At 61.5% G+C, this 222967-nt stretch carries 220 protein-coding genes, 7 pseudogenes and 1 riboswitch (1 of these 228 running past the window's edge); of the genes and pseudogenes, 112 read left to right on the plus strand and 115 right to left on the minus strand.

Annotation, left to right across the window (positions count from 1 at the left end):
* Together HJC04_RS04280 and HJC04_RS04285 are read left to right on the plus strand one after the other, a co-directional pair.
* Window positions 1-1961, plus strand: partial view of a hypothetical protein gene (locus HJC04_RS04280; protein ID WP_221144930.1) — the final stretch only. 2758 nt of this gene lie to the left of the window's left edge; only the last 1961 of its 4719 coding nucleotides appear in the window; its start codon lies beyond the left edge, outside the window; the stop codon is at window positions 1959-1961.
* 408 nt (window positions 1962-2369) lie between these two features.
* Window positions 2370-2816, plus strand: a complete 447-nt coding sequence (locus tag HJC04_RS04285; RefSeq protein WP_221144931.1) for an isoprenylcysteine carboxylmethyltransferase family protein — start codon at window positions 2370-2372, stop codon at window positions 2814-2816.
* Window positions 2817-3177: 361 nt separating this feature from the next.
* On the opposite strand, the pseudogene HJC04_RS04290 reads toward HJC04_RS04285, so the two are convergent.
* A pseudogene (locus HJC04_RS04290) lies at window positions 3178-3375 on the minus strand (4-oxalocrotonate tautomerase); the annotation flags it as partial.
* A 110-nt stretch (window positions 3376-3485) separates the two neighbouring features.
* Here HJC04_RS04290 and HJC04_RS04295 point away from each other — a divergent pair.
* The 6 genes from HJC04_RS04295 (at window position 3486) to HJC04_RS04320 (ending at window position 7445) form a co-directional block, all read left to right on the plus strand.
* On the plus strand, window positions 3486-4370 hold the full coding sequence (locus HJC04_RS04295) for a LysR family transcriptional regulator (RefSeq protein WP_221123122.1): 885 nt from the start codon (window positions 3486-3488) through the stop codon (window positions 4368-4370).
* Between the two features lie 94 nt (window positions 4371-4464).
* Entirely contained in the window at window positions 4465-4974 is a 510-nt protein-coding gene (locus HJC04_RS04300; RefSeq protein ID WP_221123124.1) for a nucleoside kinase, read from the plus strand.
* A 198-nt stretch (window positions 4975-5172) separates the two neighbouring features.
* The gene (locus HJC04_RS04305; protein ID WP_221123148.1) at window positions 5173-5520 is read left to right on the plus strand and encodes a helix-turn-helix transcriptional regulator; all 348 of its coding nucleotides are present in this window, start codon (window positions 5173-5175) and stop codon (window positions 5518-5520) included.
* A complete protein-coding gene (locus HJC04_RS04310; RefSeq protein ID WP_097598909.1) occupies window positions 5513-6016 on the plus strand; it encodes an SRPBCC family protein in 504 nt (167 codons plus the stop codon). The genes HJC04_RS04305 and HJC04_RS04310 overlap by 8 nt, the downstream gene beginning before the upstream one ends.
* Before the next feature lie 102 nt (window positions 6017-6118).
* Window positions 6119-6484 carry a VOC family protein gene (locus HJC04_RS04315; RefSeq protein ID WP_221144932.1) on the plus strand — a complete coding sequence of 122 codons (366 nt, stop codon included), beginning with the start codon at window positions 6119-6121 and terminating at the stop codon, window positions 6482-6484.
* Between the two features lie 100 nt (window positions 6485-6584).
* Window positions 6585-7445: an NmrA family NAD(P)-binding protein gene (locus HJC04_RS04320; protein WP_221144933.1), complete on the plus strand. Its 861-nt coding sequence runs from the start codon at window positions 6585-6587 to the stop codon at window positions 7443-7445.
* Between the two features lie 91 nt (window positions 7446-7536).
* On the opposite strand, the gene HJC04_RS04325 is transcribed toward HJC04_RS04320, so the two are convergent.
* The gene (locus HJC04_RS04325) at window positions 7537-8400 is read right to left on the minus strand and encodes an NmrA family NAD(P)-binding protein (RefSeq protein ID WP_210632626.1); all 864 of its coding nucleotides are present in this window, start codon (window positions 8398-8400) and stop codon (window positions 7537-7539) included.
* Window positions 8401-8518: 118 nt separating this feature from the next.
* Here HJC04_RS04325 and HJC04_RS04330 point away from each other — a divergent pair, with 118 nt between their 5' ends.
* The gene (locus tag HJC04_RS04330; RefSeq protein ID WP_097598956.1) at window positions 8519-9418 is read left to right on the plus strand and encodes a LysR family transcriptional regulator; all 900 of its coding nucleotides are present in this window, start codon (window positions 8519-8521) and stop codon (window positions 9416-9418) included.
* A gap of 102 nt (window positions 9419-9520) precedes the next feature.
* On the opposite strand, the gene HJC04_RS04335 is transcribed toward HJC04_RS04330, so the two are convergent.
* The 14 genes from HJC04_RS04335 to HJC04_RS04400 all read right to left on the minus strand — a co-directional run bounded on the left by HJC04_RS04335 (window position 9521) and on the right by HJC04_RS04400 (window position 23158).
* Entirely contained in the window at window positions 9521-10291 is a 771-nt protein-coding gene (locus HJC04_RS04335) for an SDR family NAD(P)-dependent oxidoreductase (RefSeq protein WP_097598957.1), read from the minus strand.
* 245 nt (window positions 10292-10536) lie between these two features.
* Window positions 10537-12294, minus strand: a complete 1758-nt coding sequence (locus HJC04_RS04340; protein ID WP_221144934.1) for an adenylate/guanylate cyclase domain-containing protein — start codon at window positions 12292-12294, stop codon at window positions 10537-10539.
* A 127-nt stretch (window positions 12295-12421) separates the two neighbouring features.
* Window positions 12422-12622, minus strand: a complete 201-nt coding sequence (locus HJC04_RS04345; RefSeq protein ID WP_097598913.1) for a hypothetical protein — start codon at window positions 12620-12622, stop codon at window positions 12422-12424.
* A 257-nt stretch (window positions 12623-12879) separates the two neighbouring features.
* Window positions 12880-13758, minus strand: coding sequence for an FHA domain-containing protein (locus HJC04_RS04350; RefSeq protein ID WP_097598914.1), 879 nt, complete (start codon window positions 13756-13758; stop codon window positions 12880-12882).
* 2 nt (window positions 13759-13760) lie between these two features.
* The gene (locus HJC04_RS04355) at window positions 13761-14666 is read right to left on the minus strand and encodes a type II secretion system F family protein (RefSeq protein ID WP_221123129.1); all 906 of its coding nucleotides are present in this window, start codon (window positions 14664-14666) and stop codon (window positions 13761-13763) included.
* Window positions 14663-15526, minus strand: coding sequence for a type II secretion system F family protein (locus tag HJC04_RS04360; RefSeq protein ID WP_210632632.1), 864 nt, complete (start codon window positions 15524-15526; stop codon window positions 14663-14665). Before HJC04_RS04360 ends, HJC04_RS04355 begins: the two co-directional genes overlap by 4 nt.
* Window positions 15527-15536: 10 nt before the next feature.
* Window positions 15537-17435 carry an ATPase, T2SS/T4P/T4SS family gene (locus tag HJC04_RS04365; RefSeq protein ID WP_097598917.1) on the minus strand — a complete coding sequence of 633 codons (1899 nt, stop codon included), beginning with the start codon at window positions 17433-17435 and terminating at the stop codon, window positions 15537-15539.
* A gap of 19 nt (window positions 17436-17454) precedes the next feature.
* A complete protein-coding gene (locus HJC04_RS04370) occupies window positions 17455-18375 on the minus strand; it encodes a Flp pilus assembly protein CpaB (protein WP_210632634.1) in 921 nt (306 codons plus the stop codon).
* Window positions 18372-19283 carry a hypothetical protein gene (locus tag HJC04_RS04375; protein ID WP_221144935.1) on the minus strand — a complete coding sequence of 304 codons (912 nt, stop codon included), beginning with the start codon at window positions 19281-19283 and terminating at the stop codon, window positions 18372-18374. Before HJC04_RS04375 ends, HJC04_RS04370 begins: the two co-directional genes overlap by 4 nt.
* Window position 19284: 1 nt before the next feature.
* Window positions 19285-19965 (minus strand): TadE/TadG family type IV pilus assembly protein, encoded by a 681-nt coding sequence (locus HJC04_RS04380; protein WP_210632636.1) that lies wholly within the window; start codon window positions 19963-19965, stop codon window positions 19285-19287.
* Window positions 19937-21577, minus strand: a complete 1641-nt coding sequence (locus tag HJC04_RS04385) for a Tad domain-containing protein (RefSeq protein ID WP_210632637.1) — start codon at window positions 21575-21577, stop codon at window positions 19937-19939. The genes HJC04_RS04380 and HJC04_RS04385 overlap by 29 nt, the downstream gene beginning before the upstream one ends.
* Window positions 21574-22371, minus strand: coding sequence for a TadE/TadG family type IV pilus assembly protein (locus HJC04_RS04390; RefSeq protein ID WP_221144936.1), 798 nt, complete (start codon window positions 22369-22371; stop codon window positions 21574-21576). The genes HJC04_RS04385 and HJC04_RS04390 overlap by 4 nt, the downstream gene beginning before the upstream one ends.
* Window positions 22372-22376: 5 nt before the next feature.
* Window positions 22377-22940: a prepilin peptidase gene (locus tag HJC04_RS04395; protein ID WP_221123133.1), complete on the minus strand. Its 564-nt coding sequence runs from the start codon at window positions 22938-22940 to the stop codon at window positions 22377-22379.
* Between the two features lie 14 nt (window positions 22941-22954).
* Window positions 22955-23158, minus strand: coding sequence for a hypothetical protein (locus HJC04_RS04400; protein WP_064808298.1), 204 nt, complete (start codon window positions 23156-23158; stop codon window positions 22955-22957).
* Window positions 23159-23667: 509 nt separating this feature from the next.
* Here HJC04_RS04400 and HJC04_RS31580 point away from each other — a divergent pair.
* On the plus strand, window positions 23668-23799 hold the full coding sequence (locus HJC04_RS31580) for a hypothetical protein (RefSeq protein ID WP_257784635.1): 132 nt from the start codon (window positions 23668-23670) through the stop codon (window positions 23797-23799).
* Entirely contained in the window at window positions 23799-24953 is a 1155-nt protein-coding gene (locus HJC04_RS04405) for a CpaF family protein (RefSeq protein ID WP_259668793.1), read from the plus strand. The genes HJC04_RS31580 and HJC04_RS04405 overlap by 1 nt, the downstream gene beginning before the upstream one ends.
* Window positions 24954-25019: 66 nt before the next feature.
* Here the strand turns inward: HJC04_RS04405 and HJC04_RS04410 are convergent, their stop codons facing one another.
* Both HJC04_RS04410 and HJC04_RS04415 read right to left on the minus strand, forming a co-directional pair.
* Window positions 25020-25754, minus strand: coding sequence for a class I SAM-dependent methyltransferase (locus tag HJC04_RS04410; protein WP_221102001.1), 735 nt, complete (start codon window positions 25752-25754; stop codon window positions 25020-25022).
* Complete coding sequence (locus HJC04_RS04415) at window positions 25747-26046, minus strand: DUF1127 domain-containing protein (protein ID WP_221124015.1); 300 nt, start codon at window positions 26044-26046, stop codon at window positions 25747-25749. Before HJC04_RS04415 ends, HJC04_RS04410 begins: the two co-directional genes overlap by 8 nt.
* Before the next feature lie 95 nt (window positions 26047-26141).
* Between HJC04_RS04415 and HJC04_RS04420 the strand changes: the two genes are divergently transcribed.
* The 11 genes and pseudogenes from HJC04_RS04420 to HJC04_RS04470 all read left to right on the plus strand — a co-directional run.
* Window positions 26142-26978 (plus strand): helix-turn-helix domain-containing protein, encoded by an 837-nt coding sequence (locus tag HJC04_RS04420; RefSeq protein ID WP_221144937.1) that lies wholly within the window; start codon window positions 26142-26144, stop codon window positions 26976-26978.
* A gap of 264 nt (window positions 26979-27242) precedes the next feature.
* Window positions 27243-28139, plus strand: a complete 897-nt coding sequence (locus HJC04_RS04425; RefSeq protein WP_221144938.1) for a GGDEF domain-containing protein — start codon at window positions 27243-27245, stop codon at window positions 28137-28139.
* Window positions 28140-28275: 136 nt separating this feature from the next.
* The gene (locus HJC04_RS04430; protein WP_221144939.1) at window positions 28276-29307 is read left to right on the plus strand and encodes a LacI family DNA-binding transcriptional regulator; all 1032 of its coding nucleotides are present in this window, start codon (window positions 28276-28278) and stop codon (window positions 29305-29307) included.
* Between the two features lie 277 nt (window positions 29308-29584).
* Entirely contained in the window at window positions 29585-30598 is a 1014-nt protein-coding gene (locus HJC04_RS04435; RefSeq protein WP_221144940.1) for an SIS domain-containing protein, read from the plus strand.
* 121 nt (window positions 30599-30719) lie between these two features.
* Window positions 30720-32060, plus strand: coding sequence for an ABC transporter substrate-binding protein (locus tag HJC04_RS04440; RefSeq protein ID WP_221144941.1), 1341 nt, complete (start codon window positions 30720-30722; stop codon window positions 32058-32060).
* 2 nt (window positions 32061-32062) lie between these two features.
* Window positions 32063-33028, plus strand: coding sequence for a carbohydrate ABC transporter permease (locus HJC04_RS04445; RefSeq protein WP_221144942.1), 966 nt, complete (start codon window positions 32063-32065; stop codon window positions 33026-33028).
* On the plus strand, window positions 33025-33885 hold the full coding sequence (locus HJC04_RS04450; protein WP_221144943.1) for a carbohydrate ABC transporter permease: 861 nt from the start codon (window positions 33025-33027) through the stop codon (window positions 33883-33885). Before HJC04_RS04445 ends, HJC04_RS04450 begins: the two co-directional genes overlap by 4 nt.
* 19 nt (window positions 33886-33904) lie before the next feature.
* The gene (locus HJC04_RS04455) at window positions 33905-34063 is read left to right on the plus strand and encodes a hypothetical protein (protein ID WP_221144944.1); all 159 of its coding nucleotides are present in this window, start codon (window positions 33905-33907) and stop codon (window positions 34061-34063) included.
* Entirely contained in the window at window positions 34063-34917 is an 855-nt protein-coding gene (locus HJC04_RS04460) for a PfkB family carbohydrate kinase (protein ID WP_221144945.1), read from the plus strand. Before HJC04_RS04455 ends, HJC04_RS04460 begins: the two co-directional genes overlap by 1 nt.
* Before the next feature lie 4 nt (window positions 34918-34921).
* Window positions 34922-36328: an FAD-binding oxidoreductase gene (locus HJC04_RS04465; RefSeq protein WP_259668794.1), complete on the plus strand. Its 1407-nt coding sequence runs from the start codon at window positions 34922-34924 to the stop codon at window positions 36326-36328.
* A gap of 64 nt (window positions 36329-36392) precedes the next feature.
* Window positions 36393-36806, plus strand: a pseudogene (locus tag HJC04_RS04470) (GGDEF domain-containing protein); the annotation flags it as partial.
* 595 nt (window positions 36807-37401) lie between these two features.
* Here the strand turns inward: HJC04_RS04470 and HJC04_RS04475 are convergent.
* Window positions 37402-38058 (minus strand): hypothetical protein, encoded by a 657-nt coding sequence (locus HJC04_RS04475; protein WP_221144948.1) that lies wholly within the window; start codon window positions 38056-38058, stop codon window positions 37402-37404.
* A 160-nt stretch (window positions 38059-38218) separates the two neighbouring features.
* On the opposite strand from HJC04_RS04475, the gene HJC04_RS04480 reads away from it, so the two are divergent.
* From HJC04_RS04480 to HJC04_RS04490, 3 genes are all read left to right on the plus strand, one after another.
* Window positions 38219-39604: a DUF262 domain-containing protein gene (locus HJC04_RS04480; RefSeq protein WP_221144950.1), complete on the plus strand. Its 1386-nt coding sequence runs from the start codon at window positions 38219-38221 to the stop codon at window positions 39602-39604.
* A 262-nt stretch (window positions 39605-39866) separates the two neighbouring features.
* Window positions 39867-40580, plus strand: a complete 714-nt coding sequence (locus HJC04_RS04485; protein WP_221144952.1) for an HNH endonuclease signature motif containing protein — start codon at window positions 39867-39869, stop codon at window positions 40578-40580.
* A complete protein-coding gene (locus HJC04_RS04490; RefSeq protein ID WP_221144954.1) occupies window positions 40567-40977 on the plus strand; it encodes a hypothetical protein in 411 nt (136 codons plus the stop codon). Before HJC04_RS04485 ends, HJC04_RS04490 begins: the two co-directional genes overlap by 14 nt.
* A 71-nt stretch (window positions 40978-41048) precedes the next feature.
* On the opposite strand, the gene HJC04_RS04495 is transcribed toward HJC04_RS04490, so the two are convergent.
* Window positions 41049-41279 carry a hypothetical protein gene (locus tag HJC04_RS04495; protein ID WP_221144955.1) on the minus strand — a complete coding sequence of 77 codons (231 nt, stop codon included), beginning with the start codon at window positions 41277-41279 and terminating at the stop codon, window positions 41049-41051.
* Between the two features lie 552 nt (window positions 41280-41831).
* Between HJC04_RS04495 and HJC04_RS04500 the strand changes: the two genes are divergently transcribed.
* Together HJC04_RS04500 and HJC04_RS04505 are read left to right on the plus strand one after the other, a co-directional pair.
* Window positions 41832-42299 carry a hypothetical protein gene (locus HJC04_RS04500; protein WP_221144957.1) on the plus strand — a complete coding sequence of 156 codons (468 nt, stop codon included), beginning with the start codon at window positions 41832-41834 and terminating at the stop codon, window positions 42297-42299.
* Window positions 42300-43073 carry a hypothetical protein gene (locus HJC04_RS04505; RefSeq protein WP_221144959.1) on the plus strand — a complete coding sequence of 258 codons (774 nt, stop codon included), beginning with the start codon at window positions 42300-42302 and terminating at the stop codon, window positions 43071-43073.
* A gap of 18 nt (window positions 43074-43091) precedes the next feature.
* On the opposite strand, the gene HJC04_RS04510 is transcribed toward HJC04_RS04505, so the two are convergent.
* The 9 genes and pseudogenes from HJC04_RS04510 to HJC04_RS31585 all read right to left on the minus strand — a co-directional run bounded on the left by HJC04_RS04510 (window position 43092) and on the right by HJC04_RS31585 (window position 52376).
* The gene (locus HJC04_RS04510) at window positions 43092-43850 is read right to left on the minus strand and encodes an ABC transporter ATP-binding protein (protein WP_221145224.1); all 759 of its coding nucleotides are present in this window, start codon (window positions 43848-43850) and stop codon (window positions 43092-43094) included.
* Between the two features lie 47 nt (window positions 43851-43897).
* Complete coding sequence (locus tag HJC04_RS04515; RefSeq protein ID WP_221144961.1) at window positions 43898-44887, minus strand: ABC transporter ATP-binding protein; 990 nt, start codon at window positions 44885-44887, stop codon at window positions 43898-43900.
* Window position 44888: 1 nt separating this feature from the next.
* Window positions 44889-45746 carry an ABC transporter permease gene (locus HJC04_RS04520; protein WP_221144963.1) on the minus strand — a complete coding sequence of 286 codons (858 nt, stop codon included), beginning with the start codon at window positions 45744-45746 and terminating at the stop codon, window positions 44889-44891.
* Between the two features lie 3 nt (window positions 45747-45749).
* Complete coding sequence (locus HJC04_RS04525; RefSeq protein WP_168296525.1) at window positions 45750-46754, minus strand: ABC transporter permease; 1005 nt, start codon at window positions 46752-46754, stop codon at window positions 45750-45752.
* A gap of 117 nt (window positions 46755-46871) precedes the next feature.
* A complete protein-coding gene (locus HJC04_RS04530; protein WP_221144966.1) occupies window positions 46872-48776 on the minus strand; it encodes an ABC transporter substrate-binding protein in 1905 nt (634 codons plus the stop codon).
* A gap of 181 nt (window positions 48777-48957) precedes the next feature.
* The gene (locus HJC04_RS04535) at window positions 48958-50466 is read right to left on the minus strand and encodes an alpha-N-arabinofuranosidase (RefSeq protein WP_221144968.1); all 1509 of its coding nucleotides are present in this window, start codon (window positions 50464-50466) and stop codon (window positions 48958-48960) included.
* Window positions 50467-50677: 211 nt separating this feature from the next.
* A complete protein-coding gene (locus HJC04_RS04540; RefSeq protein ID WP_221144970.1) occupies window positions 50678-51601 on the minus strand; it encodes a transcriptional regulator in 924 nt (307 codons plus the stop codon).
* Between the two features lie 108 nt (window positions 51602-51709).
* Entirely contained in the window at window positions 51710-52132 is a 423-nt protein-coding gene (locus HJC04_RS04545; protein ID WP_221144972.1) for a type II toxin-antitoxin system VapC family toxin, read from the minus strand.
* A pseudogene (locus tag HJC04_RS31585) lies at window positions 52129-52376 on the minus strand (FitA-like ribbon-helix-helix domain-containing protein). The gene HJC04_RS04545 and the pseudogene HJC04_RS31585 overlap by 4 nt, the downstream one beginning before the upstream one ends.
* A 229-nt stretch (window positions 52377-52605) precedes the next feature.
* Between HJC04_RS31585 and HJC04_RS04550 the strand changes: the two are divergent.
* Window positions 52606-52890, plus strand: coding sequence for a hypothetical protein (locus tag HJC04_RS04550; protein ID WP_221144974.1), 285 nt, complete (start codon window positions 52606-52608; stop codon window positions 52888-52890).
* A gap of 46 nt (window positions 52891-52936) precedes the next feature.
* Here HJC04_RS04550 and HJC04_RS04555 read toward each other — a convergent pair whose 3' ends face one another.
* The 3 genes and pseudogenes from HJC04_RS04555 to HJC04_RS04565 all read right to left on the minus strand — a co-directional run.
* Window positions 52937-53320 (minus strand): type II toxin-antitoxin system VapC family toxin, encoded by a 384-nt coding sequence (locus tag HJC04_RS04555; RefSeq protein WP_221123299.1) that lies wholly within the window; start codon window positions 53318-53320, stop codon window positions 52937-52939.
* A complete protein-coding gene (locus tag HJC04_RS04560) occupies window positions 53317-53517 on the minus strand; it encodes a type II toxin-antitoxin system VapB family antitoxin (protein ID WP_210632655.1) in 201 nt (66 codons plus the stop codon). Before HJC04_RS04560 ends, HJC04_RS04555 begins: the two co-directional genes overlap by 4 nt.
* Before the next feature lie 239 nt (window positions 53518-53756).
* A pseudogene (locus tag HJC04_RS04565) lies at window positions 53757-54113 on the minus strand (cytochrome c peroxidase); the annotation flags it as partial.
* On the opposite strand from HJC04_RS04565, the pseudogene acpA reads away from it, so the two are divergent.
* Window positions 54108-54812: pseudogene (gene acpA, locus HJC04_RS04570) on the plus strand (acid phosphatase); the annotation flags it as partial. The pseudogenes HJC04_RS04565 and acpA overlap by 6 nt on opposite strands.
* A gap of 55 nt (window positions 54813-54867) precedes the next feature.
* Here acpA and HJC04_RS04575 read toward each other — a convergent pair.
* Complete coding sequence (locus tag HJC04_RS04575; RefSeq protein WP_210632234.1) at window positions 54868-55626, minus strand: IclR family transcriptional regulator; 759 nt, start codon at window positions 55624-55626, stop codon at window positions 54868-54870.
* Window positions 55627-55758: 132 nt separating this feature from the next.
* Between HJC04_RS04575 and HJC04_RS04580 the strand changes: the two genes are divergently transcribed.
* The 3 genes from HJC04_RS04580 to pcaF are packed head-to-tail and all read left to right on the plus strand — an operon-like array spanning window position 55759 to window position 58368.
* On the plus strand, window positions 55759-56466 hold the full coding sequence (locus HJC04_RS04580; RefSeq protein WP_210632235.1) for a 3-oxoacid CoA-transferase subunit A: 708 nt from the start codon (window positions 55759-55761) through the stop codon (window positions 56464-56466).
* On the plus strand, window positions 56463-57152 hold the full coding sequence (locus HJC04_RS04585) for a CoA transferase subunit B (protein WP_210632236.1): 690 nt from the start codon (window positions 56463-56465) through the stop codon (window positions 57150-57152). The genes HJC04_RS04580 and HJC04_RS04585 overlap by 4 nt, the downstream gene beginning before the upstream one ends.
* Window positions 57153-57162: 10 nt before the next feature.
* Entirely contained in the window at window positions 57163-58368 is a 1206-nt protein-coding gene (gene pcaF / locus HJC04_RS04590; RefSeq protein WP_210632237.1) for a 3-oxoadipyl-CoA thiolase, read from the plus strand.
* Between the two features lie 185 nt (window positions 58369-58553).
* On the opposite strand, the gene HJC04_RS04595 is transcribed toward pcaF, so the two are convergent.
* Window positions 58554-59492, minus strand: a complete 939-nt coding sequence (locus HJC04_RS04595; RefSeq protein WP_221144976.1) for a transglutaminase-like domain-containing protein — start codon at window positions 59490-59492, stop codon at window positions 58554-58556.
* Between the two features lie 229 nt (window positions 59493-59721).
* Between HJC04_RS04595 and HJC04_RS04600 the strand changes: the two genes are divergently transcribed.
* The 5 genes from HJC04_RS04600 to HJC04_RS04620 all read left to right on the plus strand — a co-directional run bounded on the left by HJC04_RS04600 (window position 59722) and on the right by HJC04_RS04620 (window position 65980).
* The gene (locus HJC04_RS04600; RefSeq protein WP_221144978.1) at window positions 59722-60204 is read left to right on the plus strand and encodes a GNAT family N-acetyltransferase; all 483 of its coding nucleotides are present in this window, start codon (window positions 59722-59724) and stop codon (window positions 60202-60204) included.
* Window positions 60205-60337: 133 nt separating this feature from the next.
* Window positions 60338-61552 (plus strand): MFS transporter, encoded by a 1215-nt coding sequence (locus HJC04_RS04605; protein ID WP_221144981.1) that lies wholly within the window; start codon window positions 60338-60340, stop codon window positions 61550-61552.
* Between the two features lie 329 nt (window positions 61553-61881).
* A complete protein-coding gene (locus HJC04_RS04610) occupies window positions 61882-62676 on the plus strand; it encodes an SDR family NAD(P)-dependent oxidoreductase (RefSeq protein ID WP_210632241.1) in 795 nt (264 codons plus the stop codon).
* Window positions 62677-62779: 103 nt separating this feature from the next.
* Entirely contained in the window at window positions 62780-64936 is a 2157-nt protein-coding gene (gene glgX, locus HJC04_RS04615) for a glycogen debranching protein GlgX (RefSeq protein WP_221144983.1), read from the plus strand.
* 15 nt (window positions 64937-64951) lie between these two features.
* A complete protein-coding gene (locus HJC04_RS04620; protein ID WP_210632243.1) occupies window positions 64952-65980 on the plus strand; it encodes a DNA topoisomerase IB in 1029 nt (342 codons plus the stop codon).
* Here the strand turns inward: HJC04_RS04620 and HJC04_RS04625 are convergent.
* The 3 genes from HJC04_RS04625 to HJC04_RS04635 form a co-directional block, all read right to left on the minus strand.
* Window positions 65963-66688, minus strand: a complete 726-nt coding sequence (locus HJC04_RS04625; RefSeq protein WP_221144985.1) for a glutathione S-transferase — start codon at window positions 66686-66688, stop codon at window positions 65963-65965. The two genes, HJC04_RS04620 and HJC04_RS04625, sit on opposite strands and share 18 nt — an antisense overlap.
* A gap of 2 nt (window positions 66689-66690) precedes the next feature.
* Window positions 66691-66981, minus strand: coding sequence for a DUF3175 domain-containing protein (locus HJC04_RS04630; RefSeq protein ID WP_221144987.1), 291 nt, complete (start codon window positions 66979-66981; stop codon window positions 66691-66693).
* A 117-nt stretch (window positions 66982-67098) separates the two neighbouring features.
* Entirely contained in the window at window positions 67099-67413 is a 315-nt protein-coding gene (locus HJC04_RS04635) for a plasmid stabilization protein (RefSeq protein ID WP_210632246.1), read from the minus strand.
* A gap of 178 nt (window positions 67414-67591) precedes the next feature.
* Between HJC04_RS04635 and HJC04_RS04640 the strand changes: the two genes are divergently transcribed.
* Window positions 67592-67981 carry a hypothetical protein gene (locus HJC04_RS04640; RefSeq protein ID WP_221144989.1) on the plus strand — a complete coding sequence of 130 codons (390 nt, stop codon included), beginning with the start codon at window positions 67592-67594 and terminating at the stop codon, window positions 67979-67981.
* On the opposite strand, the gene HJC04_RS04645 is transcribed toward HJC04_RS04640, so the two are convergent.
* From HJC04_RS04645 to HJC04_RS04685, 9 genes are all read right to left on the minus strand, one after another.
* Window positions 67978-70713, minus strand: coding sequence for a response regulator (locus HJC04_RS04645; protein ID WP_221144991.1), 2736 nt, complete (start codon window positions 70711-70713; stop codon window positions 67978-67980). The two genes, HJC04_RS04640 and HJC04_RS04645, sit on opposite strands and share 4 nt — an antisense overlap.
* Before the next feature lie 196 nt (window positions 70714-70909).
* Window positions 70910-71458, minus strand: a complete 549-nt coding sequence (locus tag HJC04_RS04650) for a hypothetical protein (RefSeq protein ID WP_221144993.1) — start codon at window positions 71456-71458, stop codon at window positions 70910-70912.
* Between the two features lie 11 nt (window positions 71459-71469).
* Window positions 71470-72201, minus strand: a complete 732-nt coding sequence (locus HJC04_RS04655) for an ABC transporter permease (RefSeq protein WP_221144995.1) — start codon at window positions 72199-72201, stop codon at window positions 71470-71472.
* Window positions 72201-72638, minus strand: coding sequence for a YqaA family protein (locus tag HJC04_RS04660; RefSeq protein ID WP_210632251.1), 438 nt, complete (start codon window positions 72636-72638; stop codon window positions 72201-72203). The genes HJC04_RS04655 and HJC04_RS04660 overlap by 1 nt, the downstream gene beginning before the upstream one ends.
* A 4-nt stretch (window positions 72639-72642) precedes the next feature.
* On the minus strand, window positions 72643-72930 hold the full coding sequence (locus tag HJC04_RS04665) for a metal-sensing transcriptional repressor (RefSeq protein ID WP_405047652.1): 288 nt from the start codon (window positions 72928-72930) through the stop codon (window positions 72643-72645).
* Window positions 72931-72993: 63 nt separating this feature from the next.
* Complete coding sequence (locus HJC04_RS04670; protein ID WP_221145226.1) at window positions 72994-74367, minus strand: cation diffusion facilitator family transporter; 1374 nt, start codon at window positions 74365-74367, stop codon at window positions 72994-72996.
* Window positions 74368-74539: 172 nt separating this feature from the next.
* Window positions 74540-75319, minus strand: a complete 780-nt coding sequence (locus HJC04_RS04675) for a sulfite exporter TauE/SafE family protein (RefSeq protein ID WP_210632252.1) — start codon at window positions 75317-75319, stop codon at window positions 74540-74542.
* A gap of 78 nt (window positions 75320-75397) precedes the next feature.
* The gene (locus HJC04_RS04680) at window positions 75398-76276 is read right to left on the minus strand and encodes an MBL fold metallo-hydrolase (protein WP_221144998.1); all 879 of its coding nucleotides are present in this window, start codon (window positions 76274-76276) and stop codon (window positions 75398-75400) included.
* The gene (locus tag HJC04_RS04685) at window positions 76269-77768 is read right to left on the minus strand and encodes an aminotransferase class V-fold PLP-dependent enzyme (RefSeq protein WP_221145000.1); all 1500 of its coding nucleotides are present in this window, start codon (window positions 77766-77768) and stop codon (window positions 76269-76271) included. Before HJC04_RS04685 ends, HJC04_RS04680 begins: the two co-directional genes overlap by 8 nt.
* Before the next feature lie 96 nt (window positions 77769-77864).
* On the opposite strand from HJC04_RS04685, the gene HJC04_RS04690 reads away from it, so the two are divergent.
* A complete protein-coding gene (locus HJC04_RS04690; protein ID WP_221145003.1) occupies window positions 77865-78347 on the plus strand; it encodes an Lrp/AsnC family transcriptional regulator in 483 nt (160 codons plus the stop codon).
* Window positions 78348-78621: 274 nt separating this feature from the next.
* Here HJC04_RS04690 and HJC04_RS04695 read toward each other — a convergent pair whose 3' ends face one another.
* A complete protein-coding gene (locus HJC04_RS04695; protein WP_210632256.1) occupies window positions 78622-79197 on the minus strand; it encodes a peroxidase-related enzyme in 576 nt (191 codons plus the stop codon).
* Window positions 79194-79676: a CMD domain-containing protein gene (locus HJC04_RS04700; protein ID WP_210632257.1), complete on the minus strand. Its 483-nt coding sequence runs from the start codon at window positions 79674-79676 to the stop codon at window positions 79194-79196. The genes HJC04_RS04695 and HJC04_RS04700 overlap by 4 nt, the downstream gene beginning before the upstream one ends.
* 163 nt (window positions 79677-79839) lie before the next feature.
* Here HJC04_RS04700 and HJC04_RS04705 point away from each other — a divergent pair, with 163 nt between their 5' ends.
* The 6 genes from HJC04_RS04705 to HJC04_RS04730 are packed head-to-tail and all read left to right on the plus strand — an operon-like array spanning window position 79840 to window position 85359.
* Window positions 79840-80829 carry a LysR family transcriptional regulator gene (locus HJC04_RS04705; RefSeq protein ID WP_405047653.1) on the plus strand — a complete coding sequence of 330 codons (990 nt, stop codon included), beginning with the start codon at window positions 79840-79842 and terminating at the stop codon, window positions 80827-80829.
* Window positions 80826-82301 (plus strand): NAD(P)-binding domain-containing protein, encoded by a 1476-nt coding sequence (locus HJC04_RS04710; protein WP_221145005.1) that lies wholly within the window; start codon window positions 80826-80828, stop codon window positions 82299-82301. The genes HJC04_RS04705 and HJC04_RS04710 overlap by 4 nt, the downstream gene beginning before the upstream one ends.
* An 8-nt stretch (window positions 82302-82309) precedes the next feature.
* Window positions 82310-83050 (plus strand): amino acid ABC transporter ATP-binding protein, encoded by a 741-nt coding sequence (locus tag HJC04_RS04715; protein WP_221145007.1) that lies wholly within the window; start codon window positions 82310-82312, stop codon window positions 83048-83050.
* A 15-nt stretch (window positions 83051-83065) separates the two neighbouring features.
* The gene (locus HJC04_RS04720) at window positions 83066-83884 is read left to right on the plus strand and encodes an amino acid ABC transporter substrate-binding protein (protein WP_221145009.1); all 819 of its coding nucleotides are present in this window, start codon (window positions 83066-83068) and stop codon (window positions 83882-83884) included.
* Window positions 83885-83940: 56 nt separating this feature from the next.
* Window positions 83941-84648 (plus strand): amino acid ABC transporter permease, encoded by a 708-nt coding sequence (locus tag HJC04_RS04725; RefSeq protein ID WP_210632262.1) that lies wholly within the window; start codon window positions 83941-83943, stop codon window positions 84646-84648.
* Between the two features lie 18 nt (window positions 84649-84666).
* Entirely contained in the window at window positions 84667-85359 is a 693-nt protein-coding gene (locus HJC04_RS04730; protein ID WP_210632658.1) for an amino acid ABC transporter permease, read from the plus strand.
* A 109-nt stretch (window positions 85360-85468) separates the two neighbouring features.
* Here HJC04_RS04730 and HJC04_RS04735 read toward each other — a convergent pair whose 3' ends face one another.
* From HJC04_RS04735 to HJC04_RS04755, 5 genes are all read right to left on the minus strand, one after another.
* The gene (locus HJC04_RS04735; protein ID WP_221145011.1) at window positions 85469-86674 is read right to left on the minus strand and encodes an MFS transporter; all 1206 of its coding nucleotides are present in this window, start codon (window positions 86672-86674) and stop codon (window positions 85469-85471) included.
* A gap of 105 nt (window positions 86675-86779) precedes the next feature.
* Window positions 86780-86959: a hypothetical protein gene (locus HJC04_RS04740; RefSeq protein ID WP_210632263.1), complete on the minus strand. Its 180-nt coding sequence runs from the start codon at window positions 86957-86959 to the stop codon at window positions 86780-86782.
* A gap of 3 nt (window positions 86960-86962) precedes the next feature.
* Window positions 86963-87265 carry a hypothetical protein gene (locus tag HJC04_RS04745; protein WP_221145230.1) on the minus strand — a complete coding sequence of 101 codons (303 nt, stop codon included), beginning with the start codon at window positions 87263-87265 and terminating at the stop codon, window positions 86963-86965.
* 3 nt (window positions 87266-87268) lie between these two features.
* Window positions 87269-87535: a DUF2934 domain-containing protein gene (locus HJC04_RS04750; RefSeq protein WP_210632265.1), complete on the minus strand. Its 267-nt coding sequence runs from the start codon at window positions 87533-87535 to the stop codon at window positions 87269-87271.
* A 142-nt stretch (window positions 87536-87677) separates the two neighbouring features.
* Complete coding sequence (locus HJC04_RS04755; RefSeq protein ID WP_210632660.1) at window positions 87678-88319, minus strand: UdgX family uracil-DNA binding protein; 642 nt, start codon at window positions 88317-88319, stop codon at window positions 87678-87680.
* Between the two features lie 161 nt (window positions 88320-88480).
* Here HJC04_RS04755 and HJC04_RS04760 point away from each other — a divergent pair, with 161 nt between their 5' ends.
* The 3 genes from HJC04_RS04760 to HJC04_RS04770 all read left to right on the plus strand — a co-directional run bounded on the left by HJC04_RS04760 (window position 88481) and on the right by HJC04_RS04770 (window position 91341).
* On the plus strand, window positions 88481-89944 hold the full coding sequence (locus HJC04_RS04760) for a phosphatidylserine/phosphatidylglycerophosphate/cardiolipin synthase family protein (RefSeq protein ID WP_210632661.1): 1464 nt from the start codon (window positions 88481-88483) through the stop codon (window positions 89942-89944).
* Between the two features lie 95 nt (window positions 89945-90039).
* Window positions 90040-90855: an endonuclease/exonuclease/phosphatase family protein gene (locus HJC04_RS04765; protein ID WP_210632266.1), complete on the plus strand. Its 816-nt coding sequence runs from the start codon at window positions 90040-90042 to the stop codon at window positions 90853-90855.
* 150 nt (window positions 90856-91005) lie between these two features.
* Window positions 91006-91341 carry a hypothetical protein gene (locus tag HJC04_RS04770; protein ID WP_210632267.1) on the plus strand — a complete coding sequence of 112 codons (336 nt, stop codon included), beginning with the start codon at window positions 91006-91008 and terminating at the stop codon, window positions 91339-91341.
* Window positions 91342-91376: 35 nt separating this feature from the next.
* On the opposite strand, the gene HJC04_RS04775 is transcribed toward HJC04_RS04770, so the two are convergent.
* Window positions 91377-93905: a HAMP domain-containing methyl-accepting chemotaxis protein gene (locus tag HJC04_RS04775; protein WP_221145012.1), complete on the minus strand. Its 2529-nt coding sequence runs from the start codon at window positions 93903-93905 to the stop codon at window positions 91377-91379.
* A gap of 758 nt (window positions 93906-94663) precedes the next feature.
* Between HJC04_RS04775 and HJC04_RS04780 the strand changes: the two genes are divergently transcribed.
* The 9 genes from HJC04_RS04780 to ligD (HJC04_RS04820) all read left to right on the plus strand — a co-directional run bounded on the left by HJC04_RS04780 (window position 94664) and on the right by ligD (HJC04_RS04820) (window position 103957).
* On the plus strand, window positions 94664-95386 hold the full coding sequence (locus HJC04_RS04780) for a FadR/GntR family transcriptional regulator (protein ID WP_221145014.1): 723 nt from the start codon (window positions 94664-94666) through the stop codon (window positions 95384-95386).
* Window positions 95383-96549 carry a PLP-dependent transferase gene (locus HJC04_RS04785; protein WP_221145016.1) on the plus strand — a complete coding sequence of 389 codons (1167 nt, stop codon included), beginning with the start codon at window positions 95383-95385 and terminating at the stop codon, window positions 96547-96549. Before HJC04_RS04780 ends, HJC04_RS04785 begins: the two co-directional genes overlap by 4 nt.
* A gap of 52 nt (window positions 96550-96601) precedes the next feature.
* Window positions 96602-97861 (plus strand): sugar ABC transporter substrate-binding protein, encoded by a 1260-nt coding sequence (locus tag HJC04_RS04790; RefSeq protein WP_210632271.1) that lies wholly within the window; start codon window positions 96602-96604, stop codon window positions 97859-97861.
* 248 nt (window positions 97862-98109) lie between these two features.
* Complete coding sequence (locus HJC04_RS04795) at window positions 98110-99045, plus strand: carbohydrate ABC transporter permease (protein WP_085781048.1); 936 nt, start codon at window positions 98110-98112, stop codon at window positions 99043-99045.
* Between the two features lie 4 nt (window positions 99046-99049).
* Window positions 99050-99880 (plus strand): carbohydrate ABC transporter permease, encoded by an 831-nt coding sequence (locus HJC04_RS04800; RefSeq protein ID WP_221145018.1) that lies wholly within the window; start codon window positions 99050-99052, stop codon window positions 99878-99880.
* 5 nt (window positions 99881-99885) lie between these two features.
* Window positions 99886-100944: an ABC transporter ATP-binding protein gene (locus tag HJC04_RS04805; RefSeq protein WP_210632273.1), complete on the plus strand. Its 1059-nt coding sequence runs from the start codon at window positions 99886-99888 to the stop codon at window positions 100942-100944.
* Between the two features lie 217 nt (window positions 100945-101161).
* Window positions 101162-102061, plus strand: a complete 900-nt coding sequence (locus tag HJC04_RS04810; RefSeq protein WP_210632274.1) for a Ku protein — start codon at window positions 101162-101164, stop codon at window positions 102059-102061.
* A gap of 12 nt (window positions 102062-102073) precedes the next feature.
* Complete coding sequence (locus tag HJC04_RS04815; RefSeq protein ID WP_210632275.1) at window positions 102074-102892, plus strand: Ku protein; 819 nt, start codon at window positions 102074-102076, stop codon at window positions 102890-102892.
* A gap of 3 nt (window positions 102893-102895) precedes the next feature.
* Window positions 102896-103957, plus strand: coding sequence for a non-homologous end-joining DNA ligase (gene ligD / locus HJC04_RS04820; RefSeq protein WP_210632276.1), 1062 nt, complete (start codon window positions 102896-102898; stop codon window positions 103955-103957).
* Window positions 103958-103979: 22 nt separating this feature from the next.
* Here the strand turns inward: ligD (HJC04_RS04820) and ligD (HJC04_RS04825) are convergent, their stop codons facing one another.
* Entirely contained in the window at window positions 103980-106625 is a 2646-nt protein-coding gene (gene ligD / locus HJC04_RS04825; RefSeq protein ID WP_221145020.1) for a DNA ligase D, read from the minus strand.
* 329 nt (window positions 106626-106954) lie between these two features.
* A complete protein-coding gene (locus HJC04_RS04830) occupies window positions 106955-107269 on the minus strand; it encodes a DUF982 domain-containing protein (RefSeq protein ID WP_210632278.1) in 315 nt (104 codons plus the stop codon).
* A gap of 227 nt (window positions 107270-107496) precedes the next feature.
* On the opposite strand from HJC04_RS04830, the gene pepT reads away from it, so the two are divergent.
* Complete coding sequence (gene pepT, locus HJC04_RS04835; RefSeq protein WP_221145022.1) at window positions 107497-108729, plus strand: peptidase T; 1233 nt, start codon at window positions 107497-107499, stop codon at window positions 108727-108729.
* Between the two features lie 30 nt (window positions 108730-108759).
* Here pepT and HJC04_RS04840 read toward each other — a convergent pair whose 3' ends face one another.
* From HJC04_RS04840 to HJC04_RS04860, 5 genes are all read right to left on the minus strand, one after another.
* The gene (locus HJC04_RS04840) at window positions 108760-109581 is read right to left on the minus strand and encodes a cell wall hydrolase (protein WP_221145024.1); all 822 of its coding nucleotides are present in this window, start codon (window positions 109579-109581) and stop codon (window positions 108760-108762) included.
* Window positions 109582-109812: 231 nt separating this feature from the next.
* The gene (locus HJC04_RS04845; RefSeq protein WP_210632281.1) at window positions 109813-110853 is read right to left on the minus strand and encodes a sulfate/molybdate ABC transporter ATP-binding protein; all 1041 of its coding nucleotides are present in this window, start codon (window positions 110851-110853) and stop codon (window positions 109813-109815) included.
* Window positions 110854-110863: 10 nt separating this feature from the next.
* Entirely contained in the window at window positions 110864-111736 is an 873-nt protein-coding gene (cysW, locus tag HJC04_RS04850) for a sulfate ABC transporter permease subunit CysW (protein ID WP_210632282.1), read from the minus strand.
* Window positions 111726-112583: a sulfate ABC transporter permease subunit CysT gene (cysT, locus tag HJC04_RS04855; RefSeq protein WP_210632283.1), complete on the minus strand. Its 858-nt coding sequence runs from the start codon at window positions 112581-112583 to the stop codon at window positions 111726-111728. The genes cysW and cysT overlap by 11 nt, the downstream gene beginning before the upstream one ends.
* An 8-nt stretch (window positions 112584-112591) precedes the next feature.
* A complete protein-coding gene (locus HJC04_RS04860) occupies window positions 112592-113617 on the minus strand; it encodes a sulfate ABC transporter substrate-binding protein (protein ID WP_210632284.1) in 1026 nt (341 codons plus the stop codon).
* A 355-nt stretch (window positions 113618-113972) separates the two neighbouring features.
* Here HJC04_RS04860 and HJC04_RS04865 point away from each other — a divergent pair, with 355 nt between their 5' ends.
* Window positions 113973-114989, plus strand: coding sequence for a porin (locus HJC04_RS04865; RefSeq protein ID WP_210632285.1), 1017 nt, complete (start codon window positions 113973-113975; stop codon window positions 114987-114989).
* A 48-nt stretch (window positions 114990-115037) separates the two neighbouring features.
* Here HJC04_RS04865 and HJC04_RS04870 read toward each other — a convergent pair whose 3' ends face one another.
* From HJC04_RS04870 to HJC04_RS04905, 8 genes are all read right to left on the minus strand, one after another.
* Entirely contained in the window at window positions 115038-115493 is a 456-nt protein-coding gene (locus tag HJC04_RS04870) for a PTS sugar transporter subunit IIA (RefSeq protein WP_221145026.1), read from the minus strand.
* Between the two features lie 41 nt (window positions 115494-115534).
* Window positions 115535-116227, minus strand: a complete 693-nt coding sequence (locus HJC04_RS04875) for a response regulator transcription factor (RefSeq protein WP_210632287.1) — start codon at window positions 116225-116227, stop codon at window positions 115535-115537.
* Window positions 116224-118932: a sensor histidine kinase KdpD gene (locus HJC04_RS04880; protein WP_221145028.1), complete on the minus strand. Its 2709-nt coding sequence runs from the start codon at window positions 118930-118932 to the stop codon at window positions 116224-116226. Before HJC04_RS04880 ends, HJC04_RS04875 begins: the two co-directional genes overlap by 4 nt.
* 294 nt (window positions 118933-119226) lie before the next feature.
* Window positions 119227-119796 carry a potassium-transporting ATPase subunit KdpC gene (gene kdpC / locus HJC04_RS04885; RefSeq protein WP_221145030.1) on the minus strand — a complete coding sequence of 190 codons (570 nt, stop codon included), beginning with the start codon at window positions 119794-119796 and terminating at the stop codon, window positions 119227-119229.
* A gap of 61 nt (window positions 119797-119857) precedes the next feature.
* Window positions 119858-121918 (minus strand): potassium-transporting ATPase subunit KdpB, encoded by a 2061-nt coding sequence (gene kdpB, locus HJC04_RS04890; RefSeq protein WP_221145032.1) that lies wholly within the window; start codon window positions 121916-121918, stop codon window positions 119858-119860.
* 64 nt (window positions 121919-121982) lie between these two features.
* Complete coding sequence (gene kdpA, locus HJC04_RS04895; RefSeq protein WP_221145034.1) at window positions 121983-123686, minus strand: potassium-transporting ATPase subunit KdpA; 1704 nt, start codon at window positions 123684-123686, stop codon at window positions 121983-121985.
* Between the two features lie 68 nt (window positions 123687-123754).
* The gene (locus tag HJC04_RS04900) at window positions 123755-123844 is read right to left on the minus strand and encodes a K(+)-transporting ATPase subunit F (protein WP_003594574.1); all 90 of its coding nucleotides are present in this window, start codon (window positions 123842-123844) and stop codon (window positions 123755-123757) included.
* 324 nt (window positions 123845-124168) lie between these two features.
* Window positions 124169-124531, minus strand: a complete 363-nt coding sequence (locus tag HJC04_RS04905) for a copper resistance protein CopC (protein WP_210632292.1) — start codon at window positions 124529-124531, stop codon at window positions 124169-124171.
* 498 nt (window positions 124532-125029) lie between these two features.
* Here HJC04_RS04905 and HJC04_RS04910 point away from each other — a divergent pair, with 498 nt between their 5' ends.
* Window positions 125030-126073, plus strand: coding sequence for an NAD(P)-dependent alcohol dehydrogenase (locus HJC04_RS04910; RefSeq protein WP_221145036.1), 1044 nt, complete (start codon window positions 125030-125032; stop codon window positions 126071-126073).
* Window positions 126074-126087: 14 nt separating this feature from the next.
* Here HJC04_RS04910 and HJC04_RS04915 read toward each other — a convergent pair whose 3' ends face one another.
* The 4 genes from HJC04_RS04915 to HJC04_RS04930 all read right to left on the minus strand — a co-directional run bounded on the left by HJC04_RS04915 (window position 126088) and on the right by HJC04_RS04930 (window position 129797).
* On the minus strand, window positions 126088-126657 hold the full coding sequence (locus HJC04_RS04915; protein ID WP_221145038.1) for a DedA family protein: 570 nt from the start codon (window positions 126655-126657) through the stop codon (window positions 126088-126090).
* Window positions 126658-126692: 35 nt separating this feature from the next.
* The gene (locus HJC04_RS04920; RefSeq protein WP_210632294.1) at window positions 126693-128054 is read right to left on the minus strand and encodes an FAD-containing oxidoreductase; all 1362 of its coding nucleotides are present in this window, start codon (window positions 128052-128054) and stop codon (window positions 126693-126695) included.
* On the minus strand, window positions 128051-128512 hold the full coding sequence (locus tag HJC04_RS04925) for a DUF4126 family protein (protein WP_221145040.1): 462 nt from the start codon (window positions 128510-128512) through the stop codon (window positions 128051-128053). The genes HJC04_RS04920 and HJC04_RS04925 overlap by 4 nt, the downstream gene beginning before the upstream one ends.
* Before the next feature lie 97 nt (window positions 128513-128609).
* Window positions 128610-129797, minus strand: a complete 1188-nt coding sequence (locus HJC04_RS04930) for an acyl-CoA dehydrogenase (RefSeq protein ID WP_210632296.1) — start codon at window positions 129795-129797, stop codon at window positions 128610-128612.
* 168 nt (window positions 129798-129965) lie between these two features.
* Between HJC04_RS04930 and HJC04_RS04935 the strand changes: the two genes are divergently transcribed.
* Window positions 129966-130304 carry a cupin domain-containing protein gene (locus HJC04_RS04935; protein WP_210632297.1) on the plus strand — a complete coding sequence of 113 codons (339 nt, stop codon included), beginning with the start codon at window positions 129966-129968 and terminating at the stop codon, window positions 130302-130304.
* Here HJC04_RS04935 and HJC04_RS04940 read toward each other — a convergent pair whose 3' ends face one another.
* Window positions 130305-131258, minus strand: coding sequence for a LysR family transcriptional regulator (locus tag HJC04_RS04940; RefSeq protein ID WP_210632298.1), 954 nt, complete (start codon window positions 131256-131258; stop codon window positions 130305-130307).
* A gap of 248 nt (window positions 131259-131506) precedes the next feature.
* On the opposite strand from HJC04_RS04940, the gene HJC04_RS04945 reads away from it, so the two are divergent.
* The 8 genes from HJC04_RS04945 to mmsB all read left to right on the plus strand — a co-directional run bounded on the left by HJC04_RS04945 (window position 131507) and on the right by mmsB (window position 139221).
* Window positions 131507-131746 (plus strand): hypothetical protein, encoded by a 240-nt coding sequence (locus HJC04_RS04945; protein WP_210632299.1) that lies wholly within the window; start codon window positions 131507-131509, stop codon window positions 131744-131746.
* A 334-nt stretch (window positions 131747-132080) separates the two neighbouring features.
* Window positions 132081-133286 (plus strand): ABC transporter substrate-binding protein, encoded by a 1206-nt coding sequence (locus HJC04_RS04950; protein ID WP_221145042.1) that lies wholly within the window; start codon window positions 132081-132083, stop codon window positions 133284-133286.
* Window positions 133287-133291: 5 nt separating this feature from the next.
* A complete protein-coding gene (locus tag HJC04_RS04955) occupies window positions 133292-134074 on the plus strand; it encodes an ABC transporter ATP-binding protein (protein ID WP_210632301.1) in 783 nt (260 codons plus the stop codon).
* Window positions 134074-134775, plus strand: a complete 702-nt coding sequence (locus HJC04_RS04960; RefSeq protein ID WP_221124025.1) for an ABC transporter ATP-binding protein — start codon at window positions 134074-134076, stop codon at window positions 134773-134775. The genes HJC04_RS04955 and HJC04_RS04960 overlap by 1 nt, the downstream gene beginning before the upstream one ends.
* A 4-nt stretch (window positions 134776-134779) precedes the next feature.
* Window positions 134780-135667, plus strand: a complete 888-nt coding sequence (locus tag HJC04_RS04965) for a branched-chain amino acid ABC transporter permease (RefSeq protein WP_221145044.1) — start codon at window positions 134780-134782, stop codon at window positions 135665-135667.
* 1 nt (window position 135668) lies between these two features.
* On the plus strand, window positions 135669-136658 hold the full coding sequence (locus tag HJC04_RS04970) for a branched-chain amino acid ABC transporter permease (RefSeq protein WP_210632303.1): 990 nt from the start codon (window positions 135669-135671) through the stop codon (window positions 136656-136658).
* Between the two features lie 76 nt (window positions 136659-136734).
* Window positions 136735-138330: a GMC family oxidoreductase gene (locus HJC04_RS04975; RefSeq protein WP_221124026.1), complete on the plus strand. Its 1596-nt coding sequence runs from the start codon at window positions 136735-136737 to the stop codon at window positions 138328-138330.
* A gap of 9 nt (window positions 138331-138339) precedes the next feature.
* Entirely contained in the window at window positions 138340-139221 is an 882-nt protein-coding gene (gene mmsB / locus HJC04_RS04980; RefSeq protein WP_221124027.1) for a 3-hydroxyisobutyrate dehydrogenase, read from the plus strand.
* 8 nt (window positions 139222-139229) lie between these two features.
* Here mmsB and HJC04_RS04985 read toward each other — a convergent pair whose 3' ends face one another.
* The 9 genes from HJC04_RS04985 to HJC04_RS05025 all read right to left on the minus strand — a co-directional run bounded on the left by HJC04_RS04985 (window position 139230) and on the right by HJC04_RS05025 (window position 148172).
* Window positions 139230-140009, minus strand: a complete 780-nt coding sequence (locus tag HJC04_RS04985) for an ABC transporter ATP-binding protein (RefSeq protein WP_221124028.1) — start codon at window positions 140007-140009, stop codon at window positions 139230-139232.
* 159 nt (window positions 140010-140168) lie between these two features.
* The gene (locus tag HJC04_RS04990; RefSeq protein ID WP_221145046.1) at window positions 140169-140927 is read right to left on the minus strand and encodes a fumarylacetoacetate hydrolase family protein; all 759 of its coding nucleotides are present in this window, start codon (window positions 140925-140927) and stop codon (window positions 140169-140171) included.
* A gap of 84 nt (window positions 140928-141011) precedes the next feature.
* Window positions 141012-142385 carry an FGGY-family carbohydrate kinase gene (locus tag HJC04_RS04995; RefSeq protein WP_221145048.1) on the minus strand — a complete coding sequence of 458 codons (1374 nt, stop codon included), beginning with the start codon at window positions 142383-142385 and terminating at the stop codon, window positions 141012-141014.
* Window positions 142382-142702, minus strand: coding sequence for an L-rhamnose mutarotase (rhaM, locus tag HJC04_RS05000; RefSeq protein ID WP_210632309.1), 321 nt, complete (start codon window positions 142700-142702; stop codon window positions 142382-142384). Before rhaM ends, HJC04_RS04995 begins: the two co-directional genes overlap by 4 nt.
* Window positions 142699-143709: an ABC transporter permease gene (locus HJC04_RS05005; protein WP_210632310.1), complete on the minus strand. Its 1011-nt coding sequence runs from the start codon at window positions 143707-143709 to the stop codon at window positions 142699-142701. Before HJC04_RS05005 ends, rhaM begins: the two co-directional genes overlap by 4 nt.
* Complete coding sequence (locus tag HJC04_RS05010) at window positions 143706-144695, minus strand: ABC transporter permease (protein ID WP_210632311.1); 990 nt, start codon at window positions 144693-144695, stop codon at window positions 143706-143708. The genes HJC04_RS05005 and HJC04_RS05010 overlap by 4 nt, the downstream gene beginning before the upstream one ends.
* Window positions 144696-144705: 10 nt before the next feature.
* Complete coding sequence (locus tag HJC04_RS05015) at window positions 144706-146241, minus strand: sugar ABC transporter ATP-binding protein (protein WP_210632312.1); 1536 nt, start codon at window positions 146239-146241, stop codon at window positions 144706-144708.
* Between the two features lie 74 nt (window positions 146242-146315).
* Window positions 146316-147311 carry a rhamnose ABC transporter substrate-binding protein gene (gene rhaS, locus HJC04_RS05020; RefSeq protein WP_064808509.1) on the minus strand — a complete coding sequence of 332 codons (996 nt, stop codon included), beginning with the start codon at window positions 147309-147311 and terminating at the stop codon, window positions 146316-146318.
* A gap of 48 nt (window positions 147312-147359) precedes the next feature.
* A complete protein-coding gene (locus HJC04_RS05025) occupies window positions 147360-148172 on the minus strand; it encodes a DeoR/GlpR family DNA-binding transcription regulator (RefSeq protein ID WP_210632313.1) in 813 nt (270 codons plus the stop codon).
* Between the two features lie 196 nt (window positions 148173-148368).
* Between HJC04_RS05025 and HJC04_RS05030 the strand changes: the two genes are divergently transcribed.
* The gene (locus tag HJC04_RS05030; RefSeq protein WP_221145050.1) at window positions 148369-150465 is read left to right on the plus strand and encodes a bifunctional rhamnulose-1-phosphate aldolase/short-chain dehydrogenase; all 2097 of its coding nucleotides are present in this window, start codon (window positions 148369-148371) and stop codon (window positions 150463-150465) included.
* A gap of 212 nt (window positions 150466-150677) precedes the next feature.
* Window positions 150678-151970 carry an L-rhamnose catabolism isomerase gene (gene rhaI / locus HJC04_RS05035; protein ID WP_210632315.1) on the plus strand — a complete coding sequence of 431 codons (1293 nt, stop codon included), beginning with the start codon at window positions 150678-150680 and terminating at the stop codon, window positions 151968-151970.
* 66 nt (window positions 151971-152036) lie between these two features.
* Here the strand turns inward: rhaI and HJC04_RS05040 are convergent, their stop codons facing one another.
* Entirely contained in the window at window positions 152037-152495 is a 459-nt protein-coding gene (locus HJC04_RS05040) for a carboxymuconolactone decarboxylase family protein (RefSeq protein WP_210632316.1), read from the minus strand.
* Window positions 152496-152603: 108 nt separating this feature from the next.
* On the opposite strand from HJC04_RS05040, the gene HJC04_RS05045 reads away from it, so the two are divergent.
* On the plus strand, window positions 152604-153473 hold the full coding sequence (locus HJC04_RS05045) for a sigma-70 family RNA polymerase sigma factor (protein WP_210632317.1): 870 nt from the start codon (window positions 152604-152606) through the stop codon (window positions 153471-153473).
* Between the two features lie 164 nt (window positions 153474-153637).
* On the plus strand, window positions 153638-154852 hold the full coding sequence (locus tag HJC04_RS05050) for an amidohydrolase/deacetylase family metallohydrolase (protein WP_221145052.1): 1215 nt from the start codon (window positions 153638-153640) through the stop codon (window positions 154850-154852).
* 20 nt (window positions 154853-154872) lie between these two features.
* On the opposite strand, the gene HJC04_RS05055 is transcribed toward HJC04_RS05050, so the two are convergent.
* On the minus strand, window positions 154873-155712 hold the full coding sequence (locus tag HJC04_RS05055) for an IclR family transcriptional regulator (protein WP_210632319.1): 840 nt from the start codon (window positions 155710-155712) through the stop codon (window positions 154873-154875).
* Window positions 155713-155876: 164 nt separating this feature from the next.
* Window positions 155877-155990, minus strand: a pseudogene (locus HJC04_RS31590) (VapC toxin family PIN domain ribonuclease); the annotation flags it as partial.
* A gap of 79 nt (window positions 155991-156069) precedes the next feature.
* On the opposite strand from HJC04_RS31590, the gene HJC04_RS05060 reads away from it, so the two are divergent.
* Window positions 156070-156927 (plus strand): SDR family oxidoreductase, encoded by an 858-nt coding sequence (locus tag HJC04_RS05060; protein WP_221145054.1) that lies wholly within the window; start codon window positions 156070-156072, stop codon window positions 156925-156927.
* Here the strand turns inward: HJC04_RS05060 and HJC04_RS05065 are convergent.
* Window positions 156924-160535, minus strand: a complete 3612-nt coding sequence (locus HJC04_RS05065; protein ID WP_221145056.1) for a hydantoinase B/oxoprolinase family protein — start codon at window positions 160533-160535, stop codon at window positions 156924-156926. The two genes, HJC04_RS05060 and HJC04_RS05065, sit on opposite strands and share 4 nt — an antisense overlap.
* An 85-nt stretch (window positions 160536-160620) precedes the next feature.
* Between HJC04_RS05065 and HJC04_RS05070 the strand changes: the two genes are divergently transcribed.
* Window positions 160621-161148, plus strand: coding sequence for a winged helix DNA-binding protein (locus HJC04_RS05070; protein ID WP_210632322.1), 528 nt, complete (start codon window positions 160621-160623; stop codon window positions 161146-161148).
* Window positions 161149-161199: 51 nt separating this feature from the next.
* Here the strand turns inward: HJC04_RS05070 and HJC04_RS05075 are convergent, their stop codons facing one another.
* Window positions 161200-161415 carry a hypothetical protein gene (locus HJC04_RS05075; RefSeq protein ID WP_210632323.1) on the minus strand — a complete coding sequence of 72 codons (216 nt, stop codon included), beginning with the start codon at window positions 161413-161415 and terminating at the stop codon, window positions 161200-161202.
* 126 nt (window positions 161416-161541) lie between these two features.
* Here HJC04_RS05075 and HJC04_RS05080 point away from each other — a divergent pair, with 126 nt between their 5' ends.
* Window positions 161542-162165 (plus strand): TetR/AcrR family transcriptional regulator, encoded by a 624-nt coding sequence (locus HJC04_RS05080; RefSeq protein WP_210632324.1) that lies wholly within the window; start codon window positions 161542-161544, stop codon window positions 162163-162165.
* Between the two features lie 63 nt (window positions 162166-162228).
* Window positions 162229-162429 carry a hypothetical protein gene (locus HJC04_RS05085; RefSeq protein WP_210632325.1) on the plus strand — a complete coding sequence of 67 codons (201 nt, stop codon included), beginning with the start codon at window positions 162229-162231 and terminating at the stop codon, window positions 162427-162429.
* 1 nt (window position 162430) lies between these two features.
* Here the strand turns inward: HJC04_RS05085 and HJC04_RS05090 are convergent, their stop codons facing one another.
* Window positions 162431-162967: a prepilin peptidase gene (locus tag HJC04_RS05090; protein WP_221145057.1), complete on the minus strand. Its 537-nt coding sequence runs from the start codon at window positions 162965-162967 to the stop codon at window positions 162431-162433.
* A 256-nt stretch (window positions 162968-163223) separates the two neighbouring features.
* Here HJC04_RS05090 and HJC04_RS05095 point away from each other — a divergent pair, with 256 nt between their 5' ends.
* The 14 genes from HJC04_RS05095 (at window position 163224) to HJC04_RS05160 (ending at window position 176127) form a co-directional block, all read left to right on the plus strand.
* Window positions 163224-163418 (plus strand): Flp family type IVb pilin, encoded by a 195-nt coding sequence (locus tag HJC04_RS05095; RefSeq protein ID WP_210632327.1) that lies wholly within the window; start codon window positions 163224-163226, stop codon window positions 163416-163418.
* Window positions 163419-163517: 99 nt separating this feature from the next.
* Window positions 163518-164432 (plus strand): Flp pilus assembly protein CpaB, encoded by a 915-nt coding sequence (cpaB, locus tag HJC04_RS05100; protein WP_210632328.1) that lies wholly within the window; start codon window positions 163518-163520, stop codon window positions 164430-164432.
* Window positions 164433-164487: 55 nt separating this feature from the next.
* On the plus strand, window positions 164488-165975 hold the full coding sequence (locus HJC04_RS05105) for a type II and III secretion system protein family protein (protein WP_221145060.1): 1488 nt from the start codon (window positions 164488-164490) through the stop codon (window positions 165973-165975).
* A complete protein-coding gene (locus HJC04_RS05110) occupies window positions 165959-166264 on the plus strand; it encodes a hypothetical protein (protein ID WP_210632330.1) in 306 nt (101 codons plus the stop codon). The genes HJC04_RS05105 and HJC04_RS05110 overlap by 17 nt, the downstream gene beginning before the upstream one ends.
* Before the next feature lie 93 nt (window positions 166265-166357).
* Window positions 166358-167962: a TadE/TadG family type IV pilus assembly protein gene (locus HJC04_RS05115; RefSeq protein WP_221145062.1), complete on the plus strand. Its 1605-nt coding sequence runs from the start codon at window positions 166358-166360 to the stop codon at window positions 167960-167962.
* Window positions 167959-168438, plus strand: coding sequence for a TadE/TadG family type IV pilus assembly protein (locus HJC04_RS05120; protein WP_210632332.1), 480 nt, complete (start codon window positions 167959-167961; stop codon window positions 168436-168438). Before HJC04_RS05115 ends, HJC04_RS05120 begins: the two co-directional genes overlap by 4 nt.
* On the plus strand, window positions 168432-169058 hold the full coding sequence (locus HJC04_RS05125) for a TadE/TadG family type IV pilus assembly protein (protein ID WP_210632333.1): 627 nt from the start codon (window positions 168432-168434) through the stop codon (window positions 169056-169058). The genes HJC04_RS05120 and HJC04_RS05125 overlap by 7 nt, the downstream gene beginning before the upstream one ends.
* 27 nt (window positions 169059-169085) lie before the next feature.
* Complete coding sequence (locus tag HJC04_RS05130) at window positions 169086-170228, plus strand: pilus assembly protein (protein WP_221145064.1); 1143 nt, start codon at window positions 169086-169088, stop codon at window positions 170226-170228.
* Window positions 170225-170788, plus strand: a complete 564-nt coding sequence (locus tag HJC04_RS05135) for a L,D-transpeptidase (protein ID WP_210632335.1) — start codon at window positions 170225-170227, stop codon at window positions 170786-170788. The genes HJC04_RS05130 and HJC04_RS05135 overlap by 4 nt, the downstream gene beginning before the upstream one ends.
* A 16-nt stretch (window positions 170789-170804) precedes the next feature.
* Entirely contained in the window at window positions 170805-172253 is a 1449-nt protein-coding gene (locus tag HJC04_RS05140) for a CpaF family protein (protein WP_210632336.1), read from the plus strand.
* Window positions 172250-173206, plus strand: a complete 957-nt coding sequence (locus tag HJC04_RS05145) for a type II secretion system F family protein (protein ID WP_210632337.1) — start codon at window positions 172250-172252, stop codon at window positions 173204-173206. Before HJC04_RS05140 ends, HJC04_RS05145 begins: the two co-directional genes overlap by 4 nt.
* Before the next feature lie 7 nt (window positions 173207-173213).
* Window positions 173214-174158 carry a type II secretion system F family protein gene (locus tag HJC04_RS05150; protein WP_210632338.1) on the plus strand — a complete coding sequence of 315 codons (945 nt, stop codon included), beginning with the start codon at window positions 173214-173216 and terminating at the stop codon, window positions 174156-174158.
* A 15-nt stretch (window positions 174159-174173) separates the two neighbouring features.
* Window positions 174174-175478, plus strand: a complete 1305-nt coding sequence (locus HJC04_RS05155; RefSeq protein WP_221145066.1) for an AAA family ATPase — start codon at window positions 174174-174176, stop codon at window positions 175476-175478.
* A gap of 73 nt (window positions 175479-175551) precedes the next feature.
* Window positions 175552-176127: a hypothetical protein gene (locus tag HJC04_RS05160; protein ID WP_221145068.1), complete on the plus strand. Its 576-nt coding sequence runs from the start codon at window positions 175552-175554 to the stop codon at window positions 176125-176127.
* Window positions 176128-176245: 118 nt separating this feature from the next.
* Here HJC04_RS05160 and HJC04_RS05165 read toward each other — a convergent pair whose 3' ends face one another.
* From HJC04_RS05165 to HJC04_RS05175, 3 genes are all read right to left on the minus strand, one after another.
* Window positions 176246-176767 carry a tetratricopeptide repeat protein gene (locus HJC04_RS05165; protein ID WP_221145070.1) on the minus strand — a complete coding sequence of 174 codons (522 nt, stop codon included), beginning with the start codon at window positions 176765-176767 and terminating at the stop codon, window positions 176246-176248.
* Window positions 176768-177073: 306 nt separating this feature from the next.
* A complete protein-coding gene (locus tag HJC04_RS05170; RefSeq protein ID WP_210632341.1) occupies window positions 177074-177511 on the minus strand; it encodes a DUF1810 domain-containing protein in 438 nt (145 codons plus the stop codon).
* 111 nt (window positions 177512-177622) lie between these two features.
* Window positions 177623-177898, minus strand: coding sequence for a hypothetical protein (locus HJC04_RS05175; RefSeq protein ID WP_210632662.1), 276 nt, complete (start codon window positions 177896-177898; stop codon window positions 177623-177625).
* Window positions 177899-178168: 270 nt separating this feature from the next.
* Between HJC04_RS05175 and HJC04_RS05180 the strand changes: the two genes are divergently transcribed.
* Both HJC04_RS05180 and HJC04_RS05185 read left to right on the plus strand, forming a co-directional pair.
* The gene (locus HJC04_RS05180) at window positions 178169-179539 is read left to right on the plus strand and encodes an amidase (RefSeq protein WP_221145072.1); all 1371 of its coding nucleotides are present in this window, start codon (window positions 178169-178171) and stop codon (window positions 179537-179539) included.
* A 66-nt stretch (window positions 179540-179605) separates the two neighbouring features.
* On the plus strand, window positions 179606-180466 hold the full coding sequence (locus HJC04_RS05185; protein ID WP_221145074.1) for a TIM barrel protein: 861 nt from the start codon (window positions 179606-179608) through the stop codon (window positions 180464-180466).
* Window positions 180467-180471: 5 nt separating this feature from the next.
* Here HJC04_RS05185 and betC read toward each other — a convergent pair whose 3' ends face one another.
* Window positions 180472-181986 carry a choline-sulfatase gene (gene betC, locus HJC04_RS05190; RefSeq protein WP_221145076.1) on the minus strand — a complete coding sequence of 505 codons (1515 nt, stop codon included), beginning with the start codon at window positions 181984-181986 and terminating at the stop codon, window positions 180472-180474.
* Window positions 181987-182081: 95 nt separating this feature from the next.
* Here betC and HJC04_RS05195 point away from each other — a divergent pair, with 95 nt between their 5' ends.
* The 3 genes from HJC04_RS05195 to HJC04_RS05205 all read left to right on the plus strand — a co-directional run bounded on the left by HJC04_RS05195 (window position 182082) and on the right by HJC04_RS05205 (window position 184132).
* On the plus strand, window positions 182082-182990 hold the full coding sequence (locus tag HJC04_RS05195; RefSeq protein ID WP_221145078.1) for a choline sulfate utilization transcriptional regulator: 909 nt from the start codon (window positions 182082-182084) through the stop codon (window positions 182988-182990).
* A gap of 88 nt (window positions 182991-183078) precedes the next feature.
* Window positions 183079-183276, plus strand: a complete 198-nt coding sequence (locus HJC04_RS05200; protein WP_210632346.1) for a hypothetical protein — start codon at window positions 183079-183081, stop codon at window positions 183274-183276.
* A 61-nt stretch (window positions 183277-183337) separates the two neighbouring features.
* Window positions 183338-184132 carry an HpcH/HpaI aldolase/citrate lyase family protein gene (locus HJC04_RS05205; RefSeq protein WP_221145080.1) on the plus strand — a complete coding sequence of 265 codons (795 nt, stop codon included), beginning with the start codon at window positions 183338-183340 and terminating at the stop codon, window positions 184130-184132.
* A gap of 7 nt (window positions 184133-184139) precedes the next feature.
* Here the strand turns inward: HJC04_RS05205 and HJC04_RS05210 are convergent, their stop codons facing one another.
* The 12 genes from HJC04_RS05210 to HJC04_RS05265 all read right to left on the minus strand — a co-directional run bounded on the left by HJC04_RS05210 (window position 184140) and on the right by HJC04_RS05265 (window position 195022).
* Complete coding sequence (locus tag HJC04_RS05210) at window positions 184140-184817, minus strand: spermidine synthase (protein ID WP_221145092.1); 678 nt, start codon at window positions 184815-184817, stop codon at window positions 184140-184142.
* 70 nt (window positions 184818-184887) lie between these two features.
* Entirely contained in the window at window positions 184888-185787 is a 900-nt protein-coding gene (locus HJC04_RS05215; RefSeq protein WP_210632349.1) for an ABC transporter ATP-binding protein, read from the minus strand.
* The gene (locus HJC04_RS05220) at window positions 185784-186587 is read right to left on the minus strand and encodes an ABC transporter ATP-binding protein (RefSeq protein ID WP_210632350.1); all 804 of its coding nucleotides are present in this window, start codon (window positions 186585-186587) and stop codon (window positions 185784-185786) included. Before HJC04_RS05220 ends, HJC04_RS05215 begins: the two co-directional genes overlap by 4 nt.
* Entirely contained in the window at window positions 186584-187462 is an 879-nt protein-coding gene (locus HJC04_RS05225) for an ABC transporter permease (RefSeq protein ID WP_210632351.1), read from the minus strand. Before HJC04_RS05225 ends, HJC04_RS05220 begins: the two co-directional genes overlap by 4 nt.
* A gap of 1 nt (window position 187463) precedes the next feature.
* Window positions 187464-188441, minus strand: coding sequence for an ABC transporter permease (locus HJC04_RS05230; RefSeq protein ID WP_210632352.1), 978 nt, complete (start codon window positions 188439-188441; stop codon window positions 187464-187466).
* 55 nt (window positions 188442-188496) lie between these two features.
* On the minus strand, window positions 188497-190143 hold the full coding sequence (locus tag HJC04_RS05235) for an ABC transporter substrate-binding protein (RefSeq protein WP_210632353.1): 1647 nt from the start codon (window positions 190141-190143) through the stop codon (window positions 188497-188499).
* A 43-nt stretch (window positions 190144-190186) separates the two neighbouring features.
* The gene (locus HJC04_RS05240) at window positions 190187-191209 is read right to left on the minus strand and encodes a glycoside hydrolase family 3 N-terminal domain-containing protein (protein ID WP_221145095.1); all 1023 of its coding nucleotides are present in this window, start codon (window positions 191207-191209) and stop codon (window positions 190187-190189) included.
* 24 nt (window positions 191210-191233) lie between these two features.
* Window positions 191234-191713, minus strand: a complete 480-nt coding sequence (locus tag HJC04_RS05245; RefSeq protein ID WP_221145097.1) for a GNAT family N-acetyltransferase — start codon at window positions 191711-191713, stop codon at window positions 191234-191236.
* Window positions 191714-191920: 207 nt separating this feature from the next.
* Complete coding sequence (thiD, locus tag HJC04_RS05250) at window positions 191921-192730, minus strand: bifunctional hydroxymethylpyrimidine kinase/phosphomethylpyrimidine kinase (protein ID WP_221145099.1); 810 nt, start codon at window positions 192728-192730, stop codon at window positions 191921-191923.
* Entirely contained in the window at window positions 192727-193362 is a 636-nt protein-coding gene (thiE, locus tag HJC04_RS05255) for a thiamine phosphate synthase (RefSeq protein ID WP_221145109.1), read from the minus strand. Before thiE ends, thiD begins: the two co-directional genes overlap by 4 nt.
* A complete protein-coding gene (gene thiM / locus HJC04_RS05260) occupies window positions 193359-194162 on the minus strand; it encodes a hydroxyethylthiazole kinase (RefSeq protein WP_210632358.1) in 804 nt (267 codons plus the stop codon). Before thiM ends, thiE begins: the two co-directional genes overlap by 4 nt.
* Before the next feature lie 50 nt (window positions 194163-194212).
* A riboswitch (TPP riboswitch) is annotated at window positions 194213-194309 on the minus strand.
* 128 nt (window positions 194310-194437) lie between these two features.
* Window positions 194438-195022 (minus strand): DUF1349 domain-containing protein, encoded by a 585-nt coding sequence (locus HJC04_RS05265; RefSeq protein ID WP_221145112.1) that lies wholly within the window; start codon window positions 195020-195022, stop codon window positions 194438-194440.
* Window positions 195023-195250: 228 nt separating this feature from the next.
* Between HJC04_RS05265 and HJC04_RS05270 the strand changes: the two genes are divergently transcribed.
* From HJC04_RS05270 to aspA, 12 genes are all read left to right on the plus strand, one after another.
* Window positions 195251-196777 (plus strand): ABC transporter substrate-binding protein, encoded by a 1527-nt coding sequence (locus tag HJC04_RS05270; protein ID WP_221145122.1) that lies wholly within the window; start codon window positions 195251-195253, stop codon window positions 196775-196777.
* Window positions 196778-196860: 83 nt separating this feature from the next.
* Window positions 196861-197802 carry an ABC transporter permease gene (locus tag HJC04_RS05275; protein ID WP_210632361.1) on the plus strand — a complete coding sequence of 314 codons (942 nt, stop codon included), beginning with the start codon at window positions 196861-196863 and terminating at the stop codon, window positions 197800-197802.
* Entirely contained in the window at window positions 197802-198671 is an 870-nt protein-coding gene (locus tag HJC04_RS05280; RefSeq protein ID WP_221145124.1) for an ABC transporter permease, read from the plus strand. Before HJC04_RS05275 ends, HJC04_RS05280 begins: the two co-directional genes overlap by 1 nt.
* Window positions 198672-198719: 48 nt before the next feature.
* Window positions 198720-199232, plus strand: a complete 513-nt coding sequence (locus HJC04_RS05285) for a RidA family protein (protein ID WP_210632363.1) — start codon at window positions 198720-198722, stop codon at window positions 199230-199232.
* Window positions 199233-199369: 137 nt separating this feature from the next.
* Window positions 199370-200566 (plus strand): aminotransferase class V-fold PLP-dependent enzyme, encoded by a 1197-nt coding sequence (locus tag HJC04_RS05290; protein ID WP_221145126.1) that lies wholly within the window; start codon window positions 199370-199372, stop codon window positions 200564-200566.
* A gap of 34 nt (window positions 200567-200600) precedes the next feature.
* Complete coding sequence (locus HJC04_RS05295; RefSeq protein WP_210632365.1) at window positions 200601-202448, plus strand: ABC transporter ATP-binding protein; 1848 nt, start codon at window positions 200601-200603, stop codon at window positions 202446-202448.
* Between the two features lie 64 nt (window positions 202449-202512).
* Window positions 202513-203334 (plus strand): bifunctional allantoicase/(S)-ureidoglycine aminohydrolase, encoded by an 822-nt coding sequence (locus HJC04_RS05300; protein ID WP_221145128.1) that lies wholly within the window; start codon window positions 202513-202515, stop codon window positions 203332-203334.
* Window positions 203335-203427: 93 nt separating this feature from the next.
* Window positions 203428-204147: a FadR/GntR family transcriptional regulator gene (locus HJC04_RS05305; protein ID WP_210632367.1), complete on the plus strand. Its 720-nt coding sequence runs from the start codon at window positions 203428-203430 to the stop codon at window positions 204145-204147.
* A gap of 48 nt (window positions 204148-204195) precedes the next feature.
* Window positions 204196-204903, plus strand: a complete 708-nt coding sequence (locus tag HJC04_RS05310) for a FadR/GntR family transcriptional regulator (RefSeq protein ID WP_210632368.1) — start codon at window positions 204196-204198, stop codon at window positions 204901-204903.
* A gap of 226 nt (window positions 204904-205129) precedes the next feature.
* Window positions 205130-206602 (plus strand): amino acid permease, encoded by a 1473-nt coding sequence (locus HJC04_RS05315; RefSeq protein ID WP_210632369.1) that lies wholly within the window; start codon window positions 205130-205132, stop codon window positions 206600-206602.
* A gap of 61 nt (window positions 206603-206663) precedes the next feature.
* Window positions 206664-207758, plus strand: coding sequence for an asparaginase (locus HJC04_RS05320; protein WP_221145130.1), 1095 nt, complete (start codon window positions 206664-206666; stop codon window positions 207756-207758).
* Window positions 207759-207859: 101 nt separating this feature from the next.
* Window positions 207860-209287 (plus strand): aspartate ammonia-lyase, encoded by a 1428-nt coding sequence (gene aspA, locus HJC04_RS05325; RefSeq protein ID WP_221145133.1) that lies wholly within the window; start codon window positions 207860-207862, stop codon window positions 209285-209287.
* A 125-nt stretch (window positions 209288-209412) separates the two neighbouring features.
* Here aspA and HJC04_RS05330 read toward each other — a convergent pair whose 3' ends face one another.
* Window positions 209413-210342, minus strand: coding sequence for a TauD/TfdA family dioxygenase (locus tag HJC04_RS05330; RefSeq protein ID WP_221145135.1), 930 nt, complete (start codon window positions 210340-210342; stop codon window positions 209413-209415).
* A 57-nt stretch (window positions 210343-210399) separates the two neighbouring features.
* Window positions 210400-210648, minus strand: a complete 249-nt coding sequence (locus HJC04_RS05335; protein ID WP_221145137.1) for a hypothetical protein — start codon at window positions 210646-210648, stop codon at window positions 210400-210402.
* Between HJC04_RS05335 and HJC04_RS05340 the strand changes: the two genes are divergently transcribed.
* On the plus strand, window positions 210642-211049 hold the full coding sequence (locus tag HJC04_RS05340) for a carboxymuconolactone decarboxylase family protein (RefSeq protein ID WP_210632374.1): 408 nt from the start codon (window positions 210642-210644) through the stop codon (window positions 211047-211049). The genes HJC04_RS05335 and HJC04_RS05340 overlap by 7 nt on opposite strands.
* Before the next feature lie 78 nt (window positions 211050-211127).
* Here HJC04_RS05340 and HJC04_RS05345 read toward each other — a convergent pair whose 3' ends face one another.
* The 6 genes from HJC04_RS05345 to HJC04_RS05370 all read right to left on the minus strand — a co-directional run bounded on the left by HJC04_RS05345 (window position 211128) and on the right by HJC04_RS05370 (window position 218502).
* Window positions 211128-212789: a GH32 C-terminal domain-containing protein gene (locus tag HJC04_RS05345; protein ID WP_221145139.1), complete on the minus strand. Its 1662-nt coding sequence runs from the start codon at window positions 212787-212789 to the stop codon at window positions 211128-211130.
* A 110-nt stretch (window positions 212790-212899) separates the two neighbouring features.
* Complete coding sequence (locus HJC04_RS05350; protein ID WP_210632376.1) at window positions 212900-214261, minus strand: NosD domain-containing protein; 1362 nt, start codon at window positions 214259-214261, stop codon at window positions 212900-212902.
* Window positions 214262-214315: 54 nt separating this feature from the next.
* On the minus strand, window positions 214316-215458 hold the full coding sequence (locus HJC04_RS05355) for an ABC transporter ATP-binding protein (RefSeq protein WP_210632377.1): 1143 nt from the start codon (window positions 215456-215458) through the stop codon (window positions 214316-214318).
* A 13-nt stretch (window positions 215459-215471) separates the two neighbouring features.
* Window positions 215472-216308 (minus strand): carbohydrate ABC transporter permease, encoded by an 837-nt coding sequence (locus tag HJC04_RS05360; RefSeq protein ID WP_210632378.1) that lies wholly within the window; start codon window positions 216306-216308, stop codon window positions 215472-215474.
* Window positions 216301-217182 carry a carbohydrate ABC transporter permease gene (locus tag HJC04_RS05365; RefSeq protein ID WP_210632379.1) on the minus strand — a complete coding sequence of 294 codons (882 nt, stop codon included), beginning with the start codon at window positions 217180-217182 and terminating at the stop codon, window positions 216301-216303. The genes HJC04_RS05360 and HJC04_RS05365 overlap by 8 nt, the downstream gene beginning before the upstream one ends.
* A gap of 60 nt (window positions 217183-217242) precedes the next feature.
* Window positions 217243-218502: a sugar ABC transporter substrate-binding protein gene (locus HJC04_RS05370; protein ID WP_221145141.1), complete on the minus strand. Its 1260-nt coding sequence runs from the start codon at window positions 218500-218502 to the stop codon at window positions 217243-217245.
* A 171-nt stretch (window positions 218503-218673) separates the two neighbouring features.
* Between HJC04_RS05370 and HJC04_RS05375 the strand changes: the two genes are divergently transcribed.
* Together HJC04_RS05375 and HJC04_RS05380 are read left to right on the plus strand one after the other, a co-directional pair.
* Window positions 218674-219699 (plus strand): LacI family DNA-binding transcriptional regulator, encoded by a 1026-nt coding sequence (locus HJC04_RS05375; RefSeq protein WP_221145143.1) that lies wholly within the window; start codon window positions 218674-218676, stop codon window positions 219697-219699.
* A 176-nt stretch (window positions 219700-219875) separates the two neighbouring features.
* Window positions 219876-220208 carry a GYD domain-containing protein gene (locus HJC04_RS05380; RefSeq protein ID WP_210632382.1) on the plus strand — a complete coding sequence of 111 codons (333 nt, stop codon included), beginning with the start codon at window positions 219876-219878 and terminating at the stop codon, window positions 220206-220208.
* A 402-nt stretch (window positions 220209-220610) separates the two neighbouring features.
* On the opposite strand, the pseudogene HJC04_RS05385 reads toward HJC04_RS05380, so the two are convergent.
* Window positions 220611-220759, minus strand: a pseudogene (locus tag HJC04_RS05385) (helix-turn-helix domain-containing protein); the annotation flags it as partial.
* Window positions 220760-220927: 168 nt separating this feature from the next.
* The gene (locus HJC04_RS05390) at window positions 220928-222064 is read right to left on the minus strand and encodes an AraC family transcriptional regulator (protein ID WP_210632383.1); all 1137 of its coding nucleotides are present in this window, start codon (window positions 222062-222064) and stop codon (window positions 220928-220930) included.
* A 636-nt stretch (window positions 222065-222700) separates the two neighbouring features.
* Here HJC04_RS05390 and HJC04_RS32060 point away from each other — a divergent pair.
* Entirely contained in the window at window positions 222701-222901 is a 201-nt protein-coding gene (locus HJC04_RS32060; RefSeq protein ID WP_184458619.1) for a hypothetical protein, read from the plus strand.
* Window positions 222902-222967 lie beyond the last annotated feature (66 nt).

Here is a 222967-nt window from a genome sequence, read left to right on the forward strand (position 1 = left end):
GCTACATCTGGGCCTGGAATATCGATACCGACACCCACGACGACATCGCAAAGCTCTACCAAGCCACGATGTCCTGGTTCGCATCAGCCGAAGTGCCGTCGATATTCGATGACATTCCTCATCTACTCCTAAACGAGACATCCATCGCGCTCGTCTGGCGCACGCTGCTTGACCTGGGCACCATCAACCCGCAGAAGTTGGGCCTAACGATCTGGCGAACTGCGGCAAGTCCGCTTCCCCTGAAAAGCCTCGAGACTCGGCAAGCTGCCATCAATCTTCTCTCCGCTGTTTACCCCTTACTTGGAGCAGATGACCGCGAGCAGACCGAGATTGACTGGCTCGCTATGGAGTTTTCCGAAACTGCCGATCCAGAGGATCGAAAGCGCACAGTCCTTGCAACGCTGTTTCAGGCAATCGGCCGTGACAACATCGCCACTGAAGCTGCGCGCGACTTTTTGGCGGCATCTCTTTCAACGGGTGAGACCTTCGAAAACTCGAAGCCGACGTCGTTCCACATAAGTTGTGGTGAGCGCGAAGACACTTCCGATTCCTTGCACGATAATCCAGTTAAGCTGCTGGTCGATACGCTCAAGGCTGCACGAAGCGCTCTTGCCAATGTGGCCAACGATGAGCATTGGGCGAACCTCACCTCGGCGACGGAAGGGCTGTTGCGAAGCTACATTGCGGCCGGGCAATTCGATCAATCAATCGACGACGAGGCAAGCGCTTCGCTGGCCGATGCACTTGGACTGGCCATCGTACACGGTCAACTGGTCGAGGATCTGAAAGGGCCTGCGCTAACGACGCTGATCGCACTGGCCTCGCATCAACACCCTGAGCTTCACGAGGACACAGAAGCCAACTTCGAGAACAACGCAGCTTGGGGCAGCCCAGCGCCGCGTGTTGATGTTGCGGAAGGAATATCGCGGCTGGTCGGCAAACCTGAGTTCTGGCCCCAAGTTCGTCCAACTTACGAGAGGCTGCTGGTCGACCCGCACCCTGCCGTGCGCATGCAGGCAGCTATGAGGCTCCCTGCCATTTCCCTCGTCAGTGCGGACGACATGTGGGAAATAATGGAAACGTTCTTCCCGAGAGAGACCAACTCGACCGTCCTCAAGTTTGCCATCCGGGAGACGAGCGGCCTCGGCCAGGAGTATGCGGCGCGACTCGAGCCAATTGTTCTCGATCTCGATCCGCGGCTCACGAGCAAGCGGAGCAATGATCCCGTAACGGCTCTCGTAACAAGGTTTAGGCTTCGTCGGCGGCTAGAAGCATCCACAGCGACGATTTCTCGTTGGATCTCAGACTTTCAGACGTGTGAAGAACGGCTACGTCATATGCTCTTCAACCTGCGAGGTTGCATTCTCGAGGGGATCGATGATTCCTCAAAGCCTCAGGATGTACGAGCCCGGACGAAGGACTTGCTGCTTGAGATCATTAATTCCGTGGAGCCTTCGGTCCGCTCCTGGCCGCAATCAGATCGCGAGCCGACACCGAAAGAGGTCGCTGCACTGAAAGTGTTCAACGAAATTGCCAGTCAGATCTTCTACGCTGCAGGTCATGACCAACTAAGCGAAGCGCTGGGTAGCTCGGCCGCAAAGACCAAGTTCCTGGATGAATACTCCGAGATCATCTCAAAGTTGATGACCCTTGGAACACCGCATTCCGTCCATCACTTGCTGGAATTGCTTAAGAAGCTAGCGCCCGATGATCCTGCGGGGTGTTTCGACCTTATAGCCGAAGCCATGTTGCGGACGACGGGAGTGGCCCGTTACGAACACGAGAGCATGGGTGCTAAGCTCTTTGTGGATCTCGTTGGGCTATACCTTGCGGACTATCGCTTCGTTTTCGACGACGAAGGTCGGCGGAGCAAGCTGATCGACTGCGTGGCAGTTTTCGTGGAAGCTGGATGGCCGGACGCCCGCCGCCTCTTTCAAAGCTTGCCAGAGCTTCTTCAGTAGTCTCTCGCCCAGAGAAACGTCGCGTTTGTATTTGTGCACTTGGAGCTGTCTAAGGCATTGATCGCGATGGATAGGAAGACGCCTCGTGCAGGATAACGGACAACCCATAGTCCCGAACCAGCCGGTCCAAGACCGACCTTCTGTGGCTGCCGCGCTCATCCAGAAAAATGCTGCTTTGGCGCGAAGCGGCTTGCCGCCTGTAAACGCCTCTGGCCCTGAGCCCTTGAAAAATGAACGGCAGCTTTTATGGATTCGCCGTCGCAGTCTGGACGGCTGCAATGAGGGCGCTTTGCTGATAGGCCGCTTCCGACCCATAGCGGCCGCAAATGGCTTTGAGGGCAACATTCCTTATAGTCGCTCCCAGTGTCGGCAATAGAGCGCCGATCGCACTCCGCGAGGTGAACGAATATGTTGAAACTTCCGCCACCGATATGGGCCCTTCTCTACTTGATCCTCACTGCGGGCGCCAGCTACTTGGCCGGGTGGCCCGCCGTACCTTGGGTACATAGCCTCTTCGTCGGGATCGGGCTCATCGCGGTGAGTTTCATTGCTCCAGTTTGGGCCTTGATACTGTTCCGACGTGCGGGCACCCAGGTCAATCCCACCTCGGAAACCAACAACAAGCTGGTCACCGGCGGACCTTTTCAGTTCACCCGCAATCCCATGTATCTGGGCCTCGTCGTCCTCAGCCTCGGTGTGGCTGTGGCGACGGGCGCTATTCTTATGTTCGCCGCCCCTCTCTTGGTGTTTGCTACCGCCAATTGGGTCCACATCCCCTTCGAGGAAGCCAAGATGCGCCGCCAGTTCGGCCCGGCTTTCGACGACTACGCGCGGAACGTGAGACGGTGGCTTTAAGAGCCTCGCTTGTTTCGGCTGCGCGACAAAGCAGGTACTATGGTTTCGCGGCCGGAATGGCTGCTTGCCGCCCATACAGGAGGTAGCTCAGGCGTCTAGCGGAGCGTCGGCTTTGGACATTCCGCTCGACTTATCTTAATGGCCGGAACGAGGGCGCAAAGCCGCCATCTCCCACATCAACGAAGAGTCCCTCTTAGGACAGACTCGGTCGGTTCAGATGCAAAAGAAGCCAGAATCGCCGGCGAAGCCGGCTACCCGGAGGCTTGCAGGTGTTGTATGCGGCAGCCGATAAGGTTCCGGTCAGGGCCGGAGCCGAGGTCCTGGCTATGGCCCGCCGCCCGCCGATCGCTCCTTCGGCCTCTCAGCCCTCGGATTTCAGCTTGCCGCCGACCCCCCAGGAATCCTTGGCAATCTCCGTGATCAGGATTTCCAGCGATTCCGGCGGGCAGGCCAGGGTTTCGACGGCGGCCTTGGTTGCTTCGCGCACGAAGGCGCGTTTCTGCTCGTCGGTGCGGCCGGGATGCATCTGCAGGTGAAGAATGGGCATGTTTTTCCTTCGTTTTTGGCAATGTCCTTCGCCTTGCGGCGGGCATCACGACTATGTTGTAAATGCTGAGGTTGATAAATAAGCTGCCGGTATCGTCATTCGAAACCTGTGAGTAGGCAATCATGGACAAGCTGGCCGGCATGGCGATGTTCGTCAGGGTCATCGACAATGGCAGTTTCGCGGCCGCCGGGGAGATCGCGCGGGTGTCGCCGGCCATGGTAGCCAAGCACATCAAGACGATCGAGACCCGGCTCGGGGCCAAGCTCATCCATCGCACCACGCGGCGCCATCAGCTAACGGAGGTCGGCCAGCTCTATTACGAGCGCTGCAAGCGCGCGCTTGCCGAAGTGGCGCTGGCCGAGGCTTCGGCAAGCGAGCTGCAATCGGCGCCGCGCGGCCGGCTTCGGCTGGTGGCGCCCGTCAGCTTCGGCACACAAGTCCTGGTGCCGGCGCTGATCGAGTACCAGAATGCCTATCCCGACGTCAGCATCGAGCTGTCGCTCGACAACAATGTCCATGATCTCGTCGGCGAGGGGTTCGAGCTCGGCATCCACATCGGCCCGCTATCGGACAGCAGCCTCGTCGCCCGCGCACTCACGCCCTATCGGCGCATTCTCGCCGCCTCGCCGGGTTATCTTGCCCGCCATGGCCGGCCGGCCTTGCCGGAGGATCTGACGACCCATCTCTGCCTCGGCCATTCCTATTGGCGCATGCGTGACCGCTGGCACCTGGTCGGGCCGGGCGGCGAAATGCGCGATGTGCCGGTCTCCGGAAAATTTTCCACCAATCAGGGCGCAGCACTGCGCATGGCCGCGCTCAGCGGCGCGGGAATCGTGCTTCAGCCGGAACTGCTGCTCGCCGCCGATATCGCCGAAGGGCGGCTTGAGCAGGTGCTGCCGGAATGGTCCTACAGGCCTGTGCCGATGTACCTCATCTATGCCCCAAACCGGCGTCCGACAGCGATGCTGCGGACGGTGATCGATTTCCTGGTGGAACGATTCGGCTAAGCCGATCGATGTCGACATAGTGACGGGCGTGCCGGCTCATCCTCCGTCCGGTGAGACTCTTCTCACCGGATCAAAGCCCGTGATAAGAGCGCTCATGGGCATCAAGAACTATTTGATCGAAGGCAGTTCGGGCACTGGAAAAACCTCTGTCGCTTCCGAACTGGAGCGGCGGGGCTACCATGTTGTCCATGGCGACCGCGTCCTGGCATATGTGGGCGACCCCGAGACAGGCCAGGCACTCGCGGGACCACCTGAAGGCGCCGATCGCCTTGTCTGGGGATACGCGCATTGGATCTGGCCTGCCGAAAAGGTCCGGGCCATTGCTGCCGACACCACCCACCCTGTCACTTTCTTCTGTGGCGGCTCGCGCAATTTCCACAAGTTCTTGCACCTGTTCGATAAGGTTTTCGTGCTCGACATCGACGTTGAGACTTTGAACCGGCGATTGGATGGGCGGCCCGATGAGCCTGGCTTCGAGCCGGCCGAGCGGGCTCTGGTGCTCCGTTACCATAAGACCCGGGAGTATCTTCCCGTCGGCATCAATATCGACACGGCGGGCAGCATTACGGGTGTCGTCGACGATATCCTCGCTCAGCTCACCTAAAGTCCTGAAGCTGAATCGGATGCGAAGCGCTCGATCATTGTTCGAAGTGCGCTAAGCCGCGTGAAAGCTGATCAGCTGGATTTCCGTTCGTAGGCACCGGCAGCCGCCGCGGTGCATGACCTCGAGTGGCCGGTCTTCGGCGGGGAAAGTTCGGGGACGCTTGCGCTACCTGCGCGAGCAGGTTATACACTGAACCATATGGTTCAGTATGAAAGTCCTCCTCTCGATCTCTCATTCGCGGCGCTGTCGGATGCGACCCGCCGCGGGATCATCGATCAGCTTGGGCGAGGGGACGCGTCGATCACCAGTCTCGCGGACAAGTTCCAGATGACGCTGACCGGCATGAAGAAGCATGTCCAGGTTCTCGAGCGGGCGGGGCTCGTCGTCACGCAGAAGGTCGGACGGGTGAGAACCTGCAAGCTCGGGAAACGCGGCCTCAAGGCAGAGGCCGAGTGGATCGAGGCGCATCGCAGGCTGTTCGAGGCCCGCTTCGAAGCATTGGACGAAATCATCAGCGAAATGAAACGGGAGGAAAGCGATGACTGAGCAAGTTGAGAGGGCAGGTGGCGCGCAGAACCGCACGTCGGTCGAGCGCAGAGGGGATCGCGAACTCGTGGTAACCAGGATATTCGATGCGCCGCCGAGCACGGTTTACAGGGCGTGGAGCCGGCCCGAGTTGTTCCAGCGCTGGTGGGTGCCGAAATCGGTGCCCGGCATTTCGCTGGTATCATGCGAAATGGACGTCCGCACCGGCGGCAAATATCGGCTGGAATTCGGCGCCGGCGGTTCGGATACCATGGCCTTCTATGGCAAGTATCTCGAGGTGGCGCCGAACGAGCGCATCGTCTGGACCAATGATGAGGGCGAAGAGGGCGCAATCACCACCGTGACCTTCGAAGACCAGGGCGGGAAGACACTTGTGGTTTTCCACGAAGTCTATCCGACCAGGGAGGCGCTTGAGGAAGCACTGCAGGGCTCGGCTGTCGCATTGCCGGAGCAGTTGGAACAGCTCGACGAATTGCTTTCCAGCCTGACCGAGTAGCGCACGGCCTTCAGGCCGCCTTTGCCGCCATCCACGCACATCTGGAACGCAACTCGTCCTGTTTCATTACCGCGGAGGCGGTAAGCAAGGGGAGTTATGGCAATGCTGATCCAGGGAATCTACGCCGCGCTCGCAACGGCAGACATGGATAAAGCGGAGAAGTTTTACACGCAGCTGTTTGACCGGGAGCCCGATGATCGTCCGATGGAGGCGTTGATCCAATGGCGCAACGTCGCCGGAGCGAACATTCAAATCTTCCTCGACAAGGAGAATGCTGGTTTCGGCAGGCTGACCATTGTGGTGCCGAAAATGGATGAAGCCCGCAGAGCGCTCGAAGAGATTGGGGTGACGCTCACAGGTGAATCCGAGGGTGACTACGGAAGGATTGCCCAGATCGCGGACCCGGACGGCAATCGCATCACCCTTGCGGAGCCGCCCTCCCGTCCATTCGATACGCAGCGAGGATAGCGCCGCTGCTTGACGCTCTGGTTTGCGCGCGCCTAACGGCAATGGAACCTTCGGCAGCGCCGAAGTGTTGTGCTCGGCATGATTGCGGGAGGCATGACCGATGTACATCATTGTTGGCGGGACGGGGCGCGTTGGCTCAGCAGTGGCGAAGACGCTGCTCGACGGGGGCGAAGCCGTCACCATCGTCACCCGAAACCCTGAGAAGGCGCGCGCATGGCGACAGCGGGGCGCAGAAGTGGCGATCGCCGACGTCCACGACGTGGCCTCGTTGAGGAAGGTGTTCCGCCGCGGGAAGCGGGCCTTCCTGCTGAACCCGAACGCTGACATCGCGAGCGATACGGACCGGGAGGAGCGCGAGACCGTGCGCTGCCTGCTCGAGGCGATCGAAGGGTCCGGGCTGGAGAAGGTGGTGGCGCAATCAACCATGGGCGCGCAGCCGGGCGAGCAATGCGGCGATCTCAATGTCCTTTACGAACTGGAGACGGGGCTGAGAGGCCAGCCGATTCCCGCCAGTGTCATCCGCGCAGCCTATTACTACAGCAACTGGGATATGATGGTGGAACCCGTCACGAAGGACGGGGTGCTGTCGACCATGCTCCCGGCCGATCTGAAGCTCCCGATGGTCGCGCCCGAGGATCTGGGAAGTGTGGCTGCACAACTCCTGCGGGAGCCGATCGACCGGATCGGCATATACCCCGTCGAAGGGCCGGAACGATACTCTCCCAATGACGTTGCCGCAGCCTTCGCCGCCGCCCTCGGCCGGGCCGTTCGCGTCGAGGTGATCCCGCGCGAAACCTGGGAAGACGCATACCGCAATTTGGGCTTCTCCGACGCGGCGGCCCACTCATATGCCAGGATGACGGCGCTCACCGCCGATGGCCCCGAATATCCCGAGGACTCAATTCGCGGATCGATCTCGCTCCAGACATACATAGATGGGCTCGTTCGGGACTCGTCCTGACGCGCCTTCGTATGGGACTTGTGCCGGGGCAGGCGCCTCGTCTTCAGGTGGCGACCTCCATGGGATCGCTGAAGCCGCCACGGCGTTTTCATCAACCGCGTTCGACCAGTTTGCGGATAGCGGTCTCAAAGGTCGTTGTGCCCTTGCGCGATCGGGCCTCGCCATCTTCGAACTCGATCCAGCCTTCGTTGAAGCCGTCAAGCATGCGCATACGGGGTCGGGGGTTCTGCATGCCCTGGTTCAAAAACAGCGCTTCCCATGTCTCCCTTGCCACCGGCTCGGCACGGACCCTCTTGCCGAGCACGGCAGAGAAGGCCTCCGCCATCTGCAGCGGCGTGATGCGGAGCGGACCCTCAAGCTCGACGATGCGTTTACCGGTCCAGTCCTCCTGCAGCATTTCAGCCGCAGTTGCGCCGACATCGCGCACGGAAACCATTGGCACCGGTTTGGTGACCGGCTGCAGAAAGCTTGGCATGATGCCGCTCTCCCTTGCCGGCGCGATGTCCCAGGCTGAATTCTCCATGAACCAGCAGGCGCGCAAGAACGCTACCGGCATCGGGAGTGTCGACATTGCCCGCTCGACGAGGCCGAGCTGGCTCAGCAGATTCTCCTGCTTTGCCTGCGCGCCGATCGTCGACAGGCACACCACCTTCTTCGGTGACGCCTTTGTGAGCGCCGTCTTGAGCACTTCTATGATTGCTTTCACCTCCGGGAAACCCGGCGCAGGATCGAAGCTTGGCGGCAGAAGCAGGAAGACGCCCTCGGCGCCTTCGAAGGCTTGGGCGAGACCCGCCGCGTCCGTCATGTCGGCAATGGCGACTTCCGCACCTCGATCCCGCCAGGCGCCTGCTTTTTCCGCGTTGCGCAGGACTGCACGGACAGCAAGACCCTGATCTATCAGTTTCGCGCCGACCACGGCGCCGACCTGACCTGTTATTCCAGTGACAGCAAACATTATCGGACTCCTTTTGTCAGCGGCTTTCGCCGCGCCGAGTGAATGATGCGCCAAAGTCGCCTTTGACTGAATTGCCCTTTTGTCAGATAGTTCATGACAAAATATCAGGAATTGGATGATGTTCGACGGACGATTGCTGAATGGGGTCAGCGTGCTGGCCGCCGTCGTTGAGAGCGGCAGTTTTGCGCGGGCGGGCGAGGCGCTGGGGTTGACAGCTTCCGGGGTCAGCCGGGCGGTGGCGCGACTTGAGAGCCGCATCGGCGTGCGGCTGCTCGAGCGGACGACCCGTTCCCTGAGGCTCACCGATGACGGCACGCGTTTCTACGAGCAGGTCGTGCCGTTACTCGGTGGCATCGAAGAAGCCGCTGCCTATGCGGCCGGGACGACGCAGACGGTGCGCGGGAGGCTGCGGATCAATGTAGATCCCTATTTTTCGCGGCTGATCCTCGCGCCGAAGCTCGGCACCTTTCTCGACCGCTATCCCGATCTTCAGCTCGAGGTGGTTACAAGGAACGAGATCGGCGATCTTGTCGCCGACGGCATGGATGTGGCGGTGCGCTTCGGCGAAATCCCCGCCAAGAGCTCGCTGATTGCCCGGCAACTCTTTCGCACGAGGGTGATCACGGTTGCCGCGCCGTCCTATCTCGCACGGCATGGCACGCCGACGCTGCCTGCCGACCTGACCGATCATACCTGCATCCAGTATGAGGACCCCTTGACGGGCAGGCCTTTCGAATGGGAGTTGCGGCGCGGAAAGAAGGTGGTGCCGATCCAAACGCATGGGCGCATCCTCGTCAACGATGCCGGTACGGCCCTTGCCACCTGTCTCGCCGGGATCGGGATTGCCCAGGTCTTCTCGCTCGGAATGAAGCCCTATCTTGACAGTGGCCAGTTGGTCGCTCTCTATCCGGATTGGCCCGATGAGACCTTTCCGTTGCACTGCTTCTACACCTCCCGCCATCATGTGCCGGCCAAGGTTCGCGCCTTTATTGATTTTTGCTTCGAAATCGTCAGCTAGATGCCGCTGCGAGGATCGGCTCGGAGGCTTTTACCGGGCATCTTCAGCGGCTTCCAAAAGCGCCATAAGTCGCATTACAATTGCCGGCGATGTGGCCTTGCCTCAGGCGACGGACCAGCCACCGTCCACCAGCAGGTTCGCGCCGGTGATCAGGCTCGCAGCCGGCGATGCCAGGAAGACGACGGCGCCCACGACATCATCGGTTTCACCGATCCGGCCGAGGGGAATGTGATCGAGCGTCGCTTGGCGATTGGCGGCGTCGGATAGAAAGGGTGCCGTGCCATCCGTATGGATGAAGGTCGGCGATACGGTGTTGACGGTGATATTGTAGCGTGCCCACTCGGCCGCAAGGCAGCGCGAGAGGTGATTGATGGCCGCCTTGCTCATGCAATAGATCGCCTCGCCGCGCAGGGCCACGGTGCCGGCCTGTGAGCTGATGCTGATGATCCGGCCGCCATTCTGCTTGATCATCTGGCGCCCGACCGCCTGGGTCATCAGGAAGGTGCCCTTGACGTTGACATCGAGGATCTCGTCGAGGTCCTTCTCCTCGACGAGCTCGGCGAGATTGCCGGGAGCCACGCCGACATTGTTGACGAGGACGTCGATCCGATCAAACGTCGTCAACGCCGCGTCGACGGCTTGTGCGATATGGGCTTTGTTGGGAATTTCCAGTTCAACAGCGAGGACTTTTCGTCCCGTGCCCTCGAGCTCGGCGACCAGGTCCGCCGAGGCTGCGACATCACGGACCCCCAAGACAATATCGGAGCCTGCCGCTGCACAGGCAAGCGCGCAAGCTCGCCCGATGCCACGGCTCGCGCCTGTTACCAAAGTCACTTTGCCCTCAAGGCTGAAGTCCGGCGCGTTCCTCTGCATCATGGTGCCTCCCTTGATGAAATCAATTTATGCCAGAGTCGGCGCGGCTGCCAGATACTCTGCGCATGTGCAGCGGCCTCCCCGCCGGACCGCAGCGCCGGGGTTCAAGAGAGCCTCATCATGAGTTGCCCCGCAGGGGGCCTCGAAGGACGAGGGGGGTGCTCAGCCATTGTTACCTGCAAGAAGCAGCGTTGCGGCATTCGGTAGCAAACGCCACCATCGGTTCTCGAGGACAATCCGACCCGTCAATTCAGGCCGGCACGGGTAAGTCCTTCGATCAGACGCGCCCGATCCTCGGCGCGGACGAAAGAAGATGTTGCTCCGACCGCGTCCCGTGAGATGTCAGGAACTAGCGATTTAAGCCGTCCGAGCAAGTCCGTGGCAGCCTCCCGGTTGTCGAGAAGTCCGGCACAGGCCGTGCCAATGATCAGCGGAACCGCATGGCCGGACCGCAATCGATGCGCCTCCCGTGCGTAACTCAATCCAAGTTCGTAATTCGCGCCCTGGAAATGAGCCATGGCGTAGTAAAACTGAAAGTCGCCGAGAAAAGCCTCGCGCGGGCTCAGTCTGAGGGCGTAGTCGATGCAACGAATGGCGTCCGCCGCGCGGCCCCCGTTGGCATGCGCAAGTCCCAACTGGCCGTGTGCAAACGCGGAGTTGGGGTTGATCGCGACAGCCTGGCTGATCGCTGCCACCGCCAGGACATTGTCGCGCGTCCCAAAGGCTATCATCGCCTGCGCAAGGTAAGTCCACGGTTCCTTATCGTCCGCGGCCATGGCTTGTTGGACGACATCCCTGGCCAGGCCCAAGGCATATCCCATGTCCTCCCACCCCTGGAACGCGCGCCACATGGTAATCCAACCTTTCATGGCGAGCGCCTGGGCATAGCCGGGGGCCAGTTCGATTGCCCGATCGAGCAGCGGGAGCATCTTCCTGCTGCTCTCCTCAGATAGTTGGGAACACAGGAACACCGCCCGCACGACACATTCCCAGGCATCAAGGCCATGATGCGGCTTGGGGCTTTCGCGAGCATGCTCCGCCGCCAGGAGTTCCGGCCCGATGCGGCCGACGACGCTTGCGGTAATTTCATCCTGAATGGCGAAGATGTCGCCGAGGTTGCCGTCGTACCTCTCGGCCCAGAGATGGACGTCGGAGGCCGCATCGATGAGCTGCGCGGTCACCCTCATCCGGTTGCCGGACTTGCGGACACTCCCCTCGAGAACATAGCGGACCCCGAGTTCGTGCCCGATAGCGCGCACATCCACGGGCTTTCCCTTGTAGGTGAACATCGTGTTGCGGGCGATCACGAAGAAGCCCTTGAGCTTGGATAGCGCGGTGGTGATGTCCTCGGTCAGCCCATCGCTGAAGAAGTCCTGCTCCGGTTCGGCGCTCAGGGCGTTGAACGGCAGCACGGCAATGGATGGCCGCTCCGGAAGTGCAGACCTCAACGATGCCGTTCCTGCGGCCGTCCTTTCCTGAAGGGGGCGGTACAGTCGCACCGGCCTTTCCATATTCTTCAGCGCGCGCTCGCCGAGGTATTCGTAGTCGCAGTCAAGCTTGCCCGGGAGGTGATCGTAGGCCGTGCCGGAAATGCAAATGCCGCCCGGATCCGCCAAGGTCTGGAGGCGGGCCGCGATGTTCACGCCATCGCCGTAGAGATCCCCATCGAGTTCGTGGACCACATCACCCAGATTGACGCCGATCCGGAAGACGATGCGTCGCTCCGTCGGGATATCGGCCTGGTTCTCGGCAACCCCCTTCTGGATCGCGACCGCGCACGCGACGGCATCGACGACCGAGCCGAACTCCACGAGCGCACCGTCGCCCATCAGCTTGACGATACGGCCCTGATGCTCGGCCAGCAGCGGATCGATCACCTCCCGACGCAGAACCTTGAGGGCCGACAACGTCCCAGTCTCGTCATGTTCGACGAGGCGGGAATAGCCGACGACGTCAGCGGCCAGGATCGCGGCCAGCCGCCGCTCTGCTCTTGCGGTTGCCATGGCTGTCTCCCCTCAGGAGATGCGCCGATTGAAACCCAGGCGATTGACGCGACATGCACCATCCGGCTGCCCGACACCGCGACCGTGCCGGTTCATGATACCACTGAGACGGTCATATGGCGACGATTCACAAGGGTGCCGCCTGCAACGGAACAGGGGCCGCGAAGCGGTCAACGCAAAGGTCTGTTGCCGCCCCATGGAAGAACGGCTTAATTCGAAGGTCCGTTTCGGAATTTGGAACCCACTGGCGCGGCGTGCTGAGCAGATCCTCGATCCGGGCATCGATCTCACCCAGGTTCGCTTTCAATTCGTCTACGACTTCGACCATACGCGACGCTCCCGAGGCACCCTTAGGAGATAACATCGGCCTTCATCGGAAACTTGTGGCACTTGCTCATAATGCCGCAGCGTTGCGGCGCGCTTCGGGGCTTCGCCGTTTCGGGCTTTGCACCTCGGCGTGAGGGACGTTGGAGGATGCCGCGCTCCGATAACAGGCTCTTGGAGATGCATATACAAATCACGCGGTGGGAGAATGTAGCGCCGGGTTTCAAGAGAGCCTCATCCTGAGGCGCCCCGAACCGCCAATCACCGCCGCGCCGGCGGCTTGGTGGCGGCGCGCCGTTGCAGCGCAAAACGCGCGGCCGAGCAGTTGACGTCGGGAACGAGATCGTAGGTCTGCTGATAGAGGCTCTGGGCCAGCGTGTTGTTGCCGCGGTTTTCAGAGGCGAGGGCGGCGAGCGCCGTGCGCTTGTAGGCCTCGACGATCGGCGCTGCCGCCTTTGCCAGCGCCGCTTCGTCGGCGGGTTCGGTGCTAAGCGCCAGTGCGGCATAGGTGACATCGCCGTCCCTACCGACGCGGCCGCCGACGGCACCGTTGAAACTCTGCTCGGAAACCTGGCGCATCCGCCGGGCGTTCTTGATGCAGGTCGGAATGCGGGCGGCTTCGGCATTGATGCGCTCGGCCGTCGGACCGGCCTCCGTGCTGCCGCCGCCGGAAAGGATCACATAGCCGATGATGCCGACGACCGCGAGGTAGACGAGGCCCATGCCGGCGAGGAAGGCCGGCTGCTTGAAGAGCGGCTTTTTCGGCTTGCCGTCGTCTGCCTTGGCAGCAGCCTCCTTTTTCGGCGCCTCCTTGGTCGGCGCCTTCTCCACGAACTGGAATTCGACATCCTTGCCGAGGCGGAAGCTGTCGCCTGTTTTCAGTGAGGCCGTCTGCAGCAGCGCCTCGCCGCGCAGCATGATCGGGTTCAGCCCCATGCGGCGGATGATGAAGCCGCCGTCGCTCTGCTTTTCGATGCGCGCATGGATCGGCGCCAGGAAGGGATCGTCGACGACGATATCGGCATTGGCTGCCCGGCCGATCGACATTTCCGCCCGGTCGAGCACATGGCTGCGGCTCTGGCCGCCGGGGCCGGTCTGCAGAAGGCTGGGTTTGTTGCCGCGAAAGAAGGAAAACACCATGATCAGAACATCCCACTCGACATCATCTCGACGATAGCCGGCGCCAGCACCAGAAGCAGGATCGAGACGACGATCATCATCGCCGGCATGACGATCTTGGCTTTCAGCTTTTCACTGGCCCTGTCGGCCTTCTCCCAGCGGCGGAAGCGCAGGTCGCGCGCATGCTCGCGCAGCAGCTCGACGCGGTTGCTGCCCTCGACCTCGCCCTGGATGACGGCGCGGATGACGCGCACCACCTCCTCGGCCGTCATGCGTGCTTCCAGGCGCTGCAGCGCCTCGATCATGCCGGTGCCGAGCGCCACGTCCTTCAGTGTCTGCTCGATCTCCTCGCTCATCACGGTGCCGGGCGCGGCCTCGGCATAGAGCCGCAGGCTTTCCGGCAGGGTCGCCTGCGCCTGCTGCGTCATGACGACCAGATCGAGGAAATAGGGAAATTCGCGCGAGATGCGTTCCTTGCGGTCCTGCATCTTGTCGTCGGCGACGACCCAGAAATAGATGGCGGGGATGAAGCCGAGGATCAGGCCGGCGACCAGCCCGCCGATGATGCTGCCGCTCGCGATGCCGAACAGCACACCGAGCAGGATGAAGCCGAACAGGCTCAAGACGATGAGAAGGGCGATATATTCACGCCCCGTCACGCCGCCGAAGGGCCGGCCGCCATAGATCAGCTTCTTTTCGAGCTGCGCGCCGAAATCGGCGAGGAGCGGCTCGAAGTGTCTCAGCACGAATTCGACGGGCGTGCGCATGCCGATGCTGTCGACGATATTCGGCGGCGGCCCGTCGCCGCCGGCCTTTCGCCGCACCACCTGGATGCTGCCGAGCAGGTCGCCGAGCCACCAGACGATGAGCGCCGCGGTGATGCCGGCAAGGACGATGATGATCGGGGCGAGCGGGATTTGCGACATCATACCGACACCTTCATCATCGAGCGCATCCAGAAGAAGCCGGTGGCGTAGAGAATGGCGCCGACGATCGCGATAACGATGCCGATGGCGTTGCCGAACACCTTGTCGATCAGCTCCGGCTGGCCGAAGAAGATCATCAGGATCATGAACAGCGCGCCGCCATTGACGACGCGGAAGTTCATCCGCGCCTGCGACGACGAGGTGCTGATCTTCTGGTCGAGCTTCCAGATCTCCTTGAAGGATTTCGACATTTCCGTCAGCGGCTCGGATATGTCGCCGCCCTGGCGGGCAAACAGGCCGAGGGCGGCGTCGACCATCTTGAAATGCAGGCTCGGCACGGTGCGGCCGTGGCGGTCGAGCGCCTCGACCAGGCCGATGCCGAGCTTCTGCTCGCGGGCGATGCGCTCGAACTCGCGCGAGGACGGCATCTGGCCGGTGTCGGCGACCGCATTGACGGCGACGGCGAGCGGCTTGCCGGTGCGCACCGCCGAGACGATCTGGTCGACGGCATAGGGAAGCTGCGATTCGATCTGCAGCCAGCGGCGCTGCAGGAAATAGCGGATCGTCGCCTTGGGCAGGAAGAAGGCGACGGGAACGGCGACGACGATGCCGACGATCGGCCCGAAGATCAGCGAGATCAGGGCAAAGACGACGATGGCGGTGATGGCATAGGCGAGGATCATCGTATAGGGCGGCACGGCATCGCGGCCGAAGACCTGGGCCGCTTCGCTGGCGAGCGCGATATCCCGTTCGGTGGCGCGCAGCAGCGGCGCCGGCCATTGCACCGGTGCGCCCCAGACGAGCAGTCCCGCCGTCACCGCGCCGAGGGCGATCGTCAGGATCTGCAGAATGCTGATGTCCATGGTTCCACCCTCAAACAAACATATCCAGGTTCTTGATCTCGCCGTCTTCGCCGAAGGCGACGAGCTCGGCGACGAAGCTCGGCAGATAGCCGGTGAAGGCATGCACCGCCTGGCCGCCGGCGCGGCCGACGAGATTGAAGATCGGCTCGACGATGATCAGGCCGGTGTCCGGATCGATGCCGATGACCTCCGATATCTCGGTGACGGCGCGCCGGCCGCTTTCCAGGCGGTTGAGCTGCACGACGAGCTCGACGGCGGCGACGATCTGCTGGCGGATCGCCGTCACCGGCAGCGAGCTCTGGCCCTGCAGCACCATCACCTCAAGCCGGGTCATCATGTCCTGCGGCGTGTTGGCATGCGCCGTCGTCATCGAGCCGGCATGGCCGGTGTTCATCGCCTGCAGCATGTCGATCGCCTCCGCGCCGCGGCACTCGCCGACGATGATGCGGTCGGGACGCATGCGCAGCGCGTTGCGCACCAGGTCGCGGATGGTGACGCTGGTCTCGCTCTCCGCCGTCTTCGGCCGCGATTGCAGGTAGACGACGTGAATGCCGTCGAGCTGCAGTTCGGACGTGTCCTCGACGGCAACGACGCGCTCGCCGACCGGAATGAATTGCGACAGGCTGTTCAGCAGCGTCGTCTTGCCGGAGCCGGTGCCGCCGGAGACGACGATGTTCTTGCGGGCCCGCACCGCCGCCTCGAGGAAGGCGCGCATCGGCTCGCTGAGCGCGCCAGCGGCGACCAGTTTGCTGATGTCGAGCCGCGACTTGCCGCCGAACTTGCGGATGGTGAGGCAGGCGCCCTTGACGGCGAGCGGCGGGATGACGGCGTTGACGCGCGAACCGTCCGGCATGCGGAAGTCGGCCATCGCCTCGCTCTCGTTGATCGAGCGGTTGGAATCGACGGCGATGCGCTCGATCACCTTCATCAGCTGCCGCTCATTGGCGAAGGCGAAGGGATAGCGCTCGAGCAGGCCAAATTTTTCGACATAGATCTCGTCATACCGCGTCACCATGATTTCCGAGATGACGTCGAGATCCATCAGTTCCGAGATCGTGCCCCAGCGATACATCAGCTCCTCGATATTCGAGCGCAGGTGCATATGGGCGATCTCGTAGCGGTCGCCGGCGTTGAACAGGGCCTGCCGGGCCTGGAAGGCGGCGCCGAACTTGGTGTCGAGCTGGGCGAAGTCGGAACGGGTGGATTCGAAGTTCAGCTTCAGTTGCAGCGCCGAGATCAGCGCCTTGCCGACATCGAAGAGCCGGCGGTTGTCCTGCTCTTCGCGGGCGAGGCTTGCCGCATTCGACGCGCCGTCGCGCCGTCCGGTGCGGGCGATGCGTTTTGCCAGCCACCGGTAGACGGCGTTCTTGATGACAAGGATGACGAGATCCTGGGGTGCGGCGTCCAGCGCCTCCTTGATGAACAGGTCGAGGCGCTCGCGGATGCGGCCGCGCGTCTCCTCGCGGCCGAAATCGGAGGATTTCACCAGCCGGTCATATTGCGTGTCCTTTAGCAATCGCTCATGTATTTCCATCTGCAGCGCCAGCACCCGCTCCTGGTCCGGAAACTGCGTCACCGCTTCCGGCGCCGCCGCCGGCTCGACGAGTTCGATGGTGACATTCGGCACCCAGATCGACATGCCGGCCGAAACCGCCACCGGCGTGCCGGCCCTCAGCGGCTGGTCGTCGACCCGCGTCGGGTTGCGGCCATGATGCTGCACCGACCAGCCCTGGCCTGACTTGCGCAGCACGAATTGCGGCGAGGAGACATGGCTGCCGCGCAGCCGCACGACGCCGGCGCCGGCGGGCAGCGAAAGCGTGCTGCTTTCGCCGACGAAATAGGTCTCGTTCGCCGAGAGCGGGATCACCTCCCGCCCGCTGCCGTCCTCATAGGAAATCTTCAACAGCATGGCTCAATCCCCGAAATGATCACATGCGCGTCCAGTTGATGCTCGGCAGGTCTTCGACGCTATTGTCGGTCGGATTGCGCAGCACGAGGTTGAGGCTGCCGTTCGCCTGGCCCATGGCGAAGATCAGCATCTCGGCTTCCGACGGCGTCACTTCGACCGTCACGTGATTATAGCTGCTATTGGCCTTGGTGACCGCACCTTCCGGCGTGGTCGCCGCGCCGACGGCGAGCACCTTGACGTTCTGGAGGAAGGTGCGGGTGACGACGCGGGTGCGCGAGCTGATGCCGAGCTTGTAGTCCTGCGCCTGCTTCCGGTAGGCGTTGATGTCGTTCTCGTCGGCGCCGGGATATTGGGTGAGATAGTTCTTCAGCATCTGCTCGACCGGCGAGGGCGGCTGGACCGGCGCGGCGGGCGTCTGGCCGGGTGCGGCCGGCGTCTGCCCGGGCGTTCCCGGCTGCGTCGCGGCGGGCGGCGCCACCGGCTCGACCGGTTCGTCGACGGTGCCGAGAATGTCGACATAGCTGCCCGGCTCGACGAAATGGCCGACCGCCTCGGCGGCGTTGACCGGCAGGGTGAGCGCCCGCTTGCCGGGCGCGATCATCGTCGTCAGGCGGCCGCCGTCGGTATCGTCGAAATACTGGAAGAGCAGCACCGAGCCGGCCGGAATGTCGGCGGCGGCCGTCCGGTCCTTCAGCCATTCCTGATAGGCGCTGGCGGCCGGAACCGCGAGCTTGGCAAGCGCCCCGAAGCTTTCCGGCAGCATCACCGGTTCGGCGAGCATGTCCGGGGTGATCGCCTGTCCTCTCGTCACCTTCTTGTCGGGCTGGAGCCGCATGAAGGCATAGGCCACCTGCTCGTTCTTGACGCTCTCGGTCCAGAAGTAGAGGAGGACGCCGGTGATCAGCCCGACGATCACGGCGGCAATGAGCTTCCAGTTCATGGTGTTATTCCCTCTAAGAAGGGTTGCCTGATTTGAATGACCTCAACGGTCCTGCCGTCGGTTTTGCTTCTGGTGTAGAGAACATTGGCTTCGACACTGCCGCGCCGGCCGTAAAGGGCGATGACCCCGCCGCGCTCGGCCGGCGGCGTTTCGATGGTGAAGCCGTCGCGGATAAGCAGGTCGGCGCGCTGATCGGACCAGCGCGCGGCGGCAAGCGTGCCCTTCGACACCACGGTGCGCGACATATGGCCCTTGTCATGGTCGCCGATATCGCTCAGCACCTCGACGCCGGCCGGCGGACGCAGCGACGTCGGCAGCTTGGCGACATCGGCAGGGGCGGCGAAAGCCGGGAGCGTCGCGGCGACATCGTCGAAGCGGCTCATCAGCACTTCGGTCATCGGCGCATTTGCAGGCCGGCGGATCATGATCGAGACACCCGGGATCGGCGCTCTCGCCGACGGCTTGTTCGGATCCTGCCGTCTCATGTAGGCGAGCGCAGCCTCGCCGTCGCCGTCGAAGAAGCGCACGACAACGGCAAGATCGTCGCGGATGCGGCTGACCTTCGGGACGATCATCATGTTGGCGGCGATGACGGCGGTCAGTTCCTCCCGGTCGCTGCTTTTCGGCATGGCGGGCCGGGTATTGGCGGCCAGCACCCGCAGCCACTCGTCGGTGATATCGGAAATGCTGCGATCGCTCTGGTAGGGGGTGAACTCGAGCGGCTGGCCGTTGATGACGAGATCGCGCGGCGCGCGTTCCGGCGCGCCGAGGATGCCGGCCAGCATCGAATTCAGCGTCACCCGAATATCCTTGTAGATCTCGGCGCGGCCCGGACTGGCGATCACGGCGAGCCCGACGACCAGGGCCGTAGAGAGGAGATGAAGTGAGATGCGTGATCGCTGTGCCATGTCACTTCGCCCCCGGAAAGACGCCGTCGAAGAGATCGCCGGAATCGCTTGCCACATCGCGGATTTCCCGGCGCAGCGTCGGATCGTAGCCGCGGCGCGTGGTGTCGTTGTTGTGCGAGATGAACAGCGTCGAGTCGTCGACCGTGAACGCATCCTTCCAGCGGATGCTGCGGATGGTGTCGAGATCGTCGGAATCCCTGAACTTGTAGACGCGGTCGGCGGTCGCGGTCACGAGTTGCGGCTTCTCGTCGGCGAGTTCGCCGACCATGTCGCCGAAGTCGCGACCATTGCCCTTGAGAGTGTTCTGCACGTCGTCCCAGATAAAGGTCCGCTGCGGATCGCCGCCGCCTTCATGCGAGGGCGTGCGCGAACAGTTGATCGCGTCGCCTCCGGGCAGGGCCGGCAAGGCCGGAATCGGGAAAACCTTCGAGAAATCCGAGGTGCAGTTGAGGCCGGACGCCTCGGCGAAGGCGGCGTTGCGCATGGCAAGCATGGTCGCGACCTTCTTGGTGGAAATCCTGTTCGCGTGAATGACGAAGATCACGATCAGCAGGATGACCGGCGCGGCGAGCACGAATTCGATCGAGGCCAGACCGCGCCGGTCGCGATGCAGCCGCATCATGAGGCCGCCGGCCGGAGCGCCGACCGCTTGCTCAGTGTGTGTTGACGGCAGCCCAGGCATTGGCTCCTCCATTGTCGAAGACGCGTGTCAGGCCGGTGAAACTGTCGGCAGCCGGGCTTTGTTTGATCGTGCCGGAAACCGCGCCGATATCGTCGGCGAGCGTCGCCGGCGCCAGCGAGGCAAGCCAGTCCTGCGTGTAGAGGTCGAAGGCGGTGTAGTTGTGGACCCAGCTCTGCGCCAGGGCATAAGCGGACGGCGTCCTGTCCTTGAACAGCCGGACCTGGAGCCTGGCGCGGGGCGCCCGGGAAACAATCGCCAGCGTCTGGTAGTCGGAGAGCTGGTCGCCGCCGAAGGGCGTGAAGTTGAAGGGGATGCGTCCCTTCAGCCAGTAGGGCTTCGGGAAGGAGAGGAGCGGCAGGCTGACGCCGGTCACCGAGATCGCCCCGCCCGCCGGACCACAGACCTGGTTCCAGATCATGTCGAACTTGCGGGTGAAGTCGTTCTCGTCCTTCGTCTGTTTGTCGGAATAACGTGGCGGCACGTCGATCGGCAGCTGGAAGGGGTTCACAACCCCGAATTTGATGCCGAAGAATTCCTCCGCCACAAAGAAGCTGCCATCGAGCAGCAGTTCCTGCCACCAGCTGAGATCGGCATATTGCTCGATAATCGCCTTGAACGGGATCTTGCTCAGGTATTTCGGGCCGAACGCCTCATAGAAGATGTAGAACTCGACCAGCTGATCGTCGATGCCGCTCTCATGGTTGACCCAGTCGCGGATATGGCTGCCGTCGACGCCGCCTGCCGTCAACGGACCCTTGCCGTTGGGGAAGCCGCGATTGGCGAACTCGCCGCGCATCAGGAATGGATCCTGTCCCTGGGTGCCATAGGACATGGCAAGGCACATTTCGGTATAGGCAGCGGCTGGATTGATGCCGTCACGGTCGACCGGCAGGTTGCCTCCGGCGCCTTCCCCGGCCTGGCCGCAGGATTCGCAGGGCGGATGGAAGACGACATGATCCGACTTGTTTAAACGAACCAGATGCAAGGCGTCGTTGCCGACCCGCTCGGGAAAGCTTTCGACGAGGTAATCGTTCAGGTCATTCATCGCGTCGATGATGTCGCTCGATTTGTTGATCAGACCCAGGGGATCATATTTGATCTGCGCCGCCACCGTATAGGCGATCGCCTTGGTGGCTTCGGTTGCCCGGAACCCCTGGAACGCCAGGCAAGCGCCGTAGATGATGCCGCCGACGATCGGGACCTTCTGCCAGCCGGGGCAATAGGGCATCGGCGGCAGCGGCGGCAGGAGCGACGCCGGCCCGAAGCCCTCGGTGAAGGAATATTCGGCGAGTTTCGCCAGAATGGCGGCCGAGCGCAGGGCCAGTTCCGCGGTGGTCAGCTGATAGGCGACCGACGTCGCCATGACCACGGTGGCCTGCGAGGAGGCGACATTGTTCATCGCCATGATGTTGAGATAGCGCGCCTCCCAGTCGGCATGGACGAGGGCGGCGGCATCGGCGGTGTCCTGGGTGCGCTGCTTGTCGTAGATCATCTGCCCGGTGTTCAGGATCCAGACGATCATCAGCGCCAGCGCGATCGTCATGTAGAGGATAATCGGAGACAGGAAGCCGCGCTGGTCGCGGTGCAGGCGATGGATGAAGGACGGTGTCATAGCAGGTTCACCTCCGCCGTCGAAATCGTGTAGTAGCGCCCGTCCTTCCGCTGGCCGCGGGCAAAGACCCAGCCGGCATATTCGAGCAGCAGGAAACGCGCTTCGACCCTGGCGGTGACGGGCACATGCGGCGAGCGGTTGATGGCGGCAAAGAGCGCCATCGGGGCGCGGTCGACGGTGACCGTGACGTTCTGCGGGTCGAACATGTAGCGGGCCTGGTTGCGCATCGCGCGCCAGTTCTTCGAGAGGCCCGAGGCGTCGGCCAGGCTCTTCAGCGCCTCTTCCGGCGGCTGGCAGGCGCCGACGCATTTCAGCTGGTCGTAGGGCGCCGCCGGGATCAGCGCCAGGCGGGCGGCAAGATCGGCCTTGCCCTCTGCGGCGTCGTTATCGCAGGTCTTGGGGCCGATGAAGCTGTGGATGGTGATCGGCAGGGCCGGGCAGAAATAGACGCGGGCGCTGCGGGCCGCCGCATAAGCGGCATAGTGGGTGAACAGGTGGTTCTTCGCCAGGATCGTGAACTGAAAGACCACGAACATGAAGAAGACGAAGATCGGCGTGACCAGCACGAAATCCATCATCGTCGTGCTGCCTGAGATATCGCCGTGAAGCTCCGACATCCGGCGCCGGCGGGCGGAAAGCCGCGGCAGCAACAGCATCGAGGTTAGCAACAGCATGGCGATCGCGAAGGTGCCGAGAAGCGCGCCGTGATCCTGAGGGATCCAGAAGGTCCGCGAGTGCAGGATCGAACTCCAGAAAGCACCGTCGAAAGTGGGGCGTTCGAGTTCCGCGCGCATTGCCGTTACCTCACGAATGAAAGAGGGGTGAAATCAGGCATGAACAGGCACCAGAGAAGTCCGAGAGCGGCGGCGACGCCGAAACGGACGGTATGATGGGTTTCGCGCGGCTTCAGCACGGAAGCGGCATCGCGGAAACCGGCGGGCAGCAGCAGGGCGAACAGTCCGACGGTTCGCGCCAGCACGCCCCATTGAACCCGCCGCGCCATCGAGCAGACCGCAATCGTGCCGCCGATCATCAGCGATGCGAGCGTCACGTCGATGGCGGGCCAGAGGCCGAGAACGGCGCCGAGCGCCGCCATCAGCTTGACATCACCGCCGCCGCAGCCTCCGGCTGCGAAGGCGATGATGAAGATCAGGCCTGAGGCAAGGAGGCCGGCGAAAGCCAGGCCGATCCCCGCAAGGCCGCCGCTGATCGCTGCCAGCATGAAGCCGGCAAGCAGGCAGGGGTAGGTGATGGCGTTCGGGATCTGACCATGGCGGTGATCGAACACCGCCGCGGTCGTGGCGCAGGCGACGGCAAGAGCCGCCGCCGCTGGCATCAGGGTCAGATCGTAGGTCATGTCCATGACACCGATCCCGCTTATTGACCCGGCTCAGGAATTCTCTCGGCGTCGGAGAGAGCCGTGTTCTTTTCGTTGAACCATTCGCCGATCTGTTTGCCGAATGCGAGCAGCAGCAGCATCAGCGGAATGACGATCAGGGCGACTGCGAGGACGATCTGGGCCATGTCGCCGCGTTCGTCCTTGTGAAGTGCAATTGCGAGAGTCTTGAGTTTTGCAAACATCTGCGTATTCCTCGTTCCCAAGTTTGTTTCGGATCGAAGACCTTGGTGAAAAGAAGCAAGCATACGCTATCGATCAGAACCAGCACGTTGCTCATTCCAATGATGTTTTCTGCTTCTGCTTTTCTTCCCCGGTCGCCAACGCTTGTTGAGCAACATCATTAAGACCCAAGAGTGCGCCCAAGGCCAGCCCTCCGTCAAGCAAACGGAAGGCAGGGTTCCAATTGTCTTGGAGGCGTCGGCTGCAGACATGCGGTTGACGGTGGTGTTTTCACGCTAACTGGCTGATTACGCTGTAATTTTCTCCGGTGAGGCATGTTGTGAAGCGGTTTTCGCGAACAGCGTCAGCTGCTCCATTATTGGTCAATTGTTTCAAGGCGATAGAACAGGCGGAAGCCACGCACGCATAGTGGCGGGCGGGCGAGGGCGTCCCCATGGCGTTGCTTGCCGATCTGGATTAAGCTCGTCTTCAATATTGGCTGTGGCCCGTCAGTCGTTCCGGAGGCAAAATCATGGAAACGATGAGCAGCGTCTTGATACTTGCATTGGTCCTCATTCCACTGATGTTGTTCTTTCCGACTGCGGTCCAGATGATGGTGACGCTGTTCGGCATGAGCTCCGTTCTTGTCGGGATGCCGCTCTGATGAAAGCCGTTTCCGACGACGCTGCCGAACAGGCGACCTTCCAGGTTCTGACCCGGGCGCTGGACAAGCTCCTGGCGCCCATCCGCTTCCTGCTCGAGGATCCGAGCGTTTCCGAAATCCTGATCAATGGAACCTCCGACATCTTCGTCGAACGGCGAGGCAAGCTCGAACGCGCCGATACGCGCTTCGCCAGCCGCGAGGATCTGGAATCGGCGGCGCGCAGCATCGCGCAATTCTCAGGCAAGCGCCTGACGCCGGAGGAACCGAGCGTCGAAGCCCGTCTGCCGGACGGTTCGCGCGTGCAGATGATCCAGCCGCCGGCCGCCCGCACCGGGCTCTGCATCTCCATCCGCCGCTTTTTGAGAGAACATCGCAGCATTCGCGACCTCGTCACCCAGGGAAGCCTGACGGAGGAGTCGCTGTCCTTGCTGCAGGCGGCGGTCGGACTGCAGAAGAATGTCATCATCTCCGGCGGCACCGGCACCGGCAAGACGACGATGCTGAACGCGCTGTCGGAAGCCTTCGCCGATCATGAGCGGGTCATCGTCATCGAGGACACCTCGGAACTGCAGATCCGCAAGGAGCATGTCGTCTATCTCGAAGTCACCAAGCCCGACAGGTTCGGTCGCGGCGGCGCCAGCATTCGCGAGCTGTTCCGCTCTTCGCTGCGAATGCGGCCGGACCGCATCATCGTCGGCGAGTGCCGCGGCGGAGAAGCGCTCGATATGATCCAGGCGATGACATCGGGCCACAGCGGCAGCCTTTCGACCGTGCATGCCAATACGCCCTATGACGCGCTGCACCGGCTGGAAACCCTGGCGCTGATGTCGGATATCGACATGCCGCTGCGCCCGCTGCGCTCGCAGATCGCTTCGGCCGTCGACGTCGTCGTCCAGATTGCCCGGTTCAAGCGCACCGGGCGGCGACGGGTCATCGAAATTTCCGAGATCAAGGGGCTGAATGATGACGGCCAGTATGTCGTCGAGAGCATCTACAAGCTCGACGGCGGCGGCCATTCCAATTCGGATGGCGAGTTGCGCTGGACAGGCGCCGTGCCGAGTTTCGCCACGGAAGCCTTCGAGGAGTTGGGAGCCGGCCTGACGGAGTTGCCGAGCTGGATGAAGCCCGCGGCGACCCCTCACCGGCCTGAGTAAAAGGCGGGATCGGTCTGGCCTATCTTGACACGATCGCGACCGACCTCGCCGTCCATCTCCTTGGGCCTAAGCTGCGATCTTCTGCCAGGCCGAGACATGCCGATCGCTGACCTTTGTGAACGGCTCCTTTTTCCAGCCGCCCCATCGGGCTTTGAGCTTCAGGCCGGCCAGCCGCGCCATAAGGTCGAATTCCGCTGGCCATGCATAACGAAACGGGACCGAGAACTGCCTGCAGTTCCCGTCCCGGATCCGGATGTGGTGGGACGTGAAGTTCTGGCTTACCACGTCGTACTCGTCGACGCCCCAATGCGTCTCGCTGCGGTCGAACGCCAGGATCGTCTCGCCGAGCGGAAGCCGCTGAAGCGGCGGGACGCCAACCTCGATCAGGAAGTGCCCGCCAGTTTCAAGGTGCGCGGCGGCGTTCAGAAAGCAGGCGACCTGGGCTTCCTGTGACGTCAGGTTGTTGATCGTGTTGAAAGCCAGATAAACGAGGGAAAAGCGCCTCTCGACACGGGTTGTCGCCATGTCGCCGATTACCACCGGAATGTCCGCGCCGCCCTCTTTGGCGCGAAGGCGAGACACCATCGCGCGCGACAGCTCGATGCCTTCTACCTCCACCCCTTTCCGCGCGAGCGGCAGCGCCAGGCGCCCGGTCCCGATCGCGAATTCCAGCACGCGCCCGCCGCCTGCGTATTCGGCCAGGAGATCGACCGCCGGATCGATGACCTCCGGGGCCGAGATCCCGTCAGCGTCATCGTAGGTAGCCGCGACCTCATCGTCAAAAAAACCGTCGTCATGCATCTTGCTTACCTCTCTGATAGCGGAGGACCGGTGGTGGCGATGACCTTGCCCGCCGCTTCGCGGGCAACGCGTCAATTGGTCCTAGCGATCGCGCCAACTCGCCAATCTCGTGGCGGGCGACGCCGATGTCTTCCAGATCGCGGTCCGACAGCCACTGCAGTGCCTGTTCCGTTTCGCGCCTTTGCCACCAGAGGAGGAGGGCGGGCGCTGCAAACCGCAAAGCTGCCATCTTCGTCAGAAGGCTGGGAGCAAAACGATCCGAAAGTTCAATGTGCCGGAGTTCGAATGTCATAACCTACGTCCAAGTTGTGTTGCGGTGATATCAATCTAGTGAAATGCCGGCCGACGTGTTATCGGCAGTCTGTCAAATTATGTCTGTGAGACGCCATGATTGCCCGCGACAACCTGACCAACGTTCATCTGCCGGAAGACGCATTTGGAGATTATCCGCACACCGCCGTCGCCCAGGGTGGCGCAGAGCCCGCCGGGCGAACCTATTCTTTCCACGTGCACCACCGCGCTCAGCTCTTCCAGATCGTGCGCGGTTCGCTGCGGCTCGAGACCGAGCGGGGCTACTTCATCGTTCCGCCTGAACGTGCCGTATTCGTGCCATCAGGCGTCCTCCACGAGGTGACATACCTGCAGGAAACGGAGCGCAGCTACCTCTTCTTCCGGCCCGACGCGGTCGTGAACCTGCCCTCCGAGGTCTCAGTGATCGGTACGACGCCGCTCCTGCGCGAACTGATCCTGGCATTCCTGGAGATACCGCGCGCCGACGCCGGCAGTGCCCCTGCCGAACGGCTTGTCGCCGTCATTCTCGACCAGCTTCAGACGAGTACGGTCGCGCCGCTGTCGCTTCCCTCGCCGGCATCCGAACGCCTCCGCAGCATCGCTTCGGACATCCGCAACGAACCGGGTGCCGATTGGCCACTCGATGAACTTGCCTCGCGTGCGGCCATGTCTCCCCGCAGCTTTCAGCGCCATTTCCAAACCGAGACCGGCATGAGTTTCCGCGCCTGGCGTCAGCAGGCGAAACTCCTCAAAGCCGTGGAGTGGCTCGCCGCCGGCCGAAGCGTCGGCGATATCGCCTTTTCACTCGGCTACTCGGGCCCCAGCGCCTTCATTGCGGTGTTCCGGACGGCCTTCGGTGTCTCTCCCGGACAATATTTCCAGGGAGCCTTTCCGGGCCATGGCGCCGCATCCTCGGCGCGGCCGGCGCGATGACGCGTCCTCCGGCGGGCGACAGGAAAAAGCGCGCCGTGACCCCCAGCGCCAGCAGCGCGAGGGAGAGGGCGAAGGGTTGCGCGCGAGCCTGCACACATCAGGCACGGATACCTTTCGCCCCGATCCCGCGGCAGTCGATGTCCGATCACCAGCGGGAATGTTGACGCTTCCGTAATCACGGCAAGCGCCTTTGCTTGCCGAGCGGCTCTTTTCTCATAGGATTTCTGCGCCATCTCTTGCCGGGGCAACCAGACAGGGTGCTGTATGGACGAGACAATCGAACAGCTTCTCCATCTTTCCGCACAGACGGAAACGCTGATGGCGGTCTATGATGGCGATGACCGGCTGCGCTATGCCAACAGCGCCTTCCGCTCGGCCTATTTCATCGAGCCGGAGGAAACGCCGCTCTGGCCGGATCTGATGCGGCGCAATTTCCATCTTGGCCGCGGCACCGTCATCCGCACGGATAATTTCGAGGAATGGCTGCGCTCGACCCAGTCACGCCGCGGCAAGATCGGCTATCGCGCCTTCGAGACGGATCTTTCCGACGGCCGCTGGCTGTGGATGACCGAGGCGGTGCAGAGTAACGGCTGGATGCTGTGCATCGCCAGCGACATCACCCGTCTGAGAGCCCATGGCCGCACCGTCCGGCAGGATCGCGACCAGGCGATCAAGGCTTCCTACACCGACGAACTCACCGGCGTCGCCAACCGCCGCTTCGTCATGGCCCGCGTCGAAGACATGCTGGCCGCCGCTCGGCATGGCAGCAGCGGTTGCCTTGCCGTCTTCGACATCGACAATTTCAAACACATCAACGACCGGCACGGCCACCACGCCGGCGATCTCGTGCTGCGCGATTTCGCCCACCGCATCCACCAGAATGTCCGCCGCAACGATTGTTTCGGCCGGGTCGGCGGCGAAGAATTCCTCCTCGTCATGCCGGCCACCGGCCCGGAAGACGCGCTTGCCATGGTCGAGCGCATGCTGACGGTGATCCGCTTCTCCCGGCCGCTGCCGGACTCACCCGATTTCAGCTACACGTGTTCTGCCGGTATCGCCGCGTGTGTGCCCACAGACAGCGCGTCCGAGCTTTACAGGCGTGCCGATCAGGCGCTTTATGATGCCAAGATGAGCGGCCGGGATCGGGTAAGGGCGGCTTAGAAAAGACGCCGAGGTCCGGCCGAGCGGGTCCGGTCGGCGCGCATTCCAGATGCCGCTCTTGAATTGGTCGGGCGTCCTCTGCTAGGCGTCATCCTGGCTATGAAAGCCGAACAAGATCCAGCGGGGACCGAGGGAAGTGGCGCCAAAGGCAGTGACGCTGATAGACGTTGCGCGCGCCGCGAACGTGTCGCGCGCGACCGCCGCCCGCGCATTGAACGGTTACGGCTATGTCGGCGGAGACGCGGCAGAGCGGGTGCTGGCAGCGGCCGATCGGCTCGGTTATCGCAGCAATCGTGTGGCGCAGGCCTTGCGGCGAGGGCAGTTGCCGCTCATCGGTTTCATGCCGGGCGACATCCAGAATCCGTTTTTTGCCCGGATCGCTCATGATGTCGATGTCGATCTGCGCGCCTTTCGCCACAACCTGCTGATCGCCAGCAGCGAAGAGGATCCGGAGCAGGAGGTGGAACTGCTCGAAAGCCTGAGGTCCCTCAATGTGCGCGGTTTCATCGTCGCGCCGACCTCTGCCGACAACAAGGAGCACCTGGTCGGGCTTGTCCGGGACGGAACGCCCCTCGTCCTCATCGACCGCGCCTTGCCGCAGGTTGCCTGTGACAGCGTCACCGTCGACAATGAGGGCGGCGCCCGCGAGGCCGTGAGCTATCTGATCGCCAACGGCCATCGCCGCATCGGCCTCATTCAGGACGATTCCCGCATCACGACCGCCCGCGGCCGTCTCGCCGGCTATATCCAGGCGCTGCAGAGCCACGGCATCGAGGTGGACGAATCGCTGATCATCGTGTCGCGATCGACGGTGGAATATGCGATCGATGCCACCATCCGGCTGTTCAGCCGGCCGTCGCGCCCGACAGCGGTCTTCACCGTCGACAGCCTTATGACCCAGGGGGCGCTTCTCGGGCTGCGCTCGATGGGCCTTGCCGTGCCGCATGCCGTTTCCCTGGTCGGCTTCGACGACTTCAACCTCGCCACTTTCACCGACCCGCAGATCACCGTCGTGGCGCAGCCGATCGCGCAGATCGGCCCGCTTGCGGTGAAGCTGCTGATGCAGCGGATCAACGGCAGTCGCGAGCCGCCGCACAGGGAGCAGTTCCCGACGCGCCTGGTCGTGCGCGGCTCCGTCTCCCGGCCGTCCCGGACGTCGGGACGCTGATCCGCTGGCGTCTCTCCTGGTCTGTCCGAGACAGGCTCTTCTCAACAGCGCGTGAAATTTCTGCAAAAAGTGGCTTGCCATGCCGGCCGGACCATGCATTAATTCGCGTGTGAGATCGGTCTCTCATCACTCCCGAGGAGAAGCCGGTCTTTCTTTTGATCCACGTGTGAGATCGATATCACATTTTTGAATTGGCGACTGCATGCCAGCGCGCCGCAGTCTGCCGCCTGAAGTGGGGGACGTGTGCGTGCTTGCTACTGACAGACAAGGGACCCGAATGTTGAACTTTGACCAAGCCCGCTTCCTGAAGATCCAGACGGGCGCCGTTGCGATTGCAGACTGGATCCGCCCGCTGATGCGCGACCTGCTCGATGCGGGGATCGAACGGCTTTATTTCATGGGCACCGGCGGCGTGCAGCTCCTGACCTTTCCTGCGATCGAGCTCGCCGCCCGCCATACGACCTTTCCGGTCTCGGCCTGCTTCCCGGCCCAGGTGATCCTCGATCCGCCGGCCGGGCTCAACGAAAAGGCGCTGGTGGTGATGCCGTCATTGTCGGGCACGACCAAGGAGAGCGTCGCGCTTCTGCCCTTCCTCAAGGAACGCGGCGTGCGCCTGTTGACGCTCACCGGCCATGCCGATACGCCGCTCGCGCAGCAGGCCGATCACACCTATACCAACTTCGCCGAAGACGACACGTCGTCGGAGTCCTTCTACCTGCAGACCATGATCATCGTCCTGGCGCTGCTGGCCGAAACAGGCAGGATCGCGAATTTCGACGCGATCGTTTCCGAGCTGAAGAGGCTGCCGGGGCTGCTTGCAGAGGCCAAGGCCGCCTATGAAGACGAGGCGGCGAAGCTCGCCCAGTCCATCAAGGACGAGCCATATCATATCTTCACCGGCGCCGGCTCGGTCTGGCCGGAGGCGCATTATTACGGAATGTGCATCCTGGAAGAAATGCAGTGGATCCGCACGCGGCCCGTTCATGCCGCCGATTTCTTCCACGGCACGCTGGAGCTGGTCGAGCCGGGCGTCAGCGTGTTCCTGTTCAAGGGCGAGGATGCGCTGCGGCCGCTCGGCGAGCGGGTCGAACGCTTCGTCCATCGCTACACCGACAAGGTCTGGATCCTCGATTCCGCATCCGTCGCGCTTCCCGGCATTTCGCCGCAGGTCCGCAGTCTGATCTCGCCGGTGGTCCTCGCCACCCTGCTGGAGCGGCTGAGCGCCCATCTCGAAGTGCTGCGCCAGCACCCGCTGACGACCCGCCGCTACTACAAGCGGGTCGAGTACTGATGCATGCCGCGAGCCTCTTCGCCGCGGCGGCGAAAGAGGCTTGCCGCTTCTGACCGGCGGATGGCGGACGGTAGGACACCGCGATCTGCCGCACGATCAACAAGCAAAAGGGGAATGAAACATGCAACGGTCCATCCACTCCACTGCTGCGATGATTGCGGCAGTATCGGTCATCTCGATTTCCTGGGGAGCCTTCCCGGCAACAGCCTCTGCGGCCGGCGATGCGCCGGTTGCCGATCCGGCCGCCAAGGTCGACTACAGCGGCAAGCTGACGATCCTGACCAAGTTCGGCCTGCAGCTGCTTTCCCCCTATTTCGTCAATGTCGCCAAAGCCTATGAGGCGCAGCATCCCGGCGTGAAGATCGAGCTCATCCAGGAGAACGACGACAGCATCAAGGGAAAGACCAAGACGCTGGTCGCCTCGAACTCGCTGCCGGACATTTATTTCTCCTGGACGGGGACCTGGGGCGAGAACTTCATCCGCGGCAATCGCGCCGTCGATCTGTCCAAGGTCATCGGGCCGGAAACCGAATGGGGCAAGACGCTGAGCCCGGCGGCCGTGAAGGCCTTTTCGTATAACGGCAAGTATTTTGGTGTGCCGCTTTATCTCGATGCGAAATTCATGGGCTACAACAAGAAGATGTTCGCCGATCTCGGCATCGAGCCGCCCAAGGATTTCGACGCGCTGTTGAAGGCCTGCGATGCGCTGAAGGGTTCGGGCGTCGTTCCGATCGCGATCGGCAACAAGGAATCCTGGCCGCTCGTCCATTATCTCGGGCAGTTGCTGGCCTATAACGTGCCGACCGAGACGCTGGAGCGCGATTTCAAGCCGAAGACGGCGACCTTCGACCATCCCGGCTATGTCGCGGCGCTCGGGCAGTACCGCTCGCTTCAGGAGCGCTGCGCCGGCGGCGCCCAGGTCAACGGCCTCTCCTACCAGACCGCACTCCAGTCGATGAGCGACAGGAAGGCGGCCATGTACTACCAGGAGATTATCGAGTTCGATCAGGCCGCGACCAAGGAAACCGCCCTGAAGCCGGAGGAGTTCGGCTTTTTCAAGCTGCCGGCTCCGAGTGATGCCAAGGGCTCGGCCACGGCGCTCGAAGGCGCGCCCGAGGGTTACATGGTCAATGCCAAGGCGAAGAACCTTCCCCTGGCGATCGACTTCCTGAAGTTCCTCACCAGCCAGGAAAACGGCAGGACGCTGTCGGCGCCGCCCTATGGCCAGCCGAGCGCGGTCATAGGCGGCGCGGACAAGACCAGGATCAATCCCAATGTCGCCGAAGGCATGGAGGAGATCGCCAAGGCAAGCTACCTCATGCCATGGCTCGACACGGTCAACCATCCGCGTGTCGCCGCTGCCTGGCTTTCCGGCCTGCAGGCCTTCGCCGGCGGCTCCATGTCGGCGGAAGATCTTCTCGCCTCTGTCCGCAAAGCTGCCGCGGCTGCCGCCGGGCAATGACGATGGCGAGCGTGACGGCAACCCCGACAACGAACGGTGCCGCCCTGCGCGGCGCCGTCTCCAACCGCAGGAGATGGCTGCGGCACGGCCTGCTGCAGCAGCTGGCGGCGTTGCGCTGGGGCATCGTGGCGCTGATCATTGTCGGCTGGTTCGTCTATTATCCGATCGTCGACAACCTCTTTGTCAGCACAACCACCCAGGACATCTTCACCGGCGAGGTCGATTATGTCGGGCTCGACAATTACCGCCGGCTGCTGGACGATCCGGTCGTCTGGCGGGCGCTGACCAATAACGGCCTTTATGCCGTGCTCTCCGTCGTCTTCCAGGTTTTCGCCGCCTTCGTGCTTGCCGCCATCATCGAGGGGCTCAGGAGCCGCGCCTGGCGGAATTTCTGGCGGGCCGTCTATTTCATACCCTCGGCAATCTCCACCACGGTCACCGGCCTGCTCTTCTATTTCATCTACCAGCCCGATATCGGCCTTCTCGACGCCCTGCTGCATCTGCTCGGGCTGCAGAACCTGTCTTACACCTGGCTGGGTGACGAGCGCACGGCGATCTATGCGATCATCGCCATGAGCCAGTGGCAGGGCTTCGGCTATTCCACGCTGCTCTTTACCATCGCCATCCAGAAGATCCCGCGCGAACTCTACGATGCCGCCACGGTCGATGGCGCCGGGCCGCTCCGCCAGCTCTTCTGCATCACCTTTCCGCTCACCCGCGAAATGACCGGCATGATGATCATCGTCACCATTGCCGGCGCCTTCCAGGTTTTCAACGAAGTCATGGTGATGACCGGTGGCGGGCCGAACAATTCGAGCCAGGTGCTGGGGACATGGCTCTACGAACAGGGCTTCAACCAGAACGACATGGGCTATGCGGCCGCAATCGGCGTGGTCATCTTCCTCGCCACGCTGACGACAGGCCTGCTCCAGCTCTGGTACACCAAGCGGCGGAGGGTGGAGGCATGAGTGCGGTGGTCATTCCTCCGGGCGCGTCAATGCGCAATCCCTGGCTGGTCATCGGCAAGGGCGTGCTGATGGCGCTCTTGGTGGCGGCGGGCATTCTCGTCGTCTACCCGCTGGTCTGGATGGCGCTCGGCGGCTTCAAGTCGAACAGCCAGATCTTCAGCGATCCCTTCGCGCTTCCCGACCGCTGGTCCTTCGACAATTACGTCGCGGCCTGGAACCAGGGTGTGCGCAATTTCCTGTTCTCGAGCCTGCTGGTGACCGTCGTTTCCACAATCACCACGGTCTTCATCAGTGCCTGGACCGCCTATGGCCTGACCCGGACGAAGATGTTCGGCAAGCCTGTGATCGTCGGCTTCGTGCTCGGCGGCATGATGCTCAGCCCGACTGTGGCGCTGGTGCCGCTCGTGCAGATGATGCAGAGCCTTGGCCTCTACAATACGCATTGGGCGCTGATCATCCTTTACACGGCCTTCCGCGTGCCCTTCACCACCTTCCTGATCCGCGCCTATATGCTCGACCTGCCGCGCGATCTCGATGAGGCGGCCATGATCGATGGCGCCAGCGAGGGGCAGATCTTCCGCAAGATCATGCTGCCGCTCTGCCGGTCGATCATCGTCTCCTGCATCATCCTGCACATCCTGTTTGCCTGGAACGAATATATCTTCGCGATGATCTTCACCAACCAGATCGACGTGCAGACCCTGCCCGTCGGCCTGACCTCGCTGATGGCCAAGCATGGCACCAATTTCGCGGAGGTCTTCGCCGCGATGACCATCTCGGCGCTGCCGATCGTCGTCATCTTCTTCTTCACCCAGCGTTATTTCATCCGCGGCCTCACCGAAGGCATCGGCAAGTGATTTCATGAGGAAACCGGAAGTGCCAAAACTCTCGGCCAGGCAGCTGATCGGCGCCAATCTCAGCTTTCAGCTCTACCCCTTCGAAAAGGTCGCGGAAATCATCCGCGGCTGCGGCTTCGCCGAAATCGAACGCTGGGGGATCGCGCCTTATCTCCAGCAGACAGGGGAGGTCGCGTGATGGCGGCGATGCGGCTGATTGCAGTTGGCGATAACTGCCTGGACGTTTATCTCAGCAAGAACAGCATGGCTGTCGGCGGCAATGCGCTTAATGTGGCGGCGCAATGGCATCGGCAAGGCTGCGATGCCCGCTATTTCGGCGTTGTCGGCAAGGATGCCGAGGGCGACGTGATCGCCACGGCGATCGAAGCCGTCGGTCTGCCTCGGGCGGACCTCGAGCGGCGCGACGGCGCCACCGCCGTCACCCTGCTGCTGGAGCAGGATGGAGACCGCAGGTTCCTGCTTGAGGATCTCGGGGTCGGGCGCAATTACGTTCCGTCTCCGGAGCGCTATGCGGCACTCAGGCGGGCCGATTGGGTCCACCTCGGCACCAATTCCAGCGCCGAGCTCATCGAGCGGCTGATCGAGGATCGCATTCGCTTCAGCATAGACGTCTCGACGGCGCACCAGTCACTGGATCTCAAGGGCGTGCCGCTGGTCTTCGCATCCGGGCCGGATGAGCCGCATGTGCCGGTCGAGCCCGTCATAGGAACGTTGAAGGATCGTGGCGCCGCGAGGATCGTCCTGACCTGCGGCCGGCGCGGCGCCTTCTTTGACGACGGTGCGGAGCTTGTCCATGTGCCGGCGCAAGCAGTCGATGTAATCGATACCTGCGGCGCCGGCGACAGTTTCATCGCCAGCTTTGTTGTCGCGCATCTTCTGAAAGGCATGCATGCCGAGGCGGCCATGCGCCTCGCAACCGATGCGGCCGCCCGGACCTGTCTGCACGAAGGCGGCTTCCCGCAGAGGCTCGCTGCCATTCCGCCATGGCTCCTGCGGAAATATGCAGACGAAATCTCTGCAGCGGAGGGCTGACATCATGCGCTACACCTTGAGACCGCCGGTCCTGGCGCGTGGCCCGGATCGCTCCTTCTGGCTCCAGGACGCCGGTGCCGCCCCCGTCACCATGCCGCTCGAGGGCGATCAGGCCGCTGATGTCGCGATCGTCGGCGGCGGCTATACCGGCCTGTGGACGGCGCTGCGCCTGAAGGAGCAGGATCCCGGGCTGAAGATCGTCCTGCTCGAGGCGGATTGCTGCGGAGCAGGGGCATCCGGCCGCAATGGCGGCCAGGTCCACTCCTGGTTTGCCGAAATTGATCTTCTCGCCGAGGTGGTGGGAGAGACGGAGGCGCTTTCGCTCTGCCGGGCGACCGCCGATGCGATCGCCGAGCTGGAGGCCCTGCAGGCAAGCGGCGCGATCGACATGAATCTCAGGCTGGACGGATGGCTGTGGACGGCAAGCGCCAGGGCACAGGAAGGCGCATGGCAGAAGGCGCTTGAGATGGTGGAGGCCCAGGGCGAAGCGCGCTTCAGCCGGCTCGATGCCGGCGAGATTGCCCGCCGCACCGGCTCTCGCGCCTCCTACATGGGCATTGCCGAGATGCGGGCAGGAACGGTGCAGCCGGCAAAGCTCGCCGCGGGCCTGCGCCGGCTCGCTCTCGCGCGCCATGTGATCATCCACGAAAAGACGCCAGTCACCGCAATCGAGCCCGGGGCCGTCGCCACCCTGCACACGCCGCAGGGACGCCTTCGCGCCGGCCGCGTCGTGCTGGCGGCGAATGCCTGGCTGGCATCCATTCCCGAGCTCCTGCGCTACATCTATGTGGTCGAAAGCCAGATCGTCGCCACGCAACCAGTGCCGGATCTGCTTCAGCGCCTGGGGTGGACGGGCGGCGAATCGATCTGCGACGCGCAGGCGCATGTGCTCTATTACCAGCGCACGCCGGAGGGGCGGGTCATCTTCGGCCGCGGCAGCGGCAAGATCGCCTACGGCGATCGGATCGGTCCCTCCTTCAACCGCGGTACGGAAAAGGGCGCCGACAACAGGCGCGAGCTGGACCGGGTCTATCCCGAACTGAAAACAGTGAAGATCGAGCACGACTGGTCGGGACCGATCGACTGCACCGCAGATCACCTGCCGATCTTCGGCCATCTCGCGGGCCAGCCCAATATCTTCTTCGGCATCGGCTTCAACGGCACCGGGATAGCCCAGACGCCCGTGGCCGGCCGTATCCTCGCGAGCCTGGTTCTCGGCCGGGATGATCAATGGAGCCGCAGCGGTCTTGTCGGACTTGAAAAGCGCAAGAAGCTGCCGCCGGAGCCGATCCGCTATCTCGGCGCCAGGCTCGTCCGCAAGGCGATCCGCCTTCGCAACGATGCCGAAATCGAGAACCGGCAGGTCAATCCGATCGTGCGCTACATCTCCGAACTGAAGCCCGGCCGCTGACACGCGATTGCGGCTGCGATGAGGTCGCCGCCGAAAAGGAGCGCAAAAAACGCGTCGCCGACGCCGCTTCGTCCGGCATGGCAGAAGCGGTTGCCTCGCCGTCTTCGACATCGACAATTTCAAGCGCATCAACGACCGGCTCGGCCACCACGCCGGCGATCTCGTGCTGCGCGATTTCGCCCACCGCATCCACCAGAATGTCCGCCGCAACGATTGTTTCGACCGGGTCGGCGGCGAAGAATTCCTCCTCGTCATGCCGGCCACCGGCCCGGAAGACGCGCTTGCCATGGTCGAGCGCATGCTGACGGTGATCCGCTTCTCCAGGCCGCTGCCGGACTCGCCCGACTTCAGCTACACCTGTTCTGCCGGGATCGCGGCGTGTGTGCCGACAGACAGTGCATCCGAGCTTTATCGGCGGGCGGATCAGGCATTGTATGATGCGAAGATGAGCGGGCGAGATAGGGTGAGGGCGGCATAGGGGTGTAGACGTCTTTGAAACGATCGTCGGTCACTATCTGAATGAAGCCCTTATTTATCTAGCTCGGCGGAAGTGAGAGTTCGATTCGTACAGCAGTCTCAAAAGCCTTTGTTCGCAAGCGCGTCGAGCGGGGGGCCACCGTCTCCTGGAATTGTAGGCAATCTCGTCCGGGGCGGGTGAGGGAGGCAAGTAGCTTCTCGCCCGTCCGATAATTCCTCGCATTCATTGCTGCAACTTCGGTCTCCTTGGCGCCGAACCAAGCTCAATGAGGCTCAAGCGCTCTTTGTGTGGTGAGCCGGCAAGGACCTGAGTCAGCCACTCTCGCCGACCGTGAGCGGGGCATTTTTGAACGTCTGAAATAGCCGTTGGTGGTATATGAAGACCGGCGTCGGGAAAGCTCTTTCACACCAAATTCGGAGACAGGCTGCTTTCAAGCGTCGTCCGAAAACCGACAGATATAGAGTTCTCCTTACCATCCATGTAAAAAGGAGACAGGTCCGTTGCCATGATACGGAACGATTAGAAAAGCAGGTGACTGTTCCGCTCCTCTTCAAGGAGCTGACCTATCCGTTACGGCGACCTGGCGTTTCAGTCGTTAGCCTCGGTGTTTTTTCAGTTTGATGTCTAGGAGATTGCTCGCTCTCACTTCAAGTAGGCGGTCAGCGACCATTTTGCGCCTGTTTCCTGCAGAGGGAATCCCCCAGGCTCGACTGCCTGCATGACAATCCAAGATGCGCCCTGTGAAACCGGCCATCGTCCGTGGTTGGAGTCCGGTGAGAGAGTTTTGCTTCATCTGACCCACTTGGTGCGATGATAGCACTTTGACGCCATTGGGTTCATATACCCAGACGTAAACGCCCTGGCGATCTGCTATTGCCTCCATACGCCGGCAAGCATCCTTCAGCTCGGTGCGGTTGATGTTGCGGTCATATTTCGCCTGGATGAAAATGCCTTTGTCAAAGCCAGCAGCCCCATCGAGCGAGATCGACAAGAAAAGGTCCGCGCCAAAAAGCTTTTCCATCGAGTTCGGGCCGCGATCCGGCAACGACTGAGCTATAACTCGAAAAACGTAGTCCCCTGCCTGCGAGTTATCTAGCTTGTCTTCAAGGCGCTGGCACAAGCGCGACGTGATCTCGGCCTCCTGCACGACACTGACGCCGCCTGTGGTGTCTGAATACAAGTCCGATACAAGGTCATCTACCGCCCCGCCCAGTCGATCCATAATCAGGCGTCGGTTTTCGTCGTCCAGCATGCTACCTCGAATCGATGTGATGCAATCTTACCGAGCGATACAGGAAATTTTGCGTATTCACACCAGCACCCAAGCTGAACCAACATGAAAGTGTTGACTTTAAGCTGCATAAAGGCTGCAAGTTACGCGAAAATCATCGCATATAATTCGGGAGCCTCACATGACTGTAGCATCAGATTCGACCGAGAACCTTGTGGATGACAAAGAAGTGGATGGCGAACCTCTGCAAGGCGTTAACTGGTTAGATGACGACAACGATGAGGACGGCAGCGACGAGGGCGCTCTCGACCTCGCAGGCGGCCCGCGCCAGGCTGTTATGCAGCCTAAAGACGTCCCGCTGGGTGTCTATCACACCTGGTTCCAGAGGGGGAAGTTGAACCTCAACCCTGACTGGCAGCGCGCCTATGTCTGGAAGGGCAAGCGACCCTCTTACCTGATCGAATCCATTTTAATGCGACTGCCTATCCCTGTAATATTCCTTTCGCGCACCAAAGAAGGTGGCCTGGAAGTAATTGATGGCGTTCAGCGCCTGACGACAGTTTTCAATTTCATCGATAACAAATTTGCGCTGACCGGCCTTGAGGTATTCAAGGAGTTGAACGGAAAGCGTTTCAAGGAATTGTCGCAGAAGATGCAGAGCGACATCGAAGATTCCGTGATCAGTTGCTTTGAGCTGTCGGAAGACACGTCCCAGGATTTGAAGTTCACGACGTTTGAGCGGATCAATACCGGGGGCATGTCCCTGAATGAGATGGAAATTCGCAACTGTATCTATCGCGGCAAACTCAATTCCAAGCTTGCCGACTGGGCAAAAAATGACGATTTCCGAAACGCAATCAACATGCGCAATCTCTCAGATCGCATGTTTGACCGAGGCTTGATCCTTCGCTTTCTCGCGTTCGATACGATCAAGCACGATAAGGTAACAGCGGGAATCAAGTCGTTCTTGAACCGGTTCTTTGAAACCTACAAAGACCCCAGTGATGAGATTATCGCCGACTTCGAGAAGCGATTCAAACGCGCGATGCGCAACAGCTACACCGTTTTCGGTTCCAACGCGTTCCGTCTGCGGAAGACCGACTACAAGGGTGGCGGCGAGTGGGCGCCAAAGGCAAACGCCGCCATCTTCCAAGTGATATCTACCTCGCTTGCACCGTATGACACGGTGCAGATAAGTCAGAGAGCAGATGCTATCATGGAGGAATATCTTGATATTCTAACCGATCAACAATGGTTGGATTCGGTCAGCAAATCGACCGGCGATGCGAAGAAGATCAAGTATGCATTCGATGCGTGGGGCCGCCGCCTTGGCACCCTGATGGACGGTGTGGAAGGGCTTGATAGCTCTCGCATCTTTAAGGCTCAGCTAAAGAAGGAGCTTTACGACCAGGACGCGGCGTGCCGGATATGTGGTAACGAGATCAAGTCGATCAACGATTCTGCTGTTGACCACGTGGAGCAGTATTGGCGTGGCGGAGCTACAATCCCATCCAATGCTCGGTTGGTTCATCGTTCCTGCAACAGTGCCCGCCCGCGTTCTGAGTAGGCCAAGTTAAAACGTTCGGCTGGGGTCGCGGGCCGCGTCCGTATCTGCGCGGCGCCAATCACGCGGTTGGCAGCGCATCAAATGATATCGAGGCAGTACTAATCAAGCGTTTGAGGGCCATCTAACTTGCAAAGCTGGCCCTAGCTATTTATCGCGCAGAGGGCTCTGATCGGAGATATCCGGCAAGTCTTGCAGAAATTGCGCAACTTATTTCGAGAGCGGTTATTCTCGAGTGTGAGAAGTCGGGGGACACATCTCGTCAATGGCAATAACAGAGAAATCCATCAAACTTTTGTGGTCGAACGCAGCAGGCCGCTGCTCATTCGATGGTTGCCGTGTCCGCCTCTCTCAGCGGGAGGCCGAAGGCCGTGCGCCTTACACAATCGGTGAGATGGCCCACATTCGTGGCGACAAAGCTGGGGCTAACCGTCATGATACCTCCCAGACTCCTGTAGAGCGCGACGACTACACTAACCTCATCCTGCTTTGCCCCAACCACCACACCGAAATCGACAAGAAGCAGAATGAAGGGGTCTTCACCGTCGAAATATTGCACAAGATGAAGACCAAGCACGAAGAATGGGTGGATCAGCGTACCGACACAGACGAGGCACCGGAGAGGCAAGCACTTGCGAAGTCTATCTTGGTACTCCTCGAAGAGAATCACCAGGCTTGGCAAACCTATGGCCCTATGTCGGAGCTCGCCCTGAGCGAGCCTCACAACGATGAAGTCTTCTCCATCTGGGTTTCCGAGCGGCTGTCCACTATTGTGCCGAACAATCGGAAGATCACTGGTCTGCTCGAGCGGCATAGGGGTGTACTCGACCCTGACGACCAGAAGGCCATCTCGGCGTTTCTACTCCATTCGCGTAGCTATGAGAGGTGGGTCAACGACGAGATATCATATGCTGGCGTTCTGCGATTTCCCGCTGAGTTCGCCGATCGGATAAGGAGGGCAGCAAATGGCGGCGCGTAGCGAAGCTTTCCCTTGGCCGAGCCATTATGGCCATTTTCGTTTTTTCGAAGACCGGATGAAGGGCCATAGCCGGGTCGCGAATCTCGCATCAGCAGGAAACGGGATTTACGAGCTCACGCGCGATACCGGGCAAGTCCTTCGTGTTTTCATCTGCGAATGCTACTCGTTCGGCGTTGCCCAGTTCATCGATGTGCAAAACCAGCTCGGTGATGTGGACGTCGTGATCATCAATTCCAATTGGTGCGGCTACACCAAGGATGCGCGGGAGCATTGCCGCGCTTCGCAAGTTGGCCTGTTCACCATCGCCGAGTTCATGGGGGCTCTGGCAAGAGAGGACTTCTGGAACTATCAGATTCCAGCGGAACGCGAGCGGGATAAGGCCCCGCGGCGCGGATGACGGAGAGCGTTCAAATCTACGGCTTCGGATCACGCTTTCATGGGAAGACTCCGGCGAACGACGTGGACCTCTTAATCGTTCATTCCGACGTCGGCTCGGCGTCCTGCCGCTTTGCCATCTATTGCAAGCAACTGCTGTCGGCCGTAGTTCCCAGTGCCGACATAACAATGTTGTCCCGGAATGAAGAAGCCGAACTGCGGTTCATCACTCAATCGTGGGCGGTTTCGCTCGGCCAAGTCTGCTCTGGAACCGTAAAAGAAGATGTCGAACGGATAGGACTTATCATCGCCGATCGTGCGCATGCTTAATGACCGAAAAGCGTTGATGCAATGTAAGCAGCTGATTTCCTAGAAATTGACCAAGCTCCGTTGTGATAGAGTGGCAAGAATGCGCCTCTAAGGCTGCGATGATCTATCAAGCCACTGGCAGTCTCCGTGCCATCCAGTTCCTGCTCGGGCGCACCAAGATCGAGAACACAGTTAGGGTGTCCAAGCGTGGATATCGAGGACGCGCTTGGAACTGGCAGAGCATACAAAGATTGGAGACCGTGTGGCCCCGCGCCCTGAGCGAGGCCGTGCGTCTCGATACGAGCGGAATGCGACGCACAAGCGGACGCCGGCCCACAAGCAACGCGTTGTCAGGGATGTGCCGAATATTGAACGTCCGCCGCTGGGCAGCGCAAGAAGCATGCATGAATGATAAAGGCGTGCCAAAGTCTCTCGTAGTAGAGGAACATAGGATGCGTCTTCGCGCTTTACAAAGTGCTCAATATTTGAGCCAGCTCTCATCAGAGCACCTTGAATACCGAACCTTTTTCGCGCAATCATGCAGAGCATATCTAGGCGGAGGTCAACTTGACGAATCGGGTCCACATCGACGCGCCTTCGGGCGTAATTGAAATTGAAGGCGAGAAAGAGTTTGTCGAAGGGTTGCTTGCAAAGCTGTTTCCTCTGATTGAAGAAGCCGGATTTGGCAGCCGCCCACAGGGTGAGGCCGACAATAGTTCGCGGGATGACGCCCCTATCGTGTCAAGCGATGACCCTGCAGTGGATGAGCAAGCAAGAGTTCGGGCTAAGAAACGTGGGGTCAAAGCCCCGCCTAAAGGACAGTCGTGTGCAGATAGGATCATCAGCCTCAAAGCTGATGGATTTTTCAAGGAACACCGGGGTGGCGCAGACATAGTTGCTGGTCTCAAAGGCAAAGGCTGGACGCACAAAAGTAATCAAGTAGGTGCAGCTTTGACGGGACTGTTTGAGCGCGGCCAGATCCAGCGAACCAAAGAAGGGAACGGTTCCTGGAAATATTATTGGGATCGGGACTAAGTGAGCCTGCCAAGCCTCAAAGAAGCACTCAAGGCAATCCCCTCCCCGCTCAGCGATCCACTACTCGAAGAGTTCGAGCAAGCGTTAGACGAATACCGTGCGGCCGACTGGGAAAAGGTCGGCTTGAAGGCTGGAAAGTTCTGTGAAATCGCTTATTGCGTTTGCGCTGGTTACGTTAGTGGTGCCTATTCGTCGTCGCCTTTCAAACCCGCCAACTTCCCTCAGGCTTGTCGCGACCTAGAACAGCATAACGGGACGAAGGGACGCTCCCTTTGCATGCAGGTGCCAAAGGTCTTGGCGGCGCTTTATGAACTGCGCAACAACCGAGCTATAGGTCATGTGTCTGCTGAGGTCAGTCCTAATCACATGGACGCGGAATTTTTCTTGCGAGGTATGAAGTGGATCATGGGCGAGTTCGTCCGCAACTATTCTCAACTACCGCTCGATGACTCCCATGCTGTTGTTGAAGCAGTCACTGCCCGTAACTTCCACATGGTATGGGCGAGTGGCGATGTGCGGCGAGTTCTGGAACCTGCCAGGTCGGCGGGCGAAAAGGTGATGATCTTACTGTACGCCGAAGGCACACCAATCACCATTGCCCAATTACAAACATGGGTCGAATATAAGAATCGGACCGACTTCAAGCGGAAGGTCATTGAGGCGCTGCATAAAAAGGCGTGGGTCCAATACGACGAGAAGGCGGGAAATGTCCGTATCCTGCCACCGGGGCAGGCGCATGTTGAAAAATCCGGGCTTCTGACAACAGGGAAATAAATATCAGCTCCTGGCGAACTACCCCACCGCACCAAAATCCGCCGCCAACACCGCATCCTTCAGCGCCCGCGAATACGCATGCTGCGGATCATCCAACACCGCCCGCGCCCGCCCGCGTTCAACAATCTCCCCTTTGCGCATGATGATAATATTGTCGCTGACATAATAAGCCGTCGCGAGATCATGGGTGATGTAGATGATCGAAAGGCCGAGCTCGTTCTTCAGCCGGCCGAAGAGGTTGACGATGGCCATGCGCAGCGAGGCGTCGACCATCGAGACCGGTTCGTCGGCCACCAGCAGGCGCGGCTCGGGGATCAGCGCCCGGGCGATGGCGACGCGCTGCAGCTGGCCGCCGGAGAGTTCGTGGGGGAAGCGGCCCTTCACCTCTTCCAGCGTCAGGCCGACGTGGTGGAGGGCGGTATCGGCCATCTTCTCCACCTCCCGCCGGTCCGGCCGTTTGCCGCCAGCGGAGAAATTGCGGGCGGTCTCGAAGAGGTAGCGGTCCACCCGCTTCAGCGGGTTGAAGGCTTCGAAGGGGTTCTGCAGCACCGGCTGCACCTCCTTCATGAAGGCTTTGCGTTCGGCCCGGCTGTGGATCGCGACGGTCTTGCCGGCGAATTGCAGCTCGCCTTCGGTCGGTTCCGTCTGGCCGAGGATCATCGCCGCCACCGTCGATTTGCCCGAGCCGGATTCGCCGACGATCGAGAGGATCTCCGGCTCGTCGCCGATCTCGAAGCTGACATCCTTGACGGCGGCGATCAGCCGCCGGCCGAGCATGCCGCCCTGGCGGTAGATTTTCGTCACATGCGAGAGGCTAAGCAGAGTCACACCTGATCCCCCGTAACCGCAAAACACGCCACCCGCCGCTCCGGCGCGACGGTGACCAAGGGCGGAACCTTCTGTGAGCAGATCTCCATGCGCTTCGGGCAGCGCGGGTGAAAGCGGCAGCCTTCCGGCGGCATGGCGAGATTCGGCGGCCGTCCCTCCAGCGAGGGCCGGGTGGTGGGGTCGCCGATCTTCGGCAGGCTGCCGACGAGATGCTGGGTATAGGGGTGGAGCGGCGCGCTGAAGAGCTTCGCCGTCGGCGCCTCCTCCACCAGCCGCCCGGCATAGACGATGCCGATGCGGTCGGAGACGGTCGCATGCACGCCCATATCATGGGTGACGAACAGGAATGAGGAGCCCATCTCGCGCTGGATGTCGCGGATCATCGACAGGACGTCGCGCTGCACGATGACGTCGAGCGCCGTCGTCGGCTCGTCGGCGATGATGAATTCCGGCGTCAGGATGGTGGCGAGCGCAATGGTCATGCGCTGGCGCATGCCGCCGGAGAGTTCGTGCGGATAGGCGTCGAGCAGCTGCGGATCGAGCTTCAGCCGCTGCAGGTGGTTCGCGACCTTCTCGAAAAACACCGGCTTGCTCACCTTCATGTGGCGGAAGGCGAAATCGGTGAAGGAATGGCGGATCCGGCGCACCGGATTGAGCACATTCATCGAGCCCTGCATGATATAGGAGAGATGCTTCCAGCGCAGCGCCACGCGCTCCTCCGGCGTCATCGCATAGAGATCCTGGGTGCCGCCGCCGAAGTGGAATTTGACGCTGCCGGAAACGACCCGCAGCGGCGGCCGGATGGCGCCGGCAATGGTCTTGATCAGCGTCGTCTTGCCGCTGCTCGATTCGCCGGCGACGCCATAGACCTCGCCGCGGCGGATCGTCAGGCTGATGTCGTCGACGGCCCGCACCTCGCGATCGACGCCATAGAGGAAGGCGCGGTAATAGGCTTTCAGCTTGTCGATTTCGACCAGGTTCTCCATGCTAATTTCCCATCCGGTTGAGCCGGCTGCGCGGATCATTGTATTCGTTCATCGACATGGAGAGCAGGAAGAGCGCCAGGAAGAGAATGACGATGACGGCGACGGGGGCGGCCACCCACCACCAGATGCCCGAGATCAGCGCCGAATGCGCATTGGCCCAGTAGATCATCATGCCCATGGTCGGCGTCTCGATGTCGGTGAAGCCCAGCACCGAAAGGGTGATCTCCATGCCGATCGACCAGATCATGTTGTTCATCGTCGTCGCAAAGACGATCGGCAGCACATAGGGCAGGTGCTCCTCCACGAGGATCTTGCGCATCGTCATGCCGGAATAGACGCTCTGGGTGGTGAACGGCCGGCTCTTCAGCCCGAGCGCCACGGAGCGGATCAGCCGCGCATCATAGGACCAGCCGAGCGAGGCCATGATGACGATCAGCGCCACCCAGGTCATGTTGTCCTTCAGCACGAAATAGAACAGGATCAGCAGCGGAAATTGCGGGATGACCATGACGCTGTCGTTGATCGCCATCAGCACCCGGTCCACCGTGCCGCCGGCATAACCGGCGACCAGGCCGACGACGAGCGAGATGATGCGCGAGAGAAAGGCGACGCCGATGCCGAAATAGAGGGTGTTGCGAAGCCCGGTCGTCAGCTGCCAGAACACGTCCTGGCCGCGCGATGTCGTGCCGAGCCAATATTCGCCGTCCGGCGGCATATCGGGCGGCAGGAGATAGATGTCGGTCGCGCCATAGGGCGAGAAATAGGACAGGATCACCAGGCCGACGATGACGGCAAAGAGCAGCAGGCCGCAGAGGAATTCCATGTTCTGGCGGGCGAGGTCGCGGATGATGGTAAACATGGCCTATTCCACCTTGATGCGCGGATCGATCAGCGGGCTCAGCACGTCGATAATGAAGACGGCGGCGGCGACGCCGACGATCGACAGCGCGCTGAGGCCGAGCACCAGGCTGTAGTCGCCGGCATGCACCGCTTCGATCAAGAGATTGCCGATGCCGGGATAGCCGAAGACGATTTCGGTGATGACGGTGCCGTTGAAGATCGCGCCGAGCGACATGGCAAGCCCGGTGAATTGCGGCACCATGGCGTTGCGGGCGATGTAGGAGCGCAGGATCTTGCCCTTCGGCACGCCGCCGAGCTCGGCAAAGACGACATAGTCGTCGGTGATGATGTTGGAAACCAATGCCCGCATGCCGATCAGCCAGCTGCCGGCGCCGACCAGGATCAGCGACAAGGCCGGCAGGATCGAGTGTTTGAGGATATCGAGGACGAGGGCAAAGGAGAGGTCGAGATTGGCGTTCATCTCATAGCCGCCATTGATCGGCAGCACCGGCCAGATGAAGCCGAAGACGATGAGCAGCACGAAAGCGAGGATGTAATAGGGAATGGGCAGCATCGCGATGAAGACGAGGCTGACGGCCTTCAGCACCATGTCCTTGCGGTAATAGCCCGCAAGCGCGCCGATCGCATTGCCGAGCACGAAGGTGATCAGCGTCGACACCGTCATCAGGCCGATCGTCCAGGGCAGCGAGCGCAGGATGATGGTGGAGACGGGGGTCGGAAAGGCCGAGAGCGAGGGGCCGAGATCGCCGGTCGCCAGCCGAAGCCAGAAATGCAGATATTGCTCCCAGATCGAGCCTTGCATGCCGTAGAGCTCACGCAGCGACTGGCGCATCAGCTCGATCGCATTGGGATCGGACTGACCCATCTGGGTGATGGCGCCTATGCTTTCTTCGACCGGATCGATCGGGGTCAGGTGGGTGACGAAGAAGGTGATCGTCACGCCGAGAAAGACGACGAGCAGAAACTGACCAAACCGCTTCAGCACAAAGATCAGATAGGGCGTCATAAGGCGGAAGTTCCTCTCTGGTTCCTTTCTTGAAAGGATCGACGAGCATGGCAACCGAGGCACATGCCCGCCGATGAGGGGGCCGGCGCGGTGGCTTACGCGCCGGCGTTGGGAGGGTTATTGCGGCTGAGCCGGCTTCAGCTTGACCATCATCAGCCGCGAATTCGCCCAGTTCGGCACCGGATCGGTATAGGGGTCCTTGATGGTGGGATAACCGGTCCAATAGGTCGTATCCATCGAGGTGAAGACGTTATAGGACATCAGCGGGATCGTCGGCATTTCGCGGGCGACCAGCTTCAGATAATCCTTGCCGAGCTCCATGCCCTTGGGGTCGTCGGCGCTGATGCCGCGGATGCTCTCGATGATCTTGTCGAGCTCCGGATTGGACCAGCGCTGCCAGTTGCGCGGCGGCTGAACCTCGCCCTTCTTGGCGACGAACTGGGAGTGCCAGCTGTCGAGGAAGAAGGAAAGGTCGGGATCGCCGCCCCAGGTTTCGACGCTCCAGGCGATCGCCACCTGGAAATCGCCGGGCTGCAGCGCCGTCTGCCACAGTTTCGCGGCCGGCACGGCCTTGGCGTCGATGCCGAAGGCCGCCCATTGCTGCGCAATCAGCGTGCCGGCACGGGTGAAGACGGAGCGCGTGTCGCCTTCCACCGTCATCCGGATCTTGAAAGGCTGTCCATCCGGGGTGAGCCATTTGCCGCCTGACTTTTTGAAGCCGGCCTTCTCCAGCAGTTCACCGGCCGCTTTCGGGTTCGGCTTCCACCAGCCGTAGCCGAAGGCACCGCTGATCGCTTCCGGATCGGTCGGAATCTGGTCCTTGAACTTCGGCTGCTTGCGCAGGATATCGGCGATCTGCTGCCCCACTGTCGGGTCATAGGGCTTGATCTTGCTCTTGCCGGTATCGATCTCGAAATCCTTCAGCCAATCCTGCATCGGCGCCTGATAGTCTTTCATCGTCGCCGCCGTCGGCGGCACGCCGAGTGCGGAAAGCGTCGCCGCGCCGCGGTAGCTCGCCATGTCGACGGCCTTGATGTCGATCAGCAGGGCCAGCGCCCAGCGCACATCGGCTTTGTCGAACGGCGCTTCCTGGGTGTTGAAAATGACGGCCGGCAGCGTCGGATCGGGATGGGCGAAGGGGAAGCCCGGGAACCAGGTGTCGATGGTCTTCGACTTCTCCTTGAGGGTGAACATGCCCTCCGGCGTATTGTCGTGGATGATATCGAGATTGTGCTCGAGCTGGGCGATCGTGCGCTTATCCGGCGGGCCGGGATCGGTATAGGTCACGTATTTCGGGGCCGGCTCGCCGAAGCGGGCAAGCGAGGTGCGCTGCCAGTCGTCGCGCTTCTCCCAGGTATACCATTTGCCCTGCGGGTCGTAGGCCTTCAGCTTGTAGGCGCCGAGCGAGACGGGATTGGCGAAATCGTAGCGAAGCGGATCTTCGACCTTCTCGAACACGTGCTTCGGCATGATCCAGGCGCCGTTCCAGCGCACGGTGAAGATCGCATGGAAGCGCGAATTCGGCTTCTTCAGCTTGAACACCACAGTCTGTGGATCGGTCGCCTCGACGCTGGCCACCTGCACCGAGAAGGCCGCGCTCCAGACCATGCCGGGGTGATCCATCTGCGTCTTGACGGTATAGACGACGTCATCGGCGGTGAACTCCACGCCGTCGCTCCAGTAGAGCCCCTTGCGCAGTTTCACGGTCATTTCGGTAAAGTCGGCATTATATTGCGGCTTGTCGGCGGCGAGCGAATTGTCCCAGGCGGCGCCGCCAAGCCCCTGTTCGGGGTCGATATACCAGAGCGTATCCATGGTCAGCTGCTGCAGCCCGGTCGAAACCCCGCCGCCGCCATTGACCCAGATGTTGAACCAGCCGGGATTCTTGATCGTCCCTTCCGGATTTTCAACGATGAGCGTCTCCTTGCGCGGCAAGGAGGTGTAGTCTTCGGCGATGGCCATACCGGTCAGACCGAGCGTGGCCAGCACGAAGCCGAATGCAAACCTCTTCCACTTTTGCATGAACTCCTCCCTTGTAAGCGACGATGCGGCGGCCTTCGAGGCACGCAGGGGCATGTCGCGGTTGTCGGTTCGCAGAAGTGACTTGGCAGAGCCGTTAAGTCTTCGGCGAACCATCCGTCCGGCTGCCTGCCTCCTCGCAGGGAGCCGATACTTCAGCCGGGGCTTAACCCGGCGGCGGCCGTCACACCGACAGCCGGATGACGTTGTAGGACAGCGGCTTCAGCGCCGCCCGCACCCGTCCATCCTCGATCCTGGCGCTCTCGACCTTGGCGGGCACGACCGTCTCCGGCCGCCGCGCCGTGTTGACGGCTTCGAGATCGCCATGGGTCATCTCCACCTGCTCGATCAGGCGGGCGCCGCCGAAACCTTCGAGCCGCACGTCGAGATCGAGCGCCGTGTCCGGATGGCGGTTGACGGCAAAGAAGGTCAGCGTCCGGCCATCCTCGGAATGCACGGCCGAGACATCGAGATAGGGAACCTCGTTCTCCTCGTCGCTGTCATAGCTCGGGCCGTCGACGACGAGCTGCAGCGCCGTGCCGCGGCCATAGCGCGAGGCGTAATAGAAGGGATAATAGATCGTCTGGCGCCAGGCCGCACCACCATCCTCGGTCATGATCGGGGCGATGACGTTGACGAGTTGGGCGATGCAGGCGATGCGCACCCGGTCGGAGCGGCGGATGAAGGTGTTGAGGATGCCGCCGACCTGCAGCACATCCTCGAAATTATAGACGTCCTCGAGCAGATGCGGCGCATCCGGCCACTCATCGCGCGCCAGGATTTCCTTGTCCTGCTGGTTGGAATGATACCAGACGTTCCATTCGTCGAAGGAGATGCCGATCGTCTTCTTCGAGCGCTTCTTCGCCTTGATGTAATCGATGACGCCGCCGATCGTGGTGATGTAGCGGTCGAGCTTCGTTGCCCGGGCGAGGTAGTTCAGCGTGTTCTTCTCGCGGTTGGCGAAATACATGTGCAGCGAGATGTAGTCGGCGCTGTCATAGCACTGGTCGAGAACCTCGGCCTCCCATTGCGGATAGGTCTTCATGTCGGAATTCGACGAGCCGCAGACGACGAGCTCGAGCGACTTGTCGAAGCCGCGCATGGCTTTTGCCGTCTCGTCCGCCAGCCGGCCATATTCATAGGCCGATTTGTGGCCGACCTGCCAGGGGCCGTCCATCTCGTTGCCGAGGCACCAGAGTTTGACATCATGCGGATTGGACCAGCCGTGCTTGCGGCGCAGGTCCGACCAATAGGTGCCGCCGGGATGATTGCAATATTCGAGGAAATTGCGGGCGGCGTCGAGGCCGCGGGAGCCGAGGTTGACGGCGAGCATCGGCTTGGTATTGGCCTTCTTGCACCAGTCGACGAATTCGTTGACGCCGACCTGGTTGGCTTCGCGGGTGCGCCAGGCAAGGTCGAGGCGCACCGGCCGCTCCGAGCGCGGGCCGACGCCGTCTTCCCAATTATAGGCCGAGACGAAATTGCCGCCGGGATAACGGCAGTAGGGCGTGTCGAGCTCACGCACCAGATCGAGCACGTCGCGGCGGAAGCCGTCTTCGTCCGCGGTCGGATGTCCGGGCTCGTAGATGCCGCCGTAGATCGCTCTGCCGAGATGCTCGAGAAACGAGCTGTAGAGCCTGGCGTCAATGGTCGCGATGCGAAAATCGCGGTGGGCAACGACATTCGTCTTCAACGGATCCTCCCCGTTTATATATCAGGATTTTTGTTTTCGTGCCTCTAACTTGATATCAGGAATGTGGTGATGTCAACCGAGAGGCTGATTTAATCATACTAATGCTTATCCGGATGAAAGATGTTAAGATACAATAACTTGCCTAAATTTAGCGGCTACTGAAATAGGAAATAAATGCAATTTTTAAATCAGGATATCCGATATTATAAATTCACACATGCAGCCGCATGATGATATCGCGGCCGTGATTGCCGAAGCCGCGGCCGAAGATATTGACGCCGCCGGTATGGCCGGCGTTCTCGGCGATGCCGACGCGCAGCCGGATCGAGGAATGCTGGCCAAGCGCCAGATCGCTGAGCGTGATATTCGATGCGGCGATACCGTCGATAAAGGTGCCGCGCGTCGAGATCCGCCAGGTTTTCATCGTCCCGTATTGCGAACCCTCGAGCTTCCACCAGGCCGGGGTGAAGGCGCCGCGCTTGTCGCCGTAATCGCCGGGCGAGGTCCAGGTGCCGATCGCCATGCCGTTGACCCAGAGCGTGATGTCGGACGGCCAGTCCGGATTGGTGCCCGGCACCTCGGACGACAGCTCCAGCGAAAATTCGATCGCCCGGATTTCCTTGTTCAACACCTTGGCATTGTTTGGAAATTTGTACTCGACATAACCCCTGCCGAACCAGACGAGCCCGGCCTGCATGCGCTGTGGGTCGAGGAAATAGTCGGGCACATCGAGCGGGCCGATGACGCTTTCGGTCGAGCAGAGGCCGCAGGGCGCATGCACGTCGCAGCTCGTATAGAGCCCGACCGGCATCTCGACCTCGATGATATTGTTGGCCCGCTGCGCCGCACTTTCCTCGAAGCTGATCAGGATCTCGCTATAGACCGCCGAGCAGATCTTCTGGTTGCCCTTGCGCGCCTTGGCGAGCCTGGAATCGACCAGCCCGGCATCCTCGAGGATCTGGATGCCGGTGGCGACGGTGGATTGCGGCAGGGAAAGCGTCTGGGCGATATCGTTGATGTTGAGCGGTCCCTTGGCGCAGAGCAGCTTCAAGATCTCGATCCGCGCCGGCGCCGAAAGAGCCCGAATGGCCTCACTATTCTCGCCGGCGGCGATCGTTAAAAACGAGCGTTCCATCACTTCCCCATAATTTCCGAAGTAATGATGTATATCGGAAATTATGATGCATCAAGGGATAGTTGGGCCGACCAGGACTGGATTATACGAGTTGCATTCGATGCTGGCTCAACGATACTTCCACGGATTGATGATCTGCAAGCCAATTCCCTCGAAATCGGACACATTGCGGGTAGCGAGTGAAGCGCCGCGCGAGATGGTGATCGCCGCGACCTGTGCGTCAAACTGGCTGATCGGCCTGCCGGCCTTGCGACGATCGGTGGCAATGATGGCGTAGACATCTGCCGCGTCACGATCGAATGGCAGGACACGGCTACTGAGATCCTCATTGAATATCGGCAGGACCGCCGCCTCGAGATCACTTCGGCGCCGACCGGGAGGGAGGAGGCGCAAGCTATATAGAATTTCCGCTTCGGTGACCGCTGTCGTAAATACCGATGAGGGATGTTGTGCGCCCAGCCAGTCGATGACAGCCGCAGTCGGCGCCGGCGTGAGCAGTTCCGAAACGACGTTGGTATCGAGAATGATCACGCGTCGAAGTCCGGCGCGTCGCGGATCGGCTCTCGGGGTGGAATTTCGAGTTCAACTCCCCCGACCGGCTGCAGGCGGGCGCGAATGATCTCGGCCAGGTTGCGCGCTGCCGGCTCGGGGTCGCAAGTGCCGTACGCAGAATATCGCGTGCTTCATCTTCCATGGAACGGCCATGCGTCGCGGCGCGAACGCGCAGCCGCTGCTTCAATCCCTTATCCAGATTGCGGATCGTCATGCTGGCCATTTTGCCTCCATTCATCAATGATAGCATATAAATCATTGATGCATGTTCTCAAGCAACGGTCACGAAACGCGTTTCAATTCTCAGTCTATCAGTCCACGACTCGCAGCCAGTTGGGCTATCGTGTCTTCGAGACAATAGAGCCGCTCCAAGGGCAGTCTGGTTTGTGCTGTAGCATACTCGCCCTGGAGAATCGCCAGAATGCGGGCCTGTCCGGCATCCTTCACACGGAATGCGCTTTGATTGTTGGCTTCAATTTGGTTTTACCAAGGAGAGTCTGGATCTTCTTAAACAATTGCTGCGCAAGGATACTCATTTTAAACATGAGGATGTCGTATCCGCTTTGGCTGAATTGAAAGCGCCGGAAGCTATAGAAGCGTTGTCTCAAGCTTGCTTGTGGGTTCCAGCTTATCTGGAATTTGACGAAGCTCGAGCTCTCGCGGTCAAAGTCATTTGGGCGCTAGGCGCGCGCGATCCCTGGCCAGCAGGCGCAGGCTGCCTTGATTGCGCTCGGTGAAAATCAAAACGCAAGCAGAGGCGGGCACGAAACTAAGTGTCGGCAATTAGCTGCGCCTATCGACCGGGGTGTATAGTGAAACGCCCGCCTTTCCGGCTGCTCCCTGCAGACGCTTGTCTCTGGTCCAGAGGGCTGCTCGCCGATCAAGGAGGACCGAGGCCAGCACATGGGCATCCGTATAGCCAATGCCCATGCTGAAAATGTTGTGGCGATCAATCATCACCATGACTTCGTCGTGTGTGGCGACGGCGACTTCGCGTTGGGCCGCGAGGAAAGCGATAACGCTACCGCGATTGCGAAGGCTGCCAAGAGCCAACTCGCCAATCACAGCCGGATGGCACAGGAGACGATCATCCTCGATAATCTTGCGCAGCTCTGGATCGGCATGGCGGAAATGATCAATCCAAATCGAAGTGTCCGCCAGAATCACTTGGCCACGGCGCTCCGGCGTCGTGGGGCTGCCTCTGCCTCCGGCATGGTTCCCCCGAGCGCGATGAGGCGTTTTCCGGATTCCACCCGGACAAGTGTCTCCAACGCTTGGCGGACGAGAGCGGCAGTTTCTTTTGTGCCGGTCAGGGCCTTGGCTTTTTGCATGAGAGCGTCGTCGAGGTTGATAGTCGATCGCATCGTCCAGTTCCCTATTCTGACGCTTAAATAGCACCATTTGGTGCTGAAATCCATGCTTGACTCGACCCCGATACGTCGGAAATTGTTAGAACCTTCAGCCTATTCAGCGATTGCGTCAGTGCCCGTTCGCCTCGGGCTGCAGATCGGCATCCGTCAGCGTCCCGAGGAAGGCGACGATGTCGTCGATCTCGGGATCGGTCAGTGCGGGCGCATCACCGGGTTTCCGGCCGAAGGGCGGGCAGCGGGATCTTCGCCTGATTGGCGCCGCGATCGACCCGGCCGTCCCAGGTCAGGCCGCCGGTCGGGCCGTTGTCGACGCTTTCGTCACCCTCGTCCTCGGAATCGTAATAGTGCTCGGTGAAGGCGGGCACGGCCTGCAGGTAGCGCAGCGTCGGAACGGCGCGCAGGCCCGGCCGGTCCATATGCTCGCCGCCCAATTCGACCGGCGCGGCCGATGCCGGGCCGAAAGCATGCGCCGGGTCATGGCAGGAGGCGCAGGTCTGCAGCCCGGAGGCCGACAGCGATGGATCCGAGAAAAGTTTGCGGCCGAGTGCGGTCAGCGTCTCGGCCCGGGCGAAGGCCTCGGCGCTGCCAAGGACGGCGATCCAGCCTATGCCGATCCCAATGCGGCAACGACCCTGCCGCCGCAACATGAAACCACCATCGGCGATCTCCTGTCGCTGAAGGGCGTCAGCTGGGCCTGGTAAAGCGGCGCCTGGCAGGCGGCCCTTGACGGCAAGAACGTCACGCCGGTGCCGAACTTTCAGTTCCACCACCAGCCCTTCAACTATTTCGCCAATTTCGCCCCCGGCACCCCGGCGCGTGCCGAACATCTGAAGGATGGCGGCCTGGCCGGCGAGGCCTTCCTGAAAGATATCGACGACGGCAAGCTGCCGGCCGTCTCCTTCTGCAAGCCGCAGGGCAACCTCAACGAACATGGCGGCCATGCCGATGTTTCGAGCGGCGACCAGCATCTTGCCGATATCGTCTCGCATCTCGAGAAGAGCCCGCAATGGGGCCATATGCTGGTCATCGTCACCTATGACGAGAATGGCGGTTTCTGGGATCACGTCGCGCCGCCGAAAGCCGACCGCTGGGGGCCCGGGCAACCGCATGGCCTTCGTCATCTCGCCCTTCGCCAGGGCTGGCATGGTCGATCACACCCAGCACGATACGACTTCGATCATCCGTCTGATCACCGCGCGCTACGATCTGCCGCCCGCGACACGGCGCTGCGCGCCAACGGCCAGCCGCCGCTGGGCGACCTCACAGCCGCGCTCGAGCTGACGCATTGACCGATTGCACGTGGCCCCGGTTTTAACTGGGGCCGCGCCGCCTTCAGGCTCTTCTTCACCGGCGCAGCAGCGGCCGCAAGGCGGCCTGCGTTTCCTTCAGCAGTTCGAGATAGCGCGCTTTCATCTCGGCGGCCGGGACGAGGGCGGCCGGCGCGCCGATATTGATCGCCGCGATCGTTTCGCCGCGGTCGTTTTCGATTGGGACGGCGATCGAGCAGAGGCCGATTTCCAGCTCCTGGTCGATGATGGCGTAGCCCTCGGCGCGCACCCGGCGGAATTCTTCGATCAGTTCTTCCGGGTCGGTCCTGGTCTTTGGCGTGTTTTGTTTGAGCTCGCTGCGGGCGAGGATGGCGCGCGCCTCGTTTTCGGAAAGGGCTGCCAGCAGCACCCGGCCCATCGAGGCGCAATAGGCGGGCAGGCGGCTGCCGGGGGTGAGATTGATCGACATGACCCGGCGCTGCGCGGCCCGGGCGATATAGACGATCTCGGTGCCGTCGAGCACCGAGGCCGAGGCGCTCTGGCCGGCCTGTTCCGAGAGATGATCGAGATGCGGCTGCAACAGCGCCGGCAGCGGTGTCGCCGCCAGATAGGCATGGCCGAGCCGCAATATCTTCGGCGTCAGCGTGAAGAACTTGCCATCGTAATCGGCATAACCGAGCTCGGCGAGCGTCAACAGCGAGCGGCGCACGGTGGCGCGGTCGAGCCCGGTCAGCTTAGCGGCTTCGGCGATCGACAGCCGCGGGCGCGTCTCGCCGAAGGCTTCGATGACTTTCAGGCCGCGGGCAAAGCCGCTGACGAAATCGGTTTCGCGCATGAATTCGCTTCTCCATTCAATTTCTTATTGTGTGCGATATACGAACAAAAGTCAAATAACGCACAAAATATCTTGCCGCTGCTCCTGCTGCCTTCTATTCTAATGACAAGGAAGGGCTGAGGAGAGTTCCCCATGGACAAGACAATCGCGAGCACGGCGCAGGCCGTCTCCGAGATCGGCGACGGCGCCACCGTCATGATCGGCGGTTTCGGCGGCTCCGGCGCACCGATCGAGCTGATCCATGCCCTGATCGACAAGGGCCCGAAAAACTTGACTGTGATCAACAACAATGCCGGCAACGGCCGCATCGGCATCGCCGCAATGATCGATGCCGGCCTGGTCCGGAAAATGATCTGCTCCTTCCCGCGCTCCTCGGATCCGCGCGCCTTCACCGACAAATATCTGGCCGGCGAGATTGAGCTCGAACTGGTGCCCCAGGGAACGCTGGCCGAGCGCATCCGCGCCGGCGGCGCCGGCATTCCGGCCTTCTACACCCCGACCGGCTACGGCACCGAACTGGCCGAGGGCAAGGTCATCGCCGAATTCGACGGCCGCCACTATGTGCAGGAGCGCTGGCTGAAGGCCGATTTTGCGATCGTCAAGGCTCAGGTCGGCGACGTCCACGGCAACCTCACCTACAACAAGGCCGGCCGCAATTTTAATCCGCTGATGTGCATGGCGGCGGCCAGGACGATTGCCCAGGTCTCCTCGATCGTGCCGGCCGGCGGCATCGATCCCGAGCATGTGGTGACCCCCGGAATCTTCGTCGACCGTCTCGTCGCCGTCCCCCATCCCCAGCAGGAAGAAGAGCTCATCCGAGCCGGAGTGGCCTACGCATGACCGTCGATATCAGGGACGACATCAAACTTTCCAATGCGCAGATCGCCTGGCGCGTCGCCCAGGACATTGCCGACGGCGCCTATGTCAATCTCGGCATCGGCTTTCCCGAAATGGTGGCCCGCTATCAGCCGCCCGGCCGCCAGGCGATCTTCCACACCGAAAACGGCATCCTCAATTTTGGCGAGCCGCCAGCCGAAGGCGAAGAGGACTGGGATCTGATCAATGCCGGCAAGAAGGCGGTGACGCTGAAGCCGGGAGCCGCCTTCTTCCACCATGCCGACAGCTTCGCCATGGTGCGCGGCGGTCATCTCGATGTCGCGATCCTCGGCGCCTACCAGGTGGCGGAGAACGGCGATCTCGCCAACTGGCGGGTCGGCAGCAAGGGCGTGCCGGCGGTCGGCGGCGCCATGGACCTGGTGCATGGCGCCAAGCAGGTCTGCGTCATCACCGAGCACGTCACCAAGACAGGCGAGCCGAAGCTGGTGGAGAAATGCAGCTTTCCGCTGACGGGTGTGGCCTGCATCACCCGCGTCTATACCAGCCATGCCGTCATCGACATCGTCGACGGCCGTTTCGTCCTGCGCGAGAAGCTTGCCGCCATGTCGCTGGAGGAATTGCAGGCGATGACCGGCGCGGCCCTCCATCTCGAGGGGCCGGTGGCCGATCTCGTCGTCCCGAAACTCTAAAGGAAACGCCATGACCGAAGCCTTCATCTGCGACTATATCAGGACGCCGATCGGCCGCTTCGCCGGCGCGCTTTCTGGGGTGCGGGCCGACGATCTCGGCGCCATCCCGCTGAAAGCGCTGATGGCGCGCAACGGCAGCGTCGACTGGGAAGCCGTCGACGACGTGATCTTCGGCTGCGCCAACCAGGCGGGCGAGGACAACCGCAATGTCGCGCGCATGTCGGCGCTGCTCGCCGGCCTGCCGGTCGCGGTGCCGGGCACGACGATCAACCGGCTTTGCGGCTCCGGCATGGATGCGGTGATCACTGCGGCGCGCGCCATCCGCGCTGGCGAGGCGGAGCTGATGATCGCGGGCGGCGTCGAAAGCATGTCGCGCGCGCCCTTCGTTATGCCGAAGGCCGAGACGGCCTTTTCCCGGGCCGCCGAAATCCACGACACGACGATCGGCTGGCGTTTCGTCAACCCGATGATGAAGAAGCAGTACGGCGTCGATTCCATGCCAGAGACCGGTGAGAATGTCGCCGAGGACTACCATGTCAGCCGTGAGGACCAGGATGCCTTCGCGCTACGCAGCCAGACGAAGGCGGCGGCAGCACAGGCGAGCGGACGGCTGGCGAAGGAGATCATCCCGGTCACCATCCCGCAGCGCAAGGGCGAGCCCGTCATCGTCGACAAGGACGAGCATCCGCGCGCGACGACGATTGAGGCTCTGGCGAAACTTGGCACGCCCTTCAAGAAGGAAGGCGGCACGGTGACGGCGGGCAATGCCTCCGGTGTCAATGACGGAGCGGCGGCGCTGATCGTCGCCTCGGGAGCGGCGGCGCGAAAATACGGCCTGACGCCGATTGCCCGCGTCCTCGGCGGCGCATCTGCCGCCGTTCCGCCACGGGTGATGGGCGTAGGGCCGATCCCGGCCTCGCGCAAGCTGATGGCGCGGCTCGGCCTGATCCAGGAGCAGTTCGACGTCATCGAACTCAACGAGGCCTTTGCTAGCCAGGGGTTGGCGGTGCTACGCGAACTCGGCATTGTCGATGACGATCAACGGGTGAACCGCAATGGCGGCGCGATCGCGCTCGGCCATCCGCTCGGCATGTCGGGCGCCCGGATCACCGGCACGGCGGCGCTGGAGCTTGCCGAAACCGGCGGACGGTATTCACTGTCGACCATGTGCATCGGTGTCGGGCAGGGGATTGCGATCGCGCTCGAGAGGGTTTGAGCGCAAAACCGACGCTTGATATCGAGAGGCGCCGCATCTCCAGCTGAAGGTGCTCCGTTGCCGCGGCACATCATTTCAGACGCGAAATCCTATCACGGGAGATGGATTCCGGTTGCGCGCATGGGTCATGGGCAGTGGGAAAGCAGGTCCTTTCAGTCTGAAAGCGTGGGCAATCTTGCAGCGCTTCAGCCCTCGAGCACGCTTTCCTGACGCCGTCGCAATGAGTTGAAGACCGTGTGCGGGAGCCGTAGTTTAGGATCCTCGGAAAAACGCCGGCTCAACGCATCGAAATCTGCATCTGGATCGGCCGTAATCAAAGCGACCTCGTCAAAGAAATCCAGTTCGGAATGCGAAAGCGTCGCATTTAACGCGGGTTGCGCTCCCCAAACGTCCCAAGGCAGGATTTCGCGACCGTTGAGAGTGGCGAGATCTCGGATCAGGTTACCGGCGATGAACCACAGACCACGAAGCTGCTCAAACTCGATGCCGAACAGATTTGGATCGAGTTCTCCGCTGCGGCATCTGCGCCAGGCCTCGGAAGCGGTCAGGAATTGGGCGCGCGGAACGTCATGGATGTCGAAACGAATTCCGAGATTGCGGATGAAACCCCCGTCGAGCTGGCTGTCCAGCAGGGCCCAGCGCCCATCAGCCGCTTTCCAATACTCACATACCCAATGATCCTCGAACTTGCCCGGATTGAAGTAAGTGGCGAAGCCTCCGCGGCCACGGGCGGGAATTCCGTGCTGCCGAAGGATTGCGACGGACAGCAACATGTAATGGCGGCAGATTCCGACCAGACGCTTCTGGGGCGGCCGGGCGACGGAGAGCGGACGGTCGTCGAGCACCAGCAACGCATCGAGCATCTTCTCCAACGGCCGGACGTGGCTTTCGCCGCGGCGCGCTTCGGGAACCTTGTAACCGTAGAATGGTTCTGCGGCGTGCTCGTAGATCAGCAAAGCCTGCGCCGTGTGGGCAACGCCGGCCGGATCGGACGGCAGTATGTCGAGGAGCGCAGAATGGCGGCCGGGCGCGCTAAAGGCAGAATGCCTTGTATAATTTTCATGCTTGCAATGCTGCGCGCCATCATTGCCCGCGCAAGGGGCGGAAAGGGCCTTGGCGTTCATGATAAACCTCCTGCGGATGGACTGCCGGTACGCCTGTTCTGCCATGGGCTCTGAAGGGGTGCTTGATCCTGGTTGCTGACGTTTGCGCCTTATTCGCCCCTGGAGCTTTGTGAAGACAGCGCGCTGTTCGCTCCCGGCAGGGCGCATCGTAACCGGCACGATATAACCGGCCGCGCTATGAAACGCGCGGAACGTTGCGTGCCGCGATCTCCTTCGATAAAAACCCGGCATGCTGATCCGACTCGCAAACGACGACGACCGAAGCGCGATCTGGCGGATCATCGGCCCGACGATCCGCGCCGGCGAGACCTATGCGCTCGATCGCGATCTTTCCGAAGCCGATGCGCTCGCCTACTGGATGGGAGCGGACCGCGAGACCTTCGTCGCGGAAGAGGATGGCATTATCCTCGGCACCTATTACATCAAGGCCAATCAGGCGGGCGGCGGGCGCCACGTCTGCAATTGCGGCTACATGACCGATCCCGCCGCAAGAGGCCGCGGCGTCGCCCGCCGCATGCATGAACATTCGCTGCAGCATGCCCGCTTGCGGGGTTTTCGGGCCATGCAGTTCAACTTCGTCGTCAGCAGCAATCGCCGCGCCGTCGCGCTGTGGCAATCGCTCGGCTTCGACATCGTCGGCCGGCTGCCCGGCGTCTTCCTTCATCCGACCGAGGGCTATGTCGACGCCTTGGTGATGTTCCGCACTCTCTAAACGGCACGTGGAAAAAAGATGTAAGCGCGCTGTCGAAATCGCAGCGGTTCAAACGTCTTTAATCGCAAGGCGCGGAACCGGCGGACCGGCTGCACGCGCCGCGATCACTCTGTCGGCATGGAGGTATGAAGCCATGAGTGTTTCCTATCGTTGGGTCATCGTCGCAGTCGGCGCCCTGATGTCGTGCGTCGCCATCGGCGCAATGTTTTCGCTGGCGATTTTCCAGGAGCCGATCGCCACCGCGACCGGCTGGTCGCATGTCGGGATTGCCAGCGCCATGACGCTGAATTTCCTCGTCATGGGTCTCGGCGGTTTCCTCTGGGGGGCGGCAAGCGACCGTTTCGGGCCGCGCCTCGTCGTGCTGGTCGGCTCGGTGTTGCTCGGCCTGGCGCTGGTGCTCGCCAGCCGCACCGCAACGCTCATCGAATTCCAGCTGACCTATGGCATCCTGGTCGGACTGGCCGCCAGCGCCTTTTTCGCGCCGATGATCGCCGCGACCACCGCCTGGTTCGACGTCAACCGCGGTCTTGCCGTATCACTCGTATCGGCCGGCATGGGGGTGGCGCCGATGACCATCTCGCCCTTCGCCCGCTGGCTGATCTCGGCCTATGAATGGCGCCCCGCCATGTTGATCATCGGCGTCGCCACCTGGGTGCTGCTGGTGCCGGCCGCGCTGCTGGTCAGGCGCCCGCCTGCCGAGAGCGTCGATGCCGGCACGGAGTTTGCCGCGGCGGGCGCTCGGCCGCAGCTGTCGAAAGTCTTCCGGTCGCCGCAATTCATCGTGCTCGGCCTCACCTTCTTTGCCTGCTGTGCGGCCCATTCCGGGCCGATCTTCCACATGGTCAACTATGCGACGATCTGCGGCGTCGCGCCGATGGCGGCCGTCAGCATCTACAGTGTCGAAGGCCTGGCGGGCCTCGGCGGCCGGCTGCTCTATGGCAGCCTCGCCGACAGGCTCGGCGTGAAGCCGGTCCTAGTCGCCGGCCTCCTCGTGCAGGCGGCCGCACTCGCGACCTATCTCCTGGTCAGCGAGCTGACGGAGTTCTATGCGCTCGCCATCGTCTTCGGCAGTGCCTATGGCGGCGTAATGCCGCTCTATGCGGTGCTGGCGCGGGAATATTTCGGCCAGCGCATCATCGGCACCGTGCTGGGCGCGGCGACGATGCTCTCCAGCCTCGGCATGGCCTTCGGCCCTCTGATCGGCGGCTGGATCTTCGATACGTTCGCTAATTATTCCTGGCTGTTCATCGGTTCTGCGATGGTTGGGCTCGGGGCTGCGGCAATCGCGCTGGCATTTCCGCCGCTTGTCCGGCGGGAGCAGGAGGCGGTTTTCGGTGTGTCGTCTTGAGGAGTCTCCAATCAAGGAAGTCTGCAAGACCAGTCTCAAGAAAGAACCCTCCCCAATCCCTCCCGATAAGGGGGAGGGGCTAAGCTCTCGCTGTATGGGGCCAAACAGCGAAACTTTTCTGCAGATGAAACGGTGAAATGGTACGCGGTTGCGGCACTTTGGTCCCTTCCCTTGTGGGGAGGGGTCTTTGGCCCGAACCGGCCAGCCATGACATCTTCCAGGACGCAAATCTCCGGCTTTCGTGCATTGCCCTTCCCCGATTTCGGCTGATAGACTTCCCCCATCTGTTTCATCACCTATGTCCTTGGTTTTCGGGAGGCTTCTTGGCCATGACAGAACTTGCTCAATTGCTCGCATCCATCAATCTGCCGGATCTCGCCGGCAAGGCCGTGCTGATCACCGGCGCCTCGACCGGGATCGGCGCGGCGCTCGCCCGCGCCTTTGCGGCTCAAGGCTGCAAGGTCGGGGTGCATTACAACGCCAGCCGTGAACCGGCCGAGAAGCTCGCCGAGGAAATCCGAGCCGCCGGCGGTACGGTGCATCTGATCCAGGGCGACGTGTCGAGGGAAGGCGAGACCGAGCGTGTCGTCGAGGAGACGGCGAAGACCTTCGGCCATCTCGACGGGCTGATCAACAATGCCGGCGGCATGCTGGGGCGCAAGCCAACCTCCGAATATACCGACGCCCATTATGCCGCGGTGATGGACCTCAACGCCCGCTCGGTGCTGGCGGCGACGCGCGCGGCCCATCCCTGGCTGAAAAAGCAGGGCGGCTTCATCATCAACACCACCTCGATCGCCGCCCGCAACGGCGGCGGCAATGGCGCGGTCCTCTACGCCGCCTCCAAGGGCTTCGTCTCGACCATCACCCGCGGCCATGCCAAGGAGTTCGTCGCCGACAGGATCCGCGTCAACGCGGTGGCGCCGGGCGTGATCGCCACGCCCTTCCACGAGCGCTATACCAATGACGAGCAGATGGAGTTGCAACGCAAATCGATTCCGATGGGCTTCGTCGGCACATCGGAGGATTGCGTCGGGGCCTATCTCTTCCTCGCTTCGCCAACACTTTCGGGCTACATCACCGGCCAGGTCATCGAGGTCAACGGCGGCCAACTGATGCCGTAAACGCTTCGATCGGCAAACGACAGCGTCCGCTTTTGCCTAGGGCTACGGAACTTTCGAACCACCTTCACGTTTCCCGCTTGGTCTTTTCATCAAGCGGGGCGCCATGAGCTTTTCCTTTTCGGAACTCGACTTCCTCAAGCCGGAGCTGGGGGCGGAGTATACGGGTTCCGGTACTCATTTCGCCGTCTTCTCGGCGCATGCGCAACAGATCGAGCTCTGCCTGTTTTCCCCTGACGGAAAAGATGAGATCGCCCGGCTGCCCTTGCCCAAACGCGAGGGCGACATCTGGTCGGGCTATATAGCCGGTATCGGACCGGGCACCGTCTATGGCTATCGCGCCCATGGCCCCTATGATCCGGGCGCCGGCCATCGCTTTAATCCGAACAAGCTGCTGCTCGACCCCTATGCCAAGCAGGTGACGGGCGAACTGCAATGGCACGATGCACTCTTCGGCTATCGGATCGGCGAGGACGATCTTTCCTTCGACGACCGCGACAGCGCGCCCTTCATGGTCAAGGGCGTCGTCCAGGATCCCGACTTCGACTGGGCAGGCGAAGAGGCGATCCGGCGGCCGTGGCCGGATACGATCATCTACGAGGCGCATGTGCGCGGCCTGACGATGACGCATCCGAAAGTGCCGGACCGGCTGCGCGGCACCTTTCTCGGCATGTGCAGCGATCCGATCATCGATCATCTCGTCGGACTTGGCGTCTCGGCGATCGAGCTGCTGCCGATCCAGTATTTCCTCGACGACCGCTATCTCCTCGAAAAGAATCTGAGGAATTATTGGGGTTATCAGACGCTCGGCTTCTTCGCGCCGCAGGCGCGCTATCTCTCAAGTGACAAGATCACCGAAATCAAGACCATGGTGAAGAGGTTCCATGCGGCCGGCATCGAGGTCATCATGGACGTGGTCTACAACCATACGGCCGAAGGCAGCGAGAAAGGGCCGACGCTCTCCTTCCGTGGGCTCGACAATGCGAGCTATTACATCCTCTCTCCCGACGATCCCCGCCACACTTTCGATACGACGGGGACCGGCAACACGCTGAATGTCGCCAATCCGATGGTGATGCGCATGGTGCTCGACAGCCTGCGCTATTGGGTCGGCGTCATGCATATCGACGGCTTCCGTTTCGATCTTGCCAGCACGCTCGGCCGACAGGATCTGGAATTCGACCGTCAGGGCCTGTTCTTCGGCGCCATCCGTCAGGATCCGATCCTTGCCGGCGTCAAGCTGATCGCCGAACCCTGGGATATTGGCGCGGGCGGTTATCAGGTCGGCGGTTTCCCACATCCCTTCCGCGAGTGGAACGACAAGTTCCGCGATGACGTGCGCCGTTTCTGGAAGGGCGACGGCGGCATGGTGTCGGAGCTGGCGGCGCGCATCACCGGTTCGGCGCCGCAATTCAATCATTCCGATCGGGGCGCGACCTCCTCGATCAATCTTTTGTCTGCCCATGATGGCTTCACGCTGATGGATACGGTGTCCTTCGACGGCAAGCACAACGAGGCAAACGGCGAGGATAACCGCGACGGGCATTCCGACAATCATTCCGACAATATGGGGGTCGAGGGTGCGACCGATGATCTCGAGATAAACGCGGCACGCGCACGCCGACGGCGCAACATGATGGCGACGCTGATGCTGTCACAGGGCGTGCCGATGATTTTGGCCGGCGACGAGCTCGGCAACAGCCAGGGCGGCAACAACAACGCCTATTGCCAGGACAACGAGATCGGCTGGACGAGCTGGGACGGGCTGGACGACCCCTTCCTCGATTTTTGTCGGCAGGCCGTTGCCTTCCGCAAGGCTCATCCCGTCCTGCGCCAGGAGCGGTTCCTGACGGGGGAGACCAGTGAAGACGGGCGTATCGAGATCGCCTGGTACAAACCCGACGGCAGTTTCATGGACGACGGAGCCTGGAACGACGACGGACTGCAGGTACTCGGCGTCTACTTCTCGAAGAGCGCGCATGCACTCGATACCGAGAAGATGGACGACCTCTTCCTCGTCTTCAATGCCGGCGGTGATTGCGAAGTTCATCTGCCTGAGGTGAACGGACTGACGCAGTGGTCACGGGTTCTCGACACCGGGGCGGAGACCGGCGCCTTCGAGGTACACGACGAGGCCAATCCTGTCATGGTCTACACCCAGAGCTTGGCCGTCTTTGCGCCGACAGGCCAGACGCAACCGCCGGAAGGGGCGACCAAGGCCCAGCGCCGCCGGTGGTTTCAGTTCGGCCGCCGTGACAAATAGCGGGTCGCCATCAGCATGAATGCCGAAACCATTACCGAACTTGGCCTGATCTATGTCAGCGATACCGAACCGGGCATCCGCAGGCGAAGGAAAGGCAAGGGCTTCAGCTATGTGATGCCTGACGGTACGACGCTTTCCGATGAATCGCAGCGGGCGCGCATCGGTGCGCTCGGCCTGCCGCCCGCCTACGAGAACGTCTGGATCTGTCTCTACGAGAACGGTCATCTGCAGGCGACCGGCATCGATGCGCGCGGGCGCAAACAATACCGCTATCACAAGGACTGGCAATCGTTCCGCAGCGCCGGGAAGTTCTACCAGCTGATTGAATTCGGTCAGGCATTGCCGAAGATCCGCCGCACCGTGCTGCGGCATCTCGACACCGGTGCCGAGGATGTCAACGGCGTACTGGCGGCTCTGACGACACTGCTCGACGAGGCGCATCTGCGGGTCGGCAACCAGGCCTATGTCAGGGAGAACGGCACTTATGGCGCGACGACCCTATTGAAGCGCCATCTGAAAATCGTCGACGGGCGGATCGAGCTCAAGTTCCGGGCCAAGGGCGGCAAGCGCGTGCAGCGCAGCCTCAAGCATCCGAGGCTACAGAAAATCCTGGAAGAAATTTCCGACCTTCCCGGCCGCCAGCTCTTCGTCTGGAAGGATGAAAGCGGCGCGCTGAAACCGGTCGATTCTGGCCGGCTGAATGCCTACCTAGCCGAAATATCGGGGATTCCGATCTCCGCCAAGACGTTCCGCACCTGGGCCGGATCGCTGGCGGCCTTCGGGGTCGCCCGCGAAAGGATCGTCGGCGGCGGGCGGCCGACGGTGAAGGAAATGTCGGAGGCTGCGGCCGAGGCGTTGCACAATACACCGGCGATCTCACGCTCGAGCTACATCCATCCGGCCATCATCGGCCTCGCCGGCAATGGCCATGCTTTGATCGAAGGCGGCAACGAACCGCTGCGGGGCTTGCGCGCCGAGGAAAACAGGCTGCTTGATTTCCTCATACGCGAGACTGAACTGAACTCTTCAGCTTTCGGCGTCTAGCTCGGGATAGTGCCTGAAAATTCCATCCTCATTGAAGGCGAGGCGGCGAGGGGAGGCGAGATAACGGGCGATGTTCGGCCGCTTCGCCACCGCATCGTGCAGGGCAAGGAGAGCAGGGTACTCCGCGTTGCGCTTCGCCATGGCTTTGGGAAAGGCATAGGTGAGACCCTCGATCACCTGAAAGACCGAGAGGTCGACATAGGTGAGAGCGTTGCCGATCATATGATCGGCGCCTTCTGGATTGCGCTTCAGGACACGCTCGAAATAACCGAGGAATTTTGGAATGCGATCGCGGGTGAAGGCGGCCGAACGGGTTTTGGCTTCCTGCTTCTGGTCTTCGTAATAAAGAGACAGGTCGATCGGGTGGTGCGTATCGTGCGCTTCGGCGACGAAATCGGTGATGGTGAGCTGCAGGCCGTTGGCGACATAGCGAAGGCTTTCATCCTCCGGCGCAAGGCCGAGCTTCGGCCCGAGGTAAAACAGGATGTTGGCGACATGCGGGATGAGGAGGTCGCCGTCCTTCAGGAAGGGCGGAGCGAAGGGGATGTGCGGCTCGCCTTCGCTCTTCATGATCTCAAGCATGGCGCCTGTTCCCCGGCCGGGCTGACGCGTGACGTCGACATAGTCGGCGCCGGCTGCTTCCAGTGCCAACCGCACAAATTCGCCGCGGCCTTGAATGCCGTCCCAATAATAAAGCTCATATGCCATGCTCAATGCCTCGGTTGACGACCGAAGTCTTTTCGCAGTTCGTCCTTGGCCTTTTCAAGGGTGTCGCGCCGCTTTTTCGACAGCTGCTCGCCGGCGCGGTTGATGTAGAAGGTCAGCATCGACATGGCAGCGCGAAACGGGCTGGACTTGCGGCGATCGCTCTCCTCGGCGGAATGCTTGATCGACCGGGCAATCTTCTTCGGATCGTCCGATTTGAACGCGCCTTCCTTGAGGTCCATAGCGTTGCTGTGCTCGGTAACGTTCTGGGACCATTTCTTCTTCGATTTGGCCATGACGAAAACCCCTTTGCCGGACGGGCTGGCGATAGACTGACGCTTGCCGTTTCCCTTATCGATTACAGAGTTGGAGCATGACGGCGCCCGAAACCGCTCACACCCTTCGGCACATGCTTAGTGGTGGCTATGGTGCTCGTTGCGCTTGCGTGTCGCGGCCGCCTTCTTGGCGGAAGCGGACCGTTCCTCCTTCGAGCGTGCCGCGGATGCAGCGCCGCCAGCCCGGCCGCCTTTTTCAGAGGATTCATGCGTATCCTTCTTGCCGCGGCCGGAACCCGATTTGTTGCCGCCGCCGCTTTCCTTGTTGACGGTCGCCCAGGCGCGCCGTTCGGCCTCCTTTTCGGAGACGCCGCGCTCCTCGTAGCTCTCCTCGATGTGTTCGGCCTTGCGTTTCTGCTTGTCGGTATAGTCGGATTTGTCTCCTCGCGGCATCTTCGCCTCCTGTGGTTTGCAAAGCGCTCGAACGCGGTTTGTAAGAGAAACCAACCGGTGCCGAGGGTAAAAGTTCCCTCTAGGGTCATTGTCCCAGATTTCGGAACAAAAGCCGGTTTTCTCAGGTTTCCGATGTGTGAGCCTGCTTAAAGCCTGCATGCGGCAAGGAACCGAGAACATGGAAAAACACATCGTCAAAGCCGATGGAAACGGCGCGATCGACGTGAACGGCCAGGTATCGCCGGTCACCTACACCGTCAGCGTCAAGGAAGGGAAGGGGCATTCCTACGAGGTCGATATCCGCCTGATGGCGCCGCGCGACTGGCTGCTGCAGAGGGGTTTCAACAGGGATGCCGTGCTTGTCAGCCAGAGCGGCGCCCGGATTCCCGTCTATCACGATGGTGCCAATCATCACGATGGCGGCAGCCATCACGATGACGATCATCATGACGGCGGCCGCCTCGATCCTGGCGACACGATCTCGATCGTATTGACGGCCCGCGACGACAGCTGCACCAGCGAGGTCGACCTGATGCGCAAATATCCCGAATTCGACGGTGCGGGTTAGAGCGGTTCAGCTTGGGAAAGCTGGGCGGCGCTCTTGACCGCCCGATCGAGTGCGGCGCTGGTGTAGGGTTTCGTCAGCAGCACCGAGCCGAAGAAGCGATCGGCGTCCGGCGGGTCGCTGTCGCCTGTGGCGAAGACCAGGCCGATGGACGGAAAGGCCTCCCGCGCCTTGGCGGCGAAGGCCGAGCCCGACATGCCGGGCAGGCCGACGTCAACGACGATGACGTCGAGGAGCGTGTGGCCAAGGATATCAACGCCCTGTTCGCCGCTGTCGGCCTCGATGACGTCGTAGCCGAGGTCCTGCAGGATTGCTGCGGTATCCATCCGAATGAATGCGTCGTCTTCCACGAGCAGCAGCCTCAGCTTGCCGGCCGTGCCGGAAACCTTTGGATCAGGTTGCTTTGCATTGGACACCGGCGCATTGGCCTCCACCTGGTGGCGTTGCGGCCGGTTGGCGAGCACTTGGCGGATCTTGCGGGCGAGCTCCTCGCGCGTATAGGGCTTGGAGAGCAGCTCCAGGCCCGGATCGAGCCTGCCGCCATGGACGATCGAGTTTTCGGTATAGCCCGAGGTGTAGAGCACGGCGATGTCGGGCAGGCGCTGTCGCGCCATGCGCGCAAGCTCCAGGCTCCGCAAGGGGCCGGGCATGACGACGTCGGTAAAGAGCAGGTCGATATGGGCGCCGCTCTCGATGACGGTGAGGGCGCTGTGCGCATCCTTCGCCTTCAGCACGTAATAGCCGAGGTCCGAGAGCATCTCGACGACCGTGGCGCGAACGCCCTCGTCGTCCTCGGCGACAAGAATGGTTTCGGTTCCGCCGGTCGCCGGCATGGTGTCGGCCGCCAGGGCGCGATCCTCGCTGCGGAACGAGCGGGCGAGGTAGAGTTTGACGGTCGTGCCTTCGCCGATCTCGCTGTAGATCTTCACATGGCCGCCGGATTGTTTGACGAAGCCGTAGACCATCGACAGGCCGAGACCGGTGCCTTTGCCTTCCGGTTTCGTCGAGAAGAACGGCTCGAAGGCCTGCTCCATCACCTCTTGCGTCATGCCGGAGCCGGTATCGGTGATGGCGAGCACGACATACTGGCCGGCCTTCACCTCAGGATGGCTGCGACTGTAGGAATCGTCAAGGAAGGCGTTGCCGACCTCGATCGTCAGCTTGCCGACGCCATCCATCGCGTCGCGCGAGTTTATCGCGAGGTTGAGCAGGGCGTTTTCGATCTGGGCCGGATCGGCGAAGGTGCTCCAGAGACCGCCGGAAACGATGGTCTCGACTTCGATTTCCTCGCCGAGCGCGCGACGCAGCATGTCGTCCATGCCGGTGACCAGGCGGCCGATATTGACGACCTTCGGCTCCAGCGGCTGGCGGCGGCCGAAAGCGAGCAGCTGGCTTGCCAGCCGCGACCCGCGTTCGACGGCAGCGAGCGCATTCGCGATGCGCTCCCTGGCCCGGCCGTTCTCCGCCACGTCCTTGCCGAGAAGCTGCAGATTGCCCGAGATCACCTGCAGCAGATTGTTGAAGTCATGGGCAACGCCGCCGGTGAGCTTGCCGATCGATTCCATCTTCTGCGACTGCTGGAGCGCTGCTTCGGCCTGTTGGCGATCGGCGATCTCGGCCGCGACCCGGACCTCGAGCAGTTCGTTGAGTTTGCGCAGCTGATCTTCCATGTGGCGACGCTGGTCGATTTCGATTTTGGCGGCGCGGAACAGCCGGATATTGTCGATCGCGACGGCCGATTGGCCGGCGAGGCTGACGAGGCTCGCCTCGGCCGCTTGAGAGAAGCGGCCGGGTTCGCCGTGGCCGAAGAACAAGCCGCCGATGACGCTGCCGTCGCGCGATTTCACCGGCACGGCGAGATAGCTCCTGACCGGCAGATGCCCCGTCGGCATGCCGGAATGCGGCGGATTCTGGCCGTAGCGCCGGTCGAGCTGGATGTCGTCGGAGCGCATGATGCCTTCGCCGCTGAAGGTCGGCTCGAAGACTTTTGTATTGCGTGGCATCGGGAATTTCTCGAAGTTCTTCCGGTCGACGCCGGAGAGCGCGTAAAGCATGTAGCTGCCGCCCTCGCCGTCATCGACATTGTAGAAGAAGGCGCCGAATTCGGCGCCCGTCAGCGTCACGCCGGCATCGACAACAATCTGGGTGAGACGTTCGACATCGGGCTCGATGGTGATAGCGGCGCCTGCCTGGTTGACGACTGCAAGCGCCTCCGATTTGGCGCGCAGTTCTTCCAACGCCAGCTTCTCGCCGCGCTTGGCGGCTACCTGGTCGGTGACGTCGAGGGTCGCGCAGAGGATGCCGGCGATGGTGCCGTCATCGTCGCGCAGCGGCGTATAGGAGAAGGTGAACCAGGTATCCTCGGTGCGGCCGTCCCGGCGCATCGGGATGAGCAGCTCTTTGAAGAGCTGCGGCCTGCCTTCGAGCGTGCTGGCGACGATCGGCGAGAACTGTTCCCAGATATCCGCCCAAACCTCGCGAAAGGGTCTTCCGAGTGCGGCAGGATGCCGGTCGGGGAAAACAGGCACATAGGCATCATTGTAAAGAAAGGCGAGATCCGGACCCCAGGCGACGAATTCCGGCTGGCGCGAATTCAACACCATTTCGGCGATATGCTTGAGAGAAGCAGGCCAGCTTTCGACCGGTCCGAGACCGACGGCGTCAAAGGCCGGATGCCGCAACAATTCGCCGATTTTGCCGCCGCCTCTCGGCCAGCCGTTGCCGACGCTTCCCATTCAAAACCGCTTCCCTGTCGCCCGCCGCGCCGGTGTGAACGGCAGAAATTCAACGTTCTACAGCATCTCTTGCGCGCCTGAAAAGGTGCGCACCGTAGGGGTTCAGCTCGTCCAACCGTCAACATAGAGGCTTGCAATGGCAGGGAAAGGGTCCGGTTGAAATATCGGTGTTCAGTGCTTTGTCATCGGGACAGGTTCAGTGCTCGGTTTGCTGCTCGGCGACGACGCTCGCGAGCACCTCGTCGCTACCGTTCGGGTAGATGGGAAGATCGAGCGTCACCGCCTCTTTCAACCCGTCGCGCTCGATCGTGAAGAACTTCCGAATACGTCCTTCACCGTTCTGCTCGCCGGACGGTTTTGCCGCTCTCGTCGAAACCAGACTGCGCTCGAAGCCCTCGGCATCGGTACCGGCGAAGGCCATCGTGCAGCTCTCGACAGCCTTCTCGCCGACCGTAGCCCTTCCAACGACCAGGGCCTCGAAGGGCGCGGCGCTGCCCGCCCCGGTGATCCAGCCGTCGAATGCCACGGGCTCCGAAAGAGGCAGAATGCTCAACACCATGTCGGCAGCAAGCGCCGGCCACTTGTTTCGGTGCGCGAGAGCGGCCGCGCGATCATACTGCGGCCCGCGGTCCAGGCAGCGGTCGGCAAAGCGGTCGAACGAAGACAGAGCATCGTCGGCCAGGGCGTCGGCGAGAGGCCCGAATGCAATCGCCGCCGAGACGAGTATAGTCTGAAGTCTTCGCATCGCTCTGATCCTCATCGCGCGTTCAGCCAGTTCGCTATCTCGACCGCGGCGACGGCGACGAGCACGAGGCCAGCCACACCGGACGTCGCGCGCGAGACGGAGGCAAGCAATTGCGGATGCCTTCTCATCAGATAGGAGATCCTGTTCCGGAAGACCACTGCGAGCAGGGCGACCGCGGACAAGGTCAGAGCGACGCCCATCATCATCGTGGCGGCGAACAGCAGGCCGGTGACGACGACCTGGTGGATCATCGCGAAAGTCATCACGAACAAGGTAAGCGGGCATGGCACGAGGCCGGCGGCAAATCCCATCAGCAGGCCTTCACCCTGAGCGTGCGAGTGGCTATGCCGGAGGAGCGCGGTCAGCACCATCCAGAGACCGATGACGCCCAGCAGCCCGCGACTGACGACCTCGAGTGCCGGCGACGACCCGGCGTCGACGAATGAGGGCGATATCAGGGGAAGGGCGAGCAGCGCGATCACCACGGCCATCGTGACATGGGTGAAAGACAGCGCGAGCGACACGAAGAGCGCCCGATGCGCTTTTGCGGACGAGCCCGCCAGATAGGTGGCGAGCACCGATTTGCTGTGGCCGGGGGTCATCGCATGAACGGCCCCGAAGACGACGCCCATCGGCAGGAAGGCCAGAAACGATGCCCAGCCACTGCCCGCGGCGAAGTCCTTTATATGGCCGGCAAAGGTCAGGTAGATTTCCCGCTGGATGTCGATGATCTGCTGAAACATCAGGCCAGCCCCGTTGTCACTGCTGCAAGCACCAGATATCGCCCCACTTTGGCGACGGTCACCAACAGCAGGAAGGTCGGCAGGGGCTCCCGCAAGAGACCGGCCACGACCGTAATCGGGTCGCCGACGATTGGCAGCCAGCTTGCGAGCAGCGACCATTTGCCGAAGCGACGATACCATAGCTGCGCCCGGTCGAGGGCCGTCGGTCCCACTGGAAACCACCGTTTCTCCCGAAAGCGTTCGATGCCGCGGCCGAGCAGCCAGTTCGCCAGTGCACCGAGAACATTGCCGAGACTGGCAACGACGAGCAACCAGAAGACAGGGAACTTCTCGGACAGGAGGAGGCCGACCAGAACGGCTTCCGACTGCATCGGCATGATCGTCGCAGCCCCGAAGGCGGTCGCGAACAATCCCAGATAGGCCAGCAGGTCGGCCATGCAGTCAAAGATATTTCGTGATCGTCTTGAACTCGTCGATCGACTGCCGCTTATCGCGGGGGAGGGCGCCGACGGTGTCTTCGAGGCAATGGTCGAGATGGTCCTGGATCAGCGTGCGCTTGGCGTTGACGATGGCCTTCTCGACGGCGGAAAGCTGTTGCGCGATGTCGAGGCACGGCTTGCCGCCCTCGATCATCGCGATGACGCTTCGGAGGTGGCCTTCGGCCCGCTTCAGGCGTTTGACGATCTCCGGATGGGTGGCGTGGGTGTGCGGTTCGCTCATCGTGTCCATGTTCTCGATCCTTCCGAGGGGAAGGCGGCTCGACCTTACGCCGGCGACCGCCCCCGGGACAAGTCAGTGATGATGGCCTTCCGGCTCTTCCATCCGGAAGGGAAGGTCGTCGATCTCGACGCCCGCCATCAGCTTCAGCATGGCGTCGAACTCGTGCGGTTCGGCCGGGGCGACGGCGCTTACCAAAGCATGATGATCGGTCGGCGAAGGAAGAAGCGGCAGCCGTTCGACACTGCCATCGCGGGCGATCTCCACCACGGCCTCGAGTCCCTTGACGTGCTTCGAGATCGAAAGGCGTAGGCGCTCGCCGTCCGGCGTGTCGACGATCTCCAGCAGTCCGGTCGCCAATCGGGAACTCACCGTGAACGGAGCGGGCGCGTGATCATGGTCAGGTGCGGCATGTGCCGGCTGATGCTCGTGCGCCGCGGAAGCCGAAGCCGGGGTCGCGCCGCCGTCGTCGAACTGGATTGTGGCGTTTCCAAGCGAGGGCAGATGTCCCTGCAACTCGCGGCGCAGGGCGGTCGCGATGGCGTTCGCCTCCGAAACGGTCTTCGACCGATCGACGGCGATGACCACGTCGGTGAAGAGCTTATGGCCAAGCCAGCGGGCCTTTACGTCGATGATCTCGTCGATACCTCTGATGCGTTCGGCTGCATGGCGGATATCGTCCGTGATCCCCGGTTCGACGCCATCCAGGCTACGGGTGACGATGGCCCTCGCGGACTGCCAGACGATGCCGAAGATCGCCAGCGTAATCATGAGGCCGACAATGGGGTCGGCGAGCGGGAAGCCAAGCCAGACGCCGATCGCGCCGAGCACGACCGCAAGACTTGTCAGGCCGTCGGTGCGCGCATGGTAACCGTCGGCAATCAGCGCTGCGCTGTTCATCTCGCGGCCCACCCGGATGCGGAACACCGCGACTGCCTCATTACCGACGAAGCCGACGACGCCCGCGATTGCGACCGCGGCGAGCTGTGTAATCGGCTGCGGATTCAAGAGGCGGTCGATCGCTTCGTAGCCGGCGACGAGCGCGCTGAAGAGAATGATGAGAACGATAACGAGGCCGGCGTACTCCTCGACGCGGCCGAGACCGTAGTTGAAAGTCTTCGTCGGCGCCCGACGGACGAGCGAAAAGGCGATCCACAGCGGAATGGCCGTCGCGGCGTCGCCGACATTGTGGATGGTGTCCGCAAGGAGCGCAACGCTGCCCGAATAGAAGACGACGACCAGCTGCAGCGCTGCGGTGATCGCCAGAATGACGAAGGACCATTTGATGGCCCAGATGCCGCGCTCGGAGGAGGCGATGCTCGGGTCGACGACGCCGTGCGTGTGGCCGTGTCCGCCCTCACCGTGCGAGTGCCCATGCGCGCCGTGGACATGCGAATGCGCCTGGCCCGCCTGGCCGAAATCGAACAATTCCTTGATAGTCGAAAGCATTGCCTGCTCCAGGTTCGAAACCGCCATTCCTATCCCCCTGGAGAGGATAGGGCAAGCTCGAACGCCGGGAGCCGACTCGTTAAACCGTTACATGCAGGTGCCGGCAAGCCGCTGCTCGGCAATCTGAAGGGAATGTGGAAGCACAAGCACATTGACCGGGGCTAACGGCGACCTATCCGAGGAGGGTGCTCCACGCCATGGCGATGCCGAACGTGAGAATGGCGCCCGCAAAAACACTGTTGAGCGCAGATTGATAGGGCCTAAGGCGGTGCACAAGCTTGCAGCCGAGGACGGCGCCAAACGCGCCTCCCGCGATGAAGACCGCGGCGAGCGGCCAGTCGACGAGACCTGAGATGGAATAGGTGGCAGCCGTAGTCGAACCGAACGCCACGATCGCGACCAAAGAGGTCGACACCGCATTGATCGTCGGCATTCCGGTGGAAAACACCAGGCCGGGGACGATCAGGAAGCCGCCGCCGATTCCGAAAAAACCGGAGACGACGCCGCTTCCACCACCGATCGCAAGAACCTTGGTGGTGTTCCGAGGTTCGAAGATACAGGTATCTTCGCTGGCGACGCTTATTCGACGCAGCATCAAGATGGCGATGGCGATCATCAGCCCCGAGAAATACAAAAGTAGATGCTTCCCATCGAGCATCTTTCCGATCGATGCTCCGAGCAGCGCCCCGACGGTCCCAGTCGCGCAGTAAAGTCCCGCATACCGCCATATCACCGTTCCTCGGCGCGCGTGCATGACCAGGCTGATCAACGCATTCGAAGCAACGGCAACGGCGCTGGTGGCAATGGCGGTATGGGCGTCGGTCAGCCCTACGGCATGCACAAGAAGCGGGACTGCAAGGATGGAGCCTCCGCCGCCCAAAAGGGCGAGGGTGAAGCCAACCAAGGCGCCGCTGAGGGTCCCCATGCCATATTGAAAAAGATCTAGCGCCATTTTCAGGATCCTGCTCGAGCATAGAATGTTCAGTAAGCGGACGAGGTGCCGTATCGCCGAGAACAGCGATCGGGTTGCTCAGGACCAGACGGAACCTTGAAAGGCACCCATCGGGAGCTTGAGGTAGCGAAGGCCGTTTCCTTCGGGTTCCGGTAGCCGGCCGCCGTTGATGTTGACTTGCAGCGCGTGAAGTATGAGCTTCGGCATTGGCAGCGTCCGATCACGCGCCTCCCGAAGGTTGACGAACGCATCGGCGCAAGCACATCGCGCAACATGGATGTTTTCCGCCCTCTGACGTTCTACTGTGCTTTCCCAGAGTGGTTGCCGGCCGCCGGGCTGATAGTCATGTCCCACAAAGAGGCGCGTATCGCCGGGTAATGTCAGGATGTTCTGAATGCTCAACCAGAGTGACCTGGCGCTACCGCCTGGAAAATCCGCGCGGGCAGTGCCGCTGTCCGGCATGAAGACAGTGTCATGAACGAACACGGCGTCGCCCGCTGTGTAGGTGATCGAGGCAAGGGTGTGGCCGGGCGAATACATGACGCCGACCTCGATGTTCCCAACAGAGAAGGTGTCTCCATCGAAGAAGAGCCGATCCCACTGGCTGCCGTCGACGGGAAGATCAGGCCGGTTGTAGATCTTCGACCAGATTTTCTGAACATCCGTGATGCGGCTCCCGATCGCCGTTGGCGCGCCGGTCACCTCCTTCAGATAGGCGGCGGCCGAAAGGTGATCGGCATGCGGATGCGTGTCGAGGATCCAGTGCAGGCGCAGGTCCTGGTCCCGAATGTGACCCAACAGCATCTCGGCGTTGTGGGTCGTCGTCGATCCTGACTTCTCATCGAAGTCGAGAACCGGGTCGATGATCGCACAGGCCCTGGTTTGCGGATCGCTGACCACGTATTGAATCGAGAAGGTACGCGGGTCGAAGAAGGCGGCGACATCAGGTCTACGCACAGGCCGCCTCCTGTCGACCGGACGCGACCGGTGAGAAAATCGCGCGCGCCGGATCGAAGGTGTATTGCCCGACATAGGCCGATGCATCCCGCGCGAGTTGCGCGACCGAATCCAGGATGAAGGCAACCGTTTCGTCCGATGCCAGGACGCTCAAGTTGAGCCGCGTGAATCCGGGCTTCTCGATTTCGTTGCCAGCCAAGATCGCCTGCCGCATGCGCTGCGACGTCCGGGCGTCTATCGAAAGCAGCCGATGCACGTAAGGACCAGCGCAGGCGCAGCCGCCACGGGCCTGAATGCCAAACCGGTCGCTGAGCATGCGGGTGACCAATTGCTGGTGGATGTAGCTGCCCTTGCCATCGCGCACGCGAAACGAAAAGATCGGCAAGCGTGCAATAGAGGTGGAGCCAAGCAGTTCGATCTCCGAAACGTCCTTCCACGCGGTGAAGGCGCGCCGCGTGTATTCGTCATTCAGCCGCTTGATTGCATCGAGTCCGATCGCATCCTTGACCAGGAAGGCGAGCGCCGCACGGATGTCGCCGATGACGTTGGGCGTTCCCGCTTCCTCCCGAGACTCCAGGCTGTCGCTGTAATCGTGACCCGTGGGTGAAACGAATTTGACCGTGCCGCCACCGGACCAGGATGGCCTGCTCGCCACCACCGCGTCGTGCCGCACGACCAATACGCCGGAAGCCCCTGGGCCGCCCAGGAACTTGTGGGGTGACACGACGATGGCGTCGATTTCGGCACCATGGTCGGGAGTCATCGCAATCGGTACGTATGGTCCGGCCCCCGCGTAGTCCCAGACCACTTTGGCGCCTGCAGCCTTTGCAATCTTCGTGAGCGCCGTGACGTCGGTCAGGATGCCAGTGACGTTCGATGCGGCAGAGAACGAGCAAATGGTCAAATCTGCTGGGGTGTTCTCAAGGCCCTTCTGCAACATGACCGGATCGGGGCCACCGTCGTTGCCCTCGACAATTTCGATGACCTCCGCTCCGCTCTCGCGCCAAGGCAGGATGTTCGAGTGGTGTTCATATGGGCCGAGGATGACGCGCACGCTTTTGCCGGCCGCGATCGCATCGGTGACGCCCAGCAGGTTCACCAGGCGATTGAGGCCCGCCGTCGCGCCGGATCCCGCAAAAATGACGGCATGCTGTCGATCGGCACCGCAGAGCTCTCCAATGATTGAGCGGGCTTCCCGTCGAAGCCGGGTCATCATCCCTCCGCAATAGGACGCCTCGGTATGGCTGTTCGCGTAGTAGGGAAGGACGTCTTCGAGGATGAATTCTTCGATCTGTCTGAGGGCGCGTCCCGAAGCCACATAGTCGGCATAGACGAGATCCCTGGGGCCGAACGGGCCGTCGACCTTCGCCTTTGAGCCTATCAGCCCCGCCCTGAACCTGCCGATGGGGTCATCTCGGTTGAGATCACTCTTGAACTTGCCGAGAACAGTGGAGAGTTCTTTTGATGGATAGTGCGCCGCCAGCTCGTGCATCGTCATCCTCCGCGAAGGGTTTGACAACGATTCTAATCTGCATCACCGTTGAAAACTTCACCAATTTTTTGGATGAATGGGATAAGATTGGGTCGTATGATCGATAATAATTTGAAAATCGACGAAATTGATCTGAGGATTCTGACGTGCGCGCAGCGGGATTCTTCGCTTTCTCAACGTGACTTGGCCGAGCAGGTCGGACTGTCGCAGAATGCTTGCTGGCGCCGGCTTCAGCGCCTTTATGCGACAGGCATCATCAAAGGATCGCGCGCCTCCATCGATTTCGAAGCGCTCGGTTTTGATCTCACGGTGATCGTCATGATCCGAACTCGCCATCACTCAAAGGAATGGTCGGAAGATTTTCGCAAGCACGTCGACCGGATGCCGGAAGTCGTCGATTTCTACCGAATAGGCGGCGACTGGGACTACCTGATCAAGGTCATCACCAAAGGAATGTCGGGCTATGATACGTTCTACCAGAAGCTGATAACAAACTTCGATCTTGCGACAGTGACCGGCTATTTTTCGATGGAAGCAATCATCAGCAATCGCGCTGTGGACCTGATGCGCATGCGGTGACGCCTACGCCGAATCCGCGGTGCACCCCCAGCGGCGTGGCATTCAAACCTCACCGCCTAATTCCGGGGCCAGGTATGAATGCCGGCGGCCACACTGCTCCGTCGCGCCGGCGCGAAGTCGTCGTGGGCTGCGACGACCTCAATTCGATAGGCAGCGGTTCAAGAAGCTTCAACCGTCAGACAGCTCAGTTTTCTAACTTATGCGAATCAGCTCCGGGCGCGACGGATCAACTCCAGACCGGGACGCGATGTGGAACTTCTGCCTGCCAAAGCACCTAGTCCTTGACTGGTTCGCCGAGCGTATGCATCAGGCGGTTCGCCCAGCCGAATATGGCGGACGACAGCACGAGGTCCAGGGCCTCAAGCTCGGAAAGACCGACGTCCGTCAGCGCCTGCGCGTCAGCTTGCGTTGCTTTCGGCGGCGTCATCGACAGATGGGCGGAGAAATCGAAGATGGTTTGAAGGTGCTCATCGAGTTCGGCGTCGAGCCCATCGGCGAAAATGGCGTCGATCACGTCAGTCCGCTTGGTATGGCTGATGAACCGGGAGGCATGGACGGCGGCGCAGTAGACGCAGCGATTGACGACGGAAGCAGCAGTGGCGCCTAGTTCGCGTTCTCCCGGTGAAAGCCCGTCCTTCCCGTACATGATCAGGTTGAACAGGGGTGAGCGGACAGCGAGGGATTCCGGGTCGTGCGCAAGCGTCAGGACGTAGGGGGAGATGCCCTTGTTGGAGGGCGTGACCTGCATTGCCTCCCGCTGCTCGGCGGTCGCAGTTTCAAGATCGACTGGAATGACGTAAGGCTGCCAGCGCGGAACCTGGGTGGTGAAGGTGTGGACGACTTCGCTCATTGTCTTCCTCCGATCAGCGCCAGCCCTGCGATGACTCGAACCTGATAATTTACGAAGGCCGCAAGCTCCGACAGCCGGACGATGTCGGCGTCGGTCGTTCCCGCACGGCGCAATCCTTCTATGTGGTCGCGGGTCGCTTCCTGCGGCGCGACCGTCAGTCGGTCCGCATGGCGGACGATCTCTGCGATGCGTTCATCGGTTGCGCTAGTACCCGGCTTAGCGAGCGGCGCTGTCGATGCCTCGGCGGCACGTTTCACCAGTTCGTCGTAGTGCTTCGCCAGTTTTTCGTTGTGGTTATGACGGGCCATACGGGCGGCAAGCGCCGCCCTGAGACCATACGACAGGCCACCGGGATCACGCGGAAGAAGGACTGCGTCGTGGGCGGCTTCGCTGAGGCGCAGGATCTCCGCCCGCTTTCCCATGGCTTCGGCAAGGGCCGAACCGGGTCTGACGGCGGCAAGAGTTTGGATGAGCGTCAAGGCAGGCTCCTTTCATCTCGCGGGAGAGCATTAGATCGGTCTGTTCATTATGTCAAAATAGCATGAAGGCTTGCAATCCATGCGAAATAATTATCTACTATCCGCTCAAATTATGGGAAGCCCATGCTTCCAAAAGCATGGCTGGCGGGAGTTCATGTTGAATATGAATAGAAACCCGTTCGACATTCGGCAACTCGAAGCCTTCGCGGCAGTGATGTCGGCTGGCAGCGTCACCGGCGCAGCCCGGCTGCTCGGCCGTTCGCAGCCAGCCGTGACGCGGCAGATCCAGGATCTGGAAGCCGATCTGGGCTATGCGCTCCTCCACCGAAGCGGTCCGCGCATCCAGCCGACGTCGCGCGGACGGCGCTTCCATGCCGAGGTCGAACGTCATCTCGCCAGCCTGACCCACATCCGCGAACGGGCCGAGGCAATCGGTCTTGACGAGCCCGCGACCTTGACCATCGCGGCAACGCCATCCCTGGCTGCAGGAATCTTGCCGGAGGCTTTGGCGGCCGTCTCGCCCGACCTGATCCCGCGTCATCTCCACGTCCAGGCGCTCGCCGCCGAAAACGTCGTGCAGGCGGTTCTCGCCCGGTCGGCCGATCTCGGCATATCGAGCCTGCCGCTCGAACATCCCGGTCTTGACATCCACTGGATCGCGGAAGCACCGTGCGTGATTGCCATCGGCGCCGACGATCCTCTCGCTGCGAACGATGTCGTTCGCCTGGCCGATCTGGCGGAGCGTCGCATCATCACGCTTGCGAACCCCTATCGGCTTCGTCATCGCGTCGACGAGGCGCTGGAACGGGCAGGGGTGGCGCCGGATCGCATCATCGACGTCAACGCCTCGCTGACTGCGCTCTCGCTGGTGCGCGCAGGACTTGGCATTGCCATCGTCGAGCCCGCGACCGTCTGCGGCGTGCCCCTCGATGGCATCGTCATGCGCGTGCTCGACCAGGCCATTCCGTTCCTGTTCGGTGCGATTACGGCGGCGGCGTTGCCGCTCGCACCGACCGTCGCCGCCGTAATCGATGCCGCGCGACTCGAGGCATTGAAGATGCCCGGCTGCCGCCTGCTGGAGGCGAATGGCATCGAAACCTTGGCGGACACGGTTTACGGGCAGGCGGCAATTCCCGAAGGAGCGCCCGCATGAGCGATCTCTCCACACATCCGGACAATCTTCACGCCCTCGAAGCGCGTCTGCGTCAGGACCTCACCTGGCTGGAACTGCCTGCCAAGGCCTGGGTTCCGGCGCGTGAAGTTGATGGCAAGCCTGTCATCGACGTCGTCATCATCGGCGGCGGCATGGCAGGCCTCGTCGCTTCCGGAATGCTGAAGCGCCTTGGCGTCGCCAACCATGTCACCCTCGACAAGGCACCTGCCGGGGAGGAAGGGCCGTGGGTCACTTTCGCCCGGATGCGTACCCTTCGATCTCCCAAACAACTCACCGGTCCCGCGATGGGACTGCCGGCGCTCACCTTCCGGGCCTATTATGAAGCGCGCTTTGGAAGCGCGGCGTGGGTGGCACTCGACCGGGCGCCGCGCGAGACGTGGATGGACTACCTGATCTGGTATCGGAAGGTGCTCGAGCTGCCGGTGCGCAACGGCGTCTCGGTCGATGCGATCCTGCCGCGCGACGACGGCATGCTCGACCTCGCCTGCAGCGAGAATGGCCGCACGGAAACGATCATCGCCCGCCATGTGGTTCTCGCAACCGGCCGCGACGGTCTCGGCGGCCCCTTCGTGCCCGACATCGCCGAAAATATCGATCGCAGGTTCTGGGCGCACACCGCCGATGCGATCGACTTCGCAGCGCTGCGCGGCAAGCGAGTAGGGGTGATCGGTGCGGGTGCGTCGGCGATGGACAATGCCGCGACGGCGCTCGAAGCCGGTGTCGCCCGCCTCGACATGTTCGTCCGCCGCAAGGAACTGCCGCGGATCAACAAGTTCACCGGCATCGGCAGCCAGGGCGTCGTCCATGGCTTCGCCGGACTGCCGGACGAATGGAAGTGGCGCTTCCTCGACTACGCCATGAGCCAGCAGACACCACCGCCGCGTCCGAGCGTGCTGCGCGTCAGCTCCTTCGAGCAGGCCCACCTTCATCTCCAAAGCCCGATCACCGGCCTGCAGCAGGACGGCGACCAGCTCCTCGTGACGACGTCGAAGGCCAGCTACCCCCTCGACTTCTTGATTTTCGGGACCGGCTTCAAGATCGATCTGACCAATCGGCCGGAACTGGCCGTCTTCGAACCCCACATCCGACTTTGGCGCGACCGCTTTCCGACGCCGGCCGGGATGGCGAATGCGGAGCTTGAAGGATCGCCCGATCTTGGCGAGGCTTTCGAGTTCCTTGAGAGGGAACCGGGTTCCTGCCCGGTTCTCTCGAAGATTCATTGCTTCAACTTCCCGGCGACCCTCAGCCACGGCAAGCTCACCGGCGACATCCCTGCAATCAGCGAGGGCGCCGACCGCCTGGCGCGCGGCGTCGTCCGATCGCTCTTCGTCGAAGACCGCGAGAAGCACTTTGCAAACCTCCGGGCCTTCGACACGCCGGAACTTCTCGGCGACGAGTGGTTCGATGCCGAGACCGAAGCGCTTTCCGAACTATCTTCCGAAAGGACCTGAGATCCGAAATGCTTGAGATCAAGAACCTGAAGCTGTCCTACGGTCGCACGCAGATCCTGAATGGCGTCGATCTCTCGGTGAAACGAGGTGACGTGGTTTCGATCATCGGTCCCAGCGGAACCGGCAAGACGACGCTGTTGAAGTGCATCAACCATCTAGCGAAGCCGGCATCCGGAACGATTGCCTTCGACGATATCAGGATGGACTTCGCGCGGCCGGACAAGACCGCCGTTCGGGCGATCCGTCTGCGCACCGCGATGGTGTTCCAGCAGTTCAACGTCTTCAAGAACATGACGGTTATTCAGAACGTCATGGATCCGCTGATGGTCGTACAGGGCAAGGCCAAGGACGAAGCCCGCGCCATCGCGCTGCAGGAGCTTGAGCGGGTGGGGCTTTCCGACAAGCTCGACAACTACCCGTCGCAGCTTTCCGGCGGGCAGCTCCAGAGAACGGGCATCGCCAGAGCGCTCGCGGTCAAACCGGACGTGATGCTCTTCGACGAGCCGACCTCGTCGCTCGATCCCGAACTCGTGAACGAGGTTCTCAAGGTGATCAAGGATGTCACGTCGTCGGGCATCACCTCGCTTCTCGTCACGCACGAGATGCAGTTCGCCAAAAACATCTCGAACCGCATCGTCTTCATGGACCGGGGTGTCGTCGCAGCCGACGGCAGTCCGTCCGAAATCTTCGACACGCCGTCCAACCCGCGCCTCGCTCAGTTTCTCAATTCCGAACGCGCGATCCAGTAAGAAAGGATGCCTGAAATGACTTCCATGAGTTCAATCTCCCGCCGTGGTCTCGGTCTCGCCGTAGCAGGCGTCGCGATCGCGTTCGCAACCGCGTCCTTCGCCGAGGACGTTCGGACGATCAAGATCGCCACCGCGGCGGAATCGAAGCCGCTCTCCTGGGGCGCGATCGGCGTCGAACCGCAGGGCTACGAGCCCGACGTCTTGAAGGCGATCAACGCCAAGCTGCCGCAGTACAAGTTCGTGATGGAGGGTGCTGCCGACATCGCGCAGGAGACGGGCCTCGCGACCGGCAAGTACGATGTCGCAACCGGCGGCTACTACCGTGCTCCCGCCCGCGAAAAGCAGTTCCTCATTCCGGAAGCGCCGATCGGCGCCAGCCTGATCAAGATCTACAGCCGCAAGGACAGCGGCATCAAGGAGATGAAGGATCTCGTCGGCAAGAAGATCGTGCCGGTGACGGCGGGCGGCGGCATCTACAAGTTCGCGACCGCATGGCAAGAGCAGAACCCCGACTACAAGATCGAGATCACGGCTTCGAGCGCCGGCATTCCCTATCCGGATCGCCTGAAGGAGGTCGAGAACGGCAAGTATGACGCGCTCGTCCTGCCGTCGAATCTCGGCGAGCAGACCGTGATCGACCAGCAGAAGCTGAATGTCCAGGCAAGTGAGCCGGTCGCGATCAATAATACCTTCGTGCTCATCCACCGCTCGGAAGAGAACAAGGCGCTCGCCGACGGCATCGACAAGGCTTTGAAGGAGCTCAAGGCCGACGGCACGCTCGCCAAGCTCTCGCAGAAATGGTTCGGCGAGGACATCACCACGTACATGAAGTAACGCCGGGCGTCGAAGCCGGCGACCAGGCCCAAGACTGAAAGAAGGAGCGTTCCCAAGTGGACCTTTCCATAATGATCCCCGAGTTGCTTTCGGCATTGCCGCTGACGCTTGCGATCACATTCACGGCCATGGCCGCCGGCTTCGTGCTGGCATTGATCGCGACGACGTTCCGGGTGCGCAGGATCCTTGTGATTAGCCAGTTGGCCGACCTCTACGTATCCTATGCGCGCAGCGTTCCCGTCGTCCTTCAGTTGTTCGTCGCCTTCTACGGGCTCCCCGTGCTCGTCGGCCTATTCGGTATCGGCGACTTCGTCTCGCCGACGATCGCCGCCATGCTGGGCCTCAGCCTCTACCATGGCGGCTATCTCTCGGAGGTCATGCGTCCGGCCTATCTCGCAGTCGAGCGAGGCCAGCACGATGCGGCGGACAGCTTGGGCTACACCTTCCGCCATAAGCTGCTGCGCGTCATCGCTCCGCAGGCCGTCCATATTGCGCTGCCGGGGTATGGAAACTCGATCATCTACCTGATCCACAACGTGGCGCTTGTCATGTACATCGGCGCGGCCGACGTCATGGCCACCGCCCACCTCGTCATGGAGCGGGACTACAACCAGTATCAGTTCGAGACCTACCTCGTACTGGCGGTGCTGTACTCGGTCCTTTGCCTCATCGCCTGGGCGACCGTTCGGCTCTTCGAGCGCCGCTCCGGCAGGTACGTACCAGGCGAAAAGACAGTCCGTGCCCCATTGATGGCCAGCGTCTGATCGAGGAAGGAAGTCATGATTTTCGACAGCGAAGTTCTTCTCCCCGACCTTTATGAGATCCTGGGCGCTGTGCCGCTGACGCTTGTCATGGCGCTCGCCATCTTCGTCCTGTCGACGGTCGTCGGCAGCTTGTTCGCCATGGTCGAGTATCAGAGGATCCCGGTGCTCCGCCAGCTCGTGATCGCCTACAAGGTGGCGTTCAAGGGCGTCCCGATGGTGGTGGTGATCTTCCTTGCCTATTATGGACTTCCGTCGACGCTGCGGTTCCTCACCTCGCTCGTCGGCGTGGAGTACAATGGTCACTCGACGCCGAACTGGGTGACGCTCATCGTCGCCCTGACGGCCTGCGTCGCGGCTTTCCAGGCGGAGGTGGTCAAGGGCGCGCTGAACTCGTTCGACACGGGGCAGGCGGACGCCGCCTATTCGCTCGGCTACAAGAAGAGCCAGCTCTTCCGCCGGGTCATGCTGCCGCAGGTTATCGTCGCGGCCATCCCGGATCTCGCCAACTCCTTCATGGTGATCATGAAGGCGCTGTCGCTAGGATTCGCCATCGAGGTAGTCGACATCTTCGCACAGTCGCAGTTGACCGCGGCGCTGAACTTCTACTATCTCGAAGCCTTCCTGGTTGCCGTGGTGATCTACATGGTGATCGCCTATGCCGTGACCCAAATCGCCGACAGAACGGAACGAGCGCTCAGAATACGAACCTGAGGGGCATAGGCGCGTTGCAGCTGACGCTGCTCGCGCCCGCGGCGCAGCGTCAGCGCTGCGTTTTACGGGCGGTAGCCGATGAACTTCCGCCCGAGGCAGGCAGTGCACTTCAGGATTCCTCGGGCGGCTTGAGATGGCGGAACTGCAGCAACAGCAAGAGGTCGTATATGATCTTCAGGCCGGCGCAGATGACAAACGGCCAGGCCCGATAAGACGCGGCAAAAAGAGCACCTGCCAGCGCAGGGCTGGCCGCCGATGCGAGGCTGCGCGGCACCGATGTGAAGCTTGCGGCAGCGGCTCGCTCCGCCTCAGTGACAACAGCCATCACGTAGGAAGAACGGGTTGGCACATCCATCTGCGAAAGCGCGGCCCGGACCAGCAGCAAGGCAAGCACCAGTGGCAAGGTGGGGGCGAATGCGGCAAGGCCGAGGGCAAGGCTGGACGGGATGTGGGTGAACACCATGGTGTTCACGAGTCCAATCCGCTTCGATAGCCGGGCGGCGACAGGAAACGAAAACGCCGACAGCACGCCCGTCCAGAAGAAAAACACTCCAGCCTCGGATAGCGAAAGATCGAATCGTTCGAACAGCCACAGCGCGAGCAAGGACTGGACCACGAAACCTCCGGCAAAGGCATCGAGACTGAAGAGGGCTGCGAGCTTCATGACAATGGCCCGCGAAGGCCCGAGTGCCGCCGGCTTGTGGTCTTCGTGCGTCACCGCGCGAGGCGGTATGCGGGCATAAAGAAGGCCGCCGAGAATGCCGACGAGCGCATAGACAACGAACATCAGCCTGATCGAACTCAGTTGCGTCATCCCGAGCCGCATCATGACATCTGGCAGCGCCGCAGCAAGCGCGCCGCCGGCGCTTGCGAGCGCCCCGACCAAGCTATAACGCGCAAACATTCTCGTTCGATCGGCGTTGGTCACCTCCCGGGCCAGGACCGCATGTTCAAGCGGCACGAAGATGCTCACGCTGCCTGCCGACGGATTGATCGTACCGGCAAAGGCGACGGCGAGCAGCAGCGCATAGTCGCTGATCATCGGCATAGCGAGACCGGTGGCGACCATCAGGCCGGCGGCGGCCAAAAGCAGGCGGCGGAGATCATGATGCGCGCCGAGAAAGCCGATGATGATCGTCAAAAGTGCGGATCCGAAGAGGGATGTCGTCGCAATGACGCCGACCTGCAGGGGCGAAAATCCAAGAGCAAGGAGATAGACCGGCAACAGGATGGCCACGAAACCGTCGCCGAAGTCGCGCAAGGAGCGCGCTGCAAAAAGCCATGTCGTCGGCTGAACGCTTCGGGCCTGTCCCATTGTCCTCGATCTCATCCTGCTTTCCGAAAATCAATTCCGATTTTCGGGCCGATGCGCCAGATCCACCCTACTTTTTAACCGCGCGCGGGCGCCAGCTGAGAACCGTTATTTCCGGTGGAATTTCTGCGACGCTGCGAAGGCGCGGCCGATGTCGAAGGAGGGCAGTTGCAGCGGCGTACGGGACTCGCGGAAAACCAGACCGACGAGCTTATCGACGACCAGGATGAAGCCGAGCGCCAGACCGAGATAAAGCAGAGCGGCGATGAGCAGGAGCGATATTTCCATGGCTCACACGTTGGAAGCGTGGCTGCGGGCGGCAAGAGGCGCGACGACGAGCATTTCGATACGATCGTTCATGGCTGCCTCCCTCGTTTCGCCATAAACAGTTTTTGTATGATCCCCGGCTTGCGGGCGAAGGCTCAATTTTTTCGGAGGCCTCAAAGCTTGCAGCGTCATCCGGCCCTTGTTCACCCCCCCGCGCGGAAAACCCGCCTGCAAGCTTCCATAAAACACAGATGATTCAGACATATGACAAAGAGAGGCCGAAGGGCGCCACGGTGACGCCCTTTCAACGATGTCAGCGGTTTTCAATATTCAGGTCGCCGTCTTGCGGCTTGCAGTCCGCTTGGGCGCCGGCGTGACGACGCCGTTCGTCTTGGCGCCTGGGGCGGCCTTCGTGGTCGTTGCGGCGCGCTTGACCCTGGGTTTGGCCTCTTTGCCGTTGGAAGAGGAGCCTTCGAGCGCGTCGCGCTCGTGGCGTGCCTGTTCCCAATGGATGGAATCCCGCCCTGTCGGATAGCCCTCTTCTTCCCAGAGGGCATATGCACGTTTCTTGATCCACTCTTCCCGAGTTTCTGCCATCGCTGATCTCCAGTCACATTTTGCCGTCGTTCGAACGCGATACTGGCAGGATGGTTCCAGAGGAGGAGCCCGGTTTCAAGCGAAATCGAACCGCAACCGCAAATATTTCGCATTGCAGCATATCAAGGTTGAGAATCGGCATTCATCGAAGTTGAAATTCCGCCGCCTTGTGCAGATCTGACACGAATGCCTGGCGCTGCTTTTGCTGCTCGGCCTCATCGCGAATTCTCAGGAGATAAGAGGGGTGGATTGTCACCAGAACCGGGGGATGGTTTGCAGGCTGCAGGACATGACCGCGCTCGGGCGTCAATTTCGCCTTCGGCCCGAGCAGCGCATAGAGGGCGCTCGCGCCCAGCGCCACCACGAGTTTCGGCTGCAGGATGTTGAGCTCCGCGCCAAGCCACCAGGCGCAACGCCTTATCTCGCCGGCATTGGGTTTCGCATGCAGGCGCCGTTTGCCGCGGGGCGTGAACTTGAAGTGCTTGACGGCATTGGTGACGTAGCAGCGTTGACGGTCCAGACCGGACTCGTCGAGACAGAGGTCGAGCAGATGGCCTGCCGGGCCGACAAAGGGCCTGCCGGTGATATCTTCGCGGTCACCCGGCTGCTCACCGACAAGGACGATCTCGGCCTTTCCCGGGCCTTCACCAAAGACGATCTGCGTCGCATTGCGATAAAGGTCACAGCGGGTACAGTCCTCGGCCTGATGCCGGAGTTCGGTAATGCTTTCTGCATCCGCGACTTCGAGCGCCAGGGCAGGACCAATGTTTGCGGCGATGTTCACGATGGCAATCCTCATCTCCTGAGGAGGAATCGATCTCAACCGGGATTGTTCCCGCGATCGAACGGGGACTCCCGGCAAAACAATCCCGAAGAAAAATTTCGCGCCATGGGGGAGCGGCTGCATAATTGAACGCCGCCGTTTCGCGGCTATATTGGCCAGCGATGTTCTATCTCCTGTCGACCTACTGGCCGCATATCCTCTTTGTCGTTTCGATCGCCATGGGAGCCGCGGCGGCGATTCATGCCGCCATGACCAAGGAGGAGGTGCGCGCGGCAATCGGCTGGGTCGGCGTCATCATCCTCTCGCCAATCGTCGGTGCGCTGCTTTACGCGATCGCCGGCATCAATCGCATCCGCCGCAAATCGCTGAGCATTCGCCGCGACGCCCTGCTGCTCGCGCCGGGGACCGACGAGCTGGAGACGTTCGACGCCGACGCCGAGACCGTGATCAGCCAGTTCGGCCGCCGCTTTGCGGCGCTGCAGACGCTGGGCGACCGGGTGACCCGCAACCCGCTGACCTCGGGCAATACGATCGACATGCTGGAGACCGGCGACGAGGCCTATGCCGCGATGAAATCCGCCATCGATGAAGCGAGGCGCAGCATCCTGCTCGAAACCTACATCTTCGACCGTGATGTCATTGGTCTGCGGATCGCCGATGCGCTGATTGCCGCGGTGAAGCGGGGTGTGACGGTCCGGGTGCTGATCGACGCCGTCGGCGCGCGTTATTCGGTGCCGAGCATTCTCGGCCATCTCAAGGAGGGCGGCGTCACCGTCGCCGTCTTCAACGGCAATGTCATCATGGGCTTGCGGCTGCCCTATGCCAATCTGCGCACCCACCGCAAGATCCTGATCGTCGACGGACGCATTGCGCTGACCGGCGGCATGAATATCAGGGCGGGTTTCAGCGAGGAGGCGACGGGCGAGACCTTTGCCCGTGATACGCATTTCAGCGTCACCGGCCCCGTCGTCACCGATCTCTTCGATCTTGCCGCCGAAGACTGGCGGTTCACCACCGACGAACTGTTGAACGACGAGGCCTGGCGCATCGAGCCGCCGCCGCGCAGCCCCGGCGACCCCATCCTGATGCGCATCGTCGCCTCAGGGCCGGACCGCAGCCTCGAGACCAACCATAAGATGCTGATGGGCGCCTTTTCGGTTGCGCGTCAATCGATCCGCATCATGTCGCCCTATTTCCTGCCGGACCGCGAACTGATCAGCGCCCTGGTGACGGCGGCGCGGCGCGGCGTTGAAGTCGATATCGTCGTGCCGGCTCTCAACAATCTCATGCTGGTCGACCGGGCGATGACGGCGCAATTCGATCAGATCCTCAAAAATTATTGCCGCATCTGGCGCTCGACCGGCAGCTTCAGCCATTCGAAGCTTCTGACGATCGACGGCACCTGGGCCTATGTCGGCTCTTCCAACCTCGATCCACGTTCGCTCAGGCTGAATTTCGAGGTCGATCTCGAAGTGCTGAATGAGGGCTTTGCCGCCGAGATCGACGAGCATATCGAGGAAATCCTGAAATCGGCAACGCTGGTGACGCTGGAAGGCTTACGCGCGCGGCCCTTCCCGGTGCGGCTGATCGAGAAGGTCCTGTGGCTGGGTTCGCCCTATCTCTGACGGATTTTTTGCATTCCGACATGGCAAGTTCCGCGCGGCCGCCTATACTGCCGAGTGAGTAGCCTCTTTGATCAACGGAACAAGTGCGCCTCCCGATGCACGCCAGGAAAGACAGTCTTCCCGCCAGCATTCTCGCCTCGATCAGGAGCAGGAAAAAGCGGCTTGACGCGGCGCATATGGAGGCAAGGCCGCGCAGCGCCGGAACGTTGATCGCCTCCTACAATGTCCACAAGTGTGTCGGTACTGATCGCCGCTTCGATCCGGAGCGCACCAGCCGGGTGATCCATGAAATCGGTGCCGACGTGATCGCGCTGCAGGAAGCCGACACACGCTTCGGCGAGCGCACGGGCATTCTCGACCTCGGCCGGCTGGAGCGGGAGACGGGGCTAATCCCTGTGCCGGTCGCCGGAATGGCGAAGGCGCATGGCTGGCACGGCAATGTCGTGCTGTTCAAGAAGGGGCTGGTGCATGACGTGCACCAGGTCAGGCTGCCGGGGCTGGAGCCGCGCGGTGCGCTGGTCGCCGAAATCGAGCTGGAGGAGGGCGGGGTGCTGCGCATCATCGCCGCGCATTTCGGCCTGCTGCGCCACAGCAGAGCCCAGCAGGCCCGGACCCTCGTCGAACTGATCAACGACAGGCACGAGATGCCGACCATCCTGCTCGGCGACCTCAACGAATGGCGGCTCGGCGACCGCTCGTCGCTGAACACCTTCCAATCCGCCTTCGGCGAGCTGCCGCCCGCCGTGCCGAGTTTTCCCGCCGGCCTGCCGCTGCTGGCGCTCGACCGCATCATCGCCAACCGCAAGGGCATCATCTCCGAGGTGGAGGCGCATGATACACCGCTCGCCCGCATCGCCTCGGATCACCTGCCGATCAAGGCGCTCGTTGACCTGACGCCGGTGGGTGGGTAGCATCTCTAAGCTGATGTTTCGAAAGCTCCCGACGAGTATGATGCGTCTGACACTCCTTTGATAACTGCCTCGACTGCGCTTAAGAGGTCGCCCACTCCATCAATGCGTTCTGGGCGTGAAGCAGGAAAGCCTTTGCCTCGCGGAAACGACATGTCGGATTTGATGTCGCGTCTGCGCCACTTCCTGCCTCTCGCCACTGGTGGACAAGGCAAAAAGATTGTGTTGCGGCGCCCTTGGTCGAGGAGCGATGCCGACACCTATAAGGCCGCCAATTCGCCTTCTTCTGCGTCACTGGGCCATGGGTCTGTGACAATCACGTCCGCAGCGATGCCGACGGCGTTCAGAACCGTCAATGCTCCTTATGCGCCTAACTGGCTCAGTCCTGACCAACAGCCGTTGGCCACAAATCGTGATCGTCGGGACTTTGTGGCATACCGAGCTCACGCTGATGACGACGTGCAGCAGGCGCTGATGATTCACATTTGAAAGCAAGTCAAAGGGTCTGCGAATACACGCTGCCGTCATGCGGCGGCCTCGTAGCCTCTAGAAGCCGGGCTCTCAGGGCCTTCAAGCTGAAAGCGTGCGATCATCTCGGTAAGTGCGAGCGCCTCTGACGATAGCTGTTGCGTGGCGGCATTGGTCTCTTCCACCATCGCCGCATTTTGCTGCGTCATACGATCAATATCGTTCACCGACGCATTGATCGAATTGAGTGTCGTCGCTTGATCGCGGCTTGACGCGGCGATCAGTTCAATATGGCCGACGATGTGGACGATCTCGGTGGAAATCTCCATCAGCGCATCGCCAGTGCGGCCGACGAACTCGGAGCCCGACGCAACCTCTCGGACAGAATTGTTGATGAGCTCGCCGATTTCCTTGGCTGCGCGAGCCGATCGCTGCGCCAGCTCCCGCACTTCCTGCGCCACGACTGCAAAGCCCTTGCCGGCCTCGCCCGCTCTCGCCGCTTCGACTCCCGCATTCAGGGCCAAGAGATTGGTCTGGAAAGCGATGGAATCGATGGCGCTGACAATCTGTACGATCTTGCCCGACGCGTCCTCGATCCGTCCCATAGCCGATACTGCGTTTTGGACCACCGAAGCCGAGGCGTCGGCGCCTTGTTTGGCGCGTTGGACAAGCGCCAGCGCTGCTGCTGCCCGTCCTGAAGAGGTGTTGACGGCGGAAGAAATCTCCTCCACAGCCGCTGCGGTTTCTTCAAGAGCAGCCGCCTGCTTTTCAGTCCGACTGGCCAAGTCTTCGACGGCTTCCGCCATCTGGCGGCCATTATTGCTAATGAGGGAAGACGTCTCACGGATCTCGCAGAGGGTCTCTCTGAGACCCGCCACCGACATGTTGAAATCGGTGCGGATCCGATCGAGCTCAGGGGCAAAGGGCGTATCGATCGCAAAATTCAACTGCCCGCGCGACAGCCGCGTGAGCCCTTCCGCCAGCGCCTCGATTGCGGCATCAACCTGAACCTGTGCGTTACGTCGCTCGAGTTCGTTGCGGGCGCGCTCAGATTCTGCCTCACGACGCGCGATCTCGGCCTGTTGTTCCATTTCGACTTTCGACAGCGCATTTTGTTTGAAGACCGAAAGCGCACGGGCCATTTCCCCGATTTCGTCGGCCCGTGTCTCGCCCGTTATTGTGGTGTCGAGCCTTCCCTCGGCGATCTTGCGCATCGCTGCGGTAATCTGGGCGATAGGTCCCTTCAGTGTGAAGACCAGCGCGGCACCTGCGGCCATGGCAATTAGGATGCCGATGACAATCGCGCCGCCGGATATCCTATTGGCCTGTTGACGATCCTGCCCAGCATTTTCCTTCTGCGTCTCGGCGAACTGCGCAAGCAGGTTCCAGGTGTTGTCGATCTGCTCCGCGGCGCGGTCGAACTCAGCAAGCTTGCGGAGCGCACCGTCGGAGAGCGCTGCCGCGTTCGCCGCAAGCAGATCGAGAACGGGTTGAGCCTTCTTCGGAATCTCGGCAAAAACCGGATCGTCGGTCACCACGCCGGCGAGACGGCCGAGCTCGGTCTGATACATGTAGATTGATTGCTGGACTTTCTTCACTCGCGCGTCGTCTGGCTTGCCTGCAAGTTCGGCGAAGCCGACGCGGATCTCGTTATTGCTGTTAACGATAGCACGCAGTTGGTTGCCGACATTCGTCGCCTGAGAGATATCCTTGTCCGACGCGGCAAGCGCGAGTACTGAGGTCCGCATCAGGTCGTCGCCAATTGTCTTGAGACTGTCCCCAATAGCAGCAAGATTAGCGATGGCGGTATCCGTTGTCGGGACATCCAAAGTGTCTGGCGACGCCTTCGAAACGTTAAGGATGGCATCTACCGCAGCGGCATACTGCGTTGCGAGGGCTTCTCTGTCGGTCCCTATCGCAGGCGAAAGCTGCTCCCTTGTCTTCTGCAAATCGGGCGCATATTTGGCTAGAAGGCTAAGCTTGTCAGCCGACGTTGTAGCGTTCGTATAATCATTGCTAAGTTTTGTCGCAACACTGGCGGCCGCGGTGATGGAGACGGCGTTGCTGAGGCCGCTCTTGTTGGCATTTTCCATCTTTTTCGCACTCGCCATCAGCATGAACGAGCGCTTGCCAACCTGCCCTTGCAGGTCAAGAAGCGCCGCGGAAGCAGCGTCCACGTCGCTGAGAATTTTCTGCTGTCCCGTTTCGATTTGCCAGATCGCTTCGATCTTTTGCGGGATGATTTGCGACTGATCGAGCGCGCGGTCGAGAAGCCCCACATCGGTCGTCGGCCTTAGAGTCTCGATCGTCTGCTTCAGGTTTGCCAATTGCTCTCGGGCGTCCGCAAGCGCGGTGTCACGAGCTTCCTGCGACGGCTTCATCAGAAAGCCGGTCATGCTTGAAGAAACAAGCTTGAACCCGTTCAGAGACTGCAAAATATGGTTGGAGATCTCCATCCGACCTTCGAGAAGGCTCGACGCGTAGTACCCAGTCAACCCTACTGCGCATAGGCTAATGACGAATGGCGCCAAAAGCGCGAGCACCTTCGTCTGAATGCGAGCCCGCCACATCAACCCATGTACCATATATGCACCCCCCAAATTTGAGGTAAAGCTGCCATCCTTTTCTTAAGGACCGATGAAGGGACTAGGCGTCGCCTCTGTTTGCCGCCGCGGAGAACAACACCGGACAAATCGCGAAACGGAGGCTGCCGAATTGCGGGTGTCATTCGGTATGGCGATGGCATGCCATGCATCTCCCTTGTAAGCCCCGGGCGAGCCGGAAGGCTTACGTGATCACGAGACGGAGAAGCGAAAGCCGAATTGACAATTCATCAGGCGTCCATGATCGCTCGATATGGATGTCAAGGTTTTGCGCTATCCTTTGCTCCAGGATGCTTTCAAAGCCGAAGAGGGCTGGGTCGGATCTGCATTCATCCGTCCGTGCCCGTCGCCGACGGAGAGTGCTCCGTACTTCGCAGCGTTCGTTGCGACTTCGTGAAACAGGAGCGCGAGATTGTGAAAATCGCGGTTCGGGCAGGTCGCAGGCGCCGACGCTTTAGGCGCTCCCGGTGACGGGGCAATCCTTGCCTAGGTCCTGTTATAATGTGCTTGGCCAAATCAGCTGAGTTTTAATTCAAGGTGCCTTTCAGGAGGCTGCCCTGGTACGTGGTGACCTACCGACGCAAAATGGCGAACCGTAGAACCGCTTCTGCCCAGGGAGCGACGCAGCAAGATCGGCCTTATTATAAAGACAACTCGGCTTGACGTCTTGCCCCGTTTGCGAAATGCTAAGATGTCAGACCAATTCAGATCTGGCTGCCTGATAGAAAAAATGGGGAACCATGAAGGCAAATCGTAGCGACAGGCCGGTGATCCGGCCGCTTCCCGTCATGGACCGGGCGCGTCAGGTGACCGATGCGCTGGCGGATTATGTGGAGCAAGCGCGGTTGCAGGCGGGTGATCGGCTGCCGGCCGAGCGGGAGCTGATGGCGGCCCTTGCCGTCGGCCGTTCGACCATTCGCGAGGCGATCCGGCATTTCCAGGCGCTCGGCGTCATCGAGACGCGCAAGGGCAGCGGCACCTATCTGCTGAAGCCGGTGTCCCGGGCGACGATCCATATGCCGCTGTCTTTCGACGCGGCGCATCTGCGCGATGCGCTGCTGCAGACGCTGGAGGTTCGCCGCGGCATCGAATGCGAGGCGGGCATGGTCGCCGCCCGGCGGCGCACGACAAGAGACCTCGTCGTCATCGAGGAGAAGCTCAACGAGATGGAGCGGGTGCACCTGGAGAAGGGCACATCCGGGCCGGAGGATCTCGCCTTCCATCTCGCCGTCTACGACGCCACCCACAACCCGCTGTTTCGCCAGCTTCTCGAGCAGATGCGCGAGACATTCGAGCGCTTCTGGGAGCATCCGTTCGACCGGCAGGATTTCGCTCGCCGGTCCTTTCCCTTTCACCGCACGCTTTTTAACGCGATCGCCGCTCGGGATGCCGAGGCGGCGCGGGCGGAGACATTGAAAATTCTCGATATCGTCGAGGAAGACATCAAGGAAATGTCCAAATGAGCAACGGCGCAGACCCGTTCGATCTTGCTTCCCTTATCACCGCCCACGACGACGGCAACTTCGCCGACGCCGTCGTGCCGCCGATCTTCCAGACCTCGCTTTTCACCTTTTCCGATTATGACGAAATGATCACCGTCTATCGCGGCGAGAAGGTGCGGCCGACCTATACGCGCGGGCTGAACCCGACGGTGCGCGCCTTCGAGGAAATGCTGGCCAAGCTCGAAGGTGCGGAGGATGCGCTGGGTTTCGCGAGCGGCATGGCGGCGATCTCGTCGGCGGTGCTGAGCTTTGTCGAGCCGGGCGACCGCATCGTCGCCGTCCGGCATGTCTATCCCGATGCCTTCCGCCTGTTCGGTACCATCCTGACGCGGATGAAGATCGAGGTGACCTATGTCGACGGTCGCGACGAGGAGGCGGTGGCGAAGGCGCTGCCCGGCGCCAAGCTCCTCTACCTGGAAAGCCCGACGAGCTGGGTCATGGAGGCGCATGACGTCGGTGCGCTCGCAGCCCTTGCCAAGCGACACGGCGTCGTCTCGATGATCGACAACAGCTGGGCGAGCCCGTTCTTCCAGCGGCCTCTGACGCTCGGCGTCGATCTCGTCATCCATTCCGCCTCCAAATATCTTGGCGGCCACAGCGACGTGGTGGCGGGCGTCATCGCCGGCTCGAAGGCGATGATTGCGCGCGTCAAGGCCGAGGCCTATCCTTATCTCGGCGGCAAGCTTTCGCCCTTCGACGCCTGGCTGTTGATCCGCGGCCTGCGCACGCTGCCGCTGCGGATGAAGGCTCATGAAGCCTCCGCCCTGGAGATCGCCAGACGGCTGGAGAAGCTCGATGTGGTGGAGACGGTCTGCCACCCCGGGCTTGCCAACCGTCTGCCCGCCGGGCTCCACGGCACGTCGGGCCTGTTTTCGTTCATTTTCCGAGAAGGCGTCGATATCCGCGCCTTCGCCGATCGCCTCAAGCTCTTCAAACTGGGAGTGAGCTGGGGTGGGCATGAAAGCCTGATCGTACCGGGCGAGGTGGTGCTTCAGCAGAAGGCACAGCCGAATTCCGCGCAAACTTTTGGAATTCATGCGCGATCCGTACGCCTCCATGTCGGCCTCGAAGGAACCGAGGCCCTGTGGAGGGACATCGAGGAGGCGCTCGCCGCCGCCTCATAATCCTGAAACCAGAGAGAACCTGACAAGAGAGACCTATAAGGGGGAACTGAGCATGAAAAAGCTGATAATCTCGACACTCTTTGCTTCGATGATGGCGGGTACGGCGTTCGCCGATACGACGCTGAAGTTGGTCGAAGTCATCACCAGCCCGGAGCGCACAGAAACGCTGAAATCGATCGTCGGCAAGTTCGAGGCCGCCAATCCCGGCACCAAGGTCGACATCATCTCGCTGCCCTGGAACGAAGCCTTCCAGAAATTCGCCACCATGGTGTCGGCCGGTGACGTGCCCGATGTGATGGAGATGCCCGATACCTGGCTGTCGCTTTATGCCAACAACGGCATGCTCGAAAGCCTTGAGCCCTATCTCGAAAAATGGGAGCACACCAAGGAGCTGACGCCGCGCGCGCTCGAGCTCGGCCGCGACGTCAAGAATACTGCCTACATGCTGCCCTACGGCTTCTATCTCAGGGCGATGTTCTACAACAAGAAGCTGCTTTCGGAGGCTGGTGTCGCCGCGCCGCCGAAGACGCTGGACGAGTTTACTGCCGCGTCCGAAAAGGTCTCCAAGCTGCCGGGCAAATATGGCTACTGCATGCGCGGCGGCCCGGGCGGCCTCAATGGCTGGATGATCTTCGCCGCCACGATGGCGGGCGACAACAAGTACTTCAAGGAAGACGGCACCTCGACCATGAACAGCCCCGGCTGGGCAAAGGGCATCGAGTGGATGGTCGATCTCTACAAGAAGGGCTATGCGCCGAAGGACAGCGTCAACTGGGGCTTCAACGAAGTCGTCGCCGGTTTCTATTCCGGCACCTGCGCCTTCCTCGACCAGGATCCGGACGCGCTGATCGCCATCGCCGAACGCATGAAGAAGGAGGATTTCGGCGTTGCGCCGCTGCCGAAGGGGCCTGACGGCAAGTCCTTCCCAACCATCGGCTATGGCGGTTGGTCGATGTTTTCGACGAGCGCCAACAAGGATCTCTCCTGGAAGCTGATCGCCACACTCGAAGGGCCGGAAGGCAATATCGAGTGGAACAAGCGCATCGGCGCCCTGCCGGCCTATACCGCGGCCGAAAAGGATCCCTTCTATGCCGGTGACCAGTTCAAGGGCTGGTTCGAGGAACTGGCGGATCCGAACACCGTGCCGACCGTCATGCCGACCTATCTGGAAGAGTTCGCCTTCTTCAAGGATTCGCTGGCGATCAAGACCTCGCAGCAGGCCTTGCTCGGCGACATCTCGGCGAAGGATCTGGCGGATCAGTGGGCGGATTATCTGACCAAGGCGCAGCAGAAGTTCCTGAGCAAGAAGTAGTGAAAAAAGGGGGCTTCGAGCTGGGGGCCCCCTCATCCGCCTGCCGGCACCTATGGCTGGGTCGAGCCACTGGTCTCGACCCGTCCTTCAGACCCCCGCTGGGGAGAAGAGACTCGTGGCGGCGCCTCATTCTCCTTCTCCCCAGCGGGGAGAAAGGTGGCCCGAAAGGTCGGATGAGGGGGCTCCGGTCTCTTCGTTCAGAAGCGTCACAATTCCCAACCGGGTAAGACAATGGAAACCGCAATCCGATGACCATTTCCGCCGATATGCTCGACATGCGTCGCGACCGCAGGCCGTGGCTGCGCCGTCTTGCCGATGCTTCGGAGCCCTATCTCTACAGCGCGCCGTCGCTGATCCTGATCATTGCGGTGATGCTGGTGCCGCTGACGCTCGGGCTGTCCTATGCCTTCCGCGATATCCAGCTGCTCAATCCCTTTTCCGGCGGCTTCATCGGGCTCGAGCATTTCCGCGAGTTGTCGAGCGACGCGGCCTTTTACGGCGCGCTGAGGAACACGCTGTGGTGGACCGGCGCCTCCGTCGTCTTGCAATTCATCTTCGGCCTCATTCTGGCGTTGCTGCTCGACAAGCCGTTCCCGGGCCGGGCGATCGCACAGGCGCTGGTTTTCCTGCCCTGGGCGGTGCCGTCCTTTCTCGCCGGTCTCAACTGGGCCTGGCTGTTCAATCCGGTCATCGGGCCGATCCCGCACTGGCTCTTCGCACTCGGGCTGATGCATGAGCCGGGCAACATTCTCTCCGATCCCGATCATGCGATGTGGGGGCCGATCGTCGCCAATGTCTGGTGGGGAATTCCCTTCTTTGCCATCACCCTGCTTGCGGCGCTGCAGGCGATTCCGCGCGATCTCTACGAGGCCGCCTCGATCGATGGTGCCGGCTGGTTTCAGCGTTTCCGCTCGATCACCCTGCCGTTTCTGGCGCCGACGATCGCCATCACCGTGCTGCTCCGCACCGTCTGGATTTCCAACTTCGCCGATCTCATCGTCGTCATGACCAATGGCGGCCCGGCCGACCGGACGCAGATCGTCGCGAGTTATATCTTCACCACGGCCTTCAAGCGGCTCGATTTCGGTTATGCCTCGGCGATTGCACTGGTGCTGCTGGCGCTGCTGCTCGCCTATTCGATGCTGATCATCCTGCTGCGGCAGACGCTGTTGAACAAGGATTGAGACCATGAAACGATCAATCCTTCCCACCATCGCGCATCGCTTAGCGATCCTCTGCTACATCGCCTTCGCGCTCTTCCCGCTGTTCTGGCTGCTCAAGGTCTCGGTGACGCCGAACGATCTGCTCTATACGGAAGGCGTGCGCATGTGGCCGTCGCGCACGAGCTGGGATCATTATGCCTTCGTGCTGCAGCACAGTGCCTTTCCCACCTTCTTCAAGAACAGCCTGATCGTCTCGGCCTCGACGGCGGTGACGGTGACGATCTGCGCCTCGCTCTCGGGCTACGCGCTGTCGCGCTTCAATTTCCGCGCAAAATACTGGATCGTCGCGCTGATGCTGCTGACCCAGATGTTTCCGCTCGTCATGCTGGTCGCGCCGATCTTCAAGATCCTGTCGCCCCTGCATCTGACCAACAGCCTGACTGGGCTCGTCATTGTCTACACCGCCTTCAACGTGCCCTTCGCCACCTTCCTGATGCAGTCCTTCTTCGACGGCATCCCCAAGGATCTCGAAGAGGCGGCGATGATCGACGGGGCGACGCAGTTCACGGCCTTCCGCCAGATCATCCTGCCCCTGACGCTGCCAGGCATCGCCGCGACGCTCGGCTTCGTCTTCACCGCCGCCTGGAGCGAACTGCTGTTTGCGCTGATGCTGATCAACGGCAATGATGCGGCGACCTTCCCTGTGGGACTTCTAACCTTCGTTTCGAAATTCTCGGTGGATTTCGGGCAGATGATGGCGGCGGGCGTCATGGCGCTCATTCCGGCCGGCCTCTTCTTCCTGCTCATCCAACGATATCTCGTCCAGGGCCTGACGGCCGGCGCGGTCAAGGGTTAAACAGAATGGCATCGATCGATATCCAGAATATCCGCAAAGCCTATGGCCACGTGCAGGTGCTGCACGGCGTCGACCTCGAGATCAGAGATGGCGAATTCGTCGTGCTCGTCGGTCCCTCCGGCTGCGGCAAGTCCACGCTGTTGCGGATGATCGCCGGGCTGGAGGACGTCACATCGGGTGAGATCCGTATTGCGGGCGCCCGTGTGAACGAACTGCATCCCAAGGACCGCGACATCGCCATGGTGTTCCAGTCCTATGCGCTCTATCCGCACATGAACGTCGCCGGCAATATGAGCTACAGCCTCAGGCTGCGGAAGACCGCCAAGGAGAAGATCACCAGCGCGGTGGCGGCGGCCGCCGCCAAGCTCGGTCTCGATCCGCTGCTCGAACGGCGGCCGAAGGCGCTCTCCGGCGGTCAGCGCCAGCGTGTCGCGATGGGCCGCGCCATCGTGCGCCAGCCGAAGGCCTTCCTGTTCGACGAACCACTGTCCAATCTGGATGCGCGGTTGCGCGAACAGATGCGCGCCGAAATCAAGAAGCTGCATGGCGAGTTGAAGGCAACCTCGATTTATGTCACCCATGACCAGATCGAGGCGATGACGCTCGCCGACCGGATCGTCGCCATGCACGGCGGCGTGGTGCAGCAGGTCGGCAGTCCGCTCGAACTCTACGATCGCCCCGCCAACCTCTTCGTCGCCGGTTTCATCGGTTCGCCGGGGATGAATTTCCTCGACGCCACCTATGAAGCAGGCGGCGTCAAGCTGAAGGATGGGACGATCGTGCCGCTGGCAAGGCCGCTGCCGCTTGCAGACGGCGCGAAGGTGATGCTCGGCATCCGGCCGGAGCATGTGCTGATGACGAGTGACGGGACGGGGCTTGGCACCGATGTGGAGCTCGTCGAACCCACCGGCTTCGGCATTATCCTGCACCTCACCCTCCATGGCCTGCCCTTCAAGATCTTCACTCTGGACCGCGAAGCGTTGAAGGCGGGGCCGAAGGTCAATGTCGCCTTCCCGCCCCAATATCTGCATGTGTTCGACGGCGAGGGACAACGCATCGATTGAGCAGCCGAGCTCCTCAGGCGTCCCTATCTGCTGGTTGCTGTCATTGTAAAAAGCACCCCGAGAGAAAAAGATCGATCAGATTCAACGGGATGAGCGAGACTCGGAAAACGCGTGGATGATTCTTGCTAAGCTATTGAAATTTGATTCGTTTTGATTCGGAACCAATCGTAAAGTGATTCGGTTGACTCGCACTGGTTGCGGCAGGAGCGCGTGCGAAATGGTTGCCCCGAGAGCGAATTGGAAAGGCTTCATCAAGTTCGGGGAGGTGGCCTTCCCCGTGGCCCTTTACACCGCCGCCTCCACATCCGAGCGGATCGCGTTTCACACACTGAACAGGAAGACCGGCAACCGGGTGCGCCGAGAATTCGTTGACGGCGAGACCGGAGACCCGGTCGAGCGCGAGGACCAGGTCAAGGGTTTTGAGATTGAGGACGGCCGCTATGTCGTGCTCGAGCCCGAGGAAGTCTCGGCCGCCATTCCTGAAAGCGACAAGACGCTGAAGGTGGAGGCGTTCATTCCTTTTGACGAGGTCGACGACGTCTATTTCGACAAGCCTTACTATCTGGCTCCCGACAAGATGGGCAGCGACGCTTTCAAACTCCTGAGGGATGGTATGGAAAAAGCCAAGGTCGCGGCCATTGCCCGAACGGTGCTGTTCCGCCGCCTGCGAACTCTCCTCATCCGCCCCCATGGCAAAGGGCTGGTCGGCTCAACCTTGAACTTCGATTATGAGGTTCGCTCCTCGGAGAAGGCATTCGAGGAGATGCCGGATCTCAAGATCGAAGGCGAGATGCTGGAGCTTGCCAAGCACATCATCAACACCAAGAAGGGCGAGTTCGACCCGAAGCAGTTCGACGACCGATATGAAGCGGCCGTCGGCGAGCTGGTGAAGGCCAAGATCGAAGGCCGCACCCTTCCGAAGAAAAAGGCGCCGCCGGCTCCCAAACCGAGCGACCTGCTACAGGCGCTACGCGAAAGCGCCGGCATGGCGACGCCGGCCAAGGCGAAGCGCACCGCTGCAAATGCCAATGCCGGAAAGAGCAGGCAGAAGGCCGCGCGCGCGTCGACGACGAAACCACGCAGCCCGGCCGGCGCTCACCAGCGCCGCGCCGGGTGATCGGAGGTTTCCATGGCGATCCGGCCTTACTGGAAAGGTTACCTCAAACTGTCGCTCGTCACCTGCCCGGTGCAGATGATGCCGGCCACTTCTGAAAATGAGAAGGTGCGTTTTCACACGCTCAATCGCGCCACCCAGAACCGCGTCGTCAGCCACTATGTCGACGCCGTCACCGGCAAGGACGTGAAAGATGAAGACGAAGTAAAAGCCTATCAGCGCGGTGAGAACGAATATGTCTTGCTTGAGGACGATGAGTTGGAGAACGTTGCGCTTGAAAGCACCAAGACGATCGATATTGAAGTCTTTACGCCGCGCAACACCGTCGAATGGATCTGGCTCGACACGCCCTACTATCTTTCACCCGACGATCCGGTCGGCCAGGAGGCATTCTCGGTGATCCGCGACGCGATGGCCGCCGAGGACATGGTCGGCATCTCGCGGCTGGTGATTGCGCGCCGCGAGCGGGCCGTGATGCTGGAGCCTCGCGGCAAGGGCATCGTCCTTTGGACCCTCCGTTACGGCGACGAGGTGCGCGACGCTGAGAACTATTTCGATAGGGTGGACGATCAGCCGGCGGACAGCCAGATGATGCCGCTGGTCCAGCAGCTCATCAAGAAGCAGACGCAGCACTGGAACCCGAAGATGGCCTCCGACCCGGTGCAGGACAGATTGCTCGAGCTTATCGAAGCCAAGAAGAAACAGATGAAAAAGCCTGTCAAGGCCAAGTCCAAGGGAAGGGAGAAGCCAGAACCGGCTCCCAGCAACGTCATCAACATCATGGAGGCGCTGCGCAAATCCGTCGATGCCGAGAACCGATCCGGCAGGCATTGAGTGATGACCAGACCACGGCGCCCCTCCGCCCCCCTGCTTCGCGATTCCAATTCCGCGATACACTCGCGACCTGTCCGTCGGCGTGATCCCGACCAGCCAAACCTGCCGTTCGATGCAATGCCGTTGAGAGTGGAGCCGTGCCTGGCCTTGCTGAAGCAGACGGTGCCGCAAGGGCCGGATTGGCTTTACGAGGTGAAGTGGGACGGCTACCGATTGGCGGTCCACATCCAGCCAAAGGCTATTCGTATTCTCACCCGCGGCGGCCATGACTGGACCCACCGTTTTCCAAGCATCGCCGCAGCAGCAAAAGAGCTCGGTGTGTCGAGCTGCATTCTCGACGGAGAAGCCGTCGTCCTCGATGAAGAAGGTCGCTCGGACTTCGGAGCCTTGCAGCGCTCGCTCGGCGGCAGGGGCGGCAAGCGGATCTCGACCGAATCCATCTTCTACGCCTTCGATCTGTTGTATCTCGACGGTCACGACCTGACGCGGACGGAACTGTCGGTGCGCCGTCATCTTCTGGAGGATCTGGTCCCTGAGACCGACGACGGCGCCATTCGGTTCTCGCACGAACTGGATCTGGGTGGCGAGGAACTGCTCGAACACGCATGTCATCTGGGCCTCGAAGGCATCATTGCCAAGCGCAGTGACAGCCCTTACCGGAGTGGCCGGCTGGGTGACTGGCAGAAGATCAAGTGCGTTCAGAGCGACAGTTTCATGATCGTCGGTTACGAGGAATCCGCCAGCACGCGCGGCGGGCTCGGCAGTCTTTTGCTTGCAGGCCGAAAGGGCAACGACTGGATTTACGTCGGATCCGTCGGCACGGGGTTCAACCGAACCGAGGCGGAATATTTGCGCAAGACGTTGAACCGCCTCCAGACGAAAAAACCCGTCGTGCCGCTGAAAGGAAAGCGCCTCGTCTTTTCCCAACCGACCTTGATTGCCGAGATCGAGTTTCGCGGCTGGACGCGTGAGGGCAGCCTACGGCACCCCTCATACAAGGGCCTTCGCGAGATCCAGGATAACGCCGCCGTCTTCGATTTGACTGATGCCACTTCAATCAGATGAGTGCCGCGGGCCATCAGCCGTGTCAGGCGGCATGCTTGCCGGTGCGGCCGAGCCTCTTGATCGCTTGCTCCAAGGGACGCTGCCCCTCGCAATAATCCTTCCAGGCGGACGACTTCGACAGCAAAGCAGGCACGGTTCGGATCGTGAACCTTTTGGGGTCGAGGTCTGATTTCACCTGTGCCCACGTCAGAGGCATTGACACCGTCGCCCCTGGGCGGGCCCGAGGGGAGAGTGGTGCCACGGCCGTCGCCATGCGATCATTGCGCAGGTAATCGAGGAAAATGCGACCGCCCCGCAGGCTCTTGGTCATCTTGATCAGGTAGAGATCGGGATTGTTCCGGGCCATCTGCTGGCAGACGTCGTGCGCGAAGCCCTTTGCCTCCGGCCATGACAACGGTTTTCGTTTGTTGACTGCAAGCGGGGTCACGACATGCAAGCCCTTGCCGCCGGTCGTCTTGCAGAAGCTGATCAATCCGAGGTCTTCCAGCCGATCGCGCATTTCGCGGGCAGCGGCAACAACCGTGGAAAAGGGAACGTCGGGCCCGGGATCGAGATCGAATACCAGGCGACCAGGCACTTCCGGTTGGCCGGGTTCGCAGTTCCACGGATGGAGCTCGAGCGCCGCGATCTGGGCGACCGCCGCAAGCCCTTCGATGCGATCGATCTGCAGGTAAGGCTTCTTGTCGCCGAATACCTTCACCAATTCGAGCAGGTTGGATTGCCCCGGCATCGCATGACGCTGGAAGAACTGCTCGCCGCCAATCCCGTCCGGGGCGCGGATGATGGAGCAGGGCCTGCCCTTGAGGTGGCCGATCATCCAGTCGCCGACCGCCTCGTAATAGCGGGCCAATTCCTCCTTTGTCACCGGCTCACCATCATTGGCATCCGGCCACAATGGTTTGTCCGGGCTTGAAATCAGCACACCCATGACATTGGCCTTCTGACCCCCGCGGCGCGTCGATTTTGGTGCGGCCCGCGGAGCCGTCTCCGCAATCTCGGCCTTGGAGGATCTTAACGGTCGCTCCGCCTCGACTTCCCTGGCCGGCTTGTCTTCACGCAAGCCCTTGAAGGCGGCCTGCCGGACGAGACCGTCGGCGGTCCAGCCCTCGAATTCAATCTCGGCGACAAGCTCGGGCTTCACCCATACGACTTCAGCCTGCTTCTTCGGAGCGCCGACACCTGTGAACGGCGACTTCGCCGTCTCCAGCGCCTTCAGTTTCGGAAGCAGCGTTTCGACTTTCTTGGCGCCGTAGCCGGTCCCGACACGGCCGACATAGACAAAATGATCGTCGCTGAAAACGCCGACGAGAAGGGAACGAAACTTGCCGTTGGTCTTGGCATAGGCGCCGATGACTACCTCGTGCCCCGCCCGGCATTTCGACTTCGCCCAGCTCTCCGTTCGACCGGACTGATAGGGGGCATCAGCCTTTTTCGACACAATACCTTCCAGCGATAGCTTGCACGCCGACCTGAGCACGGCGTCGCCGCCGCCTGTAAAATGCTCGACGTAGCGGATGCGAGGATCGTTGCCAGCCTGCGTGAGCAGCTCCTGTAACCGCGTCTTGCGCTCCATGAGGGGCTTGGAGCGGAGATCCTCGCCGCCGTCATAGAGCAGGTCGAAGGCGAAGTAGACGAGGCTGCCGGTCTTGCCTTCCGACAGCGCCGCCTGCAGCGCGGCGAAGTCAGGCACACCGTGCTCATCGAGAGCGCAGATTTCGCCATCGATTATGCAGTCTGGAAGCGCTGACGCCGCTTCAGCGATTTCGGGGTACTTGGCCGTCCAGTCGAGACCTTTCCTGGTTTTCAGCGTCGCTTCGCCGTCGAGCACGCGCATCTGAATGCGGTATCCATCGAACTTGATCTCGTGGATCCAGCCGTTCCCGCCGGGTGGCCGCTCCAGCTTCTCGCAAAGCTGCGGCGCGATGAAATTCGGAAGATCAACCGCCGTTGCGGTGCCGGCGCGCTTTCCGCCTCTCGCCTCCTGCCGCCCCTCGGCGGCCAGTCCGTGATTACTGTCCCAGACGGCGTCAGCCTCGACCTTGGCGCCTTCCACCATGAAGGGTGTCGGTTTGCGCCCCTTGCCGGCTGCGATCATTTCCATGCTGCGGCCCGAGGCCACCGAGGTGACGTTCTCTTCCAGGACGAAAGCACCGTTCTCCTCGACGGAGAACTCGTCATGATGCTTGATCAACAGCCAGTTGGTACGCGTGCTGCGCTCGCGATCGTTGCGCATGCGCACCAGCACGAAGCTCCCGTGCAGGCGCTCGCCTTCGAGTGTGAACTTGAAATCGCCCTTGGAAAGCGCCTGCTCGGGAGTCTTCCTCCCCTCCGGCTCCCAATAGCCGCGATCCCACAGCATGACGGTACCGCCGCCATACTGGCCTTTCGGAATCGTGCCTTCGAAGTCGCCATAATCGAGCGGATGATCTTCGACCTCGACCGCAAGGCGCTTGTCGTGCGGATCGAGCGATGGACCTTTGGTGACAGCCCAGCTCTTGAACACGCCGTCGAGCTCGAGCCGCAGGTCGTAGTGCAGCCGTGTCGCATCGTGCTTCTGAATGACAAACCGGCGGCGATTGCTCTTTTTCACGCGTTGCTCGCCGCTGGGCTCCGCGGTCTTCTGGAAATCGCGTTTGGATCGGTAGTTCGATAGGCTGTCGCTGGCCATGGCTGTTCCCGGACATTCGGTCCACAAACGAAATTGCGCACATCGTTGTTCCAACGCCGCGCGACCGGCCAGATTCCTGAAAGGGAAGGGGCACGGCCACAAATTCAATCGATGCCGGCGGCATTCTTCACCTCGACCACCTACCCCTCCGCTCGCGTCGCAGAACGCCAAGCGAAGGAGGTTATCCCATGACCACTATAACAGCCCCAGCTGTTTGCGGAAGAATTTCAAATCCGTTCGCTAAACCTGGCTTCTGTGCCAGCGCGGCTCGCATGGGGCCGCGCGGCAGGCATCGCGAGGTCCGATGTGACCTCCCGGTTACGCCGCCTTTAGCGGAGGGCAGCGACACGCGTAGGTCGGGCCGGGCGGCTGGTGGCTTGCACCTGCCAGGGAGCGGCAACTGCCGGCATGCCGGCTTCGAAGCACGCGGCCATGAAGGCCTCCCGTGCAATCAATGGCGCAATAACTCGGTTGAGGGCACCGCGACAGGTCTTGACCGCACGCTGATAGCGTTCACCATGGGCCAGTGGCCATTCGTTTTCCAGGAAATCCAAGGCATCATAGACGCCGGTAAATGTTCGTTCCAGACCGCACTGCAGCCGGACCGTCACTGGACGCGTCCAGAGCACATCGTTCAACGGCATTTTCTTCCTCCTTTCGATGCCAGCTTGCTCCGGCAAAAATATTGGAAGTAGCTGTCGGGTGTTCAAGACCGCAGCGATCAATGGTCGCTTCACACGGCGAGCCGGACCAACCGTGCTCCATTGATGAAGCTGCCGTCGTAACAGCACCATTCGCCGAGTTGAAAAATCTTTTGCCGCATTACCCGGTCGGGCTATATCCTTGGATGATCTCACTGGACTGGATTGATATGACCGACACCGTTCTCGACCGTTTCCTCCGTTATGTCGTAATCGACACCCAATCCGATCCGTCCTCAACGACTCAGCCGACCACCGAGAAGCAGAAGGATCTCGGGCGGGTTCTGGTCGACGAACTGCTCGAGATCGGGCTTTCCGACGCGCATCTCGATGAACACGGCTATGTCTATGCCACCATTCCGGCCAATAGCGACAAGGCTGTGCCGGTCATCTGTTTCTGCTCGCATATGGATACGGCGCCCGATTTCAGCGGCACGGATGTCAAGCCGCAGATCGTCAGGAATTATGCCGGCGGGGATATCCAGCTTGCTGGCGATTCGAGCCGGGTGATTCGTGTCGCCGAGCATCCGGAGCTGAACAACCAGATCGGCAACGACATCGTCACGACCGATGGCAGGACATTGCTCGGTGCCGATGACAAGGCGGGACTGGCAGAAATCATGACCGCGGCCCAGATTCTGGTCGACAATCCCGATATGCGGCACGGAACGATCAAGATCCTGTTCACGCCCGACGAGGAAGTCGGTCGCGGCGTCAACAAGGTCGACCTGGAAACGCTCGGAGCCGACTTCGCTTATACGATGGATGGCGAGACGGTGGGCCACGTCGAGGACGAAACCTTTTCGGCCGACGGCGTCGAGATCAGCATAACAGGCGTGGCGATCCATCCGGGCTTCGCCAAGGACCGTATGGAGAACGCCATCAAGATCGCCGGCGCCATCATCGACCGGCTGCCGAAGGACTTGGCGCCGGAGACGACGGAAGGCAAGCAGGGCTTCATCCATCCGGTCGGTGTGACCGGCTCGATGGAGAAGGCGTCGCTGAGCTTTATCATTCGCGACTTCACTGACGAAGGGCTCCTGCAAAAGGAGGCGATGCTCGAAACCATCGTCAAGCAGGTGATCTCAGCCTATCCGGGCTCGACCTACCATTTCCACGTGACGGAACAATATCGCAACATGAAGACGGTGCTCGACCGCCATCCGGAGATTGTCGCTAACGCGCTTGAGGCCGTGCGCCGTGCCGGCATGGCGCCGGTGCGCGGCAGCATTCGCGGCGGCACGGACGGCTCGCGCCTCTCCTTCATGGGGCTGCCGTGCCCGAACATTTTTGCCGGCGGCCATGCCTTCCACTCACCACTCGAATGGGTGAGCCGTCAGGATATGGAAAAGGCGGTCGCAACGATCGTGGAGCTTGCGAAGATCTGGGAAGAGCGCGCTTAAGGCGCTCTTCCTGCTGTGCGAAATCTAGTTTTAGCCGCCATTTACCGGGATCTCGCCGCGCAGCATCACGCTGTCATAGGCGGGACGGGGCGTGGGGATCGCGATCCGCATTGCCGGCTCGGGCGCGGTTGAGGTTTCCGGTTGGGTCACCGGAGCCGTTATTATCTGCATCGGCGCCGTGCTCGCCGTCGCCATCGGATCGGGCGCCGGCAGAGGAACGGGAACGGCGGAAGGTATCAGCGCCTCGAATTGCGGCGGCAGTATGCTTTCGCCAGGCACATAATTCATCGCTACCTCATAAGACGGCAGCGGCGGCGGCGTTTCGAGCATGCCGTTGGAATCGCGCTTCTCGTAGAAGGCGTTGCCGCCGGCGACCGTCACATAGTGCATGTTGTCGTAGGGGAATTTCAGCCCGTCGGTGTGAAAGAACATCGCGTCCTTCACCTGGGGATGGCGCGCACCCTTCAGCAGGATCGCATCGGCCGCGGTGGCAAGTTCCGGTTCGGCCTGCGGCTTGACCTCGCGAGTCATGACCCCGGGCGCAAACTGCCTCGCCTGGGCGACGACACCGCAGATCGATGGGGGGTAGGCGCCTGACGTCAGCCTGTTCATGACGACGGTGCCGACGGCCAGATAGCCATCCTCGTCGGAATGCTGCGATTCGAAATACATCGCACGCTTCAGGCAGTCGCGATCCTTGGCGGTATAATTGAAAGTGACTTTCGCCGCTTGAGCCTGTTTGGTCTTTGCCGGCGTCGTCGCCGGCTTCGGTGTTGTGGTGCAGCCTGCAGCCGCCAGTCCTGCGAGTAAAATCCCGATCAGGGATTTTCCAAAGCAAATCTCCGCCCTCAACGCCAGGTGCCTCCTATGGGATTAGTCCAGCCCTTTATGATTAACGCGCACAATCTTTTACTCGTCATATGACTGAATTACAAACAACCTGAGATCACAAAAGGCCGGGTGGACTCTCGCCATGGGCGATTCCGGCTGATCCCTGCGACCGACTGGTGCATAAATCCGGAGGGTTAACGAATTATTAAGCAAGCGCCGTGCGCGCGCCAGGAAAGACGCGCGCAATCGAGATCAGCTGCGAAACAGCTTCCAGCGAGTCGGCTTGAACGCGACGTGGTTGCGGTCGAGCCTGTCGGCCTCGCTCGGCGGCAGCTCGATTTCGATATTTGGCCGGTCATTGCCGATATCGAGTTCGATATGGCGCGTGCCGGCGACACGGCGGCTGGAGACGGGCTGGCCGGCGATGCAGTTTTCGGCTGTTTCGCACAGCCTGACATCATGCGGGCGGAAGTAGAGCTGCGCCGGTCCATCTGGCTCGCCTTCGGCATTGAGGCCGAGCGAGCGGCCTTCGAAGCGGATGTCGCCGTCCGATATCTCGACCTGCAGGCAGTTGGATTGGCCGATGAAGCCGAAGACGAAGGGCGAATTCGGATAATCGTAGACTTCGTCGGGCGTTCCGACCTGCTCGATCGCGCCCTGGCTCATGACAACGACGCGGTCGGCAAGCTCCAGCGCCTCGTCCTGGTCGTGGGTGACGAAGACGGTGGTGTGGCCGGTACGGTCGTGGATCTGGCGCAGCCATTTGCGCAGGTCCTTGCGCACCTGGGCGTCGAGCGCTCCGAAGGGTTCGTCGAGCAGCAGCACGTTCGGCTCGACGGCCATGGCGCGGGCGAGCGCCACGCGCTGACGCTGGCCGCCGGAAAGCTGGGCGGGATAGCGCTTTTCTAGACCGGAAAGCTGGACGAGTTCGAGCAGTTCCAGCGCCCGCCGGCGGATATCGGCCTTCGCCGGCCGCCGCGAACCTTTTCTGACCCTCAGGCCAAAGGAGACATTGTCGAGCACCGTCATGTAGCGGAAAAGGGCATAATGCTGGAACACGAAGCCGATATTGCGCTGCTGCACCGATTTCTTCGAGGCATCCTCTTCACCGAAGAAGATCTGTCCCTCGGTCGGGCTTTCCAGACCGGCGATCAGACGCAGCAATGTCGTCTTGCCGGAGCCCGAAGGGCCGAGCAGTGCGATCAGCTCGCCGGAGCGGATGTCGAGCGAGACATCGTGGAGCGCCGGAAAACGATCGAATTCCTTGCGGATGTTTTGAACGCGTACTTCCATTCCAGATCCTTCAGTGCCGCCGGCTGGCGGAGATTTCAGCGCTATAGCGCATTTCCAGCAGCGTCTTCAAAACAAGAGTCACGAGCGCGAGCAAGGCCAAAAGCGTGGCGACGGCAAAAGCGCCGGTGAAATTATACTCGTTGTAGAGAATCTCCACCTGTAGCGGCATGGTGTTCGTCTGGCCGCGGATATGGCCGGAGACGACCGACACGGCGCCGAATTCACCCATGGCGCGGGCGTTGCAGAGCAGCACGCCATAAAGCAGACCCCATTTGATGTTCGGCAGCGTCACGTGCCAGAAGGTCTGCCAACCGCTGGCGCCGAGCGAGAGGGCCGCCTCTTCGTCGGCCGTGCCCTGTTCCTGCATCAGCGGGATCAGTTCGCGGGCGACAAAGGGGAAGGTGACGAACATGGTGGCAAGCACCAGTCCAGGCACGGCGAACAGGATCTTGATGTCATTGGCGCTGAGCCAGTGGCCAAGCCAGGTGTTGGCACCGAACAGAAGCACGAAGACCAGGCCCGAAATAACAGGCGAGACCGAAAAGGGCAGGTCGATCAGCGTGGTCAGGACCGCCTTGCCCTTGAATTCGAACTTGGCGATCGCCCAGGCGGCGGCGACCCCGAAGGCGAGGTTCAGCGGTACGCTGATGCCGGCGACGGTCAGCGTCAGGCGGATCGCCGAGAAGGTTTCGGCATCGCCGAGGGCTTCAATAAACGGGCCGCCACCTTTGCGGAAAGCCTCGACGAAGACGGCTGCGAGAGGCAGCAGCAGCATCAGCAGCAGGAAGAGCAGCGAAACGGCGATCAGCGTGTAGCGCGCCATTCTGTGTTCGGTGGTCACCGAACGCAGTTTCGCGGGTTGAAGGGTTGCATCAAGCGCCATAACCGTACCTCCGCCTGCTCCAGCTCTGGATGAGGTTGATGACGAGCAACAAGGCGAACGAGATCACCAGCATGATAGCTGCGATGCCGGTGGCCGCCGCGTAATTGTATTCTTCGAGTTTAATGATGATCAGCAGCGGTGCGATTTCCGATTTGAACGGCAGGTTGCCGGCGATGAAGATGACCGAGCCGTATTCGCCGACGCCGCGGGCAAAGGCGAGCGCGAATCCGGTCAGCACGGCCGGCGCCAGCCCGGGCAGCAGCACGCGGAAAATCGTCTGCAGGCGGTTGGCGCCAAGCGTTGCCGCAGCCTCTTCCACCTCCTTGTCGATTTCCTCCATCACAGGCTGCACGGTGCGCACCACGAAGGGCAGACCGACGAAGATCAGGGCCACGACGATGCCGGCCGGGGTGAAGGCAATCTTGATGCCGAGCGGCGCCAGGAACTGGCCGACCCAGCCGTTCGGCGCGTAGAGCGCCGCCAACGCGATACCGGCAACGGCAGTCGGCAGTGCGAAGGGCAGATCAACCATGGCGTCGATGACGCGCTTGCCGGGGAATCGGTAGCGCACCAGGACCCAGGCAAGGATGATGCCGAAGACGGCGTTGACGATTGCGGCGATGAACGCGCTGCCGAAGCTGATGCGCAGCGCGTTCAGGATGCGCGGATCGAGCGCGATCGACCAGAATTTCTCCCAGCCAAGCGCGCTCGACCGGACGGCAAGGCCGGAGAGCGGGATGAGGATCAGAAGGGTGAGCCAGGTCAAGGTAAGGCCGAGCGCCATTCCGAAACCCGGAATGACGCTCGGCCGTTTGAACCGCCACCGCGTGGGGCTATGTGCTGTCATGAAGTCTATTATTGGGCCGGCTTGTAGATTTGGTCAAATACGCCGCCGTCGCCGAAGAATTTCGGCTGTGCCGTCTTCCAGCCGCCGAAGTCATCGATGGTGGCGAGTGTCAGCTTCGGGAAGCGGGCGATGTCGGCCGGATCGGCAGCTTCCGGCTTCGTCGGACGGTAGAAGTGCTTGGCGGCGATCTTCTGACCTTCATCCGAATAGAGGTAGTTGAGATAGGCTTCGGCGACCTTGCGCGTGCCCTTCTTGTCAACATTGCCGTCGACCACGGCGACCGGCGGGTCTGCGCGGATGGAGAAGCTCGGCGTCACGATTTCGAACTGGTCAGGACCAAGCTCTTCGAGCGAAAGATAGGCTTCGTTTTCCCAGGCGAGCAGCACGTCGCCGAGGCCGCGCTGGACGAAGGTGGTCGTGGCGCCGCGGGCGCCGGTGTCGAGAACAGGAACGTGCTGCAGCAGTTTCGTCACGTATTCCTGCGCCTTGGCGTCGTCACCGCCATTTGCCTGCTTGGCCCATGCCCAGGCGGCCAGGAAGTTCCAACGTGCGCCCCCCGAAGTCTTGGGGTTCGGCGTGATGACCTGCACGTCATCCTTGATCAGATCGCCCCAGTCCTTGATGCCCTTCGGGTTGCCCTTGCGGACCAGGAAGACGATCGTCGAGGTGTAAGGCGTCGAATTGTTGGGGAACTTGCTCTTCCAGTCGGCCGGGATCTTGCCGGTCTTCTTGGCGATGGCGTCGATATCGCCTTCAAGGGCCAGCGTGACAACATCGGCCTCGAGACCGTCGATGACCGAGCGGGCTTGAGCGCCGGAGCCGCCATGCGAGGCCTGGATCGTCACGCTTTCACCCGTATCCTTCTGCCACTTGGCGGCGAAGGCGGCGTTGAAATCCTTGTACAATTCGCGGGTCGGATCGTAGGAAACGTTAAGAAGCGTCTGATCCGCGAAGGCCGGCGCAATGCTGCCGATCGCGAAGCTGCCCGCCATGACCGCGGCCGCGAGGAGCCGGGTGAGTCGTTGTGTCTGCATGGGAACCCTCCTGTTTCTGGCTTAACTCTATCAAGTCAGTCGTATAATGAAACGAAACATCTTCCGGTTCCGGCAGGTCGGATAGAATGTCATTCCATTTGAGGGGCTATTTTGAAATGGACGTCCCGGAGTTGGCCGCGGCCAATCGCGTGGCCGCCGCCATGCCGCAAAACCGTGTTTTTTTGGCCACAGTTCCTCCACATCGGACCTGAGCGATGCTGATTTCTGCCCGCATTTTGCCGCGGTGGCGTTTGCGGATTCCTATATGGCGGCGGTGCGGTCGTATTTGCCGGCCGCTACGTGGGGGCATCCCTTGAAATGCGCCTCACATTCCAACCTGTTAGGGCCATTCGAAATGAATATCAGAACGATCCTTTTTGCTTCCGTTGCCGCCCTTGCCGCGGCCTCCGGAGCACGCGCAGCCGACGCCATCGTGGCAGCGGAACCCGAGCCCGTGGAATATGTTCGCGTTTGCGACGCCTACGGTACCGGCTATTTTTATATTCCGGGAACGGAAACATGCCTTTCGATCGGCGGCTATATCCGTACCGAAGTGCGCTTCGGTGACAACATTGCCGGCGATTCCGACGTCAACTTCTGGACTCGCGGTCAGGTCACCTTCCAGGCCAAGAACGACACCGAGTACGGCACGCTCACCGGCGTCCTGACGCTGCGTTACAATGCCGACAACGCCTCCGATCAGGAAGCGCTGCTGGACGAGGGCTACATCGATATCGCCGGTTTCCGCGTCGGCAAGCTCTATAGCTGGTGGGACGACGACATGAGCGGCGAGACCGATACGCTCGCCAGCAACGAGACGACCCACAACTCGATCCGTTATCAGTACGAGAATGGCGCTTTCGCCGCCGGTCTCTCGGTCGACGAGTTGGAAGACGACTATGCCACCAAGCCGGGCGAAGGCCCGAACAACTTCGGTGTCGCAGGTCAGGTCTCCTACAAGGCCGGCGCCATCAGCGGCTACCTGCTTGCCGGTTATGACACCGACACCAGCGAAGTCGCGGTTCGTGGTATCGTCTACGCCGATATCGGCCCGGGCACGCTCGGCATCGCCGGCGTCTGGGCAAGCGGCGCCAACTACTACTACGAAGAGTCCGAGTGGACGATCGCAGCAGAATACGCCTTGAAGATCAACGACAAGTGGTCGGTCACCCCGGGCTTCCAATATTTCGAAAACATCGCCCTCGAGGCTGACGGCAACGGTTTCACCGGCGGCAGCGCCTACACCACAGGCGTCACGATCGACTACCGAATCGTCGACGACCTGCGTTCGAAGCTCAGCGTGCAGTATCACGATGAGGACGAAGGCGACGACGAAGTGTTCGGCTTCCTGCGCTTCCAGCGCGACTTCTAAGTTGGTCTGATTGCAGACAAGCGGGCGCGGCCTTCGGGCCGCGCTTTTTTATGCCCGGGAATCAGCGATGAAATCGGAATAGAATTCGTCCGCTGTCCTTGCCTTGCGCATGGCGGCAAGCACGCCATTCGATTGCAGCCGCCGGGCGATGGCCGACAGAACATTCAGATATTCGCCGCGGTTGTTCTCCCCGAAAAGCAGCACCACGGCGATGTCGGCGGGGATATCGTCGATTGCCTCGAAATCCAGCGGCCGGGAAAAGCGGAGGAGCAGACCGCGCGGGCTGCTCATGCCGTCGATCGCGGCATGCGGAATGGCAATGCCATTGCCGATCCCGGTGGAGCCGAGCTTCTCACGCGCTTCGAGCGCCTTCAAAATGGCCCGGCTGTCAACGGAAAAGGCCTTGGCTGCCTTGTCCGCTATGATATGCAGCGCGCGCCATTTTGTCGGTGCCGACACGCCGATGAAGGTATGTTCCGGCCGGATGATATTGGGAAGATACATGTCATTCTCGATACTGTTCAGGCGGCGGGTGAGAGAGCAGGTCAGTCCGGTTCCCTGAGCCGATAGCCGACTCCGGTCTCGGTGGTGATATAGTGCGGCTGGTCGGGGCTCTGCTCGATCTTCTGTCTGAGCTGCCTGATATAGACGCGCAGATATTGCACGTCGGCTGCCGGCCCCCATACCTGCTTCAAAAGAAACTGGTGTGTCAGCACCTTGCCCGCATGCTGGGCGAGCACGCGCAGGATGTCGTATTCTTTCGGCGACAGTTTGAGTTCCTCGCCATCGACCTTGACGATGCGCTTGACAAGGTCGATCGACAGCCCGCCGGTCTGGAAGATCGCCTTTTCGCCCTGCTGCTGCAGCCGGTGACGCAGCGCCACGCGGATGCGGGCGCCAAGTTCGTTGATGCCGAAGGGCTTGGTGACGTAATCGTCGGCGCCGCTTTCCAGCGCCTTGACGATGCCGGCCTCGTCGGTGCGGCTGGAGAGGATGACGACGGGTATGGACAGGCCTTCGTCGCGCCACTCCTGCAAGAGGTCATGGCCAGCCGTGTCGGGCAGACCGAGATCGAGCAGGATGAGATCGGGCCTGCCGTCGGCAACCGATTGGCGGGCGATTGCCGCATTCGGCGCCTCCTGCACCTCGTAGCCCTGCGCGGTCAGGCCGACGCGAAGCAGCTTGCGGATTGGAGGCTCGTCGTCGACGACGAGGATCTTGACGGCTGAACCGGTCATCTGAGTTCATCCAGTTTCGGTATGTCGTTGGGTTTCGGCAGGCGGATGGTGAAGACGGCGCCCGGGCGGCCCTTTCGGTTGGCGGCGGTGATCGTGCCGCCCATCGCCTCGACGAAACCGCGGCAGATGGAAAGGCCGAGGCCGGTGCCGGCGCGCACCTGATCGCCCTTGCGCACGCGATAGAAGGTGTCGAAGACGCGGGTAAGGTCGGCGGGTGGAATGCCCGGACCTTCGTCCGAGACCTGCAGGATGACGTTGTCGGCATCGGCCCAGCCTTCGATTTGGATGACCGATCCCTCGGGCGCATATTTGGCGGCATTGTCGAGCAGGTTGAAGATCACCTGCTCGAACAGCACCGGATCGACCCGCACCATCGGCAGGTCGGCGGGAATGCTCATCTCGGTCTTGTGGTGTTCGAGGATCTTGGCGGCGCGGGCCAGCGCCGTGCCGACGATGTCGCCGGCATAGTGCGGCGCAGAATTCGGCTCCATCGCACCGGATTCGATCTTGGTCATGTCGAGCAGGTTGGCGATGAAACGGTTGAGGCGCTCGGATTCGTCGACGACGGTCGAGAGCAGGTCGTTGCGGTCCTCCTCCGGCATGGAGGCGAAATAGTCGCGCAGCGTGCCGGCAGCGCCGAGGATAGCCGCAAGCGGCGTTTTCAGATCATGCGAAATCGAGGTGAGCAGGGCCGAACGCAGCCTGTCGGCTTCGGCCGCGAGCCTTGCCCGGTCGACATCGGCGACGAGCTGAACGCGTTCGATCGCAAGGGCTGCCTGATCAGCCAGCGCATCGAGCAGGCGCTGCTGTTCCGGCGTCAGCAACGGCCCGTCGCGGCGGTCGCTGTCGAGGCCGATGACGCCGACGGCGGTGCGACCGGTTCTCAGCGGCACGTATAGGCGTTTGGCGCCGGGCAGGGTATCGGCGCCGCGGCCGGCGGCGTGATTGTGCTCCCAGGCCCAGCGGGCGGCGGCGATATCGGCCTCGTCGAGCGTGTCGTCAGGGGGATAACCGGCCTTGACGGCGATGCTGCCTTCTTCGGGCAACAGCAGCACGACGCGGACCTTCAGCATCGAGGCAAGCTGAAAGGCGGTCGCCCAGAGCACGTCGTCGAGCGTGCCGGTGCCGGCGAGTTTCTTCGAGAAGAGATAGAGATCCTCGGTCGTGCGTGCCCGCTGCCGGGCTGCGGCGGCCTGGCGCTGCACGGTTGCGGTGAGGTTGCTGGCGATGATGGCGACGCCGAGGAAGAAGAACAGCGCAAGCACGCTTTCCGGATCGCTGATCGTCAGCGTGTAGCGCGGCGGCAGGAAAAAGAAGTTGAAGGACAGCGCGCCGAGAATGCAGCTGTAGAGTGCCGGCCGTAATCCATGCAGGACGGCGGAGGTCAGCACCGCCATCAGGAAGACGAGGGCGAGGTTGCGCACGTCGAGCACCTGGTCGAGCACGATGCTGACCGCGAGCGCGATGGCGACATAGACGGTGGCCAGCAGATAGGCTCTGAAATCGAATTGGGGGGGCGTGGCCGCCGCTCGGACGCCGCGTGCGGTGGTGCCGTCCTTCTCATTGCCTGAAATGACATGGACGCTGATCTCGCCGGTCTTGCGGATCAGTTTGTCGGTGATCGAACGGCTCCACCAGTCGCGCCATGTCGCCGCCTTGGGAGCGCCGATGACGATGTGGGTGACGTTGTTGGCAGTGGCATGGCGGACGAGTTCCTCCGCCACCTCGCGGCCGGGAATGGTGATCGCCTCGCCGCCGAGCTGTTCGGCAAGTCGCAGCGTCGAGGCGATCGTATCGCGCTCGGCTTCGCTGAGGTTGACCGAACGGTTGGTCTCTACATAGACGGCGGCCCAGGGTGCGCGCAGGCGCGAGGCCATGCGGGCGGCGTAGCGCACCAGCGAGGCCGAGCGCGGGTGATGATCGACCGAGACGAGGACGCGTTCGCCCGCCGCCCAGGGGCCGGAGATGGCGTGGGCCTGCATATGGGTCAGCAGCTGGTCGTCGACGCGCTGGGCGGTCTTGCGCAGCGCCAGCTCCCGCAACGCCGTCAGATTGCCCGGTGTGAAGTAATTGGTCAGTGCCCGCTCGGCGGTGCGCGGCATGTAGACCTTGCCGTCATGCAGGCGCTTGATCAGATCGTCCGGGGTCAGATCGATGATCTCGACATCGTCGGCGAGATCGATGATCGAGTCCGGCACCGTCTCGCGCACGCGGATGCGGGTGATCTGCGAGACGACGTCGTTCAGGCTCTCGACATGCTGGATGTTCAGCGTCGTATAGACGTCGATGCCGCGATCGAGCAATTCCTTGACGTCGAGGTAACGCTTCGGATGGCGGCTACCCTCGGCGTTGGTATGTGCGAGTTCGTCGACCAGCACGAGATCCGGCCTGCGGGCGAGGATGCCGTCAAGGTCCATCTCCTCGAGCGCCCGGCCCTTATAGTCGATTTCGACGCGGGGAATGATCTCGAAGCCGGCGAGCAGCGCCTCGGTTTCCTTGCGGCCGTGGGTCTCGACGACGCCAATGACGACATCGAGGCCATCGGCGAGCTTGGCGCGGCCGGAGATCAGCATCTCATAGGTCTTGCCGACGCCGGGGGCGGCGCCCAGAAAGATCTTCAGACGGCCGCGCATCTCCGCCCGGGCTTTTTCAAGAAGCGCATCGGGCGAGGGCCTGCCGACCTGGTCGCGGTTGTCGTCTGGCATGCGTGTGGTCTTTCCAATGCCTGCGACGGAGGACGGGTTCTCCTCGGGATCTCTCTTTAAGTCAGTTCAGCCGACGGCCGGCATCGCTTGAGTTGGCGAAAGGCATTCCGGAGCCGGGCTCTATGCCGCGAATAGTCCCTATGCTCGCCCCACCCTCCGTCATGCTCGGGCTTGAGCCGAGCATCCACACGGCGCCCACCAGTTGGCCGCGACATGGATCCTCGGGTCAAGCCCGAGGATGACGGAGAGTGGGGTTGGCCTTGTCGCCAAACCACAGCATCTAACCTGCCAAACTCACTCAGTCATAGAAGCATCAAGGCTCTGGTTCAACGCCAGAACATTGACGGTAGGTTCTCCCAAAATGCCGAGTTCGCGGTCCTGGACGGCGCCGTCGACCAGCGCCTTGATCTTCGCCTCGTCGATGTTGCGTGCCTGGGCGACGCGCGGCACTTGGAAATAGGCGGCCTCGGGCGAGATATCGGGATCAAGGCCGCTGCCAGACGCGGTGACGAGGTCGGCCGGCACCTCGGCGTTCGGGTTTGCCGCCTTGGCTGTTTCGTAGTCGCCCTTCACGCGGTCGATCAGTTTCTCGCTGGTCGGCCCGAGGTTCGAGCCGCTGGAGGCGGCGGCGTTGTAGCCATCGCCGGCGGCCGAGGGGCGGCCGTGGAAATACTTGTCGCTGGTGAAGGCCTGGCCGATCAGCCTCGAGCCGATCACATGACCGTTCTTCTCGATCAGGCTGCCATTCGCCTGGGTTGGGAAGAGCGCCTGGGCCGCACCCGTCATGGCGATCGGATAAAGCAGGCCCGTGATGGCCGTGGTGGCAACGATCATAACGAGGGCCGGGCGAAGTTCTTTCAACATTGTTCGTACTCCTTGACGAGTTCACGCGGAGACCGATTCCGGTGAGGAACCGGATCTTCCGCTAGGCGAGGCCGAGGGCGGCGACGGCCAAGTCGATCGCCTTGATGCCGACGAAGGGCACGAGGATGCCGCCGAGGCCGTAGATCAGCAGGTTGCGTGACAGAAGCGCTCCGGCGCCGATCGGCCGGTAGCGCACACCCTTCAGCGACAGCGGGATCAGCGCGATGATGATCAGGGCGTTGAAGATGATCGCCGAGAGGATGGCGCTTTGCGGCGTCGACAGTCCCATGATGTTGAGCACACCGAGCTGCGGATAGAAGGTCAGGAACATCGCCGGGATAATGGCGAAATACTTGGCGATGTCGTTGGCGATCGAGAAGGTCGTCAGCGCGCCGCGTGTCATCAGCAGCTGCTTGCCGATCTCGACGATCTCGATCAGCTTTGTCGGGTCCGAGTCGAGATCGACCATGTTGCCGGCCTCTCGGGCGGCGACGGTGCCGGTGTTCATGGCAACGCCGACATCGGCCTGGGCCAGCGCCGGGGCATCGTTGGTGCCGTCGCCGCACATGGCGACGAGCTTGCCCTTGGCCTGTTCCTCGCGCATCAGCGCCAACTTCATCTCGGGCGTCGCCTGGGCGAGGAAATCGTCGACGCCGGCCTCGGCGGCGATGGCCGCTGCCGTCAGCGGGTTGTCGCCTGTGATCATCACCGTGCGGATGCCCATGCGGCGGAGTTCCGTGAAACGCTCGCGGATGCCGCCCTTGACGATGTCCTTCAGCTGGATGATGCCGAGCAATCTGCCATTGCGGGCGACGGCCAGCGGCGTGCCGCCTGATTTGGCGACCTCGTCTGATATCGACTGCAGCTCGCGGACGACCTCGTTGCCGTTCTTCGAGGGGGCCTCGCCGTTGACATGGGCGAGCACGGTATCGACCGCACCTTTGCGGATCGAGGCGCCTTCGAGATCGACGCCGCTCATGCGGGTCTGGGCGGTGAAAGGCACGAAGCTGGCCTTGAGGCTCGCCATGTCGCGGCCGCGGATCGCATATTTCTCCTTGGCGAGGACGACGATCGAACGGCCTTCCGGCGTTTCGTCGGCAAGCGAGGCGAGCTGGGCGGCATCGGCGAGCTCCTGCTCGGAAACGCCGCGGACGGGGTGGAAGGCCGTCGCCTGGCGGTTGCCGAGGGTGATCGTGCCGGTTTTGTCGAGCAGCAGCGTGTCGACGTCGCCGGCCGCTTCGACGGCGCGGCCGGACATGGCGAGCACGTTGAAGCGGACGAGCCGGTCCATGCCGGCAATGCCGATCGCCGACAAGAGCGCGCCGATCGTCGTCGGGATCAGGGTGACGAAAAGGGCGACGAGCACGATGATCGGGATCGAGCCGCCGGCATAGATGGCAAAGCTCGGGATCGTCGCGGTGGCGAGCACGAAGATCAGGGTCATCCCGGCAAGCAGGATGTTGAGCGCGATCTCGTTCGGCGTCTTCTGGCGTTCGGCGCCTTCAACCAGCGAGATCATCCGGTCGAGGAAGGTGGAGCCCGCCGCCGCGGTGATGCGCACGCGGATCCAGTCGGACAACACCTGCGTGCCGCCGGTCACCGCCGAACGATCGCCACCGGATTCACGGATGACCGGGGCGGATTCACCTGTGATCGCCGCCTCGTTGACGGAGGCGATCCCTTCGATGACTTCGCCGTCCGAAGGGATGATGTCGCCGGCTTCGACCAGCACGATATCGCCGACCTTGAGGCTGGTGCCCGGCACCATGCAGTAGTCGCTGCCGTTGTTGGCGGTCAGCAGCTTGGCCTGGGTTTCGGTGCGCGCCTTGCGCAGCGAATCCGCCTGCGCCTTGCCGCGGCCTTCGGCGACGGCCTCGGCGAAATTGGCAAAGAGCACGGTGAACCAGAGCCAGAGATTGATCTGGAACGAGAAGCCGAGATTGCCGTTGCCCGCCACGAGGTCGCGCAGGAAGAGGACGGTGGTCAGCACCGAAACCGTGGCCACGACAAACATGACCGGATTTCTGGCAAGGGCGCGCGGGTCGAGCTTCGTGAAGGCGGCGCCGGCGGCGGGAACGAGGATGCGAGAATCGATGATGCTCGCGGATTTTGCCTGGCTCATAAAAGACTCCAGCTTTGAAACGAGGACGGCGAAGGAACCCTGGGATGCGGGTTATGGCATCGCCTCAGAAGGTTTGCCCGGCGATCGCGACCAAGTGCTCGACGACTGGGCCGAGGGCCAAAGCCGGGAAGAAGGTCAGGCCGCCGACGATCAGGATCGTGCCGATCAGCAGGCCGACAAAGAGCGGACCGTCGGTCGGGAAGGTGCCTGCCGAGGCTGGAACCGTCTTCTTGGCGATCAGCGAGCCGGCAATGGCGAGCGCCGGGATGATGACCAGGAAGCGGCCGGCCAGCATGCCGATGCCGAGCGTCACGTTGTACCAGGGCGTATTGCCCGTCAGGCCGCCGAAGGCCGAGCCGTTATTGGCCGCAGCCGAGGTATAGGCATAGAGGAGCTCGGAGAAACCGTGCGGGCCGGCCGTGCCGACGGAGGCGACGGCGATCGGAAGCACGCTGGCGATTGCGGTGAAGACCAGCATGGCGAGCGGCAGGCAGAGGATGGCGAGAACGGCCATCTTCATTTCCTTCGCCTCGATCTTCTTGCCGAGGTATTCCGGCGTGCGGCCGACCATCAGGCCGGCGACGAAGACGGCGACGATGATGAAGAGCAGGATGCCGTAGAAACCGGCGCCGACACCGCCGACGATGATTTCGCCGAGCTGCATGTTGATCAGCGGAATGAGGCCGCCGAGTGCGGTGAAGCTGCCATGCATCGCGTTGACCGCGCCGCAGGAGGCGGCGGTGGTGATGACGGCGAAGAGCGAGGACAAGGCGACGCCGAACCGGACTTCCTTGCCCTCCATATTGCCGCCGACGAGGCCAAAGGCATGCATCAGCGGATTGCCGGCCGCTTCCGCCCAATAGGTGACGCCGACGCCGGCGATGAACAGCACGCCCATCGCGGCCAGAATCGCCCAGCCCTGGCGCTGGTTGCCGACCATGCGGCCGAAGACGTTGGTGAGACCCGCACCGATCGCGAAGATCGAAACCATCTGGATCAGGTTGGAGATCGCATCGGGATTTTCGAACGGATGGGCGGAATTGGCATTGAAGAAGCCGCCGCCATTGGTGCCGAGCATCTTGATCGCGAGCTGCGAGGCGACGGGGCCGACCGCAATCGTCTGCTGCGCGCCTTCGAGCGTCGTCGCATTGACATAGGGTCCGAGTGTCTGGGGCACGCCGAGATAGACATAGACGAGCGTCAGCACGATGCAGGTGGGCAGCAGGATATAAAGCGTGCCGCGGATCATATCGACCCAGAAATTGCCGATCGCCTTGCCGGACGCCCGTGCGAAGGCCCGGATGAAAGCGACCGCGATCGCCATGCCGGTCGCAGCGGACAGATAGTTCTGCACCGTGAAGCCGGCCATCTGGGCCAGATACGACATGGTGCTTTCACCGCCGTAATTCTGCCAGTTCGTATTTGTGGTAAAGCTGACGGCGGTGTTGAAGGAAAGTTCCGGCGGGACGGCAGCCATGCCAGCCGGATTGTAGGGCAGAACGCCTTGCAGGCGCATCAGCGCGTAGAGCAAGAGGACGCCGAGCAAGTTGAACAGCAGCATTGCAAAGGCATAGGAGGTCCAATGCTGCTCCTCGCGTTCGCTGGTGCCGGCAACGCGGTAAAGCCCCCGTTCGATCGGAACGAGGACGGGTGACAGGAATGTGCGCTCGCCGTTGTAGACTCGGGTCATGTAACCGCCGAGCGGTTTGACGAGCGCGAGGACGATCCCGCAATAGAGCAGGATCTGAAGCCATCCGTTGAGGGTCATGGGGCTAAAACTTTCAATACCCGGCTGGTTCCCGGTCGCGCAGGCGCGGCCCCGGAAGCGTCGGTTTTTCAGAAGCGTTCTGGGCGTAAGAGAGCGTAGGTGAGGTAAACGGTGAGAAACACGGTTACGGCGCCGCTCAGGATATAATCGAGGGTCATCGTCGTTTCTCCTTAGAGGCTGTCGCAGGCTCCGACATAGGCAAAGCACAGCGCGAAAAATAAGATCGCGGTGCCGAGCAGAATGATATCCATCATAATCGTGACTCCTGCTGTTCTTGTTGGAGTCAGACAAGACAAAGGGCGGCCGTTGGAGACTGCCTTTCATACTTTCTGGCGTGGAGATGATCCTTGAATCTCTCGGGCACCAATATGGATCCGGAGCGCATAAAGGTTCGAGACGGCCGAAACGGCATCAATATAAAAATCTTATAAATGCTTTCAGGCGGCCGCAGCGGAAACGAGAGCAGGGCGCGATCTTGAAATTCAAGGATCGACCCGGAACTGGTAATGGCCTTCGGCGCTGCGGCCGTCCATCGAGAGGACGCGCCAGTCGAGGGTATAGAGGCCGGGCGCCATGGAGGGATCAAGCGGGATCTTGAAAATGGATCCTTCGGGACCGGAGAGGAACGGCTTGCCCAGGGGAAGCGTCCTGCCTTGGGCATCGAGCAAGGTGGCGGTCGAGCGGGCCAGATCGACGGGACCGCTGAAGGTAAGCTCGACATTGGCCGGCACGAGCTCTTCTTCCTGCTGCTGCGAGGGCAGAGACGCTTGTTCCAGCGCCGCGGCCGCCTGGTTGGCGGCGAAGAGCAGCGATGCGAACAGGCAGAATGACACGACCGACTTCATGATGGCCTTCCTATATTGCCGTTCCAATGGCGCCGGGAGCCGTCATGCTTCCGCCGCGCCATGCGGGCTGCATGCTAGTAACGCTGTCGGGGGCGATTTCGATCCCGCGTCCGTAGAATGACGCGCATTGGCAGCCCTGGGTTGTCCCTCTGAAGGGCGGCGTTCCAATCGGCCACCAATCTGCGCCAGAATTTTCGGAGCCGTCTGAAGATCCTCGAGGAAAGCCAGTTTCCGCCGACATTGTCGTTATCATGCTTCATCTCTTTTGCCGCCTCCCACTGTGTCATGGCTGATGATGAAGTAACTGTACTCTCCGGTGCTCTCTTCCGGAATCATACGGAGGTTTATCAGCGGTTATCTTTCGGGCTACGCATATGAGCATTTCGTCACGCGATGAGCAAAAGCTTACGTTGGCGGTTGAATTGAAGCGACTTGCGGTCTTATAGTCGGCTCAACGGCACCCTCTGAATCGCCGGGCCATAGGGAAGGAAACCGAGAATGACCAAAGTCCGTGCGCTGGTGCTGGAGCGCCAGCACGAGCTTGCGTTGCGCGACATCGATCTGCCGCTGGAGACAGGGCCGGGGCAGGTGAAGATCAAGATTCATACCGTCGGCGTCTGCGGTTCGGACGTTCATTATTACACCCACGGCAAGATCGGCCCCTTCGTCGTCAACGCGCCGATGGTGCTCGGCCATGAGGCGGCCGGCACGGTGGTCGAGGTGGGGGCCGGTGTCACACATCTGCAAGTCGGCGACCGTGTCTGCATGGAGCCGGGCATCCCCGATCCGAACTCCAAGGCGAGCCGGCTCGGCATGTACAATATCGATCCTGCCGTCAGCTTCTGGGCGACGCCGCCGATCCATGGCGTGCTGACGCCCGAAGTGGTGCATCCGGCCAATTATACTTTCAAGCTGCCCGACAATGTCAGCTTCGCCGAAGGCGCCATGGTCGAGCCCTTCGCGGTTGGCATGCAGGCGGCAGCCAAGGCGACGATCGCGCCCGGCGATACCGCTATCGTTCTCGGCGCCGGGCCGATCGGCACGATGGTCGCGATCGCCGCCCTTGCCGGCGGCTGCGCCCGCGCGATCGTCGCCGATCTCGCCCAGCCGAAGCTCGACATCGCCGCGCAATATCAGGGCGTCATCCCGGTCAATATCCGCGAGAAGAACCTGATCGAAGAGGTCGGCCGGCTGACCGAAGGCTGGGGTGCGGATGTTGTCTTCGAATGCTCCGGGTCACCCAAGGCCTGGGAGACGATCATGGCGCTGCCGCGCCCGGGCGGTGTCGTCGTCGCCGTCGGCCTGCCGGTCAATCCGGTCGGCTTCGACGTCTCGACGGCCACCACCAAGGAGATCCGCATCGAAACGGTGTTCCGCTATGCCCACCAGTATGAGCGTTCGATCGCACTCTTGGCATCAGGCCGCGTCGATCTGAAGCCACTGATATCGGAGACGTTCAAGTTCGAAGATTCGATCAAGGCCTTCGATCGCGCGGTCGAAGCGCGGCCGAGCGACGTGAAGCTGCAGATCGTTATGGAATAGGCGCCGCAGCGCTCTTACGGATGGCTGCCGCTTGATTTCATCCTGCGAAAGAGTAGAGCCGCCACTGCCACGACAGCGGCGGCTGCGATGGCGATCAGCAGGTGCCGGTGAAGGGGCAGGCGGCCGAGTGTCTGCTGGATGCCGTGGCCGAACAGATAGCCGAGCGCTGTGAAAAGCTGCCCCCACACTAACGCGGCTACCGCATTCAGGACGATGAATTTGCCGGTCGAGATCCGGGTCGTGCCGATGACGATCGGGCTGATGGTGCGCAATCCGACGAGAAAACGGAACGCCACAATGAAGCCGGTCTGATATTTCTCCAGAAGCCCGGTTGCGCGAGCGAGCGCGGGTCTTTCCATCAGCCGGCGCACGACGCTCCATTGCGCGGCATAACGGCCGGCGAAGAACCAGAGTTGGTCACCGGCGAAAGAGCCCGCGGTGGCCGCCAGCGACGCCGACCAATAGGTGAGCAGTTCGCGATGGGCAATCACGCCGCCGAGGAAGGCGGCCGTCTCGCCTTCGAAGGCTGCACCCAGGAAAATCGCCAGCAGGCCGTAGTTTTCGATCAGCGCTTCGATAGGCATGCGCGCCTCCAGCTCTTCCCGAGGTCAGGTCACGGCTAAACCGGCTTCAAATCCCCAAGCAGCGTCGGAATCAGCTCCGACACCGTCGGGTGGATCGGCACCGACCATTTCAGCGCGGGATAGGTGGTTCCCGCATTCATTGCATCGATCAGGCCATGGATCACTTCGTCGCCTTCGATGCCGAGGATCGCCGCGCCGAGGATCTCTTTGGTGTCGGCATCGGCAATCACCTTCATGAAGCCCTTGGTCTCGCCGCGTTCATTGGCCCGGCCGACGCGGCTCATCGGCCGGGTCGAGACCATGATCCTGCGGCCGGAGGCACGCGCCTGCTTCTCCGTCATGCCGACGCGACCGAGCGGCGGGTCGATGTAGAGCGCATAGGCCGGGATGCGGCTCGAGACCCTGCGGTCGTCGCCGTCGAGCAGGTTGGCGGCGGCGATTTCGAAATCATTGTAGGAAGTATGGGTGAAGGCGCCGCGGCCATTGCAGTCGCCGAGCGCAAAGATGCCCTCGACATTGGTGGCAAGCTTGTCGTCGACGGTGATATAGCCGCGCTTGTCCGTCGCCACGCCGGCGGCCTCGAGGCCGAGGTCGTCGGTATTCGGTTTGCGGCCGGTGGCGATCAGCACATGGCTCGCATCGATCTTCGCCGCGCCGACGGCAACGCCAATTCCGCTGCCATTTCGCGCGAAAGCGATGTTGCCGGCGTCGGTGTGGACTGTGATGCCTTCGGAGCGCAGTATATCGGCGATCGCGTCCGATATATCTTCGTCCTCGCGCGAAGCGAGCTTCGGGCCGTGCTCGATGACACTGACTTCGGCGCCGAAGCGGCGATACATCTGGGCGAATTCCAGCCCGATATAGCTGCCGCCGATCACCGCCAGATGCCGCGGCAGCGTGTCGAGATGAATGATCGAGGTGCTGGTGAGGTAGTCGATGTCATCGATGCCGGGCAGCTCGGGGATGACAGGTCGCGCGCCGACATTGAGGAAGATGCGCGGCGCCGTCAGGGTCTCGCCGTTGACGCGGACGGTCTTCGCATCCTCGAAGCGGGCATGACCGTAGATCACGCTCATGCCATCCATGCTGTCAAACCAGCCGATCAGGCCGTTGCGGGCGTTCATCGTCACCGTTTCCGCCCGGGCTCTCACCACTTTCATGTCGATAGCGATTTCCCCGGGGATATTGACGCCGTAGGCGGCGCCGCTTCTTGCGACATGGGCGGCGCGGGCGCTGGCGACGAGAGTCTTCGTTGGCATGCAGCCGGCATTGACGCAGGTGCCGCCGAGGAACTTGCGCTCGACGAGCGCTACCTTCATGCCCTTTTCGACTATGCGGGCGGCGAGGAACGGGCCGGCCTGGCCAGCGCCGATAACGATGGCGTCGAAGCTTTTCATGACACGGCTCCCACGATCAACACGGCAGCGACAATGGCAACGGCATCCTCGATGAGGGCGGCCGGCGGATCCTTGCCGAAGGCGGCGGCAAGCCTGGCGCGCAGCGCGGCGCCGCCATAGGTGCCGATGACGGCGCCGATCACGCCGGCGATCAGCCCGCCGAAAAGCAGGCTACTGGCTGCGCCGATCGTGGCGCCGGCAAGTGCTCCAGTGACGATGCGGGCGCCGAACTGCATCGGCACCTTGCGCGACGGCGTCGATGGCAGCTGGTCGGTGACGAGTTCAACGACGGCGAGAACGGTGAAAATCCACGGCGTCCACCGGTAGCCCATGAAGGCAAGCGGCGTCTGCGATACGTCGAACCAGCCGAGCGCCGCACCCCAGGCGACGGCAGCGGGCGCAGTCATGGCGCGAAGGCCCGAGATAACGCCGATCAGCAATGCAAGAAGCAGAAACATGCGTGATCCCCTCATTGCCGGCCTTATGCCGCAGCCAGGGAAGGTCTCACATTGTCAGGCGCGTGGCAATTCGCCAGGTCTGGCCGGGCTCTGCAACTCAATTTGCAAAGGCGGCGATGCCGGTGATCGCCCGGCCGATGATCAACGCATGGATGTCGTGCGTGCCCTCATAGGTGTTGACCACTTCGAGGTTGACGAGATGGCGGGCGATGCCGAATTCGTCGGAGATGCCGTTGCCGCCGAGCATGTCGCGGGCCGCGCGCGCCATATCAAGCGCCTTGCCGCAACTGTTGCGCTTGAGGATCGAGGTCAGCTCCACCGGCGGATGGCCTTCCTCCTTCATTCGGCCGAGCCGCAGGCAGCCCTGAAGGCCGAGCGCGATCTCCGCCGCCATGTCGGCGAGCTTCTTCTGGATCAGCTGGTTGGCGGCGAGCGGCCGGCCGAACTGCTTGCGCTCCAGCGTATATTGCCGTGCCCTGGCATAACAATCCTCGGCGGCACCAAGTGCGCCCCAGGCAATGCCGAAGCGGGCCGAGTTGAGGCAGGTGAACGGTCCCTTGAGACCGGTGACGCCGGGCAGAAGATTTTCTTCCGGCACGAAGACCCCGTCCATCACCACTTCGCCAGTGATCGAGGCGCGCAAGCCCACTTTGCCGTGGATGGCGGGGGCCGAAAGCCCCTTCCAACCCTTTTCGAGTATGAAGCCGCGGATGAGGCCATCCTCGGTCTTTGCCCAGACGACGAAGACATCGGCGATCGGTGCATTCGAGATCCAGGTCTTCGAGCCGGTCAGGCTATAGCCGCCGTCGACCTTCCTGGCGCGTGTCGCCATCGAGCCTGGGTCGGAGCCATGGTCGGGCTCGGTCAGGCCGAAGCAGCCAATCCATTCGCCGGTCGCAAGTTTGGGCAGGTATTTCAGCTTCTGCGCCTCGGACCCGAAGGTTTCGATCGGCACCATGACAAGCGAGGACTGCACGCTCATCATCGAGCGATAGCCGCTGTCGACCCGTTCGACCTCGCGGGCAATCAGGCCGTAGGAGACGTAACCGAGGCCGGCGCCGCCATAGTCGGGGGATATCGTCGGGCCGAGCAGGCCGAGTTCGCCCATTTCTCGGAAGATGGCGGGATCGGTCTTTTCATTGCGAAAGGCGTCGAGAACACGGGGAGCGAGCTTTTGCTGCGCATAGGCATGGGCGGAATCCTGCACCATGCGCTCCTCGTTGGTCAGCTGCTCCACCAGGCGGAATGGGTCGGACCAGTCGAAAACTTCGCGCGTATGCTGCATGGCAGCGTCTCCTCATTCAGCCTTGCCTCGCTCAAGGTCGCATAGACCCGCCAGCCGAGCGCGTCAACAACAAGGCGTCCCTATCGAAAAGACAGGGGCGGCCATCTTTTCAAACGCGACGCCATGATCCACTTTGCCCGCGGTCGATTCTGGAATGAGGAGGCGGAAATGTCGTCAAGCGATCTGTTCGTATCGGGCGAGGGGGCCGATTGGATCAATCCGGAGCCTGGCGTCACCAGGCGCGTCATGACCTATCTGCCCGAGATGATGATGGTAGAAGTGGCGTTCGAAAGCGGCGCCGTGGGTGCTGCCCATTCGCATCCGCACATCCAGGCAAGCTATGTCGCCGAAGGCAGCTTCGAGGTGACGATCGATGGCCGCACCGAAGTGCTGCGGCAGGGCGGCAGCTTCATCGTGCCGCCCAATCTCGTCCATGGCGTCAAGGCACTGGAAAAGGGCCGGCTGATCGATACCTTCACGCCGCACCGGGCCGAGTTTCTCAAGTAATCAGCTTTCGGATTCCGACCGGCGCGCGGAACTGGCGGCGGCGATATAGGGCGGCACGAAGCGCGCATCTTCGCCGCGCACGGCCTCGCGCAGAAAGTCGATGACCGCCCGCACACGCGGCGCCTGTTTCAGATCGCGATGGCAGGTAATCCAGTAATGGCGCTTGAGGTCGATCTCCTCGGGCAGCACGCGCACGAGCTCGGGATAACGGCTGGCGAAGAAATAGGGCAGGATGCAGAGGCCGAGGCCGTTTCGGGTGGCGGTGAGCTGCGCGAAAATGCTGGAGCTCTGGAACTGCGGTTTGATGCGCGGATGCACATCGCTGAGATAATCCAGCCCCGGCGCGAAAATCATTTCCTCGATATAGCTGACGAAAGGATGCTGAAGCAGATCTTCGCGGCAGGTGATGGCAGGCGCCTTTGCCAGATAGTCGCGCGAGCCGTAGATCTGCAAGTGATAATCGGTCAGCTTTTCAGCGTAATAAGGCCCGCCTTTCGGCTCGTCGAGCACAACTGAAAGATCGGCCTCCTTGCGCGACAGCGACATGATCTGCTGGATGGTCACCAGCTCGAGCGAAAGATGCGGATGCTGGGCTGCAAAGCGCGGCAACACGGTGGCGAAGAAGAAATTGGCAAAACCCTCAGGCGCGCTGAGGCGCACGAGGCCGCGCTGCGCCATCGAGCCATCGGCAAGGTCGGTGCGCAGCCGCTCGGTCTCCTGCTCCATCCGCTCGGCCGTCTCGATGAAACGCGTGCCCATGGCGGTCAACACGTAGCCACGCGGATTGCGTTCGAAGAGCTTGACCTTGAGGGCAAATTCCAGCCGGTCGATACGCCGAGAAACGGTGGCGTGGCTGGAGCGCAACTGCCGGGCCGCCGTCGAGAGCTGTCCGGTACGGGCGACGGCTAGAAAAAACTGCAGATCGTCCCAGGTAAACTGCGGTGAGTTCGTCATCGCCATTCCCTCCGTTCAACAACCAGCAACGAATAGCATGATCTTTAAAGATTGATACAATTCATTGTTTTGTTTGAGTTTTGTTTCCAATCTATCGGCAATCGGAGGCTGCGTGTTCGGCGAAAGCCCTGGAGCTCGATGAGGCCGGGGAGGCGCCGGCGATAAATCCGTTGATGCTTCGGCGGCGGCGCTTTCAGTCTCTCTGAGTAATGCTACACGGCCGCGTTTGAAATTTTGAGGGAATATTGATGAAGAAATTGGCTCGCCTGCTGCTGACGGTCGCTCTCGCATTCGTTGTTGTTATCGGTTTTCGTTGGTATCGCTACGTCTCCAACACTGAAAGTCCCTATGACGAAGTCGGCATCACGCTCAACTCGGCTATGCCAAGCCCGATCAATGCCTGGGGCTGTGCCAAGCTGAAAGAAACCTTTAGCGGCGTCTTGCCTCCCTATGGCTGCGGTGCCGACAACGGGACGCAGTGGAAGTAACAGCAGCCTGAACGTGCCGAAATGCGCCTGTGGGATGAAGGGACAAAGTAGGATTGTTCATTCGGCTGATGGCACATGCCTGCACAACTGCAGAAACTGCCCTAGTTCTAGCGCTGAGCGCTGATTCCTGGCGCTCCCTGAGGTTGGGATGGAAATTGTGCAGCTTTCTGTCTGTGCAAAAATGAACAGATACTGTTTGGAATTAGTTGTAAACCACCCGTTGCTTCAGGCGAGAATTTCCATGATCGTAGGACGAGGGGCGGTCGTTCTGAGGAGTGCGACCGGCCAAATCTGAACAGACCCGCAATCTGGCTCATCTCTGGGAGGAGAGAATATGCGTAAGAATCTCATTGCATCAGTTGCATTTCTGCTTGCGAGCAGCACTGCCGTGCTCGCGCAGAGCGCGACCGACGGCAAGGTCAAGATCGGCATCCTGAACGACCAGTCGGGCGTTTATGCCGACTTCGGCGGCAAGTCTTCCGTCGAGGCCGCCAAGATGGCCGTCGAGGATTTCGGCGGCAAGGTGCTGGATGTGCCGGTCGAGATCGTCGATGCCGATCACCAGAACAAGCCGGATATCGCCTCAAACATTGCCCGGCAATGGTACGACACCGAGCAGGTGGATGCGATCATGGAACTGACGACCTCCTCGGTGGCGCTTGCCGTGCAGGCGATCGGCAAGGAAAAGAAGAAGATCGACATCGTCACCGGTGCGGCGACGACGGATCTCACCGGCAAGGCCTGCTCGCCCTACGGCTTCCATTGGGCCTACGACACCCACGCGCTCGCTGTCGGCACCGGCGGCGCCCTCGTCAAGCAGGGCGGCGACAGCTGGTTCTTCCTGACCGCCGACTATGCTTTCGGTTATTCGCTGGAGCAGCAGACCAGCGAATATGTCAAGGCAAGCGGCGGCACCGTCGTCGGCGCCGTCCGCCATCCGCTATCAACCCAGGACTTCTCCTCCTTCCTGCTACAGGCGCAATCGTCCGGCGCCAAGGTGATCGGCCTCGCCAACGCCGGCCTCGATACCTCGAACGCCATCAAGCAGGCGGCCGAATTCGGCATCACCCAGGGCGGCCAGCATCTGGCGGCGCTGCTCTTCACGCTCGCCGAAGTCCATGGTCTCGGTCTCGAGGCAGCGCAGGGCCTGACGCTGACGGAGGGCTACTATTGGAACCGCGACGACGAAAGCCGCGCCTTCGCCAAGAAGTTCTTCGACCGCACCGGCAAGATGCCGAACATGATCCATACCGGCACCTATTCGGCGGTGACGCAATATCTGAAGGCGGTGCAGAAAGCCGGCACCGACGAGACGGAAGCCGTCGCCAAGCAGTTGCATGAAATGCCTGTCGACGACGTCTTCGGCCGCGGCGGCACGGTCGGCCCCAACGGCCGCATGATCCACGACATGTATCTGCTGCAGGTCAAGAAACCTTCCGAAAGCAAGGAGCCGTGGGATTACTTCAACGTTCTCGCCACCATTCCCGGCAAGGACGCCTATATCGATCCCGCCAAGAGCGGCTGCGATCTGGTGAAGTAGGCACGATGGCGGTTTCCGCGAGTGAAACTCAGGTAAAGCCGCGGGTGGTATTGTCCGCCCGCGGCCTGCGCCGCGATTTCGGCGGCTTCACGGCCGTCAAGAATGTCGATCTCGACGTGCATGACGCCAGCGTGCATGCGTTGATTGGCCCCAACGGCGCCGGCAAGACGACGGTCTTCAACCTGCTGACGAAGTTCCTGCAGCCGACGGCTGGCACGATCACGCTGATGGGCACCGACATCACCGGGACCCCGCCCGACAGGGTGGCGCGCATGGGGCTGGTGCGCTCCTTCCAGATATCGGCGGTCTTTCCGCACTTAAGCGTGCTCGACAATGTGCGCGTGGCGCTGCAGCGGCCGAACCATCTGTCGACGCAATTCTGGCGGCCGCTCTCGGCGCTCGAGCGGCTGAACGAACGCGCCGAGCAACTGCTTGCGAGCGTCGGCCTTTCCAAGGAGCGCGACCATTTCGCCGCCGATCTTTCCTATGGCCGCAAGCGCGTGCTGGAGATCGCCACGACGCTGGCGCTCGACCCGAAAGTGTTGCTGCTCGACGAGCCGATGGCCGGTATGGGGCATGAGGATGTCGGCGTCGTCTCCGCGATCATCCGTGACGTCGCCCGCGACCGGGCGGTGCTGATGGTCGAGCACAACCTCTCCGTCGTCGCCAATATCTGCCAGCACGTCACCGTGCTGCAGCGCGGCGAGATCCTTGCCGAGGGCGACTATGCCACCGTCAGCCAGGATGAGCGCGTCCGCGAGGCCTACATGGGCACGGAGGAGCACTGATGACCGCTCTCCTCGAGGTCCAGGGCCTCAACGCCTGGTACGGCGAAAGCCACATATTGCACGGCGTCGACATGCATGTCGGCGAGGGCGAGACGATCACCATTCTCGGCCGCAACGGCGTCGGCAAGACGACGACGCTGCGCACCATCACCGGCATCGTGCGCGCTCGCAAGGGCAGGATCAGCTTTGCCGGCAGCGACATGATGCATGTGCCGCTGCACAAGACGGCGCACCGGGGCATCGGATTCGTGCCGGAGGAGCGCGGCATCTTTTCGACGCTCACCGTCTCGGAAAACCTGCTGCTGCCGCCTGTCGTGGCGGCGGGCGGCATGACGCTCGACGAGATCTACGAACTCTTTCCCAATCTCTACGAGCGCCGCGGCAGCCCGGGTACCAAACTTTCAGGCGGCGAGCAGCAGATGCTGGCGATCGCCCGGGTTCTGCGCACCGGTGTGCGGCTGCTCATTCTCGACGAACCGACGGAAGGGCTTGCTCCGGTCATCGTCCAGCGCATCGGCGAGGTACTGAAGAAGCTCAAGGAGCGCGGCATGACGATCCTGCTCGTCGAACAGAATTTCCGCTTCGCCAGCCGTATTGCCGATCGCTTCTATCTGATGGATCATGGGCAGATGGTGTCGGAATTCCCGGTCGGCGAACTGCCGCAGCGCATGGATACGCTGCACAAGGTTCTGGGAGTGTGACCAGATGACGATGATCTTCGGCATTCCCCTGCAGGCGCTGCTCGGCCAGCTCTTGATCGGCCTGATCAACGGTTCGTTCTATGCGCTGCTCAGCCTCGGCCTCGCCATCATTTTCGGCCTGCTCCGGGTGATCAACTTCGCCCATGGCGCCCAATATATGCTCGGCGCTTTTGTCGCCTATCTGCTGCTCACCTATGCCGGCATCGGCTACTGGCCGTCGCTGATCCTGGCGCCTGTTATCGTCGGGCTTGCCGGTGCCGTCATCGAGCGGCTGTTCCTGCGCCGGCTCTACGATCTCGATCCACTCTACGGCCTGCTCTTTACCTTCGGCCTGGCGCTCGCCGTCGAAGGCACCTTCCGCTATCTCTACGGTTCTTCCGGCCAGCCCTATGCGACGCCGGCAGCGCTTGCCGGCGGGGCCAATCTCGGCTTCATGTTCCTGCCGATCTATCGCGGCTGGGTGGTCGTCGTCTCGCTCGTCGTCTGCCTCGGCACATGGCTGCTGATCGAGAAGACCAAGCTCGGGGCCTATCTCAGGGCTGCGACCGAAAACGCCGTGCTGGTCCAGGTCTTCGGCGTCAACGTGCCGGTACTGCTGACGCTGACCTACGCGCTCGGCGCCGGCCTTGCCGCCTTTGCCGGTGTGCTGGCGGCGCCGATCTACCAGGTCTCGCCGCTGATGGGCTCGAACATGATCATCGTCGTCTTCGCCGTGGTCGTCGTCGGCGGCATGGGATCGATCATGGGTGCGATCTTCACCGGTTATGTGCTCGGCATCGCCGAGGGCCTGACCAAGGTCTTCTATCCCGAGGCTTCCAACATCGTGATCTTCGTCATCATGGCGATCGTGCTTCTCATCAGGCCCGCGGGCCTCTTCGGCCGGGATGCCTGACATGACTGACATCACCGAAACCATCCGAACGGAAAAAAGTCGAACCGCTCTATCGGTGCAGGCGGGCTTCCTGCTTGTCGGACTGCTGCTTCTGCTGCTCGCGCCGTTCTTCTTCTATCCGATCTTCCTGATGAAGCTGCTCTGCTTCGCGCTGTTTGCCTGTGCCTTCAACCTGCTGCTCGGCTATACCGGTCTGCTTTCCTTCGGCCATGCCACCTTCTTCGGCGGTGCCGCCTATTTCACCGCCTATACGGTGAAGGCATGGGGCCTGCCGCCGGAACTCGGCATCCTGATCGGCGTGGCGGGGGCGGCCTTTCTCGGCTTGGTCATGGGTTTCTTCGCGATCCGCCGCCAGGGCATCTATTTCGCGATGATCACGCTGGCGCTGTCGCAGATGTTCTTCTTCTTCTGCCTGCAGGCCAAGTTTACCGAAGGCGAGGATGGCATCCAGTCGGTGCCGCGTGGCCACCTCTTCGGCTTCATCGATCTGAACAACTCGACCAACATGTATTATTTCGTGCTGGCCGTCTTCCTCGTCGGCATCCTGATCATCTGGCGTTTCATCAATTCGCCTTTCGGCATGATCCTGAAATCGATCCGCGAAAACGAGCAAAGGGCGATCTCGCTCGGTTATTCCGTGACGCGCTACAAGCTCGGCGCCTTCGTCATGTCGGCAGCGCTTGCGGGGCTGGCCGGCGCGGTCAAATCGATCGTCTTCCAGTTCGCGACGCTCACCGACGTCGCCTGGCAGATGTCGGGCGAGGTGATCCTGATGACGCTGCTCGGCGGCATCGGCACGCTGATCGGCCCGCTTTTTGGCGCGGGGTTGGTGGTGGCGCTGGAAAACTACCTCGCGACCTCGGAATTTCCGGTGACGATCATCACCGGCGTCGTCTTCATGGTCTGCGTGCTGATCTTCCGCCGCGGCATCATCGGCGAATTCTATGCCTCGCGGCTCGGGCGGAAGCTGGGCTTCGTCTATCGCCGCTAACGGGCGGCCGTCTCCCTCTTTCGCAGCGTGGGCAGAGGCGGGCGGCCAAGCATCTGGATTTTCGTGCAGGGCGCACATGGATCGTTACGACTACATAATCATCGGGGCAGGCAGTGCCGGCTGCGTACTCGCCAATCGTCTATCCGCCGACGGCAGGAGCCGCGTGCTGCTATTGGAAGCCGGCGGCAGCGACAACTACCACTGGATCCATATCCCAGTCGGCTATCTCTATTGCATCAACAATCCGCGTACCGACTGGTGCTTCACCACGGCGCCGGAAGCGGGGCTGAACGGCCGGGCGCTGAGCTATCCCCGCGGCAAGGTACTCGGCGGCTGCTCCTCGATCAACGGCATGATCTATATGCGCGGTCAGGCGCGCGATTACGACCTCTGGCGGCAGATGGGCTGCAGCGGCTGGGGCTGGGACGATGTTCTGCCCTTCTTCCGCAAGTCCGAGGATTTTTATCGCGGCGAAGACGAGATGCATGGGGTCGGCGGCGAATGGCGCATCGAGAAGGCGCGGGTGCGCTGGGCCGTGCTTGACGCCTTCCAGCAGGCGGCGAGAGAAGCCGGCATCCCCGAGACGGAAGATTTCAACCGCGGCAGCAATGAAGGTTCCGGCTATTTCGACGTCAACCAGCGCTCGGGCATACGCTGGAACACGTCGAAAGCCTTCCTGCGCCCGGCGCGCAAGCGCTCCAACCTGACGGTGCTTACCAAGGCGCAGGTGCGGCGCCTGCTGGTGGAGGAGGGGGCCGTCGCCGGGGTCGAATTCCAGCACCAGGGCGTGGCGAAGCGCGCCTATGCGGGCAAGGAAACCATCCTTTCGGCCGGTTCGATCGGCTCGCCGCATATTCTGGAACTCTCCGGCATCGGCAGGGGCGAGGTGCTGCAGCGGGTGGGCATCGATGTCGTCACCGAGATCAAGAGTGTCGGCGAGAACCTGCAGGATCATCTGCAGCTGCGTCTGGCCTATAAGGTGACCGGCGTTCCGACGCTGAACGAAAAGGCGACGAAGCTGATCGGCAAGGCGGCGATTGGGCTCGAATATCTCGTCCGCCGCTCCGGGCCGATGGCGATGGCGCCGAGCCAGCTCGGCATCTTCACCCGCTCGGGGCCGGACCGGGAGACGCCCGACCTGCAATATCACGTGCAGCCGGTCTCGCTCGAAAAATTCGGCGACCCCGTCCATCCTTTCCCGGCGATCACCGCGAGCGTCTGCAATCTGAGGCCGGAAAGCCGCGGTTCGGTGCACCTGTCGAGCCCGGATTTTGCCGCACAGCCGACGATCAGCCCGAAATACCTCTCGACGCAGCGCGATCGTGACATAGCTGTCCGTTCGATACGGTTGACACGCAGGATCGTCGCGCAGCCATCCTTCGCGAGGTTCCGGCCGGAAGAGTTCAAGCCGGGGCCGAGCTATCAGACCGAGGCCGATCTGGAGCGGGCGGCCGGCGATATCGGCACGACGATCTTTCATCCCGTCGGCACCTGCCGTATGGGCGCCGACAGGGAGAGCGTCGTCGATCCCAGGCTGAAACTCAGGGCGCTCGGCAAGCTCAGGATCGCCGACGCCTCGGTGATGCCGTCGATCACCTCGGGCAACACCAATTCGCCGACGATCATGATCGCCGAAAAGGCGGCGGCGATGATCCTCGAAGACAATCGATAGGAGAAGACCATGGCAAGGATCGCATTCATCGGGCTCGGCAACATGGGCGGGCCGATGGCGGCCAATCTCGTCAAATCGGGTCACGAGGTTCTCGGCTTCGATCTCGCCGCCTCCGTGCTGAAGGCGGCCGAGGCGAGCGGCGTCAAACCGGCGAGCCATGCCAGCCAGGCAGTCAAGGACGCGGAGATCGTCATCACGATGCTGCCGCAGGGCCGGCATGTGCTGACGGCGTGGACCGATATCCTGCAGACTACCGCGCAGGGAACACTTGTCATCGATTGCTCGACCATCGATGTCGAGAGCAGCCGCAAGGCGCATGAGATGGCCAACGCAGCAGGCTGCCTGTCGCTTGATGCACCCGTCTCGGGCGGCACGGGCGGCGCGAGCGCGGGAACGCTGACCTTCATGGCCGGCGGCTCCCCGGAAGCCTTCGCCCGGGCGAAGCCGATCCTCGAAGCCATGGGCAAGAAGATCGTCCATTGCGGCGAGGCGGGCGCTGGTCAGGCGGCGAAGATCTGCAACAACATGATCCTCGGCATCTCGATGGTCGGCGTCTGCGAAGCCTTCGTGCTGGCCGAGAAACTCGGCCTCTCGCATCAGGCGCTGTTCGACGTCGCCTCGACCTCATCAGGCCAGTGCTGGTCGATCAACACCTATTGCCCGGTTCCCGGGCCGGTGCCGACCTCGCCTGCCAACAATGGTTACAAGCCAGGTTTTGCCGCAGCCTTGATGCTGAAGGATCTCAAGCTCTCGCAGGAGGCGGCGCTCGCGAGCGGCGCTTCAACGCCGATGGGCGCGGAGGCCGCGCAACTTTATGCGCTCTTCGAAAAGCAGGGCAACGGCGGCAGGGATTTTTCCGCCATCATCGAGATGTTCCGCGAGAAGGTGTAGGCGACGGCCTACAAGAGATAGCTGACCGGTTCCCTTCGAACCGGGTGCGGGAAGACGCCCATGCCGACGCCGAAAATCGAGTGCAGCGTGTCGGCCTGCATGATCTCGGCGGGCGTGCCTTCGGCCGTGATCCGGCCGCGGCTGAGCGCGACGATCGCGTCGCAGTAGCGGGCGGCGAGGTTGATATCGTGCAGCACGATGGCGACGGTCAGCCCGCGTTCGTGGCTGAGATCCTGTACCAGGGAGAGAACGCTCGCCTGATGGGCGAGGTCAAGCGCCGATGTCGGTTCGTCGAGTAGCAGGCAGCTGGCATCCTGGACGAGCATCATGGCGATCCAGGCGCGCTGGCGCTCGCCGCCGGACATGTTGGCAACGAGGCGATCGGCAAAATCCTCAAGACCGGTGCGGGCGATCGCCTCCTCGACCTTGCTGCGGTCCGTTGCGGTGAAGCGCCCGAGCGTACCGTGCCAGGGAAAACGGCCGAGCGCCACCAGTTCGCGCACGGTCATCCCGTCGGCCGCCGGGGTGAATTGCGGCATATACGCGACGTGCCGGGCAAACTCGCGGGCACCCCAGTCAGCCGCCGGCTTGTCGTCGAAGGCGATGGCGCCGGATTGCGGCGCGATCTGGCGGGCGAGGATCTTCAAAAGCGTGCTCTTGCCGGACCCGTTCGGCCCCACCAGACCGTAGATGCGGCCCTTTTCGAGGGTCAGGTCGACGCCCGAGAGGATCGACTTCGGCCCGATGGCATAGGTGATTCCGGACAGGGCAAGGAAGGACGAAGGCATGGTCTGCTCCAGGTTCGGCACTGCAGGTTCGGGAGGCAAGCCCTCCCTTCACACCCGGTTCCTGCAAAACTAAACTATGATTGTCAACTTACCTTTTTCCGCTGAGCAAGAAAGCGGGAGCGCGGGCATTGTCGAGGCCGCAGGCAGAAATGACGTCAATCAGGTCTTCGACACCGAAAAACTCAGCCTGGCGTCGCCGAAGAGGATGTCGATCTCGCCGGGTTCAGACAGTTCGATGGCGCCGCTCAACGTGCCCGTCGTGATCAGCGCGCCTGCCTTCAGCGATGTTTCCGGACGCAAGTCGTCATTGGCGTAGTCGACCAGCCAGGTGAGAACGTCGCCCTTCGGATGCTGGGCCGGACCGTCATAGATGGTGCGGCCGGCATGGGTGACCTTGAGCGGCGTGCCGCCGGCGGTATCGACAAGGCTGTTGTCGAGCTTCGGACCGAGCACATAGCCGCTGTTGCCGAGGCGGTCGGCGGCAAAGAGCAGGAAGGAAACGCTGCCGCTTTCCCTGACCGCGCTGAGCAGCAGTTCGGCGCCGAGATGGACAGTGGAGATCGCCTTGACCACTTCGGCGCGGCTGTACGGCTTACCCGTGCGGATCGGCAGGTCATTGCCGAGGCGAACAGCAATTTCGGTTTCGAATTTCAAGCCGGGATACCAGGGGATATCAGCACCGAAGACCGATTCGGCATAGGGATGCAGCGGACCGCTGACGGCCTGGCCTTGCGGCGAGACCGTCACCTTCCATGCATTGCTGGAAATGCCATCGGCCGCGGCGAGGAAATGCTGGGCTTCCATCGCCTGATGGAGGTCAGCTGGCGGCAGAAAGGCGCTGGTCGCCTCCTGTATGCCGGCTTGGCGCAGACTGTAAAGCCTGGCTGCGAGGGCGCGCGGATCGAATGCTTCTGTCATGCTGTCTCCTCGACCTGATTTTGGAGGTGCCACACTACTAACCGCAAGCCGGCGAGGAACAAGGGGCGCGCCTGGGAAAAGCTGCTATTTCATCGCCGCGAACCAGCGATCGCGATAGGCCTTGAGCCTGGGGATATCGGTCGGCGGAACATGTGTCTGCGCCCCGGAGACCGGCCGGATGCCGGTCAGAAGGGCGGCCCCCTGGCTGGTGCCGGTCGAGCCGGGAAGGGCGATGACATCGCGGCCGGTGAGGGCGGCGAGCAGCTTGAGATAGGTTCCGTTCAGGGCAAAAGGCCCTTCGACGATGACAGGGCCCTTGGCGCTGATCAGTCCGAGACATGCATCGGTCATCAGCGCGAGATAGAGGCAGCTGGCGGCAAAACGCTCCTCGCGGCTCGCGTCTTCGGCGCCGATCCAGCGGCTTGCCTTGCCCGGAAACGGTCCCGAACCGGGGGCGATATTGGCCAGCAGCATGATGCCCTTGTCGATGACGGCGCCGATCGCTGCCTGCGCGGCCTTTTCGTCGACAGGGCCGATTTCGGCCGAAAGGATATCGAATTCCCGCCCGCCCATGAAACGCGAGGAGGGAACGGCGCGGCCATAGGCGTCGACATTGGCAAGCGCATCGCGTTTCGGATCGAGGTGGTCGAGATCGCCGCCGACGCCGAAACTGATGACCCAGGTGCCTGTCGAGACGACGGCGAAAGGGGCTTGCCGATGGACGAGGTGCGGCAGCAGCGAGGCGTTGGAATCGTGGATGCCGCAATAGACGGGCACGGAGATGCCGATATCGTCGGCAATATCAGGCAGGACAGGGCCGAGCGCATCGAAGGCGGAGCGGATCGGCGCCATCAGACCGCGGATGCCGAGCCTGTCGACGAGCGAGGAATAGCTTGATGTTTTCGGGTTCCAGAGGTCGGTGTGACAGCCGAGCGAAGTCAGCTCATTGGTGGCGACGCCGGTCAGCCGCGCCGCCCAATATTGCGCGTAGGTTACGATGGTCGCGACCTGGGCGAATTCCTCGGGAAAGGCGGTCTTCTGGTAGTGCAGCTGCGCGCCGACATTGAGGCCCATTGCTAGGCGCGGCGAGAAGGTTTCCTCGAAGGAAGGACGCAGCCGCGTATAGGCATCCCGGATGTCCTCCGGATATTCATGCTCGTAGTCGATCACGGGCATGGCGAGAGCACCGTCCCGGTCGAGCAGCGCGGCTGCGGCGCCATGGGTGGTGATCGAAATGGCATCGAAGCCGGGGTCCCGCGCCAGGCCTTTCAGTGCGTCGAGGGCGAAGGACCAGAGCGCCTCGATATCATAATGCGGGTAGAGGCCGGTCTTGATCATGATGTTCGGCCGTTTCAGGACGGCGATCTCGGCGCCTGTCCCACTGTCGAGCACGACGACCTTGGCATTGGTCTTGCCGATATCGAGGACGGCGATGCGGCGATAGGAACTGGTGGTCATGGCATGTGGAAGAGGGTGACGAGGTCGCTTTGAACAGGCGAATTATCCGGATTGGTCGCCATGATATCGGCCATATGAGCCCACCATTTTTTCATGACCGGATGGTCCGGCAGGCTCGTCATCGTGTGGTCCTTCGACCGCGTCAGCACGCCGAACAGCGTGTTGGTCTCGCGGTCGAGATGGATCGAATAGTCGCTGGCGCCCGACTGGTGCAGCAGATCGACCAGCTCCGGCCAGATCTCGTCATGCCGCTTGCGGTATTCGGTTTCCATGCCGGGATTGAGCTGCATCTTGAAGGCGTGTTTTTCCAGGGTCATCGGGAGCTCATGAGCTTGATGCGGCGGGCGATAATCGGAATCGCGATGGTGATGATGAGGAGAAGGCCGATGAAGATCGACATGACGATGCCGGGCACGTTCAACAGGCCGAGGCCGAAGGTGACGAGGCCCATGACGAAGGCGGCGATCACGACGCCGCCGATCGTGCCCGAGCCGCCGAGGATTGAGATACCGCCGAGCACGACCATGGTGACGACCTCGAGTTCCCAGCCTTGGGCGATCGACGGCCGGGTCGAGCCGAGCCGCGAAGTCAGGCAGACGGCGGCAACACCGCTCATGACGCCGGTCAGCAGGAAGAGAATGAATTTGACGCGCTCGACCGGGATGCCGGAGAAGCGGGCGGCGAAATCATTGTTGCCGATCGCATAGACCTGCCGGCCGAAATTCGTCGCATGCAGCAGGATGGCAAAGAGGATCGCCAGCACGAAGAACAGCACGAATTCGAAGGAGAACACCCAGAACACGTAGCCCTGGCCGAAATAGGCGAAATCGGAAGGGTACTTGCCGTAGGCCTGGTCGCCGAGCACGATATAGGAAATGCCGCGGAACAGGCTCATCGTGCCGATGGTGACAACAATCGACGGCAGTTTCAGCACCGAAACGAGCACGCCGTTGAAGATGCCGCAGGCAAGGCCGGTGCCGATGCCGATCGCGACCAGGCCCGGCGTGCCGACGCCGAGTTGCGCCGCCGCCCCCATCGCCGTCGAGGCGAGGGCGATGATCGCGGCGACCGAGAGGTCGATTTCGCCCGAGATGACGAGCAGCGCCATGGCGAAGGCGATCATCGCCTTTTCGGTGAAGTTGAAAGTCGCGTCCGAGAGGTTCCAGGCATCGAGGAAATAGGGTGAGGCCACGGAATTGAAGATGAAGATCAGGATGGCGACGCCGAAGAGCAGCACTTCCCAACTCGACATGATGCGTTTGAACGGCGTGCCGAGCCGATCGGGAATGATCCGTTTTTCGGGCGTTGGAGAAACGGTGCTCATGCTGCGACCTCCGCTGCTGCGCGGTCACGCAGGATGATGCGGCCTCGATTGCGCTCGCGCCTTGCGTTGAAGACGACGGCGAGAATGATAACGGTGCCGGAGATCGCCATCTGCGTGAAGGGCGAAATGCCGATGACCGGCAGGGCGTTCTTGATGACGCCGAGGAACAGCGCGCCGAGCACGGTGCCGGCGACCGAGCCGACGCCGCCGGCAATCGAGATGCCGCCGATGACGCAGGCCGCAACGCTGTCGAGCTCGAAGCCGTTGGCGATATCGACATAGGCGACCGCATAACGCGAAACCCATAAATAGCTGGAAAGGCCGGCGAGCGCGCCCGAGAGCACGAAGGCGAGGAATTTCGTGCGGCCGGTATCGATGCCGGCATAGACGGCAGCTGTCGGATTGCCGCCGGTCGCATAGGCCGAGCGGCCGAACGGGCTGTAGCGCAGCAGCATGTACATCAGCGCGACGATGATGATCGCAACCCAGCTCAGCACCGGTAGGCCGAGGATCGGCGTGCGGGGAACGGCGAGGAAGGTCGGCGTCATCTGGTGGGCGTTCACCCAGGCGCCGCCGGAGAGCACGAAGGCCATGCCGCGATAGATGGTGAGCGTGCCGAGGGTCACGACGATCGGCGGGATTTCCAGGCGCCAGACGAGGAAGCCGTTGATGGTGCCGAGGGCAGCGCCGATCACGACCGCGGCGAGGATCAGCACGATCAGCGGCAGGCCGGGAAAGGCGGCGTTCATCATCGCGATCGCCATGCCGGTAAAGGCAAGGTTGGCGGCCACCGAGAGATCGATCGATTTCGTCAGGATAACAGTCATCTGGGCAAGGCCAAGAATGATGAGGATCGCTGTGTCGTTGAAGATGCCGGCGAGATTATCCGGTGTGGCGAAATCGGCCGCCCGCGTCGAGAAGATGCCAATCATCAGCACGATGATGGCAAAGAGCAGGGTTTCGCGTTTTCTGATCAGTTTGGCCATGCCCGTCACCTCATGCGTTTCCGGTCGCCGCGCGCACCAGCGCCTCCGGCGAAAGCTGATCGCGCTCGAAGAGCCCGGCCGACAGGCCTTCCTTCATCACCAGAACGCGGTCCGACATGCCGATGATCTCGGGCAGCTCGGAAGAGATCATGATGATCGAGAGGCCCTCTGCGGCAAGCTCGCTGATGAAGCCGTGGACGGCGGCTTTCGAGCCGATGTCGATGCCCTTTGTGGGCTCATCGAGGATGATGACCTTGGGCATGGTGGCGAGCCACTTGCCGATGACGACCTTCTGCTGGTTGCCGCCCGACAGCGTGCCGACCGGCACGGAGAGGGCGGCGGCGCGCAGATCCAGCCGCTCGGCATATTTTCGGGCGAGCGCGAATTCTTCCGCCGCCTGCAGGAAGCCCTTGCGCGAGGTGCGCGTCAGCGACGGCAGCGTCATGTTCTGGTAGATCGGCATCGGCAGCGCCAGGCCGTGGCGGCCGCGCTCTTCCGGCACATAGACGATGCCGGCCTTGATGGCGTCATGCGGCGAGCTGATCGAAATTTCCCGGCCTTCCAGCGTCAACCTGCCGGAGAGCGGCCTGGTGATGCCGAAGAGCGATTGCGCGAGTTCCGATCGTCCGGCGCCGATCAGGCCGTAAATGCCGAGAATCTCACCCTTGCGCAGGGTCAGCGAAATATCGCGGAATTCGGTGCGGTGGCTGTATTTTTCCACGTCGAGCACCGGGCCGCCGATCGCGACATCGATCTTCGGAAAGACGTTTTCGACGTCACGGCCGACCATCATGCGGACGATTTCGTCCTGCGGTGTTTCCTTGAGCTTACCCCGGCCGACAGCGCGGCCGTCGCGGAAGACGACGAAATCGTCGGCGATCTCGTAAAGCTCGTCGAACTTGTGGCTGATGAAGAGGATCGCCTTGCCCTGTTCCTTCAGGCCCTTGATGATGCGGAAGAGATCGTCGATCTCCTTGCGGGAAAGGGCGGCCGTCGGCTCGTCCATGATGACGATGCGGGCCTCGATCGACAGAGCGCGGGCAATCGCCACCAGGTGACGTTGCGCGATCGAGAGGTCCTTCAGCCGGATCGTCGGATCGATATTGCTTTCAAGCGCCGTCAGCAGCGTCTTCGAGCGGCTGTTCATCATCTGCCAGTCGATGGTGCGGAAGCGCGTGCGCGGCGCATGACCGAGGAAGATGTTTTCGGCAACCGTCAGCTCGTCGAACAGCACGGTTTCCTGGTGGATGGCGGTGACGCCGGCATCGATCGCCGCCTGGGCGCTCGCGAAGGTCACTGTCCGGCCGTCAACCAGGATCTCGCCTTCGTTCGGCCTGTAGATGCCGGTCAGGATCTTGACGAGTGTCGACTTGCCGGCGCCGTTTTCGCCGATCAGCGCGGTGACCGTGCCGGGGTGAAGCGCGATGCTGACATTGTCGAGCGCTTTCACGCCGGGAAAGATCTGGGAGATGCCGCGCATTTCCAGAATGGCGGGGGCATCGCCGGTTTTGCTGTCCGTGACGGATTGTTGAAAGGCGGCGTTCATCGGCTTTCTACCAGTGTCGAATGAGAAATCCCGGCGGCTAACAGGCCGCCGGGCTTTTATAGAGCTGCTTCGGATCAGAAGACCTTGGAGAACTGGTCGATGTTCGAGGCATTGTAGACGAAGGGATCGGCCATGGCGGCTTCGCCGTTGTCGCCGACCTTGATCTTGCCCATGCGGCCAGCATTGATTTCGCTGCCCGGCTTGCCGTCGGTCTCGCCCTTGACGAGGCGGTAGGCGATCTGGGTGGCGGAGTAGCCGAGGTCGATCGGGTTCCAGATGGCGAATTCCTTTGTCGCGCCAGACTTGATCGCGCCGGCCATTTCGGACGGCAGGCCGAGGCCGGTGACGTAGACCTTACCGACAAGGCCCTTGTCTTCGACAACCTTGGAAGCGGCGAGAACGCCGACCGTTGTCGGGGCGACGATGACCTTGACGTTCGGGTTGGACTTCAGCAAGCCTTCGGCTTCACGATAGGACTTGTCCGAGAGGTCGTCGCCGTAAACCGTGGTGACGAGGTTGAGGCCCGGGAAATCCTTGAGCTGCTTCTTCATCTGGTCGATCCAGATGTTCTGGTTGGTCGAGGTGGTCGTTGCCGACAGGATGGCGAAGTCACCCTTGCCGCCTTCGAGATGATCCTTGGCGAGCGTCAGGCACATCTTGCCGATCAGCTCGTTGGAGGAGGGGTTGAGCTGCAGGATACGGCCTTCCGGTGCGACGCCGGAATCCCACGAGATGACCTTGATGCCGCGCTGGGTTGCCTTCTTCAGCGCCGGAACAAGCGCGTCGGGATCGTTGGCCGAAACGGCGATGGCATCGACGCCTTGAGCGATCAGCGAGTTGATCACTTCGATCTGGCCTTCGGCCGTCGTCGATGTCGGACCGGTGTAGATCACTTCCACGCCGCCGAGTTCCTTGGCGGCTTCCTGGGCACCCTTGTTGGCGGCGTCGAAGAAACCGTTGCCGAGCGACTTCACGACGAGGCCGATCTTGATGTCCTTGGCGCTGGCGGTGCCGGCCATCATGGCGATGGCGAGCGCTGCGCCGAGCGCCAGTGTCTTTGCGAATTTCATGTCACTTTCCTCCCATTAAGATTTAGACTTCCACACCTCGGCGGCGCCTCATGCGACCGACGAGGAATCCTCCTTCGCAAGCTGCGCCACCGGGGTCGCGACAATAAGCCGGACGCCGGCATTCTCGACCATGCGAGCTGCCTCTTCTGAAATCCCGTCATCGGTGATGATCGCAGAAACACGGTCGAGCGCGCAGAGAATGAGGCTCGACCGCCGATTGAACTTGCTGGAATCGACCATCACGACGAGTTCGTCGGCCTGGTGCATCAGCTTCTGCTCGCTCTGGATGATGAGGGCGTCGGCCTCCATGATGCCGAGCGGGCCGACACCCTGCGCGCCGATGAACATGCGCCGCGCATAAAAATTGCGGATCGCGTCGTTGTCGAAGGGCGACAGGATCAGGCTCTGCTCGCGATAGATCGCGCCGCCCGGCACCGTCACGGTGTTTTTGGAATGCTTGACCAGATGTTCGGCGATGGCAAAAGAGTTGGTCATCACCTGCAGGCGGTGGCCGGCCATGTAATGCACCATCTGGAAAGTGGTCGTGCCGCCATTGATGATGATGGCGTCGCCGGCCTCGCAAAGTTCGACGGCGGCGCGCGCAATTGCGCGTTTTTTATCGATATTGACTGATTCTGAAACCCGGAAGGGCCGGCCGGCGAGATTGCCGAGCTGCGGCGGATGCACCGCCTCCGCGCCGCCGCGGACACGGCGGATCTTGCCCTGCACGTGAAGAGCCGCAATGTCACGCCTGATTGTCGCTTCAGAAGCTTCCGTCAATTCGGAAATGTCCTGGATCGTCACGACGGACTTTTCCTGAACGGCGCTTAAGATGATGCGATGACGTTCGCGTTCGTGCATTGGCTCCTCCTCTTGTCATATATATTTCGTATCTGTTAAAGCCTGTCAATCACAAACGATCATAAATTTCCATATTGCGATGCAGCATAAGCGATTTTGATCGTTTTCGATTGACAAGCGCATTTATGATGCGCGATACCTTGAGCGAAAGGGCTCGCTGATCGCGGTGCCTGACAAGCCTATATGGGAGGATGATATGGCGGCGAACGTCCGGCTTCTGGAAAACCGGTGGGATGATGGTTATGCGGCGGGCCTCGATGAGCCCGGCAAGCTGCTCTATCGCTCCAATCTGCTCGGCGCCGACAAGCGCATCACCAATTACGGCGGCGGCAATACCTCGGCGAAGGTGATGGAAACCGATCCCCTAACCGGCGGCAAGGTCATGGTCCTTTGGGTCAAGGGCTCGGGCGGCGACGTCGGCACTATCAAGCTCGATGGTTTTGCGACCCTCTACCAGGACAAGCTGGAATCGCTGAAATCAATCTACAAGGGCGTCGAGGACGAAGACCGCATGGTCGGCTTCCTGCCGCACTGCACCTTCAACCTGAATGGCCGTGCCGCCTCGATCGACACGCCGCTGCACGGCTTTGTGCCGTTCACCCATGTCGACCACATGCATCCCGACGCGATCATCGCCATTGCCGCCTCGAAGAACTCCAGGGAATTGACCAAGCAGATCTTCGGTGACGAGATCGGCTGGCTGCCCTGGCGCCGTCCGGGCTTCCAGCTCGGCCTCGATCTCGAAGCCTTCGTCAAGGCGAACCCGAACGCCAAGGGCGTCGTGCTCGAAAGCCACGGCCTCTTCACCTGGGCGAATGACGCCAAGGCCTGCTACGAGCTGACACTCGACATCATCAACAAGGCGATCGTCTGGTTTGCCGAAAAGACCGAAGGCAAGACGATTTTCGGCGGTGCACTGACCCAGAGCCTGCCCGTCGCCGAGCGCCGCGCTATCGCCGCCCGGCTGATGCCGGAGATCCGCGGCCGGATCGGCAAGCAGGAGCGCAAGCTCGGTCATTTCGATGATCAGGACGCCGTGCTCGAATTCGTCAATTCCCGAGATCTGCGGCCGCTCGGCGCGCTCGGCACCAGCTGCCCCGACCATTTCCTGCGCACCAAGATCCGCCCGCTGATCGTCGATTTCGACCCGGCCAAGCCGGATGTCGACGCGATCGTCGCCGGCCTCGACCAGGCGCTGGAGGATTACCGCGCCGATTACGCCCGCTATTACAACGACTGCAAGCATGACAATTCGCCCGCGATGCGCGACGCCAATCCCGTCATCTTCCTCGTTCCCGGCGTCGGCATGCTGTCCTTTGCCCGCGACAAGGCAACGGCGCGCATCGCCAGCGAATTCTACGTCAACGCCATCAACGTCATGCGCGGTGCCTCGACGGTTTCGGAATATCGGGGCCTGCCGGAGCGGGAAGCCTTCGATATCGAATACTGGCTGCTGGAAGAGGCGAAGCTCCAGCGCATGCCGAAGCCGAAGAGCCTTGCCGGCCGGGTGGCGTTCGTCACCGGCGGCGCCGGCGGCATCGGCCGGGCGACGGCCGCCCGCCTTGTCGGCGAGGGCGCCTGCGTGGTGCTTGCCGATATCGATCAGGCAGCACTCGAAAGCACAGAGGCCGACTTCGTCAAGAAATACGGTGCTGATGCCGTGCGCAGCGTCCGGCTCGACGTTACCAAGGAAGATGCGGTGATCGCCTCCTTCGCGGAAGCTTCGGTCGAATTCGGCGGCGTCGATATCCTCGTCTCGAATGCCGGCATTGCCTCCTCCGCGCCGATCGAAGCCACCGAGCTTTCGACCTGGAACCGCAATATCGACATTCTGGCGACTGGCTATTTCCTTGTCTCGCGGGAGGCGTTCCGTCTGTTCCGCCGCCAGGCGCTCGGCGGCAACATTGTCTTCGTTGCCTCGAAGAACGGCCTTGCCGCTTCGCCGAACGCGTCTGCCTATTGCACGGCAAAGGCCGCCGAAATCCATCTCGCCCGCTGCCTGGCGCTGGAAGGCGCGGATGCCGGCATCCGCGTCAACACTGTCAACCCGGATGCGGTGCTGCGCGGTTCGAAGATCTGGAGCGGCGAATGGCGCGAGCAGCGCGCCGCCTCCTCGAAGATCGAGGTCGATGATCTCGAGGAACATTACCGCAAGCGTTCGATGCTGAAGCTCAACGTGTTTCCGGAGGATATCGCCGAGGCGATCTACTTCCTCGCATCGGACCTTTCGGCAAAATCAACCGGCAATATCATCAATGTCGACGCCGGCAACGTGCAGAGCTTTACGCGGTGATTTTTGACGGGCGGATGCGTCCGCCCCTCACCCTAACCCTCTCCCCGTCATGACGGGGAGAGGGGACTTGCCCAACGAAATGTTGGAGTAGGACAGAGACGGCGCGGCATATTCCCTTCTGCCCCTCACAACGGGGAGAAGGTGCCGGCAGGCGGATGAGGGGCGGCCCCACGGCAGTTCCAATGTAGAAATTGCAGAACCGGGAGGACAAAATGGCCGAGTTCAGGATCGCGCAGGATCTCGTCGCGAGCGAGAACGACAAGCGGGCAGCCGCACTGAAAGCCGATTATGAGGCGCTGGGCGCCATACTTGCGCGCCGCGGCGTCGATATCGAAGCCATCACCCGCAGGGTCGCGGAATTCTTCGTCGCCGTTCCTTCTTGGGGTGTCGGCACCGGCGGCACGCGCTTTGCCCGCTTCCCGGGCGCCGGCGAGCCACGCGGCATCTTCGACAAGCTCGACGATTGCGCCGTCATCAATCAGCTGACGCAGGCGACACCGACCGTCTCGCTGCATATTCCCTGGGACAAGGCGGACGCCAAGGAATTGAAGGCCAAGGGCGATGCGCTCGGCCTCGGCTTCGACGCGATGAATTCGAACACCTTCTCCGACGCGCCGGGACAGGCCCATTCCTACAAATACGGCTCTCTCAGCCACACCGACGCGGCGACGCGCGCGCAGGCGGTGGAGCACAATCTCGAATGCATCGAGATCGGCAAGGCGATCGGCTCCAAAGCGCTGACGGTCTGGATCGGCGACGGATCGAACTTCCCCGGCCAGAGCAATTTCACCAAGGCATTCGAGCGTTACCTCGCCTCGATGGCCGACATTTACAAGGCGCTGCCCGACGACTGGAAGCTGTTCTCCGAGCACAAGATGTATGAGCCGGCCTTCTATTCGACGATCGTACAGGACTGGGGCACCAACTATCTGATCGCCCAGACGCTCGGCCCCAAGGCCCATTGCCTTGTCGATCTCGGCCACCATGCGCCGAACACCAATATCGAGATGATCGTTGCCCGCCTGATCCAGTTCGGGAAGCTCGGCGGCTTCCACTTCAACGATTCGAAATATGGCGACGACGATCTCGATGCCGGCGTAATCGATCCCTATCGGCTGTTCCTGGTGTTCAACGAGCTGGTCGATGCCGAGCAGCGCGGCGTCAACGATTTCAATCCGGCGCATATGATCGACCAGTCCCACAATGTCACCGATCCGATCGAGAGCCTGATCAACAGCGCCAACGAAATCCGCCGCGCCTATGCGCAGGCGCTCCTCGTCGATCGCAAGGCGCTCGAGGGCTATCAGCAGGACAATGACGCGCTGATGGCGTCGGAAACGCTGAAGCGCGCCTATCGCGCCGATGTCGAACCGATCCTTGCCGAGGCGCGCCGTCGCGCCGGCGGGGCGATCGACCCGATCGCCGCCTACCGCGCCAGTGGCTACCGCAAAAAGGTGGCGGCCGAGCGTCCGGCATCGGTTGCCGGCGGCGGCGGCATCATCTGAGCTGCCGGGCTGAATAGAAGTGTGGTCGCCGGCAGCGCGGGGTGAAACGCTGCCGGCAATCGCCGATCACGGTTTCCAGGCGCCGGCGATCTGACGGGTTGCGATGTTCAACCGGTTCCAGACATTGATGTTGGCGATGGCGATGACGAGAGCCGCAAGGCTGCGGCCGTCATAATGCCGGGTCGCCTCGTCCCAGATCTCGTCCGGCACCGGGTCGGCGCGGTCGCTGGTGCGGGTCACAGCCTCGGTCAGCGCAAGGGCTGCTCGCTCGGCATCGCTATAATAGGGGGCGTCGCGCCAGCCGGCGACGGCAAAGAGCCGCTCATCCGTCTCACCGTGTTTGCGGGCAATGCGCCAATGACCATCGATGCAGACGCTGCAGCCGTTGATCTGGCTGGCGCGCAGATTGACGAGTTCGAGCAGCTTTGGCGAAAGGCCCGTTTCGGTCGGCACCTTGCCGAGTGCATTGAGCGCCTGCATGGCTTGTGGAAGCACGAGGGCGGGATTTCCCATTCTCTCCTGCATGATATGTCTCCTTGATGCGTTCAGGGTGCGACGATCCGCCGGCGCTGTCACACCGGCCCGGTTTCATTCGTCATTGATGTGACGGAACGCAGCGAAGGAATGTGACGGATGAACGAGAATAATTGGCTGGCCGATCAATTCGAGGCGAACCGGGCGCATCTGAAAGCGGCCGCCTACCGCATGCTCGGCTCGCGCAGCGAGGCCGAAGACGCCGTTCAGGAGGCTTGGCTGCGGCTCACCCGTGCGGATAGGACTGACGTCGGCAATCTCGGCGGCTGGCTGACGACGGTGGTGGCTCGTATCTGCCTCGATATGCTGCGTGCCCGCAAGACCCGGCGCGAGGAGCCGCTGGAGATGCCAGTCCATGCAGCGATCGCCGATCCTGCCAAGGATCCGGAGCGCGACGCCGCATTCGCCGATTCGGTGGGCGTGGCGCTGCTCGTCGTGTTGCAGACGCTGGCGCCTGCCGAACGGGTTGCCTTCGTGCTGCACGACATGTTCGATCTTCCCTTCGACGAAATCGCGCCGATTATCGGCCGATCATCCGCCGCCGCCCGTCAGCTCGCGAGCCGTGCCCGCCGCAGGGTGCAGGGCGTGGACGAGACGCCGGATGTCGATCTCGGCCGCAAGCGAACGATTGCGGAGGCCTTTCTAACGGCTTCGCGCAGCGGTGATCTGCAGGCGCTGATTGCCGTGCTCGCCCCAGATGTCGTGTTTCGGCTGGACGCGACGGCGGCGCGTTTCGGGGCCTTCGGCGAAACGCGCGGCGCATCCGAAGTGGCAGAGTTGTTCAAGGGCCGGGCGCAGGCGGCAGAGATCGCCATCGTCGACGGCGAGCTTGGCTTCGTCGTGCGCATCGCGGGTCAGATTCGCGTCGTAGTAGCGTTTACCATCGCCGGAGACAGGATTGCGGCCATCGAAGCCATCGCCGATCCCGACCACCTCGAACGGCTTGACTACTCAATCCTGCGAGATTGAAATCGCTGGAAAAATTTGCCGCTCCTTGGCGGGAGCGCGGTTGAGAACGAGCGCGCTGCCGCCACTGCCGTGCGGCTAGCGACGCTTCATTTCTCTTGACAGCAGTCTCTTCGGCTTTATTCTATTATAAGGATTTATATAGCATAACTATGGAATTTGGAAATATGATCATATCGGGCGACCGGACGAAGAAGCCACTTCTCCTCACCAATGTCAGACCGATGGCGTTCGGTGCGGGCGCATCCGAGGGGGTGATCGACATTCTCGTCAATGCTGACGGCCGCATCGCCGGGATTGGTCCGTCGCTTCCGGCCTCTGAGGATGTGACACGCGTCGACGGCAAGGGTGCCTTCATTTCGCCGGGCTGGATCGATCTACACGTACACATCTGGCATGGCGGCACCGATATCTCCATCCGCCCCTCCGAATGCGGTCTCGAGCGCGGCGTCACCACCCTGGTCGACGCCGGTTCGGCCGGCGAGGCAAATTTCCATGGCTTCCGCGAGTATATCATCGAGCCCTCACGCGAACGCATCAAGGCCTTCCTGAACCTCGGCTCGATCGGCCTCGTCGCCTGCAACCGCGTCGCCGAGCTCAGGGATATCAGGGATATCGATCTCGACCGGATTCTCGAAGTCTACGCCGAAAACAGCGAGCACATCGTCGGCATCAAGGTGCGCGCCAGCCACGTCATCACCGGCTCCTGGGGCGTCACTCCCGTCAAGCTCGGCAAGAAGATCGCCAAGATCCTGAAAGTGCCGATGATGGTCCATGTCGGCGAACCGCCGGCACTTTACGACGAAGTGCTCGAAATTCTCGGCCCCGGCGACGTCGTCACCCACTGCTTCAACGGCAAGGCCGGTTCGAGCATCATGGAGGACGAGGATCTTTTCAATCTCGCCGAGCGCTGCGCCTCCGAAGGCATCCGCCTCGACATCGGCCATGGCGGCGCCTCCTTCTCCTTCAAGGTCGCCGAAGCGGCGATCGCGCGCGGGCTTCTGCCGTTCTCGATCTCGACCGATCTGCACGGCCATTCGATGAACTTTCCGGTCTGGGATCTGGCAACGACGATGTCGAAGCTGCTCAGCGTCGGCATGCCCTTCGACAAGGTCGTTGAAGCCGTCACCCATGCGCCGGCCTCCGTCATCAAGCTGCCGATGGAGAACCGGCTTTCCGTCGGCGCGCCAGCCGAATTCACGATTTTCGACCTCGTCGATTCCGGGCTCCAAGCAACGGATTCCAATGGCGATGTCTCGGTCCTCAGCAAGCTGTTCGAGCCGCGCTTTGCGGTGATGGGCGCCGAAGCGTTCACAGCCAGCCGGTACGTGCCGCGGGCGCGCAGGCTCGTGCGTCACAGCCACGGCTATTCCTACAGATAAATCCGGTGGCGCGGCAGGTGTCAGCGGTTGCGCCAACCCATCAGTTTTTCGATCCGTTCCGCCGAATTGCGCACATGCGCCGTATAATGGTTCTCATCGGAAAAGGCCTTCTGCTCCGGCAGCACGATCGAAATGGTGGCGACGCACTGGCCGGCGCGATCGCAGATCGGCGAGGCGATGCAGGCGACCGCATAGTCGGATTCTCCGGCCTGGATCGACAGGCGCGCCTCGAAGGCCTTGCCGGCCGCTTCCGACAGGGTGCTCGGATCGATCTCGGCGCGGCCGGTCGGTGATGAGCGGGCGCAGCGTTTGAAAAGCTCGATGCGTTCCTCTTCGGGGAGGTGGCCGACGAGCAGGCGGCCTGATGCCGTCCAGTTGAGCGGCACCCGGGTGCCGACGCGCGACGCCACCTGGAAATGGCTCGGACCGTCGGCCATGGCAAGCACCAGCATGTAATCGCCGTCACGGCCGCAGACCTGCACGGTTTCGCCGGCCTGGCGACAGAGATCGTGCATTTCATGAGTGGCAATGCTCATGAAATCCAGAGATCGCGCATAGGCGAGACCATAGTGATAAAGCCGGGCGCCGAGCCAGATCGAGCCGTCCGCCTGGCGCGTCAGCATGTTCTTCTCGACGAGGTCGTCGACGATGACGTAGACCGTCGATAGCGGCGCCTTCACCGCCTTGGCGATGGCATAGACGCCGGCCGGCGATCCTGTCTCATAGAGATGATCGATCACCTGAAGAGCGCGGTCGATGCCGCTGACGCGGGCGCGGCGCGTGCCCTTGCCGCCGGCTTCGCCGGCAAGGCTCTCATCTTCGGAGTAAACTGCGGGCGATGTCTTTCCGTCCAATTCCATGCACCTCATGAACACTGCAGCCATATTACATTACTATGGCACAATGGTCGCTGTGGCAAATCGCAACATCTTGTAGGTTGATCGTCTGTGCGGATGTGGTGGCGATGGAACCGGGAGACTGCGTGATATCCGCATCCGCCGACCGCCGACCTCATAACAGGCAGACGCGCTCCGATGATGCTCCAGGCTTTTGCCAGCCCCTTGTCGAGCGTGACGAGCGTGGCGTCGCTACCGATTGCGACGGCGAGATGCAGTGCGTCACCGGCACGAAGACCGAGATTGAAAAGCGATCTGGCCGCAACGCCGTTGGAACAACCAGCCGCAGCCTGAGTTTGTCCCTCAACTCAGGAGGCTATAATGACACAATATCCAACACCCCCTTTCCCATCCCAGAAACAGCCGATGCCGGGTTTCACGGCACAGATGGATCCGGTTCCCGACCATGGTGAAAAAACCTATCGCGGATCCGAACGGCTCAAGGGCAAGCGGGCGATCATTACCGGTGGCGACAGCGGCATCGGCCGGGCAGTGGCAATCGCCTATGCCCGGGAAGGCGCAGATCTGGTGATCTCCTATCTTGACGAGGATGAGGATGCCGACGAGACGAAGCGGCTCGTTGAACAGGCGGGGCGCAAGGCCGTGCTCGTCAGTGGCGACATCCAGGATCCGGCCCATTGCCGGCAAATTGTCGAGACGGCGGTCAAGGAGCTCGGTGGTATCGACATTCTCGTCAACAATGCCGCGCACCAGGCAAGCTTCAAGAGCATCGACGAGATTAGCGACGAGGAGTGGGAGCTGACCTTCAAGGTCAACATCCACGCGATGTTCTACCTGACAAAGGCGGCCGTCGCCCATATGAAGCCCGGCAGCTCCATCATCAATACGGCCTCGATCAATGCGGACAATCCGAACCCGACGCTGCTTGCCTATGCCACCACGAAGGGTGCGATCCAGAATTTCACCGCCGGCCTGGCCCAGCTTCTGGCCGAGAAGGGCATTCGCGCCAATGCCGTGGCGCCGGGCCCGATCTGGACGCCGCTCATCCCGTCGACGCTGCCCGAAGATAGCGTCAGCAATTTCGGCAAGCAGGTGCCGATGAAGCGGCCGGGCCAGCCGGCCGAACTGGCCACGGCCTATGTCATGCTGGCCGATCCCTTGTCGAGCTATGTCTCGGGCACGACAATCGCGGTCACCGGTGGCAAACCGATCCTCTAAACCGGTTTGCCGTAGCCGCCGCCGGTCGGCGTCGTGACGATCACGGCGTCGCCGGCGGCGAGCATTGCCTGGTCGCAGCCTTCCAGCCTTTCGACCGTGCCGTCGCTGCGACGAACCTCCGTTTTTCCCAATTGCCCGTCTTCCCCGCCGAAGAGGCCGAAAGGCCGGATCGTTCGGTGCGAGGAGAGAATGCTGCAATCCATCGCTTGCAGGAAGCGGATGGTGCGCTCGGTCCCGCCGCCGGAACTATATTGGCCCTTGCCCCCGGAGCCGCGGCGGATGTGAAAATCTTCCAGCACGACGGGAAAGCGGAATTCCAGCACCTCGGGATCGGTCAGCCGTGAGTTGGTCATATGGGTGTGCACGCCGTCGGCGCCGCTGAAGCCGGTGCCGTCATTGAGCAGGCCGGCGGGGCCGCCGGAGCAGATTGTCTCGTAATATTGGTAGGTGACGTTGCCGAAGGTCAGGTTGTTCATCGACCCTTGGGCGGCTGCCAGCGTTCCGAGCGCCCCGAAGAGCGCATTCGTCACATGCTGGCTGGTCTCGACATTGCCGGCGACGACGGCGGCCGGATAGGCCGGGCGCAGCATCGATCCGTCCGGCACGACGATCCGGATCGGCCGCAGGCAGCCGGCATTCATCGGGATCGGCTGCTCGACCATGACGCGAAATACATAGAGCACCGCGGCGCGCGTCACCGGTTCCGGCGCATTGAAATTGGTCGGTTGCTGGGCGCTCGTGCCGGTGAAATCGACCGTTGCCTCGCGCGCCTTCCGGTCGACGGTGATCTTCACCTTGATGACGGCGCCCTGATCGGTGGGATAGGAGAATTCGCTGTCGCTGAGGCGGGCGATCACCCGGCGAACGCTCTCCTCGGCATTGTCCTGGACATGGCCCATATAGGCTTCGACGACGTCGAGCCCGAAATGGGCGACCATCTTGCGCAGTTCCTGAACGCCCTTTTCGTTGGCCGCGATCTGCGCCTTCACGTCGGCGAGATTCTGGGCCGGGTTGCGGGCGGGGTAGGGATGGTCCCGCAGCATTGCCGCAAATTCGCTCTCACGGAAACGGCCTTTGTCGACCAGCAGGAAATTGTCGATCAGCACGCCTTCCTCATCGACCTTGGTCGCCCGCGGCGTCATCGAACCAGGTGCCTTGCCGCCGATGTCGGCATGATGGCCGCGCGAGGCGACGTAAAACAGGATGGTCTCGCCGGCGTCGTCGAACACCGGCGTGACGACGGTGATGTCGGGCAGATGCGTGCCGCCGTTGTAAGGCGCATTGAGCGCGAAGACATCGCCCGGTCGAATGCGGCCTTCGTTGAGCCGGATGATCGTTTCGACCGAGCGATCCATCGATCCCAGATGCACGGGCATATGCGGCGCATTGGCGACGAGTGCGCCGGTGCGGTCGAAGACGGCGCAGGAGAAATCGAGCCGCTCCTTGATATTGACCGAGTGAGCAGTGTTCTGCAGCGTCACGCCCATCTGCTCGGCGATCGCCATGAACAGATTGTTGAAGACTTCGAGCATGACGGGGTCGGCGCTGGTGCCGATCGCCGAATTGCGGGAAAGCGCGATCTCGCGGGTGAGAACGATATGGTCGTGGCCGGTCAGGCGCGCCTGCCAGCCGGTCTCGACGACGATCGTCTGATGCGCTTCGATGATGAGGGCCGGCCCCTTGACGACTGCACCCGGCTTCAGCGCATTACGCCTGAAAATGCCGGCCTCATGCCAGCTTCCGCCGGAATAGAAGCGGGTCGTGCGCAGCGCTTTCGGTGCGAAGCTCCCCGCCTGCACGTTCATCTCCTCGACATCGGCGCCGCCGCCGATGCCTTCGACTTCGATGGATTCGATGACGACAGGCCGGTCTTCGAAGATGAAGCCGAACTGCTTCTTGTGGGCGGCGGCAAAGGCTTGCGTCATCTCCGCCTGCGGCCCGAAGGCGACGGGCAGGGCGGTGTCGGTGCCCTTATATTGCAGGTGCAGCCGGATGACGACCTCCATGTCGCCGGCTTCGACGCCCTGCAGCATCAGTTCCCTGCGCACCTCTTTCTCCAGTTCGGCCCGGATACCGCCGATCGCCGGCAGGGCGGCGGCTAGTTCGGCCAGCACCGCGCGCTGGCGTGTGGCGCGGATATCGGCGAGCCCCATGCCATAGGCCGAAAGAATGCCGGAGAAGGGGTGGATCAGCACCGTTTTCATGCCGAGGCTGTCGGCGACCAGGCAGGCATGCTGGCCGCCGGCGCCGCCGAAGCAGGTGAGCGCATAGTCGGAAACGTCGTAACCGCGCTGGACGGAGATCTTCTTGATGGCGTTGGCCATATTCTCGACAGCGATAGCGAGGAAGCCGTCGGCCACCTCTTCCGCCGTCCGGCCGCCGCCGATATCCTGCGCCATCTCGGCAAAGGCGGCGCGCACCGCCTCGGCGTCGAGCGGCTGGTCCTGCTCCGGCCCGAAGATTGTGGGGAAGAACTCCGGCAGCAGCTTGCCCGTCATGATATTTGCGTCAGTAACAGCAAGCGGCCCGCCGCGGCGATAGGATTTCGGGCCGGGCGTGGCACCCGCCGATTCCGGGCCGACGCGGAAGCGTGAACCGTCATAGCTCAGGATCGAGCCGCCGCCGGCTGCGACGGTATGGATCTTCATCATCGGCGCGCGCATGCGCACACCGGCGACCTCGGTCTCGAAAGCGCGTTCCAGCTCGCCGTCATAGTGCGAAACGTCCGTCGAGGTACCGCCCATGTCGAAGCCGATCATCCTGTCGAAACCGGCGATGCGCGAGACCTCGACCGCGCCGACCACCCCGCCCGCGGGTCCGGAGAGGATTGCATCCTTTCCCTGGAAGAGATGCGCGTCGGTCAGTCCGCCCGAGGACTGCATGAACATCAGCTTCGGGCCCTTTCCTTCGACCGCGCCGAGCTCGACGGCGACCTGATCGACATAGCGCCGGAGAACCGGGGATAGATAGGCATCGACGACGGCCGTGTCGCCGCGGCCGACAAGCTTGATCAGCGGTGAAACCACATGCGAGGGCGAGATCTGCGTGAAGCCGATGGCGCGCGCGATGGCGGCGGCCTGCTGTTCGTGCTCGGGATAGCGGTAGGCATGCATGAAAACGATTGCGACGGCGCGCAGTCCCCGCGCATAGGCGGCTTCAAGCGCGTGCCGCAGATCATCTTCTAAGAGCGGGCGTTCCACCGTGCCGTCCGCCAGTACGCGCTCGTCGGCCTCGATCACATCGGCGTAGAGCAGTTCCGGTTTGACGATTTTCTTGGCGAAGATGTCGGCGCGCGCCTGATAGCCGATCTCCAGCGCATCGCGAAAGCCCTTCGTCGTCACCAACAGGGTCGGATCACCCTTGCGTTCGAGAAGTGCATTGGTGGCGACCGTCGTTCCCATCTTCACGGCGCCGATGAGCTCGGAAGGGATCGTCTGGCCGGGCTTGAGGCCGAGCAATTCGCGGATGCCATGAACCGCCGGGTCGCGATAGGCTTCCGGATTTTCCGAAAGCAGCTTGTTCGCGACGAGCGAGCCGTCGGGGCGGCGGGCGACGATATCGGTGAAGGTGCCGCCGCGGTCGATCCAGAAATCCCACTGCCCGCTCATCGTCCGGCCTCCCGTTGAATTGAAAAATCATTGACGATTTATCGATAAAATGTCAACGTTGAGCTGTTGATCGTGGAGGGATGGAATGGCAGATGAATGCGGGCAACCGGAAATCGGGCCGATCGTCTCCTCCTCGCATCTCGCCGACGGCGCGCTTCCCGTTCTGTCGGAACTGGAATTTGGGCTCATCCTCGCCGGCAATGCCTTCGACCGCTGGATGGTGCGCTGCATGACGGCGGCGGGCGAACCCGGCTGCGCTGCGATCGACGTGCTGGTGCTGCATTCGGTGGCGCACCGGCGGCGGCCGAAGCGGCTCGGCGATCTCTGCAGCGTGCTCGGCGTCGAGGATACGCATCTGGTGATTTATGCGCTCAAGAAGCTGGAAAAGCGCGGCCTCGTGAAAAGCGCGCGGGCAGGCAAGGAGAAGTTGATCATCGCTACCGACAAGGGCGTTGAAACCTGCCTGAGATACCGTGCGGTGCGCGAAGCGTTGCTGGTGGAATCAATGAAGGGGCTCGGGCTCGATGCCGGCTCGACATCGGCAGTGGCAGCGATGCTGAGGGCACTTTCCGGCCACTACGATCAAGCAGCAAGGGCCGCCGCCTCTTTATGACGACAGCCCTTGTCGGGGGCAGGGAGAGATCCCCCGGGTTCAAGCGGCTTTTCAGCCGAAGCAGGGGATGGCCGGCAGATTGGCGCGGCTCGCAAGCGCTCCGATCATCTTGCCCACCGGCGTCGGGCGCGGTTGACCTTTGTCGGCGGCCGTCTCCAGGAGTTGCTTGAAGTCCTCAAGCTTCACGCCGTCGGCGCGCAACACCATGGCGATCAGGGGGTCGCGAAGGGCTTCGGATATCGTCAGGTCGTCTCTGGTCTTTCTCATGGCTTGTCCTCCTTTCGTGGGCGGTCGCCCGTGTTCCACATCCGCCGCCAACCCTCTGCGTTGACTTTCGCGGCCTGTGGTGTTACCGGTAAGTAACAATGCTGTTGTTACCGATCGGTCACATTGATGTCAAGGACTTCGTCCGCAAAAAAATCAGAAACTTCGAATGAAATCTCCGCAACCGTTTCAGAAGATCGCATCCCGCCGCGGGAGCGCATCGTCTCGACGGCCGTGGAGCTTTTCCGCGAGCGCGGCATCCGCGGCATTGGCGTCGATGCCATCGCCGACGCCGCCCTGACCAACAAGATGACGCTCTACCGGCATTTCGGCTCGAAGGACGAACTCGTCTGCGAGACGTTGCGGCGCGCCTCCGAAAAGGCCAATGCCATCTGGTGCGATCTGGAGGCCGCCCATCCCGGCGATCCCCGCGCCCAGCTCGGCGCCTGGGTGGAGATGCGGGCGCAGTGTCTGAACGGCGAGCCCGCTGGCTGCGATCTCGCCAACGCCGCCATCGAGCTCAAGGGGGAGGGTCATCCCGCCCATGAAGTGATCGAACGGCACAAGGCCGAACAACGCGATCGCCTCGCCGCGCTCTGTTCGGCAGCCGGTGCGCGCGAACCTCAACTTCTTGCCGATACGCTGACGCTGCTGCTCGAAGGCGCGCGCGTCAGTCGCCAAACGATGGGCGCCGCCGGCTGTTGCGGCCATTTCGCCAAGGCCTGCAGAGCAGCGATCGCTTCTTTCACCTGATAGACCGGAACCTTACCGCCTCCACATCGTTTTCCCATCACCGGACGATGTGGAGACCGGGAGATGAACCACGTCTATCTCAAGCGGCTATATGCCAGACGCGCCGAGCTCGAAGCCAAGCTCGAGCTTCACGAGGCGCGCTATTGTTTTGGCGAGGAAGAGGTCGATGACGGCACCGACAGCGACCTGCGTCAGCGATTGAGCGAGGTCTCCGAGGAGATCGCCGCGCTGGAGAACAGGTCGGACAGAGCCTTTTCGGGGTAGGTCACCGAAGCTGCAACTGCTGTCGGATCATGGGCAAAGCCATGGTCAGGAGCGTCGCGAAAACCATGATGACGCCATAGGGTATCTTCCGGCTCGCCCGAATTTCCTCGATACGTATGAAAAAGGCGAGATGCGCGACTGCCAGCGGCACCGGCAGCCGCAGCACCAGCAGCGTCACGATGCCGAGGACAAGCAGCAGCACCGCGAACGGCATCATTCCGTGCCAGCCGATAAAAAGGCCGATCGGCAGGAAAAGCTTGGCGTCTCCTGCGCCAAACAGGCGGAACGCCCAGAGAGCCACCCCAAGCATGAACATCAGCAGACCGGCCGCGATGTCGCCGCCGATTCCGCTCGAGGCAAACAGCGCCGCGCCGACATCATCCGAGCCAATTATCAAGGCCACTGCCCGCAGTGCACAAAGTGTTACGAGCGCCAGCACGACGGCATTGGGGATTTTCCATGTACGGAAATCGGTCCAGGCCGCGTAGAGAAAAAGAAATACTGCAAGAGAACTAGTAACATTGACCATTTGCAGCATAGGCTTCGACCTTTTCGGCTATTTTAATCTTATTGTGTAGGCTAGGTTCACTCGATTACGGCAAAATTGTCGATTTTTACGGCCGGTTCTTTCATCCCAGTTTTAACCATAAAGTATAGATATCGCCCGTTCGCCTACAAAAGATTTGACTAAATTAGAATTAACAGATTATTAATATTTCCAGTCGAAGGGGCGGTCTCGACGACAAAGTGCCGGGGGAAATACGGCGCACCACTTACCTGGGAGGTAATTCTCGATGAAAGCATTTGTAAATAGCGTACGCGCTTTCGCGCGGGAAGAAGATGGCGTCGCACTTACCGAATACCTCATTCTGCTTGCCTTGCTGGTTGGCGGGGTGATCACGGCGGTGACACTGGCCGGCACCAATCTGAGTGCGGTCTGGACGGCATGGGCAGGGTGGTTCACGACCGCGCTGGCTGTCCCGGCCTGATATTGGCGTTCGACGAAGGGAGGGGTTTTTGTTAACCCCTCTCTTCTAAATTAGAAATAATGAATGGATGCACTCCGTCCAGTGTAGCGAGTAACCGCGATGCGTTCTTCAACGATTTTAAGTCTCGTTATTGCATTTGTACTCGCCGCCGCCGCAGTTTTCGGGATGCGCGCGTATCTCTCCGATCAGAAGGCCCGACTGCTGGCGATGAACGGCGTGAAGGCCGAGGAAAGGACACTTGTGGTCGCCGCCACGCCAATGCGCTTCGGCGACCGGATTCGATCCGAAAACCTCAGGGCCATTCCCTGGCCCTCCAATGAAACACCCGCAGGCTCGTTCGTCAGCATCGATCTGGTCGTCGGCAACGATGCCCAGCCGCGTTATGCCATGGCGGCGATCGATCCGGGCGAGCCGGTTCTATCCTCGAAAATCACCGGTACCGGCGAACGCGCCACGCTGTCGGCGGCGCTCGACCAGGGCATGAAGGCGGTCTCCATCCGGGTCAACGACGTGCTCGGCGTTGCCGGGTTCGTAAGGCCTTCCGATCGCGTCGACGTGCTTCTGACGCGGGTCGTGCGCGGACCGGCCGGCAACGATCAGACCTTCGTCGACGTGCTGCTGCAAGGCGTCAAGGTGCTGGCGGTGGACCAGACGGCCGACGAGCGCAAGGACGAGCCATCCGTCGTCAAGACCGTGACCTTTGAGGTCACGACCGACGAGGCGCAGCGCCTTACCCTCGGCTCCAGTATCGGCACGCTCTCACTGGCGCTCCGCAATGTTGCCTCTTCCTCTATCGAGCAGACCCGGCCGATCACCGTCGCCGACCTCGGTGGCGGGGCGATGGCGACAGAACTGGGCAAGGATTTGGAAAAGAAGTTGCCAGAACCCGAGAAACAAGTGCAGATTGTGGAGCAAAGGGTCGAACCGGTGTTGCCGGTCGAGCCGAAGTGGGTGACAGTGGGGGTCTGGAACACGACGAAGCGCGAGGAGCACCGAGTCGGCCTGGTCCAGTGATGTTTATGCGGCATGCCGCAGGTGCGGCTAGCCGAATGAGGGGGCTAAAGCAGGCATGGCGAGCGGCAAGAGAAGAATCGCAGGGACGAAAAGCCTTGCGGCATTAGCGGCAGTGTTTTCGGCCTGTGTGTGTTTGGCCCCTGGATTTGCCGGCTGCGCCAACGCACAGGAAAAGTCCGTCACTTTAGGCGAATTGGTCCAGCACGTGACGCTGCCTCCGAACGAGACGCTGACGCTCAATACCGGGCAGCCCTTCGGGGATCTCGTCATCGGCAGCGCCGATATGATCGACGTGGTGCCGCTTTCCGACCGCTCGCTGTTCATTCGCGGCAAAAAGATCGGCGCCACCAATATCTCGGTCTATGGCGAAGACAAGTCGCTTCTCGGCGTCATCGACATCCGCGTTGCCAGCGATTTCAGCGAAGTCGCCTCCGCCATTCGCTCTGCCGCGCCCTCGGCTCGGGTCAGGGTCATCAACTCCAACGATCGCATTCGCCTGACAGGCTTCGTCCGCGACGGCATCGAACTGCAGCGGGTGATGGAAATCGCCCAGTCCTATTCCGACCAACCGGTGCTGAACCAGTTGCGCGTCAGTGACAGCCAGCAGGTGATGCTGGAGGTCCGGGTCATCGAAGCCTCGCGCCAGACGGGTCGTGACCTCGGGATCGGTTGGTCCGGGCACGGCAACAACGGAATCGGCAAGGCAACGACCAGCCAGGGTATCACCGTGGACGATGACGGCAACCTGGTCCGTAGCCTCCTCGATCCCAAGGGTGCGGCAACGGGGGCGCTGCCCTTCGGCCAGTTGATCGCCAAGGTGCTGGAAATCTCGGGCGGCCACATCGACGTGGTGATCAACGCCCTCGAGCAGAAGGGACTGGTGCGTCGCCTGGCGCAGCCGAACCTCATCGCCATGAGCGGCTCGACCGCCAGCTTCCATGCCGGCGGTGAGGTGCCGATCCTGAAGACGACGAACAACGGCACGACGGTCGCCACCGAGACGGACTATCGCCCCTTCGGTGTGCGGCTGACCTTCAAGCCGGTGGTTCTTGATGATGGGCTGATCAATCTGGAGATCGAGCCTGAAGTTTCCGAACTCGATCCGTCGATCAACGTCAACGGCAATCCGGGCTTCATCTCGCGCGCGGCCAGCACCACGGTCGCGCTTCGCGACGGCCAGAGCTTTGCCTTGGCCGGCCTGCTGCAGTCGATCAATGCCAAGGACATCCAGCAATTGCCCGGCCTCGGAAAGATACCAGTGCTCGGCGCACTATTCCGTTCGACGAGTTTCCAGAAGAAGGAATCCGACCTCGTCATCGTCGTCACGCCGCACATCGTTCGACCGGCCCGCCCTGGCGAGGATCTCTACAGTCCGCTCGACCAGACGCGTTCGTCCAACGACCTCGAGCTTTTTGCGCTCGGTGTCATGGAAGTCGACAAGGACATGCTCCGACGCTTTCGCAATGGCGAAGGTGTGACTGGGCCCTATGGCCATCGTCTCGACCTGAACCAGGGAGTCCAAGCCGTTGCTACAAAACGCTAAGCGCGTCCTTTTCGTCCTTGCAGCCGCCGGCCTCGCTTCCGGCTGCGCCGACTACATGAACCATCGCGACACGATCACCTTCGGGCTCGGCAATGCCGTGGAAGCAAACAAGGCCATCCACATTCAGGACCCGTTCCCGCCGGAAGCCCAGCGAACGCAAATCGCAAGCGACGGCAAGGTGATCCGCAGGGTGGTCACTCAATATCAGAACGGCGGGTTGGGCGTTGTTCAGCCGTCGCCGGCCATGGGGGCGAATGGGGCCTCCAACGGGGCGACCGCCAGCCAATAGGCTGGCGAAAGGCATGAACTGCGGCAGTGCGCCGGAGGGAAAATGCACGAAACGGGGTCATCACGGCGATAGCGCCGTGATGGGGGGACGCCAATGCTCAGCAGGGTTGTCAGACGGTTCTGGAACGATCATCGCGGCTATGTCATCGCCTTGACGCTCATCGCCATGCCAATGCTTCTCGGCTTTTCGCTGCTGATCATCGATGTCGGTCGCAGCAGCAACCTGCATACCGATCTCCAGAACGCCGTCGATGCGATGGCGCTGGCCGGGGCCCGCGAACTCGATGGCCGCGATGATGCCATTACGAGGGCGCAGACGGCGGTCGAGAAAATCGCCAACAGCGCGGCCTTTTCCGGCGGCGGAACCGGCATGTCGCTTGGTTCGAATATCAGCGTGACCTATGACGCCGGCAACGATGCCGGAAGCACTGTTACCGTGCTTTTTCTGAAGGATATCCCGGCCAACGACGATACATCAATCCCGGCTTCGATGGAAACGACAGTGGCCAGCGAAGCGTCCTATGCCTGGGTCATCGCGAAGCCGCAAGCGATGCAGACGATCTTTCCGATCCCCGTCGGCTTCAACCGCGATACAATCAACATCGCCGCCGACGCCGTGGCGGTATATCACGCCAGTGCCTGCGACGTGACGCCGATCTACATCTGCAATCCGTTCGAGCCGGTGGGGAACACGAGTGAAAGCGCCAGCGAAACTGCAGCTACGGCCCTGCACACCAACTTTGCGGCCGGCAATCTCTACGGACGACAGATCGAGCTTCACAGCACCGCGGCATCCAATCCCGGTCCCGGCAATTTCGGCTTCCTGCGGACCCCCTTGGGCAATGGTGCGTCCGTGCTGGCGGAGGCTCTTGCCACCGGCAATCCCGGTACATGCTACACACAGGACAACCTCGATACCGAGACCGGCGCAAAGGCGGGGCCCGTCGAGGACGGGGTCAATACGCGCTTTGGCTTCTACTCCTCGTCGTTCAACAAGGCGAACGGAGATTATCGTTACCGGCCTGCCCAGAACGTGCGCTCCGCGCAGTCAATCAGCGGCAAGGGCAAGAAGGGCTGCGATACCTATGATCCAGTCATGGTCGGAGCCGTTGTCGGCGATGCGACCAAGGCCTTGCCGCTCGGCTATGGAGCGGGCATGACCTCGCTTGCCGGCGGCAAGATCAGCAGTGGCAACAATTGGAACTACACGACCTATTGGAATGTCGCGCAGGGCACGGCAGCGCCCTCGGTGAGCACGGTCCTCAGCAACTACTCCAGTTATCCCCCGCAGGCGACCGGAACGCCAGCACAGCCCTCCGCTTATGACGTCTATCGCTACGAGCTTGCAAACGCGGCTCTCATCAATCATGCCTCGGCGAATGGTGAGACCGGAACGCCGGCAACGGGTGGTCAGTGCTATGCCGGCCCGGACCTTTCGAACTATACGGCAGCCGAATATGGCGACCGCCGCGAGATTTTCTCGGCCATTGTCAATTGTGGCTATGAGGCTTCGGTCGGCCATCTGAACGGTCACAAGGCCACGCGCGCCGTTGCCTTCGCGCGCATGTTCCTGACCAAGCCGGCGATAAAGGATGCCGGCGAACGATACCTTTCCCTGGAGATGATCGACATCACCGGCAAGGGTGGTCGCGGTACGCTGGACGAATTCCTGCGGGAAGAATCGGAGCTGGTCAGATGATTGCGTTCCGCAATTTTATTCTGCATCGGCTTTGCCTCGGTTTCTGGCGGCGGGAGGAAGGCGCAGTGCTCGCCGAAGCGCTGCTCGCAATCCCCTTTGTGACGCTCTTTGCGGCTGGAATACTGGAGTTTGGCAGCATCTTCTGGCAGCGCATGCAGATCGACGCAGGCTTGCGCGATGCGGGGCGTTACCTTTCGCGCTGCCGACCGGCCTCGGGAACCTATGTGCCGACATGCAATCAGGCGACGGCCAAGACCATTGCTTTTTACGGAACGCAAACACCCGCGGCAGATGCTGAGCCCCGTGTCCCCGGCTGGAACGACCCTTCCGACATCACAATCAGTGCACCCGATGCGGACGGCAACATCACCATTTCCACTGCGCATCTCTATCAGAGTTCACCGGTATTCGCCTTTCTCGGACTCGACGCCATCACGATCAGTTCCTTCCATGAAGAGAGATACATCGGATGGTGACCTCCAGGGCAATCAAGGCATTCTGGCAGGATAGCAGTGGCGCCAGCCTTGTCGAAGCATTGCTGACCTTTCCGATCGTCATGCTGGTCTTCGCCGCCTTCATCGAGTTCGGCTATGCCATGTCGCAGTGGAATCAGACAGTCAAGGCACTGCAATATGGTGCCCGACTGGCGGCCGTATCAGATCCGCTGACAACCAATTTCGCTGCCGTTTTCCCGGTCGAAGCTGCCGATCCGCTCAACAACGGCAAAGCGACGCCGAACGATGCCACGATATCCTCGACCTGCGGACCGGCTCTTGCGAACTGCAGCACGGCGGCATTGAACCGGATTGTCCTCGGAAGCGACGGCGTTTGCAACGCGGGAACCGATCCCCACCCGGGCATTTGCGACCTAAACTGGCGCATCACGCCGGATAAGCTGATGGTCACCTATCAGCGATCGGGGCTCGGCTATTGGGGCCGCCCGGACGGGCCGGTGCTGACGATGCGGCTGGAGGTGCGCGACATCACCTTCGATCTGCCGATCCTCGGCGGGCTGCTGGGACTGAACGACGTCACCATCCCGGCCCATCCGGTGACGATCACGACGGAAGACCTGAAGACCTGCTCAACCTGCTGACTTCTTGTTACGCGTAGGAAAGCGAAAATGACAGCGCACATGAACATTGCCGCATCCACCAAGATCCTGGTTCTCTCCGACGACGCGGCCGCAGCGAGCTTCATGCTCGATACATTCGGGTCGCTTTCGCGTTACGATGTCCGCCATCTCTCGCTGAAGGCGCTCGGAGAAAAGGGCCGACTCGATCCGACGCAGTTCGGACTGATCGTTCTCGACGTCGACAACGGGGAATTGCTGCAGCAACCGGAGCTCTTCGCGTTTCGCACCCGCTATCGGGACGTTCCGCTCGTCGTCGTCTCCGAAGACTTGCCGGACGACATGCTGCGGCTGCTCTTCCGCCTGAACGGCAATGACTGGCTGAAGAAGCCGCTCGAGCGCCGCGCCCTGATCGACATGATTTCGACCCATGCGCCAGGCACGGGCGCCAGCGACAGCCGGGTGCATGCCGTGGTCTCAGCCGTCGGTGGCGCGGGCGCCAGCATGATCGCTTCGTCGCTCGCGCATGTGCTGGCCCAGCCGACCAAGAATTCCACGCCGAGGATCGACTTGTTCGACACGGATTTTTGTTCTGGGGCGCTCGGCTATTATCTCAATCTTGTCAACGACTACGACTTGAAACCGGTCATCGCCAATCCTTCCCGGGTCGATCTCGAATTCATCGATCTTGTCCGAAAGCGGCATCCGGGCGGCTTTTCACTGCTGTCCTTCAAGCAGCCGTCAGTCCTTCTGGCGCCGAAGGGCGGTGAACTCGTGCTGCGTATGCTCGACGTGGCCGCCTTTGAGAGCGACCACACGATCGTCGACATCCCCTATTATGACACACCGTGGAAATACGAGGTGCTCACTTCGGTCAACAGCATCTATATCGTCACAGAAATGACGGTCCCCGCGCTTTCTCATGCGAAGGATTTGTTTTCAAACCTGGTGCGGCTGCGAGGAAGTGCGGATCAGATATTCATCGTCATCAACAAATACCGCGCCAAGTTTTTTGGCCTCGGCCTGCGCCGACAACAAACGGAGAAGATATTCAAGGACATCCCGACGCACGTCATTGCGGATGACTGGGAGACTTTGAGCGAGGCGGTCAACCGCGGAGTGCTGCCGGTTCAGGTGAATTCCCGTGCGCGCTTCTGCGGCGCGGTCGGTAAACTTGGAGCATTGGTGCGATGAAGGCGATTGACAGTGGGTGCATAAGGTCCTGCGTCGGCCTTGTGTTTCTGGCCGTTCTGGCCGTCGCCGGGGATGCGGCGGCAGCCGGGCTAGTGCCGCGAAGCCTTGGGCCGACGACAAGCACGGTGGTGACGATCGAAAAAGGCTACGCGGCTGGAACGATCGTCATCGTCAGCGCGAACCGAACGCTGGATCTCGTCATCTCCGATGGACGGGCGATCCGTTACAAGATCGGCGTCGGACGAGATGGATTTCGCTGGAGCGGGACTGTCAAGGTTGGACGCAAGGCGGAGTGGCCCGACTGGCGCCCGCCTGCCGAGATGAAGGCGCGCGCAGCCGGGCTTCCGGACCTGGTGCCCGCTGGGCCGCTCAATCCCTTGGGCGCTCGCGGGATCTATCTCTTCAAGGGCGGGACCGACACGCTCTACCGCATTCATGGAACGAACGAGCAGTCGACGGTCGGCGATTTCGCGTCATCGGGCTGTTTTCGCATGAGCAATGCCGACGTCATCGATCTCTATGAGAGGGTGAAAGTCGGTTCCACGGTCATTGTAAAATAGTTCAGGGGTGGGAAACATGGCGAACGGCATCATGGGGCGTTTCTACAAGCATCAGCAGGAGCCTGAAATCCGCGAACATCCGGAGGCGGCCGAACTGTCACTCGTCGCAGCGCAGAACATGCCTGCCCAACCGGTCTCTGTCAGCAGCACGGTGAGTGGCGAAGAAGCTTCGCTTGGGCCGGACCTGGTTTCCGAGCGGGTAAATCTGCACCGCTACCTGCTCGATCGCATCAACCTCGGGATTCTCGACACGCTCGACAACGAGGAGATCGCCACCGAGATCCGACCGCTGGTCAAGGATTACATCCGCAATAACAACTTTCCGCTGAATGCCAAGGAAATCAATGATCTGATTCGCGATATCACCGACGAGATGCTCGGGCTGGGGCCGATCGAGCCGCTGCTGGCCGACGACACGATCGCGGATATTCTCATCAACGGCTACAACAGCGTCTATGTCGAGCGGAGCGGCAAGCTCGAGAGCACCGCCGTGCGGTTCAAGGACGAGGACCATCTGCTTCGGGTGATCAACAAGATCGTCTCGGCCGTCGGTCGCCGCGTCGACGAGTCGACGCCGATGGTCGACGCCCGCCTCAAGGATGGCTCGCGTGTCAACGTTGCCATCAGGCCGATCTCGGTCGATGGACCGCTCGTTTCCATTCGCAAATTCACCCGCAAGCCGCTGACATTGGAGCGCCTGGTGCAATATGGCGCCATGGCCGATGCGATGCGCATCCTTCTCAGCGCTGCGGTCAAGGGCAAGGTGTCGATGGTGATTTCAGGCGGCACCGGTTCCGGCAAGACCACCTTGCTCAACGCTCTCTCGTCCCAGATTTCTCCAAAGGAGCGCCTGATCACCATCGAGGATGCGGCCGAACTGCAACTGCAGCAGCCCCATGTCGGGCGCTTGGAAACCCGACCGCCGACGCTCGACGGACGCAACGAGATCCGCCAACGCGAACTTCTGAAAAACGCCCTGCGCATGCGCCCCGACCGCATCATCGTCGGCGAAGTCCGCGGCGACGAGGCATTCGACATGCTGCAGGCGATGAATACCGGGCACGAGGGGTCGATGACGACGATTCACGCCAACACGCCCCGCGACGCCGTCGGCCGGCTTGAGCAGATGGTCGGCATGGCCGGGATGCCGATGTCGCAGTTGAGTATTCGCTCGCAGATCTCGTCCGCCATCACCGTCATCGTGCAGGTACAGCGCCTGAGCGACGGCAGCCGCAAAGTTGTCTCGATCTCCGAGATCACCGGCATGGAGGGTGAAGTCGTGCAGATGCAGGAGATTATGAAATTCAAGAAAATCAACACCGATGAAGGTGGGCGGATCCATGGAGAATTCCGCGCCACCGGCATCCGGCCGCGGTTCGTCGAGGAATTTGCCGAACTCGGGATCGAGATCCCTGTGGCGATTTTCGATCCCGGTAAACCGCTGCAAACGGGGCCTGTTCAATGACGACCCTCACGCTGCTTTACGCCGCCGTTTTCACCGCGGCCCTAGTGGCTGTCGAAGCGATCATGCGCGGCTATTTCAAGACATCCGAACGCCACCGCGCGGTGAACCATCGGTTGCGCTTGCTCGAGGTCAGCGATGATCATCGTAAAACCTATAGCGATATGCTCAAGGAGCGCGGTGCCGGCGACAGTTGGCGGCAAACCCCCATAATGCAGCGACTGCTGCGGTTCTACGCCCAGTCGGGAATCAAGTTCGATATCAGGCGTTTTGCTCTCTTCGCGATCGCCGGCGCACTTGTGACATGGCTGGTCGTCCAGTTCCTCGTGCCGAGCACTCTGTTCAGAATACCCGTCTTTCTCCTGATCTGCCTCCTCGTCCCGGCACTCGTCGTCTGGCGCGCCCGGGCCAGCCGCATGAAGAAATTCGAACTGAAACTTCCTGAAGCGCTGGATGTCGCCAATCGCAGCCTCGCGGCTGGCCACCCGCTGCCGGCGGCGATCGCTCTGGTGGCCCGCGAGATGCCTGATCCGATCGGCACCGAGTTCGGCCTCCTCTCGGATGAACTCACCTACGGCGTTACACTGGATGATGCCCTTCTCAACTTGGCGGGCCGGGTCGGCGTCGAGGATCTGAATCTGCTCGCGATATCGTTGAGCGTACAGGCGGGAACCGGCGGAAATCTCGTGGAGATCTTGCAAAACCTTTCGAAGACGCTGCGAGACCGGACGATGCTGAAGGCGAAGGTCAGAGCGATTTCCTCGGAAGGGCGTATCACGGCGATCTTCATGTCGGTTTATCCCTTTCTGCTCTACGCGATGATCAAGGCATTGTCGCCGACCTACTTCGATCCCGTCTGGGATAGCGGCTACGGAACCGCCATTGTGAGCGTGCTGCTCACCGTCATGGCGATCGGAAATGTCATTCTCTACAAGATGGTCAACTTCGAGTACTGAGGCGGTCATGTCGAGTGAGTATGGAATTTACCTCATCGTCTTCTTTGCAGTCCTGATCTTTACAGCAGCAGCCTCGGAACTGTTTTTTCGACAGCGCGAGGTCGCGGTTCGGGTTTCGAAGAGCTCGGCGGCAGCCCGCGAGGAGTTCCACCTCGGCGATACGACAATCGCCGATCTCGGCGAGGCTGAAAACCGCCTGATCCGTCGCTATTTCGAGATTACGCGACGCGACACGAATGTGAACTCCACCCAGAACCGGCTGATTCGTGCGGGGTATTTCGCTGCCGGCGCCGTGACCACCTTCCAGGTGGTTCGCGCGGTGGTCTGTATCAGCGTGCTCGTTGCGGCGGTCTGGGCCGTAAACCGGATCGCACCCAATATGTCGCAGATGGCGGCCCTGATCATTGCGATGTTTGCTGCGGGCGTAACCTTCATCCTGGTCAACATCTATATCGACCGGCGCGGCGCCGCCAAGGAGAGGGAGTACCGCCGACTCTTTCCCGATTTCATGGATATGCTGATCGTCTGCCTCGATGCGGGCATGAGCATCGAGGCGGCGGCAAACCGGGTTGCTCGTGAATTCGTCGACAAGAAGCAGGACTTCGGCCTGCATCTCTCGATCATGATGCTGGAAGTGCGTGGCGGCCGGCGATTGCGCGAGGCGCTCGCCAACCTTGCCACCCGCCTGAGGATCGATGAGGCCCGGGCCCTTTCCGTTCTGTTCCGCCAATCGGAGGAACTCGGGACCAGCGTTACGCAGACGCTGCGGGTCTACAGCAAGGAAATGCGCGACCTGCGTATTGTCCGCGCGGAGGAAAAGGCCAACGCCCTGCCGGTCAAGATGCTGCTGCCGCTCGGCGCCTTCCTTTTTCCGGTGAGCCTCATCATCGTTCTCGTCCCCATTGTTATCCGTGTCGTCATGCTTCTCGTCAGCATGAAACCCGGCGGTTGAGCCAAGCGAGGTCGTATGCAGTATTCGCTCGAACAAAATCGTAATGATGCGATCATTTCCCTCGACCCGCGGATGCCAATGGCACCGGCAAGCCTAGAACAAGCGGGATTGGATCAGTCGTTCCTGCTCCGGCTGGCCGCAAAATGTGCGGCCGAACAGGATACGACCACGGCATCTCATCTCGCTGAGCGCATGAAATTGCCGAAAGTGATCGTCAACATCCTGATCAAGGAACTGGTAAAACTCGCCTATCTCGAGGCCCGTGGCTTGGCGGGTGAGGATGTCAAATCCGATGTCCGATATGCGCTGTCAATGAAGGGGTTCGAATATGCCCACACGGCGTCGCGTCAATGCCAATATGTCGGACCGGCGCCGGTATCGCTCGACGCGTTCTGCCGGCAACTCGGTTTGCAGTCCATCCATGACGAGCGCGTGACCCCCGAGCGGCTGACCGACAGCCTTGAGGGGCTGGTGCTCTCGCACACCCTGGTCGAAAAGCTCGGCCCGGCCATTAACTCCGGCCGCTCTATTCTGCTTTACGGACCGCCCGGCAACGGAAAGACCAGCATCGCCGAGCGGACGTCGCAGCTGTTTCGCCAAACGATCTGGGTGCCCTATGCCATCGAGGTCGGCGGCCATGTCATCAGTTTCTATGACGAAGCCGTGCACCACCCTGTATCCGAGGCTGATACGGATTCTCATCCGAAAGCGGATCGCCGATGGATCGAATGCCGCCGCCCGGTGATCAAGACGGGCGGGGAATTGACCCTCGATCAGCTCGATCTCACCTTCAACGCCGGGCCAAATGTCTATGAAGCGCCCATACACTTGAAGGCCTCCGGCGGCGTCTTCATCATCGACGACTTCGGGCGTCAGCAAGTGGCGCCGCAGGCGCTCATCAATCGCTGGATTGTGCCGCTCGAGCGCGGATATGACTTCCTGACGCTGCACACCGGCAAGAAGTTCAAGGTTCCCTTTGACGAGTTGGTCGTGTTTTCGACCAATATCGCACCGAAGGACCTCTCCGACGAGGCGGGCTTGCGGCGCCTCAAATACAAGATCTATGTCAACACGCCGTCGCGAGACGAATATATCAGAATTTTCAAATCCTATGCCAGCGGCGCCGGAGTGGTTGTCTGCGATCCAGACCTGAACCTGTTCTACGATCGCAAGTACAATGGCGATGTGCTAGCGTCGTGTTATCATCCGAAATATCTTATCGATTTCGTCGGTTCTTACTGCGAATTCAACGGCATAACAGGAATCGCGTCGCTCGATATGCTCGAACGGGCGTGGGAAGGTGTATTTACGTCGGAATGATTGCGGGCCTGGTGCTGATCGCCTGTTCCCGGACAATGTGTCCAACTTTATGACTTACGGGGGAGTAACACAAATGACCGGCATCCCGAATATCGACATCGAAGCCGACCGCGCAAAACCAAGCCACATGCGAACACCAGAGCCGAGAGGCTCAAGAAACCCGCTGCTCGTCGGTTTGATCCTCATGCTCCTGCCGGTGAATGCCGGCGTTCTCATTTATACGGCCAAGAACTCAGCCGATGTTCGCGAGAGCCGCGAAACCATCGCCGCGCTCAAAAGGTCCATTGATGGCCTGAGAGGACAAATGGAAAAGCAGTCGGGCAACATCGCGGATACTGCCAAGGCCGACGAAGTCGCACTGATCCGCCAGGAGATTGATAGCTTGCAAAAGTCCATTTTGTCGATGAACGAAGCGATGCGCAACGACAGAAGCGGTGCACGCATGGGTTCAGCCTTGGTCCTCAGCGCGCCCGGCAAGGAACCAGCACAATTTTTCGCACCTTCGGTCCGCGCCCTGTCGGCGGAAACTCTAACGCCGGATAGCACTCTTGCGTCCATCGAAGCCGGCGGCATTCCAATCAATAACCTGCCGCGTTACGAACGCACGCTCTCGCCGGAAGGCAAGCTCATCCTTCGGAAGGCACGGTAAATACCGACTTCGCCGAAATCCCCAAAGCAATCGGTGGACGCCGCCAGGGGCGCCGTGCCGCTGCTCATATCTAGGGCGTTCTCATCTCGACGCAGATTGCCGATCGCTGAAGGATCGATTACCTCTGAGCATACTTCACACTGTTCTTCATCAGTTCGAGATTACGGGCAGTGACTTCGTTTCCGGGATCGAGCTCATAGGCTTTCAGGAAATAGCGTCTGGCAGTCCGCAGGTCGCCACGTAACAGGTGAGAATATCCGATATTGTTGTAGTAGACCGGGGTGTTGCCGATCATCCGCGAGAGTTGCTGGTAGGCGCGGTCGGACGTGTCAAAGCGGGCAACCATGTCGGCGGAGGCTGCCAGGCCTAGCCAGGCGGCCGGGTCTTCCGGAAAAACGTCGACGGCGCGCTTGTAGATGGCGTAGGATTTTCCGTAGTTTTTTTCCTGAAACTGCAGTTTGCCGTTGGTTATCAGCTCGTCGTTCTTGTAGAAGGCGACCGCCGAGTCGTCCTGGAGGGTTTTGGCACTGTCGCCGTAAGCAGCCAGACCATCAACGCCGGATGACTGGCAACCAGCCAAAATCGCTCCGGTCGCTATCAAAAAGGCAATGCATTTCGTCCCAGCTCTGATCTGCAACATTGGAAATTTGATCCCCACCAGACATTCTTACCCAAGACTCGGATGCGTTCACCGGCATCATCATGAAAAAAAGCTAACAACTCAAGAATTTAAGCAATTACTCACAAAAAAGCGACGGAGGCGGCCTTCGCCGGGATTGCGCCATGGGTGATAAACCCCAGCTATCCAGGGTAGGTATCATGTGCCCAGTGATTCTCAGAGTAGAAAATCAATCAACGTCGCCTACCCTGCTTGCCAGGTCAAAGGATGGAACGCCGCATGCGGATCGCCATTTTTTCGCTGATGCGACTGGGGCCAGCACTGGCCTTAGTCCCTGGCGCTGAGGATCTCGATCGTCCGCTCGTCGAATTTTCCTTGATAAAAACGATCGATCACCCGGTGGAAGGGTGAGTCGTGATCGCTGATCGCAGCAAACAAGGTCATCGAAGAGCGCAGCTTGATATCATCAGGCGAGCCGAGGATGTCATGAGCCGATCGGCCGTCGATCGATAAAATCGCCTCGACGCAGCGCAGCAGCCGGCTTGAGAGCGTGGGATCGGCGAGATAGGCAGCGGCTTCCCCGGCCGAGCGTATGGCGTATTTTTCCGCCATTGCCGAGGTGCCGAGACCAGTTATCTGCGGGAAGATGAACCACATCCAATGGGAGGTTTTCCGTCCGGCCCTCAGCTCGGAAAGCGCCTGCTCGTAGATGCCGTTTTGGGCATCGACGAAACGTTCGAGATTGTAATCGATCTTGCCGGCCATGGTTCTTTCCCCTTTTTGCTGTCAACGCAGCCTTGAGCCAGAGGTCTCCATGCCCGGCGAAGGAACGTCTCCCCGGCGAACAATGTCGCCCGGGGGTAGTCGACTTTGCTATCAGCAGACCCTTTCAGCATAAGGGCTACTGTCACGGCAATGGCCGTAAGGCTGATGGTGCGGCGTATCGTCAGGGGTGGCGGCAATGGCCGATGTCGTCACCGGATCCGTCTCGCTGGAAGAATATGCGGCAAAACCGACAAAGCTCAAGACAACCAGCGCTGCGACCACGACGATGCGCTCGAAACCGGAAAGTTTCTGGGCGCTGACATGTTCCACATAGTCGCGCTCGCCTGGGCCGGCAGTTTCGTCCTCTTTCACGTGGAGGGTCACCATGTCCTGGCGACGGCTTAAATTTTCACAATCTGTCATTTTAATTACTCCTCGAACACATGCGGGCCGGTCGAAGAGTAAACTCTCACCTTCGTGCCGAACCGGCTCGCCATGCGTGCATGCATGTGTGTCTTCAATCGTGGCAATTGAAGGGGCGATATTCAAACTCAGTGTTCAAAAATTCGTACCAATAAATGCAAAAGATCGTGAGGCTCTGGCCCGCTCGAATGATCCGGGTTAGTCCTAGGCGGCATCTCTCATCAGGACCGTCCCATGAGCAAATCCTTCGGTGCGATGTCTGTCGCCCAGCTTTCCGTTCTCATCCAGGGCGGTGTCGCCGATCCGGTCGATGTGGCCGAGACGGTATTCGAATCCATCTCGGGTTTTGCCGACAAGGCGGTCTTCACCACATTGCTCGAAGGCCGGGCGATGGAGGAGGCGCGCGCCTCCTCCAAACGTTTGCGGGAAGGGCGCTCGCTCGGTTTGCTGGACGGCGTTCCGATCGCCTGGAAGGATCTTTTCGACATTGAGGGCCTGCCAACGACGGCAGGGTCCGTCGTCCTGGCCGCCGATCCGCCCGCCACTCGCGATGCGGCGGTCGTCGGTCTCCTCAGGCAGGCGGGCATGATTGCCATCGGCCGCACCAATATGAGCGAGTTCGCCTTTTCCGGCCTTGGCATCAATCCGCATTACGGCACGCCGGTCAATCCGCGCGGCACGGATCTCCCGCGCATCCCCGGCGGCTCCTCCTCCGGCGCCGGTGTCGCCGTCGCAGCCGGGCTGGTGCCGGTCGCGATGGGCACGGATACCGGCGGGTCGGTGCGCATTCCCGCCGCCTTCAACGGGATCGTCGGCTATAAGGCAACATCAGGCCGTCATGCGATGGACGGCGTCTATCCGCTGGCAAAGAGCCTCGATTCGCTGGGGCCGCTCTGCCGCAGCGTCAGGGATGGCGTGTGGATCGATGCGGCGATGCGCGGCCTGACCGCGCCTGATGTCGTCGAGCGTCCGTTGCGGGGGCTGGAATTGGTCGTGCCCGAAAATATCGTTTTCGATGCGGCGGAACCGGGCGTTGTCGCTGCTTTCGAGATGGCTTTGGAACGTCTTCAAAGCGCCGGTGCCTCTGTTTCCCGCACCGTCATTCCCGCCTTCAGCGAAATCTTCGATCTGATGACGAGATATGGTCCACTGGTGACGGCGGAGGCTTTCGCCCTTCACCAGGAACGTTTGGCGGGGCCGGATGCAGACCGTATGGACCATCGCGTCGTCATGCGTACCCGCTTGGGAAGCAGGACAACGGCGTCCGATTACATCGCGATGCTGCAGGCGCGCAGCCGCCTGATCGCCGATACGAACCGCCTCATTGGCAATCGCCTGATCGCTTTTCCCACGGTCGCCCATGTCGCACCGCCGATCGCGCCGCTGGAAAAGGATGACGAACTGTTCTTCGCCACGAATAACAAGACGCTGCGCAATACCGCGCTCGGCAATTTCCTCGACTGGTGCGGCGTTTCCATCCCCTGCGGCACGGGCGTAGCAGTCATGCCGGTCGGTCTGCTGCTTTCGGCGACCGCAAATCGCGACGAGGCGCTGCTGGGGGCGGCACTTGTGGCCGAGGCGGTGGTCCGGGGCGATTTCGTCTGAAATTGGCAATTGAACCGCCCGGTGTTTATTGCCATTGATGGGTGAGGAGATTCTGGAGGAAGGCACGTGCAAGTTTTGCAGAACGGACGCTTCGCGGTTTCGACCTGGTCGCTGCATCGGCTGCTTGGCGCTGTTTATGCCTATAGCCCCGATCCTGATAAGAGTGCGGCGCCGAAAGAGCCCTACGGCCCCGGCGGCGCGGCGCTGATCGACATGCCGGCGGCGCTCGCGGCGCGCGATATCCACCGGCTGGAGGTCTGTTCCTTCCATCTGCCGAGCCTTGATGCCGCCTATCTAACTGAACTCAGCGACGCGGTGGCGTCGTCGAACGTGCTGTTCCAGACGCTACTGGTCGAGGACGGCGATCCAAGCCATCCCGAAACGGCCGAACGCGATGTCAGATGGATGGCAGAGTGGATCGATATCGCGGCTGCGCTTGGGGCGCAAAGGATGCGCGTCATCGCCGGCAAGCAGAAGCCGACGCCGGAAAACCTTGCCCGCGCCGCCCGCCATCTTGATTGGCTGGCAGAGCAGGCGGAAGGCAGCGGCGTGCGTGTCGTCGTCGAGAACTGGTTCGACCTGCTGCCGTCACCGGTCGAGATGAACTGGCTGCTTGACCGGCTGGACGGCACGGTCGGGCTCAACGGCGATCTGGGCAACTGGACGGCGCCGGCCAAATATCAGGGCCTCGCCGATATCATGCGCCGGGCGGAAATCTGCCACGCCAAGGCGGACTATAACGCTGCGGGTCTCGATGCCGAGGATTACCGCAAGTGCCTGGAGATGTGCGAGACGGCCGGTTACGCCGGTCCTTTCACTGTGATTTACGACTCGCCGTTCTTCCCCAACGAATGGAACGGCATTCTGCTGCAAAAGGCGTTCATCGAGGATTTCCTGCATGAGGCGCCGGCGCGCAGGTCGGCTTAATAAGCTTATTCCTGGCGCGGGAACCTCTGGCTCTCCTCCAGAACGTTCAGGTCCATGTGGTTGCGCATGTAGCGCTCCGAGGCTTTCTGCAGCGGCTGATAATCCCAGGGATAATAGGCACCATTGCGCAGCGCGGCGTAGACCACCCAGCGGCGCGCCTGGCTTTCGCGCACGGCTGCGTCGAAATCGGAAAGGTTCCAGCGCCGGCCGGCCTGTTCGACAAGGCTTGCCAAGGCGTCGGCATGCGCCGGATTTTCCGCCAAGTTCTCGAGCTCGTGGGGGTCGGCCTCAAGGTCGAACAGCATCGGCGGGTCCTTTTCGCAGAGCGAGAGCTTGTATCGCCCGTCCCTAAGGCAGACGAGCGGCGCTTCGGAACCTTCCGCGGCATATTCCATCGGCACGGGGCCTCGGTTGCCGCCGCCCTGGGCAAGCGCTGCGAGATCCCAACCCTCGGTCCACGGTCTCAGTGAGGCGATATCGATCCCGACGAGGCCGGCGAGTGTCGGCGTCACGTCGAGGGTGGAGACGGGCTGGTCGATGCGCTTCGGCTTCCAGCCCGGTGCCGCAATCATCAGCGGAACGCGAGCCGAACCTTCGAAGAAGTTCATCTTGAACCAGAGACCGCGATCGCCGAGCATGTCGCCATGGTCTGACACGAAGAGGATGATCGTATTGTCGGCCATGCGGCTGCGTTCCAGCACGTCGAGAATCTCGCCGATCTTCTCGTCGACATAGGAAATGTTGGCAAAATAGCCGCGTCTTGCCCGCCTGATCTGCTCCTGACTGATGTCGAAAGCATCGTGGTCGCAGGCTCTCATCAGGCGCTGCGAATGTGGGTCCTGCTGTCCATATGCGATCGGCGCGACCGCCGGGTCGAGGGCCGGGCAATCCTCATAGAGATCCCAGAATTTGCGGCGTGCGACATAGGGATCGTGCGGATGGGTAAAGCTGACGGTCAGGCACCAGGGGCGTTCATCCTGGCCGCGCGAGAGATCGAAGAGCTTGCGGGTGGCGTGATAGGCGACCTCGTCGTCATACTCCATCTGGTTCGTGATTTCGGCCACGCCGGCGCCGGTGACCGAGCCGAGATTATGGTACCACCAGTCGATGCGTTCGCCGGGCTTGGTGTAGTCGGGCGTCCAGCCGAAATCGGCCGGATAGATATCCGTCGTCAGGCGCTCTTCGAAGCCATGCAACTGGTCGGGGCCGACGAAATGCATCTTGCCTGATAGCGCCGTCTGGTATCCGGCCGCGCGCAGATGGTGGGCATAGGTCGGGATGTCGGAAGCAAATTCGGCCGCATTGTCGTAGACGCGCGTCCGGCTCGGCAATTGCCCGGACATGAAGGAGGCGCGCGCCGGCGCGCAGAGCGGGCTTGCCGTATAGGTATTGGCAAAACGTACCGAGCGCTCTGCCAGCGATTTCAGATGCGGCGCGTGAAGAAAATCGGCGGGGCCATCGGGAAAGAAGGTTCCATTCAGCTGATCCACCATCAGGATGAGGATATTCGGGCGCGCCATTTGAATTGCCTTTTGCTATTTGAAGATTTTATTGAAGCGTCTAATATCGCGCCTGTAAAGGCGGCTTTTTTCGATATCTGCCCAAAAGGATCTTTATGTCAGAACGGACGCCTGAGCTCGGATGGATGCGCCTCTTCGTCGAGGTGGCGCGGCTCGGGAGCTTTTCCGCGGCGGCAGCGCTTCTCGGTTTGAGCCAGCCGGCCGTGAGCTATCAGATCCGCCGGCTGGAAGAGCAGTTCGGCGTCAGCCTGCTGCGCCGCCAGCATCGTGGCGTCGAACTGACCGCGGAAGGCGAGCGGCTTCTCGAAGTGGCCGCCAAGGCGGTCGGCGACATCGACGCGCTCGCCCGCAGTTTCCGGGTCGAGGCGCAAAGACCGGTGGTCAGGCTGAGAACCGATTATGCTTTCTCGGCACTTTGGCTGATCCCGCGCATGGATGGCTTTCGCCTTCTGCACCCGGAAACGGATATGCAGATCGTCGCGACGCAGCGGCTTGCGGCCGGATTTCGCGACGAGGCGGATGTTGCGGTGGTTTTCGGTACGCGGGCGGAATTCGGCGCCGTCGGTACGCTTCTGCTGCCGGAAAGGGTCGTGCCTGTCTGCACACGCGGGTTTCTCGATCGCAATGGTCCTTTCGACGATCCGAGGCAGCTTGCCAAGGCGAGGCTGATCCATCTCGACGCGCCGCTGCCATCGCCCTGGTTCGACTGGCGCGGTTATTTTGCCGAACTTTCCGTCCAGCGTGACATCAATGCCGGCCGCGGCGACATCAGTTTCAATACCTATTCGCTCGTTATCCAGGCCGCACTAAGCGAGCAGGGCGTGGCGCTCGGCTGGATCGGCCTCGTCGATACGCTTCTTTCGGCGCACATGCTGCTGCAAGCCGGCCCGCAGTTGGAGGCGGCCGACCGCGGTTATTGGCTGGTGCCGCCGCGATCTCCAAATGTCCTCAGCGAGAAGCTCTGCACCTGGCTGTCGGATGAGGTAGAGAGAAATGCTGAGTAGCGGTTGCATTTCTCCACGGGAGAAGCCTTGTCATCGGCGATGCCGATCGACATTGTGGGATCGAATTCATGAAGAAGGTGGCTGAAGCATGCGAACGATCGGATATGTCATCGGACTGCTTATGGTCCTGCTCGGCCTGATCTGGATTGGGCAGGGAAGCGGCTATTTTCCCTATCCGGCCTCCAGTTTCATGATCGCCCAAAAGATCTGGATGCTCTGGGGAGCAATTCTGGCGGCGGCGGGCATCGTCGTGATGGTCATCATCTCGCGGCGGCGCAGAGGATAAACTGCTGCCGCCGCTTGGCGGCAATCCGGCCGGAGACGGCCTGTCGAATGAGGAGAATGGCATGAGCGCAGCTGAAATCGATGGCTTTGCGGACCGGATCAGGAAGCACCAGGGCGGCATGATCTCCGCCTGGGTCGGCATCCCCGACGCCATGCTCGTCAACCACCTGGCGCAGGAAGCTTTCGATGCCGTCGTGCTGGATATGCAGCATGGCATGTGGGACATGCAGTCGGCGGCAAACGCCGTCGCTCAGACCCGTCTTGCCGGCAAGCCGGCCATCGCGCGCATTCCCGTCGGCGATTTTGCCTCCGCTTCGCGGCTGCTCGATGCCGGCGCCTCCGGTATCATCGCGCCGATGATCAATTCGGCCGAGGACGCGCGAGCCCTGGTCAGGACCACGAAATATCCGCCACTCGGCGAGCGCAGCTGGGGGCCGTCATTGGCGCTGAACCATACCGGTCTGTCGGCTGACGTGTATCTCAAGAGCGCCAACGAACTCACTGTCGCCATCGCCATGATCGAAACCCGCGCCGCTCTCGACGCGATCGACGGCATTCTCGGCGTCACCGGCATCGACGGCATTTTCGTCGGTCCTGCCGATCTTTCGATTGCGCTGTCGAACGGCGACCAGGTGGCGCCGAACGCCGCCGAAATCGACGGCGCCATGCAGCATGCCGTTGCTCGCTGCCGCGCCCACGGCAAATTCGCCTGCGCCTATGCCGGCGATGGCGAGCGGGCTGGCGAACTGCTGAAGTTCGGCTTCGACCTGGTCATTGCCGGTGCGGAGACCGTGCAACTGCGCGCCGGCGCCCGCCGTGCGATCAACGCAGCGCGCAGGATCGCTTCCGGCGGCTGAGCTCGTCTCAGCGGACCGGTTTGACCGCCAGCCAGATGACGTGGCGGGCGCCGCGCTTGCGGTTGGCGCGGGTGTTGACGACGTCGACAGAAAAGCCGCTGTCCTTGAGACGCCGTGTGAAATCGGGATCGGGGCCGGACGACCAGACGGCGAGCACGCCGCCGGGGCGAAGTGCGTCGCGGGTGGCGCGAAGGCCGTTAAAATCGTAGAGCCGGTCATTGGATTCGCGGGTCAGCCCGTCCGGGCCGTTGTCGACATCGAGCAGGATCGCGTCATAGCCTGCCTTGCCGGCACGGATCGCCTCGCCGACGTCGCCTTGATGGATGCCGACGCGGGGATCGTCGAGACAGCCCTTGAAGACCTCGGCCATCGGCCCGCGCGCCCAGGCGACGACGGCGGGCACGAGTTCGGCGACGGTGACGCTGGCATCTTCGGGAAGGACGGCGAGGGCGGCACGCAGGGTAAAGCCCATGCCGAGCCCGCCGATCAAGATTCGGGGCTTCGGATGCGCCGTGATCCGTTCCCAGGACAGCGTTGCCAGCGCTTCCTCCGAGCCGCTGAGGCGGCTGTTCATCAACTCGTTGGCACCGAGCATGATCGAGAATTCGCTGCCGCGCTGCTTCAGCCTGAGTTCGCCGTCTTCGCCGGGAATGGTCGCGGAATCGAGCTGAATCCAGGGCAGCATGACGGTTTCGCCTCACATGAAAGGAACCGTCCCCTAGCACAGGGCGAAGAGCGAGGCCAGCAAGCCGGCCTCAGATCATCCGCATGAAATGGTTCTGCTCCGCTTCGACGATCTCGTCCTGCGGTGCGGCCGAACGACGGCGGATATGTTCCACCTCCTCGGGCATCAAGCGCGCCTTCGGATCGTCGAAGCGGACATCGGGATCGGGCACTGCCGAAAGCAGCAGCCTTGTATAGGGATGCAGCGGGTTGTCGATCACCCGAGCGGTGCTGCCCCATTCGACGACCTGGCCGGCATACATCACCGCGATGTCCTCGGCGACGTAACGGGCAGTGGCGATGTCATGGGTGATGTAGAGCAGACCGAGATTCATCTCCTGCTTCATCTCGTTCAGAAGGTTCAACACGCCCAGGCGCACCGAGACGTCGAGCATCGAAGTCGGCTCGTCCGCCACGATCACCTCCGGCTTGACGGCGAGGGCGCGTGCAATGTTGACGCGCTGGCGTTGACCGCCGGAGAGTTCATGCGGATATTTCGGCGCGACAAGATCCGGGTCGAGCCTGACGCGCTGCAAGAGTTCCCGCACCGTCGCATCGATCTCGCTGCGGCGGATATCCGGCCTGTGCAGCTTCAGCGGCCGCTGTAGATGGTGGGCGATCGTATGCGCCGGGTTCAGCGAGGCGAACGGGTCCTGGAAAATCATCTGCACGGATCTGCGGTAGCGCGCGATCTCGTCCGCCCCGGCGCCTTCGACCGGGCGGCCCTTATAGAGGATCTGTCCTGCTGTCGGCTGATATTCGCGCATCGCCATGCGGGCGCAAGTGGTCTTGCCGCTGCCGGATTCGCCGACGAGCGCCAGTGCCCGGCCAGCATGCAGCGAAAAGGAGATCGAGCGGGCGGCATGGACGGCGGATGCGCCGTGGCCGAAGGTTTTGCTCACTTGGTCCAGGACGAGGATGGTTTCGCTCATAGCAGCACGCCTCCATGAAGCGAGGGGAAGGACGCCCAGAGCTTTTTCGTATAGGCGTGCTGCGGTGTCTTGTAGATCGCGCCGGCATCGTTCTGCTCGACGAGCCTGCCGCCGAGCATGATGCCGATGCGATCGCAGAACTGCACCATCAACCCGAGATCATGGGTGATGAAAAGCACCGAGAAGCCGAAGCTGCGGCGCAGTTCGTTGATGCGCTGCAGGATCTCGCGCTGGACGACGACGTCGAGCGCCGTCGTCGGCTCGTCCATGACGACCAGTTTCGGATCGAGCGCCATGCAGATGGCAATGACGATGCGCTGGCGCATGCCGCCGGAAAACTGGTGCGGGTAGTCGCGCATGCGGTCCGGCGCGATGTCGACCAGTTTCAGCATCTCGGCGGTGCGCTCGCGGGCCTGCGCGCGGCTCATGTTCTTATGCGTGCGCAGCACGTCATAGAATTGCGTCTCGACGCGCAGCACCGGGTTCAGCGAATTCATGGCGCTCTGGAAGACCATGGCGACTTCGCGCCAGCGGAAGGCGGCAAGCGCCTGCCGGTCGAGGCCGAGCACGTCGCGGCCGTCGAGCAGGATGCGGCTCTCCTTGCGGATCAGCGCCGGCGGCCTGTGCAGGCGGCTGATGGCGAAGGCGATGGTGCTCTTGCCGCAGCCGGATTCGCCGGCGAGGCCGAAAACTTGGCCCGGCGTGACGTCGAAGCTGACGTCGTCGACGGCGCGGAAATCCTTCTCCTCGCCGATATAATCGATGGTGAGGTTCCTCACCGAGAGCAGCGGCTGCGTCACAGGCGGCCCTCCCCGGAGTGGACGAGCAGCGACCAGCGCTTCAGGTGATTGCCAGTGCGCAGACGCGGATTGGCGATCTCGTCGACGGCGAAGTTGAGGAGCGACATGCCGATGCCGAGGAAGGCGAGCGCGAAGCAGGGGGTGAGGATATCCCACCAGGCGCCGACCGAAAGTGCGGAGGCCTTCTGCGCATTATAGAGCATCGTGCCCCAGGAGATCGCTTTGGGATCGCCGAGCCCCAGGAATTCCAGTGTCGCTTCGGTGATAATAGCGAAGATGACGCTGCCGATGAAATTGATGCCGACGATGGATATGACGTTGGGGAAGATCTCGAATGTCATGATGCGCCACTGCGGCTCGCCCATCATCTCGGCCGATTTGACGAAATCCTTGTGTTTGACCGAGAGCGTTTCGGCGCGGGTGACGCGTGCGCCCCAGGCCCAGGAAGTGGCGCCGAGGATGAGGGCGATGACGAGCGGGCTTGCTTGGCCGATGAAGGCTGCGAGCACCAGTAGCAGCGGCAGATTGGGAACGACGAGCACCATGTTGGTGAAGAAGCTGATGATTTCGTCCGTCTTGCCGCCGCGATAACCGGAGATGATGCCGAGCGCTGTGCCAACGAGCGTGATCAGCAGCCCGGCGCCGAAGCCAACGGCAAGCGAGGTGCGGGCGCCGTAGAGCAGGCGGGCGAAGACGTCCTGGCCGATGCGAGTCGTGCCGAGCAGATGGTCGAGCGATGGCGGCTGGTGCGGCCTGCCGGTGCGGGCGGCCGGATCGTAGTGCGTCAGCAGCGGTGCCGCGATCGCGACGGCGATGATGAGAGCGATGATGACGAGGCCGATCAGCGCCTTGCGGTTTCGCAGCAGGCTCTTCATCTCACGCTCCCTTCAGCCGCGGGTCGAGCGAGATATAGCTGACGTCGACGATGAAATTGGCGATCAGCATGGTTGCTGTCATGATCAGGAGCTGGCCCTGGATGACGGGATAATCGCGGGCGAGGATTGCCTGGTAGAGAATGTTGCCGAGACCGGGATAGTTGTAGACGACCTCGGTCACCAGCGAGCCGCCGAGGATGGTGCCGATGGCGATGGCAAGGCTGGAGACGGTCGGCAGCAGGGCGTTGCGCGCCGCATACCAGAGCATCACATGCCGGTCGGAGAGGCCCTTGGCGCGGGCCATGACGATATAGTCCTCGCCGAGCAGGTTGATCATGTTGTTGCGCATGGTGACGGTGAAACCGCCGATCAGCACGGTGCAGAGGGTCACCATCGGCAGGATGCCGTGATAGGCGACGCTGCCGATATAGTGCAGGCTGAAGGCCGGATCGAGCGACGGATCGGCGGCATAGCCGTTCGGAAACCAGCCGAGCGTGAAGCCGAAGATGAAGAGCACGATCAGCGACGTCACGACGGCCGGTACCGAGGTCGCGAAGATCGCGCCGACGGAGACGATGACGTCGAACCTGCTGCCGCGCCGCCAGGCGGCGAGGATGCCGAGGAAGGTGCCGAGCGCGAAGCTGACGATCGTCGCCGTTCCCATCAGGCCGACGGTCCAGACGAGGGCATGGCCGAGAACCGAGGTGACCGGCAACGGGAAATACTTGATCGAGCGGCCGAGATCGCCGGTGAAGATGCTGCCGAGATAGGTGAGATATTGCTGCCAGAGCGGACCGTCGACGAAGCCGAAGGTCAGCTTCAGCGCCTGCAGGCTTTCCGGCGGCAATTCGGCGCCGGCGCTCGAAAACATGATCTGCACGGGATCGCCCGGCATCAGACGGGGCAGGAAGAAATTGATCGTCGCTGCCGCGGTGAAGGCTGCCATGTAGAAGACGAGGCGGCGAAGCAGGAAAGCCATGGGGACTCCGTCGTGAGCGGAGCGGCGTTGACGCGCCGCTCCCGAGATCAATGCCTTACTTGACCGGCTCCAAGGCGAGCAGGTTCAAGAGGCGCGCCGGATTGGTGCGCGAGATCGACGGATTGACGAAGGGATTTTCCTTGGTCGACCAGCCGGTGAAACGCTTGGTGTTGTACTGGTACCAGTTCGGATTGTTGAAGACCGGAATGACAGGCATGTTTTCGGCGACGATGCGCTGCGCCTTGTTCATCGCTTCCTTCTGTTTGGCGAGGTCGGCGGTCTGGGTGAACTCGGTGACGAGCTTCTCCACATCCGGGTTGAACCAGCGCTGCGCGGTGAAGCGGGTCTTGCCTTTGTCCGAAGCGCTGAAGGCGCGCTTGTAGGGATAGTAGGGCGAAGCCGAAGCCGGCAGGCTGTTGATCGCCGCATCGAAGGTGCCGTTGATGAGGTTGCCGGTCCATACGGCTTCTTCAGGCGTTTCGATCTTGGCATCGATGCCGACCGCCTGCATGCCTTCGACGGCGATGTTGACGGTGTCGACCCAGTCCGTCCAGGAGTTTGGGACGATGATCGAGAAGGCGATCTTGCTGCCGTCGGAATTGTCGCGGAAGCCGTCGCCATCCTTGTCCTTGTAGCCGGCCTCGTCGAGCAGCGCCTTGGCCGCGTCGGCGTCATAGGTCGCGTATTTGCCGAAGTCGGCCTTGATGGAAGGGTCTGCCCAGCTCTTGTAGAGTTCACCCATCAGGCCGGGGTCTTCGTTCAGCGTCGGGTAGCCGTAGCCGGCGACGTCGATCATCGTCTTGCGGTCGAGCGCCATGCCGACGGCGCGGCGGAACTTCACATCGTTGAAGGCCTTCTTGTTGTTCTCGTTTGCGGTTTCCAAGTTGAACAGGAAGGCGACCATGCTGCTCGGCGAATACCAATAGTGGAAATGCGCCGGGTCCTTCGAGACATAGACATTGTCGATGTCGGGAATGAAGGAGACGCCCCAGTCGAGCGTGCCGTCGGCGGTTGCCGTCAGGATCTGATTGTTGTCGGCAAGCTGCGGAAAGCGCATGCAGTCGATCTTCAGATGCGCGTTGTCCCAATAGTTCGGGTTGCGGCACTGGTCGTAGGTCTGGCCGGTGAAGCGCGGCACCTCCGTCAGCGGGCCGCTGCCGACCGGGGTCTCGTTGGCGAAGGTGACGGGATCGGCGACGTCCTTCCAGACATGTTCGGGAACGATTGGCAGCTGCGAGATCTGCTCGGCGGCAAGCGAGCTCGGATTGGCGAGGGTGAAGCGCACCGTCTGGCCGTCGACGGCTTGGACGTCGGTGACGAACGTCCAGATGCTGACGAAATCGAGCGCCGGGAATTTCTTCAGATAGTCATAGGTGAACTTGACGTCGGATGCGGTCAGCGGCTTGCCATCAGACCATTTCAGGTTCCGGCGCAGCTTGAATTCGATGCTCTTCAGATCGTCGGAGAGCTTGAAGCTTTCGGCCAGGCGATAGACTGGCTTGTTGCTGTCGAAGCGATTGAAAATCACCAGCGGCTCGTAGATGAAGTCGAGCGTCGACTGGCGCGACGAAGTCTGGTTGAACGGGTTGAAGTTGCGAACCCAGGTGGTTGCCGGTTCGATATTCGCCGTCAGGATCGTCTGCGCCATGGCGGATCCCGAAATCAGCGTGAGTGCTGCGGCCCCAAGAAGATATTTTTTCATGTTCCATTCCCCTTCTTCTTATACGTGAAAAATGATGTGCCGGTCAGGCGGCCGGCACGCTGGCAAACATGTCTTCGACTTGCCGGTGAGCGGCGCGATAATCGATCTTGAGATTGCCGAGGCGGGCCTTGCCGGCGGCGATGCGCTTGAGAGCGGCGTCGGTCAGCGGGCGGGCGGCCTTGGCTGCGGCTTCGCTTTCCCTGACGTCACCGTGGCTGTGGAGGGCGATATCGAAGCCCGCGTCGAGCACTTGGGCGACGCGTTCCGGCAGGGTGCCGGAGAGCGACTGCATGAAGATGCAGTCGGATATCAGCACGCCCTCATAGCCCATCTCCTTGCGGATCAGGTCGTGCATAACAGGCGAGATCGAAGCCGGCAGCTCCGCGTCATAAGCCGAATAGACGACATGGGCGACCATGGCCCAGGGCGTATCCTTCAGCGTGACGAACGGCTTGAAATCGGTGGCGATGAGCGTTTCGCGGCTGGCATCGACCACCGGACGCTCCTTGTGGGAGTCGAGCGTGGCGCGGCCATGGCCGGGAATATGCTTCATGACGGGCATGTTGCCGGTCTCTAGCAGGCCGTCGACCACCTCGCGGCCGAGGGCGGCGATGAAGTCCGGATCGGGGCCGAAGGAGCGGGCGCCGATGACCGCGCTCGTCGTCTCGAAGACGAGGTCGAGAACGGGCGAGCAGCCGCTGGAAAGGCCGAGTTCCGTCATCATCGCGCCCATGGCCTGGGAGGAAAGGCGCAGTGCCTTTTTGCCGAGATCGAGATCGCGCCGCGCCAGTTCGGCGAACTGGCCGAAGCTGTGGAAGAGCGGCCAGGGACCGGCGTCGAGGTGTTGGACGCGCCCGCCTTCCTGGTCGGTGAAGACAGGCGCATCGTCGCGGCCGACGGCTTCGCGAAAGCGCTCGATCAGGCGCCTCGTCTGCTCCGGCTCGCGCTGATTGCGCCGCCCGACGAAAAGGCCGAGCGGGTTGGTGTCGCGAAAGAGCGCGAATTCATAATCCGATATGATGGGATTCGGAAGCCCGACGAAAAGGGCAAGAGGGGTCGAGGACAATTCTGGAACTCCGGTATCAGATGGTCATTTCGGCGCGCTTCTGAGCATGCCTTCGTAAATGCCCTTGTCGGGGGCGGGGATAACGATGGCGCCTGCGGTCCTGGCGTAGAAGTCGACGGGGCCGGCATCGCCGATGAAGGCGTAGGCATGGCCGAGCGTCTTCATTGTCTCAAGGCAGGCGGAAAACAGCGCGAGGCCGATGCCCCTGCCGCGTGCTCCGGAATCGACGCCGGTCGGGCCGAAGAAGCCACGCGCCGTGGTGTCGTAGCAGGCAAAGCCAAGCAACTTGCCGCCTTCGACTGATATCAGGCAGGCGACGGGCTGGCGGGAAAAAGCGACCGAAACCTCGCTCGCCCAATTCTCGCTGAATTGTTCGCGAACCCAGTTGACCACGAGGTGCAGTTCCGCAGGAAGAGCCGGACGGATGGAGGCGCCGACGACGTCAGCCCGCTCTTTCAGTTCGGCGAGCCTGGTGGAATATAAGCTCACAAGCAGGTCCGGCACCCGTCTCTCCTCTGGATGTTCCGTTATTGCGGAATATATCCCCTTTTAATGTCATAGACTTGGCCATCTCAGAAGGCTTGTCAACAGGGATTTTCTTGGACGCGACTGTTCTCGTTGCGGCCTAGACGTGCGGTATGGGTCCAATGCAAAACGGCCCGGAACAAGCCGGGCCGTTTTACATTTGCATCTGTTTGCCGATGCCAGCGCCTATTCGCCCTCTTGCCAGAGCGCGTGGAAATGCTGCACCGGACCGTGGCCGGAGCCGACGCTGAGCTTTCCGGCGGCTGCGACCGCGCCGGCGAGATAGTCCTTGGCAATGGCAACAGCCCCTGGCGTCGAGTCGCCTTTGGCGAGTTCGGCGGCCAGCGCGCTGGACAGCGTGCAGCCGGTGCCGTGGGTATTCTTGGTCGGCACGCGTCGCGCCTCGAACCAGTGCAGGCCGTCGGCAGTGGCAAGCACGTCGGGGCTTTCGTCACCGTCGAGGTGTCCGCCCTTGACCAGCACGGCGGCCGGACCAAGGGCGCGCAGCCGCTCGGCCTGGGCGGCCATCTCGGCCCGGTTTGTCGCGACCGGCTGGTGCAGAAGTGCGGCGGCTTCCGGCAGGTTCGGGGTGAGAAGCGTGGCAAGTGGCAGCAGCCGCCTGGTCAGCACGTCGACCGCTTCAGGTGCGAGCAGGGCGGCGCCCCCCTTGGCGATCATCACCGGGTCGAGAACGACGGGGATGCCACGCCGGTGCGCGAGGGCTGCGGCAACAGCCTCGGCGATGCCGGCATTGGCGATCATGCCGATCTTGACGGCGTCGACGCGCACATCGGCAAAGACGGCATCGACCTGGTCGGCGACGAATTGCGGCGGCACCAGATGCACGCCGCTCACCCCTTGCGTGTTCTGCGCCGTCAGCGCGGTCAGCACCGCCATGCCGTAGACGCCGCGGGCGGAAAAGGCCTTGAGATCGGCCTGGATGCCGGCACCGCCCGAGGGATCGGAGCCGGCGATGGAGAGAACGTTGCGGATCATGGGCGGACCTTTCGGATTTCTGCGGCGATGCGGCGCGTGGCCGCCTCGGGGTCCGGCGTGCCGGCGATGGCTGAGACGACGGCAAGCCCATTGGCGCCTGCGGCAAATACCTCGGCCACGTGGTTCGCCTTGAGGCCGCCGATGGCGACTGACGGCACCGGCGAAGCCTTCACCAGCCTTGCCAGACCGTCAAAGCCGATCGGCTGCTTGTGGTCGGCCTTGGTCGGCGTCGCAAAGACCGGTCCGACGCCGGCATAATCGACGAGACCGGGATCGACGGCGCTAGCAAGCGGCGCGGTCTCGACCGAGAGGCCGAGGATCATCCCGGGGCCGATCATCGTCCGTGCCGTGCGCGCGTCCATGTCTTCCTGGCCGATATGTAGGCCGTCGGCACTTATGGCGATCGCCGCCTCGACATCGTCGTTGACGATGAGCAGGGCGCCGGTTCCCGCAAGCGCTTGTTTCAAGGCTCGGCCGGTCTCGATCATTCTGGTCGTGCCCGCATGTTTGTCGCGCAGTTGCACCATCGTGGCGCCGCCGGCAACGGCAAGGCGCGCGGTCTCGACCATGCCGATCCCGGCGCAGAGTTCGGGGTCGAGGACGAGATAGAGCGAAAGGTCGAAAACCTTCATACGGCCGAAATCCTTGCCCGGGCATCGAGCGTTTCGGCGTCCAGGGCTGACAGCGCATCGAGGAAACGCCAAGCGAAGGAGCCGGGGCCGGCCGCCCCGAGGGCGGCATCCTCGCCCGCGACGGAGAAGGTCGCAAGGGCCGCAACTGTCGCCCCGAACGTATCCTCAGGGGCGGTCGCGGCAAAGGCGCCGATCAGGCAGGTGAGCGAGCAGCCGAGTGCGGTGACCTGCGGCATCAGGACCGATCCGCCTTTGATGCGCACGGCTCTTTCACCATCGGTGACGAAATCGGCCGCACCGGTGACGGCGACCACCGCCCGCTGCCGCTCGGCGAGCCGCCGCGCCGAGCCTTCCGCCTGCTCGACCGGGTCGCGGCTGTCGACGCCCTGGCCGCGGCTCTCTCCGCCGGCAAGGGCGATGATCTCGGAAGCATTGCCGCGGATGATCGTCGGCTTCAGCGCCAGGAGATCGGCGACCGCTCCGCGGCGGAAGGCCGTCGCGTAATGCGCGACCGGATCGAGGACCCATGGTTTGCCGGCTGCGTTGGCGGCCCTCGCCGCCGTCTGCATGCCTTCGATCCATTGCGTCGAAAGCGTGCCGATGTTGATGGTCAATGCATTCGCGATGCCGGCGAATTCGCCGGCTTCTTCAGCGGCGTGCACCATGGCGGGCGAGGCGCCCGACGCAAGCAGAACATTGGCCGCGATGTTCATGGCGACATAATTGGTGATGCACTGGACGAGCGGCGGCTTTTCGCGCATCGCCTTCAGCATGGCTCCCGACGTGATCTTGTTTTGCATGGCGCCCCTTTCAGGCGGGGGCGGGCACGGGGCAATTCGTGCGGGCGAAACCGCGACCCCGAGCGACTCCCTCCGCCGGCATTATCCGGTTCAGGTTCGAAGGGTGCTTCTCAGCCCGTCTGTCGACGGGCGCCCCTGTCTCTCATCGCGCTCTTTTTCGCAGAGAACGGGGCGGATGTCATCTCGAAAATGAGGGTTCGGTACTCTCCTTGCGGCTGCGCTTTAGGCGTGAACGTTGCTGCTCAGGAATGCAATCCCGATCGCATCCTATCCGGCTAACTCAAATCGTGAAGATCCGTCGTAATCGCCGGCCCGATCGAAAACTCCGAAAACCGCACCCTCAACCCGCTGCGCTCCGGCGTGCAGGCCGCCGGCCCGACTTCATAGCGGTCGGCAGCCGGGAAGGGCGCTAGCCGCAGCAGCGGCCAGCGGCTGCCGTCGCGGGAGGCCTGGATGCGCATGGCGCCGCCTGCGACGGTGACGCGGATGTGGAAATCTTCGAGTTCCTCGAAGGGCTGGGACACCGACCAGTCGGATCTGCCGTCGGTGACGACGGCGCTGAGGAAGGCTTCGCCGTCGGTGAATTCGACGCCTGACTTCACCCAGCGTGTTTCGTCGAGGCGCACCATCAGGCCGGCCTGATCGTAGAGGGTGCGGAATTCGCCCTGGATGCGGATCTCGGCGGTGAAGCTGTCACCGGTGGGAAAAGCGAGGAAATGGCCGTTGTCGCGGGTGAAGCCGTAATAGGTTTCGCACCAAAAATCGGTTTTCTCGTCGGTCGTCAGGGTGAGGCTGGTTTCGTCTGCGCGCCAGCTGGCCGGCTCGTTCAGCCACTTTCCTTTGTTGAAATCGATGCTCATCCCGTTCTCCCGTTCTGTTGAAGCCTGACCGCAGGCGACCACCTGACTTTGGCATATCATGCCGCTTTCATGCAGCGCAGACAGCCGCAGATGAAGATGGTGCTTTTTCGGCGTCGCGCTATCCGCGGCTGCATAATCCGTCGCCCGCGCTTGACAGGATCGATCCAGTTCTTATTCTGTTACAAAAAGATGAATTGCATAATAATGGAACTAAACGGGAGCCATCACATGAAAACACTGGTCGCATTCCTGCTCGGTACCGCGCTCGTCGCCCTGCCGTCCGCCCTGCTTGCCCAGGAAAAGGGCGGCGTCATCAATGTCGCGACGATCGGCGAGCCGCCGACGCTCGATCCGATGTCGTCGACGGCTGATCTTGTCGGCATCGTCACCCAGCATATTTTCGAAACGCTCTACACCTTCGACAAGAGTTGGAACGTCACGCCGCTGCTGGCCGAAAGCCTGCCGGAGATCAGCGCCGACGGCAAAACCTATACGATCAAGCTGAGGACCGGCATCAAGTTCCACGACAATACAGACATGACGTCCGAGGATGTTGTCGCCTCGCTTGGCCGCTGGACGAAGATCGCCTCGCGCGGCAAGCAGGTGGCGGGCTTCATCGGCAAGATCGCCGCGACCGATCCTTCGACCGTCACCATCACCCTGAAGCAGCCCTATGCGCCGCTGACCTCGTTGCTCGCCTTCAACAATTCGGCGGCGATCATCATCCCTTCCGAAAAGCAGGACGAACCGATGAAGGAATTCATTGGCACCGGCCCCTATATGCTGAAGGAGCGCAAGGCCGACCAATATATCCAGCTCGTCCGCTTCGACGGCTATAAGTCACGCGAGGGCGACGGCAATGGTTACGGCGGCGCCCGCCATCAATATCTCGATGAAATCCGCTTCGTGCCGGTGCCGGATCCGAACACCCGCGTCGAGGCCGCCATTTCGGGCCAATATGATTATGTCGACTCGATCGCGGTCGAATCCTACGACAAGCTGAAGGCGTCGACTGCCTCGCAGCCGGTCATGCTGAAGCCCTTCGGTTATCCGGTCTTCGTCTTCAATACGAAGGAAGGTGTGGCTGCCAATGTCGAGGTCCGCAAGGCGATCCGCCAAGCGCTCAGCATGGAAGACATGCTGGCGGCAGCCTTCGGCAGCAAGGATTTTTATGCGCTCGACGGCGCCATCTACCCCAAGACCTTTGCCTGGTCGACGGATGCCGGCGTCGAGGGCGCCTATAATGTCGCCGATCCGGAAGGGGCGGCGGCTGCCGCCAAGAAAGCGGGTTACAACGGCGAGCCGATCCGCATCCTGACCAGCCGTCAATACGAGTTCCATTACAAGATGGCGCAGGTCGCCGCCGAATATCTGAAGCTTGCCGGCTTCACCGTCGATATGCAGGTGGTGGACTGGGCGACGCTGACGCAGCGCCGCACCGATCCGAAGCTCTGGGATATCTATATCACCCACAGCCCCTTCCTGCCGGAGCCGGCCCTCATCGGCTCGCTCTCGACCAGTTCGCCGGGCTGGTGGGACACGCCAGCCCGCAAGGCCGCCGTCGATGCCTTCACCTCCGAGGTCGACCCGAAGAAGCGCGTGGCGCTCTGGGCCGATGTTCAGAAGGCGGTTTATACCGACGCGCCCTTCATGAAGATCGGCGATTTCAACGCCGTCTCGGCGAAGTCGGTCAAGCTCGAAGGAGTCGATCCGGCTCCCTGGCCGTATTTCTGGAACGCTTCGATCAAGAAGTGAGCATCACCGCCGGCACCGGTCCTTCGGGACCGGTACCGGTCATCTTTTCTGCCGCATCTGCAAGGGCTTGAAGGCCGGCATTCATGATCCGCTACATCCTCCAGCGCCTGTTCGGCATGATCGTCGTGATGTTTCTCGTCGTCACGATCGTCTTCGTCATCGTGCGTGTGACGCCGGGAGATCCGGCCGCCGTTATGCTCGGGCCGGATGCGACGCCGCAGGATATTGCCGATCTCCGAACCCGGCTCGGCCTCGATCAATCGCTCGGGTTGCAATATGTCTATTATATCGGCCAGTTGCTGAAGGGTGATCTCGGCCAGTCGATCTTCCTGAACATGCCCGTCACATCGGCCCTCATCGACCGGGCCGAGCCGACCTTCTTCCTGACGCTGTTTTCGCTTGCCATTGCCAGCGCCATCGCCCTGCCGATCGGCATCTATGCCGCCTATCGGCGCGGTTCCTTCATTGACCAGGCGGCAACGACGCTCGCCATGTTCGCCGCCAGCATTCCGAGCTTCTGGCTCGGGCTCATTCTCATGCAGTTCTTCGCCGTGCGGTTCAATCTCTTCCCGGTCTCGGGATATGGCGGCCCGGGCTCGACCTTCATCGACCGGATGTATCACCTGACCCTGCCGGCCTTTGCGCTTGGCATCGTCTCCTCGGCGTTGATCCTGCGCTTCACCCGCGCCTCGATGCTCGATGTGCTCGGCGACGATTATATCCGCACGGCCCGCGCCAAGGGCTTGATCGAGCGCAAGGTCATCCTCAAGCACGCGTTGAGGAATGCGCTGATCCCAATCCTGACGGTGCTCGGCCTGACGGCGGCGGTGCTGATTTCGGGCGCTGTTGTCACCGAAACAGTCTTCGGCCTGCCGGGTGTCGGCAATCTCGTCGTTTCGGCGGTGTTGCGCCGCGATTATCCCGTCATCCAAGGGGCGCTGCTCGTCATCGCCGCGCTCTATGTGCTGATCAATTTTGCGATCGACATGCTCTACCTGCTGGTCGATCCGAGGGTGCGCTACTGATGGCCGATATCGCAATCAAACCAGCCGAAAGCGAAGGCGGCAAATTCGTCCGCCGCCTGATGAAGCGCAGGACGGTGGCCTTCGGCCTGCTGATCCTGGCGATCTTCGTGCTGCTGGCGGCCTTCGCGCCTGTAGTCGCGCCCTATTCGCCGTCGAAGCTTTCCATCGTCAACCGACTGAAGCCGCCGAGCGGCACCTTCTTCTTCGGCACTGACGAGTTCGGTCGCGACGTCTTCTCGCGCACGATCTTCGCGGGCCGCCTGTCGCTGTTCGTCGGGGCTGCGGTCGTCGCGCTTTCGGCCGCAATTGGCGTCACGCTCGGCCTGCTCGCCGGCTTCTTCCAGAAGCTCGATACGCCGATAGCCCGGCTGATCGACGCGATGATGGCTTTCCCCGATATTCTGCTGGCGATCGCGCTGGTCGCCGCCCTCGGCCCGTCATTGACGACCGTCATCATCGCGTTGTCGATCGTCTATGCGCCGCGCCTTGCCCGCATCGTGCGAGCCTCGACGCTCGTTATTCGCGAGCTGCCCTATGTCGAGGCGGCGAGGGCGCTCGGGATTTCGACCTTCCACATCATGACGCGGCATGTGCTGCGCAATCTGCTGTCGCCGATCCTGGTGCAGGGCACATTCCTCTTCGCCAGCGCCATGCTTGCCGAGGCCGGCCTGTCCTTTCTCGGCCTCGGCGTCAGCCCCGAGATCCCAACCTGGGGAACGATGATCGCCGCCGGCCGGCAATATATCGGCCAGGCCGACTGGATGACGCTTTTCCCCGGCGTCGCGATCGTTCTCTCGGTGCTGTCGCTGCAGATGGTCGGCGACGGCCTGAGGGACATGCTCGACCCGAGACTTCGCAAGGACCTTTGATCCGTCGACCAGCGGTCGGCCAATCCAAATTCGCCAATCGAAATTCGCATGACAGGAGTTCGCGTGAATCAGTTCCCCGCCGCAGCCGGCAAGGTCGAGAATTCGCCTTACCAACGGTTAGCCGCTCTTGGCATAACGCTGCCGCCGCCGCCACCGCCGATTGCCAATTTCGTGACGCATGTGGTGGAAGGCAGCATGCTCTATCTATCCGGCCAGGGGCCGCGCGAAGCCGATGGCTTCCTGCATGCCGGCAAGGTCGGCGGCGGCGTCGGTGTCGACGAGGCGTACCGGCATGCGCGGCTGACCGGCATCAACCTGCTTGCCGTCATGCATGAGGCGCTCGGCGATCTCTCGCGCGTCAGGCGGGTGGTCAAGCTGCTCGGCATGGTCAACGCCGTACCCGAGTTCGAGGACCATCCGAGCGTCATCAACGGCTGTTCCGACCTGTTGATCGCGGTCTTCGGAGCGGCAGGCGAACATGCCCGCTCGGCCGTCGGCTTCGGCTCGCTGCCCGGCAATATCACCGTCGAGATCGAGGCGATCGTCGCTTTGCATGGATGACGAGGTGTGTTTTCATGTTTGGAGTGGTCTTCGGATGACCTTTTCCTATCTTAACCCGCGTCCGTTCTCCGGCTGTTCGACACTGCCGGACGACCGCCCCATGTTTCGCCCTTCGCCCCAGACTTCCGGAGATCTTCATGCCCGATGATATCAGACCTTCGCTCGGCCTTCGTCCCGTCATCAATGTGTCCGGCACGATGACCAGCCTTGGCGCTTCGATCGTCGTTCCCGAGGCGATCGCGGCGATGGCGTCCATCCTGCCGCACTTCGCCGAGATCAACGACCTGCAGCGCAAGGCAAGCGGCGTCATCGCCCGGCTGACCGGCGGCGAGGCGGGCTTCGTCACCGCCTCCTGCTCGGCCGGTATTTCGCTTACCGTCGCCGGTGCGATCACCGGCAACAATCTGCTGGCTATCGAGAGGCTGCCGGATGCCGTGTCTGAGAAGAACGAAGTGCTGGTGCAGATGGGCCATGTGGTCAGCTACGGTGCGCCCGTCGACCAGGCAATCCGGCTTGCCGGCGGCAAGGTCGTGCTTGTGGGACAGGCGACTTCGACCCATCGCTTCCATATGGAAAACGCCATCACCGACAAAACCGCAGCCGCCGTCTATGTCGTTTCCCACCACGTCGTCGATTACGGCCTCTTGAACCTCAAGGAATTCGTCGAGATCGCCCATGCCAAGGGGGTGCCCGTTATCGTCGATGCGGCATCGGAATATGACCTCAAGATTTTCCTGGAGCAGGGGGCTGATATCGCGCTTTATTCCGGCCACAAGTTTCTCGGCGGCCCGACCTCCGGCATCGTTGCCGGCAGGAAGGATTTGGTGCGCCATGCCTTCCTGCAGAATATGGGCATCGGCCGCGGCATGAAGGTAGGCAAGGAGAGCATTTTCGGCGTCATGGCGGCGCTGGAAGCCTGGGAAAGGCGCGACCATGCCGGCATCCGCGAACGCGAGACCGGCTATCTCAATCTCTGGAAGAAGACCCTCCAGGGTCGTCCCGGCGTCACCGCGCTGATCGAGCCCGACCCCACCAACAATCCGCTCGACCGTCTGCGTCTCATCGTCGATCCCGAACAGGCCCATATCACCGCCTGGGATCTGGCCGATGCGCTGGCGAGAGGCAACCCGCCGATCATCGTGCGCGACCACGAGGTGGAGCACCGCTATTTCTATCTCGACCCCTGCAACCTGCATCCGGGCCAGGAGGTGATCGTCGCAAACCGTCTTGCTGAGGAGCTCGACAAGGCGCGCGCCTCCAACGAGATCATCGCAACCCCGATCGAAAACCGCAGCCGGCACCGCTTCGACGGATTGCTGCGCTGGCCGGATTGACCCGCCGTTCTCATCCGCCGCAAGAGGAGCCGAAATGGCCAACGCCCAAGCCCAGCCGATCGAGACATTGAGCCCCGTTCTTTCCGTCGACAGGCTGACCACCTCCTTCCTCGTGGACGGCGCCTGGAAACCGGTCGTGCGCGATGTCTCCTTCACCGTCGCGCCCGGTGAAACCGTGGCGATCGTCGGCGAATCCGGCTCGGGCAAGAGCGTGACGTCGCTGTCGATCATGCGGCTGTTGCAGCCGGAAACGAGCCGCACCGAAGGCTGCGTCGTGCTCGGCGGCCGCGACCTGCTGGCGCTGCCGGAACACGCGATGCGGCAGGTGCGCGGCAATGAGGTGGCGATGATCTTCCAGGAGCCGATGACCTCGCTCAATCCGCTTTTCACCATCGGCGATCAGATCTCCGAAGCGCTGCTTTGCCATTCCGATTTGAGCCGGGCCGATGCCAGGGCCGAAACGATCAGGCTCTTGGAGAAGGTCCGCATCCCCTCGGCCGCCTCGCGCTTCGACGAATATCCGCACCGTTTTTCCGGCGGCATGCGCCAGCGGGTGATGATCGCCATGGCGCTCGCCAGCCGGCCGAAACTGCTGATCGCCGACGAGCCGACGACAGCGCTCGACGTGACGATCCAGGGGCAGATCCTCGATCTCATCAAGATGCTGCAGGCGGAGGAGGGGACCTCCGTTCTCTTCATCACGCATGACATGGGCGTTGTCGCCGAGATCGCCGACAGAACGGTGGTGATGTATCGCGGCGAGCAGGTCGAAAGCGGCGTCACCGCCGATATCTTCCACCGCGGCAGACATCCTTATACGAAGGCGCTGCTGTCCGCCGTGCCGGTGCTCGGCTCGATGCAGGGTCGGCAGAGGCCGCTGCGTTTTCCCGTGGTCAATACCGCAACGGGCGAATCCGACGTTCCCGCCGAGGCAGCCGATACGGTGGCAGTGACGCCCGTCCTGCAGGTGAAGAACCTCACCAAGCGCTTCGATATCCACTCCGGCCTCTTCGGCCGGCTGACGAGCCGCGTGCACGCGGTCGAAAACGTCTCTTTCGATCTCCATGCCGGCGAGACGCTGTCGCTCGTCGGCGAATCCGGCTGCGGCAAATCGACGACAGGGCGGGCCATCATGCGCCTGATCGAGCCGCAGGCCGGTTCGGTGCTCGTCGAGGGGAGGGAGGTGCTCGGCCTCGACAGGAGGGCACTGCGCGAAATGCGCAAATCCGTGCAGATGATCTTCCAGGATCCCTTCGCCAGCCTCAATCCGCGCATGACGGTGGGTGCTGCGATCGCCGAGCCCTATCTCGAGCACGGCATGGGCACGGCGAAACAGTCCAAGGACGTCGTTGCCGATCTGCTGGTCAAGGTCGGCCTTTCCGCGGAGATGGCCGGGCGTTATCCGCATGAATTTTCCGGCGGACAGCGCCAGCGCATCTGCATTGCCCGGGCGCTTGCCCTGCAGCCGAAGGTCATCATTGCCGACGAAAGCGTTTCGGCGCTCGACGTCTCGATCAAGGCGCAGGTCATCAACCTGATGCTCGACCTGCAGCAGAGCCTCAACCTCGCCTTTCTGTTCATATCGCATGATATGGCGGTGGTCGAGCGCGTCAGCCACCGCGTGGCGGTGATGTATCTCGGCGAGATCGTCGAGGTCGGCCCGCGCGCCGCCATATTCGAAAATCCGCAGCACCCCTATACGAAGAAGCTTATCGCCGCCGTGCCGGTGCCCGATCCCGACCGTCGCCACGAAAAGCGCCTGGTGGCGAATGACGAGATCAAAAGCCCGATGCGACCGGTCGACTATGCCCCCCCGAAAGCTTTCTATCGCGAGGTCGGGCCCGGCCACCTGGTGATGGCGGATCGCTCGTCCGGCTTGTGAGTTGCCTAACGGATCGGCGGCGCATAAAGCAGGTGCAGAGACAAATGCTTGGAAAGCCGCACCGATGAACAAGACGGTTTATTTTTCGACGCTCGGCGGATTGCCGCCGCAGAGCCAGCTGCTCTCGGGCCGGGCCGTTTTTACCACGGCTTACGCGGTCATCCCCCGCGGCGTCATGAGCGATATTGTCACGAGCCTGCTCCCGCATTGGACGGGCACGCGCGCATGGGTTCTCTCCCGGCCGCTGTCGGGCTTCTCCGAGACCTTCTCGCAATATGTGATGGAAGTTCAGCCGGGCGGCGGTAGCGACCGCCCGGAGCCCGACAAGCGGGCTGAAGCGGTGCTGTTCGTCGTCGAAGGCGACATGACGGTTGAGCTCGAGGGCGTCAGCCATGCGCTGCGCGCCGGTTCCTTTGTTTACATTCCAGCGGATTCGGCCTGGCGTCTGAAGAATGACGGCTCAGCCGCAGCAATCTTCCACTGGGTCAGAAAGGCCTTTCAGGAGGTCGAGGGGCTGGAACCGCCGCCGGGGATCGTCACCCATGAGGACGACCATCCGATCCGGGCCATGCCCGACACCGACGGGCGCTGGGGCACGACCCGCTTCATCGATCCGGCCGATGTGCGCTACGACATGCACGTCAACATCGTGACGCTGGAGCCGGGTGCGGTGATCCCGTTCATGGAAACGCATGTCATGGAGCATGGTCTCTATGTGCTGGAGGGCAAGGCGGTCTATCGCCTGAACCAGGATTGGGTCGAGGTCGAGGCTGGCGATTTCATGTGGCTGCGCGCCTTCTGCCCGCAGGCCTGCTACGCCGGCGGCCCCGGCCGGTTCCGCTACCTGCTCTACAAGGACGTCAACCGCCATATGAAGCTCTGGTAGTCGCTTTCCGCGACGCGTGCCGCACGCCCGCACGCTCCCGATCAGCCTGTTCGGTTGCTTGACAGCTCTGTGGATTGCCCGCATCGTTCTTCGATGCGGAATATGGATTCATGGCTCTCGGAGAAGAAAGAAATAGGCCGAAGAAACGCTGCCGAGGCGGTCTTCGAAGATATCCGCACGGCCATTGTCGATCGGAAACTGGCGCTCGGGATCCGTCTGCCCTCGGAGGTGCAACTTGCCGAACGTTACGGCATCAGCCGGGCGATCGTGCGTGAAGCGCTGCGTTCGCTGCAGACACTGGGGTTCACGCAGACCAGGACCGGCCGGGGCACCTTCGTCGTTTCGGAAAGCCCCGCGCGCCAACTCGGCGGCGGCGCCTATTCCGCCCGGGATCTGATGGAGGCGCGCCCCTGCATCGAGATTCCGGCTGCCGGTTGGGCGGCATTGCGGCGCTCGGACGAGCAGCTGACCCGGCTCGCATCCTTGTGCGACCGGATGGACGAGGAAGAGGATGTCCGGGAATGGGTGCGGATGGATGCGGTCTTTCACGGAGAAATCGCGGAGGCTTCCGGCAATGCGATCTTCCGGAAAGTCGTCGCCGATGTTCGCGGCGCGCTTTCGACGCAATCCGAACTCGTCGAGCATGTTCGCGGCCGGCGCAAAGCGTCCAACGCCGAACATCGCCGAATTCTGGAGGCAGTTGCCGCGGGCAGCGAGCAGGATGCGCGCGCGGCAATGGCGGAGCACCTGCTGGAGGTCGAGCGGTCCATCATCGGGATTGCCGATAACAGACGAACTGCCTGGAAGGCCTGATTTCAATTTTGCGCCCGGACATTCCGCCCGGCCAATCGAATGCAAGCGATGAACGATCTAGAAAACTGGCTGTCCGATCCCGCGACCCTCAGTCGCAAAAGCGCCTCGGAACTTGTGTTCGATGAATTGCGCAGCCTCATCCTTTCCGGCCGTTTTGCTGCCGGTTCGAAGCTGCCGTCGGAAGCTAAGCTGGCGGGAAAATACGGCGTCAGCCGCCCGATCGTCCGGGAAGCGCTGCGCTCGCTGCAGATTTTGGGGCTGACGGAGACGCGAACGGGCAGCGGCACCTATGTACTCGCGGCTGCCGGCGACGGAAATATCAGTTACGGCGATTATTCGGCGCGTGATCTGATGGAGGCGCGGCCTCACGTCGAAGTATCGGCCGCCGGCTGGGCGGCGCTGCGTCGGAGCGATGACGAGCTGTCCCGCTTGCTCGGACTTTGCGACGAGATGGAGCAAGAGAAAAATACCGAGGCCTGGGTGCGGTTGGATTCGGAATTTCATGGGCTGATCGCGGCTGCATCGAAGAACGCCGTCTTCCGCGACATCGTCGACGAGGTCCGGGAGGCGATGGCGCAGCAATCCGGGCTGCTGACGGTCTTAGGGCCGCGGCGCCAGGAGTCGAACGACGAGCATCGCGCGATTGTCGACGCGATCCGTGCAGGCTCGGAGATCGAAGCCCGGGCCGCGATGGAGGTTCATCTCCAAAAGGTCGAGACGGCGGTCAATCGCATCCTCGGCGCCGCACTGCGTTAAGCAGCCGCGAACGCTTCCTCCAACACCGTGCGCTCGGGCATCGGCAGCTGCCAGATGGGCGAACCGGCGTTCATATATGCACCCTCTCGAACGAAAGACCTTGACCGTGGCGCGGATCCTCAGCTATTCCACAAACCTGTCAGACCGCATAGCAGATTAACATCTATGGGGCGACTGCGCGGAAGGGCGGCCGGGGAGGCTGCCGAATCCAGGATAGGGAGGAGTAATGACAGTCATGGAATCCACCAGAACCGAGGCCGATGGCCAGATCTTCGCCGAGGAGGATCTCGGTTACAAAAAGGCGCTGAAGCCGCGTCAGATCCAGATGATCGCCATCGGCGGCGCCATCGGCACCGGCCTGTTTCTCGGCGCGGGCGGGCGGCTTGCCGCTGCCGGTCCGGCGCTCGTACTCGTCTATGCCTTGTGCGGCTTTTTCGCATTCCTCGTTCTCAGGGCTCTCGGCGAACTGATCGTCCATCGCCCGACCTCGGGCTCGTTCGTCTCCTATGCCCGTGAATTTTACGGCGAAAAGCTCGCCTTCGCGGTCGGTTGGCTGTACTGGCTGACCTGGGCGATGACGGCGGTCGCCGATGTCACCGCGGTGGCGCTCTACATGAATTTCTTCAAGGCCTATGTCCCATGGATCGCCATGATCGATCAGTGGGTATTTGCGCTGACGGCACTGGTCCTTGTTCTCGCCATGAACCTTCTGTCGGTGAAGGTCTTCGGCGAACTGGAATTCTGGTTTAGCCTCGTCAAGGTTCTCGCTCTGGTTGTCTTCCTGATCGTCGGGGTTTACTTCGTCATCTCCGGCACGCCGATCGACGGCCACGTTCCGGGGCTGAATACGATCACCGATTTCGGCGGCATGTTTCCGAGCGGGATCCTGCCGGCGCTGGTCGTGATACAGGGGGTGGTTTTTGCCTATGCCTCGATCGAGCTGATCGGCACCGCCGCAGGCGAAACCGAAAATGCGCGCAAGGTCATGCCCCGGGCGATCCGGACGGTCGTGCTGCGCCTGGTGGTCTTCTATGTCGGCTCGGTTCTGCTGCTGTCGCTGCTGCTGCCCTATACCGCCTATAAGGGCGGCGAGAGCCCCTTTGTCACCTTCTTCGGCAAGATCGGCGTCCAGGGCGCCGACGTCGTCATGAACCTCGTCGTGCTGACCGCGGTCCTGTCGTCCCTCAATGCAGGCCTCTATTCGACCGGCCGCATCTTGCATTCCATGGCGATCTCAGGCTCGGCGCCGGCCGCCCTGGCGAAAATGAACAGATCCGGCGTACCCTATGGCGGGATTGCGGTGACCGCAGTCGTGACCGCCTTCGGCGTCGTGCTGAACGCCGTCGTTCCGGCAGCAGCTTTCGAGATCGGCTTGAATGTCGCGGCCCTCGGCATCATCGCGGCCTGGGGCGTCATCGTCCTCTGCCAGCTCAAGCTGTGGTACCTGTCACGTCAGGGCAAGCTGGCGCGGCCGGAATTCCGGATGTTCGGCGCGCCTTACACCGGCGTGCTGACGCTGGGCTTCCTGGCGATCGTCGTGATCCTGATGGCCCTCGATTATCCAGTCGGCACCTACACGGTCGCGTCTCTGCTGCTGATCATTCCGGCGCTGGTGGTCGGCTGGCTTCTGATGCGGGAGCGCATCCACCTGATTGCAGCCGAACACGGCGACGATCGCGGCGGTTTCGATCTGGCCTGACCCGCGATAGCTATCCCCGGCGCGCCGAAGGCCGTCGGGCACCGCATCAATGGAGAGAGAAATGATCCCGAGTGAGGATTTCGTCGTCACCGATCGTGGCGGCATCGTCGAGAACCGTCACCGCGTCCATGCGGCGGTCGTCGATGCAACGGGGAGGCTGCTTTACGCGCTGGGAAACCCGACGCGCCTGACGCTTGCCCGGTCTGCCGCCAAGCCGGCTCAGGCGCTTGCCATCCTCGAGACGGATGGGTTCGAGCGCTACGGCTTCGATGATGCCGATCTCGCGCTGATTTGCGCTTCCCACAGCAGCGAAGAGCGCCATATCGTGCGGACGCGGACCATGCTATCAAAGATCCAGGCCGAGGAGGCGGATCTTCGCTGCGGCGGCCATCCTTCCTTGTCCGAAAACGTGAACCGGGCCTGGATCAAGCAGGACTATACACCGACGGCTGTCTGCAGCAATTGTTCGGGAAAACACGTCGGAATGATTGCCGGCGCCCGGGCCATCGGAGCGGGCGCCGACGACTATCACCTGCCGGATCATCCGATGCAGCTGGTCGTGAAGCGGACGGTCGCCGAACTCTGCGACCTGGACCCGCAGGACGTCGAATGGGGGATCGACGGATGCAATCTGCCGACGCCCGCTTTTCCCCTGGATCGCCTGGCGCGCCTCTATGCCAAGCTTGCTTCGGCCGCGGACCGGGGCGAGGGGCGGGAGGGCTCGTCGACGCGAGACGCAGCGCTGGCTCGCATTTTCCGGGCGATGGCGTGCTACCCTGAACTGGTCGCGGGCGACGGGCGTTACTGCACGGTTTTGATGCGCGCATTCGACGGCGCAATGATCGGCAAGCTCGGCGCCGATGCCAGCTATGCAATCGGTGTTCGCGCCTCGGACGATACCAGGCGACTGGGAGCGGATGGGGCGCTCGGCATCTCGGTCAAGATCGAGGACGGCAACATCGAAATCCTCTACGCCGTCGTGACGGAAATCCTCGAGCAGCTTGGCGTCGGCTCGTCGGAACGTCGCAGGCAGCTTGCGGAGTTTCATCGCCCCAGGCGCGTGAACACGATGGGTATCACGACCGGCGGCGTGTCCTTTCCATTCAAGCTGCGCGGATCCAAGCCGGACGGAGAGAATTCCCGTCCCGCGGCTTGACCGGATGACACTTCCGGATCCGGCAATTTCTGCCGCGTCCCCATTCATCATTCTTCCGGCCTGCCGCCGCAGCCGCAGCGCCGCCTCTCGAAAGTTCAGCCATGACTATCTCCGATATTGCGAAAATCCGCGTCGAGCATGACCTGATCGGCGACCGCGACGTTCCGGCCTCGGCCTATTACGGCGTGCATACGCTGCGCGCGGTCGAGAATTTTCCGATCACCGGTCAGACCCTGCGTGAATCGGCGGATCTGATTGCCTCGCTCGCCGCGATCAAGCAGGCGGCGGCTCAGGCCAATGCAAGCCTCGGCCTTCTCGATCGGGCGCGCGCCGACGCCATCATCGCAGCCTGTGTCGAGATCCGCGACGGCGCGCTGCACGACCACTTCGTCGTCGATCTCATTCAGGGCGGCGCCGGCACCTCGACCAACATGAATGCCAATGAGGTGATTGCGAACCGGGCGCTTGAAATCATGGGATATTCGCGGGGCGAGTACCAGCACCTGCATCCGAACGAGCACGTCAATCTCTCGCAATCCACCAACGATGTCTATCCGACGGCGCTGAAGCTCGCCGCCTGGATCGGCGTTCACCGTCTCGTCGACGCCATGGCAATCCTGCGCCGGTCGTTCGAGGCCAAGGCGGTCGAATTTGCCGACGTCCTCAAGATGGGTCGCACCCAGTTGCAGGACGCCGTCCCGATGACGCTGGGACAGGAATTCGGAACCTATGCACTGATGCTCGCGGAGGATGAGGCGCGCCTTGCCGAAGCCGTCTCGCTGATCCGCGAGATCAATCTCGGCGCCACCGCCATCGGTACCGGCATCACCGCCCATCCCCACTATGCAGCGCTGGTGCGCGAGCGCCTGTGCGAGATCGTCGGCGTCGATCTGGTGACGTCGCCGGATCTGGTCGAGGCGACGCAGGATTGCGGATCCTTCGTGCAGCTTTCGGGCGTCCTCAAGCGCGTGGCGGTCAAGCTGTCCAAAACCTGCAACGACTTGCGACTGCTGTCCTCGGGACCGCGAGCGGGACTGAACGAGATCAACCTGCCGGCGCGGCAGGCCGGCTCCTCGATCATGCCGGGCAAGGTCAACCCGGTCATCCCCGAGGTCGTCAACCAGGTCGCTTTCGAAGTGATCGGCAATGACGTGACGATCACCATGGCCGCCGAGGCGGGCCAGCTTCAGTTGAATGCTTTCGAGCCGGTGATCTTCTACAGCCTCTACCGCAGCCTGAGCCACTTGACCAATGCCTGCCTGACGCTCGAAGCGAACTGCATTCGAGGCATTACCGCCAATCGTGACCGGCTGCGGCAGACGGTCGAGCAGTCGATCGGCATCGTGACGGCGCTGAACCCCTATATCGGCTATCGCAACGCCACGGAGGTTGCGCTGGAAGCGCATCATTCGGGACGGGGGGTTTACGAAATCCTTCTCGAACGCGGCCTGATGCAGAAGGAGCATCTCGATGCGGTGCTGCGCCCGGAAACCCTGACCCGGCCGAGCGAGAAGCTATCCTTCTCGTAAGGCATGTGGCTCTTTTTGCTGTTGCGAAGGGCGCCCGGCCGCTTCCGCAATCTCTCCAAAAGGATGTCAGCGGCACATGAAGCTCTGGTCGCTTCATGTGCCCGGCAACACTCATCTGTGCGTGATCACGCCGCCTTTGCTTGCGGCTTGGCGGCCTTGACATGGGTTATGCTGCGGCGGCCGTCGATGCCGACGGGAATATCGCCGTCAACCGTGGCGCGGCGCACGACGCGGTGCTGGTCGCCATAATCGTTGACGGCATAGTGCTGGGTGGCGCGATTGTCCCAGATCGCCACATCCCCCGCTCTCCAGCGCCAGCGCACGGTATTTTCCGGGGCGGTGACGTAGGACTGGAACACCTCGTAGAGTTTTACGGAGTCGCTCTTCGACAGCCCGACAAGGCGCTGAACGAAGTTGCCGAGCAGTAGCGATCTTTCGCCGGTTTCCGGATGGACACGCACGACCGGATGCTCGGTCTCATAGATGGTCGAGGTGAAGACCTCCTCGAAATGCTTCTTCTCTTCAGCGGTGGCGCGAGGGCGAACGGCAGCATAGTCATAGGCATTGCTGTGAATGGCCCACAGGTGATCCGCCAGCAATTTGAGCGGCGCCGGCAGGCTTTCATATGCGGCATGGGTATTGGCCCAGATCGTGTCGCCGCCGGCCGCCGGAATGACTACGCCGCGAAGAACGGAGAATTTGGGATAGGCATCGACGAAGGTGACGTCGGTGTGCCACTGGTCCGCCCTGCCGCCGCCGCGGCTGGAATCGAGATTGAGGATGGAAGCCGTGCCGGCGACCGGTCCCTGGGTTGGATGCGGCACAAGGTCGCCGAGGCGGCGTGCGAAGGCTTCCTGTTCGGAATCGTCAAGATGTCCTTGATCGCGGAAGAAGATGACCTTGTGTTTCAAGAGAAGCTGGTTGATGGCCGCCACCTTTGCATCCGAAAGATCACCGCCGAGGCGGATACCCTCGATTTCGGCACCGACGCGGCCGGTCAGCGGGACGACATCGGACTCGGGGATGATCTGATTGACGAGAACCGGATTGCTCATGGAAATCTCCTGTTGAAATTGGAAGAAGTCGGCAGGTCACTGCGCCCGATGAAGGATTCATCGGGCGTTCGAAATCTCATCGCTGGATGTCGACAGGGCTATGGAACGGCATAATCTATAAAATATATAGACAATAATTTCTAATTTTGCCTGTTTTCCTGAAATGCGATGTTCGATTTCCTCACCGGCGGGGAGGCTGGCGGCCGTTGCCATTTCTTCGTATGTTCCGCCGGTCAGCGTGGGATCGCCGAGCAAATCATGCTTGAGGCCCTGGATCCGCGCCCGGAAAGGAACTTGCGATGGCAACAGTCAAACTCCTGTCGGATGAAGAGGCCGCAGCCATTCCGACCGTGCAAGCCGTGTTCGATGACATCAGGGCGACACGCAAGACCGATTTCATCAACAATTTCTGGCGTGCTCTCGCAAATGATCCCGCAAATCTCAACCGGGTGTGGGAGACGCTTAAGTCGGTCATGACGGTCGAAGGCGCGATCGATCCGTTGACGCGGGAGATGATCTATATCGCCGTGTCGACGGCCAATGCCTGCCAATACTGCATTCAATCCCACACCGCGGCCGCCCGGGCGCGCGGCATGACCGATGCCCAACATGGCGAACTCCTGACGATCATCGGGCTTGCCGCGCAGACAAATCATCTCGCTCTCGCCATGCAGGTTCCCACAGATCCGGAATTCGAGGTGCGGTAGGAAACGACCCGAATAACTTCGCGGCTGCGGCATCGACGTACAGAATCGGCCGCTTGGAGCGCCTTCAGCACGATGCGATTACCCCCCGCTGAAAACGCTCACATGTGCCTTTGACAGGATAACAAGATCGTCCGGTCTGACGTTGAGATAGTTGCGCCGCGTGCCGCAGACGGCTCCTCCGTCAGCAAAAATCTCTACGATGCCCTTGTCGTGGATGACTCTCAGATCCGTCGCACCGGCAATCGCCGCGGCGTAACGGATCGATCCGTCGTCTTGTGGCAGCTGCACGGAGATACTTTGATCTTCCACGACGATGGAAAATGACAATTGTCCGGCTTCGGTTGCGGTGATCCTTGTTCCGTCGAGCGTCCCGTTCAATCGGATATCGATAGACGCGTCGTCCAGAACGTATCTGCCGGGCTCTGCGGAAGACAGAGGCGCATGAGTGAGGGCCTCCTCCACTTCGTCAGCGGGTCTCATGCATATCCTGTTGCGCGCATCCAGCGACAGCTGGCGAGGTAAGGACAACTCGCCGGAATACGGCGACCCGGCAGGCTTGCGGAACTCCCAATTGAACAACCACGCAAAGGCAATCTGCCTGCCATCCGTCGCGAAGCTCTGCATCGCATAATAGTCGCTACCGAAGTCGAGGAGTTGCAGCGCATCGGAGTCCGGAATGAAGCGGTCATCGACGAAATCTCCGACGAGCCCATAAAGCAGGTTGTGTCGGCCGCTGCCTGGATCACAGTGTCCGACAAGTCCCATGATCAGCACCCATTTGCCGTCGATGGGGAAAAAGTCGGGGCATTCAACTGCTCTGGCGCCCTGCTCACGGAAGAAGGGCGGTGCACGGAACAGCGGTCCCAGGTATTTCCACTCACGCAGATCCTCCGAACCGTAAAGCAAGACTGCCGGGTCGCCATGAATAGAAGCGCCGAGCACCATGCGATAAGCGCCGGCGGCTTCATCCCACCACACCTTTGGATCGCGGAAGTCGTGCTCGACTCCTTCGGGGCGCTGCTCGAGCACGGTCGAGATGCTCGCCGCCTTGATCATCCGCCGGTCCGGCCGGGCGATCTTCTGTATTTCTCGATAACCTTTGAAAAGGTCATAGGCGGGCAGGCGCTCCGTATAGAAGAACATCAGCCTGCCATCCCTATCCTCAAATGCATTGCCGGAGAATGCGCCTCCGGTTGCACCGAGACGCCAGAGGTTCTGCTCCGGATGGAGGAAAACCGGCATGTGTGTCCAGTTGAACAGGTCAGGGCTGGTAGCATGTCCCCAGTGCATTGGCCCCCAGTCGCCGCCGCATGGATGAAATTGATAAAACAGGTGCCAGCAGTCGCCCATCCTGCAGAGACCCACGGGATCGTTCATCCAGTTGCGACAAGGAGAAAAATGAATTCGAGGCCGCTGAGGATCGCTTCGCAGCCATGTGCCAATTTCCTTTCCTGCGCGAATTAGAATCTCATCCGTGCTGAATTCCCATAGCTTTATGCCGGCCTCCGCAACGGTTGCCGGATCGTAGGAGTAGGCCCAAAGGAATGCTTCCGGCCGATCCCATTCAACGACAACGCTGCCGGCCTCGCGGTGGTGATAGGAATAGTATGATGGATGAGCTTCGAAAGCGGGCACACTCCAGAGGGTCTCACCATATTGTGAAATGGTGACGGCCCCGGGACCAACTGCCCAGAATTCCAAACGCTCGCCCGAAGCAAAAGAGACAGTCGCTTTAGCCATTTGGAGACGCAATCTGAGTGAAGAACGGCCGGTCCGAAGACTGGCCCAAGTTTTCTCGGGAAGAGGACTTGTGGTCCCACGACCGGCGGGAGAGGCCTGGCGGCTGCGGTCTATTGCCCAGGAACCGGAGTGCCCCTGAATGCATTGACCGCTCGGTCCATCACCACTTGTTCGACATTTCCGGAGTCCAGGACCGTATTCCCCACGGAGGCCTTTTGCACCAGCACAGTCGTTACGTCGAGCAAAGTCGAATTCCCGATTGAAAGCAATGCGCTCACTTGTGTTGAAAAACAGGCGCTGTTTGGCGTGTCGCTCCCGTCTTTTTGAGCTATTTCGGTGGTGGCCACAATGTGGTTGTTGGCTATGTAGTTTCCACTGCCGGAAACTACATTGATTATGACAGGTTTTGCTGCGGGAGGCTTGATATATTGAGTGTCAACGGTGTGCGAAATATGGTTCGCGATCAGCGAATTGTTGCTGCCGTCAATCTGCAGAAGTCCAAACAGATCATCCAAGCCATTGTCGTACTTCTGCATCGGCGCCCATGGCTCGCGATCTCGCAGAAAATGATTTGACGAGACCAAATTCTCGCAGCAGTTAGCAGCAAGAACCAACATTCCGGGATAAAAGGAATGGAACCTGTTTCCCGTGACCGAGGAACGCACCACTCCGGAGAAATGGACACTGCTTGCTCCTCGAGGAAATACGTTGTTTGAGGACACCAGAATGCCGGCGTAATTCTCGGCGTAAATCGAGTGCCCCCTATATCCCGCGCCGACGAAATTATTTGCTATTCTCGAGGCCTGCCCCATACCTTTCAGTTCGATACAGTTGCCGCACTCTGCGATGAAATTGTTGTCTATCGCGAGCGCATCTGCATCATGAACAGTAACTCCATGTTCCAGGTAGATAAGGCCCATCCCGGTTATTCGGAATGAGTCATTGGCGCTGCCCACATAGATTCCCGTTTTGCCATTTCTGTATGTGTTTTCTGCGTCGTCTTGCCCCAAACCATCATCGATGAAGTGCAAGCCATCGATGCAAAAGTCGGCAAACTCCACAGAGCTTATACGAGGATTTCCGTTGCGCTTGACATAAAACGCGGCACCAGCAGCCTCACCGTCTGCGGCCTCTGGAGAAATGTCCACAAGGATTCGACTTCCGCCCGGCCACACCTCGTGCCAGTGGGCCAACTCGCCTGCGGGTGTGTTGAAGCGGATGCTTGACGACGTAAAACCATGACCAGAGCCAACGATTTTCAGATAGCTCACGTCTATAACGACTTGAGTGACGAGACGATAATCGCCTGGTGGTATGTAGATAACTGATCCAGGTTTTCCGCCGTCATTTACATCGACAACCGCTTGCCTGTTCTTGATATCTGCAATGATGTTATTGATGACGGCGCCAATATCCTCCCGAGGATTGCCTGTTGGATACTTCGTGACGTCGTAACAGTTTTCGCTAACCATTGTCATGTCTCCTCGGACAGCGAGGGTTAATCTTGTTTTCTTTTGGCTGTGCCTTCACCAGATGCTGGTGCGGGTGCCCGGGTCAAAGAAGTGAAGTTCTTCGGCATCGACAGCGATGCGCGCGATGTCACCTGCTCGCACTGTGCTCTTTGGAGAAAAGCGGGCTACCGCAGCTTTTTCGTCGCCGATGTCGACGATGGCGTCCGGGTCGCCAGCGTCCACCCATGGTGCATCGATATTCAGATGCACCATGGATTCAGAACCCAGCGCCTCAACAAGAGTGACCGGGGCCGAGATCTCGGCCGAAGAAGGCCGGATTGAAGCGTCATTCATGTGCTCCGGCCGGATGCCGAGGAGGATTTGACGGTGAGACGCACCGTTGAGCGAGGGACGGCATTCGAAAACCCGGTCAGGAATTTCGAAACTGTTGCTGCCCAGGATCACCGTCCTTCCATTCAGAACGGCCTCGTACAAGTTCATCGAGGGCGATCCGATAAAGGCCGCAACAAAGACGTTGTCGGGGCGACTGTACAGGTTCTGGGGAGTGTCGACTTGCTGCAGCACGCCGCCCTTCATGACAGCGACACGGTCCCCCATCGTCATTGCCTCGACCTGATCGTGAGTGACGTAGATCGTGGTGACGTTGAGTTTTCTCTGGAGGCTGGCAATCTCGGCGCGCATCTGCACACGCAGTTTTGCATCGAGATTGGACAACGGTTCATCCATCAGGAAGGCGGACGGCTGGCGGACGATCGCCCGACCCATGGCGACGCGCTGCCGCTGGCCGCCCGAGAGCAGCGCCGGTTTGCGGTCGAGCAGAGCCGTCAGCTCGAGGATGCGCGCGGCCTCATCCACGCGGCTGGCAATGTCGGATTTCGGCAACCCCGCCATTAGCAAGGGAAAGGCGATGTTTTCGCGCACGGTCTTGTGCGGGTACAGCGCGTAAGATTGAAAGACCATGGCGATGTCGCGATCTTTGGGATCGACATCGTTGACGACCCTGTCCCCGATCCTGAGTTCGCCGCTCGAAATGCTCTCAAGGCCGGCGATCATCCGAAGCGCCGTCGATTTCCCACAACCCGAGGGACCGACAAACACCATGAACTCACCATCCCTGATGTTGAAACTCAGGTCGTGTAGCGCATGAAAGCTGTTGCCGTAGATCTTGTTGACGTTGCGCAGTTCTATATCGGCCATGTCTTAGCCTCCCTCATCCTTTTACAGCGCCGAAAGTCAGGCCGCCGACGATCTGCTTTTGAAGTGCGAGCGTTACGATGATGACGGGCAGTGAATAGAGCACGGCCGCCGCCGTCATCGCTCCCCAGGCAAGGCCATAGACGGAGTTGTATTCAGCAATGACGATCGGTGCCGTTTTGGTCGCCTCTGACGTCAGCAGCAGTGCGTAGAGGAACTCATTCCAACTCGTGATGAAGGTAAACAGCGCGGTGACGGCGATTCCGCCCGTCATGATCGGAAGAATGACCTTCAGAAAGGCCTGGAAACGGGTGCAGCCGTCCATGCGCGCCGCTTCTTCCAGATCCTTCGGAACGCCTTCGAAGAAGGCTGCCATGAGAAGAAGCGCAAGAGGTACCGCGGCTGATGTGTGGGCGAGCACCAGACCGGGAACGGTATCCAGCAGACCGAGCGACTTAAGAAGCTGGAACAGTGGCACGCCGAGCGACACCGATGGCACCATGCGCGTGACCAGCGCGAAAAGCAGGAACAGGGTGGTGATCCGGCGCCGGTAGTGGGTCGCGACATAAGCGGCCGGAACCGCCACAGCGAGGGAAAGGATGGTCGTCAGCACCGCCACCATCAGCGAGCTTGCGAAGGCCCGCGGCAGGATCGACGATTGCAGGACATCGCGAAAATTCTCGAAAGAGATCACCACGGGAAAGAAGCTCGGCGGAATCTGCTGGACATCCGCTGCCGGCTTGATCGACGTCATGAGCAGATATACGTAAGGCAGCGCATAGGACAGGACGAGGACGAGCGCGGCGGCATTGATCACCATGCCGTTGAGATTGAAGCGGCGCGCACTACGCATGGACCGGCCTCCATATCTTCCAATAGGCAGCAGCAGCCAGAACCATCATGACGATTAGAAACAGCGTGCCGGAGGCCGAGGCCTCGCCGAGATCGCCGAAGCGCATCATGCGCTGATAGATGTTCATCGAAAACACTTCAGAAGCGTGGTTGGGGCCACCCTGCGTCTGAATCCAGATGAGGTCGAAGGTCTTGGCCGCATCCACCCCACGCACGATGACGACGACGGCGATCACCGGGCGCATCAGTGGCAGCGTGACATGCCAGAAGCGCTGGAACGCGTTCGCGCCGTCGATCCGCGCCGCCTCGAGCAGGTCTTTGGGAATGTTTGTCAATCCGGCATAGGAGACGAGGGCGACAAAGGATGTCGTCAGCCAGATATCGGCGAAAGAGACGGAATAGATGACGATATCTTCGTCGGACAACCAGGCAATCGCATCGGGATCGCTGATGACGCCCAGATGGACGAGCCCGTAGTTCAAGATGCCGATGTTCCCGACCAGGAGAAAGCGCCACAAGAGGCCGGCGACGATTGGCGGCACCATCAATGGCAGCGTGAAGATCGTGCGGTGCCAGCGCGATTTACCGGGGAGCGCCGTGAACAGCAGCGCGGCGCAGAAACCGAAGGTAAATTCGAAGAACAGCGCAAAGATCGAATACTGGATTGTTCTGAATGCGCTTTCCGCGACACGCTTCGAGGTTAGCGCGTCGATATAGTTCTTGAGCCCGATCCATTCTCGTATGTGGGGAGTAATGGTGTCGACCTTAAAAAAGGAATCGAACACCAAAAGCCCTACCGGGTATGCGACCAGCAAGCCAAGGATGGCGAGGGCTGGCGCAAGCATGCACAGCACGAATCGGTCTTCACCCGACATGGCGCTCTCCGAAAGCTGATGATGCGAGGAGGACCACCCGTCCTCCTCGCCGCCGAGGGACTAGTCGAGGATGTCTTCGATCGTTTCCTTGGCGTCCGTCAGGACCTTGCCGACGTCCGCTTTGCATGTCAGGGCCTGCTGCACGGCTGGCAGAACCGCTTCGTCGACAAATTCCTGATATTTTTCATTCATCGGACGGCCTTGCGTCGCAGGAGCGCCCAACGTCTCAAGCAGCGGCGTGAAATGCTCATAACCGGGCTTGCTGGCATAGCCGTTATAGGCCGAATTCGTCGCAGCCAATCCAAGCGGCGCTTCGATACCGAGCGCATTGTTGGCGATGGCGAAGGCTATGAACTTCTTGGCCGCGTCCTTGTGCTGGGAGGTCGACGGAACGACATTGTACCAAGGACCCGGAATTGCCGCGATTCCTGCATCGCCAGCCAGCATTGGGGCGACGCCGACCTTTCCGCTGACCTTGGAATCGGCGGGCGTCATCTTGTAGGCGTGCGCCCAGAATTTCATCATCGCCGTCTTGCCTTGATAGAACAGGTTCTGAGCTTCGCCCCAGCCAGTCTCGTTGACGTTTTCGGGCACGGAATGATCGATGCAGTGAGGCGCGATGTAGAATTCGAGCGCCTTCCTATGCGCTTCGTTGTTGATGATCACCTTCCCATCCTTGTCGAGGATCACACCTGGCGAGCCCGCCTGAAGCACATGCGCCATCCACTCTTCGGAGAAGCTGCCGATGGTGTCGGTGCCCCAAAAGTCAGTCTTGCCGTCACCATCGGTGTCTCGGGTGAAGAATGTTGCGATGTCGCGCCATTGCTGCCAAGTCTTCGGCGGGGCGAGGGGATAACCATATTTTGCCTGGAACGCTTTCTGTTCTTCCGGCTTGTCGAAAAGGTCCTTGCGATAAAAAACAATTTCGGCATTGGCCCAAGCAGGCATGCCGATCAGTTTGTCGCCGATCTTCGCGTCGGCAAGCAAGGCAGGCGGCAGGTCCTTGCGAACCGCGTCGGTGAAGAGCGGCGCGAGGTCTTCGACATGGCTTGCAAATTTCGCGTTCCACACGACGTCGATCGTTACCACATCGAACGCCGATGAGCCGGAGGCGATTTCGGCCGAAAACTTGTCGAAGACGCCCTGATAGGGAACGACGGTGAAGTCCACCTTGATACCGGTCTCGGCGGTAAACTTCTCTGCGGCTGCCTTCTGCAGCATTTCGCCGCCGCCTTCCACGAGGATATTGATGGTTTCGGCCTTGGCGGAGGCCGCTATGCAAACGAGCGCGAGCGCGTTGGCGCCAAGCAGTTTTTTCATGAATTCCTCCCTTGTTCCGCCGGAAGCACTTGCCTCAGGCTGTTCCATTGTTGGACCATAGGCGCGCTATGACGACGTTGTCAATTGGAATTGTCGACGTTGTCAGAAAAATATGTCGACGTTGTCATGCGTGTAGTTTACAACAGACCCGCATCAGGAGAATTGGCGGACATGGTTAGCATCGTCAGCGTCGCGAAAGCGGCCGGGGTTTCGAATAAAACAGTCTCTCGCGTCATCAATGGCGAGCCCTACGTGACTGAGGAAACCCGGGAGAGGGTGGAAAAGGCTATTCGCGACCTCGGCTACATCCCGAATATGGCGGCGCGCCTCATACGATCCAGCCGTTCCAACACCTTTGGGATTATCACCGATTATGTTTCCACGACGCCTTATTCGGTCGATATTGTCCGCGGAATTCAAGATTGGGCCAATGCGAACGGGAAAACCATCCTGATAGCCAACACCGGTGGTTCTTCCGAGAGAGAGGTGGAAATCTGGAAAATGTTCCAGTCCCATCGCATTGATGGAGTCCTGTATGTAACCATGTACCGCCGCATTGTGGATCCGGAGACCGGCGATGTCAGCATTCCGACGGTGATGATCAATTGTCGGCCGCAAACAAGGGAGCTCCTGCCGTCTATCGAGCCCGATGATTATCAGGGGGCGCGAGATCTTACCCGGTATCTCCTTGAACGGGGTCATCGCAGAATCGGTTACATCCGGCTCAATCCGATCCTATTGGGAGCCGAACTGCGCCTGGAGGCATTTCGCCGAACGACAAGCGAATTCGGTCTCACAGAGAACGACCTCTCTATCAGCCTCGGCATGGATGGGCCTGTCGGGGCAGAAAACAACTACGTCTTTGCGGCAGCGACCGAAATGCTCAAACAAGACGACCGTCCGACCGCGATCATGAGCGGCAACGACGAAATGGCAATTCAGATCTACATTGCCGCCATGGCGCTGGGATTGCGGATTCCACAAGACGTCAGCATCGTCGGCTTTGACGATTTTCGAACAGTCACGACGGCGCTGAAGCCAGAGCTGACCACAGCAGCGTTACCATACTACGATCTCGGCAGAGAGGGTGCGAAGTGGCTGAACGATTTGATAGCGGGCGAGAAGATTTATCCGGGCAGTCGGGTTGTCTCTTGCAAGCTGGTTGAGCGTAGCTCTGTCGCCTTTAACCCTCATTAGGCGGGAGAATCTCTGCTGCCTACCTTGAATGAGAGGCGGCATTGAGCTTCTTGCACGACCGGGCGCCCTACGCCGGGGCTTACTCCGGTTTACCTAATCGCGGTGAACGCCTGGATGTGAGATACTGAATATGCGGCAGATCGCCCGATCTGCCCGATTGTTGAGGAGGATGTCCTATGCCACTGTTCATAATCACAGGGTGCTATTCAGCCGCGGCAGCGAAGGGAATGATCGCCGATCCATCGGACCGGGAAGCGGCGGCCCGTACCATCATGGAAGCAGCAGGCGGGAAACAGCATTCTTTCTACGTCACGACCGGCGAAACCGACTGGATGGTAATCGCAGAATTCCCCGACGGTGTTGACCTGATCCCCGCGCTTCTTGTCGTCGGCGCATCGGGAGCAGTATCGAATATCAAAACCGTGCGAGCATACACGGGTGCGGAATTCAAGGCCGCCCAAGAAAAGGCGGGCAAAATCGCATCTGCCTACAAGGCCCCGGCAAAATAACGAAACCACTCGTCGAACGATCTTCGGCAGCGGATGTTCGATCCGCTGCCGGTTCGTTCCGGCATCGCCACAGGCGGAGAGGTCAGCCATTCGGGCAGGAGAGTGCGTAAATCCAAAATTGTGGGTGTCCAAGAGTGCGTGACCGAAGTCCAAAAGTATCTGGCGACACTCACTGAATGGTGGGGGTGGTGGTGGAGAATCTGTGGCGCTCAGGTTGAAATGTCCGCTGAGCCGCAAAGCAGAAATGTCACTCGCGGCTGCCACGCGGCACGACGACCAGCCCCGATCTGAGCGGCTGGTCCGGGTTGCAAGGTCAGAATCGGGGCGGGGTTGTGGCACCATTGGCTTTAGCTTTGAGACTATGCGATCGACGCCTCACGCTGCCGCATCGAGCTTTTAGTTGCCGCTCAGATCTGGCATCTGCGGTCTTCAAAAGTATTCCGCTTGAGCTCGCGGAAGATCGTCGAGCGATGCCGGCCGAGCTTCTCGGCAATGACGGTGGCGCTCACGCCGGCCGCTCGCCAGCGAACGATCCTGCGACGTTCATCCATGTCGATTTGGGAGTAGGTGCGTCTCGCAAGTCGCACTTCATCCTTGAGTCCACCCCGGCTACAGGTGAATCCGGCGTAATCTGTGTTATGGAACTTGAAGACGTGTGGCAACCGCTGCCACATAATTCGTTGAAATACCCAGAAAATTACTTCTTGTGCCTTCCCACATCAGAGCGTCAGCCAGTCGCCGATCGTTGTCCCGACACGTCGCATGGAGCGTGTTGTTGGAACGGCCGGGTGCTCGGTTGCTATGGTCTTTCGGACTTCACGCGGGCTGAGCCCGAATTCATGGCTGAACGCGCGGGTGAAATTGGCTGCAACGTCGAAGCCGGCGGTCTCGGCAATCTCCGAGATTGGCCTGGTGTCGGTCGGGTTGGTAAGCTCCGCATAGGCCTGCAGCAACCGACGTTTGCGAATGTAGTTGAAGACGCCCCCGCTCGTTTCGAACAATTGGTAGAGCCGCGTCCGCGAGATCCCCAGCGCACGGCACATGACCTCAGGCGTCAAGCTATCTGAATGAAGATTGAGGTGAATATAGCGATGCGCCCGCTCCATCAGCCCCATGTTGGTCTGTTCGTGACCGCGGTCCGAACTGGTGGAGGATGCGGCGCATGCAACGACCATATCGCCGATCGTCCGTACGATCCGCGGCACCTCCTCCACCGTCAAGCTGCTCAGATTGGCTTCCAGGCCGTTGATATAGCTGACCAGCAATTCAGCCAGGCTACCGGAGAAGGCGGTGTTGTTGGCGTTCTGCAGAAGGCTGGCATCACGGGTCAACAGTTCATAGGGCAGGAAGACGAGCACAGCGACTGAATCGGTCATCCGCCCGCGGTACGGATAACCAAGAGACCTGAAAAATATCTCACCCGGGCCGGTCTCGGTTACATGCCGATCGGCCTCGGTCCAGGCCCGGCCGCTGCGCAGCACGCCGAGGTTCCAGTGATCGATTGGGCTCGATCGCAGCATCGCCTGATCGCGAATATAGCTGCACGCCTGCGCGCGCTGCTGAACGATGAGGATATCGCCGAGATGCCAGCCGGTCTGTTCCGCAAGGAAACCGTCGCCCTCCGATTTTTCGTCCGGCAGATGAACATTCATAAGGGGCGCGACATGTGATCGCCAAGCCTGGAACTGTTCTTTCGGTGGCAGTTCGTGCGTTGAAAATCGCAGGGGCGCCAGCGCCGGTGGAACGTCCACCCGATGTTCTTTCTGGGAAGACGGTTCGCGCGGCCAGCGCCGCCGCTCCAGGTGCGCCGGCCATTCCTGTCCCGCAGCCGGGTCATCTCCAGATTCCGTAACCATCCAATTCCTCCAGCGCAAGAGCCAATCCGGGCTGTTCAAACTGAAGCAAACAATCGTTTTCGCGGCTGAACCGCGCAGCCATCCGACAAAACCGAATTGACTAAAGCTCTACGTGCATAAGCTACTTATCATATTCATCCGCGAGCAGAAATGGACGGACCGATAATTTTCTGGATGCGGCGATAACGACAATTGCGTCCCGTTCATATATCTAAATAAGCAATGGTTAATTCCGAAGGACGTTCGGAAATTTCCAAAATACTCAACTGCCGGTGCAATGTAGTGTCGAAGCGCCGTCAACGTAAAAAGACACTTATTCAAAACAAAAGATGCGAACATGGGAGGATAGGTCGTGAACTATCGGGGAAATAGTCGTGTGCGATTTGCGCAAGCCTTGGCTTGCGACAGGAATCATCCTGAGGGTGCGCCAGGAGAGATTCTACCGCCCATCGTGCCGATTCATGCGAGACGCTCCTGAGGCCGGACATCGGCAAATAATGGCGCGCGAGGGGTTGCGCGCAACCGAGGCCATCTGTGTCGATGCGTAAAGGCTCGAGGCTTGCACGCAACCCCTATCATATCCACCCATTGTCGAATTTCTTTGACGCTGCCCTTCATGTGGCAGAGGAGGCTAAGATGACTACCGCATGCGATGAGAACGTAATCCAATTGAAGCCGATTTCGAGCTGCAGACGAGAAGTCGAAGTCGCAATGGTGGAAATGCTCGTCAGTTTGCAGAAACGTGGATGGTCGGCTGCGGAGTTGGCATTGACGCTCGCAGACGCCTCGGAAGATCTTGTCATGCTGATCGCGACCAAAAAGCTTCGACCGAATTAAAGCAGTTCCAGGAAATGACAGGGTCCGGAATTGCGTAAACACAAAAGAGTAGAGCGGTTCTGTGCT

Origin of the sequence: Rhizobium sp. NLR8a (genome assembly GCF_019685235.1) — a bacterium.
Classification (GTDB): Bacteria; Pseudomonadota; Alphaproteobacteria; order Rhizobiales; family Rhizobiaceae; genus Rhizobium.

What these genes read in the sequence shown, in the direction of transcription:
- HJC04_RS04285 (WP_221144931.1), top strand. Translation starts at nt 2,370, where the DNA reads ATGTTGAAACTTCCGCCACCGATATGGGCCCTTCTCTACTTGATCCTC.
- HJC04_RS04295 (WP_221123122.1), top strand. Translation starts at nt 3,486, where the DNA reads ATGGACAAGCTGGCCGGCATGGCGATGTTCGTCAGGGTCATCGACAAT.
- HJC04_RS04300 (WP_221123124.1), top strand. Translation starts at nt 4,465, where the DNA reads ATGGGCATCAAGAACTATTTGATCGAAGGCAGTTCGGGCACTGGAAAA.
- HJC04_RS04305 (WP_221123148.1), top strand. Translation starts at nt 5,173, where the DNA reads ATGGTTCAGTATGAAAGTCCTCCTCTCGATCTCTCATTCGCGGCGCTG.
- HJC04_RS04310 (WP_097598909.1), top strand. Translation starts at nt 5,513, where the DNA reads ATGACTGAGCAAGTTGAGAGGGCAGGTGGCGCGCAGAACCGCACGTCG.
- HJC04_RS04315 (WP_221144932.1), top strand. Translation starts at nt 6,119, where the DNA reads ATGCTGATCCAGGGAATCTACGCCGCGCTCGCAACGGCAGACATGGAT.
- HJC04_RS04320 (WP_221144933.1), top strand. Translation starts at nt 6,585, where the DNA reads ATGTACATCATTGTTGGCGGGACGGGGCGCGTTGGCTCAGCAGTGGCG.
- HJC04_RS04325 (WP_210632626.1), bottom strand. Translation starts at nt 8,400, where the DNA reads ATGTTTGCTGTCACTGGAATAACAGGTCAGGTCGGCGCCGTGGTCGGC.
- HJC04_RS04330 (WP_097598956.1), top strand. Translation starts at nt 8,519, where the DNA reads ATGTTCGACGGACGATTGCTGAATGGGGTCAGCGTGCTGGCCGCCGTC.
- HJC04_RS04335 (WP_097598957.1), bottom strand. Translation starts at nt 10,291, where the DNA reads ATGCAGAGGAACGCGCCGGACTTCAGCCTTGAGGGCAAAGTGACTTTG.
- HJC04_RS04340 (WP_221144934.1), bottom strand. Translation starts at nt 12,294, where the DNA reads ATGGCAACCGCAAGAGCAGAGCGGCGGCTGGCCGCGATCCTGGCCGCT.
- HJC04_RS04345 (WP_097598913.1), bottom strand. Translation starts at nt 12,622, where the DNA reads ATGGTCGAAGTCGTAGACGAATTGAAAGCGAACCTGGGTGAGATCGAT.
- HJC04_RS04350 (WP_097598914.1), bottom strand. Translation starts at nt 13,758, where the DNA reads ATGGTGTTTTCCTTCTTTCGCGGCAACAAACCCAGCCTTCTGCAGACC.
- HJC04_RS04355 (WP_221123129.1), bottom strand. Translation starts at nt 14,666, where the DNA reads ATGATGTCGCAAATCCCGCTCGCCCCGATCATCATCGTCCTTGCCGGC.
- HJC04_RS04360 (WP_210632632.1), bottom strand. Translation starts at nt 15,526, where the DNA reads ATGGACATCAGCATTCTGCAGATCCTGACGATCGCCCTCGGCGCGGTG.
- HJC04_RS04365 (WP_097598917.1), bottom strand. Translation starts at nt 17,435, where the DNA reads ATGCTGTTGAAGATTTCCTATGAGGACGGCAGCGGGCGGGAGGTGATC.
- HJC04_RS04370 (WP_210632634.1), bottom strand. Translation starts at nt 18,375, where the DNA reads ATGAACTGGAAGCTCATTGCCGCCGTGATCGTCGGGCTGATCACCGGC.
- HJC04_RS04375 (WP_221144935.1), bottom strand. Translation starts at nt 19,283, where the DNA reads ATGGCACAGCGATCACGCATCTCACTTCATCTCCTCTCTACGGCCCTG.
- HJC04_RS04380 (WP_210632636.1), bottom strand. Translation starts at nt 19,965, where the DNA reads ATGCCTGGGCTGCCGTCAACACACACTGAGCAAGCGGTCGGCGCTCCG.
- HJC04_RS04385 (WP_210632637.1), bottom strand. Translation starts at nt 21,577, where the DNA reads ATGACACCGTCCTTCATCCATCGCCTGCACCGCGACCAGCGCGGCTTC.
- HJC04_RS04390 (WP_221144936.1), bottom strand. Translation starts at nt 22,371, where the DNA reads ATGCGCGCGGAACTCGAACGCCCCACTTTCGACGGTGCTTTCTGGAGT.
- HJC04_RS04395 (WP_221123133.1), bottom strand. Translation starts at nt 22,940, where the DNA reads ATGGACATGACCTACGATCTGACCCTGATGCCAGCGGCGGCGGCTCTT.
- HJC04_RS04400 (WP_064808298.1), bottom strand. Translation starts at nt 23,158, where the DNA reads ATGTTTGCAAAACTCAAGACTCTCGCAATTGCACTTCACAAGGACGAA.
- HJC04_RS31580 (WP_257784635.1), top strand. Translation starts at nt 23,668, where the DNA reads ATGGAAACGATGAGCAGCGTCTTGATACTTGCATTGGTCCTCATTCCA.
- HJC04_RS04405 (WP_259668793.1), top strand. Translation starts at nt 23,799, where the DNA reads ATGAAAGCCGTTTCCGACGACGCTGCCGAACAGGCGACCTTCCAGGTT.
- HJC04_RS04410 (WP_221102001.1), bottom strand. Translation starts at nt 25,754, where the DNA reads ATGCATGACGACGGTTTTTTTGACGATGAGGTCGCGGCTACCTACGAT.
- HJC04_RS04415 (WP_221124015.1), bottom strand. Translation starts at nt 26,046, where the DNA reads ATGACATTCGAACTCCGGCACATTGAACTTTCGGATCGTTTTGCTCCC.
- HJC04_RS04420 (WP_221144937.1), top strand. Translation starts at nt 26,142, where the DNA reads ATGATTGCCCGCGACAACCTGACCAACGTTCATCTGCCGGAAGACGCA.
- HJC04_RS04425 (WP_221144938.1), top strand. Translation starts at nt 27,243, where the DNA reads ATGGACGAGACAATCGAACAGCTTCTCCATCTTTCCGCACAGACGGAA.
- HJC04_RS04435 (WP_221144940.1), top strand. Translation starts at nt 29,585, where the DNA reads ATGTTGAACTTTGACCAAGCCCGCTTCCTGAAGATCCAGACGGGCGCC.
- HJC04_RS04440 (WP_221144941.1), top strand. Translation starts at nt 30,720, where the DNA reads ATGCAACGGTCCATCCACTCCACTGCTGCGATGATTGCGGCAGTATCG.
- HJC04_RS04445 (WP_221144942.1), top strand. Translation starts at nt 32,063, where the DNA reads ATGGCGAGCGTGACGGCAACCCCGACAACGAACGGTGCCGCCCTGCGC.
- HJC04_RS04450 (WP_221144943.1), top strand. Translation starts at nt 33,025, where the DNA reads ATGAGTGCGGTGGTCATTCCTCCGGGCGCGTCAATGCGCAATCCCTGG.
- HJC04_RS04460 (WP_221144945.1), top strand. Translation starts at nt 34,063, where the DNA reads ATGGCGGCGATGCGGCTGATTGCAGTTGGCGATAACTGCCTGGACGTT.
- HJC04_RS04465 (WP_259668794.1), top strand. Translation starts at nt 34,922, where the DNA reads ATGCGCTACACCTTGAGACCGCCGGTCCTGGCGCGTGGCCCGGATCGC.
- HJC04_RS04475 (WP_221144948.1), bottom strand. Translation starts at nt 38,058, where the DNA reads ATGCTGGACGACGAAAACCGACGCCTGATTATGGATCGACTGGGCGGG.
- HJC04_RS04480 (WP_221144950.1), top strand. Translation starts at nt 38,219, where the DNA reads ATGACTGTAGCATCAGATTCGACCGAGAACCTTGTGGATGACAAAGAA.
- HJC04_RS04485 (WP_221144952.1), top strand. Translation starts at nt 39,867, where the DNA reads ATGGCAATAACAGAGAAATCCATCAAACTTTTGTGGTCGAACGCAGCA.
- HJC04_RS04490 (WP_221144954.1), top strand. Translation starts at nt 40,567, where the DNA reads ATGGCGGCGCGTAGCGAAGCTTTCCCTTGGCCGAGCCATTATGGCCAT.
- HJC04_RS04495 (WP_221144955.1), bottom strand. Translation starts at nt 41,279, where the DNA reads ATGCGCACGATCGGCGATGATAAGTCCTATCCGTTCGACATCTTCTTT.
- HJC04_RS04510 (WP_221145224.1), bottom strand. Translation starts at nt 43,850, where the DNA reads ATGCTCGGCCGGCGGCTGATCGCCGCCGTCAAGGATGTCAGCTTCGAG.
- HJC04_RS04515 (WP_221144961.1), bottom strand. Translation starts at nt 44,887, where the DNA reads ATGGAGAACCTGGTCGAAATCGACAAGCTGAAAGCCTATTACCGCGCC.
- HJC04_RS04520 (WP_221144963.1), bottom strand. Translation starts at nt 45,746, where the DNA reads ATGTTTACCATCATCCGCGACCTCGCCCGCCAGAACATGGAATTCCTC.
- HJC04_RS04525 (WP_168296525.1), bottom strand. Translation starts at nt 46,754, where the DNA reads ATGACGCCCTATCTGATCTTTGTGCTGAAGCGGTTTGGTCAGTTTCTG.
- HJC04_RS04530 (WP_221144966.1), bottom strand. Translation starts at nt 48,776, where the DNA reads ATGCAAAAGTGGAAGAGGTTTGCATTCGGCTTCGTGCTGGCCACGCTC.
- HJC04_RS04540 (WP_221144970.1), bottom strand. Translation starts at nt 51,601, where the DNA reads ATGGAACGCTCGTTTTTAACGATCGCCGCCGGCGAGAATAGTGAGGCC.
- HJC04_RS04550 (WP_221144974.1), top strand. Translation starts at nt 52,606, where the DNA reads ATGCGCTTTGATTGTTGGCTTCAATTTGGTTTTACCAAGGAGAGTCTG.
- HJC04_RS04560 (WP_210632655.1), bottom strand. Translation starts at nt 53,517, where the DNA reads ATGCGATCGACTATCAACCTCGACGACGCTCTCATGCAAAAAGCCAAG.
- HJC04_RS04575 (WP_210632234.1), bottom strand. Translation starts at nt 55,626, where the DNA reads ATGCGCGAAACCGATTTCGTCAGCGGCTTTGCCCGCGGCCTGAAAGTC.
- HJC04_RS04580 (WP_210632235.1), top strand. Translation starts at nt 55,759, where the DNA reads ATGGACAAGACAATCGCGAGCACGGCGCAGGCCGTCTCCGAGATCGGC.
- HJC04_RS04585 (WP_210632236.1), top strand. Translation starts at nt 56,463, where the DNA reads ATGACCGTCGATATCAGGGACGACATCAAACTTTCCAATGCGCAGATC.
- pcaF (WP_210632237.1), top strand. Translation starts at nt 57,163, where the DNA reads ATGACCGAAGCCTTCATCTGCGACTATATCAGGACGCCGATCGGCCGC.
- HJC04_RS04595 (WP_221144976.1), bottom strand. Translation starts at nt 59,492, where the DNA reads ATGAACGCCAAGGCCCTTTCCGCCCCTTGCGCGGGCAATGATGGCGCG.
- HJC04_RS04600 (WP_221144978.1), top strand. Translation starts at nt 59,722, where the DNA reads ATGCTGATCCGACTCGCAAACGACGACGACCGAAGCGCGATCTGGCGG.
- HJC04_RS04605 (WP_221144981.1), top strand. Translation starts at nt 60,338, where the DNA reads ATGAGTGTTTCCTATCGTTGGGTCATCGTCGCAGTCGGCGCCCTGATG.
- HJC04_RS04610 (WP_210632241.1), top strand. Translation starts at nt 61,882, where the DNA reads ATGACAGAACTTGCTCAATTGCTCGCATCCATCAATCTGCCGGATCTC.
- glgX (WP_221144983.1), top strand. Translation starts at nt 62,780, where the DNA reads ATGAGCTTTTCCTTTTCGGAACTCGACTTCCTCAAGCCGGAGCTGGGG.
- HJC04_RS04620 (WP_210632243.1), top strand. Translation starts at nt 64,952, where the DNA reads ATGAATGCCGAAACCATTACCGAACTTGGCCTGATCTATGTCAGCGAT.
- HJC04_RS04625 (WP_221144985.1), bottom strand. Translation starts at nt 66,688, where the DNA reads ATGGCATATGAGCTTTATTATTGGGACGGCATTCAAGGCCGCGGCGAA.
- HJC04_RS04630 (WP_221144987.1), bottom strand. Translation starts at nt 66,981, where the DNA reads ATGGCCAAATCGAAGAAGAAATGGTCCCAGAACGTTACCGAGCACAGC.
- HJC04_RS04635 (WP_210632246.1), bottom strand. Translation starts at nt 67,413, where the DNA reads ATGCCGCGAGGAGACAAATCCGACTATACCGACAAGCAGAAACGCAAG.
- HJC04_RS04640 (WP_221144989.1), top strand. Translation starts at nt 67,592, where the DNA reads ATGGAAAAACACATCGTCAAAGCCGATGGAAACGGCGCGATCGACGTG.
- HJC04_RS04645 (WP_221144991.1), bottom strand. Translation starts at nt 70,713, where the DNA reads ATGGGAAGCGTCGGCAACGGCTGGCCGAGAGGCGGCGGCAAAATCGGC.
- HJC04_RS04650 (WP_221144993.1), bottom strand. Translation starts at nt 71,458, where the DNA reads ATGCGAAGACTTCAGACTATACTCGTCTCGGCGGCGATTGCATTCGGG.
- HJC04_RS04655 (WP_221144995.1), bottom strand. Translation starts at nt 72,201, where the DNA reads ATGTTTCAGCAGATCATCGACATCCAGCGGGAAATCTACCTGACCTTT.
- HJC04_RS04660 (WP_210632251.1), bottom strand. Translation starts at nt 72,638, where the DNA reads ATGGCCGACCTGCTGGCCTATCTGGGATTGTTCGCGACCGCCTTCGGG.
- HJC04_RS04665 (WP_405047652.1), bottom strand. Translation starts at nt 72,930, where the DNA reads ATGGACACGATGAGCGAACCGCACACCCACGCCACCCATCCGGAGATC.
- HJC04_RS04670 (WP_221145226.1), bottom strand. Translation starts at nt 74,367, where the DNA reads ATGCTTTCGACTATCAAGGAATTGTTCGATTTCGGCCAGGCGGGCCAG.
- HJC04_RS04675 (WP_210632252.1), bottom strand. Translation starts at nt 75,319, where the DNA reads ATGGCGCTAGATCTTTTTCAATATGGCATGGGGACCCTCAGCGGCGCC.
- HJC04_RS04685 (WP_221145000.1), bottom strand. Translation starts at nt 77,768, where the DNA reads ATGCACGAGCTGGCGGCGCACTATCCATCAAAAGAACTCTCCACTGTT.
- HJC04_RS04690 (WP_221145003.1), top strand. Translation starts at nt 77,865, where the DNA reads ATGATCGATAATAATTTGAAAATCGACGAAATTGATCTGAGGATTCTG.
- HJC04_RS04695 (WP_210632256.1), bottom strand. Translation starts at nt 79,197, where the DNA reads ATGAGCGAAGTCGTCCACACCTTCACCACCCAGGTTCCGCGCTGGCAG.
- HJC04_RS04705 (WP_405047653.1), top strand. Translation starts at nt 79,840, where the DNA reads ATGAATAGAAACCCGTTCGACATTCGGCAACTCGAAGCCTTCGCGGCA.
- HJC04_RS04710 (WP_221145005.1), top strand. Translation starts at nt 80,826, where the DNA reads ATGAGCGATCTCTCCACACATCCGGACAATCTTCACGCCCTCGAAGCG.
- HJC04_RS04715 (WP_221145007.1), top strand. Translation starts at nt 82,310, where the DNA reads ATGCTTGAGATCAAGAACCTGAAGCTGTCCTACGGTCGCACGCAGATC.
- HJC04_RS04720 (WP_221145009.1), top strand. Translation starts at nt 83,066, where the DNA reads ATGACTTCCATGAGTTCAATCTCCCGCCGTGGTCTCGGTCTCGCCGTA.
- HJC04_RS04735 (WP_221145011.1), bottom strand. Translation starts at nt 86,674, where the DNA reads ATGGGACAGGCCCGAAGCGTTCAGCCGACGACATGGCTTTTTGCAGCG.
- HJC04_RS04740 (WP_210632263.1), bottom strand. Translation starts at nt 86,959, where the DNA reads ATGGAAATATCGCTCCTGCTCATCGCCGCTCTGCTTTATCTCGGTCTG.
- HJC04_RS04750 (WP_210632265.1), bottom strand. Translation starts at nt 87,535, where the DNA reads ATGGCAGAAACTCGGGAAGAGTGGATCAAGAAACGTGCATATGCCCTC.
- HJC04_RS04760 (WP_210632661.1), top strand. Translation starts at nt 88,481, where the DNA reads ATGTTCTATCTCCTGTCGACCTACTGGCCGCATATCCTCTTTGTCGTT.
- HJC04_RS04765 (WP_210632266.1), top strand. Translation starts at nt 90,040, where the DNA reads ATGCACGCCAGGAAAGACAGTCTTCCCGCCAGCATTCTCGCCTCGATC.
- HJC04_RS04770 (WP_210632267.1), top strand. Translation starts at nt 91,006, where the DNA reads ATGTCGGATTTGATGTCGCGTCTGCGCCACTTCCTGCCTCTCGCCACT.
- HJC04_RS04775 (WP_221145012.1), bottom strand. Translation starts at nt 93,905, where the DNA reads ATGGTACATGGGTTGATGTGGCGGGCTCGCATTCAGACGAAGGTGCTC.
- HJC04_RS04780 (WP_221145014.1), top strand. Translation starts at nt 94,664, where the DNA reads ATGAAGGCAAATCGTAGCGACAGGCCGGTGATCCGGCCGCTTCCCGTC.
- HJC04_RS04785 (WP_221145016.1), top strand. Translation starts at nt 95,383, where the DNA reads ATGAGCAACGGCGCAGACCCGTTCGATCTTGCTTCCCTTATCACCGCC.
- HJC04_RS04790 (WP_210632271.1), top strand. Translation starts at nt 96,602, where the DNA reads ATGAAAAAGCTGATAATCTCGACACTCTTTGCTTCGATGATGGCGGGT.
- HJC04_RS04795 (WP_085781048.1), top strand. Translation starts at nt 98,110, where the DNA reads ATGACCATTTCCGCCGATATGCTCGACATGCGTCGCGACCGCAGGCCG.
- HJC04_RS04800 (WP_221145018.1), top strand. Translation starts at nt 99,050, where the DNA reads ATGAAACGATCAATCCTTCCCACCATCGCGCATCGCTTAGCGATCCTC.
- HJC04_RS04805 (WP_210632273.1), top strand. Translation starts at nt 99,886, where the DNA reads ATGGCATCGATCGATATCCAGAATATCCGCAAAGCCTATGGCCACGTG.
- HJC04_RS04810 (WP_210632274.1), top strand. Translation starts at nt 101,162, where the DNA reads ATGGTTGCCCCGAGAGCGAATTGGAAAGGCTTCATCAAGTTCGGGGAG.
- HJC04_RS04815 (WP_210632275.1), top strand. Translation starts at nt 102,074, where the DNA reads ATGGCGATCCGGCCTTACTGGAAAGGTTACCTCAAACTGTCGCTCGTC.
- ligD (WP_210632276.1), top strand. Translation starts at nt 102,896, where the DNA reads ATGACCAGACCACGGCGCCCCTCCGCCCCCCTGCTTCGCGATTCCAAT.
- ligD (WP_221145020.1), bottom strand. Translation starts at nt 106,625, where the DNA reads ATGGCCAGCGACAGCCTATCGAACTACCGATCCAAACGCGATTTCCAG.
- HJC04_RS04830 (WP_210632278.1), bottom strand. Translation starts at nt 107,269, where the DNA reads ATGCCGTTGAACGATGTGCTCTGGACGCGTCCAGTGACGGTCCGGCTG.
- pepT (WP_221145022.1), top strand. Translation starts at nt 107,497, where the DNA reads ATGACCGACACCGTTCTCGACCGTTTCCTCCGTTATGTCGTAATCGAC.
- HJC04_RS04845 (WP_210632281.1), bottom strand. Translation starts at nt 110,853, where the DNA reads ATGGAAGTACGCGTTCAAAACATCCGCAAGGAATTCGATCGTTTTCCG.
- cysW (WP_210632282.1), bottom strand. Translation starts at nt 111,736, where the DNA reads ATGGCGCTTGATGCAACCCTTCAACCCGCGAAACTGCGTTCGGTGACC.
- cysT (WP_210632283.1), bottom strand. Translation starts at nt 112,583, where the DNA reads ATGACAGCACATAGCCCCACGCGGTGGCGGTTCAAACGGCCGAGCGTC.
- HJC04_RS04860 (WP_210632284.1), bottom strand. Translation starts at nt 113,617, where the DNA reads ATGCAGACACAACGACTCACCCGGCTCCTCGCGGCCGCGGTCATGGCG.
- HJC04_RS04865 (WP_210632285.1), top strand. Translation starts at nt 113,973, where the DNA reads ATGAATATCAGAACGATCCTTTTTGCTTCCGTTGCCGCCCTTGCCGCG.
- HJC04_RS04870 (WP_221145026.1), bottom strand. Translation starts at nt 115,493, where the DNA reads ATGTATCTTCCCAATATCATCCGGCCGGAACATACCTTCATCGGCGTG.
- HJC04_RS04875 (WP_210632287.1), bottom strand. Translation starts at nt 116,227, where the DNA reads ATGACCGGTTCAGCCGTCAAGATCCTCGTCGTCGACGACGAGCCTCCA.
- HJC04_RS04880 (WP_221145028.1), bottom strand. Translation starts at nt 118,932, where the DNA reads ATGCCAGACGACAACCGCGACCAGGTCGGCAGGCCCTCGCCCGATGCG.
- kdpC (WP_221145030.1), bottom strand. Translation starts at nt 119,796, where the DNA reads ATGTTGAAAGAACTTCGCCCGGCCCTCGTTATGATCGTTGCCACCACG.
- kdpB (WP_221145032.1), bottom strand. Translation starts at nt 121,918, where the DNA reads ATGAGCCAGGCAAAATCCGCGAGCATCATCGATTCTCGCATCCTCGTT.
- kdpA (WP_221145034.1), bottom strand. Translation starts at nt 123,686, where the DNA reads ATGACCCTCAACGGATGGCTTCAGATCCTGCTCTATTGCGGGATCGTC.
- HJC04_RS04900 (WP_003594574.1), bottom strand. Translation starts at nt 123,844, where the DNA reads ATGACCCTCGATTATATCCTGAGCGGCGCCGTAACCGTGTTTCTCACC.
- HJC04_RS04905 (WP_210632292.1), bottom strand. Translation starts at nt 124,531, where the DNA reads ATGAAGTCGGTCGTGTCATTCTGCCTGTTCGCATCGCTGCTCTTCGCC.
- HJC04_RS04910 (WP_221145036.1), top strand. Translation starts at nt 125,030, where the DNA reads ATGACCAAAGTCCGTGCGCTGGTGCTGGAGCGCCAGCACGAGCTTGCG.
- HJC04_RS04915 (WP_221145038.1), bottom strand. Translation starts at nt 126,657, where the DNA reads ATGCCTATCGAAGCGCTGATCGAAAACTACGGCCTGCTGGCGATTTTC.
- HJC04_RS04920 (WP_210632294.1), bottom strand. Translation starts at nt 128,054, where the DNA reads ATGAAAAGCTTCGACGCCATCGTTATCGGCGCTGGCCAGGCCGGCCCG.
- HJC04_RS04925 (WP_221145040.1), bottom strand. Translation starts at nt 128,512, where the DNA reads ATGTTTCTGCTTCTTGCATTGCTGATCGGCGTTATCTCGGGCCTTCGC.
- HJC04_RS04930 (WP_210632296.1), bottom strand. Translation starts at nt 129,797, where the DNA reads ATGCAGCATACGCGCGAAGTTTTCGACTGGTCCGACCCATTCCGCCTG.
- HJC04_RS04935 (WP_210632297.1), top strand. Translation starts at nt 129,966, where the DNA reads ATGTCGTCAAGCGATCTGTTCGTATCGGGCGAGGGGGCCGATTGGATC.
- HJC04_RS04940 (WP_210632298.1), bottom strand. Translation starts at nt 131,258, where the DNA reads ATGACGAACTCACCGCAGTTTACCTGGGACGATCTGCAGTTTTTTCTA.
- HJC04_RS04945 (WP_210632299.1), top strand. Translation starts at nt 131,507, where the DNA reads ATGAAGAAATTGGCTCGCCTGCTGCTGACGGTCGCTCTCGCATTCGTT.
- HJC04_RS04950 (WP_221145042.1), top strand. Translation starts at nt 132,081, where the DNA reads ATGCGTAAGAATCTCATTGCATCAGTTGCATTTCTGCTTGCGAGCAGC.
- HJC04_RS04955 (WP_210632301.1), top strand. Translation starts at nt 133,292, where the DNA reads ATGGCGGTTTCCGCGAGTGAAACTCAGGTAAAGCCGCGGGTGGTATTG.
- HJC04_RS04960 (WP_221124025.1), top strand. Translation starts at nt 134,074, where the DNA reads ATGACCGCTCTCCTCGAGGTCCAGGGCCTCAACGCCTGGTACGGCGAA.
- HJC04_RS04965 (WP_221145044.1), top strand. Translation starts at nt 134,780, where the DNA reads ATGACGATGATCTTCGGCATTCCCCTGCAGGCGCTGCTCGGCCAGCTC.
- HJC04_RS04970 (WP_210632303.1), top strand. Translation starts at nt 135,669, where the DNA reads ATGACTGACATCACCGAAACCATCCGAACGGAAAAAAGTCGAACCGCT.
- HJC04_RS04975 (WP_221124026.1), top strand. Translation starts at nt 136,735, where the DNA reads ATGGATCGTTACGACTACATAATCATCGGGGCAGGCAGTGCCGGCTGC.
- mmsB (WP_221124027.1), top strand. Translation starts at nt 138,340, where the DNA reads ATGGCAAGGATCGCATTCATCGGGCTCGGCAACATGGGCGGGCCGATG.
- HJC04_RS04985 (WP_221124028.1), bottom strand. Translation starts at nt 140,009, where the DNA reads ATGCCTTCGTCCTTCCTTGCCCTGTCCGGAATCACCTATGCCATCGGG.
- HJC04_RS04990 (WP_221145046.1), bottom strand. Translation starts at nt 140,927, where the DNA reads ATGACAGAAGCATTCGATCCGCGCGCCCTCGCAGCCAGGCTTTACAGT.
- HJC04_RS04995 (WP_221145048.1), bottom strand. Translation starts at nt 142,385, where the DNA reads ATGACCACCAGTTCCTATCGCCGCATCGCCGTCCTCGATATCGGCAAG.
- rhaM (WP_210632309.1), bottom strand. Translation starts at nt 142,702, where the DNA reads ATGACCCTGGAAAAACACGCCTTCAAGATGCAGCTCAATCCCGGCATG.
- HJC04_RS05005 (WP_210632310.1), bottom strand. Translation starts at nt 143,709, where the DNA reads ATGAGCACCGTTTCTCCAACGCCCGAAAAACGGATCATTCCCGATCGG.
- HJC04_RS05010 (WP_210632311.1), bottom strand. Translation starts at nt 144,695, where the DNA reads ATGGCCAAACTGATCAGAAAACGCGAAACCCTGCTCTTTGCCATCATC.
- HJC04_RS05015 (WP_210632312.1), bottom strand. Translation starts at nt 146,241, where the DNA reads ATGAACGCCGCCTTTCAACAATCCGTCACGGACAGCAAAACCGGCGAT.
- rhaS (WP_064808509.1), bottom strand. Translation starts at nt 147,311, where the DNA reads ATGAAATTCGCAAAGACACTGGCGCTCGGCGCAGCGCTCGCCATCGCC.
- HJC04_RS05025 (WP_210632313.1), bottom strand. Translation starts at nt 148,172, where the DNA reads ATGCACGAACGCGAACGTCATCGCATCATCTTAAGCGCCGTTCAGGAA.
- HJC04_RS05030 (WP_221145050.1), top strand. Translation starts at nt 148,369, where the DNA reads ATGGCGGCGAACGTCCGGCTTCTGGAAAACCGGTGGGATGATGGTTAT.
- rhaI (WP_210632315.1), top strand. Translation starts at nt 150,678, where the DNA reads ATGGCCGAGTTCAGGATCGCGCAGGATCTCGTCGCGAGCGAGAACGAC.
- HJC04_RS05040 (WP_210632316.1), bottom strand. Translation starts at nt 152,495, where the DNA reads ATGCAGGAGAGAATGGGAAATCCCGCCCTCGTGCTTCCACAAGCCATG.
- HJC04_RS05045 (WP_210632317.1), top strand. Translation starts at nt 152,604, where the DNA reads ATGAACGAGAATAATTGGCTGGCCGATCAATTCGAGGCGAACCGGGCG.
- HJC04_RS05050 (WP_221145052.1), top strand. Translation starts at nt 153,638, where the DNA reads ATGATCATATCGGGCGACCGGACGAAGAAGCCACTTCTCCTCACCAAT.
- HJC04_RS05055 (WP_210632319.1), bottom strand. Translation starts at nt 155,712, where the DNA reads ATGGAATTGGACGGAAAGACATCGCCCGCAGTTTACTCCGAAGATGAG.
- HJC04_RS05060 (WP_221145054.1), top strand. Translation starts at nt 156,070, where the DNA reads ATGACACAATATCCAACACCCCCTTTCCCATCCCAGAAACAGCCGATG.
- HJC04_RS05065 (WP_221145056.1), bottom strand. Translation starts at nt 160,535, where the DNA reads ATGAGCGGGCAGTGGGATTTCTGGATCGACCGCGGCGGCACCTTCACC.
- HJC04_RS05070 (WP_210632322.1), top strand. Translation starts at nt 160,621, where the DNA reads ATGGCAGATGAATGCGGGCAACCGGAAATCGGGCCGATCGTCTCCTCC.
- HJC04_RS05075 (WP_210632323.1), bottom strand. Translation starts at nt 161,415, where the DNA reads ATGAGAAAGACCAGAGACGACCTGACGATATCCGAAGCCCTTCGCGAC.
- HJC04_RS05080 (WP_210632324.1), top strand. Translation starts at nt 161,542, where the DNA reads ATGTCAAGGACTTCGTCCGCAAAAAAATCAGAAACTTCGAATGAAATC.
- HJC04_RS05085 (WP_210632325.1), top strand. Translation starts at nt 162,229, where the DNA reads ATGAACCACGTCTATCTCAAGCGGCTATATGCCAGACGCGCCGAGCTC.
- HJC04_RS05090 (WP_221145057.1), bottom strand. Translation starts at nt 162,967, where the DNA reads ATGCTGCAAATGGTCAATGTTACTAGTTCTCTTGCAGTATTTCTTTTT.
- HJC04_RS05095 (WP_210632327.1), top strand. Translation starts at nt 163,224, where the DNA reads ATGAAAGCATTTGTAAATAGCGTACGCGCTTTCGCGCGGGAAGAAGAT.
- cpaB (WP_210632328.1), top strand. Translation starts at nt 163,518, where the DNA reads ATGCGTTCTTCAACGATTTTAAGTCTCGTTATTGCATTTGTACTCGCC.
- HJC04_RS05105 (WP_221145060.1), top strand. Translation starts at nt 164,488, where the DNA reads ATGGCGAGCGGCAAGAGAAGAATCGCAGGGACGAAAAGCCTTGCGGCA.
- HJC04_RS05115 (WP_221145062.1), top strand. Translation starts at nt 166,358, where the DNA reads ATGCTCAGCAGGGTTGTCAGACGGTTCTGGAACGATCATCGCGGCTAT.
- HJC04_RS05120 (WP_210632332.1), top strand. Translation starts at nt 167,959, where the DNA reads ATGATTGCGTTCCGCAATTTTATTCTGCATCGGCTTTGCCTCGGTTTC.
- HJC04_RS05125 (WP_210632333.1), top strand. Translation starts at nt 168,432, where the DNA reads ATGGTGACCTCCAGGGCAATCAAGGCATTCTGGCAGGATAGCAGTGGC.
- HJC04_RS05130 (WP_221145064.1), top strand. Translation starts at nt 169,086, where the DNA reads ATGACAGCGCACATGAACATTGCCGCATCCACCAAGATCCTGGTTCTC.
- HJC04_RS05135 (WP_210632335.1), top strand. Translation starts at nt 170,225, where the DNA reads ATGAAGGCGATTGACAGTGGGTGCATAAGGTCCTGCGTCGGCCTTGTG.
- HJC04_RS05140 (WP_210632336.1), top strand. Translation starts at nt 170,805, where the DNA reads ATGGCGAACGGCATCATGGGGCGTTTCTACAAGCATCAGCAGGAGCCT.
- HJC04_RS05145 (WP_210632337.1), top strand. Translation starts at nt 172,250, where the DNA reads ATGACGACCCTCACGCTGCTTTACGCCGCCGTTTTCACCGCGGCCCTA.
- HJC04_RS05150 (WP_210632338.1), top strand. Translation starts at nt 173,214, where the DNA reads ATGTCGAGTGAGTATGGAATTTACCTCATCGTCTTCTTTGCAGTCCTG.
- HJC04_RS05155 (WP_221145066.1), top strand. Translation starts at nt 174,174, where the DNA reads ATGCAGTATTCGCTCGAACAAAATCGTAATGATGCGATCATTTCCCTC.
- HJC04_RS05160 (WP_221145068.1), top strand. Translation starts at nt 175,552, where the DNA reads ATGACCGGCATCCCGAATATCGACATCGAAGCCGACCGCGCAAAACCA.
- HJC04_RS05165 (WP_221145070.1), bottom strand. Translation starts at nt 176,767, where the DNA reads ATGTTGCAGATCAGAGCTGGGACGAAATGCATTGCCTTTTTGATAGCG.
- HJC04_RS05170 (WP_210632341.1), bottom strand. Translation starts at nt 177,511, where the DNA reads ATGGCCGGCAAGATCGATTACAATCTCGAACGTTTCGTCGATGCCCAA.
- HJC04_RS05175 (WP_210632662.1), bottom strand. Translation starts at nt 177,898, where the DNA reads ATGGTGACCCTCCACGTGAAAGAGGACGAAACTGCCGGCCCAGGCGAG.
- HJC04_RS05180 (WP_221145072.1), top strand. Translation starts at nt 178,169, where the DNA reads ATGAGCAAATCCTTCGGTGCGATGTCTGTCGCCCAGCTTTCCGTTCTC.
- betC (WP_221145076.1), bottom strand. Translation starts at nt 181,986, where the DNA reads ATGGCGCGCCCGAATATCCTCATCCTGATGGTGGATCAGCTGAATGGA.
- HJC04_RS05195 (WP_221145078.1), top strand. Translation starts at nt 182,082, where the DNA reads ATGTCAGAACGGACGCCTGAGCTCGGATGGATGCGCCTCTTCGTCGAG.
- HJC04_RS05200 (WP_210632346.1), top strand. Translation starts at nt 183,079, where the DNA reads ATGCGAACGATCGGATATGTCATCGGACTGCTTATGGTCCTGCTCGGC.
- HJC04_RS05205 (WP_221145080.1), top strand. Translation starts at nt 183,338, where the DNA reads ATGAGCGCAGCTGAAATCGATGGCTTTGCGGACCGGATCAGGAAGCAC.
- HJC04_RS05210 (WP_221145092.1), bottom strand. Translation starts at nt 184,817, where the DNA reads ATGCTGCCCTGGATTCAGCTCGATTCCGCGACCATTCCCGGCGAAGAC.
- HJC04_RS05215 (WP_210632349.1), bottom strand. Translation starts at nt 185,787, where the DNA reads ATGAGCGAAACCATCCTCGTCCTGGACCAAGTGAGCAAAACCTTCGGC.
- HJC04_RS05225 (WP_210632351.1), bottom strand. Translation starts at nt 187,462, where the DNA reads ATGAAGAGCCTGCTGCGAAACCGCAAGGCGCTGATCGGCCTCGTCATC.
- HJC04_RS05230 (WP_210632352.1), bottom strand. Translation starts at nt 188,441, where the DNA reads ATGGCTTTCCTGCTTCGCCGCCTCGTCTTCTACATGGCAGCCTTCACC.
- HJC04_RS05235 (WP_210632353.1), bottom strand. Translation starts at nt 190,143, where the DNA reads ATGAAAAAATATCTTCTTGGGGCCGCAGCACTCACGCTGATTTCGGGA.
- thiD (WP_221145099.1), bottom strand. Translation starts at nt 192,730, where the DNA reads ATGATCCGCAACGTTCTCTCCATCGCCGGCTCCGATCCCTCGGGCGGT.
- thiE (WP_221145109.1), bottom strand. Translation starts at nt 193,362, where the DNA reads ATGAAGGTTTTCGACCTTTCGCTCTATCTCGTCCTCGACCCCGAACTC.
- thiM (WP_210632358.1), bottom strand. Translation starts at nt 194,162, where the DNA reads ATGCAAAACAAGATCACGTCGGGAGCCATGCTGAAGGCGATGCGCGAA.
- HJC04_RS05265 (WP_221145112.1), bottom strand. Translation starts at nt 195,022, where the DNA reads ATGAGCATCGATTTCAACAAAGGAAAGTGGCTGAACGAGCCGGCCAGC.
- HJC04_RS05270 (WP_221145122.1), top strand. Translation starts at nt 195,251, where the DNA reads ATGAAAACACTGGTCGCATTCCTGCTCGGTACCGCGCTCGTCGCCCTG.
- HJC04_RS05275 (WP_210632361.1), top strand. Translation starts at nt 196,861, where the DNA reads ATGATCCGCTACATCCTCCAGCGCCTGTTCGGCATGATCGTCGTGATG.
- HJC04_RS05280 (WP_221145124.1), top strand. Translation starts at nt 197,802, where the DNA reads ATGGCCGATATCGCAATCAAACCAGCCGAAAGCGAAGGCGGCAAATTC.
- HJC04_RS05285 (WP_210632363.1), top strand. Translation starts at nt 198,720, where the DNA reads ATGACAGGAGTTCGCGTGAATCAGTTCCCCGCCGCAGCCGGCAAGGTC.
- HJC04_RS05290 (WP_221145126.1), top strand. Translation starts at nt 199,370, where the DNA reads ATGCCCGATGATATCAGACCTTCGCTCGGCCTTCGTCCCGTCATCAAT.
- HJC04_RS05295 (WP_210632365.1), top strand. Translation starts at nt 200,601, where the DNA reads ATGGCCAACGCCCAAGCCCAGCCGATCGAGACATTGAGCCCCGTTCTT.
- HJC04_RS05300 (WP_221145128.1), top strand. Translation starts at nt 202,513, where the DNA reads ATGAACAAGACGGTTTATTTTTCGACGCTCGGCGGATTGCCGCCGCAG.
- HJC04_RS05305 (WP_210632367.1), top strand. Translation starts at nt 203,428, where the DNA reads ATGCGGAATATGGATTCATGGCTCTCGGAGAAGAAAGAAATAGGCCGA.
- HJC04_RS05310 (WP_210632368.1), top strand. Translation starts at nt 204,196, where the DNA reads ATGAACGATCTAGAAAACTGGCTGTCCGATCCCGCGACCCTCAGTCGC.
- HJC04_RS05315 (WP_210632369.1), top strand. Translation starts at nt 205,130, where the DNA reads ATGACAGTCATGGAATCCACCAGAACCGAGGCCGATGGCCAGATCTTC.
- HJC04_RS05320 (WP_221145130.1), top strand. Translation starts at nt 206,664, where the DNA reads ATGATCCCGAGTGAGGATTTCGTCGTCACCGATCGTGGCGGCATCGTC.
- aspA (WP_221145133.1), top strand. Translation starts at nt 207,860, where the DNA reads ATGACTATCTCCGATATTGCGAAAATCCGCGTCGAGCATGACCTGATC.
- HJC04_RS05330 (WP_221145135.1), bottom strand. Translation starts at nt 210,342, where the DNA reads ATGAGCAATCCGGTTCTCGTCAATCAGATCATCCCCGAGTCCGATGTC.
- HJC04_RS05340 (WP_210632374.1), top strand. Translation starts at nt 210,642, where the DNA reads ATGGCAACAGTCAAACTCCTGTCGGATGAAGAGGCCGCAGCCATTCCG.
- HJC04_RS05345 (WP_221145139.1), bottom strand. Translation starts at nt 212,789, where the DNA reads ATGGCTAAAGCGACTGTCTCTTTTGCTTCGGGCGAGCGTTTGGAATTC.
- HJC04_RS05350 (WP_210632376.1), bottom strand. Translation starts at nt 214,261, where the DNA reads ATGGTTAGCGAAAACTGTTACGACGTCACGAAGTATCCAACAGGCAAT.
- HJC04_RS05355 (WP_210632377.1), bottom strand. Translation starts at nt 215,458, where the DNA reads ATGGCCGATATAGAACTGCGCAACGTCAACAAGATCTACGGCAACAGC.
- HJC04_RS05360 (WP_210632378.1), bottom strand. Translation starts at nt 216,308, where the DNA reads ATGCGTAGTGCGCGCCGCTTCAATCTCAACGGCATGGTGATCAATGCC.
- HJC04_RS05365 (WP_210632379.1), bottom strand. Translation starts at nt 217,182, where the DNA reads ATGTCGGGTGAAGACCGATTCGTGCTGTGCATGCTTGCGCCAGCCCTC.
- HJC04_RS05370 (WP_221145141.1), bottom strand. Translation starts at nt 218,502, where the DNA reads ATGAAAAAACTGCTTGGCGCCAACGCGCTCGCGCTCGTTTGCATAGCG.
- HJC04_RS05375 (WP_221145143.1), top strand. Translation starts at nt 218,674, where the DNA reads ATGGTTAGCATCGTCAGCGTCGCGAAAGCGGCCGGGGTTTCGAATAAA.
- HJC04_RS05380 (WP_210632382.1), top strand. Translation starts at nt 219,876, where the DNA reads ATGCCACTGTTCATAATCACAGGGTGCTATTCAGCCGCGGCAGCGAAG.
- HJC04_RS05390 (WP_210632383.1), bottom strand. Translation starts at nt 222,064, where the DNA reads ATGGTTACGGAATCTGGAGATGACCCGGCTGCGGGACAGGAATGGCCG.
- HJC04_RS32060 (WP_184458619.1), top strand. Translation starts at nt 222,701, where the DNA reads ATGACTACCGCATGCGATGAGAACGTAATCCAATTGAAGCCGATTTCG.